Origin of the sequence: Myxococcus faecalis (genome assembly GCF_050039385.1) — a bacterium.
GTDB lineage: Bacteria > Myxococcota > Myxococcia > Myxococcales > Myxococcaceae > Myxococcus > Myxococcus fulvus.
Map to the genome: position 1 here is coordinate 1784242 of NZ_CP144336.1, position 227681 is coordinate 2011922.

192 protein-coding genes, 11 tRNA genes and 2 other RNA genes (2 of these 205 only partly in view) are annotated in these 227681 nt (G+C 70.0%); 96 read left to right on the top strand and 109 right to left on the bottom strand.

Features of this window, described 5'->3' with window-relative positions:
• On the bottom strand, positions 1-971 hold the 5' portion of the coding sequence (locus VZQ01_RS06735; protein WP_426747250.1) for a hypothetical protein. Its footprint begins 367 nt before the window's first position; only the first 971 of its 1338 coding nucleotides appear in the window; the start codon lies at positions 969-971; its stop codon lies off the left edge, out of view.
• Between the two features lie 257 nt (positions 972-1228).
• Between VZQ01_RS06735 and VZQ01_RS06740 the strand changes: the two genes are divergently transcribed.
• From VZQ01_RS06740 to VZQ01_RS06805, 14 genes are all read left to right on the top strand, one after another.
• Positions 1229-2419: a phage portal protein gene (locus VZQ01_RS06740; protein ID WP_426747251.1), complete on the top strand. Its 1191-nt coding sequence runs from the start codon at positions 1229-1231 to the stop codon at positions 2417-2419.
• Positions 2420-2439: 20 nt separating this feature from the next.
• The gene (locus tag VZQ01_RS06745; RefSeq protein ID WP_426747253.1) at positions 2440-3384 is read left to right on the top strand and encodes an HK97 family phage prohead protease; all 945 of its coding nucleotides are present in this window, start codon (positions 2440-2442) and stop codon (positions 3382-3384) included.
• A gap of 67 nt (positions 3385-3451) precedes the next feature.
• Entirely contained in the window at positions 3452-4657 is a 1206-nt protein-coding gene (locus VZQ01_RS06750; RefSeq protein ID WP_426747254.1) for a phage major capsid protein, read from the top strand.
• A 27-nt stretch (positions 4658-4684) separates the two neighbouring features.
• On the top strand, positions 4685-5119 hold the full coding sequence (locus tag VZQ01_RS06755; protein WP_426747256.1) for a hypothetical protein: 435 nt from the start codon (positions 4685-4687) through the stop codon (positions 5117-5119).
• A gap of 9 nt (positions 5120-5128) precedes the next feature.
• Positions 5129-5773, top strand: coding sequence for a hypothetical protein (locus VZQ01_RS06760; RefSeq protein ID WP_426747258.1), 645 nt, complete (start codon positions 5129-5131; stop codon positions 5771-5773).
• Positions 5770-6093: a hypothetical protein gene (locus VZQ01_RS06765; RefSeq protein ID WP_426747259.1), complete on the top strand. Its 324-nt coding sequence runs from the start codon at positions 5770-5772 to the stop codon at positions 6091-6093. Before VZQ01_RS06760 ends, VZQ01_RS06765 begins: the two co-directional genes overlap by 4 nt.
• The gene (locus tag VZQ01_RS06770) at positions 6090-6494 is read left to right on the top strand and encodes a hypothetical protein (RefSeq protein ID WP_426747261.1); all 405 of its coding nucleotides are present in this window, start codon (positions 6090-6092) and stop codon (positions 6492-6494) included. Before VZQ01_RS06765 ends, VZQ01_RS06770 begins: the two co-directional genes overlap by 4 nt.
• Before the next feature lie 22 nt (positions 6495-6516).
• Positions 6517-6960 carry a hypothetical protein gene (locus VZQ01_RS06775; protein WP_426747262.1) on the top strand — a complete coding sequence of 148 codons (444 nt, stop codon included), beginning with the start codon at positions 6517-6519 and terminating at the stop codon, positions 6958-6960.
• A 14-nt stretch (positions 6961-6974) separates the two neighbouring features.
• Positions 6975-7403, top strand: a complete 429-nt coding sequence (locus tag VZQ01_RS06780) for a phage tail tube protein (protein ID WP_426747264.1) — start codon at positions 6975-6977, stop codon at positions 7401-7403.
• 41 nt (positions 7404-7444) lie between these two features.
• Complete coding sequence (locus VZQ01_RS06785; RefSeq protein ID WP_426747266.1) at positions 7445-7810, top strand: hypothetical protein; 366 nt, start codon at positions 7445-7447, stop codon at positions 7808-7810.
• A gap of 41 nt (positions 7811-7851) precedes the next feature.
• The gene (locus VZQ01_RS06790; protein ID WP_426747268.1) at positions 7852-8037 is read left to right on the top strand and encodes a hypothetical protein; all 186 of its coding nucleotides are present in this window, start codon (positions 7852-7854) and stop codon (positions 8035-8037) included.
• 8 nt (positions 8038-8045) lie between these two features.
• Positions 8046-10535 carry a phage tail tape measure protein gene (locus VZQ01_RS06795; RefSeq protein WP_426747270.1) on the top strand — a complete coding sequence of 830 codons (2490 nt, stop codon included), beginning with the start codon at positions 8046-8048 and terminating at the stop codon, positions 10533-10535.
• Between the two features lie 3 nt (positions 10536-10538).
• Positions 10539-11375, top strand: coding sequence for a hypothetical protein (locus VZQ01_RS06800; protein ID WP_426747272.1), 837 nt, complete (start codon positions 10539-10541; stop codon positions 11373-11375).
• 3 nt (positions 11376-11378) lie between these two features.
• Complete coding sequence (locus VZQ01_RS06805) at positions 11379-13766, top strand: hypothetical protein (RefSeq protein WP_426747274.1); 2388 nt, start codon at positions 11379-11381, stop codon at positions 13764-13766.
• Between the two features lie 163 nt (positions 13767-13929).
• On the opposite strand, the gene VZQ01_RS06810 is transcribed toward VZQ01_RS06805, so the two are convergent.
• Positions 13930-14400 (bottom strand): hypothetical protein, encoded by a 471-nt coding sequence (locus VZQ01_RS06810; protein WP_426747276.1) that lies wholly within the window; start codon positions 14398-14400, stop codon positions 13930-13932.
• 1990 nt (positions 14401-16390) lie between these two features.
• Here VZQ01_RS06810 and VZQ01_RS06815 point away from each other — a divergent pair.
• Positions 16391-16696, top strand: a complete 306-nt coding sequence (locus VZQ01_RS06815; RefSeq protein ID WP_426747277.1) for a hypothetical protein — start codon at positions 16391-16393, stop codon at positions 16694-16696.
• A gap of 1234 nt (positions 16697-17930) precedes the next feature.
• On the opposite strand, the gene ssrA is transcribed toward VZQ01_RS06815, so the two are convergent.
• Positions 17931-18296: a transfer-messenger RNA gene (gene ssrA / locus VZQ01_RS06820) on the bottom strand.
• 229 nt (positions 18297-18525) lie between these two features.
• Between ssrA and VZQ01_RS06825 the strand changes: the two genes are divergently transcribed.
• From VZQ01_RS06825 to VZQ01_RS06835, 3 genes are all read left to right on the top strand, one after another.
• A complete protein-coding gene (locus VZQ01_RS06825) occupies positions 18526-19890 on the top strand; it encodes a M16 family metallopeptidase (protein ID WP_426747278.1) in 1365 nt (454 codons plus the stop codon).
• Positions 19890-21503, top strand: coding sequence for a M16 family metallopeptidase (locus VZQ01_RS06830; protein ID WP_426747279.1), 1614 nt, complete (start codon positions 19890-19892; stop codon positions 21501-21503). The genes VZQ01_RS06825 and VZQ01_RS06830 overlap by 1 nt, the downstream gene beginning before the upstream one ends.
• 76 nt (positions 21504-21579) lie before the next feature.
• Positions 21580-23664, top strand: a complete 2085-nt coding sequence (locus VZQ01_RS06835) for an OmpA family protein (RefSeq protein ID WP_426747280.1) — start codon at positions 21580-21582, stop codon at positions 23662-23664.
• A gap of 511 nt (positions 23665-24175) precedes the next feature.
• On the opposite strand, the gene VZQ01_RS06840 is transcribed toward VZQ01_RS06835, so the two are convergent.
• A complete protein-coding gene (locus tag VZQ01_RS06840) occupies positions 24176-24721 on the bottom strand; it encodes a TlpA family protein disulfide reductase (RefSeq protein WP_223748975.1) in 546 nt (181 codons plus the stop codon).
• A gap of 29 nt (positions 24722-24750) precedes the next feature.
• Positions 24751-25827 carry a BRcat domain-containing protein gene (locus tag VZQ01_RS06845; protein ID WP_141332872.1) on the bottom strand — a complete coding sequence of 359 codons (1077 nt, stop codon included), beginning with the start codon at positions 25825-25827 and terminating at the stop codon, positions 24751-24753.
• Between the two features lie 101 nt (positions 25828-25928).
• Here VZQ01_RS06845 and VZQ01_RS06850 point away from each other — a divergent pair, with 101 nt between their 5' ends.
• The 5 genes from VZQ01_RS06850 to VZQ01_RS06870 all read left to right on the top strand — a co-directional run bounded on the left by VZQ01_RS06850 (position 25929) and on the right by VZQ01_RS06870 (position 30100).
• Entirely contained in the window at positions 25929-26210 is a 282-nt protein-coding gene (locus tag VZQ01_RS06850; RefSeq protein WP_046712255.1) for a hypothetical protein, read from the top strand.
• 86 nt (positions 26211-26296) lie between these two features.
• Positions 26297-27535: a S1C family serine protease gene (locus VZQ01_RS06855; protein ID WP_408891165.1), complete on the top strand. Its 1239-nt coding sequence runs from the start codon at positions 26297-26299 to the stop codon at positions 27533-27535.
• Positions 27536-27682: 147 nt separating this feature from the next.
• Positions 27683-27955: a vegetative protein gene (locus VZQ01_RS06860; protein WP_248544933.1), complete on the top strand. Its 273-nt coding sequence runs from the start codon at positions 27683-27685 to the stop codon at positions 27953-27955.
• Positions 27956-28564: 609 nt separating this feature from the next.
• A complete protein-coding gene (locus VZQ01_RS06865; RefSeq protein ID WP_426747281.1) occupies positions 28565-29068 on the top strand; it encodes a hypothetical protein in 504 nt (167 codons plus the stop codon).
• A 72-nt stretch (positions 29069-29140) separates the two neighbouring features.
• Positions 29141-30100, top strand: coding sequence for a phosphoribosylaminoimidazolesuccinocarboxamide synthase (locus VZQ01_RS06870; protein ID WP_426747283.1), 960 nt, complete (start codon positions 29141-29143; stop codon positions 30098-30100).
• 27 nt (positions 30101-30127) lie between these two features.
• On the opposite strand, the gene purB is transcribed toward VZQ01_RS06870, so the two are convergent.
• The 15 genes from purB to rimP form a co-directional block, all read right to left on the bottom strand.
• Complete coding sequence (gene purB / locus VZQ01_RS06875) at positions 30128-31441, bottom strand: adenylosuccinate lyase (RefSeq protein WP_223748802.1); 1314 nt, start codon at positions 31439-31441, stop codon at positions 30128-30130.
• Complete coding sequence (locus VZQ01_RS06880) at positions 31438-32382, bottom strand: ABC transporter substrate-binding protein (protein ID WP_223748801.1); 945 nt, start codon at positions 32380-32382, stop codon at positions 31438-31440. Before VZQ01_RS06880 ends, purB begins: the two co-directional genes overlap by 4 nt.
• Positions 32379-34982: a protein kinase domain-containing protein gene (locus VZQ01_RS06885; RefSeq protein WP_426747284.1), complete on the bottom strand. Its 2604-nt coding sequence runs from the start codon at positions 34980-34982 to the stop codon at positions 32379-32381. Before VZQ01_RS06885 ends, VZQ01_RS06880 begins: the two co-directional genes overlap by 4 nt.
• A gap of 119 nt (positions 34983-35101) precedes the next feature.
• Entirely contained in the window at positions 35102-35557 is a 456-nt protein-coding gene (gene dut / locus VZQ01_RS06890) for a dUTP diphosphatase (RefSeq protein ID WP_141329878.1), read from the bottom strand.
• Positions 35558-35678: 121 nt separating this feature from the next.
• The gene (locus VZQ01_RS06895) at positions 35679-36689 is read right to left on the bottom strand and encodes a M23 family metallopeptidase (protein ID WP_426747285.1); all 1011 of its coding nucleotides are present in this window, start codon (positions 36687-36689) and stop codon (positions 35679-35681) included.
• Between the two features lie 9 nt (positions 36690-36698).
• Complete coding sequence (locus VZQ01_RS06900) at positions 36699-37487, bottom strand: hypothetical protein (protein ID WP_248545017.1); 789 nt, start codon at positions 37485-37487, stop codon at positions 36699-36701.
• Between the two features lie 163 nt (positions 37488-37650).
• Positions 37651-39819: a polyribonucleotide nucleotidyltransferase gene (pnp, locus tag VZQ01_RS06905; RefSeq protein ID WP_248544938.1), complete on the bottom strand. Its 2169-nt coding sequence runs from the start codon at positions 39817-39819 to the stop codon at positions 37651-37653.
• A gap of 374 nt (positions 39820-40193) precedes the next feature.
• On the bottom strand, positions 40194-40463 hold the full coding sequence (gene rpsO, locus VZQ01_RS06910; RefSeq protein ID WP_044279503.1) for a 30S ribosomal protein S15: 270 nt from the start codon (positions 40461-40463) through the stop codon (positions 40194-40196).
• A 211-nt stretch (positions 40464-40674) separates the two neighbouring features.
• Positions 40675-41547 carry a tRNA pseudouridine(55) synthase TruB gene (truB, locus tag VZQ01_RS06915; RefSeq protein WP_223748797.1) on the bottom strand — a complete coding sequence of 291 codons (873 nt, stop codon included), beginning with the start codon at positions 41545-41547 and terminating at the stop codon, positions 40675-40677.
• A gap of 32 nt (positions 41548-41579) precedes the next feature.
• The gene (gene rbfA, locus VZQ01_RS06920; protein ID WP_046712244.1) at positions 41580-41939 is read right to left on the bottom strand and encodes a 30S ribosome-binding factor RbfA; all 360 of its coding nucleotides are present in this window, start codon (positions 41937-41939) and stop codon (positions 41580-41582) included.
• Positions 41936-42553, bottom strand: coding sequence for a DUF503 domain-containing protein (locus VZQ01_RS06925; protein WP_141329850.1), 618 nt, complete (start codon positions 42551-42553; stop codon positions 41936-41938). The genes rbfA and VZQ01_RS06925 overlap by 4 nt, the downstream gene beginning before the upstream one ends.
• A 111-nt stretch (positions 42554-42664) precedes the next feature.
• Positions 42665-45862, bottom strand: a complete 3198-nt coding sequence (gene infB / locus VZQ01_RS06930) for a translation initiation factor IF-2 (protein WP_426748936.1) — start codon at positions 45860-45862, stop codon at positions 42665-42667.
• 137 nt (positions 45863-45999) lie between these two features.
• Positions 46000-46218, bottom strand: coding sequence for a YlxR family protein (locus VZQ01_RS06935; RefSeq protein ID WP_141330374.1), 219 nt, complete (start codon positions 46216-46218; stop codon positions 46000-46002).
• Positions 46219-46298: 80 nt separating this feature from the next.
• Complete coding sequence (gene nusA, locus VZQ01_RS06940) at positions 46299-47999, bottom strand: transcription termination factor NusA (protein ID WP_141330376.1); 1701 nt, start codon at positions 47997-47999, stop codon at positions 46299-46301.
• A 60-nt stretch (positions 48000-48059) separates the two neighbouring features.
• Positions 48060-48545 (bottom strand): ribosome maturation factor RimP, encoded by a 486-nt coding sequence (gene rimP, locus VZQ01_RS06945; RefSeq protein WP_046712241.1) that lies wholly within the window; start codon positions 48543-48545, stop codon positions 48060-48062.
• Positions 48546-48754: 209 nt separating this feature from the next.
• Here rimP and VZQ01_RS06950 point away from each other — a divergent pair, with 209 nt between their 5' ends.
• The 6 genes from VZQ01_RS06950 (at position 48755) to VZQ01_RS06975 (ending at position 55091) form a co-directional block, all read left to right on the top strand.
• Positions 48755-49558: a carbon-nitrogen hydrolase family protein gene (locus VZQ01_RS06950; protein WP_248544943.1), complete on the top strand. Its 804-nt coding sequence runs from the start codon at positions 48755-48757 to the stop codon at positions 49556-49558.
• Between the two features lie 36 nt (positions 49559-49594).
• The gene (locus tag VZQ01_RS06955) at positions 49595-50044 is read left to right on the top strand and encodes a FecR domain-containing protein (RefSeq protein WP_194869416.1); all 450 of its coding nucleotides are present in this window, start codon (positions 49595-49597) and stop codon (positions 50042-50044) included.
• On the top strand, positions 50041-50934 hold the full coding sequence (locus VZQ01_RS06960; protein ID WP_426747286.1) for a peptidoglycan-binding protein LysM: 894 nt from the start codon (positions 50041-50043) through the stop codon (positions 50932-50934). Before VZQ01_RS06955 ends, VZQ01_RS06960 begins: the two co-directional genes overlap by 4 nt.
• Before the next feature lie 19 nt (positions 50935-50953).
• Positions 50954-52663 (top strand): HD domain-containing phosphohydrolase, encoded by a 1710-nt coding sequence (locus tag VZQ01_RS06965; RefSeq protein ID WP_426747287.1) that lies wholly within the window; start codon positions 50954-50956, stop codon positions 52661-52663.
• Between the two features lie 72 nt (positions 52664-52735).
• A complete protein-coding gene (locus tag VZQ01_RS06970; protein WP_141330386.1) occupies positions 52736-53074 on the top strand; it encodes a DUF971 domain-containing protein in 339 nt (112 codons plus the stop codon).
• Positions 53075-53102: 28 nt separating this feature from the next.
• A complete protein-coding gene (locus VZQ01_RS06975; protein ID WP_426747289.1) occupies positions 53103-55091 on the top strand; it encodes a protein kinase domain-containing protein in 1989 nt (662 codons plus the stop codon).
• 270 nt (positions 55092-55361) lie between these two features.
• Here VZQ01_RS06975 and VZQ01_RS06980 read toward each other — a convergent pair whose 3' ends face one another.
• The 5 genes from VZQ01_RS06980 to VZQ01_RS07000 form a co-directional block, all read right to left on the bottom strand.
• Positions 55362-55889 (bottom strand): ClpXP protease specificity-enhancing factor SspB, encoded by a 528-nt coding sequence (locus VZQ01_RS06980; RefSeq protein WP_223748792.1) that lies wholly within the window; start codon positions 55887-55889, stop codon positions 55362-55364.
• A gap of 35 nt (positions 55890-55924) precedes the next feature.
• Positions 55925-56413, bottom strand: a complete 489-nt coding sequence (gene smpB / locus VZQ01_RS06985) for an SsrA-binding protein SmpB (protein ID WP_141330392.1) — start codon at positions 56411-56413, stop codon at positions 55925-55927.
• A 16-nt stretch (positions 56414-56429) separates the two neighbouring features.
• Entirely contained in the window at positions 56430-57284 is an 855-nt protein-coding gene (gene panC / locus VZQ01_RS06990) for a pantoate--beta-alanine ligase (RefSeq protein ID WP_223784924.1), read from the bottom strand.
• Positions 57285-57287: 3 nt separating this feature from the next.
• A complete protein-coding gene (panB, locus tag VZQ01_RS06995; RefSeq protein ID WP_223748790.1) occupies positions 57288-58208 on the bottom strand; it encodes a 3-methyl-2-oxobutanoate hydroxymethyltransferase in 921 nt (306 codons plus the stop codon).
• 166 nt (positions 58209-58374) lie between these two features.
• A complete protein-coding gene (locus tag VZQ01_RS07000; protein ID WP_046712230.1) occupies positions 58375-59019 on the bottom strand; it encodes a deoxynucleoside kinase in 645 nt (214 codons plus the stop codon).
• A gap of 239 nt (positions 59020-59258) precedes the next feature.
• Between VZQ01_RS07000 and VZQ01_RS07005 the strand changes: the two genes are divergently transcribed.
• On the top strand, positions 59259-59537 hold the full coding sequence (locus VZQ01_RS07005) for a hypothetical protein (RefSeq protein WP_074957972.1): 279 nt from the start codon (positions 59259-59261) through the stop codon (positions 59535-59537).
• A 22-nt stretch (positions 59538-59559) separates the two neighbouring features.
• Here the strand turns inward: VZQ01_RS07005 and rsmA are convergent, their stop codons facing one another.
• The 5 genes from rsmA to VZQ01_RS07030 all read right to left on the bottom strand — a co-directional run bounded on the left by rsmA (position 59560) and on the right by VZQ01_RS07030 (position 70547).
• Positions 59560-60438 carry a 16S rRNA (adenine(1518)-N(6)/adenine(1519)-N(6))-dimethyltransferase RsmA gene (rsmA, locus tag VZQ01_RS07010; protein ID WP_223748789.1) on the bottom strand — a complete coding sequence of 293 codons (879 nt, stop codon included), beginning with the start codon at positions 60436-60438 and terminating at the stop codon, positions 59560-59562.
• A gap of 15 nt (positions 60439-60453) precedes the next feature.
• Positions 60454-61449, bottom strand: coding sequence for a tRNA (adenosine(37)-N6)-threonylcarbamoyltransferase complex transferase subunit TsaD (gene tsaD, locus VZQ01_RS07015; RefSeq protein ID WP_141330397.1), 996 nt, complete (start codon positions 61447-61449; stop codon positions 60454-60456).
• A gap of 55 nt (positions 61450-61504) precedes the next feature.
• Positions 61505-64174: a response regulator gene (locus VZQ01_RS07020; protein WP_426747291.1), complete on the bottom strand. Its 2670-nt coding sequence runs from the start codon at positions 64172-64174 to the stop codon at positions 61505-61507.
• Positions 64175-64330: 156 nt separating this feature from the next.
• Positions 64331-70009, bottom strand: coding sequence for a DnaJ domain-containing protein (locus tag VZQ01_RS07025; protein ID WP_426747292.1), 5679 nt, complete (start codon positions 70007-70009; stop codon positions 64331-64333).
• 34 nt (positions 70010-70043) lie between these two features.
• Positions 70044-70547 carry a tRNA (cytidine(34)-2'-O)-methyltransferase gene (locus VZQ01_RS07030; protein ID WP_223750635.1) on the bottom strand — a complete coding sequence of 168 codons (504 nt, stop codon included), beginning with the start codon at positions 70545-70547 and terminating at the stop codon, positions 70044-70046.
• A 17-nt stretch (positions 70548-70564) separates the two neighbouring features.
• Between VZQ01_RS07030 and VZQ01_RS07035 the strand changes: the two genes are divergently transcribed.
• Together VZQ01_RS07035 and VZQ01_RS07040 are read left to right on the top strand one after the other, a co-directional pair.
• Positions 70565-70942, top strand: coding sequence for a DUF192 domain-containing protein (locus VZQ01_RS07035; RefSeq protein WP_141327563.1), 378 nt, complete (start codon positions 70565-70567; stop codon positions 70940-70942).
• 89 nt (positions 70943-71031) lie between these two features.
• Positions 71032-71796 carry a Stp1/IreP family PP2C-type Ser/Thr phosphatase gene (locus tag VZQ01_RS07040; RefSeq protein ID WP_074957967.1) on the top strand — a complete coding sequence of 255 codons (765 nt, stop codon included), beginning with the start codon at positions 71032-71034 and terminating at the stop codon, positions 71794-71796.
• Positions 71797-71859: 63 nt separating this feature from the next.
• Here the strand turns inward: VZQ01_RS07040 and VZQ01_RS07045 are convergent, their stop codons facing one another.
• From VZQ01_RS07045 to VZQ01_RS07060, 4 genes are all read right to left on the bottom strand, one after another.
• Positions 71860-73869 (bottom strand): amylo-alpha-1,6-glucosidase, encoded by a 2010-nt coding sequence (locus VZQ01_RS07045; protein ID WP_426747294.1) that lies wholly within the window; start codon positions 73867-73869, stop codon positions 71860-71862.
• Between the two features lie 5 nt (positions 73870-73874).
• Positions 73875-75779 (bottom strand): malto-oligosyltrehalose trehalohydrolase, encoded by a 1905-nt coding sequence (gene treZ / locus VZQ01_RS07050; protein ID WP_426747296.1) that lies wholly within the window; start codon positions 75777-75779, stop codon positions 73875-73877.
• A 363-nt stretch (positions 75780-76142) separates the two neighbouring features.
• On the bottom strand, positions 76143-77174 hold the full coding sequence (locus tag VZQ01_RS07055) for a nucleotidyltransferase family protein (protein WP_426747299.1): 1032 nt from the start codon (positions 77172-77174) through the stop codon (positions 76143-76145).
• Between the two features lie 28 nt (positions 77175-77202).
• Positions 77203-78243 (bottom strand): aminoglycoside phosphotransferase family protein, encoded by a 1041-nt coding sequence (locus VZQ01_RS07060; protein WP_426747301.1) that lies wholly within the window; start codon positions 78241-78243, stop codon positions 77203-77205.
• Positions 78244-78600: 357 nt separating this feature from the next.
• On the opposite strand from VZQ01_RS07060, the gene VZQ01_RS07065 reads away from it, so the two are divergent.
• Complete coding sequence (locus VZQ01_RS07065) at positions 78601-79968, top strand: pyridoxal-phosphate dependent enzyme (protein ID WP_223750630.1); 1368 nt, start codon at positions 78601-78603, stop codon at positions 79966-79968.
• A 90-nt stretch (positions 79969-80058) separates the two neighbouring features.
• Here the strand turns inward: VZQ01_RS07065 and VZQ01_RS07070 are convergent, their stop codons facing one another.
• Positions 80059-81405, bottom strand: coding sequence for a hypothetical protein (locus tag VZQ01_RS07070; protein WP_426747303.1), 1347 nt, complete (start codon positions 81403-81405; stop codon positions 80059-80061).
• 144 nt (positions 81406-81549) lie between these two features.
• Here VZQ01_RS07070 and VZQ01_RS07075 point away from each other — a divergent pair, with 144 nt between their 5' ends.
• From VZQ01_RS07075 to VZQ01_RS07085, 3 genes are read left to right on the top strand one after another with little or no spacing between them, the layout of a single operon-like run.
• The gene (locus VZQ01_RS07075) at positions 81550-83046 is read left to right on the top strand and encodes an AlkA N-terminal domain-containing protein (RefSeq protein WP_426748937.1); all 1497 of its coding nucleotides are present in this window, start codon (positions 81550-81552) and stop codon (positions 83044-83046) included.
• The gene (gene ogt, locus VZQ01_RS07080) at positions 83039-83578 is read left to right on the top strand and encodes a methylated-DNA--[protein]-cysteine S-methyltransferase (RefSeq protein ID WP_223784935.1); all 540 of its coding nucleotides are present in this window, start codon (positions 83039-83041) and stop codon (positions 83576-83578) included. Before VZQ01_RS07075 ends, ogt begins: the two co-directional genes overlap by 8 nt.
• Positions 83579-83622: 44 nt before the next feature.
• Positions 83623-84438, top strand: a complete 816-nt coding sequence (locus VZQ01_RS07085; protein WP_426747305.1) for an isocitrate lyase/PEP mutase family protein — start codon at positions 83623-83625, stop codon at positions 84436-84438.
• A gap of 54 nt (positions 84439-84492) precedes the next feature.
• Here VZQ01_RS07085 and VZQ01_RS07090 read toward each other — a convergent pair whose 3' ends face one another.
• Positions 84493-84942: a MaoC family dehydratase gene (locus VZQ01_RS07090; RefSeq protein ID WP_223750646.1), complete on the bottom strand. Its 450-nt coding sequence runs from the start codon at positions 84940-84942 to the stop codon at positions 84493-84495.
• A gap of 145 nt (positions 84943-85087) precedes the next feature.
• On the opposite strand from VZQ01_RS07090, the gene VZQ01_RS07095 reads away from it, so the two are divergent.
• Positions 85088-85354: a hypothetical protein gene (locus VZQ01_RS07095; RefSeq protein WP_408891177.1), complete on the top strand. Its 267-nt coding sequence runs from the start codon at positions 85088-85090 to the stop codon at positions 85352-85354.
• A gap of 461 nt (positions 85355-85815) precedes the next feature.
• Positions 85816-87255, top strand: coding sequence for a tail fiber domain-containing protein (locus tag VZQ01_RS07100; RefSeq protein WP_223750625.1), 1440 nt, complete (start codon positions 85816-85818; stop codon positions 87253-87255).
• A gap of 52 nt (positions 87256-87307) precedes the next feature.
• Here the strand turns inward: VZQ01_RS07100 and VZQ01_RS07105 are convergent, their stop codons facing one another.
• The 4 genes from VZQ01_RS07105 to VZQ01_RS07120 all read right to left on the bottom strand — a co-directional run bounded on the left by VZQ01_RS07105 (position 87308) and on the right by VZQ01_RS07120 (position 92168).
• A complete protein-coding gene (locus tag VZQ01_RS07105) occupies positions 87308-89176 on the bottom strand; it encodes a metallophosphoesterase (RefSeq protein WP_223750624.1) in 1869 nt (622 codons plus the stop codon).
• Positions 89177-89365: 189 nt separating this feature from the next.
• Positions 89366-90511: a cystathionine gamma-synthase gene (locus tag VZQ01_RS07110; protein WP_267697180.1), complete on the bottom strand. Its 1146-nt coding sequence runs from the start codon at positions 90509-90511 to the stop codon at positions 89366-89368.
• 49 nt (positions 90512-90560) lie between these two features.
• Positions 90561-91322 (bottom strand): crotonase/enoyl-CoA hydratase family protein, encoded by a 762-nt coding sequence (locus VZQ01_RS07115; RefSeq protein ID WP_426747308.1) that lies wholly within the window; start codon positions 91320-91322, stop codon positions 90561-90563.
• Positions 91323-91472: 150 nt separating this feature from the next.
• On the bottom strand, positions 91473-92168 hold the full coding sequence (locus VZQ01_RS07120; protein ID WP_426747310.1) for a UdgX family uracil-DNA binding protein: 696 nt from the start codon (positions 92166-92168) through the stop codon (positions 91473-91475).
• Between VZQ01_RS07120 and VZQ01_RS07125 the strand changes: the two genes are divergently transcribed.
• Positions 92167-93168, top strand: coding sequence for a class I SAM-dependent methyltransferase (locus VZQ01_RS07125; protein WP_370640424.1), 1002 nt, complete (start codon positions 92167-92169; stop codon positions 93166-93168). The two genes, VZQ01_RS07120 and VZQ01_RS07125, sit on opposite strands and share 2 nt — an antisense overlap.
• 33 nt (positions 93169-93201) lie before the next feature.
• On the opposite strand, the gene VZQ01_RS07130 is transcribed toward VZQ01_RS07125, so the two are convergent.
• Positions 93202-94380, bottom strand: coding sequence for a DUF7107 domain-containing protein (locus VZQ01_RS07130; RefSeq protein WP_223750619.1), 1179 nt, complete (start codon positions 94378-94380; stop codon positions 93202-93204).
• A 235-nt stretch (positions 94381-94615) separates the two neighbouring features.
• Here VZQ01_RS07130 and VZQ01_RS07135 point away from each other — a divergent pair, with 235 nt between their 5' ends.
• Complete coding sequence (locus VZQ01_RS07135) at positions 94616-95281, top strand: RNA polymerase sigma factor (protein WP_426747312.1); 666 nt, start codon at positions 94616-94618, stop codon at positions 95279-95281.
• Positions 95268-97253, top strand: a complete 1986-nt coding sequence (locus VZQ01_RS07140) for a FecR domain-containing protein (RefSeq protein ID WP_426747314.1) — start codon at positions 95268-95270, stop codon at positions 97251-97253. The genes VZQ01_RS07135 and VZQ01_RS07140 overlap by 14 nt, the downstream gene beginning before the upstream one ends.
• A gap of 96 nt (positions 97254-97349) precedes the next feature.
• On the opposite strand, the gene VZQ01_RS07145 is transcribed toward VZQ01_RS07140, so the two are convergent.
• Positions 97350-98540: a tRNA-uridine aminocarboxypropyltransferase gene (locus VZQ01_RS07145; protein ID WP_223750616.1), complete on the bottom strand. Its 1191-nt coding sequence runs from the start codon at positions 98538-98540 to the stop codon at positions 97350-97352.
• 134 nt (positions 98541-98674) lie between these two features.
• Between VZQ01_RS07145 and VZQ01_RS07150 the strand changes: the two genes are divergently transcribed.
• Both VZQ01_RS07150 and VZQ01_RS07155 read left to right on the top strand, forming a co-directional pair.
• Entirely contained in the window at positions 98675-99439 is a 765-nt protein-coding gene (locus VZQ01_RS07150; protein WP_426747315.1) for a 16S rRNA (uracil(1498)-N(3))-methyltransferase, read from the top strand.
• A gap of 33 nt (positions 99440-99472) precedes the next feature.
• Entirely contained in the window at positions 99473-101083 is a 1611-nt protein-coding gene (locus tag VZQ01_RS07155) for an aminopeptidase P family protein (RefSeq protein WP_426747317.1), read from the top strand.
• A gap of 143 nt (positions 101084-101226) precedes the next feature.
• Here the strand turns inward: VZQ01_RS07155 and VZQ01_RS07160 are convergent, their stop codons facing one another.
• From VZQ01_RS07160 to VZQ01_RS07235, 16 genes are all read right to left on the bottom strand, one after another.
• The gene (locus VZQ01_RS07160) at positions 101227-102513 is read right to left on the bottom strand and encodes a winged helix DNA-binding domain-containing protein (RefSeq protein ID WP_426747319.1); all 1287 of its coding nucleotides are present in this window, start codon (positions 102511-102513) and stop codon (positions 101227-101229) included.
• A 110-nt stretch (positions 102514-102623) separates the two neighbouring features.
• Positions 102624-104051: a DUF2914 domain-containing protein gene (locus VZQ01_RS07165; protein WP_426747320.1), complete on the bottom strand. Its 1428-nt coding sequence runs from the start codon at positions 104049-104051 to the stop codon at positions 102624-102626.
• 79 nt (positions 104052-104130) lie between these two features.
• Complete coding sequence (gene grxD, locus VZQ01_RS07170) at positions 104131-104451, bottom strand: Grx4 family monothiol glutaredoxin (protein ID WP_223750611.1); 321 nt, start codon at positions 104449-104451, stop codon at positions 104131-104133.
• A gap of 11 nt (positions 104452-104462) precedes the next feature.
• Positions 104463-104720 carry a BolA family protein gene (locus tag VZQ01_RS07175; RefSeq protein ID WP_141326072.1) on the bottom strand — a complete coding sequence of 86 codons (258 nt, stop codon included), beginning with the start codon at positions 104718-104720 and terminating at the stop codon, positions 104463-104465.
• Positions 104720-105265, bottom strand: coding sequence for a YqgE/AlgH family protein (locus VZQ01_RS07180; protein ID WP_223750610.1), 546 nt, complete (start codon positions 105263-105265; stop codon positions 104720-104722). Before VZQ01_RS07180 ends, VZQ01_RS07175 begins: the two co-directional genes overlap by 1 nt.
• 77 nt (positions 105266-105342) lie before the next feature.
• Positions 105343-105804, bottom strand: a complete 462-nt coding sequence (locus tag VZQ01_RS07185) for a response regulator (RefSeq protein WP_046712197.1) — start codon at positions 105802-105804, stop codon at positions 105343-105345.
• A 93-nt stretch (positions 105805-105897) separates the two neighbouring features.
• A complete protein-coding gene (locus VZQ01_RS07190; RefSeq protein ID WP_426747322.1) occupies positions 105898-106710 on the bottom strand; it encodes an ABC transporter permease subunit in 813 nt (270 codons plus the stop codon).
• Positions 106711-107056: 346 nt separating this feature from the next.
• The gene (locus VZQ01_RS07195) at positions 107057-107941 is read right to left on the bottom strand and encodes an ABC transporter permease subunit (RefSeq protein WP_426747324.1); all 885 of its coding nucleotides are present in this window, start codon (positions 107939-107941) and stop codon (positions 107057-107059) included.
• Positions 107942-108086: 145 nt separating this feature from the next.
• The gene (locus VZQ01_RS07200; RefSeq protein ID WP_426748938.1) at positions 108087-109673 is read right to left on the bottom strand and encodes a peptide ABC transporter substrate-binding protein; all 1587 of its coding nucleotides are present in this window, start codon (positions 109671-109673) and stop codon (positions 108087-108089) included.
• Between the two features lie 281 nt (positions 109674-109954).
• On the bottom strand, positions 109955-112411 hold the full coding sequence (gene lon / locus VZQ01_RS07205) for an endopeptidase La (protein ID WP_426747326.1): 2457 nt from the start codon (positions 112409-112411) through the stop codon (positions 109955-109957).
• Between the two features lie 198 nt (positions 112412-112609).
• Positions 112610-114679, bottom strand: coding sequence for a prolyl oligopeptidase family serine peptidase (locus VZQ01_RS07210; RefSeq protein ID WP_223750606.1), 2070 nt, complete (start codon positions 114677-114679; stop codon positions 112610-112612).
• Positions 114680-114970: 291 nt separating this feature from the next.
• On the bottom strand, positions 114971-116254 hold the full coding sequence (gene clpX / locus VZQ01_RS07215; RefSeq protein WP_046712193.1) for an ATP-dependent Clp protease ATP-binding subunit ClpX: 1284 nt from the start codon (positions 116252-116254) through the stop codon (positions 114971-114973).
• Positions 116255-116467: 213 nt separating this feature from the next.
• Entirely contained in the window at positions 116468-117088 is a 621-nt protein-coding gene (gene clpP / locus VZQ01_RS07220; protein ID WP_046712192.1) for an ATP-dependent Clp endopeptidase proteolytic subunit ClpP, read from the bottom strand.
• 53 nt (positions 117089-117141) lie between these two features.
• Complete coding sequence (gene tig / locus VZQ01_RS07225) at positions 117142-118419, bottom strand: trigger factor (RefSeq protein WP_223784948.1); 1278 nt, start codon at positions 118417-118419, stop codon at positions 117142-117144.
• Between the two features lie 101 nt (positions 118420-118520).
• Positions 118521-118602, bottom strand: a tRNA-Leu gene (locus tag VZQ01_RS07230).
• Between the two features lie 116 nt (positions 118603-118718).
• Positions 118719-118791, bottom strand: a tRNA-Lys gene (locus VZQ01_RS07235).
• A 381-nt stretch (positions 118792-119172) separates the two neighbouring features.
• Between VZQ01_RS07235 and bet the strand changes: the two genes are divergently transcribed.
• Complete coding sequence (bet, locus tag VZQ01_RS07240) at positions 119173-120267, top strand: phage recombination protein Bet (RefSeq protein ID WP_426747329.1); 1095 nt, start codon at positions 119173-119175, stop codon at positions 120265-120267.
• Positions 120268-120378: 111 nt separating this feature from the next.
• On the opposite strand, the gene VZQ01_RS07245 is transcribed toward bet, so the two are convergent.
• The 13 genes from VZQ01_RS07245 to VZQ01_RS07305 form a co-directional block, all read right to left on the bottom strand.
• Positions 120379-120452, bottom strand: a tRNA-Arg gene (locus VZQ01_RS07245).
• Between the two features lie 25 nt (positions 120453-120477).
• Positions 120478-120551, bottom strand: a tRNA-His gene (locus VZQ01_RS07250).
• An 86-nt stretch (positions 120552-120637) separates the two neighbouring features.
• Positions 120638-120714 (bottom strand) — tRNA-Arg (locus tag VZQ01_RS07255).
• 39 nt (positions 120715-120753) lie between these two features.
• Positions 120754-120827 (bottom strand) — tRNA-Pro (locus tag VZQ01_RS07260).
• 70 nt (positions 120828-120897) lie between these two features.
• Positions 120898-121503: an XTP/dITP diphosphatase gene (locus VZQ01_RS07265; RefSeq protein WP_267697193.1), complete on the bottom strand. Its 606-nt coding sequence runs from the start codon at positions 121501-121503 to the stop codon at positions 120898-120900.
• Positions 121500-122213, bottom strand: a complete 714-nt coding sequence (gene rph, locus VZQ01_RS07270) for a ribonuclease PH (protein ID WP_426747331.1) — start codon at positions 122211-122213, stop codon at positions 121500-121502. Before rph ends, VZQ01_RS07265 begins: the two co-directional genes overlap by 4 nt.
• Before the next feature lie 87 nt (positions 122214-122300).
• Positions 122301-123110: an N-acetylmuramoyl-L-alanine amidase family protein gene (locus tag VZQ01_RS07275; protein WP_426747333.1), complete on the bottom strand. Its 810-nt coding sequence runs from the start codon at positions 123108-123110 to the stop codon at positions 122301-122303.
• Positions 123111-123171: 61 nt separating this feature from the next.
• Complete coding sequence (gene selD, locus VZQ01_RS07280; protein WP_255316201.1) at positions 123172-124212, bottom strand: selenide, water dikinase SelD; 1041 nt, start codon at positions 124210-124212, stop codon at positions 123172-123174.
• A 78-nt stretch (positions 124213-124290) separates the two neighbouring features.
• Positions 124291-125226 (bottom strand): DUF4388 domain-containing protein, encoded by a 936-nt coding sequence (locus VZQ01_RS07285; protein WP_141326091.1) that lies wholly within the window; start codon positions 125224-125226, stop codon positions 124291-124293.
• 5 nt (positions 125227-125231) lie between these two features.
• A complete protein-coding gene (locus VZQ01_RS07290) occupies positions 125232-125954 on the bottom strand; it encodes a tetratricopeptide repeat protein (RefSeq protein WP_046712186.1) in 723 nt (240 codons plus the stop codon).
• 42 nt (positions 125955-125996) lie between these two features.
• A complete protein-coding gene (locus VZQ01_RS07295) occupies positions 125997-126701 on the bottom strand; it encodes a hypothetical protein (RefSeq protein ID WP_223784949.1) in 705 nt (234 codons plus the stop codon).
• 17 nt (positions 126702-126718) lie between these two features.
• Positions 126719-127495: an outer membrane protein assembly factor BamD gene (locus VZQ01_RS07300; RefSeq protein WP_426747335.1), complete on the bottom strand. Its 777-nt coding sequence runs from the start codon at positions 127493-127495 to the stop codon at positions 126719-126721.
• A 10-nt stretch (positions 127496-127505) separates the two neighbouring features.
• Positions 127506-128009 (bottom strand): regulatory protein RecX, encoded by a 504-nt coding sequence (locus tag VZQ01_RS07305; protein ID WP_223750600.1) that lies wholly within the window; start codon positions 128007-128009, stop codon positions 127506-127508.
• Positions 128010-128043: 34 nt separating this feature from the next.
• On the opposite strand from VZQ01_RS07305, the gene VZQ01_RS07310 reads away from it, so the two are divergent.
• Positions 128044-128781, top strand: a complete 738-nt coding sequence (locus tag VZQ01_RS07310; RefSeq protein ID WP_223750599.1) for a hypothetical protein — start codon at positions 128044-128046, stop codon at positions 128779-128781.
• 559 nt (positions 128782-129340) lie between these two features.
• On the opposite strand, the gene VZQ01_RS07315 is transcribed toward VZQ01_RS07310, so the two are convergent.
• The 4 genes from VZQ01_RS07315 to VZQ01_RS07330 form a co-directional block, all read right to left on the bottom strand.
• Positions 129341-130723, bottom strand: coding sequence for a type IV pilus twitching motility protein PilT (locus VZQ01_RS07315; protein WP_426747338.1), 1383 nt, complete (start codon positions 130721-130723; stop codon positions 129341-129343).
• A gap of 134 nt (positions 130724-130857) precedes the next feature.
• On the bottom strand, positions 130858-131259 hold the full coding sequence (gene rpsI, locus VZQ01_RS07320) for a 30S ribosomal protein S9 (protein ID WP_046712181.1): 402 nt from the start codon (positions 131257-131259) through the stop codon (positions 130858-130860).
• A 14-nt stretch (positions 131260-131273) separates the two neighbouring features.
• Entirely contained in the window at positions 131274-131720 is a 447-nt protein-coding gene (gene rplM / locus VZQ01_RS07325; RefSeq protein WP_141326090.1) for a 50S ribosomal protein L13, read from the bottom strand.
• 181 nt (positions 131721-131901) lie between these two features.
• Positions 131902-133977: an ATP-dependent helicase gene (locus tag VZQ01_RS07330; protein ID WP_267697197.1), complete on the bottom strand. Its 2076-nt coding sequence runs from the start codon at positions 133975-133977 to the stop codon at positions 131902-131904.
• Positions 133978-134011: 34 nt separating this feature from the next.
• Here VZQ01_RS07330 and VZQ01_RS07335 point away from each other — a divergent pair, with 34 nt between their 5' ends.
• Positions 134012-134575 carry a hypothetical protein gene (locus tag VZQ01_RS07335; RefSeq protein ID WP_370640422.1) on the top strand — a complete coding sequence of 188 codons (564 nt, stop codon included), beginning with the start codon at positions 134012-134014 and terminating at the stop codon, positions 134573-134575.
• A 29-nt stretch (positions 134576-134604) separates the two neighbouring features.
• The gene (locus VZQ01_RS07340) at positions 134605-135102 is read left to right on the top strand and encodes a caib/baif family protein (RefSeq protein WP_194869545.1); all 498 of its coding nucleotides are present in this window, start codon (positions 134605-134607) and stop codon (positions 135100-135102) included.
• A 31-nt stretch (positions 135103-135133) separates the two neighbouring features.
• Here VZQ01_RS07340 and VZQ01_RS07345 read toward each other — a convergent pair whose 3' ends face one another.
• Positions 135134-136321, bottom strand: a complete 1188-nt coding sequence (locus VZQ01_RS07345) for a class I SAM-dependent rRNA methyltransferase (protein WP_223750596.1) — start codon at positions 136319-136321, stop codon at positions 135134-135136.
• 5 nt (positions 136322-136326) lie between these two features.
• Positions 136327-137544: a metallopeptidase family protein gene (locus tag VZQ01_RS07350; RefSeq protein WP_255653639.1), complete on the bottom strand. Its 1218-nt coding sequence runs from the start codon at positions 137542-137544 to the stop codon at positions 136327-136329.
• Positions 137545-137979: 435 nt separating this feature from the next.
• Between VZQ01_RS07350 and VZQ01_RS07355 the strand changes: the two genes are divergently transcribed.
• Positions 137980-138567, top strand: a complete 588-nt coding sequence (locus tag VZQ01_RS07355; protein WP_223750594.1) for a Maf family protein — start codon at positions 137980-137982, stop codon at positions 138565-138567.
• Between the two features lie 2 nt (positions 138568-138569).
• On the opposite strand, the gene VZQ01_RS07360 is transcribed toward VZQ01_RS07355, so the two are convergent.
• Positions 138570-139532, bottom strand: a complete 963-nt coding sequence (locus tag VZQ01_RS07360) for a hypothetical protein (protein WP_426747341.1) — start codon at positions 139530-139532, stop codon at positions 138570-138572.
• Between the two features lie 12 nt (positions 139533-139544).
• Positions 139545-140621 (bottom strand): zinc ribbon domain-containing protein, encoded by a 1077-nt coding sequence (locus VZQ01_RS07365; protein ID WP_426747342.1) that lies wholly within the window; start codon positions 140619-140621, stop codon positions 139545-139547.
• A 406-nt stretch (positions 140622-141027) separates the two neighbouring features.
• Here VZQ01_RS07365 and VZQ01_RS07370 point away from each other — a divergent pair, with 406 nt between their 5' ends.
• Positions 141028-141270 (top strand): hypothetical protein, encoded by a 243-nt coding sequence (locus VZQ01_RS07370; RefSeq protein ID WP_141333144.1) that lies wholly within the window; start codon positions 141028-141030, stop codon positions 141268-141270.
• Positions 141271-141350: 80 nt separating this feature from the next.
• Here the strand turns inward: VZQ01_RS07370 and VZQ01_RS07375 are convergent, their stop codons facing one another.
• Positions 141351-141605 carry a hypothetical protein gene (locus tag VZQ01_RS07375; RefSeq protein WP_223750591.1) on the bottom strand — a complete coding sequence of 85 codons (255 nt, stop codon included), beginning with the start codon at positions 141603-141605 and terminating at the stop codon, positions 141351-141353.
• A 220-nt stretch (positions 141606-141825) separates the two neighbouring features.
• Entirely contained in the window at positions 141826-143337 is a 1512-nt protein-coding gene (locus tag VZQ01_RS07380; protein WP_426747343.1) for a TolB-like translocation protein, read from the bottom strand.
• A 120-nt stretch (positions 143338-143457) separates the two neighbouring features.
• Between VZQ01_RS07380 and VZQ01_RS07385 the strand changes: the two genes are divergently transcribed.
• Positions 143458-144255, top strand: a complete 798-nt coding sequence (locus tag VZQ01_RS07385) for a TatD family hydrolase (protein ID WP_223750589.1) — start codon at positions 143458-143460, stop codon at positions 144253-144255.
• Between the two features lie 28 nt (positions 144256-144283).
• Entirely contained in the window at positions 144284-145177 is an 894-nt protein-coding gene (locus tag VZQ01_RS07390) for a tRNA threonylcarbamoyladenosine dehydratase (protein ID WP_426747344.1), read from the top strand.
• A 4-nt stretch (positions 145178-145181) separates the two neighbouring features.
• Here the strand turns inward: VZQ01_RS07390 and VZQ01_RS07395 are convergent, their stop codons facing one another.
• On the bottom strand, positions 145182-146168 hold the full coding sequence (locus tag VZQ01_RS07395; RefSeq protein WP_223750587.1) for a PD-(D/E)XK nuclease family protein: 987 nt from the start codon (positions 146166-146168) through the stop codon (positions 145182-145184).
• Positions 146169-146310: 142 nt separating this feature from the next.
• On the opposite strand from VZQ01_RS07395, the gene VZQ01_RS07400 reads away from it, so the two are divergent.
• The 3 genes from VZQ01_RS07400 to VZQ01_RS07410 all read left to right on the top strand — a co-directional run bounded on the left by VZQ01_RS07400 (position 146311) and on the right by VZQ01_RS07410 (position 149227).
• Positions 146311-147102: an SDR family oxidoreductase gene (locus tag VZQ01_RS07400; RefSeq protein WP_223784955.1), complete on the top strand. Its 792-nt coding sequence runs from the start codon at positions 146311-146313 to the stop codon at positions 147100-147102.
• Between the two features lie 542 nt (positions 147103-147644).
• Positions 147645-148853, top strand: coding sequence for an A/G-specific adenine glycosylase (gene mutY, locus VZQ01_RS07405; RefSeq protein ID WP_426747345.1), 1209 nt, complete (start codon positions 147645-147647; stop codon positions 148851-148853).
• Positions 148854-149008: 155 nt separating this feature from the next.
• Entirely contained in the window at positions 149009-149227 is a 219-nt protein-coding gene (locus VZQ01_RS07410; protein WP_141331348.1) for a DUF2934 domain-containing protein, read from the top strand.
• Between the two features lie 39 nt (positions 149228-149266).
• On the opposite strand, the gene VZQ01_RS07415 is transcribed toward VZQ01_RS07410, so the two are convergent.
• The 3 genes from VZQ01_RS07415 to VZQ01_RS07425 all read right to left on the bottom strand — a co-directional run bounded on the left by VZQ01_RS07415 (position 149267) and on the right by VZQ01_RS07425 (position 154859).
• Positions 149267-150358: a uroporphyrinogen decarboxylase/cobalamine-independent methonine synthase family protein gene (locus VZQ01_RS07415; RefSeq protein ID WP_223750583.1), complete on the bottom strand. Its 1092-nt coding sequence runs from the start codon at positions 150356-150358 to the stop codon at positions 149267-149269.
• Between the two features lie 92 nt (positions 150359-150450).
• Positions 150451-153966: a methionine synthase gene (metH, locus tag VZQ01_RS07420; protein WP_223750582.1), complete on the bottom strand. Its 3516-nt coding sequence runs from the start codon at positions 153964-153966 to the stop codon at positions 150451-150453.
• The gene (locus VZQ01_RS07425; protein WP_223784958.1) at positions 153963-154859 is read right to left on the bottom strand and encodes an ArsR/SmtB family transcription factor; all 897 of its coding nucleotides are present in this window, start codon (positions 154857-154859) and stop codon (positions 153963-153965) included. Before VZQ01_RS07425 ends, metH begins: the two co-directional genes overlap by 4 nt.
• Before the next feature lie 93 nt (positions 154860-154952).
• Between VZQ01_RS07425 and VZQ01_RS07430 the strand changes: the two genes are divergently transcribed.
• Positions 154953-155831 (top strand): patatin-like phospholipase family protein, encoded by an 879-nt coding sequence (locus VZQ01_RS07430; protein WP_082165584.1) that lies wholly within the window; start codon positions 154953-154955, stop codon positions 155829-155831.
• Between the two features lie 78 nt (positions 155832-155909).
• Here the strand turns inward: VZQ01_RS07430 and VZQ01_RS07435 are convergent, their stop codons facing one another.
• Positions 155910-157286, bottom strand: a complete 1377-nt coding sequence (locus tag VZQ01_RS07435; protein ID WP_426747347.1) for an FHA and sigma-54 interaction domain-containing protein — start codon at positions 157284-157286, stop codon at positions 155910-155912.
• 209 nt (positions 157287-157495) lie between these two features.
• Between VZQ01_RS07435 and VZQ01_RS07440 the strand changes: the two genes are divergently transcribed.
• Positions 157496-158749, top strand: coding sequence for an ADYC domain-containing protein (locus VZQ01_RS07440; protein ID WP_426747349.1), 1254 nt, complete (start codon positions 157496-157498; stop codon positions 158747-158749).
• Positions 158750-158915: 166 nt separating this feature from the next.
• On the opposite strand, the gene VZQ01_RS07445 is transcribed toward VZQ01_RS07440, so the two are convergent.
• Positions 158916-162128, bottom strand: coding sequence for a protein kinase domain-containing protein (locus tag VZQ01_RS07445; protein ID WP_426747350.1), 3213 nt, complete (start codon positions 162126-162128; stop codon positions 158916-158918).
• Positions 162129-162374: 246 nt separating this feature from the next.
• Between VZQ01_RS07445 and VZQ01_RS07450 the strand changes: the two genes are divergently transcribed.
• Entirely contained in the window at positions 162375-162974 is a 600-nt protein-coding gene (locus tag VZQ01_RS07450; RefSeq protein ID WP_426747351.1) for a hypothetical protein, read from the top strand.
• 63 nt (positions 162975-163037) lie between these two features.
• Here VZQ01_RS07450 and VZQ01_RS07455 read toward each other — a convergent pair whose 3' ends face one another.
• The 3 genes from VZQ01_RS07455 to VZQ01_RS07465 all read right to left on the bottom strand — a co-directional run bounded on the left by VZQ01_RS07455 (position 163038) and on the right by VZQ01_RS07465 (position 164760).
• Positions 163038-163481 carry a CoA-binding protein gene (locus tag VZQ01_RS07455; protein WP_141331334.1) on the bottom strand — a complete coding sequence of 148 codons (444 nt, stop codon included), beginning with the start codon at positions 163479-163481 and terminating at the stop codon, positions 163038-163040.
• Positions 163478-164377, bottom strand: coding sequence for a hypothetical protein (locus tag VZQ01_RS07460; protein WP_426747352.1), 900 nt, complete (start codon positions 164375-164377; stop codon positions 163478-163480). The genes VZQ01_RS07455 and VZQ01_RS07460 overlap by 4 nt, the downstream gene beginning before the upstream one ends.
• A 65-nt stretch (positions 164378-164442) precedes the next feature.
• A complete protein-coding gene (locus VZQ01_RS07465; protein ID WP_248544992.1) occupies positions 164443-164760 on the bottom strand; it encodes a DUF2795 domain-containing protein in 318 nt (105 codons plus the stop codon).
• Between the two features lie 194 nt (positions 164761-164954).
• Between VZQ01_RS07465 and VZQ01_RS07470 the strand changes: the two genes are divergently transcribed.
• The 4 genes from VZQ01_RS07470 to VZQ01_RS07485 are packed head-to-tail and all read left to right on the top strand — an operon-like array spanning position 164955 to position 168331.
• Entirely contained in the window at positions 164955-166532 is a 1578-nt protein-coding gene (locus VZQ01_RS07470) for a YiiX/YebB-like N1pC/P60 family cysteine hydrolase (protein WP_223784963.1), read from the top strand.
• Positions 166533-166539: 7 nt separating this feature from the next.
• Positions 166540-166815, top strand: coding sequence for a hypothetical protein (locus tag VZQ01_RS07475; RefSeq protein ID WP_046712155.1), 276 nt, complete (start codon positions 166540-166542; stop codon positions 166813-166815).
• Between the two features lie 60 nt (positions 166816-166875).
• The gene (locus VZQ01_RS07480) at positions 166876-167724 is read left to right on the top strand and encodes a SirB1 family protein (protein WP_223750574.1); all 849 of its coding nucleotides are present in this window, start codon (positions 166876-166878) and stop codon (positions 167722-167724) included.
• Positions 167725-167770: 46 nt separating this feature from the next.
• Positions 167771-168331, top strand: coding sequence for an NUDIX hydrolase (locus tag VZQ01_RS07485; protein WP_223784964.1), 561 nt, complete (start codon positions 167771-167773; stop codon positions 168329-168331).
• 3 nt (positions 168332-168334) lie between these two features.
• Here VZQ01_RS07485 and VZQ01_RS07490 read toward each other — a convergent pair whose 3' ends face one another.
• The 4 genes from VZQ01_RS07490 to trxB all read right to left on the bottom strand — a co-directional run bounded on the left by VZQ01_RS07490 (position 168335) and on the right by trxB (position 171839).
• Positions 168335-168592: a hypothetical protein gene (locus VZQ01_RS07490; RefSeq protein ID WP_223750572.1), complete on the bottom strand. Its 258-nt coding sequence runs from the start codon at positions 168590-168592 to the stop codon at positions 168335-168337.
• Between the two features lie 487 nt (positions 168593-169079).
• Positions 169080-169568 (bottom strand): cyclic pyranopterin monophosphate synthase MoaC, encoded by a 489-nt coding sequence (moaC, locus tag VZQ01_RS07495; protein WP_223784965.1) that lies wholly within the window; start codon positions 169566-169568, stop codon positions 169080-169082.
• Positions 169565-170749, bottom strand: coding sequence for a trans-sulfuration enzyme family protein (locus VZQ01_RS07500; protein WP_426747353.1), 1185 nt, complete (start codon positions 170747-170749; stop codon positions 169565-169567). Before VZQ01_RS07500 ends, moaC begins: the two co-directional genes overlap by 4 nt.
• A gap of 124 nt (positions 170750-170873) precedes the next feature.
• A complete protein-coding gene (trxB, locus tag VZQ01_RS07505; RefSeq protein WP_141328451.1) occupies positions 170874-171839 on the bottom strand; it encodes a thioredoxin-disulfide reductase in 966 nt (321 codons plus the stop codon).
• A 79-nt stretch (positions 171840-171918) separates the two neighbouring features.
• Here trxB and VZQ01_RS07510 point away from each other — a divergent pair, with 79 nt between their 5' ends.
• From VZQ01_RS07510 to VZQ01_RS07525, 4 genes are all read left to right on the top strand, one after another.
• The gene (locus tag VZQ01_RS07510) at positions 171919-172377 is read left to right on the top strand and encodes a cyclic nucleotide-binding domain-containing protein (RefSeq protein ID WP_223750569.1); all 459 of its coding nucleotides are present in this window, start codon (positions 171919-171921) and stop codon (positions 172375-172377) included.
• A 183-nt stretch (positions 172378-172560) separates the two neighbouring features.
• Positions 172561-173328: a RadC family protein gene (gene radC / locus VZQ01_RS07515; RefSeq protein ID WP_223750568.1), complete on the top strand. Its 768-nt coding sequence runs from the start codon at positions 172561-172563 to the stop codon at positions 173326-173328.
• Positions 173328-173573, top strand: coding sequence for a hypothetical protein (locus tag VZQ01_RS07520; protein ID WP_046712148.1), 246 nt, complete (start codon positions 173328-173330; stop codon positions 173571-173573). The genes radC and VZQ01_RS07520 overlap by 1 nt, the downstream gene beginning before the upstream one ends.
• Before the next feature lie 40 nt (positions 173574-173613).
• Complete coding sequence (locus VZQ01_RS07525; protein ID WP_408891201.1) at positions 173614-175704, top strand: RecQ family ATP-dependent DNA helicase; 2091 nt, start codon at positions 173614-173616, stop codon at positions 175702-175704.
• A gap of 16 nt (positions 175705-175720) precedes the next feature.
• On the opposite strand, the gene VZQ01_RS07530 is transcribed toward VZQ01_RS07525, so the two are convergent.
• Both VZQ01_RS07530 and VZQ01_RS07535 read right to left on the bottom strand, forming a co-directional pair.
• On the bottom strand, positions 175721-176041 hold the full coding sequence (locus VZQ01_RS07530; protein ID WP_223750643.1) for a hypothetical protein: 321 nt from the start codon (positions 176039-176041) through the stop codon (positions 175721-175723).
• 52 nt (positions 176042-176093) lie between these two features.
• Positions 176094-179864 carry a tetratricopeptide repeat protein gene (locus VZQ01_RS07535; RefSeq protein WP_426747354.1) on the bottom strand — a complete coding sequence of 1257 codons (3771 nt, stop codon included), beginning with the start codon at positions 179862-179864 and terminating at the stop codon, positions 176094-176096.
• Between the two features lie 185 nt (positions 179865-180049).
• Between VZQ01_RS07535 and VZQ01_RS07540 the strand changes: the two genes are divergently transcribed.
• On the top strand, positions 180050-180373 hold the full coding sequence (locus VZQ01_RS07540; protein WP_248544997.1) for a hypothetical protein: 324 nt from the start codon (positions 180050-180052) through the stop codon (positions 180371-180373).
• 416 nt (positions 180374-180789) lie between these two features.
• Here the strand turns inward: VZQ01_RS07540 and VZQ01_RS07545 are convergent, their stop codons facing one another.
• Both VZQ01_RS07545 and VZQ01_RS07550 read right to left on the bottom strand, forming a co-directional pair.
• Complete coding sequence (locus VZQ01_RS07545; protein WP_223750564.1) at positions 180790-181713, bottom strand: SDR family oxidoreductase; 924 nt, start codon at positions 181711-181713, stop codon at positions 180790-180792.
• 40 nt (positions 181714-181753) lie between these two features.
• Complete coding sequence (locus VZQ01_RS07550; protein ID WP_141328441.1) at positions 181754-182608, bottom strand: lysophospholipid acyltransferase family protein; 855 nt, start codon at positions 182606-182608, stop codon at positions 181754-181756.
• Positions 182609-182959: 351 nt separating this feature from the next.
• On the opposite strand from VZQ01_RS07550, the gene VZQ01_RS07555 reads away from it, so the two are divergent.
• On the top strand, positions 182960-183664 hold the full coding sequence (locus VZQ01_RS07555) for an esterase/lipase family protein (RefSeq protein WP_223750563.1): 705 nt from the start codon (positions 182960-182962) through the stop codon (positions 183662-183664).
• Between the two features lie 3 nt (positions 183665-183667).
• On the opposite strand, the gene VZQ01_RS07560 is transcribed toward VZQ01_RS07555, so the two are convergent.
• The 3 genes from VZQ01_RS07560 to VZQ01_RS07570 form a co-directional block, all read right to left on the bottom strand.
• Positions 183668-184609, bottom strand: coding sequence for a polysaccharide deacetylase family protein (locus VZQ01_RS07560; RefSeq protein ID WP_408891203.1), 942 nt, complete (start codon positions 184607-184609; stop codon positions 183668-183670).
• Positions 184610-184629: 20 nt separating this feature from the next.
• A complete protein-coding gene (locus VZQ01_RS07565; RefSeq protein WP_141328445.1) occupies positions 184630-185340 on the bottom strand; it encodes a glycosyltransferase family 2 protein in 711 nt (236 codons plus the stop codon).
• Positions 185341-185430: 90 nt separating this feature from the next.
• Complete coding sequence (locus VZQ01_RS07570) at positions 185431-186744, bottom strand: protoporphyrinogen/coproporphyrinogen oxidase (protein WP_426747355.1); 1314 nt, start codon at positions 186742-186744, stop codon at positions 185431-185433.
• A 202-nt stretch (positions 186745-186946) separates the two neighbouring features.
• Between VZQ01_RS07570 and VZQ01_RS07575 the strand changes: the two genes are divergently transcribed.
• From VZQ01_RS07575 to ffs, 9 genes are all read left to right on the top strand, one after another.
• Positions 186947-191551: a tetratricopeptide repeat protein gene (locus tag VZQ01_RS07575; RefSeq protein WP_408891205.1), complete on the top strand. Its 4605-nt coding sequence runs from the start codon at positions 186947-186949 to the stop codon at positions 191549-191551.
• A 136-nt stretch (positions 191552-191687) separates the two neighbouring features.
• On the top strand, positions 191688-192968 hold the full coding sequence (gene serS / locus VZQ01_RS07580) for a serine--tRNA ligase (protein ID WP_426748939.1): 1281 nt from the start codon (positions 191688-191690) through the stop codon (positions 192966-192968).
• A gap of 114 nt (positions 192969-193082) precedes the next feature.
• Positions 193083-193169 (top strand) — tRNA-Ser (locus VZQ01_RS07585).
• A 42-nt stretch (positions 193170-193211) separates the two neighbouring features.
• Positions 193212-193301 (top strand) — tRNA-Ser (locus VZQ01_RS07590).
• Positions 193302-193331: 30 nt separating this feature from the next.
• Positions 193332-193405 (top strand) — tRNA-Arg (locus VZQ01_RS07595).
• A gap of 23 nt (positions 193406-193428) precedes the next feature.
• Positions 193429-193896, top strand: coding sequence for a tRNA adenosine(34) deaminase TadA (tadA, locus tag VZQ01_RS07600; protein ID WP_046712138.1), 468 nt, complete (start codon positions 193429-193431; stop codon positions 193894-193896).
• Between the two features lie 6 nt (positions 193897-193902).
• Positions 193903-193989, top strand: a tRNA-Ser gene (locus VZQ01_RS07605).
• Between the two features lie 13 nt (positions 193990-194002).
• Positions 194003-194089 (top strand) — tRNA-Ser (locus tag VZQ01_RS07610).
• Positions 194090-194119: 30 nt separating this feature from the next.
• Positions 194120-194212, top strand: an RNA gene (ffs, locus tag VZQ01_RS07615) — signal recognition particle sRNA small type.
• Between the two features lie 97 nt (positions 194213-194309).
• On the opposite strand, the gene VZQ01_RS07620 is transcribed toward ffs, so the two are convergent.
• Positions 194310-195659 carry a glycosyltransferase family 39 protein gene (locus tag VZQ01_RS07620; protein ID WP_426747356.1) on the bottom strand — a complete coding sequence of 450 codons (1350 nt, stop codon included), beginning with the start codon at positions 195657-195659 and terminating at the stop codon, positions 194310-194312.
• Between the two features lie 211 nt (positions 195660-195870).
• Between VZQ01_RS07620 and VZQ01_RS07625 the strand changes: the two genes are divergently transcribed.
• From VZQ01_RS07625 to recR, 5 genes are all read left to right on the top strand, one after another.
• On the top strand, positions 195871-197409 hold the full coding sequence (locus VZQ01_RS07625; RefSeq protein ID WP_223750557.1) for a phytoene desaturase family protein: 1539 nt from the start codon (positions 195871-195873) through the stop codon (positions 197407-197409).
• Between the two features lie 55 nt (positions 197410-197464).
• Positions 197465-198670 carry a DNA polymerase III subunit gamma/tau gene (gene dnaX / locus VZQ01_RS07630; RefSeq protein ID WP_426747357.1) on the top strand — a complete coding sequence of 402 codons (1206 nt, stop codon included), beginning with the start codon at positions 197465-197467 and terminating at the stop codon, positions 198668-198670.
• 964 nt (positions 198671-199634) lie between these two features.
• Positions 199635-200627, top strand: coding sequence for a DNA polymerase III subunit gamma/tau (locus VZQ01_RS07635; protein WP_426747358.1), 993 nt, complete (start codon positions 199635-199637; stop codon positions 200625-200627).
• Between the two features lie 60 nt (positions 200628-200687).
• Entirely contained in the window at positions 200688-201005 is a 318-nt protein-coding gene (locus tag VZQ01_RS07640) for a YbaB/EbfC family nucleoid-associated protein (RefSeq protein ID WP_046712137.1), read from the top strand.
• A gap of 6 nt (positions 201006-201011) precedes the next feature.
• Positions 201012-201605, top strand: coding sequence for a recombination mediator RecR (gene recR, locus VZQ01_RS07645; RefSeq protein WP_046712136.1), 594 nt, complete (start codon positions 201012-201014; stop codon positions 201603-201605).
• A 43-nt stretch (positions 201606-201648) separates the two neighbouring features.
• On the opposite strand, the gene VZQ01_RS07650 is transcribed toward recR, so the two are convergent.
• From VZQ01_RS07650 to VZQ01_RS07660, 3 genes are read right to left on the bottom strand one after another with little or no spacing between them, the layout of a single operon-like run.
• Positions 201649-203535: a protein kinase domain-containing protein gene (locus VZQ01_RS07650; RefSeq protein WP_426747359.1), complete on the bottom strand. Its 1887-nt coding sequence runs from the start codon at positions 203533-203535 to the stop codon at positions 201649-201651.
• Between the two features lie 2 nt (positions 203536-203537).
• Complete coding sequence (locus VZQ01_RS07655) at positions 203538-205514, bottom strand: FecR family protein (RefSeq protein WP_426747361.1); 1977 nt, start codon at positions 205512-205514, stop codon at positions 203538-203540.
• Positions 205511-207016: an MSCRAMM family protein gene (locus VZQ01_RS07660; protein ID WP_223750641.1), complete on the bottom strand. Its 1506-nt coding sequence runs from the start codon at positions 207014-207016 to the stop codon at positions 205511-205513. The genes VZQ01_RS07655 and VZQ01_RS07660 overlap by 4 nt, the downstream gene beginning before the upstream one ends.
• A 351-nt stretch (positions 207017-207367) precedes the next feature.
• Between VZQ01_RS07660 and mglB the strand changes: the two genes are divergently transcribed.
• From mglB to VZQ01_RS07735, 15 genes are all read left to right on the top strand, one after another.
• The gene (gene mglB / locus VZQ01_RS07665) at positions 207368-207847 is read left to right on the top strand and encodes a gliding-motility regulator GTPase-activating protein MglB (RefSeq protein ID WP_002637270.1); all 480 of its coding nucleotides are present in this window, start codon (positions 207368-207370) and stop codon (positions 207845-207847) included.
• A gap of 11 nt (positions 207848-207858) precedes the next feature.
• Complete coding sequence (gene mglA / locus VZQ01_RS07670; protein WP_046712132.1) at positions 207859-208446, top strand: gliding-motility regulator Ras-like GTPase MglA; 588 nt, start codon at positions 207859-207861, stop codon at positions 208444-208446.
• 115 nt (positions 208447-208561) lie between these two features.
• Positions 208562-209290 (top strand): dihydrolipoamide acetyltransferase, encoded by a 729-nt coding sequence (locus VZQ01_RS07675; RefSeq protein WP_324289058.1) that lies wholly within the window; start codon positions 208562-208564, stop codon positions 209288-209290.
• A 16-nt stretch (positions 209291-209306) separates the two neighbouring features.
• The gene (locus tag VZQ01_RS07680; protein ID WP_426747362.1) at positions 209307-211715 is read left to right on the top strand and encodes a tetratricopeptide repeat protein; all 2409 of its coding nucleotides are present in this window, start codon (positions 209307-209309) and stop codon (positions 211713-211715) included.
• Complete coding sequence (locus tag VZQ01_RS07685; RefSeq protein WP_426747363.1) at positions 211715-215101, top strand: tetratricopeptide repeat protein; 3387 nt, start codon at positions 211715-211717, stop codon at positions 215099-215101. The genes VZQ01_RS07680 and VZQ01_RS07685 overlap by 1 nt, the downstream gene beginning before the upstream one ends.
• Complete coding sequence (locus VZQ01_RS07690) at positions 215098-216573, top strand: tetratricopeptide repeat protein (RefSeq protein WP_426747364.1); 1476 nt, start codon at positions 215098-215100, stop codon at positions 216571-216573. The genes VZQ01_RS07685 and VZQ01_RS07690 overlap by 4 nt, the downstream gene beginning before the upstream one ends.
• Positions 216574-216580: 7 nt before the next feature.
• Entirely contained in the window at positions 216581-216880 is a 300-nt protein-coding gene (locus VZQ01_RS07695) for a hypothetical protein (RefSeq protein ID WP_074957907.1), read from the top strand.
• A 3-nt stretch (positions 216881-216883) separates the two neighbouring features.
• The gene (locus tag VZQ01_RS07700) at positions 216884-218224 is read left to right on the top strand and encodes an AgmX/PglI C-terminal domain-containing protein (protein WP_223750549.1); all 1341 of its coding nucleotides are present in this window, start codon (positions 216884-216886) and stop codon (positions 218222-218224) included.
• Positions 218225-218258: 34 nt separating this feature from the next.
• Positions 218259-218705 (top strand): cyclic nucleotide-binding domain-containing protein, encoded by a 447-nt coding sequence (locus VZQ01_RS07705; protein WP_426747365.1) that lies wholly within the window; start codon positions 218259-218261, stop codon positions 218703-218705.
• Positions 218706-218792: 87 nt separating this feature from the next.
• Entirely contained in the window at positions 218793-219353 is a 561-nt protein-coding gene (locus VZQ01_RS07710; RefSeq protein WP_141332047.1) for a hypothetical protein, read from the top strand.
• Between the two features lie 115 nt (positions 219354-219468).
• Positions 219469-220734 carry a hypothetical protein gene (locus tag VZQ01_RS07715; protein WP_426747366.1) on the top strand — a complete coding sequence of 422 codons (1266 nt, stop codon included), beginning with the start codon at positions 219469-219471 and terminating at the stop codon, positions 220732-220734.
• 46 nt (positions 220735-220780) lie between these two features.
• The gene (locus VZQ01_RS07720; protein WP_426747367.1) at positions 220781-221383 is read left to right on the top strand and encodes a polysaccharide biosynthesis/export family protein; all 603 of its coding nucleotides are present in this window, start codon (positions 220781-220783) and stop codon (positions 221381-221383) included.
• 118 nt (positions 221384-221501) lie between these two features.
• Complete coding sequence (locus tag VZQ01_RS07725; protein ID WP_426747368.1) at positions 221502-222347, top strand: hypothetical protein; 846 nt, start codon at positions 221502-221504, stop codon at positions 222345-222347.
• Positions 222344-223288: an ATP-grasp domain-containing protein gene (locus VZQ01_RS07730; RefSeq protein WP_426747369.1), complete on the top strand. Its 945-nt coding sequence runs from the start codon at positions 222344-222346 to the stop codon at positions 223286-223288. The genes VZQ01_RS07725 and VZQ01_RS07730 overlap by 4 nt, the downstream gene beginning before the upstream one ends.
• A gap of 57 nt (positions 223289-223345) precedes the next feature.
• Positions 223346-223735: a hypothetical protein gene (locus VZQ01_RS07735; protein ID WP_223784981.1), complete on the top strand. Its 390-nt coding sequence runs from the start codon at positions 223346-223348 to the stop codon at positions 223733-223735.
• A gap of 3 nt (positions 223736-223738) precedes the next feature.
• Here VZQ01_RS07735 and VZQ01_RS07740 read toward each other — a convergent pair whose 3' ends face one another.
• The 4 genes in view from VZQ01_RS07740 to VZQ01_RS07755 are tightly spaced (at most 15 nt apart) and all read right to left on the bottom strand, a layout consistent with a single transcriptional unit that may run on beyond the window.
• Positions 223739-224557, bottom strand: a complete 819-nt coding sequence (locus VZQ01_RS07740; RefSeq protein ID WP_426732534.1) for an inositol monophosphatase family protein — start codon at positions 224555-224557, stop codon at positions 223739-223741.
• Between the two features lie 15 nt (positions 224558-224572).
• Complete coding sequence (locus VZQ01_RS07745) at positions 224573-225130, bottom strand: TlpA disulfide reductase family protein (RefSeq protein ID WP_141332040.1); 558 nt, start codon at positions 225128-225130, stop codon at positions 224573-224575.
• Between the two features lies 1 nt (position 225131).
• Positions 225132-226604, bottom strand: a complete 1473-nt coding sequence (mpl, locus tag VZQ01_RS07750) for a UDP-N-acetylmuramate:L-alanyl-gamma-D-glutamyl-meso-diaminopimelate ligase (RefSeq protein ID WP_426747370.1) — start codon at positions 226602-226604, stop codon at positions 225132-225134.
• On the bottom strand, positions 226597-227681 hold the 3' portion of the coding sequence (locus tag VZQ01_RS07755; protein WP_426747371.1) for a serine hydrolase domain-containing protein. 106 nt of this gene lie beyond the right edge of the window; the window shows 1085 of its 1191 coding nt (coding positions 107-1191); the start codon falls outside the window, past its right edge — the gene reads right to left on this strand; its stop codon occupies positions 226597-226599. Before VZQ01_RS07755 ends, mpl begins: the two co-directional genes overlap by 8 nt.

A 227681-nucleotide genomic window follows, 5' to 3' on the forward strand; every position in this document is an offset into this window, starting at 1 on the left:
AAAACATAATTCTTTACAGCAATAGAAACCACTCCCAGCATCGATAAAACGGCAAAACCCTGCCAGAGCCATTTCGCCCGCTGGGCCTGATTGGCAGTCTTCTGATAGCCGCTCGCGAATCCCGCACTCCCAATAATTCCTACGAGCTTCTTAGCCTCTTCATGCTTCTCTTCAATTGCCTTTAGTACTGCTGCAGCCGCCGGATACATCTTACTTGCGGCCTCATCGATCTGGATTTGAGCAGTTCGAATCGCTTCCTCACGCGTCGCATCGACCTGTGTCATTAGTGTCTTGACATCATTGGTCATTCTTGCAACATCGTCGCGCAGTGCTTGCTCGGTTTCGGCGACATATAGTTTGCGCTCCGAGCGGAACGACTCGGCCTCCAGGCGACACTTGTCAACAATCTCACCAGCACTAGCCTGCAAGCTAGTGACAGCTGCATTCAGCGCTTGGCTTGCCAAGGCTCCTTGGGAGGAAACAAACTCTGGCAGAGAGCTGACGCTGACCTGCAGCGTCGCTAGCGTCGTTGAGATCCTCGCTCGCTCCGCTTCCAGTTCCCCAAATCGAGAGCTAAGAGCCAACAAGTCGCTCGCCATTTTGTCCGACAGTTCCTCGACCAATGGGCGCCTAGGCAGTAACTTCGCCATGTGATTTATTAGCGACATCAGATTGGCGTCCGCCTTCATCAAATGATCAAGGGTTCCTGTTTGAGAGAAATACCTCAAATGGGGGATAATGTTCTTGGTGAGAGTTAGATCGATCGAGCTCAGCAGCTGGTGGTGTAGAAAAACTGGATCTGCTTTTTTGAGAGAGAGAAACAAATAGTCTCGAGTTGCGGCAAGCCGAGCCACCATAGAGGCAGTTGGAGGCGTATTCGATTTGGACCGCACTTCTCCAATGGCCGAGTCAAACTCCTCGAGTGTTGAATGGATTGGAATATTCTTGAGGTCGTTGTCGGTCATCGCCATAGGGAGTTTGAAGGTTGTGGCGCAGTCTACTTCATGAGTTCCGATAAAGGGGCTATCGGTTTGGGCGCTGAGCGCCCCTTCTCTTTGACATGGTCTCTCTCGCTCATCGTGCATTGAAGGCCCTGGGGTTACTTCCCACCCACAGGGGCCCCCTCGTCTACGCGCTGCCTGTCGTCAGCTTCTCCCCGCGGCGGGGGAGCCGCGCCGTCCTCACCTCCTACCGCGAGAGTGGCTGGCTCCGCGCCGTCGTCGACACGGTGGCGGACGCCGTCGCGACGCCACGGTGGAAGGCGTACAAGCCCGTGGCGAGCAGCGTCGCGAAGCGATGGGACGCAGGGTGGAAGTCCACCCTCAAGGCTGAGCGGCGCAAGGCGCTGGAGGGTGGCATCGCTACTGGCGAGTTGGTAGAGCTGCCAGAGCATGAGCTGCTCCGCATGCTGGACTCGCCGCACCCGGAGTTCCCCGGCAGGGAGTTGCGCAAGCTGGCGCAACTGCACCTCGACCTGGTGGGCGAGGCGTTCCTCTGGCTTCGCAGGGGCGAGGACGGACGGCCCGTGGGCTGGGAACCGGTGCCTCCCCACTGTGTCCTCCAGACGCCCCAGCCCGGCGCGCCTATCTACGCTGTCTCGTATGGCCTCTTCCACGGGCACGTCGCGGCGAGCGACATGCTCTGGCTCAAGCACCTCGACCCCGAGAACCCCCTCGGGCGAGGCGCCGGCCGAGGCATGGCGCTGGGAGACCAACTCGACACCATGGAGGCGATTGACCGAGCGGCCAAGGCGACCTTCGAGCGCGGAGGTATCCCCGCGGCAGTCGTGGGCATCGACTCAAAGCGGGACGGCTTCGACGGAGAGGAGGCCGCCGACGACTTGGAGAAGCGCTTCCGCGAGCAGTTCAAGGGGCCGGACAACGCGGGCAAGGTGTGGTTTGCCCCGGCCGGTGTGAGCCTTGCGCAGATTCAGGTGAACTACCGCGAGTTGCAGGCGGAGGAGCTGGCCGAGGGGATGCGCGCCTACGTGCGCCAGACGTTCAACGTCCCGCCCGAGCTGGTGGGCGACACCGCCTCCAGCAACCGCAGCACCTCCGAGGCCGCGAAGTACCACCTGGCCGAGTACGCGGTGGCTCCGCGACTGGAGTTTCTGCTGTCCTGGTTTCAGCATCGTTTGGTCCCCCTGGTCGATGCGGATGTCATCCTCGACTACGAGGACCCTCGCCCGCAGGAGTGGGAGCGCATCTTCCGTGCGATGACCACCCCCATCACCCCGGCCTTCAGCTTGAACGAAGCGCGGGAACTCGCGGGGCGCCGGCCGCTGCCGGAGCTGGAAGGCGTGCTCGGGCCGACGCTGCCCGGCCAGCCCAGCACGGGCGGCAACAACCTGGAGAGCGCCGCCGCCAACGCCACGCCCGAGCCCCCTCGTGACAGGCGCGGTGAGGAGGGGCGCGTGTAGCGCCGCCCCTTCTGGAGGGCATGACCAAGCCCATCACTCCCAGGCCCAAGGCCAAGGCCCTCCAGAAGCTCCTCGAGGCGAAGCCCACCGATGGCGCCGCTGCCGACGGCGCCCCGGTGTTCCGCATCACCTCCACGTCGTTGGACCGGCACAGGGACCGCGTCCTCGCCGTCAAGGCGAAGGGCGAGGAGTTCAAGGTGCCGCTGCTGTGGAACCACGACTCCTGGAACCCGGCCATCGGCTACGCGCGCTGCTACCGCAAGGGCACGGACTGGCTGATGACGCCGGTGTTCGACGAGGTCTGCGACATCTCCAAGGCGGTGGCTGCGAAGGTGCAGGCGGGCACGCTGGACCAGTGCAGCATCCGCTTCATCCCCGCGGACAGCGAGCCGGTGCCGAACGCCGAGGGCGGGGATGACTACCCCCTCGTCGAGGTGCTCGAGGTGAGCATCGTGAACATCGGCGCGAATCAGGACGCCGTGCGGCTGCGCTCCGCGGAGCCGGTGCCCGAGGACGAGGACGAGGAGGCGAAGTACCGCGCAGCGGGCCTCGCCTTCCGCGCGAAGGTCGAGCAGCAGCTCGAGGAACTCAAGGCCCAGGTCGTGAAGCTGCACAAGCTGCTGCCCGAAGAGGAGCCGGAGGACGAGGAGTCCACCGAAGAGGGCGAGGAGTCCCCCGAGGAAGAGGAGCGCGACGCCCCGGAGGAGGAGCAGGAGACGGCCTCCGCCGACGAGGAGCCCGCGCCCGAGGACGACGACGAGGAGCAGCGCGACGGCGAGGACACCGAGGACGAGGAGACGGCCTCCGTCGAGGACGAGGACGACGAGGAGCCCCTCGCCGAGGAAGAGGCGAAGGCCCTGCGCGCGCGGCTCATGAAGCGGCTCGGCTTCACGCCGGCCCAGGCGAAGGCCCTCACGTCCGCCGAGCTGCGCGCCTACGCCGCCCACCTGCCCGCCGCGAAGTAGCCGCCCCTTCTACTGGCCACACGCACCCGCGCCTGCCGGCGCACCACCCGTACCCCGGAGCTGTCCCATGACGTTGAAGACCAAGCCGAAGTCCCAGCCCACCGCGCCGGCCGCGCCGCCCCCGCTGCCCGCCAGTATCCAGAAGGCCGTCGACGCGGCGGCCACGCGCGCCGTCGAGCGCGGCCTCGCCAGCCGTCCCAACGCGGCCTCCCCGTCGCCCGTCACCTCCGGCGCCAAGGACTTGCAGATGGACGCGCCCAAGGGCCAGGAGGCCCTCGCCCGCCTGGGCGTGCGCATCAAGGCCCAGTACGTGGAGCAGGCCGAGCGCTTCGGCATCATGCACAAGCCCGGCATGGCGGCCCTCAAGTCGTACGTCGAGAAGTGCAAGGCCGTGGGTGCCTTCGCCAGCATCTTCGAGCAGGGCGGCGCCATCTGGACGCGCGAGACGCACAGCGATGAGGTGGTGGAGCTGCTGCGCGCGGATGCGATTCTGCTGCGCGCGGGCGCGCGCACCGTCTCGGGCTACGGCGGGAAGTTCGTCGTCGGCCGCATCAACGACGGTCCCCGCGTCCACTGGGTAGGGGAAGGGCAGGCGCCCGAGAAGTCGGAGGTGAAGACGGGCACGACGGAGCTGGGCGCGCACAAGGCCATGGCCCTGTGCCCCATCTCCAACGACCTCATGCGCCTGGGCAACAGCGCCGCCTCGGCCGACGTGGGCCGCGAGGTGTCGCAGGCTATGGCCCTCGAAATCGACGTCGTCGGTTTGTATGGCAAGGGCGCCAAGAAGCCGACGGGCGTCTACGAGGTGGTGCCCACCGGGCACAAGAGCGCCATCACCGGGACGACTATCGACCAGGTGCGCTCGGACCTGAAGCTCAAGCTCATCAAGCCGATTCTCACCGCGAAGCTGAAGCTGGCGGGAAACAGCCCGTTCTACTTCATGTCGTCGGCGCACCTGCTGTTCCTCTCCGAGCTGCGCGACGCCGCGGGCTACGTGTTCCCCGGGCTCCAGGACCTCGAGACCCCGACGCTCAACGGCTTCCCCGTGCAGGCGACGGAGTCGCTGTACGGCAAGGGGCACATCGGTTTCGGACTAGCGAACCAGCTCTGGTACGGCGAGGCCAGCGCCATGGAGACCACCGTCGGCGAGGCGTCGGGCGACTTCGAGGCGGACCAGATGACGCTCCGTGCAGTGTGGAACGGCGACTGGGCGCTGCGCCACCGCGAGGCGTTCGCGTTCCTGACGGGCGTCACCTACGGCGACGCGCCGTAATCACAACCAAGAACGGAGAAGACAGACATGCACCCGTATCGCAACAACATCGGCGCGCTCATCCACGCGGCCAACCTCTCACACCCGCCCGCCGCTCAGGGCGCCGGCACTCGCAACGGGGCCGTCTTCACGGTGGGCACCTTCCGGAGCCTAGTGCTGTCCGCCGTCGTCGGCGCCGTCACTGGGGCGCCCACGGCTCAGACGGTGACGTACAAGCTCCAGACGAGCGCCGACGGCACCACCTGGGCGGACGCGAAGGACAACGACGGCGCCACCGTCGCCCTCACCCTCACGGGCGCGAACACCTGTGGGGAACTCGACGTCAATCTCCAGGAGGTGGCGCCGGACGGACACGACAGGCTGCGCGTCGTCGAGACGGTGGCCTTCACCGCGGGGACGACGCCGACAGTGCTGGCCTCGGCCACGCTCATCTTCGGCGGCGCGCAGACTCTGCCCGTCTGAGGTGACGCCATGGCCTCGCCCGTCGACTTGCTGGTGCCCGAGCAGCTCCCCGCGTCCGCACGCCGTATGGAGGCGGCGCGGCTGGGGCTCATCATCACCGCGGCGAGCGAGGCCGTGGCCACCTACTGCGGCTACCCGCTGCACCGCCGTCTCGGAGTCGTGGAGACGGTGGCGTGCAACGGGGGCACGTACCTCTGGCTGCGCGGCGCCGCCGTGCGCCAGGTGACGCGCGTGGAGGTGCGCGGCGTGGAGCGAGCCGCGGGCACCTACGCGCTGGAGTCCCCGGGGCAGGGGCGGCTGGTGGCCCGGGGCGTGCCGTGGCCCTTCACCGGCACGTGGAGCCAGGGCGTGTCGTCGACGCCGCTGGAGTGCAGCGACACGGGCGAGGTCCTCGTGGAGTACGACGCCGGCTGGGTGACGCCGGGGCAGCACGTGCTGGACGGGGCCCTGGTGGTAGACCTGCCGGCCAGCATTCAGCTCGCCGCCGTCGAGGTGGTGGTGGCCACCGTGTCCCGCGACGGCAAGCCCGGGGACACGGCCTCGGAGTCCATCGGCGACACCAGCATGTCCTACTTCGCCGGCGAGGACGGCGGGCGGACGGCGCTCCCGTCCACCGCGCGCCAGTTGCTGGCCGCGTACCGGAGGCGGCGATGACGCTCCTCGGCCACACCTTCCGCCACACCTTCCACCTGGCCCGGCACCTCTCCTCCAACGCTGGAGGGGAGAGCGAGTACGAGGAGCCAGTGGAGCACCCGTGCCGCTACCAGGGGGCGACGAAGCGCCTCGTCACCTCGGACGGCAGCGAGCGAGTCACCGAGGCCGTCCTCTTCACCTTCGTGGAGGTGCGCGCCGAGGACTACGTTTACCCGCCTGGCGCGGACGTGGACGACTACGGCGCCGGCCGTCAGCCGCTGCGCGTCACTCCGCGCTTCAACCTCGCGGGCGACCTCGACCACTACGAGGTGTACCTGTGACGCCCCGGCACGTGGAGCGGGAGCTGGTTCTCTTCCTCGAGGGCGCGGGCCTGGGGCTGTCCACCACCAGCTCCCCGCCGACGCTGTACTGGGGCCAGGTGCCGACGTCGACGCCGGACAGGTGCGTGGTGGCGCGGGAGACGGGCGGGGAGCAGAGCCTCTACCTGGGCACGGGCCGCGGGCTGCTAGAGGCCGACGTGCAGGTGGTGGTGCGCGGCGTGCCCAACCGCACGGCGGACACGCGCGAGCTGGCGGTGGCGTGCTGGCGCGCCCTCCACTTGGCGCGGGTGCCCGGCTACGTCCGCGTCCTCTGCGAGGGCGTGGGCCCCCTGCAACAGCCGCCCGACGGCAGTGGCCGCCCGCGCTTCTCCTTCAACGTCAGCGCCGGCTACGTCGCGTAGGCGCCGCCCCTTCTGTTGGGGCATGCCGGTCAAGGTGAAGGTCAACGTCACAGCGCTCAACCGCCTCCGGCAACGTCCCGAGGCGCTGCTGCGCGCCCTCGAGGAGCCCCTGCGCGACATCGCGAAGAAGGCGCTCGACGTCAGCCAGACCCTGGTGCCGCGCCGCTCCACGGACGAGCGGGCGCAGTACGCGGACGGCGACGCGCCGCCCCAGCCCCCCCTGGCAGACACCGGCTTCGTCTCTGGGCCGGAGTTCAACCTCTCCCGAATGAGCGTCACCATGACGGCTGGGTATGAGCACCCCGCCGCGGGCGCCATCCACGAGGGCTTCCACTGGGGCGCGGAAATCATCAACCCGCCGCCGCACTTCATGCGGAAGGGCTTCCGCAAGTCGCGCGGCCGCGCGCGCAAGGGCGTCTCTCGCGTCCTCACCGCCTACCTCGCCAAGCACTTCCCCTCTCGCTGAAAAGGAGTAGCACCATGGCTGACCCCACCCCTGCATTCGTCGACTCGCTGCACCTCGTCTCCGCCATCGCCACCGCGCCCGCCGAGGCGAACAAGCTGGACGGCATTTCGGACGCGCCCGTGTCCATGACGTCGGACACTGTCGACGGCAATTACCTTGGCGGGGGCGGCTGGAAGCGCACCATCCCCACGCTGAAGGGCTTCGAGATTTCGCTCTCGGGCCATCACATGCCGGATCTGGAGTCCCACCAACTGCTGGAGACTCTCTTCCTGACCGGGGCCACGGGCTATTTCCTCATCGTGAAGGATGCGGACGGCACGGCCGGCAACGTCGGCACGCGCTACCCCGTGCGTGTGTCCTCCTTCGAGAAGGGCCGCGCCGCGGGCGACGTCCTCACGATGACGGCGACGCTCGTCGGCCAGGGCGCTCCCGTCGACTTCTGAATCGCAGTCAGTCTCAAACCCAGACACACCACGGAGAAGCCATGTCGCTCAAGCAGCGCCTGCTGAAGTCGAGGAACAAGGTCATCAAGTCGCTGGAGATTGACGGCGTGCCCGTCAACCTCTGCCGTCCCAACAACCCGGAGCGCCTCGCGGTGTTCGACGCGGCGCGGGCGGCCGGCGAAGTCGACGAGTCCCGACAGCCCACGTCGGAGCAGGCCGGCCTGCGGCTGCTGGCGCGCGTCGTCGCCACCGTCATGAGAGACCCGGAGACGGGGGAGCGCGTCTTCGACCCGGGCAGCGCGGAGGACATCGACGCCATCTGCGCGGCGCCCTGGTTCGACGACGTCCCAGACGACGCGATGAAGGCGATGCACCCGAGCATGGAGGAAGTCCAGGGAAACTCCTGAGCAACCCGAGGGAGGCCCTCGTCCTCCGGGTTGCTCGCATCATGGGCCAGCCGCCGTCCGAGGTGCGGCGCTGGTCCGAAGAGGACTTGCTCGGCGTCGTCGCCGACACGCTGCTGGAGGCCGAGCAGGCCGAGCGCAGCCGCGCCGAGCACCAGGGTGTCGCTGGCCCGAAGACACAGACGCAACTGTTCCGCGTGCGGCCGAAGAAGCCCAGCGCGAAGAAGTGAGGTGACGCGTGGCTCTCAAGACGGGTGACGTCTATGTAGCGGTGACGGCCAGCATCGGCCCGGCCATCGTCAACCTGGGCAAGCTGGTGAAGGCCGTCCAGGACACCGCCAAGCAGGTGAAGGAGGCGACGAAGGACTTGGGGGAGATTGGCGCCGTCGTCGCGGCTGGCATTGGCGCCGCCGTCGCCGCGGCGGCGAAGTCCAACCCCGCCCTCCAGGCGCAAGTCACCCGTCTGACGGACCTGCTCTACACGCTGGCCGCCGACCTCGGGGACCTCTTCATGCCCGTCGTGAAGAAGCTCACCGACTTCGTCTCGCGCCTCGTCGCCACCTTCCAGCGCTTGAGTCCCGAGGTGAAGGAGGCCGGGGCGCGCGTCGCGTCCTGGACGGCCGGCGCGGGCCTCGCCATCGGCGCCGTCGGCAAGCTGGCCGGCGTCGTCGAGGTGCTGGCTGGGAGCGTGGGCAAGCTGGTGGGCGCGCTCGGCAAGCTGTCGTCGTCGACGTCCCTCGCGAAGCTCGGCGCCCAGGTGGCGGCGATGGCGCTGCCGGTGGTGGCCGTCGCTGCCGCCGTGGCCGGCCTCGCCCTCCTGGGCGGAGCGCTGTACGGCGCATGGACGGACACCAGCTCCGGGCTCAAGGACGCGGTGAAGGACATCCTCGGGTCCATCACCCAGATGGCCAGCAAGCTCTGGGACATGCTCAAGGGCCTCTTCGACGGGTTGGTGAGCCTCGTCGAGGGCATGGCCATCAAGTCCCTGAACTTCATCGCGTGGCTGATTCGAGAGGCCGCGAAGAAGCTGGCGCCCGTCGCGAAAGCGGCGAGGATGCACGACACGCACAGGGCGCTCCTCGGCGTGCAGTTCATCACCGGCGAGGCGCTCCTCGAGATGGTGAAGGAGGCGGGCGGGAAGGTCGCAGCGGAAATCGACGCCAAGAGGAAGGTGCTCGAGCGCAGCGTAGGAGAGGGGCTCGCCAAGGCCGGCGAACTCGCGGCCGACGCGAAGGAGGCCGTCACCTACGGCTTCGGGAAGTCACTGGAAGGGCTCGAGAAGGCGCTCCGGGACAGCGGCATCTCGGACCTGATGACCTACCTGAACACGCTCATCAAGGCGCCAAAGCTCTCCGACGCCGAGCCGACGGTGCGGTACGCCGATGGCATCGACAAGATGGAGGAGTACATCGAGAAGGTCATCGCCGCCCTCAACGCGCGCGTCGCCGAAGAGGCCCGCCTCGAGTACGAGCGCTCCGTGGCCGCCGAGGAGTGGCGCCTCGGCCTGCAGCTCGAGGCCGAGCGCCTCGCCGCCGCCGCCGCGAAGGCGATGCGGGACGCTCGGGAGACGCTCGTGTCTGGGCTGACGTCTGCCTTCGGCCGCATCAAGGAGCTGGTCGATTACTTCAAGATGGGCACCCAGGCATCGGGCAGCGCCTGGGGCGGGCTCGCGGCCGCCATCGCGAAGCTGCTCACCGAGTCCAAGGGCTTCGCCGACCTGGTGACGATGGTCCTGAACATCGTCCAGCGGGTGGCGGACGGGCTGGGCAAGCTGCTCACGCCCCTGGAGCCCGTCATCGGCGCGCTGGGCTACATCGCCGACGTGTTGATGACCGCGCTGGAGCCGCTGCTCAACTACGTCGGCCAGGCGCTGTCGTACCTCGCGCCCCCGCTCGTCATCGTCGGCAAGTTGCTGGAGGGCCTCGCGCCCCTGCTGAACGTGCTCATGATGCCGCTGAGCCTGCTCCAGGACGCGGCCAAGGGACTCTTCTTGGTGTTGAAGTTCGTCTCCATCGTCCTCCTGATGGTGGTGAAGCTCATCAGCGACGTGTGGAACGCCGTCATCAAGGCCGTCCAGTGGGTGCTGCGCCAGTTGGGGAAAGTGCTGGAGTGGTTCGGCACGAAGGCGCTCACCAACCTCGCCGACAAGCTCGAGGGGATGAAGGTCAACACGGACGCCATGGGCGAATCCATGCGCAACCTCCAGAACACCACGTGGGACTCGGCCAACGCCCAGGCGCGGCAGACGGCCGAGGTCCTCAAGGGGACGGCCGCGTTGGAGAAGATGAACGAAGCCCTCACCAACGTGCCGTCCGCGTGGCGCATCGCCTTGCGGCGCTACCAGCTCCAGGACACGGCGGACGGGCCGGGCACGCCGCCGCTGCCCGGCGTCGGAGCGAGCGGAGTGGACAGCGAATCGCCCGGCGCCGGCATGCCCCAGTGGTATCTCGACTACATGGAACTGCCCGAGGCGCTGCGGGAGCGCATCGAGCGCCGCTCCCCGGAGCCGTACATCGGCAGAGACAGGCCCAGTGGCGATGAGTACGGCATTCGCTCGCGAACCATCGGCCAACAGAAGGGCGCCACCTACAACCTCACCGTCCAAACGGTCGACGAAGCCGCGGGCATCGACAAGGCCGTGCGCTTCGTGCGCCGCGTGGAGTACCTGGAGAAGATGGCGGACTCGGGCCGCCGAATCTCCAAGTCCAGCCGGTGGGCAGAGGTCTGAGCCATGGCCTTCATGAAGCTGTCTGGGATTCCCCTCCGCCTCGATGCAGGGAGCCCTGTCCAGTACCGGCAGGAGCCGCTCGGCGACTTCCGTCGCAGCGCGGCCGGGCAGCTCCGCTCGAGCGTGCGCGGCCGGAAGTGGACCCTCACCGGCAGCACCTTGCCCGTGCCTCTGGAGGAGTCCACTGCGCTGCGCCACCTCATCAACGGGCTGGGCCACTCCTGGAGCTTCGACAGCGGCACCAGCAGCTCGACGGGCATCGCCCCATCCCTCGCGACGGGAGGCGCGGCCTCCGTGCTCGGACTCGGCAAGTACGGCAACGGGCACCTGTACTGCCCACCTGGAGGCACCATTCGCTGGCCCATCCTCCAGTCCGGCGACACGGTATTTGCCTCGACGATTGCCGCGTGGCTCCGCGCGCCGGCCGTCGCGGGCGGGGCCTGGGCGCACCACATCATCGACGTCGCCACGGAGGAGACCTGGCTCAACGGTGAGCAGTGGTACGTCTGGCCCGACGTCGAAGGCGACACGCGCGTCCGAATCGCCCTGACGCCGAGCTACCTGGAGGTGGGCTTCCACGCTGACGGCGTGGGCGTCCTCCAGGTGGATGACCTAGTGGTGCTGCCGTACCGCGCGCCCAGCTCCTGGCGCGTACCGTGGCGCGACGCCGGTGGGCCTTTCGGCCCGCTGCCGCGCCACCACCTGACGGGCGCCGGCATCCACGAGGGGCCGCTGACGGTGTTCGGCCAGGCCAACGACGGGACGGCGGCCGAGCTGTGGACGGAGGACGGGCAGTACCTCGTCCATGAGTCCTTCGAGTTCGAGTTACGGGAGACGTGACACGTGAGACCGATTACGCCGTATGAGTCCAACGCCATGCTGTCGGGCGCCGGCATCCAAGCATTCGTCCGCGTCCGGCTGCGCAACCGCGACAACCAAGACGTCGACCTCACCAACCTCCTTGGCTTCGACTGGGTGCTGGATGCGACGTGGACGCAGGCGCTCGACGCGCCGGTGGGGACAGCCACGGTGACGCTGAGACGCCACGGCAACGGCATCAGCCTCTCGCCCATGGCGGTGGACTCCCCTGTCAACAAGGCGGTGTCGGCTCTCTACGACCCGCTCTTGCGCGAGGGGCGCACCATCCGCATTGACGTGATGACGGTGCCGCTGTCCACCGGGCCCTACGCCACCTGGCGCGAGTCCTTCTACGGCCGGGTGGATGACGTGGAGCTGCCGGAGGACGGGGAGACCATCGTCCTGACGTGCCGCGACTGGGCCGGGCACCTCCAGGACGTCCAGCTCAAGCAGGAGAACACCTTCGGTGGCGGCGTGGGCGGCACCGCCGTGCAAACGGTCATGCACAACATCCTCGGCAGCGAGGGCCTGTGGGACTTCGGGCCGTACTGCCCGGTGGACCCGCTGTGGCAGCTCGGCCCCTTCAAGCAGGCGACCATGCCGATGATGGACGCGCTCCAGGACCTGGCGGGACAACTCGGTTGGGACCTGCGCATGCGGTATCGCGACGATACGCACGGCTTCGCCTTCACCCTCTCGGAGCCGGAGCGCGCGGCGACGACGCCGGTCTGGGCCTTCGGCGACGAGACCTACTACGACATGTCCGTGAGGCGCCGGCTGGGCGACATCCGCAACAGCGTGCGCGTCGTCTACCCAGACAGCAACGACAGGGACGCCGGGGGCACCGGGAAGCGCAAGACGGTGGTGGTGAGCAACTCTGCCTCCGTCGTCACCTACGGCGAGCGCTGGGCTGAAATCGTCGAGGCCAGCACCTCCAACATCAACACCGCGGCCGAAGCCGAGCGCCTCGCGTGGGCCTTCATCCAGGACCTGTCCGAGGCTGCGCTCGAAATCACCGTCACCACGCCGTTGTGGTGGCACCTCGAGCTGAGCGACTACGTGGAGATTCGCCCGGACGGCATCAACCTGGACCGGGCCGAGCACCTGGCCGTCGAGTCCATCGAGCACACCGTGTCCGCGGACAAGGGGGCGTCCACGAAGCTGACACTGCGCGGGCGGCCGTCCACCTCGCGCGTCCAGTGGCTCAAGCGCGAGGCCGTCCCCGGCATCGGCAAGTCCGCCGCCTTCCTCGGCCCCAACGCGCCCGAGCAGCTCGTGGTGAGCAACACGGTCAACGGCGCAAGCGTGGCCTTCAAGGCGTCCGCCACCGGCCCCGCCTGGGACGCCTTCGAGCTGCACGTCTCGGACACGCCCGGTTTCACGCCCACCGACGCGACGTACCGCGCCGCCTCGAGCACGACGCGCTTCGACGTGACGGACCTCCGGCCTGGGGTGACGTACTACGCGAAGTTGCGCGGGCGCGACGCGAAGGGCAACGTCGGGCCGGCCTCGAGCGAGGTGGCGCTCGCGCCGAGGTTCATCACCCCGGTTGACCTCCAGCCCTACGTCAACCTCTCCGCCCTACCCCCCAACGGAGACTTCGAGGCCCACAGCGACACGGCAGGGCCACCAGACACCTGGCTGATGGACGTCGGCACCTGGGGTACGGACGCCTCCGTGGTGAGCGATGCTCTCACGGGTGCAAGGGCCGTCCGCCTCTCGACGGGAGGCACAGGCATCCGCTCGCAGCTCATGGCAGTGCGGGAGGGCAACAGGTACGGAGTCGACCTGTACGCCAAGGCATCGACCACGTCGACGGTGTTCACGGTGTCGATTCGGTGGCTGGATGCCGCGCAAGCGTACTTCGGCGAGACAACCGTCATCCAGACGGCCCCACCTGTGGGCACCTACGCCCGACTGAGTGGCTCTGCGGCAGCTCCGCTCGGGACCCGGTATGCGCGCGTGGTCATCACGCTCCAGAATCCCGGCTCGTCCAGACATCTGACGGTGGACTCCGTCATCTTCTCACCGCTCTCGCTCGTGGCGGAGCGGCCGACGCTCGTCACTGGGCCGATGTTCGCAGTGGGCGGTGGCTGGACGAACTTCGGTTCGCCAGAGCAGGTTGCAACCTACAAGAAAGGGTTGGATGACGAGGTGATGCTGGAGGGCGCCATCCGAGGAGGGACCATCGGGGGAGTCGCATTCTATGTGCCGGCAGGCTATCGCCCGTTGGCCAACATCCGGTGCGTCACGGCAGCAGCCAACGGGTTCGCTCGCGTCCGAGTCGAGCCCACGGGTGCTGTGGTGGTGGAGTCCGCACCGGACTCGACGCGGGTCCACCTCGACGGGGTCAGGTTCGTCTCTCGTGGCTAGATCTCCAAGAGAGTCCCCACATGCAGTGAACTTTGTGAACACGTGTGCCTCTAGGTGTGGCCAAGCACTTTCGCCACAGCAGGGCAATCTAGCATTGCTTGAAATCTGAGACGGGTGTTGCGGTTACGCTATGGAATGCACTCAATAGTATCCAGTCCTCAGATTACATTTCGTCGGCCTCCGACGTATTGATGGACTTCATGAGGATGGCGTACAGCCTGACACTGGCATAAGTGACGACCACGGAGATTCGGAGTTTCTCCCCTTCGGCCGCAAGACTGACAATGCTCTCTCTGGTCGACCATGCTGTCTTGAGGTGCGCATGACCAAGCGTCAGAGCGGTCGATAATCCATCAGGTATATCTTTGAATGTCTCATCTCGCCAGACCGGGCCATCGGTGTGCGGAGTCCCATATTTCTGAGTAAGCGCCCTGCGGAATCGCTCGTAGTCATCCATGTACTGGATCGCGGACATGCGGAGTTCCCGCGACTGAACGCTGACGCCGGCGAGTCTGCCATCCACAAACATGAAGTATGTATTGGTGGACACGCCAGCCGTCTTGCCCTCGAGTACAAGATGACCCTGGGCAGGGCGGGCCTCCGGATAGAGCTTGCGTACCTCGGCGAGGTTCATTCCCCATCGTGATTTCTGGAATCCTTCTGGGCTCCTATAGCTTCGCGGCGGAGCGAAGAACGCTGGGTTCGGAGTGCCATCTGGCTGCCTCATGGGAGTTCCATCGGCAGCCGTCTCTTCTCTCGGGCTGGGGTCCGGCTCGGGCGCCTCTGGTGTCGATGCGAGCACCGTGGGTGCCGGCGCGGAAGCCTCGGGTGTCGGCGCGAGCGCCTTGGGTTCCGCCGCGGAAGCCGCAGGTGTCGGCGCAGAAGCATCGCGTGCCGGTGCGAGCGCCTCGGGTGTCGGCGCGGACGCCAGGGCGGCAAGAACAATTAGAAAGTGCATGCAATCCCCCAGGAGGAACTGCCAGCCGTAGCACTCTCGGAGTGCGGGGACAATCGCCTAGGGCGAGGTGTCGACCTTGCCCCGTCCATCACGTGGGACCTATCTGCGAAGTGTCCCTGTCAGGGAATCTCGTACTATCCCTCCTGGATGCCGGGCCCCCTCCCGGCCAGCCGAGCAGGAGAAGCGAGCAAGTGAGAGAGGCCGAGAATATCTGGAGCGGCGGAACGTCCAGTGCCACGCGCGGAGGAGAGCCGCGCATCACTTCTCGTGGGAGGGCCCAGCGACTCGGCATCATCATCCGCAGGTACAGGCAGGTGCTGATGGGGCGCATGTACCAGGTGCGTCACCCGTACTCGGGCAACCTGTCGCTCGAACTGGAACTGACTGGGCGACAGATGCACAGTGCCCCGGACCTCGGGGTGGAGATGATCATCTCCGCGCACCCTGGTGCCGAGGATAGGGCACCGCGCCTCTCTTTGCGGCTGACAGAGTCGCCCGCTGGGGCTTCCGACGAGGATGTTGCACGCGTGTGCGAGGGCACCTTGTCGATGACGAAAGCGATGTTGCAGGTGGCAACCACGAGGTCTCGACTCGCTGAGACCATGGCGCACCTGCGGGCAGAGCCGGAGCGCCGGGGGCCAGTCCTGCGCTCTCGACGATTCTTCCGCCGCGCGCGACGCTCGATGCGACGTGCCTGGCGCAGTGCAGGCACTCCGACAACAGTCGCCCTCGCGCTTGTCGGAGCAGTCCTGTTCGGCGCTTCATTGGTTCCACCTGTGCAGCCGCCACCACCCAGCCCTCCATCTCAGTGGTCAGGAGGAACTCCGGCCGGATGGATGGTCGGCGTCGAGGTGGGCCAGCATCTGGCGTTCGCCCTCGACCTTCCCGCCAAGCCATTCCCGGACCAGAAGACCAAGAACTGCGACCCTGACCAGGCCGAGGTTAAAATCAACGGCGGTTGCTGGGTTGCTACTGACCGTGAAGCTCCTTGTGGGGAGAAGATGTACGAGTGGAAGGGGAAGTGCTACCGCCCCATCGGGAAGGACAAGGAGCCAGTTCGCGCGTTCTCGCGATAGGTGCTTGCACGCTCACCCGTAGCGTGCTACCCGTTGTCCTGTTTTTCAGCACTATTCGGCCCGCTGTAGCAGTGACCTTAACCGGCGCGCCGCACCACTAGAGATTTGGCAGTCGCGGCTGGACTGCCACCAGAAAAGGCCCGTGCACCCAGGTAGCGCTGGGACACGCGCCCTCCGGTGCTCCGTCGGCGTTTGTTAAGGTCCGTCGACGGAGCGCCACTTCGTTTCTGGGGGTCTCGTGGCTTCTCCCAACGCCGTCAGCTGTCGCAGGTCTCCGACGGGCGCGCGTGCATCACACGGACCTGAGCTCGTGAATCCGAATGCGCGGATGGCAAGTCCGCGCCCTCGGTCCGTCTCTGCGTCCTGGTTGATAGCGGGCTCATCAACGGGTCGGCACCGCGCGACGAGCTTTTGCATCAATGAGGTTCACGCCGCGAGCCAGTCCTGAGTTGGCTCGCACATTGCTCCATCGCAGTTCAGCTCCCGCTGGCGATGTCGCTAGCGGGAGACTCGGGCGAGCCTGTGACGCCAAGTTCCGTCGCAGACAACACACCTTTGTCTTGTTTTACATCCCGAGCGGGGGAAGTCCCATGTTGAGCATGGAGTTTCTGGATGCCGTACGGAAGGTTGTGCGCGAGGAACTGGATGCGCACGCGATGAAGCTCGGGGGAGACCACGACCTCCTCACGCGAGTCGAGGCGGCTGCACTGATTCGCGGGGGGCCCAGCACGATCAACCTGTGGCTGAGCAAAGGACTGCTCACGCGGTACGGCACGAAGCGCAAGACGCTCGTGAGTCGACGCGAGTTGCTTGAGGCGGCGAAGCGGGTTGAAGACGAGAACCTCACGGCCAAGGAAATCGAAGCGCGCGCGCTGAGCATCATGAGGGCGAGCTGATGGGCACCGTCTATCTCCGTGCCGACTCGAAGTTCTGGTGGATTGGCTGGGTCGGGGCCGACGGGCAGGAGCGCTACAAGTCCTCGAAGTCGACGAAACAGGGTGACGCTCGGAAGATGCTCGACGTCATCGAGCGGCAGGTGCGCGCTGAGAAGGAGAGCGGGCTGGTGGGCAAGGACCTGGGTCCGCTCACCGTGCGCCGCTTCACGGCCAGTTGGCTGACGGCGCGTCGGGCCCGCGGTGTCGCGTCCATCGACGACGATGAGACGCGCCTCTCCCACGCGCTCCCGCTTATCGGGGACATGGTGTTGGCCGATGTCCGCCCCCGGCACCTCCACGGACTCGTCCGCGCCCTAGAGATGAAGGCGCCGCGGCTCGCGCCGAGGACCATCCTGCACGTGTACGGTGTGCTCCGGGTCATGTTCGGCGACGCAGTGAGGGAGGAGCTCATCACCGCGTCACCGTGCGTCCTCACAGCCCGCCGCGGGGAGCTACCTAAGAAGAAGGACAAGAACCTCGTGTGGCGCCACACCGCCATCTTCACTCGCGAGGAAGCGGTGATGCTGATGACGGACAGCCGAATCCCCGTCCACCGTCGAGTCCTGTACGCGCTCCTCTTCCTCGGAGGGATGCGCATCAACGAGGTGACGCCGCGGCGATGGAGCCACTACGAGCCGCACCTCCAGCCGTTGGGCAAGCTGCTCATCGCGAGCAGCTACAGCATCAAGAAGCGCCTGGAGAAGGCGGCCACCAAGACGGGGGTGGTGCGCTCACTGCCAGTTCATCCTGCGCTCGCGCGCGTCCTACGCGAGTGGAAGGAAGAGGGGTGGGCGTGGACCTTCAACCGCCAGCCGACGGCAGAGGACTTCATCGTCCCGGCGATGAACGGGACGGACGTCCTCAACTCCACCTCGGCCTACAAGCGGCTGCTCGAGGACCTGGAGCAGCTCGGCCTACGGCCGCGCCGGCAGCACGACGCGCGGCGAACCTTCATCACCTGCGCGCTCGAGGACGGCGCGCGGAAAGAGCTGTTGCGCTGGGTCACTCACGGCCCGGAAGGAGACATCGTGGACGCCTACACGTCGCCCTCATGGCAAGTGCTGTGCCAGCAGGTTGCCCTGCTGAGCTACCCCTTCCCCGAGCCCTCGCCTGCGACGGGCGAAGGCTCTGGGGGAGGCAATTTCCTACGGCAAAACTACGGTACTGCTAACTGCGCTGAACCACTCATGAATCTGAGTGGAGGCGGCGGGAATCGAACCCGCGTCCGAAAGCCTTCCGCTCTTCGACCCTACGTGCGTAGTCCGCGATTTGCTACGTCCCCAAGACTCCCACGGACGGGATTCCTGGAGCCGGTCCTGGATAGGTCTCGCCACCTCGGGTCCAGGCACCCTCGGCAGCCAGCCCGCATTATGACGGTCGATCCCAACCCCACGGGCCGAGAGCTGGGGGACCGCGCACTAAGAGCTGTTTTTAGGCAGCCAGCGCGAGCTCAACGTTGTCGTTGGCTTTTGTGTCTTTGCCGGGTTGGATTTACGAGCTACCTGACAAGCTCGGCACGCGTCTCGAACTTCCTTGCCCCCGTCGAAACCAGGTCGCCCCCGGTAGTTGACTGCTTGCTCCACTGGCGGTCACCACGTCGACCGCATCTTCTCCACATTAACCGCTGAAGCGCCCTCGTCAATCCTCCTGAGCGTCCACCAGCCCACGTTCCCGCACGCGGACGGACACTCACCCTCGAAGTCGCTTCCCCTCCCGCCTCACCCGCGTAGGGTCGCCCCCTCGCTCGGCCAGCGCCCTACCCGCCCCGCCCGAGCCCTCGAGGACACCGCATGAGACGACTCCTACCCTTCCTCCTCCTCCTGCTCCTGGGCACCGCGCTCCCCGCGCTCGCGCAGCCCCAGGCCGCCTCCCAGGCGTTCCCCTACACCCTCAAGACGGAGAAGCTCTCCAACGGCCTCACCGTCGTGCGCGTGCCCTACCCGTCCCAGGGAATCGTCTCGTACGTCACCGTCGTCCGCGTCGGCTCGCGCAACGAGGTGGAGGCCGGCAAGACGGGCTTCGCCCACTTCTTCGAGCACATGATGTTCAAGGGGACGAAGCGTCACCCCGAAGGCGAGCGCGAGCGCATCCTCGGCACCTTCGGCTTCGACGACAACGCCTTCACCACCGACGACATCACCCTCTACTACTCGTACGGCCCCAGCGCCGGCCTGCCCTTCCTCATCGACATCGAGGCGGACCGCTTCCGAAACCTCGAGTACTCCGAGCCGTCCTTCCGCACCGAGGCCCTCGCCGTGCTCGGCGAGTACCACAAGAACGCCGCCGCCCCGTACCTCAAGATGGAGGAGGCCCTCAACGCCGCCGCCTTCACCAAGCACACGTACCGCCACACCACGCTCGGCTTCTACGACGACATCAAGGCCATGCCGGAGGCCTACCAGTACAGCCGCGACTTCTTCGAGCGCTGGTACACTCCCGACAACACGATGCTCTTCATCGTCGGTGACTTCGACGATGACCAGGTCATGAAGCTCGTGCGCGAGCACTACGGCCCGTGGGACCGCAAGACGGCCTCCATCCAGGTCCCCAAGGAGCCGCCGCAGACGCAGCCGCGCACCGCCCACGTCGACTGGCCCCAGCCCACCCAGCCGCGCCTGGTCCTCGCGTGGCACACGCCCGCGGCCTCCGCCAACACCTCCGACTCCGCGCTCCAGACGGTGCTCGTCGCCTACCTCGTCGGCCCCACCAGCCCCGCCTACAAGCAGCTCGTCCTCGACAAGCAGCTCGTCGAGGCCATCGGCAGCGACTACGTCGAGCACCGCGACCCGCACCTGTTCTCGCTCACCGCCACGCTCAAGAACGAGAAGGACTACGACCGCGTGCGCCTCGCCCTGCTCCAGGAGGTCAGCCGGCTCGCCGCGGGCAAGGTCGACGCCGCGCGCGTCAAGGCCATCCAGGACAACGCCCGCTACGGCGCGCTCATGGCGCTCCAGACGCCACGCGACGTGGGCATCCAGCTGGGCTGGTACGCCGGCATCCTCGGCACGCCCGATGGCCTCCAGCGCCAGCTCGCCAACCTGGCCAAGGTGACGCCCGCGCAGCTCTCCGAGTTCGCCAAGCGCCACCTCAAGGCCACCAACCTCACCCTGCTCAGCCTCACCCCCAAGGTCTCCGACGCCGGAGGGACGAAGTGATGAAGACTCCTCGCCTGTTGTCCCTCGTCGCCCTCGCGTCCCTCGTCGGCTGCGCGTCCACGCCCAAGCCCTCACCCGTGCCGGAGGCGCCTCAGCCCACCACCGAGGCCCCCGCGCCCGAGGCCCCCGCCCAGGCGGCGAGCACGCCTCCCACCGAGGTCCCCGCGGTTCCGCTCCAGCAGCCCAAGCCCCTGGAGCTGGTCGTCCTCGCGCGCCCTGGCACGCCCATCGTCACGTTCCGGCTGGTGTTCCACTCGGGCTCCATCGACGACCCGAAGGGCAAGGAGGGCCTCACCGCGCTCACCGCCACGCTGATGGCCGAGGGCGGCACGCAGAAGCTCACCTCCGCGCAGCTGCTCGAGACGCTCTTCCCCATGGCCGCCGAGCTGGACGTCGCCACGGACAAGGAGTTCACCACCTTCTCCGGCCGCGTCCACAAGGACTTCCTGCCGCGCTACCTGGAGCTCTTCACCGACGTGCTGCTCGCGCCGCGCCTGGACCCGGCGGAGCTGGAGCGCCTGCGCGCCAACGCCATCAGCGACGTGGAGAACGGCCTGCGCAGCGCCAATGACGAGGGGCTCGGCAAGGTCGCCCTCGACGCGCTCCTCTACGAGGGCCACCCCTACGCCCACTACACCGGCGGCACCGTCCAGGGCCTCAAGGCGATCACCCTCGACGACGTGAAGGCCCACGCCCAGCGCGTCTTCACCCAGGACCGGCTCGTCGTCGGCCTGGCCGGCGCGGTGGACGATGCGCTCAAGGACTCGCTCCTGTCGCGTCTTGGGGGCCTGCCCGCCTCGGGTGCGCCGCGCGTGACGCTGCCCACCGTGCCCTCCACCGCCGGGCGCGCGGTCATCATCCAGAAGCAGACGCTCTCCACCGCGGTCAGCATGGGCTACGTCAATCCCGTGCGCCGCGGTGACCCGGACTTCTTCCCGCTCGCCTTCGCGCTGTCGCACCTGGGGGAGCACCGTCAGTCCATCGGCCTGCTCTTCACCGAGCTGCGTGAGAAGCGCGGCCTCAACTACGGCGACTACGCCTACGCCGAGCACTTCATCGAGGACCCGGGCACGACCTACAACCGCACCAACATCGCGCGCACGCAGCAGGACCTCACCGTGTGGATCCGCCCGGTGGAGCCCGCCAACGGCATGTTCGCCACGCGCGGCGCCGTCTTCTACCTGGAGCAGCTGGTCAACGCGCCGATTTCCCAGGAGCGCTTCGACCTGATGCGCGGCTTCCTCCAGGGCTACTCGCGCCTGTGGGAGCAGACGGACCCGCGCAGGCTCGGCTACGCCATCGACTCGCTCTTCTACGGGACGCCGAACTACCTGGAGCAGTACCGCCAGGCCCTCACGAAGATGACGCCCCAGTCCGTGCAGGAGGTGCTGCGCCGCAGGCTTCACCCCAGCGCGCTGTCCTTCGCGTTCGTCACCCAGGACGCGAAGGGGCTCGCCGACGCGCTGCGCGCAAGCCCGCCGTCCCCCATCACCTACGCGTCCGACAAGTCGCCCGAGCTTCTGGAAGTGGACAAGTCCATCGTCCCCTTCAAGCTCCCCGTCCGAGCGGACGCCGTCACCATCGTTCCCGCGCAGTCATTCATGGAGAAGTAGCGCGAGGCTGTATTTCGGCCCGAGGGGTGGGTCATTTGTTTCCGCCCCTCGGGAGCCGATGGTATGAGCTGCCATCATGCGAGGCACCAGCTCCGGCCCTTTCTCCTGGTGGCGGCCCCTGCGCAGCTCCGTCGCCCGACTCGCCCTGCTCGGCCTCGTTCTGGCCTCGGTAGCGGCCCACGCTCAAACAGACCCCTTCACGCGCGGCTTCGACGCCGTGCCCAACAAGCCGACCACCGCGCAGAACAGCGGCATCGCGCTCGAGGGCACCTACGGCGGTGAGCCCGTGGGCAGCTTCCGCGGCGCGCTGCTGTTCGACTTCAACTGGCGAATCCTCGCCCTGAAGCTCGGCGACGAGAAGCTCGGCGACCTGCTGCCGTACCGGCTCGATGCGCACCTGCTGTTCGCCTATCAGCTCCACGAGCGGTTGGAGATTGGCGTCGACCTGCCCGTCACCCTCCTGCAGGGCGACAACTTCAAGCTGCTGCGGGACGCGCTCGACGCGCCGAACTTCCCGGGCGCGGCGGGCGTCAGCCGCACCACGCTCGGGGACATCCGCGTGGTGCCTCGCGTGCACCTGTTGGACCGCGAGAAGTTCCCGGTGGGCCTGTCGCTCATCGCGGAGGTCCGCGCGCCCTCCGGCTCCGCGGACAGCTTCACGGGTGAGCGCGGCTTCCTGTTCGCGCCGCGCCTGGCGGTGGAGCAGCGCTTCGAGGTGCTGCCCATCCCCATCCGCGTCGTCGGCAACGCGGGCGTGCGGATCCGCAAGGAGGCCCAGTACCTCAACCTGCTCGTGGATGACGAGCTGACGCTCGGCGGTGGTGTCATCGCGGAGCTGCCGAACATGGGCCGCTTCACGGACGTGCAGGCCACGGCCGAGATGCACATCGCCACGCCGCTGGTGCGCCCGTTCAACTTCGACCAGTCCGACACGCTCAAGACGCCGTGGGAGGTGCTCGTGGGCGCCCGCACGAAGGTCTGGGGCAACTGGGGGCTGGAGCTGAACGTGGGGCGCGGCATCAACCTCACCACGGGCTACGGGCGCGAGGCGCTGCGCGTGATGTTCGGGCTGCGCTACGACCAGAGCTTCGTGGACTCGGATGGAGACAACGTGCCCGACAACCGGGACCGCTGCCCCAACGAGCCCGAGGACAAGGACGGGTTCATGGACAGCGATGGCTGCCCGGACCCGGACAACGACGACGACGGCATCGTGGACGGCGAGGACAGCTGCCCCAACGTGAAGGGGACGAAGGAGCTCAAGGGCTGCCCCGAGGTGGACACCGACGGCGACGGAATCACCGACCAGTTCGACAAGTGTCCGGACAAGCCCGGCCCGAAGGACTACGACGGCTGCCCGGACACGGACGGCGACGAGGTGCCCGACAACGAGGACGACTGCCCCGACATGTTCGGCCCGCCGGAGAACAACGGCTGCCCGTTCGACTCGCCGCCGTACGTGTTCGTCGAGTCGGACCGCATCCGCATCAAGGGCAACGTGCTGTTCGAGACGGGCTCGGCCGTCATCCAGAAGCGCTCGTATCCGCTGCTGGACGAGGTGGCCACGGTGCTGCGGAAGAATCCCACGCTCGGGCCGGTGCTCATCGAAGGGCACACGGACAACCGCGGCTCGCGGCAGCTCAACATGGGCCTGTCGGACAAGCGTGCTCGCTCGGTGCTCGAGTACCTGGTGGGCAAGGGCATCGACCGCAAGCGCTTGAGCTCGGAGGGCTTCGGGTTCGACCGGCCCATCTCGACGAACGACACCGCGCTGGGTCGCGCGAAGAACCGCCGCGTCGACTTCCGCCTCATCCGCTCCGAGGTGGAGACCGAGGGTCGGGAGACCGTCGTCCCCGCGGGACAGCAGCCTCCGGCGGGCAAGGAGGCTCCGGCGACGAAGCCTCCCGAGGGTGGCGCGAAGAGCGCGCCCGCGACTCCGCCGGCGACGAAGCCTCCTGACAGTGCGGCGAAGAGTGCGCCTGCTCCGGCGACGAAGCCTCCTGAGAGTTCTTCGAAGCCTGCGCCCGCGACGGCTCCTGCGGCGAAGACGGCGCCGGCTGCGGCTCCGCCTGCGACGAAGCCTCCCGAGGATGCTTCGAAGACGGCTCCGGCGACCAAGGCACCGGAGAGCACCCCGAAGCCGGCGACTCCAGGGAAGTAACCCGCCTCACTCGCGGCGCCGCGAGACCTCAGCGTCTCGCGGTGCGCCGCGTGTTCAGGGGCGTTGCTCGATGCATCCGAGCCGGCGCATTCATCTCGTGCGCCGCAGCGCAGTCCTGCCTGCGCGTCCGCTCGCTGCTTCCGCGTGGGCGCGTTCGTCCCGAGCGCAGCAATCTTGCTTGCGCATCCGCTCGTTGCACCCACGTGGGCTCGTCATCCCGAGCGCAGCAATCTTGCTTGCGCATCCGCTCGTTGCACCCACGTGGGCTCGTCATCCCGAGCGCAGCAATCTTGCTTGCGCATCCGCTCGTTGCACCCACGTGGGCTCGTCATCCCGAGCGCCGCAGTCCTGCCTACACATCCGCTCGTGGCCCCCTCATCGGCGCGTTCGTCCCGAGCATTGCGATCCTGCTCGCGCATCCGCGTGTTGCGCGCGTGAGGCATCACGCTGAGCGCCGCGCCCCAGCCAGCGCCCGTCGAGGCATCCACGAGGGACGCCAGGCCCTCCCCCGCTACTGCTGCTTGAGCGCCCGCTCGATGCGCCGGCGCAGGGCGTCCTCGGACAGGGCGCCGCGCTGCGCGTCGGTCACCTTGCCCTCACGGTCCAGGAAGTAGAGCGTCGGCAGCGCGTTCACCTCGAACGCCCGCGCCATGTCGTCGTCCGCGTAGACGACGTAGGGCTTCAGGTCCGGCAGGTGACGGCGGATGAAGTTGTCCACCAGCTTCGGCGCCATGTCGCCGTCGTCACGACTCGCCGCCAGGAAGACCAGCCCCTGCGACTCGTACTCCTTCGCCAGCTTCACCAACGCCGGCATCTCCTCGCGACACGGCGGACACCACGTCGCCCAGAAGTCCAGCATCACCACCTGGCCCCGCAGCTCCTCCAGCTTCAACACGCCGCCCTCGTGGCGCTTCATCTCGAACGAGGGCGCCGCCGCGCCATCCGGCACGAGCTGCGAGCGACGCGCCTCCAGCACGCCCAGGTACACCACCCCCGCCAGCCCCAGTCCGGCGAGCAGGGCCATGAACACCTTCGTCCCCACGCCCGTCGGCTTCATGGGCGGCGGCGCGCCGATTCCTTGCTGCGTCACGAAAATCCACTCCTGGTCAGGCGGTCATGCACCTGCCTCAACATCCAGCGCACTCCGCTCCGAGCCACCGGCCTGCGTGACACCCACCGCGCCACGTCCGGGCCGAAGCGATAGTAGCCACGGATGAACCCGCGCCCGAGCACACTCTTCCTGAGCACGTCGTCCCGGTACGCCCGGAACGCCACCAGCTCCGGCGCCCCCTCACCGAACGCCACCGTCGCCACGAAACACGAGGACGCCGGACTCACCCACATGAGCCGCTGGTTGGTGAGGTTCACCACCACCTTCAGCTCCCGCGCCTCCGTGTACAAGAAGCCGAGCAAATCCCTGCGCGCCGCGGGGAACTCCTGTCCGCTCGCCTCCTCGAACTCGATGCGCGACGAGTTGGTGGAGCCCACCTCGTCCACCGTGAAGAAGTAGCGCTTCGAGCTGCGACGGACCTCCACCTCCAAGCCGCGCAGTTCCCCGAAGTACGCGAGGAACGGCGTGCCGCACACCGGGCACACGAAGCGGTTGTACGCGTGGTTCGTCAGGAAGGCGTAGTCCCCCACCCGCTTGCACCCGGTGTTGGGACACACCAGCTTCACGCTCGCCTGCGGCGCGGGCCGGGGGTCGTACCGCGAGCCTCCCGACGTCTTGTCGAACACCGGCGGAGGCCGTGGCGGTGACGTCACCAGGTGCCGCGTCGGATGCGCGGCGCGCTCCAGTTCCTGCGCGCGTCGCCACGCGGTCTCCGCCGCCTCCAGTCGCCCGCCCGCCGTGTGACACAGGGCCTCGCCGTGCGCGAGCAGCGCCGCCACCAGCTTCTCCAGCGCGGGCGCCATCGAGGGCTCACGCCCCGCGGCGAGCGCCTCCGCCAACACCTTCTCCATCTCCGGCAACAACGCCTGGGCGGCCTTGCGCGAAGGGTCCTCGGCCCGTCGGTACACGGGGGGCTCGGGGATGCGGGTGAACAACGCCGACGCGGACGCCCGGATACGCTCCACCACCGCGTCTCCACGTCCCACGTCCATCTGCGCCGCCCGCGTCCGGGCGGCCTGGAAGAGTTCTTCGGGCTGCAAGCCCGCGGACATTAAGTGTCGTCCGCCCCCCTGTCAGCGCGGATGACACACCCCCGGTCGGAAACTGGCCACGCGCCGCCGCCTCATGTAAGACGACGTGGGAGGCTGTGAGCATGGGAGCTTTGAAGTTCATCGTCTGGACGGCTTGCGCGGTGGGGCTCGGCATCTTCCTGTCGTCGGGGCAGGTGGACGGCAGGACGCCGCTGCAGCACATGGAGCGGACCTGGAAGCGCGCCGTGAAGCCCGACACCGTTGATCGGATGAAGGAGGGGCTGGAGGACGCGTACGAGGACGCCAAGGGCGCTGTCTCGCGGTCGACGGATGCGGCCCCGCGCGAGCGGATCACCGCGGAGGACCGCGCGGCGGTCAACCGAATCATCGCCCAGAAGAAGTAGCCTGGCGGACAGGCCCGCTTCCGCGACACGACTCCCCTCCCTAGGTTGCACCCGGTGGATGGGCGGCGTCGGGGCGGAGGTGGGGCATGAACGGGGCTCCTTTCAACAGATTCGTCATTCTTGGCGCGCTCGTGTGCGCGCTGGCCACACCGGCGGAGGCCGCCGGTCGGGGTCGGCTGTGGCTCGAGGCGCAGAATCGTTCGCTGAACAACCAGCGGGCCACCCTGAGCGAGGTGGCCCGACGGGCCATGCCCTCGGTGGTCTCCATCACCACGCGGCAGCTCAGTGACGAGACGCCCGCGGGCGAGGAGCCCCAGAAGGGCATCGGCTCGGGCTTCATCATCCACGCGGACGGCTACATCCTCACCAGCGCGCACGTGGTGGAGGGCGCCTCCGAGGTCATGGTCTCCGTCATGCACCCGCGCGGCTACGCGGAGGAGTACCTGGCCCGGGTGGTGGGCGAGGACAACCGCACCGACTGCGCGCTCTTGAAGATCGAGGCGCCGCGCCGGCTGCCGGTGCTCAAGCTCGCCTCCGCGTCGCACGTGCGCTCGGCGGACTGGATTGTCGTCATCGGCAATCCGTTCGGCCTGTCCCACTCGGTGACGGTGGGCGTGGTCAGCTACATGGGCCGCACGGACGTGACGCCCAACGGGCGCGACGGCGACTTCGACTACATGCAGATGGACGCCTCCATCAACCCGGGCAACTCGGGTGGCCCCGTGCTGGACCTGCACGGCGACGTGGTGGCGGTGGCCAACGCGGTGAACGTCGCGGGCCAGGGCATCGGCTTCGCCATCCCCATCGACATCGCGAAGACGGTGATTCCGCAGCTCAAGGCCCACGGGCGCGTGCGCCGGGGCTGGCTGGGCATCAGCGTGCAGGACTTCTCGCCGGAGGTGGCCGAGGAGTTCAACCTCCGCCAGGGCCCGGGCGTGGTGGTGACGGAGGTGGTGGAGGGCGGCCCGGGCGAGCGCGCCGGCCTGCACAGCGGGGATGTCATCGTCGGGCTCGACACCCGGCGCGTGAAGCGCGCGCACACGCTGCGCTGGCAGGTGGCGGCCCGGGGCGTGGGCCATGACGTGCGGCTGCGCGTCAACCGGCTGGGCAAGCCCCTGTACCTCAAGGTGAAGCTGGAGGAGATGCCGACCGAGCAGCCCGCCACCGCGCTGGCCGCCCACCGTCAGGGACGCCGGCCCGCCGGGGCCCAGTCCGTGCTGGACGACCTGCTGTCGCCCGTGCCCCGGAAGAAGGTGCAGCCGCCAGCGGCGCCGGAAGTCGAGCCGGACGGCTGGGGTTCCGAAGACGGCGCTCCGGCGCCCTGAGGCCGCCCCGAGCCCACACGGGTCTTCCCGCGTGTCCTTGCGTTCGGGTGGCATGGGCGCTAGACAGTGCGCCTTTTTCGTACCCGGCGGCGGGTCCACCCCGTGTGGCGCCGCGGTTCTCGCATCGTTTCGCAGGAGAGTTCCACAATGGCCGAGGCCACCCCGACGACCCAGAAGAAGCTCACCCACTGGCCGCGCACCGCGAAGGGCGGCGGCAAGAAGGCGTGCACCATCGAGGGCTGCAAGCGCCCCTACCGCGCCAAGAACTACTGCTTCTTCCACTTCAAGCAGTGGCGCCAGGGCGAGCTGCCCCACTCGCGCTACCGCACCTGCTCCAAGCCGGAGTGCCGCATCAAGACGTTCAAGGCCGGCCTGTGCGAGAAGCACCACGGCGAGGCGTTCAAGAAGGACGCGGCGTAAGTCGTCCGCATCCGGCGCCGGGGGCGCGTGTCTCCCTCTCATGCAGGGAGCAGTCCCCCGCGCCACCGCGGCCTCGTCGTGCTGGAAGGACGTGAGCTCCGCTCCGCCTCGCACCGGGCCCGCCGCACCGAATCCCACACAGCATCCCGAAGAGGCTTCCGCCGGACACCTCGGACCTCAGGGCTCGCGTCCGCGCGCGCCGAAAGCCCGGTGTCGTGAGGTCCACGTGCGCCGCGTCACCGGGGTGCGCCCGGTGGTGTCCGTCCTCGCACACCCGCTGCTCAAGGTGCGCGCAGCGACGACGCCTGACGACGGGCGTCGAGCGCCCACATCGCGTCATGGAGAACGGTGGAGTGGCTCCGCGGTGCGGGCGGGGCGGCAGTGACCCGTCCTCCGGAAACGAGGCGGGAAGATTCCCTGGCGGGCACGTTGGGAGCACGACACCGGAGAGATGCTCCCTTGGACGCATGCCGCCGAGTTTCGCTGGTTGATCCTGAAGCAGATCGGTATATTCCCGCCCGTATGCGTCGCTGGCTCCCTGGGTTGCTCCTCTCGCTCGTCTCGGTCCTCACCGCTTGTGGCGGTGCGGGGACACCCGCACGCGCGACGATGAGCGTCCGTCAGGCCCTGACGCATCCGCCCGAGTTCATGGAGTTCGAGTCCCCCGCCACGCGCCTGGAGATGTTCCGCGAGGTGGCGAGGCAGTCGGACCTGGAGGCCGGGCAGGCGGCGCAGGCGCTGGTGCTCTTCCCCATCAGCCAGGACGGCGAGCTGCTCGCGGCTCCGGGCTTCGACGCGCGCATGGACCTGTTCCAGGCGCCGGACGCGGGCAAGGGGCTGCAGCTGGTGCTGGAGGCCCGGGCGGGCGAGCGTTGGCCGGAAGACCGCCGCGAGAGCCTGCAGGGGCTGTCCGAGCGGGAGGCGGCGGAGCTGGTGGCTCGCACGCTGCTCGCGCACTGGGGCATCCAGCCCGAGAGTGCGGTGCAGGTGGACCGCGCGTCCGGAGCGCCCTACGCGGTCGCCTACGTGGACGGCATCCTGCGCATCAACCCGGCCTTCCTCTACCTGGCGGCGGCCTACGGTCCTGCTTCCATGCCGGCCGCGCTCCAGTAGAGTCCCGCGCCCGAAGCAGCCCCCTCTCCCTGCTGGACTTCACCTTCCCGAGGGGCGGGCCGCGAGGCGCCTTTGAATACCTCCGCACTTCACGCTCAGCTTCCCCTCACGCTCCGGCAGGTGGACCTGCCGGCGCTCGGCCAGCTCTACCGCGGCAAGGTCCGTGACACGTACCGGCAGGGCGACAGCCTGGTCCTGGTGACGACGGACCGGCTCTCCGCCTTCGACCACGTGCTCACCACCATCCCCTTCAAGGGCGAGGTGCTCAACCGGCTCGCGGCCTTCTGGTTCGAGCGAACGAAGCACATCTGCCCCAACCACGTGCTGGACGTGCCGGACGCCAACGTCACCGTGGCGCGCGCCTGCACGCCCTTCACGGTGGAGGTGGTGATTCGCGGCTACCTCACCGGCAGCCTGTGGCGCGACTACGAGAAGGGCACGCACACCGCCTACGGCCTGCCCTTCCCCAAGGGCCTGCGCAAGGACGAGGCCTTCCCCACGCCCATCATCACCCCGTCCACCAAGGCCGAGTACGGCCAGCACGACGAGCCCATCTCCGAGCAGGAGATTCTCGCGCGCGGGCTCGCCAGCCCTCGTGACTGGGCGCGAATCACCGAGGCGGCGCGGGGCCTGTTCCAGGAGGGCCAGAAGTGGGCGCGCACGCGCGGCCTCATCCTCGTGGATACCAAGTACGAGTTCGGCAAGGTGGGCGACGACATCTTCGTCATCGACGAGATGCACACCCCGGACTCCAGCCGCTACTGGGTGGCGGACGAGTACGAGGCCCGCTTCGCCAGGGGCGAGGACCAGCGCATGCTGGACAAGGAGAACATCCGCCAGTGGCTCATCCGCGAGCGCGGCTTCTCCGGCCAGGGCACGCCCCCGGCCATCCCCGATGACGTCCGCGTGGAGCTGGCCACCAAGTACGTGGCCGCCTTCGAGCAGATCACCGGCACGTCGCTGACGCTCGAGCCGGGCAACGTACACGAGCGCATCGAGCGGAACCTGCGCCAGAAGGGCTACCTCAAGTAGCCCCTCCAGCGCGCGGCCGGGAGCGACCTACTCGCTCCGGCCGAAGACGCGGCGGAAGATGTCGTCCATGTGCCGCGTGTGGTAGCCCGGGGAGAAGCAGTCGTTGATCTCCTCGGGCGTCATCATCTTGAGCAGGTCCGCGTCCGCGAGCAGCGCCTGCCGGAAGTCCACGCCCTGCTCGTAGAGCTTCATCGCGTTGCGCTGGACGATGACGTAGGCGGCCTGTCGGTCCATGCCCTTGCGCGCCAGCTCCAGGAGCAGCCGCTGCGAGTTCACCACGCCGCCGAGCAGCTCCAGGTTCTTCTTCATCTGCTCGGGGTAGACGCGCAGGTCCTCCATCAGCCGCGCGAAGCGCACGAGCATGAAGTCCGCGAGGATGGTGGCGTCCGGGCCGATGACGCGCTCCACGGACGAGTGCGAGATGTCTCGCTCGTGCCACAGCGCCACGTCCTCCATGGCGCTCACCGCGTAGCCGCGGAGCAGGCGCGCCAGTCCCGTGAGGTTCTCCGAGAGGATGGGGTTTCGCTTGTGGGGCATCGCGCTGGAGCCCTTCTGCCCGGCGGTGAAGGGCTCCTCCGCCTCGCGCACCTCGGTGCGCTGCAGGTGGCGGATCTCCACCGCGAACTTCTCGATGCTCGCGCCGAGCAGCGCCAGCGCCGTGAAGAACTCCGCGTGCCGGTCACGCTGCACCACCTGGCTGGAGGCGGGGGCGTGCTTCAGGCCCAGCTTCGCGCAGACGCGCTCCTCCACGGCCGGAGGCAGGTGCGCGAAGGTGCCCACCGCGCCGGAGATCTTCCCCACGGCGATGCTCTCACGCGCGTGGAGCAGGCGCGTGCGCGCGCGGCCCAGCTCGTCGTACCAGATGGCCAGCTTGTGGCCGAACGTCACCGGCTCCGCGTGGATGCCGTGGCTGCGGCCCATCTGCAGCGTGTGCTTGTGCTCGAAGGCGCGCTTCTCCACCGCCGCCCTCACCCGCTCCAGGTCCTGGAGGATGAGGTCCACCGCGTCGCGCAGCGTCAGCGCCAGCGCCGTGTCCAGCACGTCCGAGGACGTCATGCCCAGGTGCAGCCAGCGCGCACTGGGCCCCACCCGCTCCTCCATGAAGGTGAGGAAGGCGATGACGTCGTGCTTGGTCGTGCGCTCGATGTCCTCGATGCGCGCGGCGTCCTCGGGGGTGAAGTCCCCGGCGCGCGCGACGCAGTCCTCCAGCGCCTCGCGAGGGGCCAGCCCCGCCTCCACCATCCCCTCCAGCGCGGCGAGCTCCACGTCCCGCCAGCGGCGGTAGCGGGCCACGTCGGACCAGAGGTTGGACATCTCCTGTCGGCTGTATCGCGGAATCACTCGTAGACCTTCACGGCAAAGTCCTTCCGCGCCGCGAACCGGAGCAGCTCCAGTACGGACTCGGAGGACGGACCCAACTTCCTGGCGGTGCTGAGGTTGACGGACAGGTCCAACCCCTCGGGCTGCGCCACCGCCAGCGCTCCCGGGTCGACCTTCTCGTGGATGATGCGGTTGGCCAGCCGGCCCGCCTGCAGGCCGATGGTCAGCGGGCTGGGGGACAGGGCCAGCGTGGCGCCCTCCTTCACCTGGCTGGGGGTGAGCGCGACGAGCGGCAGCCGCTTCGCGTGCGTGAAGGCGATGAGCTCCTGCACCACGGCCGCGTTGCCCACCGTCTTGTCGGCCACCATCAGCATCGCGTCGACCCGGCCCGCGGCGCCCTCGAGCGCCTTGGCCACCTTGCCCGGCGAGTCCACCTCCAGCGCGAGGATGGACAGGCCCCGCGCGGCGGCCGCGGCCTGCGCCAGCGCCACCGTGCTCGCGGAGAAGCGCGGGTCGTGCACCATGCCCACGCGCTTGGCCTTGGGCGCCACCGCGAGCAGCCCCTCCAGCTCCGGCCCCAGGTCACTGGTGAGCGAGATGCCGGTGACGTTGGGGCCCTCCAGGCCGTACTTCTCGTAGTACGGCACCATGGCGAAGAGGACGGGCACGTCCTCGCCCAGCGAGCGGCGGGCGGCGTTGGCGGCCAGCGGGCCCAGCGCCAGGATGAGCGCCGGCTTCTGCGCCGCCAGCTTCTTGAAGATGCGCGCGGCCGCGCCCGGACTCTCGTCGAGCGTCATCTCCTGGACCTCGGCGCGCGCCTCCGCGGAGAAGCCCGCGAGCAGCGAGGTGTAGGGCGCTAGGTTGGCGGACTTCACCGCCACCACCTGCGGACGGCCGCCCTTCTGGGCCCAGGCCAGCGCGGGCGCCAGACAGAGCAGGAGCGCGAGGGCCAGGCGGCTCATGGCTGCGTGCTCGTGCAGCAGCGGAAGCCCACCGTGGCGGAGGCCTTCTCGGGAGGGCCGAAGGCGCGCGCGCTGCAGCGCGACTCCTCGTAGTGCTGGTTGAAGGCGCCGCCCCGCTGGACGACCCCCTTCTGCCCGATTCGGGCCGAGGTCCACTCGGCCGCGTTGCCGGAGAGGTCCACCACCCCATAGCCCGACACGCAGCCGGGGTGTGCCCCAGAGGGAGCGAGCGCCGTCTCCGACTCGACCCGATTGACCTTGGCGTTGCACGTGCCCTGAACGTAATCGTTGCCGTGCGGGAAGCGCGCGTGGCCCGGTCCCTTGCATGCCTTCTCCCACTCGTCCTCGCTGCACAGGCGCTTGCCCCCGGCCTCGCACAGCGACTTGGCCTTCTCCCAGGTGACGCTCACCGTGGGGAGCGCGCCCGACTGGTTCGGGTGCTCGAACTCGTCGATGCAGAAGGAGGGCAGCTGGACGCTCTCCTGGTCGGGCTCGTCCACCTTCGCCAGGTTGTCCAGCTTGGACTTGCCTCGCCGGAAGGCGCCACCACTCACCAGCCGCATCTCCGGCGGACACTTGTCCGCGAGCGCGACGACGGGTGGCGCGTCCACGTCAGTGCCCGGGTTCCCCGTCGCGAGCGCCGACGGGACCGGCGCCTGGGCCTTCGCGGCCTGACGCGCCTCCCAGTAGCGCAGGAACAGGAAGCCACCGCCACCGCCCAGCGCGAGCCCGCCGACAATCAGCACCGCCATCCACACGAACATGGAGCGACGCCGCGCGGACGAGGACTTCTGGGGCCGGGTGGCGCGCTGGGTGGGCGCGATACGCGGCCCCGTGCGAGCGCCCGACATCGACGGGGAGCCATCGAGGGAGCGCGGCGCGGTGCGGGCGCCGGACATCGCGGGCGTGGTCTCCAACGTGCGGGCCGTCCGGATGCTCGGCACCGGCACCGCCGGCGCCGCGTCCAGCGTGCGCGCCAGCGGTCTGCCCGCGGGCGCGGAGCGGGGCCCCGAGTCGGAAGGCCCGGGCTCATTCCCCTCCCCCGACGACTGCGCCTTCTGCGACGAGCGGGGCTGGGCCGAGGCGACCTGCCCCGAGCCCCGTGGCGCCGGACGCGCGGAGGGCTCCGAGCGCCCCGGCTGCGAGGGCTCCGCGGCCGGGGAGCGCGCGAAGATGATGGACTCCGGCGAGCCTCGTGCACCCGCCGGAGCGGAGGGCTCCGCGGCGGACGAGCGCGCGAAGATGACCGGCTCCGACGCGCCTTGCGCCCCCGCGACGGGGGCCGGCTCCGCGGCCGGGGAGCGCGCGAAGATGATGGACTCCGGCGAGCCCCGGGCGCCCGCGGGAGGCTCGGCGCGCGCGGACTCCGTGGCGGCCTTCGCCGCGGACGCGGTGATGAACGGCAGCGCCTGCTCGGTGAGGTGTTGATGGGACGCGGTGGGGTTGGCGCCGATGATGGCGGCGAGCGTCGCGGCGTCGAGCGGCTGGGTGGCGTCCGGCGGAGGCGGCTCCTCCTCGTGCGACGTGGCCCGGGGCGGGATGCTCACGCTGCCCGTGGCCGCCGGCATCATGCCCGTGGGCACCGGCGGCGGAGGCCGGGCCGACATGCGGATGGCCGCGGCCTGCGCCGAGCCCGAGGGCGGAGGCACGCCACGCACGCGCGCGACGACGGCGGCCGGGGAGCGCGAGAGGATGCTGGCGAACTCGGCGTGCAGCTCGCCGGCCGACTTCGGCCGCGCCAGCGGATTGATGTTGAGCGCGCGGCGGTAGAGCGCCTCGAAGGAGGTGGGCAGGTCCGGGTGCAGCGACGTCAGCCCCGGCACCACGCCCTCGGTGGGGACCAGGCCGGTGAGCATCTCGCCCATGATGACGCCCAGCGAGTACACGTCCATGCGCGTGTCCAGCTCACCGCCCGCGACGTACTCCGGAGCGATGTAGACCTCCGCGCGGTGGCTCTTCTGCGCCTGGACGAAGGGCAGCTGCGGCACGGCGAGCCCCAGGCCGTAGTCCGTCACCTTCAGCAGGTCCGGCAGGACGATGACGTTCTCGGGCTTGAGGTCGGAGTGCGGGCCGAAGCGGTGGGCCGCGTCGAGCGCCGCCGCCATCTGCGCGAGCAGCGGCTCCACGTCCTTGAGCGAGAAGAGCTGCCCGCGCGAGGCGCGCTGCTCCATCATCCGCCGCAGCGTCATGCCCTCCAGGAGCTGCATGGTGAAGAAGGGCCGCTCGCCGTCGAGCCCCTCCTCGTAGACGCGCAGCAGGTTCGGGTGGTTGAGCTTCTTGCCCACCCGCATGGAGAACGAGAACTGGGTGCGCTCCTCGGGCTGTTGGACCAGGCGCGGGTGCACCGTCTTCAGGGCGACCTCGACGTCGATCTCCTGGTCCTGCGCGCGGAAGACGAAGCCCATGGGGCCGGAGCCCACCACCTCCTGGATGGCGTAGCGGCCGGCGAGGACGTCCCCCGGCTTGTAGGGGGCGCCTTCCAATCCACGCTTGCGAGCGACGCCGGCCGCCTGGCGAGCGGTCGCGTCGTACTTCATCCCGCAGGTGGGACAGGTGTCGGTCGTCTCGGGGACGTGGCTGCCGCAGCGGTAGCAGAGCAAAGCAGTCGGACTCCAGGGGCCGGTCGAGGGGGACCGCAGGCGGGGACGCGGTCCAGGCCTCTTATTCTGCACGCTCCCCTGTCATCAAGGAACGATGCCGGGGCCTTCCGACGAACGGCCTAGCGGCCGGTGGAGCCGAAACCATTCCCCCCCCGCGCCGTCGCGTCGAGGACCTCGACTTCCGACAGGCCGACGGAGGTCACCGGCGCCACCACCAGCTGGGCCACCCGGTCGCCCCGACGCAGGGTGAAGGGCTCGCTGGAGAGGTTGACCAGCAGGACCTGCACCTCCCCCCGGTAGTCCGCGTCCACCGTCCCGGGCGCGTTGAGCAGCGTCACCCCGTGGCGCAGCGCCAGCCCGGAGCGGGGCCGCACCTGCCCCTCGTAGCCCGGGGGCAACCCCAGCGCGAGCCCCGTGGGCACCGCCATCCGCTCCAGGGGCCGGAGCACCCGCTCCCCGTCGATGTCGGCGCGCAGGTCCAGCCCGGCGGCGAGCTCCGTCTCGTAGCGGGGAAGCGGCAAGGGCTCCGGATGCGCCCGCACACGGCGCACCTGCACAATCAAGGGCGAGGCCATGGCGTGGATGTACCACACGCCTGCCCCGTCTCCAGTTCCCGCGCCGACGTCACGGGTTGTCTCCGGAAGGGACGACAGGCTCGGGCAGGCTTCCAGGTCCGGAAGCCCGGCCCGGACGCGCTCAGGGCGCGGTGTCCTGGGACATGGCGCGCATCGTGGCGCGGAACTTGAGCGGGTCCATGGGCCGGGAGGCCAGCTCGAGCTGATAGTGCAGATGAGGTCCGGTGGAGCGCCCGGTGTTGCCGGAGCGGGCGATGAGCTGCCCCCGCGTCACCTTCTCGCCCACCCGCACCAGCAGCTCCGAGTTGTGGCAGTACGCGGTCGTCACCCCGCGCCCGTGGTCCAGGACGAGCACGCGGCCGTTCACCGCGTCCTCGCTCGCGCGCCGCACCACGGCTTCGGCCACCGCGGAGACCTCCGTGCCGACGGGCACGCCCAGGTCCACGCCCGTGTGCAGCTTCCGGGTGCCCAGCACCGGGTGGTGGCGCTCGCCGAAGGGGCTCGTCACGCGGGCGCTCTCGTACACGGGCCAGCCCAGGCCGAACGTCGTGGACAAGGCGAGCGCCTGCGCCGCGCCCACGGACGCCCCCTCGAAGCCCGGCGGCAGCTGACGGTTCAGCGCCTCCAGCGTCGGAGCGCGCCCCTCCGCCGCCACCCGCTCCACGGCGTAGCGTGCGGGGACCCGGCCGACGAAGAGGGCAGCCAGCCGCGCCTCCTCCTGGGGGAAGTCCCCCGCCAGCGCCGCGTGCAGCCTGCGCGCGGCGCGAGGGCCCTCCACCGGGTCCAGCAGCGTCGCCATCGGGATGCCCAGCTCCTGGGCCAGCGCCAAGGAGGGCTCGCGCGCCCGCGCATCCAGGCCCTTGAGCGCCAGGTGCGTGCCCCACGCCAGGGCCTCGGCGTCCGTCAGCGGACGCACGATGGAGACTTCGGGCGCGAGCACGGGCGCCGCCAGCGAGGTGCCCGTCACGCCGTCGTAGTACGCGAGCAGCGGGCGCGCGGTGCTCTTCGTGGAGAAGGCCCACGCGGAGGCCTTGCGCACCAGCGCGCCCGCGGGCGTGTGGTGGTACGCCGTCCACACGCACAGCACCGCCATCAAGAAGTCCAGCAGTCCTCGGGCCTGGCGCGGAAACATGACTGGCCCCTAGCGAAGGAAGGACAGCAGTGGAGAGGCGTCCAGCACCGCGGCCACCGCCAGCGGCGCCACCACCGCGCACCCGAGCAGGCCGCGGGTGAAGGCCTTGCGTCCGGACACGCCCGCGCAGGCCTCGTCCGCGTGCTGGAGGTTTCGCAGCACCGCGCGCCAGCCCAGCGTGGCCAGCACGCCCACGAGCACCACGAGCGCCAGTCCGCGCGCGCCCCCGTCCGCCACGCGGTCTCCCATCAGCTCGCGCCAGGAGAGGTACACCGTGCCCTGGAGGAGCCGCGCCACCGTGCACGCGCCCGCCACCACCACCGCCGCCGTGGACAGGGGCCGGAGCCACCGCATGGGCGTGGGCTGACGCAGACACCGCCGCCACAACGCGCGCCACGAGGGCTGGGCCTGCTTCCCCTCCAGCGCCACGCGCCACGCCTCCGCGGGCCTGGCGGCCGCCGCCTCGCGGTAGCCCAGCGCGGGCAGCGCCAGCACCAGGTCCGCGGCCAGCTCCCACAGGAGGGCCAGGGCCCGCGCGATCTCCGTGCGCAGCTCCAGCGACACCCACTCCACCATGGGCGCCGTCAAATCGTAGCGGCCCACCACCCCGTCGAAGGCCGCGTCCGCGCGGTCCACCAGCGACAAGAGCCGGTCATCCAGCGTGTCGGCCGCCGCGTGCACGCCCACCGCGACGAGCGCGAGCAGCCCCAGCGGCATGAACGCCCACCGGAAGGCCCCCAACAGGCGCGAGACGTCGGTGACGAATCCAGTGGAGCTGGGCGGTGGAGCAGGCGGCAACAGGGCCTCCGGGAAGCGGGGCTCGCACCTCCAACGCACGCGCCCCCCGTCCAGGTCTAAGCCAGTCTCCCTGGAATCGAAAACACCCCCTCCCGCGCGAGTGGCGGAAGGGGGTGCGAGGCTGCCCGGAGGCCCTACGAGCGGGCCCGGGTGCCCAGGGGCATCACGCCTTGGCGTTGGGCTGCGTGGCCTCGGGAGACGGCTGGGCGGCGACCGCGTCGGCCGCGCCCTGCTGGGCCGCCGCGCGCTCCGCCATCGCCTCCTTGCGCGACAGGCGGATCTTACCCGTCTTGTCGATGCTGACGACCTTCACCAGCACCTCGTCGCCCTCCTTCAGCACGTCGGAGACGCTCTTGACGCGCTTGTCGGACAGCTCGGAGATGTGGATGAGGCCGTCGGTGCCCGGGAACAGCTCCACGAAGGCGCCGAACTCGGCGATCTTCCGCACCGTGCCCGTGTAGATCTTCCCGATCTCCGCCTCGCGGGTCAGCGCCTGGATCATCGCGATGGCGGCCTTCACGGCCTCGCCGTTCGCGCTGGCGATGTCCACCCGGCCGGAGTCCTCGATGTTAATCGCCGCGCCGGTGCGCGCGATGATGTCCTTGATGACCTTGCCGCCCGGCCCGATGACGTTCTTGATGAACTCGGGACGAATCTGGATGGTCGTGATGCGAGGAGCGTACTGGCTGATCTCCTTGCGCGGCTGCGCCAGCGTCTTGAGCATCTCATCCAGGATGTGGAGGCGGCCCTGACGCGCCTGCTCCAGCGCGCGGCTCATGATCTCCGTGGTGAGACCGGTGATCTTGATGTCCATCTGGATGGAGGTGATGCCCTTGGTGGTGCCGCACACCTTGAAGTCCATGTCGCCCAGGTGGTCCTCGTCACCGAGGATGTCGGACAGGATGGCGATCTTCTCGCCCTCCTTCACCAGGCCCATGGCGATGCCGGCCACCGGCGACTTGATGGGGACGCCCGCGTCCATCAGCGCCAGCGTGCCACCGCACACGGAGGCCATGGAGGAGGAGCCGTTGGACTCGAGGATGTCGGAGACGAGGCGCACCGTGTACGGGAACGACTCGCTCTTGGGCACCATGTTGCGCAGCGCGCGCTCCGCCAGCGCGCCGTGGCCGATTTCACGACGGCCCGGGCCGCGCAGCGGCTTGGTCTCGTTCACGCTGAACGGGGGGAAGTTGTAGTGCAGCATGAAGCGCTTGAAGGACATGCCTCCGAGCATCTCCAGGCGCTGCTCGTCCTCGCTGGTGCCCAGCGTCGCGACCACGAGCGCCTGCGTCTCGCCACGGGTGAACACCGCGCTGCCGTGGGTGCGCGGGAGCACGCCCACCTCGCACGTGATGGAGCGGACCACGTCGTGGCCACGGTCGCCGATGCGGCCACCGTTGACCGTCATCTCGCGCATGTGCTCGTACTTGAGGTCTTCCACCACCTGCTTGGCGTGCTTCTCCACCAGCGGCGTGTAGGCCTCCGCGAGCTGCTCCTTGAGCTTGGCGAGCGTCTCCTTCTTCGTCTTGGAGAGCGCCTCGTAGCGCGCGCCCTTCTCCTTGATGGCGTAGCCGGCCTTGATGCCGTCCATCGACAGCTCGCGCACCTTGCCGCGCAGGGCCTCGTCCACGGAGGCCGGCTTGTCGAACGAGCGCACCTGCTTGTTCAGCGCGCGGCGCAGCTCGTCCTGCAGGTCCAACGCGGGCTGGGCGGACTGGAAGCCGAACTCCAGCGCGGCGACCATGTCGGGCTCGGACACCTCCTCCGCGCCACCCTCCACCATGACGATGGCCTTGCGGCTGACCGCCATGACCAGGTCCAGGTCGCTCTGCTCACGCTGCTTCGCGGTGGGGTTGGCCACCAGCTGACCGCCCACGCGGCCCACGCGGATGCCCGCGAGGGGGCCGTCGAACGGGATGTCCGACACCCACAGCGCCGCGGAGGCGCCGGTGATGCCGTGCACGTCGCCCTCGTTCTCCGGGTCCGCGGAGATGACGCTGGCGATGATCTGCGTCTCGTACGCGTAGCCTTCCGGGAACAGCGGACGCATGGAGCGGTCCACCAGGCGGCTGGCCAGCGTCTCCTTCTCCGTCAGCCGGCCCTCGCGCTTGAAGTAGCTGCCGGGGATGCGACCCGCCGAGTACAGCTTCTCCTGGTACTCCACCGTCAGCGGCAGGAAGTCGATGTCCTTCTTCTCCCGCGCGCTCACCGCCGTCACGAGCAGCATGGTGTCGCCATAGCGGACCACCACGGAGCCATCGGCCTGCTTGGCCAGACGGCCCGTCTCGATGCTCAGCTCGCTCTCGCCAATCTTGACGCTCTTCTTCAACATGTCCTTGCCTCGGTATTGCTTCGGGCGAGGACCCCACCGCACGCACCCGGTCCAGGACAAATGGACCCGGCACCCCGGGAGGGCCCTCGGGGTGTATGAGCGGTCGCCAAGGCCCGAAAAGGCACATGACAGGCAACCGCCAGCCTGTACTGCGGAAGGGCGCTTGCGGAGCGCCGGAGGGATGTCCCGGAACTTTTGATCCCTGATCGCACCGGCCGACCTCACACCCCAGGTCAGCCGGTCCGAACGGAAACCAAAACCTCCGACGGCACCACTCCCTCGCCCGCCACCACCCACCGCGACTCGAACTGCTTCGTCCTTCTCAAACGCGCGGGGCGCTGGTTGAACCAGCGCCCCGTTTGCTGCCGAGATGCCTACTTGCGGATGCCGAGGCCCTCGATGAGCTTCTTGTACCGGGTGACGTCCTTCGACTTCAGGTAGTCCAGAAGCCGACGACGCTGACCGACCAGCTTCAGCAGACCGCGGCGGGAGTGGTGGTCCTTCTTGTGCGTCTTGAAGTGCTCGGTGAGCATGTTGATGCGCTCGGACAGCAGCGCCACCTGCACCTCGGGGGACCCGGTGTCAGACTCGTGGGTCCTGAACTTCGTCACCAGCTCCGACTTGCGCTCCTGATGCAGCGACATGTGATTCTCGTCCTTCTGTCCCGCTCCGGCGTGGATACCACTTGAGTCACCCAGGTCCGCGGAGGGGTACAGACCGGGTCTCATGCTCATGCTTCTAACGAGCGGGGGGCTTATAAGCTTCGCCCTACCCAGGGTCAACCTTGGACGCCTGCCCGTGCGCCCCCCAGGCCTGGGAGCGTGAGAAGACGCACAACCCGGGGCAAAGGGGCGCCTAGACGAGCACCCGCAGGTAGCGCAGCCGCCCGCCCACGCCCTCGGCCACGGCGAGCAGCGCGCCGTCCGGTCCCATCACCCGCACGCGGCCGGGCTTGAGCGAGGCGGGGACCTCCACCGGAACACCGTGGGAGACGCGGCGCGCCTCGTCCGCGTTCACCCGCACCTCGGGCATGTCCACCAGCGCGTCGGAGAGCGACACCAGCCGCGGGGCCAGCAGGCCCTCCTTCGCCAGGGACGCCACGTCCGTCAGGGGCAGCGCCCGCGCCAGCGTGAAAGGCCCGCTGGAGGTGCGACGCAGCGCTTCGAGGTGCGCCCCGCAGCCCAGCGCGCGGCCCAGGTCGAACGCCAGGGTGCGCACGAAGAAGCCCTTGGAGCAGCGCACGGACAGGTGGAGCCGGTCCGCGGAGAAGTCGCGCAGCACCAGCTCGTACACCGTCACCTGGCGGGCGGCGCGCTCCACCTCTTCACCCGCGCGGGCCAGCTCGTACAGGCGCTTGCCGGCCACCTTCACCGCCGAATACATGGGCGGCACCTGCTCGAAGGGCCCCCGGAAGCGCGCGAGCGCGGCCTCCAGCAGCGCGGGCGTCAGCGCGGGCACCGGCGCCCGGGCCGTCACCTGCCCTTCAGCGTCCTGGGTGTCCGTCTCCGCGCCCAGGCGCACCGTGGCGTCGTAGGCCTTGTCGCCCTCGGTGATGAAGCCCGCCACCTTGGTGGCCTCCCCCAGACACAGGGGCAGCACCCCGGTGGCCATGGGGTCCAGGGTCCCCGTGTGGCCCACCTTCTTCAGCTTGAGCAGCGAGCGCACCTGTCGCACCACGTCGAAGGACGTGGGGCCAGTGGGCTTGTCGATGACGAGGACGCCGTCCATGTCCGCTCAATATTGTGGGGCTGGCGCCAGAACTACCAGCCTTCCTTGCTCCGGACCTCGCGCAGCAGACGGTCGATCTTGTCGCCCTCGCCGACAGACTCGTCGAAGGAGAAGAAGACCTCGGGCGACACCCGCAGGTTGACGGCCTCGGTGACGGCGCGGCGCACGAAGCCCTTGGCCGCCTCCAGCCCCTTCTGCGTCTCGGAGCGCTCCTCGGCCGTGCCCATCATCGAATAGAAGACACGGGCCACGCGCAGGTCGGGGGAGACCTTCACGCCGGTAATCGTGATGAAGCCGATGCGGGGGTCCCGCAGCTCGCCACGGGCCAGCAAGGCCCCCAGCGCCGCCTGGATCTCCTGCCCCACTCGCTCGGGTCGGGAATGCGTCGTCATTTCTTCTCCCAGTCTCGCGGGTTGCGCAGGGCGCGGGCGCGAGCCCGTGCCTCGTCCAGCGTCATCCGTCCACCGCCCGACGGAGACGGGCGGCCCGTACCGGGGCCACCGTCGTTGTCGCCGTCATGACGGCGCTCCCAATCTCCCAACCCCTCGGCTTCCGCCAACGAAGCCCGCTCACCCCTGAGGAAGCGGGCAATCGCCGCCTCCGACTCGGCCGCCGCCTCCTCCGGAGACAGCGCCTCGTCCTCCTCGTCCAACACCTGCCGCGCGGACTTCGCCCCGAGCGAGGAAGCCTGCGAAGGGCCTCCCGCGAAGAGCTGGTCTCCGAAGGCGAGTATCTCCGTCTCCCGCGACATCAGCGGGGCGACGTACATCTCCTCGATGAAGTGGATGACCTTCTCGAGCTGCTCGTCCACGTGGCGGCGCTCGTTGCCCACCACCGAGAGAGCGAGCGTGGCCTTCTGCCAGAGGTCCTGGTCCTCCACCTCCGCCATGGCCACGTTGAAGCGGGCCTTCACCCGGTCCATCACCCGGCGGAGCACCTGCCGCTTCGACTTCAGCGAGCCGCTCTCCGGAATCTGGAGGGTCAGACGTGCGACACCCACGAACATGCCAATCCCCCGGCCTCGGAAGACCCCGCGAAGTCGCGAGGTCTCCCGGGCGAAACCATTCCGGGAAGGTGGGGCCTTCCCGGAGGCGAAGAGGACTCGGTCGAGCGACGACTAGGTGAGGCTCTGCCGGGTCTCCTCGATCTCGTAGGCCTCGATGATGTCGCCGGCCTTGAGGTCGTTGAAGCTCTCGATGCCGATACCGCACTCGAAGCCCTGCGCGACCTCCTTGACGTCGTCCTTGAAGCGACGCAGCGACGCCATCTTGCCGGAGAACAGCTGCTTGTTCTCGCGCATGAGGCGCACGAAGGCGCCGCGCTTCATCACACCATCCAGCACCGCCGCGCCGGCGATGGTGCCCAGGCGGGGGACGTTGAAGGTGTTGCGGACCTCCGCGCGGCCCAGCTTCTTCTCCGTGCGGATGGGCTCCAGCAGGCCCTCCATCTGCGTGCGCACCCCGTCGATGAGCTCGTAGATGATGGAGTAGCTCTGCAGGGTGACTTCCTGCGCCTTGGCCGCGGCCTCCGCGCCGGACTCCGGGTGCACGTTGAAGCCGAGCACCACGCCCTTGGAGGCGGCCGCGCGCATCACGTCGCCCTCGGTGATGGCGCCCACGCCCGTGTGGACGATCTCCACCTTGACCTTGTGCGTGGACAGCTTCTGGACGGCCTGCTTGACGGCCTCCGCCGAGCCCTGCACGTCCGCCTTGATGACGACGCGCAGCTCCTTGGGTCCACCGCCCGCCTTCGTCTTGGCGAACAGCTGCTCCAGGGACTCGCGGCTGACCTTGGACAGCTCGGTCTGCCGCTCCTTCATGTTGCGGTGCTCGGCGATCTGCTTGGCCGCCTTCTCGTCCGCCACCACGTTGATGGCGTCGCCCGCGCTGGGGACACCGGACAGGCCGATGACCTCCGCGCAGTAGCCCGGCTTGACTTCCTTCACCTGCTCGCCGCGGCTGTTGTTCATCGCGCGGACACGGCCGTAGTGCGAGCCGGTGACGACGGCGTCACCCAGCTTGAGCGTGCCCTCCTGCACCAGCACCGTGGCCACCGGGCCACGGCCGCGGTCCAGCTTGGCCTCGATGATGGCGCCGACCGACGGACGGTTCGGGTTGGACGTGAGCTCGAGGACCTCGGCCTGCAGCGCCAGGTTCTCCAGCAGCAGGTCCAGGTTCTGCTTCGTCTTGGCCGACACGGGCACCATGATGGTGTCGCCGCCCCACTCTTCCGGGGTGAGCTCGTGGTTGGCCAGGTCCTTCTTCACGCGGTCCGGGTTGGCGCCCGGCACGTCCATCTTGTTGATGGCGACGACGATGGGCACCTCGGCCGCCTTCGCGTGCTTGATGGCCTCCACCGTCTGCGGCATCACGCCGTCGTCGGCGGCCACCACCAGCACCACGATGTCCGTCACGTTGGCGCCGCGGGCGCGCATGGACGTGAAGGCCTCGTGACCCGGGGTATCCAGGAAGGTGACGTCACCGCGCGCGGTGGTGATGCTGTACGCGCCGATGTGCTGGGTGATGCCGCCCGCCTCGCCCGACGCCACGTTGGCGCTGCGGATGGCGTCCAGGAGGCTCGTCTTGCCGTGGTCGACGTGGCCCATGATGGTGACGACCGGCGGACGCGGACGCTCGTCCTCGGGACGGGCCTCCACCTCGGGCAGGTAGTCCTCCACCTCGAAGCCCACGCGCTCGACCTTCCACCCGTAGTCGGTGGCGAGGATTTCGGCGGTGTCGGCGTCCACCATCTGGTTCGCCGTGGCCATCTTCCCCTGGCCCATCAGCTTCTTGATGATCTCCGCGGTGCGCACACCCATGCGCTGGCCCAGGTCGGACACCGAGATGCCCTCCTGCAGCTTGATGACCTTCTTCTCCTCGGCCATCTGGGTGATCTGCGTCTTGGCGCCCTTCTTCGTGGGCTTGCGCTTCTTGCCACGGATGGGGATGGTGACGCGGCCCCAGACCATGTCCGTCAGTTCCTGCTTGGACACGCTGGTCGTATCGCCACTGGTGCGCTTGCGCTGGCCCCGCTCCTTGTTCTTGGAGACGTCCACCAGCTCGCGGCCACGGCCCAGGTGGTCCGGGACCACCTTGTACTCACGCCGCTCGGGGATGCCCGCGCGGCCCGGCGCCATGGGGTACTGCTTGGCCTGACCCGCGGTGGGCGTCACGCGCCGCACCTGGATGAGCGGGCGCGAGATGACGACGGCCTGCGTGGCCGTGGGCCGCGCCTGGCCACCCGTGGGGGTCACCTGCGCGTGGGGAACACCGCCCACCATGATGGTGGGACCCTGCGGCGCGGCGGTGCCGCCGGCCGAGGCCTGCGCCGTCGGAGACGTGCTGGGACGCACCGGACCCTGGCCGGGACGCGCGCCCTGGCCCTGATACGACGGATAGCTCGGACGACCCCCCGGGCCACCGGGACGCCCCCCCGGACCGCCGGGACCACCCGGACGCCCACCACCGGGACCGCCCGGGCCGCCGGGACGTCCACCCGGACCGCCCGGCCCCCCGGGACGTCCACCCGGACCACCGGGCCCACCCGGGCGATTGCCCGGAGGACCGCTCCGCTGCCCGTAGCCCGGCGCGGGGCCTCGGGACACGACGGTCGCGGACGAAGACGGGGAGGAAGGCGTCCGGACAGTCGGCGGAACCGGCGAGCGCGGAGGGGGTTGGGGCAAGTGGGTACTCTCCTGAGAAGGGGGACGAGGCTGCGCGGCGGCAGCGGGAGGGGCGACAGGCGCACGAGGCGCCTCGACCGGGGCCTTGGGAGCCTCGGCTGTGACAGGGGATGCGACGGGCGCGGGCGGCTCGGCCACCGTGGAGGCGGGCGGAGTCACGGGCGCGGCGGCGACGGGAGCCGCCTCCGCCACGGGGGCGGGGGCCGACTCGACGGCGGGCGCGGGCGGCTCGACGTGGCGAGGGGGCTCCTCGACGGTCGGCGGGGCCGCTTCGATGGTGTGGCTTGGGGCCTGGGGCGGAGCCTCGGGCGGCAGGGACTCGGGCACACCTTCGTACCCGGCGTCAGCCGACTGGGACTCCATGCCCGCGTCACCCGACGCGCCGGCGGGGGGGCCCACCTTGCGGCGCACCACGAACCCCTTCGCCGTCACGGGGGGCGCGGCCTGCTTCGGCTTGCGCTTGTCCAGGATCTTCTGGACGGCGGCGGTCGCCTGGTCGTCATCGAGGGAGGACGAATGGCTCTTGACGTCGTACCCGAGCGCGGACAGCTCGTTTACGACCTCCTTGTTGTCGAGCTCAATGCCGTGGCCCTTGAGCTCCTTGGCGATTTCGTGGACGCGCTTCTTCGACATATTGCCCTTGTTGGCCTGCCACACCCGGCGACTCCGGGGCGCAGCACCCTAGCTCAAACCCGAAAATGTGTGCGAGTGGTCCTTAACACCCACTCCCCCCCAACACCCCTCCGCCCTCATGGCGCAGGCTGCTCTGCCTACCCGAGCTGCGACGGGTCTAACAACCCCGCCTTCCCGCGAAAGGCCCTTGCAAATGCCTTCCGCTTCAGCGCTGCCGTCATGCAACCGACACCGCACAGGTAGGCGCCCCGTCCGGGCAGCCGCCGCTCCCTGTCCACCACGATGGCGCCCCCGGGGCCTACCACGAACCGGGTGAGCTCTGCTTGCGGTCGCTTGGACCCGCATCCGACGCACATCCGGACCGGGCCTGACTCCGCGCTTGCTGCTGGCTCCGAGCGGCCAGTCGGGCGCCCCACGTCCCCTCTCCTCTTCTAGCTTACGGCGACTTGGTGGCTTCCGCGCCACCGTCCAGGGTCGCCGCCGAAATACCGCGCTCGGCGTTCAGCTCCGCGCGCAGCTTGGCCTCCTCCACAAGGTAGTTCTCCGCCGCGCTCTTGAGCTGGCGGGCCTTCTTGATGCCCACACCCGGGACGTCGCCCAGCTTCGCGAGGTCCTTCTCGTTGGCGATGTCCTCCACCGTGCGGTAGCCGGACGACTGCAGCTGCTCGATGGTCTTCTCGCCAACGCCGCGCACGCGCGCCATCCGCTCGGACTGGTTCAGCTCGTCGGGGTGGCGGCGCGCCTCGGCGATGCGGGCCTGCTCCCTTTCATAATCCATGCGGGACAGCTCCGCCTGGTCTTCGACCATCCGCTTCCGGGCGGCCTCCTGCATGGAGGGGATGCGGGCGGGGTCCACGCCGGGGATCTGCGCCAGCACCTCGGCGTTGGCCTCGGCCACGTCGCGGGCCTGGCGGAAGCCGTGCGCGTAGAGCGTCTCCACCAGCATCTCGTTGACGCCCGGCAGCGCGCCCAGCGAGCGGTTGGCGAACTCGCGCATCTCCCGCACGCGGCTCTCGCTGTTGATGTCCAGCTTCCAGCCCGTCAGCTGGGCCGCCAGGCGCACGTTCTGGCCGCGCCGGCCGATGGCCAGGCTGAGCTGGTCGTCCGGGACGATGAGCTCCATGGCGTGATTGGCCTCGTCGATGATGACGCGGCTGACCTCCGCGGGGGCCAGGGCCGAGCACACGAAGCGCGCCGGGTCCTCGTCGTACGGGACGATGTCGATCTTCTCCCCGCGCAGCTCCTGCACCACCGCCTGCACGCGGCTGCCCTTCATGCCCACGCACGCGCCCACCGGGTCCACGTCCGAGTCCCGGCTGGAGACGGCGATCTTCGCGCGGCCACCCGGCTCGCGCGCGGCGGCCTCGATGACGACGATGCCCTCGGCGATCTCGGGCACCTCCATCTCGAACAGCTTGGTGAGCAGGTTCACCGACGCGCGGGACAGGACGATCTGCGGGCCCTTGGACTCGCGCAGCACGTCCAGCACGTAGGCCTGGACGCGGTCGCCCGGGCGGTACGTCTCACGCGGGACCTGCTCGCGCACCGGCAGGACGGCCTCGGCGCGGCCCAGGTCCACGATGATGTTGCCGCGCTCGAACCGGCGGGCGATGCCGGTGACGATCTCGTTCTTGCGGTCCTTGTACTCGTTGAAGACGTTCTCGCGCTCGGCGTCGCGGGTGCGCTGCAGGATGACCTGCTTGGCCGTCTGCGCCGCGATGCGGCCGAAGCCGCGGCGGAAGGTCTTCAGGCGCAGGATGTCGCCGTACTGGTCGTCCTGGGCCTTGGCCTCGTTGGCGTCCTCGTCCCGGTAGAAGATCTGGAAGACGAGCTCGTCGCCGGGCTCCACCTCCATGCCCTTCTTGTGGGACTCACCGAGGGTGATCTGGTTCACCGCCTGCACGGGGTCGGTGATCTCCTCCACCACGGTGATGGCCTGGAACAGCTCCACCACGCCCTTCTCGGGGTCGTACTTGGCCTCGAGGTTGCGGTCCTGGCCAAAGTGCTTCTTGGCCGCGGTCTTCATCGCATCCTCGAGGGTGGCAATCAGCACAGCCCGGTCGATGCCCTTGTCCTTGGCGACCTGGTCCAGGACGAGGTTGAGGTTGACGCTCGGGTTGGCTTGCTGCGTGGGCATGGTCTTCTCCTGAATGGGCCACGGGCCCCCCGCGCGGCAGGGTGCCCTGTATGTCGACGTCTAGAACTCGAACTCCAGGTTCGCCTTCGCGATGTCCTTGAAGAGGATGTGGAAGGTTCCGGCGCCTTCCACCTCCACCGAGATGCCGTCGCCCGCCACCCCGGCCAGCTTGCCGGCGAAGTTCTTGCGCGGCGGCTCGCCCAACGGTCCGAAGGTCTTCACCTTCACCCGCTGACCGACCACCCGCTCGAAGTGCGCCGGCTTCTTCAGCGGCCGGTCCACACCAGGGCTGGAGACCTCCAGGCTGTACTCGTGGGGAATGAAGTCCTCCACGTCCAGCATGGGGTCCACCGCGCGGGAAACCTGACTGCACTCGTCCAGTCCCACCCGTCCCCCTGGCTTGTCGATGAAGAGCCGCAGCACCCACCCTTCGCGTTCCCGGACGAACTCCAGGTCCACGAGCTCCAGGCCCTCGCCCGCAACGATGGGGTCGAGCACCGCGCTCGCCCGCTCCTCCACCGTCTGCTTGAGGTTCTTCTCCGACATAACCGGGAAACCAGACTCCAAAAACGCGAAAAGCGGGCACGGCGGCCCACTTTTCGAGGTGCACATCGAAAAATGTCGGGCGCGTCCGTAACACACCCCCCAGAGGGGTGTAAAGGAAGGACGCTCCCTCTAGGGCCCCTTGAAACCTGCCCAACAGGGCCAGGAATTCCCAGGGGTTCCGCGCCCGGCACGGGCGTTATAACGGGCCCATGCACCTCATCGCCGCCGCCCAGATGGTGTCCACCGCCGACAAGGCCCACAACCTGGAAGTCGCCACCCGGCTGGTCCGACGGGCCAGTGAGCTGGGCGCCCGGCTGGTGGGACTGCCAGAGAACTTCGCCTGGATGGGCCCCGAGGCCGAGCGCCCCGGCGCCGCCGAGACGCTCGAGGGCCCCACCCTGTCCCGCATGGCCCAGCTGGCCCGGGAGCTGCGCGTGACACTCCTGTCCGGCAGCGTCCTGGAGGCGGGGGCCCCCGGCGGTCGGCTCTACAACACCAGCGTCCTGTTCGGCCCGGAGGGTGAGCGGCTGGGCGTCTACCGCAAGATGCACCTGTTCGACGTGGAGGTGGGTGACGGTGCGACCTACCAGGAGTCCGCGGCGGTGGCGCCGGGGACGGAGGTGGTCGCGGCGGATACCCCGGTGGGCCGGCTGGGGATGTCCATCTGCTACGACCTGCGCTTCCCGGAGCTGTACCGGCGGCTGTCGAAGGACGGGGCCACGCTGCTGGCCGTCCCGGCGGCGTTCACGATGATGACCGGGAAGGACCACTGGGAGGTGCTGCTGCGGGCCCGGGCCATCGAGAACCAGGCGTACGTGCTGGCGCCCGCGCAGGGAGGCCGACACTCGGCGCAGCGGCTCACGTATGGCCACGCCATGGTGGTGGACCCGTGGGGGCTGGTGACGGCGCGCGCCTCGGAGGGCGAGGGACTGGCCGTGGCGCCGGTCGACCCGGCGCTCCTGGCGCGAATCCGACGCGACCTGCCCTGCCTGCGACACCGCCGATTGGATTAGCCTGGGATTCTCGTGAATGGTCGACCCTGGCTCCCCATGCTGCTCGTGCTCGCGCTCCCGGCATCACCGCTCGGCTGCACCGCCGAGGATGCGCCCGCCATGCCCGCGGCGACGCTCGCGCCGGCGCCCGTGCCGCGCGCGCACCTGCGGGGACTGAAGGGCAACGTCCAGCTCAAGCGCGCCACGGCCGACGAGTGGAGCACCGCCAGCGACGGCGTGCCCCTGTTCGAGAACGACAAGGTCCGCACCGAGGCGGGCGCGGGCGCGGACCTGGTCTTCACGGCCAACGGCAGCACGGTGCACCTGGGCGGTGACTCGCTCATCGGCATCGCCGAGACGCGGCCCAGACCGGGGCGCTCGCGCACGGACCTCACGGTGCTGCGCGGCCGCATCGACACGGAGCTGCCGAAGCCCGCCGAGCACTCGATATCCGTCACCACGCCCGGGGCCACCATCCAGGCGGGAAGGGAGATTGTCTTCCAATGAGGACGACCCTGTTCCTGTTCGCGTGGCTGTGCGCCGCGCCTCCCGACACCACCGTGGTGGGGCCCCAGGAGTCGCTGCGCGACGTGGCCGAGCGCGCCCTGGGAGACGCGAGCGCCACCGCGGAGCTGCGCGCGCTCAACGCGCTGTCCTCGGATGCGGTCTCCCCCGGCACGCGGCTGAAGCTGCCCGGTCAGGAGCGGGCGCTGGCGCTCAAGGCGCTGGAGACGGCGCGCACGCTGGTGGCCCGGGCCCGGAGCGCGGGTGGACCGGCGGAGGCGGAGACCCGTCTGAAGGAGGCGGAGGTGCACTTCCGCACCGCGCGTTACGCGCAGGCCTCCGAGGCGGCCAACGCCGCGGGCACGCTGGTGGCGCAGCGGCATGCGCCCCAGCCCTCTACCTTCAGTGTCCAGGTGGAGCCCGACGCGGGCACCACCACCGTCAGCGTCACCCGGGGCCCACCGGTGCGCGTGGAGGCCGAGGGCGTCACCCTCCCCGTCGCCCCCGGCGAGACGGTGCTCGTGGAGAAGGGGCGTCCGCCTTCCCTCCCTCCGCCGAGCGTGCCCCAGCCCGAGAAGCCCGCGGAGGGCGCGCGGCTCGAATACCCGGCGGACACGAAGGGCGTGGGCCTGGGGCCCGTGAAGCTCTCCTGGGCGGCGCAGCCGGGCGTCGAGCGTTATGAGGTCGAGGTGTCGCGGGAGGCGCCGGGCGCCAACGTGCTCACCCTGTCCTCCACCGTGGCCGAGCTGAAGCTGCCGCGGCTGCCGGCGGGACGGTATCGGTGGACGGTGAGAGCCGTGAGCGCCTCGGGCCGGTCGGAGCCCTCCGGGGCGCGGCGGTTCGAACTGGTCGAGAACATCTCCGTCAGGGTCCGTTCGGGGCCGTGGGAGTAGTTGCTGGAGGAGTCGCGCCGTGCGCCTGTTCAAAGCCATGCTCCTCTTGATGCTGGTGGTCAGCATCGTCCCGACCCTCATGGTGGGCTGGCTCTCCGTCTCCCATACGCGCGAGCTGCTGGTGCGCGACGCCCAGGAGCTGGCGCAGGAGCGCGTGAAGCAGTTGCGGCTCAAGGCCGAGAACTTCCTGGGCGAGCCCACCGACGCGGTGCTGGGCCTGGCCCGCGTGCCGAACTTCTTCTCGCTGCCCACCGAGGCGCAGCAGATGCACCTGGGAGCGGTGCTCTCACAGCGCCGCGAGGTGCTGGCCATCACCGTCTTCGGTCCGGACGGCAAGCGGCTGCCCGGGCTGCAGGCCTTCTCTCGGCATGACGTGTCCCCCACCGCGCTCGCCTCGCACGAGGAGCGGGGCCGGGGGCTGCTCGAGAGCGGCATGGAGACTTTGCGCTACTCGGACGTCGTCGTGGCCCCGAATGGAGCCGGGCCCTTCGTGACGGTGGCATTCTCCGTGGGGGAGCCCGTCAAGGGCTTCATCTCCGCGGACCTGTCGCTGTCGGGGCTGCGGCAGATGCTCGAGCAGGAGCGCGTGGGCAGCACCGGCTTCGCGTACCTGACGGACCGCCGCGGGCGCCTCATCGTGGGCGGAGGCGGCGTGGGCGCGCTGGGCGGAGACGTCTCGCAGCGAAGCCCCGTGGCCCACCTGCTGCAACAGCTGGCCACCACGCCCGACGCGGAGCTGTTCCACGTGGGCAACTTCGGCGAGGGGCGCGACGCGGTGGTGGCCGCGTACACGGTGCTCCCGGAGACAGGCTGGGCCATCATCTCCGAGCAACCCGTGGAGCACGCCTATCACCAGGTGGAGACGATGGAGCGGCGCATCCTCTTGGGGCTGGGCGCGGCCATCCTGGTGGCGCTGGTGCTGGCGGCGCTCTTCTCCCGCACCCTCACCCGGCCGCTCAAGGTCTTCACCGAGGGCGCGTTGGAGCTGGCGCGCGGCAAGTTCGGCGTCGAGGTGAAGATCACCCAGAAGAACGAGGTCGGGGAGCTGGCCCAGACGTTCAACTACATGAGCAAGCAGTTGCTCGCGTACGACCTGGAGAACCGCGGCCTCTACGAGAGCCTGGAGAAGGGCTACCTGGAGACCATCGTCGCGCTGGCCAACTCCATCGACTCGAAGGACGCGTACACGCGCGGTCACAGCCAGCGGGTGGGCGACGTGGCGGTGGAGATTGGCCGGGAGCTCAACCTCACCGAGCGCGAGCTGCGCCAGCTCCAGTACGGCGGCATCCTCCACGACATCGGCAAGATTGGCATCGTCGAGTCCATCCTCTGCAAGCAGACGAAGCTGACGGACCAGGAGATGGCCATCATGCGCGAGCACCCGGCCATCGGCGACGCCATCATCGGCCCGGTGAGCTTCCTGGGCGCGGTGCGCGCGTGCGTGCGCCACCACCACGAGCGCTGGGACGGCACCGGCTACCCGGACCGGCTCAAGGGCGAGGACATCCCCCTGCTCGCCCGCATCGTCGGGTGCGCGGACACCTTCGACGCCTGCACGTCGACGCGCCCCTACCAGAAGGCCATGCCGCTGGAGAAGGCGATGGAGATCCTGGACACCCTCACGGGCGCGCAGTTGGACCCGCAGGTGGTGGCCGCGCTGCGACGGGTGCTGGCCAAGAAGGGCGTGCGGCTGGAGGGCCACCGGCAGCCCGTCAAGCTGGCCTCGTGAGTCCCGCGCCTCCCCGAGGCCGAAGGATGGTAGGGAGGGCGCACCGCTGTTGAGCTTCTGAAAGGTGCAACGTTGAGCTTCTGGGACCGCATCAAGCCCTCGACTCCCGCCGCCACCGCGACGGACACCCGCCTGTCTCCGGACGGCTCCCGCCTGGAGCTGACGTGGGATGACGGTGCCCGGAGCGCCGCCACCGCGCAGCTGCTGCGCCAGCAGTGCCCGTGCGCGGCCTGCGTGGACGAGTGGACGAACCAACGCACGCTGGACCAGACGAAGGTGCCCGCGGACCTGCGCGTGAAGCAGCTGCAGCCGGTGGGCAACTACGCGCTGGCGTTCAACTTCAGCGACGGGCACACCACCGGCATCTACCCCTGGAAGCTCCTGCGAGAAGTCACGCAGCCCATCTCCTGAAGGGCCCACGAGCCCGGAGCGACTCCTCGTGAACGAACGCTATCGGCTCGTCAGTCCCCTGGCCACCGGCGGCATGGCGGAGCTCTTCCTCGGCGTGGCGAAGGGCGCCGAGGGCTTCGAGCGCACCGTCGCCATCAAGCGCATCCTCCCCCACCTGGCCCAGGAGCCCGACATCGCGCGGATGTTCCTGGCCGAGGCCCGACTCGCCACGCTGTTGCAACACCAGAACATCGCCACCGTGTTCGACGTGGCCCAGAGCGCCTCGGGGCTCTTCCTGGTGATGGAGCTGGTGGACGGGTGGGACCTGGGCGTGCTGCTGCGCCAGACCTCGAAGCTGGGGCGCCGCTTCCCGCCGCACCTGGCCGCGCACATCGCGCTCCACGTGCTCGCGGGGCTGCACCACGCCTACCGCAAGCTCCACGAGGGGCGGCCGTTGCTCATGGCCCACAGGGACGTGTCGCCGTCCAACATCCTCGTGTCCCGCGAGGGCGAGGTGAAGGTGACGGACTTCGGCATCGCCCGGCTGAGCGGCGCGTCCCACACCGCGCCCGGCCACTTCAAGGGCAAGGAGGCCTACAGCGCTCCCGAGGTCCTCCAGGGCCAGCCCGCCACCATGTTGAGTGACCAGTTCTCCCTGGGGCTCGTGCTCCATGAGCTGCTCACGGGCGCACATCCGTTCTCGTCCACCACGGAGTCGGGAGGCTCCGTCGCGCTGGCCATCGTGTCGCGCGACGTGCCGCCACTGCCTCCCGAGGTTCCCGCGTCCCTCGCGGACATCGTGCGGCGCATGCTCGCCCGCGCGCCCGAGGCCCGCTTCCCCACGCCCGAGGCCCTCGGGGAGGTGCTCGCGAGGTGGCTGGCGCAGACGGGGGAACCCGCGAGCGCGCAGGGACTCACCGCGTTCCTCGAGGCCCTGCCACCTCCTCCCACGCTGAGGGAGAAGGCTGGAGGAGCGGGGTCGAAGAGTGGTGCATCACCGTCGCGTCCGAGCGCGAGCCTGCGCCCCGCCACGAACGACCCTTCCGCGCACTCGGCGCCGACGCGCATGGGGCCCCTCGCGGAGGCGCTCGCTCGGGGTGCATCGGCGGGAACCGGGGCACCGCCTGGAAATGAGGATTCGCGGGCGCTGGATGCGATGGACTCGGAGGAGGACGAGGCGGCGGGGCCCGCGGGCATCGAGATGAGTTCGAGCGGGCGGCTCCTGCATCGCTGCGTGCGGTGTGGCTCGCTCCTGTCCGCGGCGCGCGCGCCCTGCTCCGTCTGTGCCGAGCGGCTCGCGCCGCCGACTCCGGGGGCCTTCGACACCTCCGTGGAGTCTCCCTTCGCACCTCAGGGGGCCTTACTCGCCGCGGACGATGAAGCCCCGGCCGTGGATGGCCGCGCGCCACTGACACCCGGCGCCTCGGACACCTCACGTCAGGTGGCTCCCGGAGACACGCCTTCGGGCTCGCTCCGGGGTGCCAGTGCGCTGGCCGCGCCTGCCAGGAATGCTCGCGGTGCCGGACCTGCTTCGAGCGGCGCGGACACCACCACCTCGTCACTCGCGGACAGCATCGACGCCGCGCCTCGTCGCCCTTCGGCGCCCAGCGTGACGCAGGCGCGAGGTGATTCACTGGAGCTCGAGGAGCGGGCTCCTCGTCCCGAGAGCACCTGGGATGAGGTCCCCGCCTCCGCGGCGCCTCGGCGCTGGGGACGTCGCCTGGTCCTGCTCATGGGCGTGGCCTTTGCCGTGGGCGGCAGCGTGTGGCTGTGGCCGCACCGCACCACCGTCACGAATCGCCTCATGGCGAGCGTCAACCGCCCCATGCCTCCTCCCGTGCTCATGCTCACGAGCGAGCCCTCGGGCGCGACGGTGTTGATTGGCGACAAGCCGGTGGGCACGACGCCGCTGGCGCTCGACAACCTCTACCCCGAGGGCCCCGTCGCCGTGCAGGTGCGGCTCAAGGGCTATCGTCCGTGGAAGGGCACCTTCCCCGGAGGCGAGCCTGCGCGGCTCGAGGCGACGCTCCAGAAGTGAGCCACATGGGTGGCCGCCCGCCGCAAGGCACGGTCCTCGGACGCAGGAGCGGGCGGCTCGAAGTGACGCTCAGCGGTAAGCCGCACACCGCACGGGTGGCCGCTCGCGGCACGGCACTCGAAGGTGAGTTCTCGCGGCTTGAGGCAACGCCGCAGCGGTGAGCCGCACGTGTGGCCCCGCTGCTGTCGAGTCGCGCGCGGAGGAGTCCGTACTTCGAGGGAAGCAGCCGGGTCCGAAGCGGGCCACCTGGAACGTGGCCCCCTCCGGTCGTCACTTCACCAGACGCAGGTGCCCCCGACGCGGCGGCGGAGAGTCATCCTTCGGCCCCTCGGGAGTCACCTCCGGAGGCGGCGGCGCGGCGACCGGGGCTTCCTCGGCCACCGGCTCCGCGGGCACCTCACGCAGGAAGGTGCGCGGACGCTCCGAGGCCACCGGCACCGGCTGCGGCTGAGGACGCGCCGCCACCGGCTGCTGGAGCAGTTCCGGGGGCATGTCCTCCATGTACATCCACGACTCCTTCGTCACGTGGCTGGCGATGGCGAACAGCGCCGACCACGGCACCGCCACCTTGAACCGCGAACCCGAGAAGCTCAGCGTGCAGCGCACGCCCCACTCGCCCACCGTGAGGTCCGGCGGGTCGAAGCGATACGAGAGGTTGAGGCGCAGGTGCGCCTCTCCTCGCAATGAAGCGGGAACGAGCACACCGGGCCTGCGCGCGTCCAGGTGGATCATCACCATCCCCTGGTCCAGCGAGGCGAGCAGCCGCTCCTTCTTGTCCAAATCCTTCTTGTCGTCCATCGGTGTACGGCGAAGAGAAATTCGGGCGCGCCACGTCAGCGTCGGCGCACGGCCCGGTCCATCTCTCGCTTCGTCTCCCGCTCCTTGATGTCCTGGCGCCGGTCCTCGTGTGTCTTGCCCCGACACAACCCGAGCTCCACCTTCGCGCGCCCCTTCTTGAAATACAGCATCAGCGGGATGATGGAATACCCACGCTCCCGCACCTTCGTGGTCCACCGGTCGATTTCCGCCCGGTGCATCAGCAGCTTCCGGCCGCGTGTGGGCAGATGGTCGAACACGCTGGCGGACTTGTAGGAACCGATGTGGGCATTGAGCAGGAACAGCTCGCTCCCCTTGGGCAGGGCATACGCGTCCGAGAGATTGGCCACCCCGTCACGCAGCGACTTCACCTCGCTTCCCGTCAGCTCCAGGCCGGCTTCCACCTTCTCGTCCACGGTGTAGTCGAAGCGCGCACGCCGATTCTCGGCGATGAGCCTGACCTGTTCGCCGCCCGCCGGCCCCTTCGACTTTCCACCCGATGCCATACGTGTCGTGGGTCTCCTAACCGCCCAATGCCATGTTGTCGATGAGGCGTGTGTTGCCGCTGAAGGCCGCCACGAGCAGGCGAGCAGCCCGCCCCGGCGTTACCACGTCCAGCGGAGTCAGGCGCTCGGCATCCACCAGCGCGACGTAATCCTCGCGCAGGCCCGCCGCGGCCAATTCGTGCCGCACAGCACCCGTCAGGGCCACGGCATCCCGCGTGCCTCCGTGAAGAAGGGTGAGCGCCGCCCGCAGTCCTCGCGACAGGGACAGCGCCCGCTGCCGCTCCTCGGTGGACAAGTAGGCATTGCGGCTGCTCATCGCCAGCCCGTCGGGCTCGCGGACCGTCGGCATTCCGACGATGTCCACGCCCAGGTGCAAATCCCGGTTGAAGGCCTTGATGACCTGCAGCTGCTGGTAGTCCTTCTCCCCGAAGAGCGCGACGGCCGGCCGGAAGAGCGCGAGCAGCTGCGTGACGATGGTGGCCACGCCCCGGAAGTGTCCCGGGCGCCGCTCGCCACACAGCCCCTGGCTCACCTCCGTCACCTCGACGTACGTCTGATAGCCCGGGGGGTACATGACCTCGGGCGTGGGCGCGAAGACGACGTCCGCTCCGGCCTCGCCACACTTCGTCAGGTCTCCCTCGAAGTCGCGCGGGTAGCGCGAGAGGTCCTCCTTGGGCCCGAACTGGGTGGGGTTGACGAAGATGGACACGGCCACCACGTCGGCACGACGGCGCCCCTCGCGGATGAGCGAGAGGTGCCCTTCGTGCAGGTAGCCCATGGTGGGCACCAGCGCGAGCCGGCGCCCCTCACGGGCAAGACCCGCCGCCCACGCCTTCACTTCCTCCACGGTTCGCAGGACGGCGGGCGCCATGCGCTAGACCGGGATTCCGTAGACGGGGCCGATCTTCTCCTCACCCTCGGCCGCCACCGGCACCTCGGCGCGCGGGCCGGGCACGGGGACCGCGGGCGCCACGGCGCGCAGCGTCTTGGTCGCCTTGAACGAGTGGTCGTCGTCCGGGAACGCGCCCTGGCGGACCTCGTCGAAGTAGACCTGGGCGGCGCCGGTGATGGAGCCGTGCAGGTCCGCGTAGCGCTTGACGAACTTGGGCTTGAAGTCCGGGTTCATCCCCAAGAGGTCGTAGCAGACCAGCACCTGCCCGTCGCAGTGACGACCCGCGCCGATGCCGATGACGGGGATGCTCAGCTTCTGCGTAATCGTGCGCGCCAGCTCCAGCGGCACGCCCTCCAGCACCAGCGCGTAGGCCCCCGCGGCCTCCAGCGCGAGCGCGTCCTCCACGAGCTGCCGCGCCTGGTCCTCGTCGCGCCCCTGGACGACATAGCCGCCCATCTTGTGCACCGACTGGGGCGTCAGGCCCAGGTGGCCCATGACGGGGATGCTCGCGCGGACGATGGCGCGCACCGTGTCCGCGAACTCCGCGCCGCCCTCCAGCTTCACGCTGCCCGCGCCACCCTCGGAGATGAGCCTGCCCGCGTTGCGGACCGCCTCCTGGACGGACACCTGGTAGCTCATGAAGGGCAGGTCGGCCACGACGTGGGCGCGCTTCGTTCCGCGAGCCACCGCCGCCGAGTGGTAGACCATCTGGTCCATCGTCACGGGCAGCGTGGAGTCATGGCCCTGGATGACCATGCCCAACGAGTCACCGATGAGCAGCACGTCCGCGCCCGACTGGTCGAGGATGTGGGCGAACGTGGCGTCGTACGCGGTGACCATGCAGATCTTCTGGCCGATCTGCTTCAGGCGCTTCAGCGAATGGATGGTGACCTTGTCCTTCACGGTTCACCTCCTGTTGGGTGAGGGTGGATACGGCAAAGTGCCGACCCCGGGCCCCTCGCCGTCCCGTCAGGGATCGCCGGAAGCTTCGAAGCCGACCCCCGCACTCTAACGCCCTCGCCCCGGCCGTGGGGCCTCAACAAGCGGGCGACCCGTCGGGAGGCCGATTTCAGGGACGCCGCGACGCCTTGGGCAGGTAGTGCTGCGTCCCCGGCTTCGCCTTGCGGATGGCCGCCAACAGGTCTTCCCGGTCCGCCTCGTTATTCACGAAATCAATGTCCGAGGTGTCCACCACGAGGAGCGGCGTCTCCGTGTAGTGGAAGAAGAAGTTGTTGTACGCGTGGACCAGCCCCTCCAGGTAGCCGGAGTCGAACTTGCGCTCGAACTCGCGGCCGCGCTTCTTGATGCGTTGCAGCAGCACGTCGAGGCGGGCCTGGAGGTAGACGACGACGTCGGGCTTGGTGACGCGGGGCCCGAGCGCCTCGAAGACGCGCTCGTAGAGGGCGAGCTCGTGGGCGTCCAGGTTGAGGTGGGCGAAGATGCGGTCCTTGGCGAACAGGTAGTCGCTGACCGTGACCGAGCGGAACAGGTCCTGCTGGAAGAGCTCCTGCTGCTGCCGGAAGCGCGACAAGAGGAAGAAGATCTGCGTCTGGAAGCCGAACTTCTGCCGGTCCGTGTAGAAGCTGGACAGGAAGGGGTTCTCCTCCACGACCTCGAGCACGCGTCGCGCGCTCAGCCGCTCGGAGAGGATGTTGGAGAGGCTCGTCTTGCCGACGCCAATGGGCCCCTCGACCACGATGTACCGGTAGTCCATCCGCCGAGGCCTCCCGACCCGGAAAACGCGCGATGAGGCCCCGGTGATTCTCCACCTGGGAAAACAGGTCGCGGGGCCACGCGTGGGGGCGCGGATAACACAACCTGGGCACCGGGGTCCGGCGATTTTTCCATGCCCGGGGTGGCGGCGGGAATCCCAGGGCTCGCTTGACGCTGTGGGTGGGCTCCCCCTAGGTTGCCGTGCGATTCCATGGCGTGTGCGCGGGGTGCCCTTCGGTCATGAGTGGGAGGCAGCGGGCGAAGACAGTGGTGCGGCTCGAGGAGGCTCGCCCGAGCGCCACGCCCAAGGCCGAGACTCCACCTCCCATGGAGGCGGATCCGCTCTATGGCGTCGTGCTGCTGAAGACGGCGCTGGAGCTCAAGCGCCGCAAGGATGGCTCCGTGGAGGACATCCTCCGCGACGTGCTGACGCGCATGCGCATCCCCGAGGATGAGTTCCGGGCGTTCCTGGAGCAGCAGGGCGGCCTGGGTCAGCTCCTCGGGCTGCGGGGCCGGTAGGGCCCGCGCCGGGCCCCCTGCCCTACTCGTCCGCGCCGTCGTCCGAGAGGTCCACCGACGGCGGCGAGCGACCGGGAGCCACCGGTCCGAGCGCGCGCTCCAGGGCGGCGAACTCCTCCGGCGAGAGCGTCTCCGCGCGGCGCTGCGGGTCGATTCCCGCCGTCTGGAGCGCGGCGAGGAGCGCGTCGGGCGTGGCCAGCGTCTTGTCCGACTTGAGCGAGTTGAGCAGCGTCTTGCGGCGCTGGGCGAAGGCGGCCTTCACCACGCGGGTGAAGCGGGCCTCGTCGATGATGGGCGCGCGCGGTGACGCGCGGCGCGTGAGCGACAGCACCGCGGAGTCCACCTTCGGTGGCGGATGGAAGCGCCACGCCTCCAGCGTGAGCACGTTCTCCGCGTCGAAGTGCAGGCCGAGCAGCACCGTGAGCAGGCCGTAGTCGCGAGTGCCAGGCTCCGCGGCCAGGCGCTCCACCACCTCCTTCTGGAGCGTGAAGACGGCGCGCGACACATGGGCGCGCTGCTCCAGCACCTGGAAGAGGATGGAGCTGGTGAGGTGGTACGGAAGATTGCCCGCGACGGCCACGTCGGGCGCGCCGGCCACCTCGGCGAAGTTCACGGTGGCGGCGTTGCCCGCCACCACGCGCACACCGGGAATCGCCTCCTTCTCCAGCACCGTGACCATGTCCCGGTCGCGCTCCACGGCCGTCACCTTCGCGCCCGTGGCGGCGAGGAAGCGCGTGAGGTGGCCCAGGCCCGGGCCCAGCTCGACAACGGGCTCGCCCTCGCGCAGGTGCAGCGCGTCGGCGATGGTGCTGAGCGCGTCCTCGTCTCCGAGGAAGTTCTGGCCCCAGCTGTACTTGGCGCGCAGGCCGTGGCGCTTGAGGATGTCTCGCGGCGATTCCACCCGGGTGTCCCTCTTCTACATGCGCCAGGCGGGGTCGGCCGCCAGGCGGAAATCACCGCGCAAGCCGCGGCGCCACGCCTCATACCCCGCGACGGCGATCATCGCGCCATTGTCCGTGCACAAACGCACCGGCGGCAGGAACATGCGCAGCCCCCGCTCCTCGGCGCGCTGCTGACACAGGGCCCTGAGGCGCGAGTTGGCGGCCACGCCCCCGCACAGCACCAGCTGCTTGTGGCCCAGCCGGCGCGCGGCGGCCACCAGCTTCTTGGACAGCACGTCCGCCACCGCCTCCTGGAAGGACGCGCACAGGTCCGCGAGCGCCTGCCCCTCCGGAACGCCGTGCTTCTTCGTGTGCTGCAGCACCGCCGTCTTCAGGCCGGAGAAGGAGACATCGAAGTTGTCGCCGGGCAGCGCGCGCGGGAAGCGGATGGCCTCCGGGTTCCCCTTCTGCGCGAGCTGGTCGATGGGCAGCCCGCCCGGGTACGGCAACCCGAGGATGCGCGCCGTCTTGTCGTAGGCCTCGCCCGCGGCGTCGTCGCGCGTGCTGCCCACCAGCCGGTAGTGCCCGAACTCCTTCACCTCGTAGAGGCTGGTGTGCCCACCGGAGACGACGAGCCCGAGGAACGGCGGCTCCGGCGCGTCCTCCAGGAGCCGGATGGCGAGCAGGTGGCCCTCGAGGTGGTTGGCGCCGACGAAGGGCTTGCCGGTGGCGAGGCTCAGCCCCTTGGCCACCTGCAGCCCCACCAGCAGCGCGCCGATGAGCCCCGGGCCGGACGTGACGGCGATGAGGTCCACGTCGTCGAGCGTCTTCTGGGCGCGCGTGAGCGCCTCGTGCACCACCGGCATCACCTGGACGATGTGGTTGCGCGAGGCGAGCTCCGGCACCACCCCGCCCCAGCGACGGTGGATGTCCACCTGGGTGGAGACGACGTCCGACAGCACGCGCCGGCCGTCCTCCACGAGGGCGGCGGCGGTCTCATCACAGGAGGTTTCCAGGCCGAGGACGAGCAAGGCGACTCACTTCACTTCCAGCAGGGCGGGAGCGACCAGGACGTCCGCCGCCCGCTCAGTTGCCGAGCGACTTGAGCATGGCGCGGACCTCGTTGGCGGAGGCCCCCGACGGTTCCAGCTTCAAATACTGGTTGTAGGCCCGTCCCGCCTCGGAATTCTTGCCGATGGACTGGTACGCCATGCCGAGCGACAGCCAGGCCCGCGCGTTCTTCTCATCGTCCCGGACCACGTCCACCAGCAGCTTGGTGGCCTCGCGGAAGGCGGACTCGGACTCGAAGCCGTTCACCAGGGCGATGCCCAGCCCGGCCTTGGCCTCGGTGGAGTCCGGCTTGAGGCCCATCGCCTTGCGGTAGTTCGCGGCCGCCGTCTTGTGCCGTCCGCCCACCGTGGCGCTCTTGGCCTGCTTGATGAGGCTCGCGTACTCGACCTCCGGGTCCACCGCCGGGGCGACGGGGGTGCCCGAGTCCGCGCCGGAGGCAGGCGCCTCCACCACGGCGGTACCGGCGTCCACGGCGGCGGGCGGCGTCTGGACGACGGCGCTCCCCGCGTCGGGCGTCCCCTGCGCGCCCGCGTCGACCGGGGCCTGGACCACGGCGGTGGTGCCCGAGTCGGGCTCGGCCACCGGCGCGATGACCGCGGCGGGCTTCTGGGGCTCGGGCGTCTGGACCGTCTCCACCTTCGGGGGCGTCTCGGCGGGAGGCTTGTCCCCGCCGCCGAACGCCACCACCGCGACCACGGCGCCGATGAGCAGCAGCGCGCCGCCCACATAGAGGCCCGTGCGACGCGGGCGCACCGCCGCCACGTCCTCCGCATGGGACACGGGCGGTGCCGGCGTCGGCGTCGCGGGCTTCGGCGTCTGCGCGAGCACCGGAGGCGCCACGGGCGTGGGGGCCACGATGGGCTGTGGCGTCGCGGGGGTGATGAGCGTGGGCGGCGGCGCGGCTGGCGTCAGCGGCTCCTCCGGGATGGAGGGGGCCGCCGGGCGCTCGGGCGCGCCATGCCCCGGATAGGGCGGCAGGGCGAGCTGCTGCGGCGGCGCGGCGGGGACCTCTTCCACCTCGGGGAGGGTGTCGACGTCGACGGCCGGGACGTCTCGGCCGCTCACCAGCGTCACCTCGGACGACGGAGGCGCGGGCGCGGGCGGCGGCACGGGCGGGAACGGGTTGGGCCCCACCGCCGCGCCTCCGAAGATGGGCGCTCGCGCGGGCGCGGGCGGCTCGGAGACGGGCGCGGGCTGCGGCGCGGAGCCCCCCTGCCCTCCGAAGCCTCGCGGGCCCGAGGCCCACACGGAGGACGGGCCCCACGTGGTGGGCGCGCTGATGCCCTCGGTGTCCACGCGGTTCCAGTCGAGCAGCAGGCTGCGGCGCGCGTGCTCCGTCGCGCGATGCGCCGGCGGCGGCTCCACGAGGAAGGACGACCCCTCCGCGACGGCCGGAGGCAGCGTGGGCGCTTCGCCATCCGCGTCCGCCGTCTCGTCCACCATGCCCAGGGGGCGCTTGGGGCGCGCGGGGAACACGACGACGTTGGCGGGCACCGCGTGCGCGGGGGCGGCGGGCGTGGGCTCGGGCTCCTCGGGCGGAGCCGTGACGGGCTCCTCCTCGACGCCCGCGGGCGGCGCGAGCACGCTGGGCGGCATCACCCGCGCGGCCGGCTCCGGCGGAGGGGCGACGGGCTCGGGGGCGACGGGCTCCGGCGGCGCGGGCTCGATGGGCGTGGGCGGCGGGGCCGCGTTGAGCCACTGCTCGATGCCGGGCTTGCTGCTCTGCACCGGCTCCAGCGGCGCGTTGCCCAGCTCCCGGATGAGGCCCTCGAAGTACAGCTTGCTGATGATGCCCAGCGCGGCCAGGTCCTCGAAGTCCGAGTCCTCCACCACGCGGCTCAGCGCGCGCTTGCCGTCGAACAAGCGCAACAGGCCGTTCACCTCGTCGGGAATCTCCGAGAGCCGGTCGGCGAGCTGGTGGTAGTCGATCTCGAACACCGTCTCCAACGGAGGCAGCTGCTCGAGCATGCGGCCCCACTCATCGAGGCGACGCATGCCCTCCATCAGCAGGCCCTGCGTGGAGATCTCGATGCGCTCGGGGCGGTCCAGCGAGGTGAACTGGACGTCGAACTGTCCCTCGAAGGTGTTGAGCAGCCGGTAGAAGGCGTTCTCGCCCTTGAGCCGACCCAGCTCCGCGTCGATGACGCGGCCTTCCTTGAAGTAGACGGTGCCGGTGCGCTCGCCCTGGATGGAGATGACGCCCGTCTTGCGGCCGATCTCGAACGTCTGGACCAGGTCCACCACGCCCATGTCCGCGAGGCTGCCGCCGAAGCCACCCTTCGTCGTCTCCCGCTTCTCGATCCTCTCCTTCTCCGCCTTCTGGAGGATCATCTTCACGCGGGTGACGATCTCTTTGATGTAGATCGGCTTGGTCAGGTAGTCGTCGCCGCCCAGCTCCAGGCCGCGCACCTTGAACTCGACCGACTTCTGACTCGTCAGGAAGACGAACGGGATGAACTTGAAGCGCTCGTCGGACTTGAGCGCCTTGCACAGCTCGAAGCCGTCCATCTCCGGCATCTTGGTGTCCGCGAGCACCAGGTCCGGTGGGCTGATCTGCACCTTCTCGATGGCGTCCTTGCCGTGGATGGCCGTCGTCACGGAGAAGCCCGCCTTCTTCAGGCTGACCTCCATCACGCGGAGACTCTTCGCGTCCCCATCCACCAGGAGCAGGTGCTGCTTGGCCACGTTACTTGCCTTTCATCTACGGAGGACGATTCGCGGAAGAGCCCGGCGCGGGGAGCATCCTGCCCGCTTTCCAGGCATGTCAATGGGTTGGAACGACGGAGGGACTGGCTGCCCCCCGGCCGCCCGGGCGCGGGGTGAAGCGCTACGAGCGCGGCCTCAGCGGAAGAACCCGCCCTTCTTGGGTGGGTTCTTCTTGCGCATGTCGATCAGCCGCAGCTCCTGGTTGGCCTCCAGGTGCTTGGAGTTGGCGCGCACCGCCTCGCGGAAGTGGCGCTCGGCCCGGTCCATGTCGCCCTCGACCCGGGCGATGACGCCCAGCTGGTAGTGCGCGCGGTCGCAGTTCGGGTCGGCCTTGACCGCGTCCAGCATCATCTGCTTGGCCTTGGGCATGTCCGCCTTCCGGGCGGGGTCCATGTAGATGGCCCAGGCGCGCGCGGCCAGGTAGGTGGCCTTGGGGTCCAGGGCGTGGGCGCGCTCGTAGTGCTCCGACGCGGTGGTGAAGTCGCGCTTGCGGAAGTAGACCTCGCCCATCTTGTAGAGGTCATCGGGGCTGCTCTCCGGACGTCCCGGTGCGGGGCGCGCGGACCCGGTGGACCCGCCCGGCGCTGGCGGCGCCTTGGGCAGCGACTGCTGGGCCTGGAGCGTCTGGATGTAGGCCTTGCGGCGGGCGTCGTCGTAGAGGACCTCGTAGGCCTCGCGGATGGCCTCGAAGACGGACGTTATCTTCTGCGCCAGGTGCGGCAGCGTCGGCGGCAGCCTGTCGGGGTGGAAGACCTTGGCCAGGCTCAGGAAGGCGGCCTTCACCTGATCCCTGGGGGCATCCTGGGGGACGCCGAGGACGTAGAAGTGATCCTTGCGGGCCTGCACGTCGGCGTAGCGCTGCTCGATGAGCTGGGCCTGACGGGCCTCATCCGGCTTGGGGGGCTCGGTGGGGGCGGCGGGCACGGCGGGGCCGGACTCGGTGACAGGGGCGGCGCCCACGGGGGCGGCGGGGGTCCCGCGTCCTCCGAGCACGCCCATGTTCTCCATCGCACGGCGCAGCAAGCGCTGGCGCCGGAGCTTCGCGGCCTCGTCGGGATTGGAGGGGTCTGCCGCCACGTCGTCCTCGTCGAAGTCCCAGTCGTCCAAGTCTCCAGACGGCTCGGACCACGCAGTCTCGCCAGTTGGGCCGGTGTTGTCACCGGGGAAGGTCTCGAAGTCCGCTTCAATGGTTGCTTCGACGATGGCTTCGACCGGGGGCTCCTCCGCGCCGACGTTCGCCTGATTGACATCCGAGCGGACGAGCGTTTCCAGGTGGGCATCCACCTGCTGGAGGGCGGCTTCGAAGGAGGCCGTGAGGGTTTCGGCGGCTTCGTCCTTGTCGAAGGAGACGATGCGCCACAGGTCGTCCTCGCTGGCTCGCTTGTTCTTGGCGGGCGTGGGCCCCAGGCGCAGAGGGGGCGGCGCGGCGACTGGGGCCGGACGGGAGGCCCACAGGCTGTCGTCGGCGGCGTCCTCGGGGGAGCCCTCGATGAGGGTGTCCATGTCCGCCGTGAGAACGGGGGGGTCGACCGGCGTGAGGACGGGGGGGCCTGAGGCGGCGCGGGGCGGCGGGGTGGGGAGCGGCTCGGCGGCGGGGACGGCCTCCGCCCAGAGCTCGGGCTCGGGTTCGGCCTCGAGCAGGGGGAGGTCCTCGGGCTCCGGCTCCGGGGTGAGGGAGGTCTGCGTCGCGCGCCAGGACTCGTCCTGGACGGGGACCTGGTCCTTGGTGCGGGTGGGCGGGACGACGGAGCGCGCCGGCTCCTCCGCGAGCCAGGGCTCGAGGGGCTGGGACTTCGAGCGGCGAAGGGCCTCCTCCATGTCGTGGAGGAGCTCGGCCTGGGCGCGGTCCCTGGCGGAGCGGAGGGCCTCGCGGCTCTCGCCATGGAGGGGGAGGCCGGATTGAGAGGAGGCCGCGAGCGGCGGGACGTTGGAGGCGCGGGATGAGGAGGGAGGTGGGACTTCCTCGACGTCGTCGGCAGGGATGATGTCGCCGACGTCGAGCATCAGTTCGCCGATGTCCTCCTGGGTGGAGGCCGTGGGGGCAGGGAGTTGGAGGGCCTGGGTCTCCGCGAGACGGGCCTGCTCGGCCTGGTGCTGATCTTCCGCGAGGCGGGCCTGTTCGGCCTGGTGCTGTTCTTCCGCGAGGCGGGCCTGTTCGGCCTGACGTGCCTCTTTCGCGCGGCGGACCGCGTCGGCCCTGCGACGCTCGACCTCGAGTCGGAGCTCTTCGGCGCGACGGGCTTCTTCGGCGAGGCGGGCTTCCTCCGCGAGGCGCTCGTCCTCTTCACGAAGCCGAGCTTCTTCAGCAAGGCGAGCCTCTTCGGCTACGCGGGCCTCCTCTGTGAGACGCTCCTCTTCGGCCACGCGGGCTTCCTCTGCCTGCCGGGCCGCTTCCGCAGCGCGAGCCTCTTCTGCCACTCGCGCTTCCTCAACGAGACGAGCCTCTTCAGCCCGACGTCCTTCCTCTTCACGAAGGCGAGACTCTTCGGCCCGACGCTCTTCCTCCGCACGAAGCCGCGCCTCTTCAGCGAGACGGGCCTCTTCAGCCAACCGGGCCTCTTCGGCCAGGCGAGCCTCTTCAGCCAGTCGCGTTTCTTCCGCGAGGCGGGCCTCTTCGACAAGGCGGGCCTCTTCGGCCCGACGCTCCTCCTCCGCACGAAGCCGCGCCTCTTCAGCGAGACGGGCCTCTTCAGCAAGCCGAGCTTCTTCAGCGAGACGGGCCTCTTCAGCCCGGCGCTCCTCCTCCGCACGAAGCCGCGCCTCTTCAGCAAGGCGGGCCTCTTCAGCAAGGCGGGCCTCTTCAGCGAGACGAGCCTCTTCAGCGAGACGAGCCTCTTCAGCCAGCCGCGCCTCTTCAGCGAGGCGGGCCTCTTCGGCCAGTCGCGCCTCTTCGGCTCGACGCTCTTCCTCCGCACGGATGCGGGCCTCTTCAGCGAGACGAGCCTCTTCAGCAAGACGAGCCTCTTCAGCGAGGCGGGCCTCTTCGGCCAGTCGCGCCTCTTCGGCTCGACGCTCTTCCTCCGCACGGATGCGGGCCTCTTCAGCGAGGCGGGCCTCTTCAGCGAGACGAGCCTCTTCAGCCAGTCGCGCCTCTTCAGCAAGGCGGGCCTCTTCAGCCCGACGCGCTTCCTCAGCACGGAGCCGGGCCTCTTCAGCGAGGCGGGCCTCTTCAGCGAGGCGGGCCTCTTCAGCCAACCGCGCCTCTTCAGCGAGACGAGCCTCTTCAGCCAGTCGCGCCTCTTCAGCCAACCGCGCCTCTTCAGCGAGACGAGCCTCTTCAGCCAGTCGCGCCTCTTCGGCCCGACGCTCTTCCTCCGCACGAAGCCGGGCCTCTTCGGCGAGACGAGCCTCTTCAGCGAGGCGGGCCTCTTCAGCCAGCCGCGCCTCTTCAGCCAGTCGCGCCTCTTCAGCAAGGCGGGCCTCTTCAGCCCGACGCGCTTCCTCAGCACGGAGCCGGGCCTCTTCAGCGAGGCGGGCCTCTTCAGCCAACCGCGCCTCTTCAGCGAGGCGGGCCTCTTCGGCCAGTCGCGCCTCTTCGGCTCGACGCTCATCCTCCGCACGGATGCGGGCCTCTTCAGCGAGACGAGCCTCTTCAGCCAACCGCGCCTCTTCAGCGAGGCGGGCCTCTTCGGCCAGTCGCGCCTCTTCGGCTCGACGCTCTTCCTCCGCACGGATGCGGGCCTCTTCAGCGAGGCGGGCCTCTTCAGCGAGACGAGCCTCTTCAGCCAGTCGCGCCTCTTCAGCAAGGCGGGCCTCTTCAGCCCGACGCGCTTCCTCAGCACGGAGCCGGGCCTCTTCAGCGAGGCGGGCCTCTTCAGCGAGGCGGGCCTCTTCAGCCAACCGCGCCTCTTCAGCGAGACGAGCCTCTTCAGCCAGTCGCGCCTCTTCGGCCAGTCGCGCCTCTTCGGCCCGACGCTCTTCCTCCGCACGAAGCCGGGCCTCTTCGGCGAGACGAGCCTCTTCAGCGAGGCGGGCCTCTTCAGCCAGCCGCGCCTCTTCAGCGAGGCGGGCCTCCTCTGCGAGACGAGCCTCTTCAGCCAGTCGCGCCTCTTCGGCCCGACGCTCCTCCTCCGCACGAAGCCGGGCCTCTTCAGCGAGACGAGCCTCTTCAGCCAGTCGCGCCTCTTCAGCCAGTCGCGCCTCTTCAGCCAGTCGCGCCTCTTCGGCCCGACGCTCTTCCTCCGCACGAAGCCGGGCCTCTTCAGCGAGGCGGGCCTCCTCTGCGAGGCGGGCCTCCTCTGCGAGACGAGCCTCTTCAGCCAGTCGCGCCTCTTCAGCGAGGCGGGCCTCTTCGGCCAGTCGCGCCTCTTCGGCTCGACGCTCCTCCTCCGCACGGATGCGGGCCTCTTCAGCGAGGCGGGCCTCTTCAGCCAGTCGCGCCTCTTCAGCAAGGCGGGCCTCTTCAGCCCGACGCGCTTCCTCAGCACGGAGCCGGGCCTCTTCAGCGAGGCGGGCCTCTTCAGCGAGACGAGCCTCTTCAGCCAGTCGCGCCTCTTCGGCCCGACGCTCTTCCTCCGCACGAAGCCGGGCCTCTTCGGCGAGACGAGCCTCTTCAGCGAGGCGGGCCTCTTCAGCCAGCCGCGCCTCTTCAGCGAGGCGGGCCTCTTCAGCCAGCCGCGCCTCTTCAGCGAGGCGGGCCTCTTCAGCCAACCGCGCCTCTTCAGCGAGGCGGGCCTCTTCGGCCAACCGCGCCTCTTCAGCGAGGCGGGCCTCTTCGGCCAGCCGCGCCTCTTCAGCGAGGCGGGCCTCCTCAGCGAGACGAGCCTCTTCAGCGAGGCGGGCCTCCTCTGCGAGACGAGCCTCTTCAGCCAGTCGCGCCTCTTCGGCCCGACGCTCCTCCTCCGCACGAAGCCGGGCCTCTTCAGCGAGACGAGCCTCTTCAGCGAGACGAGCCTCTTCCGCCAGTCGCGCCTCTTCAGCGAGACGGGCCTCTTCAGCCCGACGCTCCTCCTCCGCACGAAGACGAGCCTCTTCAGCGAGACGGGCCTCTTCAGCCCGACGCTCCTCCTCCGCACGAAGTCGGGCCTCCTCCGCCAGTCGAGCCTCTTCCACTCGACGGGCCTCAGCGAGCCGAGCCTCTTCAACCCGACGCTCTTCCTCCGCACGGAGCCGCGCCTCTTCGGCCCGCCGCGCCTCTTCCGCGAGCCGCGCCTCCTCCTCCGCCCGTCGCCTCGCCTCCTCCCGCGCCTCCCACTCCTCCACCGACAGCGCCTCGACCGCCCCCTCCCGCTCCAGCACGAGCAGCAACGCCTCGTGCGCGGGCGTCAACCCCTCCGGCCGCCGGAACTCCCCGAGCGTCGCCAGCAACTCCCGCTCCCCCGCATCCGTCACCCACGGCGCGCACGCGGACACCTCCGCGCACCGATACACCCGCGGCCCCGCCACCTCCGCCCCACCCCGCTCCAGCGCCGCCCGCACCACCCTCACACCGGAGATGGGCTCGAACTCCGCCTCCACACTCCCCGCCTCGAAGGCCGCGCGCTCCGCCAGCTCACTCAGCCGGCGCACCTGCGCGAGCACCTGCTGCTCCGCCACCACCTCCGCGGCCAGCCCCCGCGCCTCCAGCAGATCCTCGTCCGGCGTCCCCGCCCCACCCCGCGCCCACAACCCGTCCAACGCCTCCGCGTCCAACAGGCCACCCTGCAACAACGCCTGCGCCGGACTCTGATAGCCAAACCCCAGCCGCGCCCCCACGAGGTCTCCCTCGCGCAAGCTCAGCCTCGACTCACGCCCTCCGGCGGACAGCGTCAACCAGCCCGTGGCTCGGGACTTGTGGGCGGAATACAGCGCTTCGGCGGCCTGCGACGGGGTCATCCTGCGCCCCAGTGTAGTCCCTCCACACCGCCCCTCAACTTGCCGAGGGTGCCCGCCTGCCCACCCCGCTGAAACAGACCTGTCGCAGGGCCTCGTACGTCCCCACCCCCACCGCCGTGGAGAGGTTCATGCTCCGAACCCCCTCCAACATCGGAATCGTCACCGCCGTCCCCGTCCCCCCCTCCATCACCTCCGGCAACAACCCCGTCACCTCCGAACCGAACACCAGGTGGTCCCCCGCCTCGAACCCCGCCTCGAACAACGACGTCTGGGCCCGCGCCGAGAACAACCACCGCCGCGCCTCCGGATACGCCTCCACGTAGGCCGAATACGTCGGGTACAGGCGGAGAAATACCTTGTCCCAGTAGTCCAGCCCCGCCCGCTTGAGCTGGCGGTCATCGATGGAGAACCCCAGGGGCTCCACGAGGATGAGCCGGCAGCCCGTCACCGCGCAGAGGCGGGCCACGTTGCCCGTGTTGGGGGGAATCTGGGGAGAGACCAGGACCAGATGCAGAGGACGCGCCAGGGGCTCGAGCATGGGGTAGAACGCGCTACATGCGCTGGAAGGTGACCAACGAGACGCGGCAGAGGCCGCTGGCGGACCGGGCGGAGAAGGCCACGTCCTTCGCCCACCGCTTCAAGGGGTTGATGGGCCGCACCGAGCTCGCCGTGGGCGAGGGCCTCCACATCCAGCCCTGTAACTCCATCCACACGTTCTTCATGCGCATTCCCATCGACGTGGCCTTCCTGGACGCCCAGGGGCGCATCGTCAAGCAGATGATGGCCCTGCCCCCCTGGCGGGCCACCTCCGTGTACCTGCAGGCACGCTCCGTCCTGGAGCTGCCCGCGGGCGTGCTCGCCGCCAGCGGCACCCAGGAAGGGGACCGCTTGAGCTTCGAGCCTGCCTCCTCTGCTCCGATGTCCCCTGGCTGACCCACGATGCGCACGAGTTTTGACCGATTTCCGAGCGCTTTGTTAACGTGCCCCGCCAGTTTCTCGTCCCCTTAGAAGAGTTCCCGCGCATGCGCATCGAGGTAGCCGGCAGCACCCACGTCGGGATGAAGCGGAATCACAACGAGGACAACTTCCTCATGCTGCCCGAGGAGCACCTCTTCATCGTCGCGGATGGGATGGGTGGCCACTCCTCTGGAGAGATTGCCAGCCGCATCGCCGTGGACGAGTTGGGTGAGTTCTACAAGATGACGTCCAAGGACCAGGACAGCACCTGGCCCTTCAAGATGGACAAGCAGCGCAACTATGACGAGAACCGGCTGGCCACCGGCATCAAGCTCGCCAACGCGCGCATCTACGAGAAGGCCAGCAGCGAGTCGAAGTACAAGGGCATGGGGACGACCATCGTCAGCGTGCACTTCGCCAGCGACGTGGCCTACGTCGGGCACGTGGGCGACAGCCGCGTGTACTTCTTCCGCTCCGGCGCCCTCAAGCAGATCACCGAGGACCACTCGCTGCTCAACGACTACCTCAAGGCGAAGAAGCTCTCGCCCGAGGAGGTCGAGAACTTCCCGCACAAGAACGTCATCGTGCGCGCGCTGGGCATGAAGGAGAACGTCCAGGTGGACGTCTCCCGCGTGGAGCCCCAGCCGGGCGATGTCTTCCTGCTGTGCTCGGACGGCCTGAGCGGCATGGTCACCGACGCGCAGATGCAGGAGATCCTCGGGCGCACGCCGGAGCTGGACAAGGCGTGCTCCCAGCTCATCGACATGGCCAACGCCGCGGGCGGCAACGACAACGTCACCTGCGTGCTCGCCCGCTACCACCCGGCCTGAGTCCCCGCGCGGCCCCGCCTGAGTCCCTGGCTCGGGCGGTCCGCGGCCCCCGCCTGAGCCTGCTCAGGCGGTCCGCAGGAAGACGCGCAGCGCCTCCGCCACGCCCCACGCCTGGGCGATGCAGCCCCTGGGACGGAAGGGGGGCGTGGCGTCGAAGATCTCGCTCACCTGCCCCACGCCCGCCTGTCGCAGGTGGGCCTCCAGGCCGTCCATGACGTCGCGCAGGTGGGCGCGGTCCGGCTGCACCCTCAGCGCCGCGTCCACGTAGTGGCCGATGAGCCAGCTCCACACCGTGCCCTGGTGGTACGCCGCGTCGCGCGCGCGCAAGTCGCCGTCATAGGTGGCCTTGTAGTCGGAGTGGTCCGACGCCAATGAGCGCAGCCCCACGGGGGTGAGCAGCTCCACCTCCACCTTGCGCAGCACCTGGGGCCACTTGTCGCGCGCGAGCACCGGGTACTTGAGCGAGAGGGCGAAGATTTGATTCGGCCGCACCGCCGCGTCGTTGCCGCCGCCCTCCGCGTCCACCACGTCGAACAGGCACTGGGTGCGGGGGTTCCAGAAGCGCTGGTTGAAGGACGCCTGCGCGCGCTCGGCGGCCTGGTTGTAGGGCGCGGGGTCCACGCCCAGCAGCACGGCCCACTCCGCCATCAGCTTCATGGCGTTGAACCACAGCGCGTTGAGCTCCACCGCCTTGCCGCGCCGGGGCGTCACCACCCAGCCGTCCACCTTCGCGTCCATCCACGTGAGCTGGTAGCCCTGCTCGCCCTGCGTCAAGAGCCCGTCGTCCGGGTCGATGCGGATGTTGTGGCGGGTGCCCTTCAGGTGCTTCTGGACGATGTCCTCCAGCGTGGGGAAGAACTCGCGCAACAGCTCCTCGTCCTTGGACGCCGTGACGTAGCGGTCCACCGCGTGGAAGAACCAGAGCGTCGCGTCGGCCGTGTGGTAGAGGCCCTCGGCCTCGCCCTCCGGGAAGAGGTTGGGCAGCAGGCCGTCGCGGACGTGGTGGCGGAACGTGCGCAAAATCGCCGCCGCCTCGCGCAGGCGGCCCGTGGACACCGTCAGTCCCTCGAGCGAAATCATCGTGTCGCGGCCCCAGTCCGTGAACCACGGGTAGCCGGCGATGACGCTGCGCGCATCCTCGCCGATGGCCCGCGCCCACGCGTCGTCGCGCGGACGCATGGGGTCCACGATGAACTGGTCCGCCGCGAGCACCAGCCTCGCCGCCGTGTCCTTGCGGGCCTGCGCCGGCGCCCGCTCCAACAGGCGCCACTCGCGCTCGCGCTCCATGTCGAAGCTGATGGCCGGGTCGCGGTCCAACACCGCCCAGTCCTGCACCGTGGCGCCCAGCGCCAGCCGGCCTCCGGGCTTCACCGTGCACTCGAAGTAGCCGGGGCTCGCCTGCGTCTCCACGTGCGGCATCCCGCGCGCGCGCTCGGTGCGGTACAGCAGGGGCGGGGAGATCTCCGGCAGCGCCACGAAGGGCACCGAGGCGTCCGAGTACAGCCGCAGGCACAGGGGCTCGGCCTCCTTGCCCGCGCACATCTCGATGCGCTCCCCCTGGAGCACCACCTTGGGCTGACAGTAGCCGTGGGGGAAGTCGTGCTCGTGGACGCGGAACGTGGGGAAGGGCCTCAGGCGCAGCTTCACGGCCGGCCCGGACAGGTGCGCCCACTCGATGAAGAGCGTGTTCTCGCCGTGCACCATCACCAGCCTGCGACGAAGCCGCGTGGGGCCCAGCACGTAGTCCCACTCGGGGATGAGGCCGTCGAGCCGGAAGCCGCGCAAGAGCGACGTGTCGCCCGCCAGCGTCCCGTCCGCGCGCACCTCGCCCTCCAGCCGGTACACCTGCCCCTCCACCCGGGCCGTCTCGATGAGCCGCGACAGCATGACGGTGCGGCCCTTCTCCGGCAGGCTGGGGATGAACAGGCCGTGGTAGCGGCGCGCGTTGACGCCGGCCAGGGTGCTGGACGCGTAGCCCCCCAGGCCATTCGTCATCAGCCACTCCCGTCCGAGCACCTCCGTGGCCGGGGCGCCCCCGGGCCATCCGAACTTCACCTCTGGCAGTCCGCGCATGCGGCTCATCCTGCCATCCGAGGCCCGGGGCCGGTCCTGCTCTCCCGAGTACTCGTCATCCACAGGGCGGTCATCCCCGGCACGCGCCACGACGTCTCGACCCTCAGTGAATCCAGTGAGCAAGAGCCTGTCCCTCCGAATCGAACCTCTTCACTGGACAGTCCGATACGCCACCCTTCATCCCGTGGTGGGGCCAACAACGGCTCGGGGCAGGGAGACAGCTCCAGCTCGCTCCCCAGGTTGACGAGCAACAGCCGGTCCCCCTCCTGCTCGCCTCCCAGGTAGCGCAGCAGGAAGGCGCTCTCGGAGAGGACGGCCCCCATCAGCTGGCCGCCATCCTGTCGGGCGAGCACCGAATCCTCGCGGCGCAGGCGCAGGAGCTCCCGGTGCAGCGTGAGCGGCCCCGTGCGGCGCTCCCGCTCCGTCCAGTCGAGCTGGGAGCGGCGGAAGGCGCGCTCATCCACGTGCTCTTCGAACCCCTCGTGCTCGAGGGCGTGGCGCGCGCTCTCGAACTGGCCGATGAACGCGTCGCGGCCCTGGCGCACCACCGCCTGCAGCTCCGGCTTGTGGTCCACGAAGTAGTGGAACGGGGAGCTGGCGAACCACTCCTGGCCCATGAAGAACATGGGCGTCTGGGGCGACAAGAGCCACAGCATCGTGAGCACCCGCGCCCGGCGCTCGCCGCCGACGTGGTGCAGCCGGTGGCCTCCGAGCATGTTGGCCAGCTGGTCGTGGTTCTGGAGGTAGAAGACACACGCGCTCGCGGGCACGCGCCAGAGGGGACAGCCGCGGGCCTTCTTCTGCCAGCGGTAGTACTGGCCCTGATAGAGCGAGTTGCGCAGCACGCACGACAGGAGCTCCTGCGCGTTGCCGCGGTAGTCCTGCAGATACGCCTCCGCGCGCCCGGTGGCCGCGACGCGCGCCGAGTGGTGGAAGTCATCCACCCAGAGCCCATCCGCGCCCCATCCGCCGCGCGCGGGCGCGCGGACGCACAGCTCGTCCTGCGGCTCGTTCTCCGCGATGATGAGCACCCCGCGTCCGCCCGCCGCCTCGCGCGCCGCCTGGGTGATGACCTGGACGATGTGCCGGGGCCCGTCGTCGTAGAGGCTCTGCGTCGCGTCCAGGCGCAGGCCATCGAAGTGGTACTCGGCCATCCACGCGCAGGCGTTCTCGACGAAGAACTCGCGGCTGGGGCCCGCGTCCTCGCCGTCATCGAAGTTCGTCGGCTCGCCCCACTCGTTCTCGTACTTCTTCGTGAAGTAGCCGGGGGCGTACTGGGCCAGGTAGTTCCCGTCCGGTCCCAGGTGGTTGTAGACGACGTCCAGCACCACGCCGAGGCCCAGCCCGTGCGCGGCCTCCACGAAGGCCCGCAGCGACTCGGGGCGGCCGTAGGCGGGATGGGGCGCGAAGAGCTGCGCGCCGTCGTAGCCCCAGTTGAAGCGGCCGGGACAGGTGTGCAGCGGCATCAACTCCAGACAGGTGACGCCCAGCTCCGCGAGCAGGGGCAGCTTCTCGATGGCCGCCTCGTACGTGCCCTCGGGCGTGAAGGTGCCCAGGTGCAGCTCGTACAGCACCTGGCCTTGGATGGAGGCGAGCCCCTTCCAGTCTCCGTCGCGCCACGCGTGCGACCATGGGTCCACCACCTCGCTGTGTCCGTGCGGCCCGTCGGGCTGGAAGCGGGAGGCGGGGTCGGGGAACTCCTCGCGGTCATCGAGCCGGTACTTGTACCGCGCGCCCACCGGCGCGGGATGGACGCCCTCGAAGTAGCCTCGTGCGTCCCGGACGAGGGGCAGCGGACGCGACGCGCCCTGGACGGAGACCTCGACCATCCGGCGACGTGGCGCCCAGACGCGAAAATGCGTGCGGTCCTTCCCCTCGGGCCTGGCCCCCAACGTCCCTCGCCACGTCATGCCCTCGACCTCCCGCCATGCGCCGAACACGCGCTCGCGCGAACACACCGCCAGCAGTGACGGTAAGACGTGGCACCCGCAGCGGCGACGGACGGAGGACGCGCTGCGCCTGCTCGCCGACCCCACCCGGACGAAGGTGCCCGCCACGCCAGGGAGTGCCTCGCCGTCGCTTCACGACGTCCCGCGCGGGCCATGCCCTCACGAGGACGCATGGGGCCGGGCGGTCGAACGGGTGGACGCAGCCCTCGCGCGCCAGCGCACGAGCCACCCGCCCCCAAGGGATGGGCGGTCGGCCAGGCGGGAACACCGCGCACGCCTGGGACCGCCGCTTCCCGGGGCGCGGTGCGGTGGCTTCCTCGGGATTCAGCGCCCGGTGAGCGGCGCGGGAATCCGGTGCTGCTTCCAGGCGAGGACCTCCTCGAGCGTCTCGCCCGGGGCAATCTCCGTCCGCTCGAACACGGCGGCGCGGCTGAGCCGGGCCCCCGCGCCCACCTTCACCTCGGCGCCGAGCGACACACTCGCGCCCACGAGGACGCCCGCCGCGAGCGACACGCCTCGCTCGAAGAACGCGGGTCCCTCCACTCGCGCGCCGCGCACGTCCGCCTCCGGATGCGCCCACGACGCGCCCGGTCCACGCACCGTCCCCGCCAGCGGCGAGGCCGCGCCCAGCCACTCCAGCCGCACCTGCCCCGCGAGCACGTCACGCACCGTGGCCAGGTAGCGCGACGGCGTGCCCAGGTCGGACCAGTACCCATCCACGCGGACGCCGCGCACCACCTGCCCCGCCGACATCGCGCGCACGTAGACCTCGCGGTTGATGTCCTCGGGCCCCTCGGCCGTCATGAAGTCGAAGATGCGCGCAGACATCACGTGCACGCCGGTGAAGTGCCACGGCGTCAGGCCCTCGCCCCCGGGACCATGGCCCGCGATGCGCTGGACCTGCCCCGCGCCGTCCAGCTCCACCGCCGCGTACTTCTCCCCCTCCGGCATGGGCTGCAGCACCATGGTCGCCAGCGCACCGGACGCCTGGTGCATGGCGACCACCGGCCGCAGGTCCACCGGGTAGAGGATGTCGCCGTTGAAGACGAGGAAGTCCCCGTCGGAGAGGAAGTCCCTCAGGCCCCGGATGCCTCCGCCCGTGCCCTGGATGACGGGCTCGCGCACGACGTGCAGCGGAAGCCCCGCGCGAGCGCACTCCTCGCGCGCCACCGCCTCCATCGTGTCGGGCAGGTGGTGCGTGTTGATGCCCACCGCCGTCACGCCCGCGGACTTCAGCACCGCCAGGTGGTAGCGCAAGAGCGGCTGCCCCAACAGCGGCAGCGCCGGCTTGGGCCAGGCTTCCGTCAGCGGACGCAGCCGCGTGCCCAGCCCCGCGCAGAGGACCATCGCCTTCATCGTCGCCTCCCCTCCCCCGGTGCCCGACTCAGGCGGCCAGCTCCGGAACGTACTTCGCCACCAGCGCCTGCAACCGCGCGAGCTCCGGACGGTGCCGGAACGCCTCGCGCACGTAGCGCAGCGACGCCGGGATGGACACCAGGAAGCCCGGGTTGCCCTTGAAGCGATTGATGTACTCGAAGCGCCCCGCGTCCTTCAGCTTGCGCTGCACGGTGAGCAAATCGAAGAACGCCTTGAACGCCACCGGGTCGATGCGCTCGCCCGTCTCCTGCTGGAACGTGGCGATGTAGCGGTCCAGCATCGCGTCCACGAACGCGCGGTCCAGCTCCACGTAGCTGTCGCGCAGGAGCGCCACCAGGTCGTACTGGCGCGGGCCCTGGAGCGCGTCCTGGAAGTCGATGACCACCAGCTCGCCCTCCTTCACCATGATGTTGCGGCTCTGGTAGTCGCGGTGCGTGAAGCCTCGGGGCGCGGCGGCCAGTTGCTTCGCGATGTCGCGGAAGATGGCGTCCAGCTCGGCGCGCTCCTCGGCCGTGGGCATCTTGCCGCTCCACGCCTCCAGGCCCCACTCGCGGAAGTGGTGCAGCTCCCAGTCGTACAGGTCCTCGTCGAACGCGCGCGTGAAGGCCAGGCAGTCCGGGTCCTGGTGCTTCTCCGCCTGGGCGCGCAGCTTCGCCAGCAGGTCCACCGCGCGGGTGTAGAGCGCCTCGCGGTGCTTGCCGCCCTCCAGCGCGGACTCGAAGGTGATGTCGCTCAGGTCCTCGAGCACCATCATCCCCGCCGGCTCGTCGTAGCGCAGGATTCGCGGCACGCGCACGCCCAGCTTCTCCAGGTAGCGGTGCACGTTGACGAAGGGCAATTCCTTGGGCGGCTCACCCTTGGTGGCCTCCTCGCTCTTCTTCGTCGCGTCCAGCGGCATCTCCATCACCACCCAGCTCTCCGGGGGTGCGCCGACGCGGTAGTACGAGCGGTTGCTCGCGTCTCCCTTCAGCTTCTTGATGGGAGCCTGGGGAACGGGACGGCCAATGGCCTGTCCCACCTGGTCGCGCAGGGCGGCCTCGAGTTCCATATCGACGGGGTTCTCCAAATGGGGGTCTTCGAGAGGAAGATGGCCCGCGAGTATGGGAGGGGCGACTTTCCGCGTCAAAGGCCGGACGCGGCGGATGCCCCCTGGCCGCCCGGCCTGTCACGTACGCGACGGCGCCCACCCGCGTCCGTCGCGGCGCGTCGGAAGGCCGGCCGCCCCCAGACGGAGCAGGCCCGGACAGCGGCCTACCCCCCGGGACGGTGGGAGGAGCACAGCGGGGAAGGCCCCCGGGGAGCACACTGTTGCTCCCCGACGGGGGAGATGGTCTCCCGCTGTCGACCGGGCCGCGCGGGCGGCATATAAGACGCGCCGCGAACCCCCCTTTTTCTGGAAGCCGCGATGGACATCCACGACAACATCCTCACCGCGATTGGCAACACGCCGCTCGTCAAGCTCAACAAGCTCGTCGGTCCCAACGACGCGACGGTGCTCGTGAAGTGCGAGTTCATGAACCCCGGCGCGTCCATCAAGGACCGCATGGCGCTGTACATCATCGAGAAGGCCGAGCGGGAGGGGAAGCTCAAGCCCGGCGGCACCATCGTGGAGAACACGTCCGGCAACACCGGCATGGGCGTGGCGCTGGCGGCGGCGGTGAAGGGGTACAAGTGCATCTTCACCATGCCGGACAAGATGTCCCTGGAGAAGATCAACCGCCTGAAGGCGCTGGGCGCGCAGGTGGTGGTGACGCCGACGAACGTGCCGGCCGAGGACCCGCGCAGCTATTACGAGACGGCCAAGCGCCTGCACCGCGAGACGCCGGGCGCGTTCATGCTGAACCAGTACCACAACCCCGACAACATCGAGGCGCACTACTCCCTCACCGGCCCGGAGATCTTCGAGCAGACGGGCGGCAAGGTGGACTACTTCGTCTCCGGCCTGGGCACGGGCGGGACGATGAGCGGCGCCGGCAAGTTCCTCAAGGAGAAGATCCCCGGCCTGAAGAACGTGGGCGTGGACCCCGAGGGCTCCGTCTACGAGGGCTACTTCAAGACGGGCAAGCTGACCGAGCCGCACGTCTACAAGGTGGAGGGCATCGGCGAGGACATGCTGTGCGGTGCCATGGACTTCAAGGTCGTGGACGACGTGCGCCAGGTGGATGACCGCCAGTGCTTCGTCGCCGCCCGCCGCCTGGCGCGCGAGGAGGGCATCTTCGCGGGTGGCTCCTCCGGCGCCGCGGTGCACGTGGCCGTGCAGCTGGCGAAGGAAGTGGGCAAGGGGAAGACCATCGTCGTGGTGCTGCCCGACTCCGGCAGCAGCTACATCAGCAAGTTCCACTCGGACGAGTGGATGCGCGACAACGGCTTCGCCGAGGACAAGGGCACGGGCACCGTGCGCGACATCCTGGGCAGCAAGCAGCGCGACGTGAAGACGGCGCGCAAGGGCGACCGGGTGGACCAGGTCGTGGAGACGATGCGCGGCCATGGCATCAGCCAGATGCCGGTCGTGACCGAGGACGGCCGCGCGGTGGGCATGGTGCACGAGTACGATTTGCTCAACGCGCTGGTCGCCGGGAAGGTGAAGTTCGCCGACACCATCGACGCCATCGTCGCGCCGCTGCAGGGGGCGCTGTCGCTGGACACGAGCATCGCGCGGCTGCGTGAGGTGTTCGCGCAGGACAACGTGGCCGTCGTGAAGGAGGGCGAGAAGGTGGTCGCCATCGTCACGAAGATCGACCTCATCGACTTCCTGCACCGCACCGCGGCCTGACGCCGCGCCCTCGGGCGCCGACGTCGTTCACACAGAGGGCCTCTCACCGTTCGCCGGTGGGAGGCCCTTCGTGCTTCCAGGCAGGCCTCGTCAGCCGTTGCCGAGGCCGTTGTCGGGAGGCGGCTCGGGCTTGCGCTTCTTGAACTGTCGCTCGGGCGCCTCCCCATCGTCGTCCTCGCCATCGGGCGGATTCCACCGCAGGGCCAGGGGCGCGTAGCGACACGTCAGGTGTCTGCCCGCGAGCTGGTCCAGCGCCGTCAGCGGACGGCGGCAGTCCGAGCAGCGCTCCTCCTTCCGCTTCCGCTCGCGATGGGCGTAGACGGACTTCTGGCGGAGCACCTCGACGATGACGCCGTTGTGGTCGCTGTAGGCGTAGGCCTTGCCCTCGAGCTCGGTGAACTTGTCCGTCAGCCCGTGGAAGACAAATGCCGGGTTCGCCTTGGAGTCGTCCTCGTCGAACCCGAACACCTTGCCGTCGCGGACCACCGCCGTCATGTGCGGCGTGCACGCGATGTCGAAGTGCGTCTTGAAGGTGCTGTTCGTGCCGGAGATGCTGAACACGTTGTGCCCGCCGAAGCCGACGAGCTCCTGCTTGTCGTCGAGCACGCTCGACACCCAGTCCTCACCGCCGAGCTGATTCTTCAGGGTGCTCTTGACGAAGTCGCTCGTGGGTTGATTCGTGTCGCCCATCACCAGGTCGAGCTTCTCCTTCGTGGTGACGTTCTTGGCGTTGTTCGCCAGATACTTGATGACCCGCGTGCTGTCCTTGCAGATGGCGTTGGGCGTGTGCACGAACGCCATCAGCCAGCCCATGACCCGCAGGATGACGCAGCGGGCCTGCTCGTCCTTGTTGTCGTTGGACGTGAGCGTGTACGGGAACATCTCGATGTCGCTGTCGCGGAGGTTCAGGTCCTCGCGCAAGAGGACGGTGAAGCGGTGGCGTGAGTCCCCCGTGGGGTTCATCCCCGTGACGACCCGATAGCCCCCCACGGAGTTCACCCCCAGGTCCTTGAGCAGGTCCGTCGTGAAGGCCTCGCCCAACACGATGATGCCCGGCAGGCGCACGCTGGGGAGCTCGCCCCTGGAGCGCGTCCGGTTCATCACGCTCTTCGTGATGGTGTCGATGACGCCCTTCATGAAGCTCAACAGCAGCGCCTTGCCCTCGCCGGGCTCCTTGCGCTCCTTGTCGTAGCGGGACGAGAGGGCCTTCGACTCGACCTGGGTCGCGAACTGGATGGTCGACGAGGGGGAGGTCATCTTCTTCGCGACCAGGTCGTAGACGGGCGTCTGGAAGGTCAGCGTCTGGTTGTTGTCCAGGGGGTAGATCTCCCCCACGTTGGACTGCGCCCCGTGCTTGAACGAGTTGCCCATGAGCGCCGTCCCCAGGGAGTCCTCCTTCTTTCCGGTGGATTCCAAGGACTGGTAGACGATGATCATGTCGTGCTCCCCCCAAGGCCCGTGGCAGGCCAGACCGCGTGAGCCTAGCCGGGCGGTGTCCGCGCGGAAAGGCTGGGGCCGGTAGGCTCATTCATGTCCGAAAACCGCGAGCGTGCGGGCCACGCGGGTGACACTGTCCGGGGCATGGACCTGCTCGACACAGACGCCTGCTACCGCGCGCTCCAGTCGCGGGATGCCCGCTTCGACGGCCGACTCTTCGTCGGGGTGACATCCACGGGCATCTACTGCCGCCCAGTCTGCCCGGCCCGCACGCCGAGGAAGGAGAACTGCCGGTTCCACGCGTCGGCCGCCGCCGCGCAGGAGGAGGGCTTCCGGCCGTGCCTGCGCTGCCGCCCGGAGACGGCGCCGGACCTGGCCTCGTGGCGGGGCACGTCCAACACCGTGTCGCGCGCGCTCGCGCTCATCGCGGAGGGCGCGCTGGACGGCGGCGAGGCGGGCGTGGACGCGCTGGCGGAGCGGCTGGGCGTGGGAGACCGGCAGCTGCGCCGCCTGTTCAAGCAGCACCTGGGCGCGACGCCGGTGGCCGTGGCGCAGACGCGGCGCGTGCTCTTCGCCAAGCAGCTCATCCAGGAGACGCGCATGCCGCTGTCCCAGGTGGCGCTGGCCTCGGGCTTCGGCAGCATCCGCCGCTTCAACGAGACCTTCCAGGCGCTCTACCAGCGGGCGCCAGGCGCGCTGCGCCGCAAGAGCATGACCGAGCAGCCCGCGGACGCGGGCGTGACGCTGCGGCTGCGCTACCGGCCCCCGTATGACTGGGCCGCGATGCTCGCCTATCTCTCCGCGCGCGCCATCGAGGGCGTGGAGCGAGTGCACGGCGCAAGCTACCAGCGCACCGTGTCCCAGGACGGCGCCGTGGGGACGGTGGAGGTATCCCACGAGCCGGGGCGCAACAACCTGGTGGTGTGCATCCGCTTCGCGCGCGTGCAATCGCTGCCGGCCATCGTCGCGCGCGTGCGGCGCGTGTTCGACGTGGGCGCGGACATCGAGGCGATTGGCGAGCACCTGTCGAAGGACCCGTTCCTCGCGGGCCTCGTGGCGCAGCGGCCCGGCCTCCGGGCTCCGGGCGCCTGGGACGGGTTCGAGCTGGCGGTGCGCGCCATCCTCGGACAACAGGTCTCGGTGGAGGCGGCGCGCGGGCTCGCGGGGCGACTGGTGACGCTGTGCTGTGAGGGGCCCGTGGAGGGATTGCCCTCGGGGCTGACGCGGGTGTTCCCGTCACCGGAGCGCGTGGCCCACGCGGACCTGGGCGCGCTGGGCATGCCGTCCGCGCGCAAGGCGGCCCTCAAGGCCATGGCCGAGGCGGCGCTGGCGGACCCGCTGTTGTTCCAGCCGTTCGGCACCGTCGAGGAGGGCATCGCCCGGCTGCGCTCCATCCGCGGCGTGGGCGAGTGGACCGCGCAGTACATCGCCCTGCGCGCGCTGCGCGAGACGGACGCGTTCCCCGCGAGCGACGTGGCGCTCCTGAGGAGCGCGGCCACGGACGAAGGCGCGCGACCCACGCCCGAGGCGCTGCTGCGACGCGCGGAGCCCTGGCGGCCCTGGCGGGCCTACGCCGCGCAACACCTGTGGGCCGCGGATCCGGGTCCGCGCCCTCGCCTTCCGGAGGTGCGCCATGGCTGAGACGACGGCACGATTCCTCATCGACAGGACGGACACGCCCATCGGCGAGCTGGTCATCATCGCGGACCGCGAGGGCCACCTGCGCGCCGTGGACTGGACGGAGCACGAGGCGCGCATGCTCCAGTTGCTGCGCCTGCACTACGGCGAGAAGGGGTATACGCTGGAGGAGGCGCGCGACCCGGGCGGGCTCACCGGCACGATGCGCGCGTATTTCTCCGGCAGGCTCGACGTCATCGACACGCTGCCCGTGAGGACCGCGGGCACCGACTTCCAGCGCGAGGTGTGGGCCGCGCTGCGCTCGATTCCGTGTGGGAGCACCGTCTCCTACTCGGAGCTCGCGCGCAGAATCGGTCGGCCCGCGGCGGTGCGGGCGGTGGGACTGGCCAATGGAGCGAACCCCGTGGGCATCGTCGTGCCGTGTCATCGCGTGGTGGGCGCCAATGGCTCGCTCACGGGTTATGGAGGTGGCATCCAGCGCAAGCGCTGGTTACTCAGCCACGAGTCCAGGGCCCTGCCCCTCTTGAAGTCCTGACGTCGACGCGGGCCCACTCCCCCACACCCCTCGAGGACCACCCCATGCCTGTCGCGCCTTCCGATTCGATTCGAGCCTTCCGCCAGCTGCACGAGGCGGGGCTGTTGTTGCTGGTCAACGCATGGGACGCGGGCAGCGCGCGCGTCATGGAGAGCCTGGGTGCCAAGGCGCTCGCCACCACGAGCGCGGGGGTGGCGTGGGCCCAGGGGTACCCGGACGGAGACGCGCTGCCGGTGAGCCGGTTGCTCGACACCGTGGCCTCCATCGCGCGCGTGGTGAAGGTGCCGCTGACGGTGGACATGGAGGGCGGTTACTCGGACGACCCGAAGGCGGTGGGTGAGGTGGCGCTCGGCGTGCTCGACGCGGGGGGCGTGGGCATCAACCTGGAGGACGGCTCCGGGAGCGCGGACCTCTTGTGCGCGAAGATTGAGGCGGTGAAGCGCGCGGTGGCCGGGCGCGGGCTGGACCTGTTCATCAACGCGCGCACGGATGTGTTCCTGAAGGGCATCGGTCCGGCGGACAAGCGCGTGGAGGAGACGCTGTCGCGGGCGCGGCGCTACAAGGCGGCGGGCGCGGACGGGCTCTTCGTGCCGGGCTTGAAGACGCCCGCGGAAATCAAGGTCGTGACATCCGAGGCGGGGTTGCCGGTGAACCTCATGGCGATGGCGGGGCTGCCCGCCGCGTCGGAGCTCGCCACGCTCGGCGTGCGCCGCGTCAGCGCCGGCGCCGGCATGGCCCAGTCCATCCTCGGCCGCGTGGCCGCGCTCTCCACGGAGTTCCTGCGAGACGGCGCCGCCGCCCCCGCTCCGGAGGCGGGCATCTCCTATCCGGTGCTCAACAAGCTGATGGCGGAGCGCTGAGCACCGACGCGGGGTGCCCACCCGAGCCCCCGCATGTCAGCACCGGAGCGCGCCCTACTTCGCCTCGGGCCGCCGGGCGAACAGCGCGTTGGCGACCTCCGTCATCACCACCTCGCCGTGCTGGTTGCGCACCTCGAAGCGGAACTTGATGGCGCCCCGGTCCGCCTTGCTGCGCGACGGCGTGGTGGAGAGCACCTCGAAGCGCGCGGTGAGCGCGTCACCGGGACGCACGGGCTTGAGCCAGCGCAGCTCGTCCAGGCCCGGTGAACCCAGGCTCGCGGTCTTGCTCAACAGGTGCTCCACCGCCAGCTTGTGGCAGATGGACGCGGTGTGCCACCCGCTGGCGATGAGTCCTCCGAAGATGCCCTCGCGCCCACCCTCGTCGCTCAGGTGGAAGGGCTGCGGGTCGAACTGCTTCGCGAAGGCGATGATCTCCTCGCGGGAGACCACGTAGGGGCCGGCCTCACTCGCCTCGCCGGGTTGGAAGTCGTCGAAGTAGCGCATGACCTCTTCCATAGGCCGCTCGACGTGCCGCGGCAACGCCTTGCGTCCCCTCCTCGCCCATCACATCGATTGCTCGATTTTCTCATTAAGTGCGCTTCATGACAGACTGGCGGGGCCTCATCCCGACATCACCAAGGAGACACGGATGTTCGCGAAGCTCGAGCGCCAGCGGTCCCTGTTCATGTTGCTGTGCACCCTGCTCGTGGTGGGGCTCGCCGCCCTGTCCACGGGGGAGACCTCCGCCGCGCTCGTCCAGGACATGGGCGAGACGACCTGTGAGGAGACGGTGAGCCTGCCGCCCTCGGACATGACGCTCGCCACCAGCGAGCACTCCAACGCGGCCTGTCGCCCCACGTGCGTGGGCCCGTGCTGGTTCTGTCTGCTGGGTGTCTGTGAAAACCGCTGCATGTAGCCCTGGATTGATTCGTCCGATGTTTCGGCGCGACGCGCTCTGCAGGCTCACGCGCGAGCGCCCGTGGGCAACCGCGGTGGGGCTCATATGAGGAGCCTCTCGCCCCTCCAGTACAACAGGAGGAGCACCGCTGAGGAGTGAGGGGGCGCGGGCCATTCGAAGCCCGCGCCCCTTCAAGGACGGGGAAGGAAGGCCCCTCCCGCCACCTCGAACGCCGGCTCCTGGCCGAGCCCGCCCGACACCGCCGTCATCAACCGGTGTCCGAAATGCGGCGCCCTCGCCAGGCCCCCCAGCGCCCGACAATGCCGCGCCTGTCCCCACACCGGGCGCGAGACGCGTCACTGCCCTGGGGCGTATCGTTCACCGGCACCCGGGTAGGACACGGAGAGAACCCATCTCTCCGAGATTACCTGGCGCGTAGGGCGCTAGACTTCGGGCCCTATCTCGCCAGGAGGAATCGAATGGGTGTCAGGACATGGCTGGCCGCGCTGGGCGTCACCTTCGCGGGGCTGGGCTGTGGCTCGGATGGAGCGCGCGGCGCCGAGGGACTCCAGGGGCCGCAGGGCCCTCAAGGTCCCCAGGGGCCGAGTGGCACCGGCTGGGAGGTGGGCGAGGGGCTGGCGTTGGAAGGCAACGTCCTGCGGGTGCGCTACGACGGCGCCAACGCGCCGGTGCCGACCAGCGACCCGAGACTCACGGATGCGCGAGCGCCCCTGGCGGGCAGCGCGCACTACGTGCAGAACACCACCGCCGCGCAGACGGGCTCCTTCGCGCTCACGGGCTCGGGCACCACCCACGGGCAGCTGTCGACGCGCTCGGACCTGCTCGTCGACGCGGCCTCCACCGTCGAGTCGCCGGGTCCGCTGCTCAGGGTGCTGAACACCACGTCGGCGGGCGCGAGCTGGAAGCAGTTCCCGGTCTTCACCGTGGACTCGGCGGGAGGCCTGGTGGCGAGCGGCGAGGTGGACAAGGGGCTATTGCCGGTGTCGGGCGCGGGCACCCGGCTGATGTGGGCGCCGGGCCTCGCGGCGTTCCGCGCGGGCTACACGGAGACGCAGTGGGACGACGGCAGCGTCGGCAACTTCTCCTGGGCGGGTGGCTATCGCTCGCTGGCCAAGGGGGCCGCGTCGTTCGCCATGGGGAAGGACAACGTGGCGCGCGGTGACAGCTCCATCGCGCTGGGCGCAGGGAACACCACCAGCGAGGTGGGCGGCATCGCGATGGGGAGCGGCAACAACGTCACCGGACTCTCCGCCATCGGGCTCGGCACCGGGAACACGGTCTCGGGCCGCGGCGCGCTGGCGATTGGCGCAAGCGTCCAGGCCACCGGCAACTACAGCTTCGCGCTCGGACAGGATGTGTCGACGAACGGGAAGACGGGCGCGTTCATCTGGGGAGACCGCTCCGGCGTGAGCACGGCCAGCATCGTCAACGACAACCAGTTCATGGTCCGCGCCGCGGGCGGTGTCATGTTCTACACGAGCGCCAACCTGGGCTCGCGCTGCGAGCTGCGCACGAACTCCGCGGGGTGGGAGTGCTCGTCGGACCGGAACCTGAAGGAGGACTTCCGCCAGGTCGACGGCGAGGCGCTGCTGACGAAGGTCGCCAGGCTGCCCATCTCCACCTGGCGCTTCAAGGGCGAGGCAAGCGAGGTGCGTCACCTGGGTCCGGTGGCGCAGGACTTCCACGCGGCCTTCGGCCTGGGCGCGGGGGACAAGACCATCGGACAGCTGGACATGGACGGCGTCAACCTGGCCGCCATCCAGGCGCTGGAGGTCCGCACGCGCGAGCTGCGAGAGAAGACCGCGGAGGTCGATGCGCTCAAGAGCGAGCTCGCCGAGCTCAAGCGCGGCCTGTCCCGACTGGAAGCCGCCATCCAGGCGAAGGACTCGCGGCACTGATGAGGTGAAGGCTCGCCACGGCGCACGCTCCGCCGTGGCGAGGGCTCAGGCGCTACGGGACCTCCTCCGCACTGAGCACGGGCGGCTCGGGCGCATCCGCCACGTCCTCCAGCCGGTCCGCGGGAGGCAGCGGAGGCCGGGCCCGCAGGCTCTCCGGCATGCGGGCCGGGTCGTCGACGGGACCGGGCACTGTCTCCATCGCTTCGAGCTTCGTCGTCGTCATCCACGTCGTCGGCAGCGTCTTCGTGAGCGTGAGGGTGTCGCGCACGGTGCCCGTGGAGGTGATGAGCCGCGCCGTCAATGTGCCGCCATCCACGATGACATCCATGAAGCCGTACACCTGGTTGTCGCGCAGCGCCGTCCACGAGGGCTGGCTGCTCGGGAAGGAGCGCAGCGTCGCGCCGCCGCTGCCGACCACGACGTAGGGGATGCCGCGCGTGCCCGACGGCGCCACCGCGTCGCCCTTCATCGGCTTGCTGCGCTCGTAGTTGTGGTCATGCCCCGTGAGCACCAGGTCCACGCCGTGCTTCTCGAACATCGGCGCGTAGGCGCGGCGCACGGTGAGCTGGGAGCCATGCTCGCCGCTGGACCAGGCCGGGTGGTGGAAGAAGACGACCTTCCACGGAAGCTTGCTCGCCGCCAGGTCCTGCTCGGCCCACGCCTGCTGCGCGGATGCCGAGCACCGGTCCGAGGACGCCATGCCGATGGCGCAGTTGGAGTCGAGCGCCACGAAGTGCACGTTGCCCCAATCGAACGAGTAGTAGCGCTCGCTCTTGGCGGGGTTGTTCGCCGGCAGGTAGAAGTTGTCGAGGTAGGGCTGGCCCTGGCTCGTCACGTACTCGTGATTGCCCAGCACGGGGAACACCGGCACCTCGCGCAGCAGCGCGGCCATGGGCTTGAACATCCGGTCCTGGAACTCCTGGTCCGTGCCGGAGGAGTAGGCGTTGTCCCCCAGCGCGACGAGGAACTCCCCGCGCCACTCGGGCTTGTTCATCACCGCCATCACCTTCGACTGCGCGGAGCCGCCCGTGCCGAAGTCCCCCATCGTCGTGAAGCGCACGCGCGGCGTCCCCGGAGCCGACGCCGTGCGGAACGTCCGCAGCCCCGTGACGGAGCCGCACGCCTCCACGCTGTACCCATAGGACTGTCCCGGCCGCAGTCCCTCCAGCTTCACCGCGTGACGCCAGCCCGCGACGATGGCCGTCGCCGTGCGCGCCAGCAGCGAGCCGTCACCGAAGCGCACGAAGGGCGTACACGACACGCCCGAGCGGAACGCGATGATGGCGCTCGTGGGCCCCACGCTCTGGAGGTACGGCAGGCGCGGCAGCACGGGCCCCGAGTCCGCCGTGGGCGCGGGCGGCACCGTGCGCTCACCACACGCTCGCGCCTCGGTGATGGAGGCCCAGTCGTTCACCGTGTTCCCGTTCACGGTGACGCGCACGTAGCGCGCCTGACGCGCGCTGAACGCATACGTCTGCGCCTGCGTGTTCAGCGCACTGTCTCCCGCGAGGGCCTGGGTGAAGCTCACGCCGTCCACGGACGTGGAGAGGACGAAGTGGTTCTGTCGTTCGTTGCCGCGGTGCCACGCCACGGTGACGCCCGCCACGGACTGCGACGAGCCCAGGTCCATCGTGAGGAACGCGCCCACGCCCGGCCCGCTCCAGCGCGTCGACACGTCATCGTCCTGCGAGTTCGCGGCGACGCTGCCAGCACCGTCATCGCCACTCGCCGTCGCCAGCTGCGTGGTGAGGATGCGGCAGTCGGGCGCCGTCAGCGGAGTCCCGGCGACGTCGGAGGCCTCGGGAGCGGGCGTCTCGACGGGCGCGGACTTGTCGGGAGAAGAGAGGGGCTCGTCACAGCCGGAGACGGCCGAACACAGCACGCCCAGCAGGCAAGCGGAGAGAATCGGTCGGTTGCTCATGGTCGGCCCCCAATCGACCCGCACCGCTGAACATTCCGATACCCGACAGTCGCGCATCCTCCCAGGCGGCTGGGCAGCCGAGCGCGAGCCACGGCCGTCAGGGCGCGCACGGACGAAGGGCCTCCATGCGCCCCACGAAGAGGGAGCAAGGAGGCCCTGGGTCAGCGGCCTGCTGGTCGGGGATGCGGGCTACTTCGCCGCGTCGAGCGCCTGGGCCAGGTCATCGATGAGGTCCCGCGCGTCCTCGATGCCCACGGACAGGCGGATGAAGCCGTCGGCGATGCCGAGCTTCTCGCGCGTCTCCTTGGGCACGGAGGCGTGGGTCATGATGGCCGGGTGCTCGATGAGGGACTCGACGCCGCCGAGCGACTCCGCGCAGGCGAAGACCTTCACCGTCTTGAGGAAGGTGCGCGCCGCCTCCAGGCCGCCGTGGATGTCGAACGTCAGCATGCCGCCGAAGCCCGTCATCTGCTGCTTGGCGAGCGCGTGCTGCGGGTGCGTCTCCAGGCCCGGGTAGGTGACCTTCTTCACCTTCGGGTGCGTGGCCAGGTACTGGGCCACCTTCATCGCGTTGTGCGCGTGGCGGTCCATGCGGACGTGGAGCGTCTTCACGCCACGCAGCACGAGGAAGCTGTCGAACGCGCCGGACACGCCGCCCACCGCGTTCTGGAGGAAGTACATCCGCTCGGCGACGTCATCGCGGCTGGTGCAGACGAAGCCGCCCACCACGTCGCTGTGGCCGTTGAGGTACTTGGTGGTGGAGTGCGCCACCACGTCGAAGCCGAGGTCCAGCGGACGCTGGAAGTACGGCGTCATGAACGTGTTGTCGGCGACGGCGAGGATGCTGTGCTTCTTGGCGACCTGGGCGATGGCGGCCAGGTCGATGAGCTTGAGCATCGGGTTGGTGGGCGTCTCCACCCACACCATCTTCGTCTTCGGGGTAATCGCCTTCTCGAAGGCGCCCGGCTGGGACAGGTCGACGAAGGAGAAGTTCAAGCCGCAGCGCTTGTAGACCTTGTCGAACAGGCGGAAGGTGCCGCCGTACACGTCGTCGGAGACGATGACGTGGTCACCGTGATCCAACATGTGCATCAGCATGTCGGTGCCCGCGAGGCCGGAGGCGAAGGCGGCGCCGTACTTCGCGCCCTCGAGCGCGGCCAGGCAGTCCTGGAGCGCCTTGCGGGTGGGGTTCTGCGTACGGCTGTACTCGTAGCCCTTGTGTTCCCCCGGCCCGTCCTGGACGTAGGTGGAGGTCAGGTAGACGGGGGTCATGATGGCGCCCGTCGTGGGGTCCGGCTCCTGGCCGGCATGAATGGCGAGGGTGTCGAAGCGCATGGCGGGGGGACTAACACAGGCCCCCGGGCCGTGCATCAGCACCTCCGCATTACTCGAACTTCCCGTGCCGCCCGGCCCCCTTCGCGAAGCGGGTGGCCCCCGGGACGGACTCGGACTCCAGCACCTTGACGCCCCGGATGAACTCCTGACGCAGTGCTTCTTCCTGGGAGAGGCCCCCCTGGGCGTAGGCCGAGGCGCGGTCCGCGTTCATGCAGGCCTGGGGGAAGGCGGCCACCTCCCGGGCGAGCGCCTCCGCGGCCTCCCGGGCCTGACCCTTGGGGACGACGCGGTTGACCAGCCCCATGCCCAGCGCCTCCTGGGCGGACACGGGGCGGCCGGTGAGGATGAGGTCCAGGGCCCGGGACAACCCGATGAGCCGGGGCAGGCGCACGGTGCCGCCGTCGATGAGCGGCACGCCCCAGCGCCGGCAGAAGACGCCGAGCACCGCGTCCTCCTCGACGACGCGCAGGTCACACCACAGCGCGAGTTCCAGGCCCCCGGCGACGGCGTGGCCGCTGATGGCCGCGATGACGGGCTTGCCCAGCACCATGCGCGAGGGGCCCATGGGACCGTCGCCGTCCATCTGGAGACGCGGCATGCGGCCTTCGGAGACGGCCTTGAGGTCCGCGCCCGCGCAGAAGGTGCCTCCGTCGCCGTGGAGGACGCCGACTCGCGACTCCGTGTCCGCGTCGAACGCGCGGAAGGCGTCCGCGAGGAGCTGCGCTGTGGCACCGTCCACGGCGTTGCGCACCTCGGGACGGTGGAGGACGACGGTGGTGACGGGGCCGTTCTTCTCGGTGCGCACGCTCATGGCGCGGAGTCTTCTCCGCGCGCTGCCGCACCGCAATCACCTCGGCGCGCGGACGCCCCCTGCGCTCTGCGAGGACGCATTGAGGCGAGGGTGATGGCGCAACCACATGCTCACGGCCACAAGGCTTCTGCCTTCGCGGCCCCACCGCCATCACCTCGGCGCGTGCGCGTCCTCCCCTCCCCTGTCCGAGGACGCCTCGCGGATGAGCCGCGCCACCGCGCGCAAATCCTCGACGAACGCCTCGCGCTGCCGCTCCCGGGCCTCCGAGTCCGGCGCTCGCAGGATGGACGAGGGGTGCACCGTGGGCACGACGATGGGCGCCCACGCGGAGGGAATCGGCTGCCCTCGCTGCTGCGTCACGCGGAAGTCCTTGCCGAGCAGCGCCTGCGCCGCGGTGGCCCCCAGGCACACGAGGATGTCGGGGCGGAACACCTGTATCTCCGCCTCGAGCCACGGCAGGCACGCGCGCACCTCGGTGGTGTTGGGCTTCGCGTGGATGCGGCGCTTGCCGTCCCCCGTCCACTTGAAGTGCTTCACCGTGTTGGTGACATACGCCTGCGAGCGGTCGATGCCGGCCTCCTCCAGCGCCTCGTCCAGCAGCCTGCCGGACGGCCCCACGAAGGGCCTGCCCTCACGGTCCTCCTGGTCTCCAGGCTGCTCGCCCACCAGCATCACCCTGGGGCCTGGACCGGGCCTCCCCACCGGCTCGCCGAACACGGTCTGCGTCCCCGTCTTCCACAAGGGACACGCCTGACAGCCCGAAGCGGCTTCTCGGAGCTTGTCGTACGTCGGAGACTCAGGGATGAGTGGGGCCGCGGTGGTCTGGACGGAGGGACGCTTGGGCATGGCTGACCCACAAGGTATTCACGGCAACGGCGGCGACGACGCGGCACCCCAGGCGGAGGCCGGCATGTTCGCCAACCGGCTGCGCAAGGGCTCGAAGCACTTCCGCAGGTGGGCTCGCGCCCAGGGGCTGACGGCCTTCCGCGTCTATGACCGGGACATTCCCGAGTACCCCTACGCGGTCGACATCTACGGCGACTGCGTGCACGTCACCGAGTACCCACGCCGCAAGGCCCTCAAGTCCGGCACCGCGGAGACGCAGCGCGAGGAGGTCCTCGCCGCGGTGACCCAGGTGCTCGAGACGCCCGCCGAGCGCGTCTTCGTCAAGACGCACACGCCCCAGCCCTGGGGCCGCGCGCAGTATGGCCGCGTGGGCGAGGGCAGCGGTCGGCTCGTCGTCGAGGAGCGCGGCCTGAAGTTCTGGGTCAACCTGGGCGACTACCTGGACACCGGCCTCTTCATGGACCACCGCGACACACGCCAGCGCGTGCGCGAGGAGGTCCGGGGCAAGCGCTTCCTCAACCTCTTCGCGTACACGGGCGCGTTCACCGTCTACGCCGCCGCCGGCGGCGCCGCGAGCACCGTGACGGTGGACCTGTCCAACACGTACCTCGACTGGGCCGAGGACAACCTGGACCTCAATGGCCTCGCGGACGCGCGCCACGAGCTGGTCCGCGGCGACGCCAAGGCCTGGGTGGAAGCCCAGGCCCGAGGCCCCGAGCGCTTCGACCTCATCGTCTGCGACCCGCCCTCCTTCTCCACGTCGAAGAAGATGACGGGCTCTTTCAACGTGCAGCGCGACCACGTGCGCATGCTGGACGCGCTCCGGACGCTGCTGTCCCCCGGAGGCGTCCTCTACTTCTCCAACAACTTCCTCGGCTTCCAACTGGACGCCAAGGCGACGCGCGGCTGGAAGTCCGTGGAGGAGCTCACGCCCGGCTCCATCCCCGAGGACTTCCAGCGCAAGGACATCCACCGCTGCTGGCGGATGGTGGCGCCCTGACGAAGCGAGGGCGCCACCCGGGACGTCACCTGGCTACAGCCAGCACGCGTTCTCGACGCAGCGCTCGCCCGCGGGGCACTCGCAGTTGGCCACACAGGCCTGGCCACTGCCGCGGTTGACGGGCTTGCACACGCCGTCGGTGCACGCGTGGTTCTCCGGGCACTCGCAGTTGGCGCGGCAGACGTTGCTGGAGCCCGCGTCGGGAGGCGGAGGCGTGGGCGCGCGGCAGGAGCCGTTGGTGCAGACCTGACCGGAGGGGCAGTCGCAGTTGGCGGCGCAGTACGTGCCCGGCCCCGCGTCGGGAGGCGGAGGCGGCGGCTGCGGAGGACGGCAGTAGCCGCTGGTGCAGACCTGACCGGAGGGGCAGTCGCAGTTGGCCATGCACGTCTGGCCCGGCTCCGGCTGCGGCGAGCGGCACTGGCCGTTGGTGCAGACCTGGCCGGAGGGGCAGTCGCAGTTGGCGCGGCACTCACCGCCGTGGGGAATCGGCAGGCAGTAGCCGATCTGGCACGAGTAGTCCTCGGGGCACTGCGTGGTGGACTCGCACTGCGCCCGGCACTGGCCGTCCACGCAGTCCTTGCCATCCCTGCAGTCGTACGCCGAGCGGCACGCGTTCGGGTCCGGCGGACGCGGGCGGCACACGCCCGAGACGCACGCCTCGTCGCCAGAGCAGTTGGAGTCCGTCGAGCAGCCGCGCACGCACTGGTTGTTGATGCAGTAGTTGCCCGCGCCGCAGTCCGCGTTCACCCAGCACGTGGGGCCGGGGCCCGCGTCCGTCACGGGACCACCGTCGATACCACCGTCGGGGCGGGAACCGCCGTCGGGGCGCGACCCGCCATCCGGACGAGGACCACCATCGGGAGTGCCCGCGTCGGGGCGCGGCGTGGAGGAGGGCGTGCAGAAGCCGCCCTCACAGCGACCACTGGGGCACTCGCCGTTGCGGACGCAGGGCTGAGCACAGAAGTTGTCGAGGCAGATCTGCGTGCCGGGACACTCGAGCGAGGAGGAACACCGCTGGGTGCCGGAGCCGACGTCTCGACAGTACCCGCCGACGCACTGCTGACCCGAATCACAGTCGGCGTTGGTGGAGCAGTAGCAGACGTCCTCGTCGTCCATCCAACTGTCGTCGGGCTCGTGGATGATGCAGCCTTGGAGGAAGGCGAACAGCACGAGCAGCGGCGCCAGCAGGCGTCGCAGGGGGTTGTGCCTCATGAGCGGGGACTCCGAGCTACGGGGAACCGGTCCGGCCACCGGGTGGGTTGTCCGGTTTCACCCGCGTTGGACTCCGGGGCGCTGACGGCTGATCAAAAATCTTTTTTGATCGTCCCACGCCGCCGCGGCGACCCAGGGGCACGGAGGTAGTGTGCTGACCTGGACCTTTCACATGGACGGTGGGGCGCTCCTGCAAGGGGGAACCTCGCGGCGGGTCCCGGAGGGAGAGCGTCCAGTGATTCTCCGTGATGCCCAGGCACTGGCGACCGCCGCCTCGCCCGAAGAGCGCCCTGGGCCAGGTCCGGCCATACCTCCCACGTCGGATGAGCCGCAGCTGCGGCTGCTCGTGAGCCGGCTGCAGGACGGGGACCTCACCGCCTTCGAGCGTCTCTATGAACTGACGAAGGTGGACGCGGCGCGCACCTTGCGGCACCTGGTGGGCAATCGCGTGGACGTGGAGGACCTGCTCCAGGAGACGTACCTGCGGCTGCTCACGGCGGTGAAGGGCTATCGGGGCGAGTCGCGCTTCCGGACGTTCTTCTATCGGGTGTGCTCGAACGTGGCGCTGTCGCATCTGCGGTGGAGGCGCAGGAGGCCGGAGGACTCGGTCGCGGAGCCTCCGGAGTGCGAGTCTTCGGGCGAGGACCCGGAGGCCGCGGCGCAGCGCAGGCAGGCGGCCCGGCTGGTGGAGCTGGCGCTGGAGCGGCTCAAGCCCAAGAAGCGAATCGTCTTCGTGTACTACGAGCTGTGCGGAATGAGCCCGGACGAAATCGCCGAGGCCGTGGGAAGCTCTCCCAACACCGTCCGCAGCCGGCTGCACCACGCGAGATTGGAGTTCAACGAGGCCATGCAGCGACTGCTCGCCACCCGCCGCCCTGGAGGCCCGTATGGCTCACCCTGAGGCAGGCGCGCTGTGGTCGCTGGCGGCCGACGAGCTGAGCGCCGAGGACTCCGCGCGCATCCGGGCGCATCTGTCCGAGTGCCCCGCGTGCGCCGCTCAGTGGGAGCAGGTCCGCACGAGTCGCGCCATGCTGCACGAGGCCCGACAGGTGGAGCCCGTGGTGCGCTGGGACGCGGTCGGCACGGCCCTCAGAGCCAAGGTCGCCGCGAGCACGGAGGCGAAGCGCACGCGGTGGCCGTGGGCGCGGACCGACGCGACCGCGAGCTCGGGGGCACAACGCTCGCGGTGGCCGTGGGCGCGAACCGACGCGACCGCGAGCTCGGGGGCACAACGCTCGCGGTGGCCGTGGGCACGAACCGACGCGACCGCGAGCTCGGGGGCACAACGCTCGCGGTGGCCGTGGGCACGAACCGACGCGGCCGCGAGCACCGGGGCACAGCACGCGCGATGGCCGTGGGCCCTGGCACTCGCGGGGGCCTGTGCGGTGGCGCTCGCGCTCTTCCTCATCAGCATCTCGACGACACGCGGGACGCCCACGAGCGAGGTACTCGCGGGCAAGGCGACGACGTCGGACGAGGCGCTCGCGGGACGGACGACCGTGCCCGCGGGCACGGAACTCGTAGAGCAGACGAGGTCGACAGACGAGGCGCTCGCGGAACAGCCCGGGTCCACGGGCAGCACGACGTCCTCGGAGAGCGCGGTGGAGTCGCTCGCGATGGACGGCACCTTCGCGCGGACCGACAGCGTGCCGGGAGCGGTGCTCAAGGAACAGGGCGGGCAGGAGCGCGAGCTGCGCGCCGGGATGCGATTGCGCTCGGGTGTCGCGGTGAAGACGCCCGCGAAGGCCTCCGCGATGTTGCGGCTCCCGGATGCAAGTCAGGTCCGCGTGTCCGCGGGCTCCGAGGTGGAGCTGTCGAAGGCCGAGCCGAGCGACGTGCACCTCACGGTGCATCAGGGCCGCTTGTCGGTGAAGGCCTCGCACGCCGAGCGGCGCGGCTTCCGCGTGGACGTCGCGGGCCTGCGCGTGTCCGTGGTCGGCACGGTCTTCACCGTGGAGCGCACGGCGCTGGGCGCATCGGTGGCGGTGTCCGAGGGCCGCGTGCGCGTGGAGCTGGAGGGACAGCCCGCGCGCATGGTGGGCGCTGGCGAGCGCGTCGAGCTGCGCTCCCACGACCAGGCCCTGAAGCAGGAGAAGTTGTCCCAACCGGACCGCGAAGCGCTGGAGGTGTTCGAGCGTCCGACCGAGTCCTCGACCCAGGATGTCGGCACCACGGTGCCCACCGCCGCGAACCCTCCCGCGCGAGCGCAGGACGTGTTGCCCGCGGTGGCCCACGCGCCGCAGGCTCCGAGCACGGTGAAGTCCGCCGTCGCGACGGCGCCGGTGATGAAGGCGCAATCGAAGAAGCTCGTGGTCGCATCCCTCTCGCCTCAACGCGAGAGCCCCCCTGCGCCCGAGCTGCCCGACACCGTGGCCGTGCCGCCCGACACCGAGGACGCGCCCCAGGCAGAGCCTCCCGCCACCGTCGCCACGACCCAGCCGCCGTCCTCTCCCCTCGATCCGTCGCAGGACTTCGCGCCCTACCCGGCCCCCTCGGTGACGGAGCGCATGACGCCGCCACGCGCGCCCGCCACTGCACCCTCGCAGCCCACGAAGGTGGCGGAGGCCACGCCACCGAAGAAGGATGACCACAATCCCCAGGCGCTCCTGTCAAAGGACGCGGACGAGCGGTTCCTCGGGTATGCGCGGCTCCAGCTCAGTCAGCGCAGCTGTGAGAACTACCTCGCCGGCCTGGAGGAGATCGCCGACAAGAGCCCGCGCAAGAAACACCGCGAACAGGCGCGATACCTGCGCGCGCGCTGCTTCGAACAGCGACTCCAGGGACAGGACGCGAAGCTCGAGTACCGTCAGTACCTGAAGGAGTTCCCGCGAGGCCGCTACGTGCGCGAGGCGGGCGCGGCCATCCTGCCGTAGCCCCGCGCACCCGGGGCGCTCCATCGCCAACAAAACCAGACACCCGAGGCGCTGTCGTCGCGCCCCCGTCTGATTGAAATCAACCGCCGTCCCGCGTCAGCCCTCGGTGCCGGTGCGCTGCTTCACGCGCTTCATCGGCTCGCTCGCCTGGCCTCGCTCCACCAGCACGCGCAGCACGGACTCCAGCGCGCGGATGCGCGTGCCCGCGCGTCCCGGAGCCCAGCGCGGCACGTCCGGCCCCGAGAGCAGCTCCATCGCGTGCTCCACCCCGCCCGCCTTGCCCTCCAGCGCGCGCGCCGTGGCCAGCCGCACGTTCCTCGCGGGCCTGCGCGCCACCCCACCCTCCCACAAGAGGTCGAGCGCGAACGTCGTCCACACCGCCAGCTCATCGTCCGGACGCAGGAACTGCTCGAACCGCGCCAGCGCCGCGGCCCGAGTCTCGCCCGCGCGCAGCACCTCTTCCGACAGCTCCACGTGCAGCGTCGTGCTGCGAGCCAGCGGCCGCTCCGGCGCGATGATGGCCTCGAAGCGCTCTCCCGAAGCGGGGCGACACGCCACCACGTGCACCAGCTCGGCCGGGATGTCCGCGCCCGTCGGGTGCGCGTTGGCCTCGCCGTAGAACACCACCAGGTTCTCGAAGGCCTGCGCCAGCGAGCGCAGCTCGAACGGCGGACGCCACGGGCCGTAGTGGATGCGGCGGCGATTGGGCGAGGTCCGCGTCGCCTGACGTCCCAGCTGCGTGTCGACCATGTACTCGAACGCGCGCAGCATCGTGTCGAACTTCTCCGGCTGCCCCTCGAGCAGCCCGAGAATCTCCACCACCGCCTCGATGGTGGACACACAGTGGTCCGCCGGCTCCGCGCGGATGCGGTAGTTGCTCGGACGCCGAGGCACGAAGCCGATGCGCGGCAGCCCCGCGAGCACGGGGTTGCGCGACACGACCTTCTTCGCCTGCGGCCACGTCCCGTCCACGACGATGAGCGTCTTCGGCGGCCGCGCGCGCGCATCCTCCACGGAGATGGCGTCCTCGCCCGGGAAGAGCACCGCGACGGAGTCCGGGTCCTTCGCCAGCTCCTCCAAGCGGGAGTGGCCCGTGAAGTCGACGCCCTGATGAATCTCGGAGTTGGCCAGCGCCAGGTGCGCCATGCGCGCGGTGCCGATGGCCACGCGGCGCTCACGGGGGTGCTGGAGGAAGACGACGCGGGTGCGCGTGTCCAGCCGGGGCGGCAGTTGCGAGCAGTAGCAAGCGCTCTCGGGGCGGTGGCAGCGAAGACAAAGGGAACGCACAGCCCGGCTTTACGGCACGGCCCGGAACCGGGCAAGCACTGCCGGTGCAGGGGCCCGCCGCCAGCCAGGGCGCCAGGCGCTCCCGGGGGAAGAACCCACCCACGCCCCCGCCAGCCGGGGTACACAGGCCCCCCGTGAACCTGCTGCTGCTCTTCGACGAGGACTTCCTGCCGGACGGCACCGCCCGGCTCACCGGCCGCCGCGCCCAGCACGCCCGGGAGGTGCTGCGCGCCGAGCCCGGTGAGTCCCTGCGCGTGGGGCGCCTGGGCGGCCTGACGGGCTCGGGCGAGGTGCTGGAGAACAGCCCCGGCGTCCTCCACCTGCGCGTGTCCCTCACCGAGCCCCCTCCGCCCCGTGCGGGCATCGACCTGCTGCTCGCCATCCCCCGCCCCAAGGCCCTCAAGAAGGTCCTCCCGGCCGTGGCCTCGCTGGGCGTGGACCGCATCGTCCTGGTCAACGCCGCCCGCGTGGAGAAGAGCTACTTCGACTCCAAGGTGCTCGACGGCGCGTTCGTGAGGGACCTGCTCCTTCAAGGCCTGGAGCAGGCACGCGACACCCGCCTGCCCGAGGTCCTGGTCCGCGAGCGCTTCCGCCCCTTCGTCGAGGACGAGCTCGACAGCGTCTTCCCCACCGGCGCCGTCCGCCTGCTCCCCCACCCTCCGGCGACGCAGCCCCTGCGTCAGGTGGCCGCGGCTCCCGGCCAACGCTCCGTGCTCGCCATCGGCCCCGACGGAGGTTGGGTGTCGTTCGAGGCCCAATTGTTGGAATCCCACGGCTTCCGCCCCTTCTCGCTCGGGCCGCGCATCCTCCGGGTGGAGACGGCGGTTCCCGTGCTCGTCGGGCAAGTAGCCCTTCTCGGGGAAGACACTGCTGCGCGTCACGATGCAGGTGGCACTTGAAGGGGGTGGGCCGCTGGCCGAGAGTTATCGGCCATGGCCACGTCCATCCCTTCGTCCTCGGTCGCTTCCGACAGCACGCAGCCCGCGGTCGGTGAGCAGCAGTCCCTCGTCACGTCGGAGCCGCAGGCTCCAGCGGCGAAGCCCGCGAGCCACGACTCGCTGCCGCCCCAGGCGCTGCTCGACTTCATGCTCGAGAAGTGGAAGCCCGCGTCGGGGAAGCTGCCGCCGAAGATCAAGTACGCGGAGTCCTTCAAGGCCCGTCGCAAGGCGCTGTCGCAGGCGTTCCCTGGCGAGACGCTTGTCATCCCCACCGGCCACGAGAAGGTGCGCGCGAACGACACGTACTACCGCTTCCGCCCGGGCACGGACTTCTACTACCTCACCGGCAACATGGAGGCGGACTGCGTGCTGGTGCTGGAGCCGAAGGAGGGCGGCGGCCACACGGACATCCTCTTCGTGGAGCCCAACCCGGGCCGCTCGGACGCGACGTTCTTCACGGACCGGGTGAAGGGCGAGCTGTGGGTGGGCCCGCGCCTGGGCGTGCCGGAGAGCCGCGCGCGACATGACGTCGACGAGGCGCGCGGGCTCGACACGCTGAACACGTACCTCAAGGGCCTGAAGGGCTCGGCGAAGTCCACGCGCGTGTTGCGCGGACACTCGGCCAAGGTGGACGCGGAGGTGGCGGAGGGCGGCGAGCGCGACAAGGCGCTGGCCACGTTCCTGTCGGAGATGCGGCTCATCAAGGACGCGCAGGAGCTGCGCGAGCTGCAGATCTCCATCGACGCCACGCAGCGCGGCTTCGAGGACGTCATCCGCAGCCTGAAGGTGGCGAAGACGGAGCGCTACGTGGAGGGCATCTTCAACCTGCGCGCGCGGGTGGAGGGCAACGACACGGGCTACAACAGCATCGTCGCCAGCGGCTCTCACGCGTGCGTGCTGCACTGGAACCGCAATGACGGTCCGCTCGTCCCCGGGGACCTGCTCCTGCTGGACGCGGGCGTCGAGGGCCACACGCTCTACACGGCGGACATCACGCGCACGCTGCCGATCAACGGCCGCTTCTCGCCGGAGCAGAAGGCCATCTACGAGCTGGTGTACGCGTCGCAGGAGGCCGCGTTCGCGGCGGTGAAGCCGGGCAACGACTTCATGGAGCCCAACCGCGCCGCCATGCGCGTCTTGGCCGAGGGCCTGGAGAAGCTGGGCATCCTCGAGGACGCCGAGGAGGCGCTCAAGGACGAGCACCAGTTCTACAAGCGCTACTCGTTGCACAACGTCAGCCACATGTTGGGGCTGGACGTGCATGACTGCGCGCAGGCGCGGCAGGAGGCCTACAAGTACGGGAAGCTGCAGGCGGGCATGGTGCTCACGGTGGAGCCGGGCCTGTACTTCCAGAAGGACGACCTCACGGTGCCCGCGCGCTACCGCGGCATCGGCGTGCGCATCGAGGACGACATCGTCGTCACCGCGCGCGGCTGCAAGGTGCTGTCCGGCAACATCCCGCGCACGGTGAAGGACATCGAGGCGTGGATGAGCGGCGTGTGGAGCGCCGACAAGGCGTCCGCCGCCCCCAAGGGCAAGAAGGCCGCCGCGAAGAAGGCGAAGGCCCCCGCCGCGAAGAAGGCCAAGGCCGGCAAGCGCAAGTAGTCCCGTGTCACGTCCCGGCCCCACCACGAAGCAGGTGCGGGCCGGGAGCTCGGCGCCGTGACCTCGCGGTCGAGCCGCACCGGGCACGAAGTCCTCCGAGGTCCGTATCCACGCGTGCCCGCGTTCCGCTGCGCGGCGTGCTCTCAGGCCACCGGGGCGAAGCGCACCTCGTGCTCCGAGGCCTCCGCCGCCGCGAAGGAGAGCAGGCGCAGCCCCTCCTCCGTGAGCGCCTCGCGGTCCTCGCGAGACAGTCGGGCGAAGGGCGAGACGTGCAGCGTGACGCGCGTCTTCTCCCACTTCAGCTTCCACATGCCGCGCACGAAGCCGTCCACGAGCACCGTCGGACGGATGATGCCGTTGACGGTGAAGACGCGCTTGCGATGCGGCTCGGAGATGACGCGCGCGCGGTCCGAGTGGGACAACAGCAGGTTGTCGAACTCGGGCACGAAGCGCACGGGCACCGGCGAGTCACCGTCGGGCCGGGGCGCGTCGGGGAGGTCGAACAACTCGACGCCCTGCTCGTCACGGAACACGCGAAGCTCGGAGCGCATCCGCTCGAAGACCTCGCCCAGTCGCACGAAGCCGGACCAGTGCTGCATGTCCTTCACGCTGGCGGGACCGAAGGCGCCCAGGTAGCGCCGCACCAATGACTCCAGTGCGAGCGCGGGCTCCAGGGGCGCACCGAGCCACGACGCCGACGGAGTGAACGTCACCTCTCCGCCCACGCCCCAGGTGCCGAACGGAGGCACCGTGACGAGCGACTCGGCGACCCGCACCACGAACGCCAGCGACTGCGCATCCCGCTCCGGCCAGCGAGCCTGGAGACGCCGCCCCAGTTCCACCGAGCTCAGGGGCTCACGCGAGAGGAGCCGACGTCCCTCGGCGAGCAGCGCATCCATGTCCAGCCCCGCGAGCTCTCGCGGATACGCGCTGTGATTGAACATCCGGTCCAACACGGGCTGGAGCGCGGGGCGCAGCGACTGGTAGTCCCGCGCGGTGACCAGGTGCTGCGTGGAGCGCAGCAGCGTCGCCCGAACCACTTCCCGTTGCTCGTAGCGTCGGGTGAGGTCCTCGAGCTGGAAGTCCTCCATCCGCGTCCACAGGCCCAGATACGGCGCGTTGCCAGCCTGGGCCTGGAGCCCCACCAGGTGCTCGAGAACATGGGGCACGGACTCACGGGTCCGTCGCAGCAGGAACTGGCGCGCGAGCAGCGCCCGGTTCAGCTCACGCTTCGTCAATACGGGCGTCGGTGCCGCCTTCGCACCGCTCCGCGTCGCGGAGGAGGAACGCTTGCGAGGTGTCGTCACGGCGGCCTCCTGGGCACCCCGAAGCACCGAGCCCCGCCGGGGACGCGCCCCGTCTCCCTTCGAGCGTTGCGCGTCCACGGGCACGAAGGGAAACGGCAGGAACATCAGGGGAATGGGAATCATGGGGCGTGGGTCCTCGCGAGTCCGGGACAGCTCGACGGCTTCGTGAGACGCACCATGACGACCGGGCGTGACAGCTATATGTCAGGTATGTAGGCCCCCGGACACACGCCTCAAGGCGTCGGAGCGGGAGCCACCTGAGGAGGCACCTCGTCGGCCGGAGCCGGAGCCGCCCCGGGCACCGTCCCACCCGAGGGCGCGGCCGGCGTCTTCCGCGTCTTCTCCCACTCCTCGGTGGACAGCGGGAGGACCTCCTTCAGCGTGGAGTACTTCACCTCCAGCTCACGCGGGTCCGTACGCGTGTCCGCCCCCGCGGAGAAGGACAGGCGATTGATTTCGTGCCCGTCCTCCGTCTCCAGCACCACCCGCCAGTTGCCGGGCTTCAGGTTGGAGGTCGTCGCATAGTAGCGATAGCCGCCGTCCGTCCCGTTGCTGCTCACGTTGGCGACGAAGCCGCTGCCGTTCGTCGTCCACCCCTTCTCCGGGTGGTCGTAGTACCAGCGCACGCGCACCTTGTAGGGCGCGAAGTTCTTCGGCGCGAAGATGCGGAAGAAGTAATACGGCTTGTCGCCGGGGCGGATGACGAAGTCCGGACCGAACCACGTCCACGGCTTGTACCAGACCGAGTCATCCACCGAGGTCAGCTGGTACACGCCCGGGCTGACGCGCTTCACGTCGTGGAAGATGCCCGAGTACTGCACCGCCAGCGGGATGGGCGGGATGATGCCCACCAGGTAGCAGGCCAGCAGCGCCGCCTGCACCCCGAAGCCCGGCACCGCCACGTTGCGCACCAGGTACTGCATGTCCGGACGCCAGCGCGCCATCAGCCGCATCAGCCCGTACATGCTCGCGCAGCCCAGCGTCACCGCCAGCAGGAACACCCAGAAGCCGATGCGCCCGATGAGCACGGGCAGCAGGCACGCGAAGTACATCGTCACGCACAGGCTCAGCAGCGAGACGCGCACCACCGGGCCCATCTTGCGGAACAGCGGCAGCTCGTTGGCCACCAGCAGCGCGAACATGCCGACGACGAAGAGGTAGGGCGTGAAGCCCGACGTGCTCTTGAACAAGAGCAGCATGAAGACGCTGAGCAGGCTGCCGAAGAAGAAGTGGATGGCGTCCTCGCGCCAGCGCCACACCTTCTCCAACAGCTTCGGCGGCTCCGTGCCCTCCGGGTAGCGCTGCTCGAGCAGGAGCAGCGTCGCCAGGATGACCAGGTACCCGAAGCTCTGCACCAGCGTCAGCTTGTCGTCGATGCGGCTGAGCGAGACGATGTCGTAGAGGAAGCCGCCGAAGAAGAACGCGGCCATCTCCCACTTCTCGTGCCGCGTGCGGAACGCCTGCACCTTCTCCATCAGCGTGGGCGTCTTCGCCGTGGCCACCAGGTCATCGGGGTCCACCGCGACGGGCACGACGACACCCGGGGCGGCCTCCGTCACGACGACGTTGGCGGGGACGACGGCCTCCGGCGTCGGGGCACCCGACGGCTCGGAGGTCTCTTCGTTCTTCTGGGAGGTGTTGGGCGGAGTAGCGGTGACCACGGTGTTTCCTCGCGGTAGCGACCGCCCATTCTAGCCGCTTCGAGGGGAGCGGGTCTCCCCTCCCCCCGAGGCCCCCGGCTCAGGCCGGGGACTTGCCCGCGACCAGGTCCGCCAGCTCGCCGCTCTCGGCCAGGCCCGACAGGATGTCGACGCCGCCGACGAACTGCCCCTTGATGAAGATCTGCGGAATGGTGGGCCAGTTCGTGTAGTCCTTGATGCCCTGGCGCACCTCGGGGTCCGCCAGCACGTCCACCGTGAAGACCTCACCGTGGGGCTGCAGCAGCTGCAGCGCCCGCGCGGAGAAGCCGCACTGGGGGAACAGGGCGTTGCCCTTCATGAAGAGGACGATGGGGTGCGACTGGGTAATCTGGTCGAACCGGGCCTTGAGGTCGGGGTTCATGGGGTGTCTCCTTAGCGGTTCCCGAGCTTCTTCCACTGCTCGGGTGAATAGGTCTTGAGCGCGAGCGCGTGCAGCTCGCCCGACTTGAGCCACTGCTGGAGCGGCGCATACACGAGCTGGTGCTGCTGCACCATCATCTTGCCAGCGAAGTCCGGGCTGACGACGCGGGCCTCGAAGTGGTCCCCCGTCCCGGTGGTGTCATGCACCTCCACCTCGGAGCCCGGCAGGGCCTCCAGGATGCGGCTGCGGACGAATTCTGCGTCGAGCATCAGTTCATTCCCCTTCCCATCACCAGCATGGCCGGGTCCACGCCCATGCCACGCAACGTGGTCTCCCACAACTTGCCGGGCTCCAGGCCCAGCACCGCCTCGCTCGAGGCCTCCGTGAAGAGCCACGAGCCGGCGGCGATCTCACTCTCCAACTGCTTGGGTCCCCAGCCCGCATACCCCAGGCAGAAGCGCAGCCGGGGCGCGCTTCGCTCCAGGAGCGGCCCCAGCGCGTCCAGCGTCACGCTGAGGAACAGGCCCGGCAGGACGGAGTGCTTCTCCAGCACCCCGCCATCGTCGTGCAGCACGAAGCCACGCTGGGGCTCCACCGGCCCCCCCAGGTACACGGGGTGGGTGGAGCGGTCCTCGTGGATGTCGAGCTTCTGACCGCGGGCCAGCTCGCCCAGCGTCAAGGGCGCGCCCCGGTTGACGACGAGCCCCATGGAGCCGGACTCACCGTGTTCGATCATCAAGACGACCGAGCGGTAGAAGTTCGGGTCCCCGAGCTGAGGCATGGCCAGCAGGAAGCCGGGAGCGAGGTTCTTCACGAGACGAGCATCAACCGTTCGAGCGAGCGGTGCAACCGGCAACCGCCCTGGGAAGACGGGTGCCGGGCGCCCCTCGCTCAGTGCCAGCTGGTGTGCTTCGACTGGAGCGCCTCGGACAGGCGCTCGGGGTTGAGCGGCTTGCCGATGAACAGGTCCGCGCCCAGGCCCTTGCACTTGCGCGCCATGGCGGAGTCGCTCATCGCGCTCACGCCGATGAGCACGGCCTGGGGGAAGCGCTCACGGAGCCGTGACATCAGCGTGGCGCCGCTGCGGCCAGGGAGGAACACGTCGACGATGGCCGCGTCCATGCGCTTGTTGCGCACGGCGAACTCCGCCTCCTCGGCGCTGCCCACGGGCAGGGGCTCGTAGCCCCAGCCGGCCAGCATCTCCACGAGGATTTCGCGGTGGGACGGGTCGTCCTCCACGACGAGCACCGCGCTGCGCACGGGCTCCACCTTCAGCTCGTCACTGCGCTCGGTGCGCTCCTTCGCGTCGGGGCCGAGCACGGGGATCAACTCTTCAGTGGTGGGCAGGGACATGAGGGCACCGGTTGGGCAAAAGGTTTCCGTGTGATGGGAACCCACATGTCCTCGGTGGGAATTCCAAGCGGACACGCCCACGGCGCCTGCTCTTCAGGAGGCCTTGCGAGGGCCCGCCGAGAGCGCCTGGGAGGCGAGCGACGCGCCGAGCACCAGCATCACCAACAGCGCCCAGGCGGGGAGCACCACGCGCGCGCCGCCCTCGTAGATGAGGGCGGCGTAGCTGGTGCCCAGGTAGCGGCCCAGGGACATCGGCTCCATGCGAGCGATGCCGAAGAAGCTGACGGTGGATTCGGTGAGGATGGCGGTGGGCAGGCGGCTCAGGAACACGGCGAGCGCGAAGGGCCGGAGCGCGGGCCACAGGTGGACACGCAGGACATGAGCGCCGCCACCACCGAGCGCGCGCGCCGCGGCGACGTACTCCTGTCCCTCCAGCGTGGCCAGCCGGTTGCGGAACATCCGCGCGGGCCCGGCCCACCCCACCAGCGCGAGCGACATGACCATCAATCCGAAGGGCCCCAGTCCACCGCCGAGCCCCGCGTCCGCGAGCGACTGGCCGGCGAGCTGGAGCACCATCACCACGAGCACATCGGGCAGCGCGAAGACCGCGTCCACGCCGCGCAGGAGGACCTGTTCCCACACGCCGCCGAGAAGCCGCGCCACCGCGGCGACGACGAGGCCGATGAGCGTGGAGAGCCCTCCGGCGCACAGGCCCACGGCCAGGGAGACCCAGAGGCCGCCGAAGGCCAGCTCGCACACGGTGCGGTCCGGACGCGTCGGGTCCACGCCCAGAGGACACGTGTTCGCGAGCACGTCCGGGAACAGCCGTCCGGCGACGAGGCTGAGGACGCCGAGCCCGACGAGGAGCACGAGTCCGACGCGGGCGCGCGCGGGGATGCGGTTCATGCGCGGGCCCTCCGAGGGAGCATGTCGCCATGAGCCCGAAGCCTGTCCGACGCGTCGCGAGGGCCTGGACCGAGTGCAGTGCGCTGAGCCCCGGACCGGAGGCTCATGCGCGACCCGAGCGAAGACGCCCCGCCACCGACGCACGACGTACACCCGACACGCTCCACATCACGAGGTGAGGCGAGGCCGAAGGGCGAGCCACGAGACGCATCCCGCCCCGCAGGCTCATGGCGCGAACCCGCGGAAGACACCTGAGACCCGGCGCGAAGCACTCCCGACAGCGTCGAGGGCTCGTGGCCACATAGGTCTGGCGGGTGGGCAGCGGGATGAATCCTCGACAGGAGGCTCATGCGCGGGCCTCACGCGAGCGCGGGTCCACGACGTAGCGGGCCACCTCCACCACGAGGCTCACGACGACGAGCAGCGAGGCGAAGGTGGTGGTCGCCACGACGACGACGGCGACCTGCTTGTTGAGCACGGCGAGCACGTAGAGCTGTCCGAAGTAAGGCAGGCCCAACACGCGCTCCGCCGCGAACGAGCCGGCGAGCAGCGCCGTGGCCACGGGCCCCACGGCATCGAGCAGCGAGGGCAGCACATTGGGGAGCACATGACGGCGCAGCACCGTGCCCGGCGACAGGCCCTTGCCCAGCGCGGTGCGCACGTAGTCGCGCGACAGCTCCGTCTCCAGCGAGTCCCCCACCAGCGTGCCCAGGAAGATGCCTGGCCAGATGGACGTGACGAGCGCCGCACACAGCTCCGGCAGCATGTGCCCGCGCTCGACCACCGCGGGCGCGAGCAACAGCGCGGGGATGAACACCGGCGTACCGAAGGCCAGCGCCGGCACGACGTCACCCAGGGCGGACCACCGCCCTCTTCGCCAACGGGTGCGTACGAGCGCGAAGCCCAGCGCCCACGTCAGCGCCAGGGGAAGCGCGAGCATCCCCACGCCGACGCTGCCCGACAGCTTGCGAGCCAGCTCATCGCCGGTGATGCCCTGCGCGCTCGTGCCCAGTCGCTCACCGCGCCACAGCTTCTCCCAGGGACGCAGGAAGCCGAGCGGCTCACCGAGGCCGAGGTCCCGGCGATACGACGCCATCAGCTCCGGAGACGCCTGCCGCTTCGCATCGCTCTCCGTGGTGAGCGGCAACATGGCCATGAGGAAGTACGAGGCCACCGCGACCACGGGCACCAGCACGAGCTGCCGCGCGAGCTTCTGGACCACGGCCATCATCGCGCCACCTCGCCGAGCACCGACGAGGACTCCCGCGCAAGAGGCACCAGCATCCCATCAAGCGAAGGAGCCGGCCCCTCACCTCGACGCACCGGCCCGGAGGCGAACCTCCGCGGCAACAGGGCGAGCTTCTGGACCACGGCCATCATCGCGCCACCTCGGTCTGCTCCGGCGTGGGCGCGGACCTGCGCAGCGTGCGCAGGGCCAGGAAGTTGAACGGGTCCACATCCAGGCCCCGCAGCGTGTCACGCGCCCGAAAGTAGCGGTCCGGGTGGTACAGCGGCGCAATCACCGCCTGCTCCCCCACCAGCACCTCCTGCGCCTGCACATACATCGTCCGCGCGCGCGCCTCGTCCGCCTCGCCGTCCCCGGCCTCCAGCAGCCGCTCGAAGCGCGCCATGGGCTCGCCACCGCCCTGCGTCTCCCAGCCCGTCTGGTGATTGCCCGAGCGCTCGAAGAGCGTGAAGAACGTGTTCGGGTGCGCGTAGTCCCCGCCCAACCGCCGCAGGTACAAGTCATACGCGCGAGGCCCCTTGGCCGTGCGCCGCGAAATCTCCGCCGTGAAGTCGGACCTCGCCTCCAGCTCCACCTTCACGCCCACCCGCGCGAGCTGCGCCGCCACGCGCTCGGCGATGGCCACCTCCGGCACGAAGTTGTCCCCCGAGCGGTACACCAGCCTCAACGGCCGCTCCAACCCGGCCACCGACGCCAGCTCCGCCTTCGCGCGCTCGGGCTCGTAGTGCGGCAGCCGCAACGCCTCCTCGGCCGACGCAGCCCCCGGCAGCTCCGGAGGCAGCAACACATGCGAGGGCCGCGCGGCCGGCAGCAACCCGACCATCAACGCCTCCCGATCCAACGCCCGGGACAGCGCACGCCGGACCTCCGGCCTGTCCAGCGGCGCGCGCTCCGTGTTGAACGCCAGGTAGTACGTCGACAATAGCGGCTCGCGCTGGAGGTCCTCGGGCCGCTTCACGCGCAGCGCCGCCGCGCTGTCCACGAAGACGAAGTCCACCCGGCCCCGCTCGTACAGCGCCGGTCCAATCTCCGACTTCATCAACGTGATGACGGGCACGGGCACCTCGCCCGGAGCCATGGGCGGAGGGAACGCCGAGCGCGGGTTGTAGATCAACCGCACCCGCTCCCCTGCCCTGTCCCAGCTCTCCACCCGATAAGGCCCCAAGGCCAACGGGCGCCCATCACGAGGCCGGTCGAAGTAATCACGGACCTCCTCATCCGAGCGCCCGTCCAGGTCCGCGGAGGGCGCCGGGTAGAAGATGTAGACGTTCGCGATGCGCGCCAGGAAGTAGCTGCGCGGATGCGCCAGCGTCACCCGGAGCGTCCGAGCGTCCACCGCCTCCACGCCCACGCGCTCCAGCGCCGCGCGGATGTCCGCCTCGGGCGCCATGCGGTCCTGCAGCGCCAGCACCTCCGACGCGCCCTCCAGGTCCGCCATCTCCCCGCGCTCCCGCCCCCGCAGCGCGCGCCGCCACCCCACGACGAAGTCCCGCGCCACGAGCGGCGAGCCATCCGACCACCGCACGTCCCCGCGCAGATGGAAAACATAGACCTCGCGCCCCTGCTCGTCGCGAGAGCGCTCCCACCGCTCCGCCAGCCCCGGTCGCACCGAGTGGTCCGCGCCCAGCAACGTCAGCCCCTTCTGCGTCGCGAGCATCACCGGGTAGTTCGCCCAGCTCTCGGGGTCCGAATGGCTCCAATCCAGCGTGGTGGGCATCGCGGGCACCACCACCTTGACGCCCGACTCCGGCTGGAAGCCACACGGCCCGCAGGCCCCGGTCACCCAGGCCAGCAACAGACACCACCAGGCGAGTCGAGCGCGAGGAGCCACCGGGCCACGTTGTACCCCGAAGCCAGGGACGCCCGGCAACAGAAGCCAGACGCCCCGTCTGCCCGCTGGAAAAGAGAGAAGCCAGGAGCCCGGCGACCTCGCGGGTCGACGGACGTCCTGGCTTCGAGCACGTCAAGGAGGGCCGAAGCCCTCCCCTGTCAGTCCCGCTACGCCGGAGCCGGGGCCGGAGCCGACGGCGCCTCGGCCGCCGTGGGGCTCTTGAGCCCATCCGTGCTCGGCTTGCCGCGGCCGAACTCCTCGGGCTTCTCCAGCACCAGCGCCTCGCGCAGCACGTCGTCCACGAACTCCACCGGGACGATGCGCAGCTGCTTGCGAATCTTCAGCGGGATGTCCTTCAGGTCCTTCTTGTTCGCCTTCGGGATGAGGACCGTCTTGATGCCCGCGCGGTGCGCGGCCAGCGTCTTCTCCTTCAGGCCGCCGATGGGCAGCACCCGCCCACGCAGCGTGATTTCACCCGTCATCGCCACATCCCGACGGATGAGGACGCGCGTGAGCGCGCTCACCAGCGCCGTGCAGATGGTGACGCCCGCGGAGGGGCCATCCTTGGGAATCGCGCCCTCGGGCAGGTGCACGTGGATGTCGTAGTTCTCGAACACCTTGCGGTCGATGCCGAAGCGGTCCGCCCGGCTGCGCACGTACGACATGGCCGCCTGCGCGGACTCCTGCATCACCTCGCCCAGCTTGCCGGTGATGATGAGCTTGCCCTTGCCCGGCATCACGGTGGCCTCGGTGGTGAGGATCTCTCCTCCCAGCTCCGTCCACGCCAGACCCGTGACGATGCCCACCTGGTCCTCGCGCTCCGCCACGCCGTAGCGGTAGCGCGGCGTGCCCAGGAACTTCATCGCCGTCTTGCGGTCCACCTCGATGTCCCGCTTGCCGTTCTTCAGCACGTCGCGGGCAATCTTGCGGAACACGCCGCCAATCTCACGCTCGAGCGAACGAACGCCGGACTCGCGCGTGTAGCGGTGGATGATGGTCCGCAGCGCCTCGTGGCTGAAGTCCACCTTCACGTCCGTCAGCCCGTTGGCCTCCTGCTCCTTCGGGATGAGGTAGCGCCGGGCGATGGAGAGCTTCTCCGGCTCGGTGTACCCCGCGATGCGAATCACCTCCATGCGGTCCTGCAGCGGACCGGGGATGTTGTGCATCGTGTTCGCGGTGCAGATGAACATCACCTTGGACAAATCGTAGTCGAGGTCCAGGTAGTGGTCGTTGAAGTTGTGGTTCTGCTCGGGGTCCAGCACCTCCAGCAGCGCCGCGCTCGGGTCGCCTCGGAAGTCCGTGGACATCTTGTCGATTTCGTCGAGTAGGAAGACCGGGTTGTTGCTGCCCGCCTTCTTCAGCGACTGGATGAGCTTGCCCGGCATCGCGCCGATGTACGTGCGACGGTGGCCGCGAATCTCCGCCTCGTCACGCACGCCGCCCAGGGACAGGCGCACGAACTTGCGGCCCGTGGCCCGCGCAATCGAACGCGCCAGCGACGTCTTGCCCACGCCCGGAGGTCCCACGAAGCACAGCACGGGGCCCTTGAGCTTCTTCACCAGCTGCTGCACGGCCAGGTACTCGAGGATGCGCTCCTTCGGCTTCTTCAAGCCGTAGTGGTCCTCGTTGAGCACCGTCTCCGCTTCCGTCACGTCCAGCCGGTCCTGGGTCTCGTCGTACCAGGGAAGGCTGATGATCCAGTCGATGTAGTTGCGGACGACCGTGGCCTCGGCGCTCATCGGGCTCATCATCCGGAGCTTCTTGAGCTCCTTCTTGACCTTGAGCGTGGCCTCCTTGCTCATCCGCTTGTTCTTCAGCTTCTCTTCAATCTCCTGGATCTCGTTCTTGAACTCGTCGCGCTCACCCAGCTCCTTCTGAATGGCCTGCATCTGCTCATTCAGGTAGTACTCCTTCTGGGTCTTCTCCATCTGCTTCTTGACGCGGGTGCGGATCTTCTTCTCCACCTGGAGAATCTCGATCTCCCCCTGCATCAGCTCGTAGAGCTTCTCCAGCCGCTTCGCGGGAGACTCGGTCTCGAGCAGCGCCTGCTTGTCGTTCAGCTTCAGCGACAGGTGCGCGACGATGGTGTCGGCGAGCCGCGCCGGGTCATCGATGCTGGCCACCTGCATCAGCATCTCGGGTGGAATCCGCTTGTTGAGCTTGACGAAGGCCTCGAACACGGAGTGCACGGAGCGCACGAGCGCCTCCAGCTCCACGCTCTTCTCCGTCTGCTCCTCCACCTCCTCCACCTCCACCATGAAGAAGGCGTCGTTCGGGTGGAACTTCTTCACCTTCGCGCGCTTCACCCCTTCCACCAGCACCTTCACGGTGCCGTCCGGCAAGGGCAGCAGCTGGATGACGTGCCCCATGGTGCCGAAGTGGAAGATGTCGTCGGGAGAGGGGTCGTTCGTCTTGGCCTTCTTCTGGGCGGCCAGCAGGATGACGGCCTTGTCGTCCGGCCCCTTGTGAGCCATCGCGTCCTTCAACGCGGCGATGGACTTCTCCCGGCCGACGAACAGCGGAACCACCATGTGCGGGAACACGATGATGTCCCGAAGGGGCAAGAGCGGGACGGTGAGTCCCCGCTTCTGGGCTTCCTTCTTGTCGTCACGTCCGAAGAACATGTATCCGCCACCTGCTGGCCTACCGGGAGGGTAGGCCCCTGAAGAGTTGCCCGGTTGCTCGTCCGGCGAGCGCACACCCGGGGTGAAGCACGTCTATAACACGTCGGTTTCAGGCGCCGTTCCCCGCCTCAAGATTGGGGAACCACCTGCTGCCATCAAGGGAACACCCGAAGCTTCCTCGGACGTCCCCTCCCAGTGTCAGCGACCCTGCGCTGCCTCCCCACCCTGTAGCCCACCAACCTCCAACGCCTCGAAAAGGAACGCATACAGGTCCGCGCTGGATTCAATGCTCTTGGCCACCTGGTCCGCGCCACTGTGTCCTGCGTTCATTTCGATGCGCAGCAGCGCCTTGGCCTGGTTGCCCGCCGCCTGCTGCACCGCGGCCACGAACTTGCGAGCGTGCATCGGGTCCACCCGGTCATCGTGGTCCGCGGACATCATGAGCAGCGCCGGGTAGGCCACGCCCGGCTTGACGTGGTGGTAGGGCGAGTAGGCGTGCAGCACCTGGAAGTCCTCGGGCTTCTCCGCCGTCCCGTACTCGGGAATCCACGTCCGGCCGCTCCCGAAGAGGTGGTAGCGCACCATGTCCAGGAGGGGCACCTGGCACACCACCGCCCCGTACAGCTCCGGGCGCTGAGTCATGGCCGCCCCCACCAGGAGCCCGCCGTTGCTGCCGCCCTGGATGGCCAGCTTCTTGGGCTGGGTGTACTTCTCCCGGACCAGGTACTCGGCGGCGGCGTGGAAGTCGTCGAAGACGTTCTGCTTCTTCGCCATGCGGCCCGCCTCGTGCCACTCGGCGCCGTACTCGCCCCCACCCCGCAGGTTGGCCACCGCGTAGACGCCGCCGGCGTCCAGCCAGGGCAGGATGCTGCCGCGGAAGGTGGCCTCCATGTTCACGTTGAAGCCGCCGTACCCGTAGAGCAGCGTGGGCGCGGTGCCGTCGCGCTTCAGGCCCTTCTTGTGCACCAGGAACATGGGCACGCGGGTGCCGTCCTTGGAGGGGTAGAAGACCTGGTCCACCGTGTAGGCCGCCGGGTCCATGGGCACTTCCACCTGCGCCCACAGCGAGGACTCCCCCGTCTTCACGGACGTCTTGTAGACGCGCCGGGGCGTGGTGAAGGACGTGAAGACGAAGTAGGCCTCGTCCTGGTCCTCCAGGCCCGTCAGGTTGGAGGCCGCGCCCACGCCGGGCAGCGCCACCTCGCGCACGGGCTTGCCCTGCAGGGTGGCCACGCGCACGAGCGTCGTCGCGTCCTTCATGTACTCCAGCGCCAGGTGCTCGCCGACGATGTTCACCGTCTGGAGCGCGGCCACCGGGTCCTGCGGAACGATTTCCTTCCACTGCGCGCGCGCGGGCTTCGCCGGGTCCACCTCGAAGACGCGCTGGCGCGGGGCGCCCTCGTCCGTGGTGACGTAGAAGCGGCCCTTCCACGCCTGCACGTTGTACTTGGCGCCCTTGCCCTTCACGAGCAGGCGGAAGTCCTTCTCCCCCGGCCGCTTCCAGTAGATGTCGTTTTCGATCCAGCCCCGCAGGATGGAGACGAACAGGAACTGGCCGTCCCGGCTCAGGTCGCCCTGCAGGAAGGTGGACGGGTCTCCGGTGCGCGGGTGGATCTCCGCGTCCTTGGAGGGCGCGTCGCCCAGCTTGTGGAAGCGCAAGCTGGTGTAGCCCGGGCGCGCGTCCACGGGGATGGAGGGGTCGGTGGGCAGCCACTCGTAATAGAAGCCCTTGCCGTCCGGCGTCCACTTGGGCTGCGCGTACTTGGCGCCCTCGATGACGTCCACCTTGGACCACTCACCCGAGTCCACGTCCACCACGTGCAGCACGGCCTCGTCGGCCGCGTTGGGCTTCTGCGCGAAGACCAGCTTCTTGCCGTCCCACGACGGCGACCACGTGCCCAGGGACACCGAGCCGTCCTGGCTCCAGCCGTTCGGGTCCAGGAGCACCTTCTCCTGCCCCTTCTCGCCGTCGCGCCAGTAGAGGACCGCCTTCTCCTTGTCCTTGTGCGTGCGCACGTAGAAGTAGCGGCCCGCGCGGCGCGCCGGCATGGAGATGGAGTCCACGTAGAACAGCTCGCGGAAGCGCTTCGCCAGCGCGTCACGCACGGGCGACTTCGCCAGCGCCTCGCGCGTCAGCACGTCCTGCGCCTTCATCCACGCCTGGACCTCGGGCGCCTTCTCATCCTCCAGCCAGCGGTAGGCGTCCGGCACCTGCACCCCGTGCAGCGTGTCCACCACCGCGTCCACCCGAGTCGCCGGGTAAGCCATGCGCGCGTGTTCCTCCTGGGCCGGCGCCTCCACGGGCACCTCCCGTTTCGCCGGCGTCGAGCCAGCACAGGCAACGAGCATCAACAAGGCAGGCACGGGGAGCTGTCTCATGGAGCCAGCACATACAGAAACGCCCCCGCCCGTCCCACAAAAACCGTGGGCGACAGGCCGGCGCCACCCCGCCCGCCCTGAACGCGAGGAGCGCGTCGGAGCCGTTGCAGGGCCCTTGACGCGCTCCGTCACATCCCAGGGGCCGCCCACACCCGAGGGCGGCCCGTCAGAGTCCGCGACTTACGCGGATTCCTTCTTCGGCTCGGCGGGCTCCTTCTCCGCCGCGGCGTGGAGCACGACGGGCTCGCTCTTCTTGAGGATGACCTCCTCGGAGATGAGCACCTCGCGGACCGTCTTGCGGGACGGGATTTCGTACATCACGTCCAGCATGGCCGACTCGAGGATGGAGCGCAGGCCGCGGGCGCCCGCCTTGCGGCGGATGGCCTCGCTGGCGATGGCCTTGAGCGCGCCGTCGGTGAACTTCAGCGCCACGCCGTCCAACTCGAAGAGCTTCTTGTACTGCTTGGTGAGCGCGTTCTTCGGCTGGTTGAGGATGTTGATGAGCGCGGGCTCATCCAGCTCCTCCAGCGCGGTGATGATGGGCAGGCGGCCGATGAACTCCGGAATCATGCCGAACTTGAGCAGGTCCTCCGGCTCCACGTGCTTGAGCAGCTCCGACAGGTTGCGCTGCTTCTTCGACTGGATGTCCGCGCCGAAGCCCAGGCTGCGCCCGCCCAGGCGCCGCTCGATGACCTGGTCCAGGCCGCCGAACGCGCCGCCGCAGATGAACAGGATGTTGGTGGTGTCCACCTGCAGGAACTCCTGCTGCGGGTGCTTGCGGCCCCCCTTGGGCGGAACGTTGGCCACCGTACCTTCGATGATCTTCAACAGCGCCTGCTGGACGCCCTCGCCGCTGACGTCGCGGGTGATGGAGGGGTTCTCCGACTTGCGGGCGATCTTGTCGATTTCGTCGATGTAGACGATGCCGCGCTGGGCCCGCTCGATGTCGTGGTCGGCGGCCTGCAGCAGGTTGACGATGATGTTCTCCACGTCCTCGCCCACGTAGCCGGCCTCGGTGAGGCACGTGGCGTCGGCGATGGTGAAGGGGACGTTGAGGATGCGCGCCAGCGTCTGGGCCAGCAGCGTCTTGCCGCTGCCCGTCGGGCCGAGCAGGAGGATGTTGCTCTTCTGGAGCTCCACGTCCTCGAGCGCGACCTTGGACTCGATGCGCTTGTAGTGGTTGTGCACGGCCACCGACAGCGTCTTCTTCGCGCGCTCCTGGCCGATGACGTACTCGTCGAGCACGGCCTTGATTTCGGAGGGCCGCGGGATGCGCAGCTTGGTGTCCTTGGTCTCCTCGCGGTCGATCTCCTCCGCGATGATGTCGTTGCACAGCCCGATGCACTCGTCGCAGATGTAGACCGTCGGCCCCGCGATGAGCTTCTTCACCTCCTTCTGCGACTTGCCGCAGAAGGAGCAGCAGAGGGTCTGGTTGTCTCGCTTCTCCACGTTCTTGCCCGCCATGAAATCCCTCGCTGCGCCTGTAAAGCCGCCCGCCCCGAGCGCCACCCGCCTCGGCTCCAGGCCAATCTAGTCAGCCCCCATCAGGGACGTCCACGCGCCTTCCCTGTACTTAACAGGGGGAGTGGGTCGGCGCAGAAAGCAGAAAGCCGGAGGCGCGGGGGCGAATTCCCGCGGCTCCGGCCACCGGCCGAGGCGTCGAGCCCCGGCAAACGTCTACTTCTTCTCGTCCTTGCCCAGGCCCACCACCTTGCGGGGGTTCTGGATTTCATCCACGATTCCGTAGGCCTTCGCCTCCGTGGCGCCCATGAAGTAGTCGCGGTCGGTGTCCTTCTCCACGCGCTCGATGGACTGCCCGGTGTGCTTGACGATGAGCTCGTTGAGCTTCGCCTTCATCCGCAGGATTTCGCGGGCCTGGATCTCGATGTCCGTCGCCTGGCCCCGCACCCCACCCAGCGGCTGGTGGATCATGATGCGGCTGGACGGCAGGGCGTAGCGCTTGCCCTTCGTCCCGGCGAGCAGCAGCACGGCCCCCATCGACGCCGCCTGCCCCACGCAGATGGTGGAGACCGGCGGCTTGACGTACTGCATCGTGTCGTAGATGGCCATGCCCGCCGTGACGGAGCCGCCCGGCGAGTTGATGTAGATGTTGATGTCCTTGTCCGGGTCCTCGGACTCGAGGAACAGCAGCTGGGCGACGATGACGTTGGCCACGTCATCGTCGATCTCCGTGCCCAGCATGATGATGCGGTCCTTCAGGAGCCGGCTGTAGATGTCGTACGAGCGCTCACCGCGGTGCGTCTGCTCGATGACGTAGGGAACGGGCATGAAGGGCATGGCGACCTCGGGAGAAGACTCGAAGGGACGGCTCGACGAAGACGAACCTCAGGTCAGGAATACTTCGCCCGGCCCTTCAGGAATTCAATCGTCTTTTCCTCGCGCAGTCGCAGAGACAACCCGAGCCGCTCGTCCGCGCCCTTGAAGTAGCGCTTCACGGCCTCCACGGGCTGGCCCGCCTCCACCGCGAGCTGCTCGATGCGCGCGTCCACGTCCGCGTCGCTCGCCTGGATGCCCTCCTTGAGGGCGATGGACTCCAGCAGCAGCGTCCCCTTCACCTCCTGGGTCGCCTTCTCGCGCATCTCCTCGCGCAGGCGGTTGAAGTCCAGGTTCAGACGGCTGGGGTCCACGCCCGAGCGCTGCAGCTGCTGCAGGGCGCCGCGGAGCATGGAGTCCATGGCGCGCTCCACCATGGCGCGGGGGACCTCGAAGGGATTGCGCTCCACGAGGCCCTTCATCACCGCCTCGCGGTCGTCGTTGTCCGCTTGCGAACGGCGCGCGCGCTCCATGTCGGCGCGCAGCTTGCCGCGCAGCTCCTCGAGCGTCTGCGCGATGCCCGTCTCCTTCGCCAGGTCGTCGTTGAGCTCGGGGGAGATCTCCTTCTTGATCTCCTTGAGGGTGACGTGGAAGCGGCCCGTCTTCCCCCGCACCTCCTCCACCCGGTAGTCGGCGGGGAAGGCGTAGTCGATGTCCTTGGACTCGCCCACCTTCACGCCCTCGAGCGCGGCGATCTTCGACTCGACCAGCTCACCGGGCTGCACCTGGACGGTGATGCCCTCGGCCTTGCTGCCGGCGAACGGCTGGCCGTCCACCGTGGCGTCGTAGTCCACCGTCGCGTAGTCACCGGAGGCCGCCGAGTCGCGGTCCGTCACGGGCTCCAGCCGGCTCAGCGACTGGCGCATGCGGCCGAGCTGCTCGTCGATCTGCTCGTCGGTGACGGCGGTGTCCGCCTTGGTCAGCGGCAGCTCCGCGTACTCCTTCGCCTCGACCTTGGGCTTGACCTCCACCCGGGCCTCGAAGCTGAAGGGCGCGTTGGCCTTGAGACCCTGGTTGGTCACCTGCGGGCTCGCCACCACCTCCACGTTGTGCTCGCGCACCGCGTCCAGGTAGGCCGTCTGCACCACGCGCTGGATGACCTCGTCCTCGACCTGGTCCTTGAAGCGCTGCTCGAGGATGCGGCGGGGGACCTTGCCCTGTCGGAAGCCCGGCAACCGCACCTGCTGGCCAAGCCTGGAGTAAGCGCGGTTCAGCTCTTCCGCCACGCGGGCGGACTCGACCTCGATGGAGAGCTTCTTCTCGATGGGAGAGAGCTCTTCGACCTGGACCTTCATACGGGCCTCGCTCGCCGCCTTCTCGGACAGTCGTCCCGAGCGGCGCCGGTTAAGTGGGACGTGCGCCTTTAGGGGATAGGCACGAACGGGTCAACGCGAAATGGGCGAGGAGGGACTCGAACCCTCACACCTTGCGGTACCAGATCCTAAGTCTGGTGCGTCTACCAGTTTCGCCACCCGCCCGGATGCGCCGCGTGCCTTGTGCCGTACATACCGCGAAACGTCCGCCGCGCGTCACCCGACGGATGCGTGCTGCGGAAAAACAAACGGGGTCTCTCCATCGCTGGAGAGACCCCGTATGAGAGCGGAGGGAATCGAACCCACAACCTATGGATTAAGAGTCCATTGCTCTGCCAATTGAGCTACGCTCCCGGCACTGCGCTTGGCCCGTCGGCTGCGTGACGTCCAAGTGGCGGCGGTAATTACAGAAGGCCGCCCGCGCTGTCAAAAGTATTTTCGTCTCCCCTGCATTCCCCACGCACGGCATCTCCCACGAGGACGCGCAGTCCGGGATGGGACGCCACGCCGCCCGCTGGACGGGCTGGCGCCGGGGACGGCCGGATTCCGAATGAAACAGAGCCACGGGCCCACTGTTGAACGTGGCCACGGCGACCCGTGTGTCCGGAGTGCTCGGAGACACGGGGCTCGCACGCGCCCCCATTCCGGGACTCTGAGCACGTGAACCGCCGAGGCACAGGCGGGCGGACGGAGGTCGTCCGCCCTTTTCGCGCAGGACGTATGCAGGAGACGACAGTGACGGAAGCCAACATCCCCCCCAAGGTGGAAGACACCGGCTCGGCGCTCGGCGGCTGGAGCCGGGAGCGCATGGAGTTGATTCGGCGCACCATCTGCCCCCGGGGCATCAGCGAGGACGAGTTCGCCCTCTTCATCGAGCAGTGCAAGCGCAGCGGGTTGGATCCGCTGCTCAAGGAAGCCTTCTGCGTCGCGCGGAGGCAGAACATCGGCAACCGGGAGCGCCCCAACTGGGTGACGAAGTACGAGTTCCAGCCCTCCGAGGCCGGGATGCTCGCCCGCGCGGAGCGCTTCCCGGACTTCAAGGGCATCCAGGCGAGCGCCGTGTTCGCCGAGGACGACATCGTGGTGGACCAGGGTCGAGGCGAGGTGGTGCACCGCTTCAACCCGGCCAAGCGCAAGGGCGCGCTGGTGGGCGCCTGGTCGCGGGTGGTGCGCGACGGGAAGCTGCCCGTGGTGGTGTGGCTGGACTTCAGCGGCTACGTCCAGCAGACGCCGCTGTGGGCCAAGATTCCCACGACGATGATCGAGAAGTGCGCCCGGGTGGCGGCCCTGCGCAAGGCGTACCCGGAGGCCTTCGGCGGACTGTACGTCCGGGAGGAGATGCCGGCGGAGGACTTCGATTCGGCCTCGGCCCACCCCGAGCCCGTCCCCGCGGGCGGCGCCTACGAGGTGCTGGGCGCCAGGACGGGACCGGTGAAGGCGTCCTTCCCCACCCCGCAGGCCACCGCGCCCACGAAGGAGGAGAAGGCGGTCCCCGCGAAGCTGGACGTGGATCTCCCGCTGGCCCCGCTCCCCGCGAAGGAAGTGGAGGCGGCGAAGGAGGACGTGGAGCCCACCGTGGCGCCCACGCGTCCGAAGGCGAGCGCCGTGCTGGTGGCGTTCGGTCCGTACAAGGGCAAGACGGCCTCGGAGCTCTCGGACGAGGAGCTCAGCGAGACCATCGAGCTGGCGAACGAGAAGCTGATGGAGCAACCCCGCGCGCGCTGGGCCAAGGCGATGCGGGAGAACCTGCTCGCGCTGGAGGCGGAGACGGAGCTGCGCTGCCGCGTCCCGTCCACGGCGGACAAGAGCAACGGCGCGTCCCACGCCTGATGCGCTGAAGTGAGGACTGCCTCCGTCGGACGTCTTCCGGCGGGGGCCCTCTTCGCGGCGCCGCTCGGGATTCCCATGAAGGAGTCGGGGCCTGCCTAAAGAGGAGAGGAGCGCGCTCGGAGGGACTTGAACCCCCAACCCCCGGGTTCGAAGCCCGGTGCTCTATCCAGTTGAGCTACGAGCGCAACCTACGAACAGGGGAAGAAGGTGGGCGGCCAACCGGGGTCGAACCGGCAACCTCTGGAGTCACAGTCCAGCGCTCTAACCAGTTGAGCTATGGCCGCCGTTACCGCTACGGCGTTTGAAGCGGGGGCTTCCCTACCGTGGAAAGCCGGGCCAGTTCAAGGCCCAAATGTGACGACAGCCAGGTTGGCGCCCCAAGCAGGACTCGAACCTGCGACCCCCGACTTAGAAGGTCGGTGCTCTATCCAGCTGAGCTATTGGAGCTGGGCCGGGCTACCTGCATCCACTCCCTACTTGAAAAAATCGGGGCGAGAGGATTCGAACCTCCGACCCCCTGCGCCCAAGGCAGGTGCGCTACCAGGCTGCGCTACGCCCCGAAAAGTAGAGTCCGGCATTGTTGAACCATCGCGGACGGACGCGCAAGGCCCACGTGCCTGACCTCGCCATTCACGCACGCGCGGCGAGCGAGAGCAGCTTCGGCTTCATCTTCCGGAAGGCCGCGCCCCGGTGGGAGATGCCGGACTTCTCCTCGGCGGTGAGCTCCGCGAGCGACCGGCCACTGTCCAGAAGGATGAAGACCGGGTCGTACCCGAAGCCGTGCTCACCTTTCGGCGCGTGGCCGATCCGCCCCTCGCACCGCCCCTCCTCCACGTGCGTGCGCCCATCCGGCCACGCCAGCGCCAGCGCGCAGCGGAACGACGCCGTGCGCTTCTCGTCGGGCACGCCGCGCAGCTCCGAGAGGAGCTTCTCGTAGCGGGCCTTGTCGTCGCCGGGCGCGTAGCGGGCGGACAGCACCCCGGGCTGGCCGTCGAGCGCGTCGACGCACAACCCCGAGTCATCCGCGAGCGCCGGCAGGCCCGTGACCCGCGCGTACTCCACCGCCTTCTTCACCGCGTTGGCCTCGAAGGTGTCGCCGTCCTCCTCCGGCTCCGGCACCGGCGGCAGGTCCGCGAGCGACACCACCTCCACCGAGTCCCCCACCAGCTGGCGCAGCTCGCGCAGCTTCCCCTTGTTGGTGGTGGCGAAGAGCAGCTTCGGCGAGGGCGTGCTCATTCGAGCGCCTTGGCCTGCGCGGCCACGAGCTGATGGATGGCGGCAAGTCCCCCGTCGAGCATCGCGTCCAGCGTCTTGCGGTCGAACAGCTGGTGCTCGGCGGTGCCCTGCACCTCCACCATGCGCCCGTCTCCCGTGGCCACGATGTTGAGGTCCACGTCCGCCTTGGAGTCCTCCTCGTAGTCCAGGTCCACGCGCACCTCGCCGTTCACCACGCCCACGGACACCGCGGCCATGGGGGTCAGCTTGGGCTGCTTGGTAAGGATGCCCTGCTTCTGCAGCGAGCGCAGCGCGAGCACCACCGCCACGTACGCGCCCGTAATCGACGCCGTGCGCGTGCCGCCGTCCGCCTGGAGGACGTCACAGTCCAGCGTGAGGGTGCGCGGGCCCAGCGTGGACAGGTCCACCGCCGCGCGCAGGGAGCGGCCGATGAGGCGCTGGATCTCCATGGTGCGGCCGGTCTGCTTGCCCTTGGCGGCCTCGCGCTGGTTTCGCGTGTGCGTGGCGCGCGGGAGCATGCCGTACTCGGCCGTCACCCAGCCGGTCCCCTTCCCCATCAGGTGCGGGGGCACGCGCTCCTCGGTGGAGCAGGTGATGAGCACCTTGGTGTTGCCGAACTCCACCTGCACGGAGCCTTCCGCGTAGCGGGACACTCCGGGGGTGAGGATGACGGGGCGAAGGTCCAGTGCACCACGTTGGAAGGAACGCACGGCGAGCTCCTGGGTAGGGAATGAGCGCGTCCCTTCTCTACCAGAGCCGCGTGGCCCGCGTGTCGTCCGAGTCGGCCCGGTGTCCACTCAGGGCGTCTGCGAGCCCGCCACCTGGGCCGGCCGGGCCGCGTCCCTGCGCCGCGTGTCCTTCAGGAAGGCGAGCACGCCCTCGCTGATGGCCTCGGCCAGCCTCTCCTGGTAGTCCGCCCGCCCCAGCTTCAGGCCCTCCTCGGGATGGGAGATGTAGCCCACCTCCACGAGCACCGCCGGGCACTCCACGCCGGAGAGCACGAAGAAGGGCGCCTGCTGCACGCCCCGGTCCGCCGCCCGCGTGCGCGCCACGAGCCGGGGGTGGATGGCGTAGGCCAGCCGGGACGAGTCCGAGTGCGCCTCCGTGCGCACCAGGTCATCGAGGATGAGCGCCAGCGTCGAGTCGCCGCGCGCCGCCCGCGACATGGGCGCCTCCGAGTTCTCCCGGTCCGCCACCGCGAGCGCCGCTTCACCGGAGGCGCTGGCCGACAGGAAGTACGTCTCCACGCCCTCGGTGCGTGCCCTCATGCGGGGCGTGGGCATGGAGTTGGCGTGGATGGAGATGAAGAGGTCGGCGCCGTGGTCGTTCGTCATCTCCACGCGCTCGGTGAGGCTCACCAGCGCGTCGCGCTCGCGCGTCAGGTACACCTCGCCGCCGGCCGCCTCCAGCCTGGAGCGCAGGCGGTGGGCAATCTGCAGCGCCACCTCCTTCTCGCGCAGCGCGCCGGGCCCCTTGGCGCCTTCCTTCACGCCGCCGTGGCCCGGGTCGATGACGATGCGCGCGGGGCGCTCGCCGGCTCCCGCCGTGACGGGAACCCAGCAGATGCATGCGAGGAGGAGCAGCAGGGAGCGGGAGGACGACGTCATGCCGGAGGGGGATGCTAGCGGAGCCCCACCCCGGGCGCGAAATCCCCGCCCGGCGCCCGGTTCAGCCGATGACGTCGATGCCCGGACGGCCCGCGCGGACCTCGCCCAGCAGCGCCGCGTCCACCCCGGCCCTGTCCAGGGCCCTGAGCGCCTTGACCGCGTCCTTCGCCGGCACGCAGGCCAACAATCCGCCATTGGTCTGCGCGTCCGCGAGCACCCACTGGATGGCCTCGGGGAGCCCCTTGGGGAAGCGGACCTTCTTCTGCACGTGCTCCAGGTTCGACTTCGTCCCGCCCGGCACCACGCCCGCCTCGGCCAGCGAGGGCACCTCGGCGATGAGCGGCACGCGCTCCAAATCCAGCGCCGCGCGCGTCTTCGCGGCCGTCATCATCTCCAGCAGGTGGCCCAACAGGCCGTAGCCCGTCACGTCCGTCAGGGCGTTCACCTTGAACCGGCCCGAGGCGAAGACCTCGCCCGCGGCGCGGTTGAGCGTGGTCATCACGCCGATGACGTTCTTCTGCAGCTGCTTGGAGGCCACGCCCCGCTTGATGGCGGTGGTGGCGATGCCCGTGCCCAAGGGCTTGGTGAGCAGCAGCAGATCCCCCGGCTTCGCGCCCGCGTTGGTGAGCACCTTCTTGGGGTGCACCACGCCGGTGACGGCCAGGCCGTACTTGGGCTCGGGGTCGCGGATGCTGTGGCCGCCGAGGATGGGGATGCCCGCCTCCTCCACCTTGGACTGGCCTCCCTCGAGGATGCGCGCCAGCACGGACTTGGGCAGCTCATCCGGGAAGCCCACGAGGTTGAGCGCGAACAGCGGCTTCGCCCCCATGGCCCAGATGTCCGACATCGCGTTCGCCGCGGCGATGGCGCCGAACTGGAACGGGTCGTCCACCACGGGCGGGAAGAAGTCCACCGTCTCCACCACGGCGAGGCCGGGCGAGAGGCGGTAGACGGCCGCGTCGTCATTCGTGTTGAAGCCCACCAGCGCTTGCGGGGGGCGGGAGGACTTGAGCCCTCCCAGCAGTTGGGCCAGGTCCCCGGCCCGCAGCTTCGCCGCGCAACCCGCGCAGTGACTCAGCTCGGTGAGGCGCAGGCGCTTCACCGACTTCGCGTCCGCCACGGCGACATCCCTTCAGATGGAGCCCGCCCTCCCACGAGGAGAGCGGGCTTCGTGTGCGACCTAGATGATGCGGACGTACTCGCGCTTGAGCAGGTGCACCAGGCCCTCGGCGGTGACGACATCATCCGCGTCCGCCCGGTCCAGCACCCCCGCCAGCGTGCCCTGGTTGAGCACCAGCTGGAGCACGTCCAGCAGCTCCGGCGTCAGCTCCTTGAGCGGCGGCACCAGCGGCACCGACAGCTGGAGCATGGCCTCCGGGGGCGGCAGGCTCGGCTGCAGCCGCTTGAGCTCGTCGAGCTGACGGAGCGCGTCCATCAGCAGCGCCTCGGTGGACGAGTCCAGCTCCACCATGAACTCCTGGCTGTCCGCCGGCCGCAGCTCGAAGTCACCCGACTCCCAGGTGATGATGCGGTTGAAGCTCTTCTGCGGCCCCAGGTTGTGGTTCTCGTTGATGACCGCGTAGTACACGCGGCCCTGGCGCAGGTAGATCTTCCCCTCTTGCGTGCTGTTGACCACCAGCACGCCGTTCTTCTTGGAGGTGTGGAAGAGCTGGAGCAGGTCCGGCAGGGGGATTTCTTCAATCTTCCCCGTCATGGAGCTGCCCTTGGTGGTGGTCCGCGCGGCCTGGGCGGCGGCGGCCTCCTCCAGCTTCAGCTTGGCCGTGCTCTCGTCCACGTTGGCGCCGTCGGCGCCCTGGTGCACGAGCTTGAGGATGGAGGTGCCGATGAGGATGCGGTCCCCCTCCTTGAGCCCCGCCTGCTTCACCTTCTCGCCGTTGACGAAGGTGCCGTTGGTGGAGCCCAGGTCCTCGATGGTGATCTTCCCGTTGGAGAAGCTGATCTTCGCGTGCTTGCGCGAGACCATGTCCTCCACGAGCACCATGTCCAGCTCGCTGGAGCGGCCGATGACGATCTGCTTCTCCGCCTTCAGGGGGAACTCTCCGCCCTGGTACTTCCCGGAGATGAACTTCAGGGCATAGGTCTTCGAGATATCCATGGTCATCAACCCGCCTGCTCCACCTTGCCGGGGTCCTTCACCAGGTTGAGGTACATCTGCGCGCTCTTGTTGTCGGGGCTGCGCGCCAGCACGTCCTCCCACACCTGCACCGCCTCCGCCCTGCGCCCGGCGGAATACAGCGCCACCCCGTACTGGATACGGCCGGGGATGTAGGACGGGTTCTGCGCGATGACCTGTTCGTACTCGGCGATGGCCGCCGCGTTGTCCCCCGCGTCACGCAGGGCATTGCCCAGCTTCAGGCGGATGTCCACGAACTGTGGGCACAGGCCCAGCGCGCGCCGGTACTCCTCGATGGCGCGCTGCCATGCGCCACTGGAGGCGAACACGTCGCCAATCTCGCCGTACATGTTGGCGATCTTCTTCTCGACGTAGGGGTCCAGTTCCCCGGGGCCCGTCTTCTGCCGGGACAAGGCGGCCTGGTAGACCTCCTTCGCCTCGGCGTACTTGCCCATGTCGTTGTAGATGACCGCGAGATTGAGCGCCGCTTCGGTGTACGCCGGATTCAGGTTCAGCGCGGACTCGAACGCCCGCTGGGCCCGGGCGAACTGGCCCTGGTCGTGGTAGATGATGCCGAGCATGTTGAACACGTCCGCGAACGTCGGATTCTGCTCGACGATCTTCGCGAGGTACTGCTCGGCCTGGGCGTACTGCTTCTTCTCGAAGTAGCCGCGCCCGAGGGTCAGTAGCTGCTTGAGGGGCTCTTCCATGACTCCGGCCCGTCCTCGGGCCCTGCCTCCGACGCGGCTAGCCTACATGAGCCCGGGCGAAAACAAGAATTCATCACCGTGAAGCGTGAGCGACAGCGACCGTTGGCCCCGGGTGTCCACCGGCCTCGACGGGAGGGAGCCCTGCAACCGCCAGTGCTCCGTCACCACTGCTTGCTCCCGCTCCAACCGGATGTACCACGCCTCCGCCCGATACACGCGTCCTCGCAACATCTTCAGTTCGTCCCACTCGGCGCCCCCCACTCCGGGATTCCCCGGAACAGAGAGCCGAGCCAGGCCTTCCGCGTCCGCGGCCTCCAGCGCGCGGCGCCGCGCCTCGAGCGCCGTGACGACGGCCACCAGTCGGGGGGAGGTGTTCTTCTCCGGCACCCAGTCGCCCCCGCGTCGCACGAAGGGCACCTTCTCCACGCCGGCGGTGCCCACGCGGGTGGGGCCGAGGGTGCCGTTGAAGTCGAGCGTGGCGTGGGCCTCGGCGCGCTGGCCGCCGGGCTCCACCGTCACCGTGATGCGGGCGAAGTGGAGCTCCTGGGAGACCAGGGGCGCGTCCGCGAGGGGGATGGGCAGGGAAAACCCATAGGCCTCGGTGTGCTTCAGGGCGGTGATGATCTCCGCCTCGGGGCCCGCGGCGAAGCCCAGCAGCCGGGGGATGAGCACCGCGCAGGCGGCGAGCACCGCCAGTCCGGCGATGACCAGGCCCCCCAGCCGGCTCCACTCCTCGGTGGACCTCACGCGGCCTGCCGGGGACCTCACGTGCCCAGCATCTGCTGGGCCTTCTGGGCGGCGGGCGTCCCCGGCAGGCGGCGCAGCACCTGGCGCAGGGTCTCCTCGGCGCGCTTGGGGTCGTTGAGCTTCACGTAGGCCTCGTGCAGGTCGAAGAGGGCCTCCTCCTCGTACGGCGTGCCGGGGTACTTCGTGAGCAGCGACTCCAGGCGCTGGGCCACCGCCTTCCAGCGCTCGCGCTTCGTGTAGAAGCGGGCCACGTACAGCTCGTGCTCGGCCAGGCGCTTGCGCGCGTCGTCCGCGTGCCGCCTGGCCTCAGGGACGTACTGAGAATCCGGGTACTGGCGGAGGAACTCCTCCATGGTGGAGAGCGCGGCGCGAATCTCGCCCTGGTCCTTCTCCTTGGAGGGCGGCAGCGCGAAGAAGTCGGACGGGTAGTCCTCCACGTGGGTGAGCGCCGAGCGGAACGCGGCGTAGTCGACCTTGGCGTGCGTGGGGTGGAGCTTGATGAAGGCCTGGTACTGGTCCCGGGCCTCGGCGAAGGCCTCGCGGGCGAAGTCCAGGTCCGCCAGGCGCAGCTCCGCCTCGCGGGCGGCCTCCTGGTACGGGTACTTGACCCGGACGTACTCGAAGTACTTCTGGGACTTGAAGAAGTCCTTGTTCTCGAGCGCCTCGCTGCCGAGCCGGAGGTTCTCCTCCGCGTCGGCGGCGTAGTCGGGGTCTCCCCCCTGGGAGCCGGAGAGGGTGGAGCAACCCGAGGCGGACAAGAGGACGACGGTCAGGAAGGCGACGACGGAACGCATCGGCGGCACGCTATTCGTCCGGCCCCGAGGGGTCCAGTGAAGGTTCGCCGAGCAGTTGCTGGATGACGTCCTCGGAGAATCCCCGCCCGGACAACAGCCGCGCGGCGCGGGCCCAGGCCTTCTCGTCGAGCGGCCGGGCCGCCAGCCCCCGCTTCTCCAGGACGGCGCGCGCGGCGGCCGTGGCGTCGAAGTCCACCGCGTCCGTGGCGGACGCCAGCGCGCCCTGGGCCGCGTCCTCGGACAGGCCGTGGGCTTGCAGCTTCTGGAGGACGGAGGCGGGGCCCTTGCCCGAGCGCAGGAGGGAGGCGGCGCGCGCTTCTCCGAAGCGGGTGTCGTCCAGGTAGCCCCAGCCCTGGAGGCGGGCGAGCGCGGCGTCGCGGACGCAGGGGGCGAAGCCCTTCTTCTCCAGGGCCTGGAGCAGTTCCTGGCGCGTGCGAGCGCGGATGCCCAGCAGCTTGAGTCCCGCATCCGTGGCGCGCTGGACGGCCTCGGGGCCTTCATCCTCCGGGAGCATGGCGGGATACGTAGCATGTGGTAACAGGCGCGGCATGCATCCAGTCCTTGCCCGCTACCTCACCGCCGATGTCGCGAAGGAGACGCTCCGCAAGCAGCAGGCGGGGGGCGCCCTCGACCCGGAGGAGCAGTTCTTCGCCGAGGCCGCCAAGGCGCACCCGCGCCAGGCCGCCATCCTGATGGACGTGGGTGGCCGCGTCCTGTCCTCGGACGCCCAGGCGGCGCTGGTGCTGCTGGCGGCGCACGCGTCGGCGCGCGCGATTCAGGAAGACGCGGAGCTGACCGAGGCCACGAAGAAGGCGCGTGAGGCGCTGGCCGAGGAGGGCGCGAGCGAGGAGGAGACGGACGCGTTCATCGCCTCCATCCTCCTGGAGGAGGCGTTCGGCTACGAGCAGGACGTGGACAGCTTCGACCGCGAGTACGTGAAGGAGTCCCTGGGCGAGGTGCCCGCGCTGGCCGCGCTGACGAAGGAGGCGGTGGACGCGCTGTTCGTCGGCTTCGTGAAGGCCTCGAAGGACGACGCCGAGCGCAAGGTGCGCGAGGTCATGGCGAGGGCGCTGTTCGACATCGCCTGGGCGGAGGGCCCCGCGCCCATCAACCCCGAGCACATCGAGGCCCTGCTGGACGCGCAGGTCGCCGACAAGCCCGAGGAGGAGCAGGAGGAGAAGGTGCACGCCACCGCCCACCTGCTCCAGGCGCTGGCGAAGGAGGGCCTCATGGGCCCGCTGCGCCTGTCGCGCCTGAGGGCCATGCTGGGCGAGGAAGACGCGTAGTCCCCCCTGTGACGCGGCGGTGGGCCCTCGCGGCCCGCCGCTCGAAGTGGCTGATGCCAGGTCGTGCGAATCGGATGGACGGGAGGATGACTCCCCTTCCCCGTCACGAGCCTGAGCGATGTCCCTGGACGCAGCCCGCTGAGCGAGACGCGCCCCCTCTCGCAGGTCGCGTCACACAGGTGGGCGACGGCACGGAGCCGTCTCGCCTCACGGGGATCTCCCGACAGACGAGGCAGAGCACCGGGGCTGGGCCGTTCGCGGCGACCCGCTCTCATGGCCCCTCAACGCTTCGGGGAAGCACCGAGGCCGGGCGTTCGCGGCCTCGCCGCCACTCAGTGGCATCAAACGAAGCACCGAGGCCGGGCGTTCGCGGCCTCGCGCCACTCAGTGGCATCAAACGAAGCACCGAGGCCAAGCGTTCGCGGCCTCGCCGCCACTCAGTGGCATCAAACGAAGCACCGAGGCCAAGCGTTCGCGGCCTCGCGCCACTCAGTGGCATCAAACGGAGCACCGAGGCCAGACCGCGCGCGGCGGTCTCGACCCACGGTGCCCCTTCGACTCAGAAGCGTTCGATCTGGAAGTCGTCGTCCCCACCCGCCGCCGGAGCGGGCGCGGGGGCCGGCGCGGGAGGACGGGCCGCCGGCGGAGGCGCGGCCGGACGCATGGCCTGCGCGGGTGCGGGCGGACGCGCGACGTTCGGCGCCGCGGGCGTGGCGGGACGCGCGACCTGGACCGGCGCCGGCGTGGGCGGCGCGGCGGGAGGCGGTGCCGCGCCCACGGGCGCGCCCTTCTGCGCGAAGGCGGCCGAGCCCGGAATCGGACGGGCCTCGCCCGGCTTCGCGTCGAAGCTGTCCCACTTGGAGTCGGACGTGCCGCTGATGCCGGAGAAGCGCAGCGCGAAGTCGTCCGGGTTGGACGCCTGACGGTGGGCCTCGTCGTAGGTGACCAGCCCCTGGCGCACCAGGCTCATCAGCGACTGGTCGAAGGTCTGCATCCCGTAGGAGTCCGTGCCCTGCGCAATCGCGTCGTGGATCTCCTTCGTGCGGTCCTTGTCCTCGATGAGCTCGCGCACGCGCGCGGTGACGCGCAGCACCTCCACCGCGGCCACGCGGCCCTTGCCGTCCGCGCGCGGCACCAGTCGCTGGCTGACCACGCCCTTGAGCACCGAGGCCAGCTGGATGCGCACCTGCTTCTGCTGGTGCGGCGGGAAGGCGGAGACGATGCGGTTGACCGTCTCCGTCGCGTCCAGCGTGTGCAGCGTGGACATGACCAGGTGGCCCGTCTCCGCCGCGTGCAGCGCCGTCTCGATGGTCTCGTGGTCTCGCATCTCGCCCACGAGGATGACGTCCGGGTCCTGCCGCAGCGCGCTCTTGAGCGCCTGCGCGAAGCTCATCGTGTCCACGCCCACCTCGCGCTGGTTCACGATGGAGCGCTTGTCGCGAATGAGGAACTCGATGGGGTCCTCAATCGTCATGATGTGGCTGGTCTCGTTGGAGTTGATGTGGTCGATCATCGCCGCCAACGTGGTCGACTTGCCGGAGCCCGTCGTGCCCGTCACCAGGATGAGACCGCGCTCCTCGCCACAAATCTTCGCCAGCACCTGCGGCAACAGCAGGTCCTGCATCGTCATCACCTTGAACGGGATGACTCGCAGCACCGCGCCCACGGTGCCGCGCTGCTGGAAGACATTCACGCGGAAGCGGCCCAGGCCCGGGACTCCGTACGCCAGGTCCACCTCGTTGCTCGCCTTGAACTTCTCCTTCTGGAACTCGTTCATGATGCCGAACGCCATCCGCGCCACCTCCTCGGGCGGAAGACGACGGCCGTCCTTCAACGGCACCAACGAGCCATCCACCCGGAACATGGGCGGCAGACCGGCCTTGAGATGAATGTCGGAGGCACCGCCGCGCAGGGCGATCTGGAGGATCTCATTGAGTTCCATGGGCGTCGCGGATGGTAGCAGACGCTCCCGCGCCCGCGCGACACACCGTGGAGTGAGTCCCCGAAAACACCACGGCGGAGACCCTCGTGAGAGAGCCTCCGCCGCGGAGGACAGCGAGCGACCAACCTGAACGGTTAGCGCTTGGAGAACTGGAACCGGCGACGCGCGCCCGGCTGACCGTACTTCTTGCGCTCGACCGCGCGGGCATCACGCGTGAGGAAGCCGGCCTTCTTCAGCGCCGGACGGAACTCCGGGTTGAAGGCGCACAGGGCGCGGGCGATGCCGTGACGGATGGCGCCGGCCTGGCCGGAGAGACCGCCGCCGCGAACGTTCACGGTGACGTCGAGCTTCCCCTTCTGCTCGAGGATCTCGAGGGGCTGGTTGAGCACCATCTTCGAGGTCTCGCGACCGAAGTAGTCGTTGATCTCACGACCGTTGATGGTGACCTGACCCGTGCCGGGACGCAGCCAGACGCGAGCGGTGGCCTCCTTGCGGCGGCCGGTGGCGTAGAAACCGAGCTCTTGGTGGATGGGCATGGACGTTGTCTCCCTTACGCCTCAACCGAGTACGCAGCCGGCTTCTGGGCGGCGTGGGGGTGGGTATCACCCGCGTAGACCTTCAGCTTCGTCATCATCTGCCGACCCAGCGCGTTGCGGGGCAGCATGCGGCGGACCGCGTTGATGATGATGTCCTCGGGGTGGCGCTGGCGGAGCTTCTCCAGGTTGGTGATCTTCAGGGCGCCCGGGAAACCCGCGTGCGGGTGCCGGTAGTACATCTTGTCCTTCTCCTTCGTCCCCGTCACCTTCACCTTGTCGGCGTTGATGACGATGACGTGGTCGCCCGTGTCGATGGACGGCGTGTAGATGGCCTTGTGCTTGCCCTTGAGCAAGGTGGCAATCTGGCTCGCCGCGCGGCCCAGCACCTTGTCGGACACGTCGATGACGTGCCACTGGCGCTTGATGTCCCCAGCCTTCGCGCTGTAGGTCTTCTGCGACATTTCGTGCACTCCAGACTTCTCGCGGTCGCCAGGTGCATGCCGGGGACCGCATCTCGTGCGGAACCAACCACAGGTCCTCCACGAAACATCCGCAGAGGCCCGGAAAGGCCGACCCTCCTAGCGGTCATGGAGGATCAAGTCAAGGTTGGCGGGGGCCCCTGAGCCACGGAAGGCTCTTTTCCTACCCCGCCCTACCCCCAGGAGGCACGCCCCCACCCCCTGGAGTCCCTGGCTGGGGCTTCTTGAAGCGCTCCTTGAGGTTGGCGAAGAAGTTCTTCTCCTCCGTCGTCGGCGGGCCCTGACGCGGCGCATCAGGCGTGACGTGCTCGATGACGTCCTCGGGCAGGTCCTCCAGGAAGCGGGAGGGGGTCCGGGGGACCTCCTTGCCGCGCTTCACGCGGGTGACGGCGCGGGTGAGGTAGAGCAACTCCTTGGCGCGGGTGATGCCCACGTAGCAGAGCCGGCGCTCCTCCTCGAGGTTCTGGGCCTCGCCCTGCATGCCGCCGTGGGGCATCAGGTCCTCCTCCATCCCGATGAAGAAGACGAGCCGGTACTCCAGGCCCTTGGAGGAGTGGATGGTCATCAGGGTGACGCGGCGGTTGCTGCCCGGGACTTCCTCGTCGTCCTCCTGCTTGTTGTCCAGGCTCAGCCGGTTCAGGTAGGTGAGCAGGCTGGCCTTGGGGCCCTCGCGCTTCTCGAAGCGCTCCAGGGAGTCGATGACGCCGTCCACGCCCTTGAGCTTCTTGTCCGCGCTGGTGGCGCTGGTGGCGTGCGCGCGCGTGGCGTCCCGGAAGCCGATCTCCTCCAGGAGCTTGCGCGTGGCCACGGCCAGCTGCCCGTGCTCGTACGCCGCGCGGTAGCGCTCGATGAGGTCCACGAACTCGTGCACCTTGGCGCCCGCGCCCGGGGGCAGATCGTCGTACTCGGACGCCTTGCGCATCACCGTCCACAGCGTGACGCCCTCCGCGCGCGAGTGCGCGTGCAGCCGCTCCACCGTCACGTCGCCGATGCCGCGCGACGGGACGTTGATGATGCGCATGAGCGAGATCTCATCCAGCCGGTTCACGATGACCTTGAAGTACGCGATGACGTCCTTCACCTCGCGCCGGTCGAAGAACTCGCTGCCGCCCACCACCTCGTAGGCGATGTTCTTCTCGCGCAGCATCTCCTCGATGGGGTGCGACTGGCCGTTGGTCCGGTAGAGCACCGCGATGTCGTCCGCGGGCACGCCCAGCGAGATGTGCTTCTGGATTTCATGCGCGACGAAGCGGGCCTCCTCCTCGTCATTGGGGCACGCCACCACCTTCACCTTGGGGCCCCCCTTGCGGTCGGTCCACATCTGCTTGGCCTTGCGCTCGGGGTTCTTGGCGATGACGGCGTTGGCCGCGTCCAGCACCATCTGCACGGAGCGGTAGTTCTGCTCCAGGCGCACCTCCTTCCCGCCCGGGAAGAAGTGGTCGAAGTGGAGGATGTTGCGCACCTCCGCGCCGCGCCACGAGTAGATGCACTGGTCGTCGTCCCCCACCGCGCACACGTTCTTGGACTGCCCCGCCATCAGCTTGAGCAGCTCCAGCTGGGCCAGGTTCGTGTCCTGGAACTCGTCCACCAGCAGGTAGCGGAAGCGGTGCGTGTACTTGAGGTACAGGTCCGAGTGCTCACGCAAGAGGCGCGTGGGGAGGATGAGCAGGTCGTCGAAGTCCACCGAGCCCTGCGCCTTCAGCGCCAGCTGGTAGTCCGGGTAGACCATGTGGGTGATGAGGTCGTAGTCGTCGCCGATGCCCTCGGGCTTGGGCTCGGGCGCCTGGCCGGAGTTCTTCGCCTTGGAGATGAGCCCCAGCACCTTGCGCGCGTCGAAGGCGCGGTCGTCGATGCGGTGCTCGCGCATGGCGCGGCGGATGATGGCCAGCTGGTCGCCCATGTCCGCGATGGCGAACTTCCTGGGCCACCCCAGCCGGTGGATGTCCTCGCGGAGCATCTCCGCGCCGAAGGCGTGGAAGGTGCACACGAGCACGCCCTGGGCGCGGGGCCCGGCCATGTGGACCAGGCGCTCCTTCATCTCCGAGGCCGCCTTGTTGGTGAAGGTGACGGCGAGGATGTTGCGAGCCAGGATGTGGTCTGGCCGCTCGTTGAGCAGGTGGACGATGCGGTGGGTGATGACGCGGGTCTTCCCGCTCCCAGCACCCGCGAGGACCAGCAAGGGACCCTGGAGGGTGACCACGGCCTCGCGCTGAGGAGGATTGAGCTTCGAGAGGTCCATTGCGCGCGGGGCGGGGATACCTTTTGATTCGGCCGTGCGCGACAACTTTCTCCCAGGCCTCACCCTCCTCCTGCTCGCGCTCGCCCCGGGTGTCGGGTGCACGAAAGCGGAGGGCACCTCCGACGAGGTGACGGCCTCCATCCCCGCCGCCAGTGCGCCCTGCGTGTACTTCAAGACGCTGGCACCGTTCCTGCCGGAGGAGCTGGAGGGCTTCACCGTCGCGCGCACCCAGGGCTCCACCGGCAAGTACGGCGAGGTGTCCGTGTCGGAGGCCGAGCGGCTGTTCACCCGAGGTGAGGGCCGCGAGGTGAAGGTGCGCATCGTGGACACCACGATGGGGCAGAAGATTGGGCAGGCCATCCGGGACGCGGCCGAGCGGGCCAAGGACCGGCCGGCGAGCGACCCGGCGGCGCCCATCCACTGGAAGGACGCGGTGGGCTTCGTGAGGTACGACGCGGAGGAGGCGCTGGCGGAGGCGAACCTGTTGGTGGGAGATCGCTTCGTGGTGGCCGTCACCAGCCGGGGCTTTCCGGGCACGGTGGAGGTGCGGCGGGTGGCGCGAGGAATCGACCTGGCCGGGCTGGCCCGGCTTCAGTGAAGTCCGACAATGGGCAAGGAGTGTCCCGGGTGGTGAAGGAGAAAGGTACGCGGTCCGAAGCAGGAGACCTGCTCGCCGCGGAGAAGGCGGCGCGGGAGGTCGTGGCCTCGCTCGGCAAGAGGGAGTTCCTGGACCAACTCCAGAAGCTCACCAAGAGCTACGCGTCGGACCCGGGCAACCCGGGCTCCTACGCGTGCGAGGGCTGTCAGCGCTGCGCCAACTGCATGTTCTGCAAGGACTGCGACAGCTGCTTCCAGTGCACGCACTGCACCCGGTGCGAGCTGTGCAACAACTGCTCGCACTGCGTGGAGTGCAAGAGCTGTCATGCGTGCGCCTACTGCCTGCAGAGCGAGAACTGCACCACCAGCGCCTACCTGGTGATGTGCCGCAACCTGCAGGACTGCAACTACTGCTTCGGGTGCGTGGGCCTGGCGAAGAAGGACTTCCACATCCTCAACGTCCCCTTCCCCCGGACCGAGTACTTCAAGGTCGTGGGCAAGCTGCGCAAGGAGCTGGGGCTGCCGTAGTGCCCCTCGCGCGGGTCCGGCCCGGCCCGCGTCAGAGCGCCCGGACGTAGAGCGCCTTGAGGTACTCCGTCTCCGGCAGACCCGCGAGCACGGGGTGGTCCAGGCCCGCGCCCCGGCGCTCGAGAATCTGCACCGGGCGCTTCGCGTCCGCGGCGGCGCCCAGCAGCATCTCCTCGAAGCCCGCGCGGTCCAGCTTGCCCGAGCACGAGCAGGTGACGAGCACACCGTCCGGCTTCAGGCACCGCAGCGCGCGCAGGTTCAGCTCGTGGTACGCGCGCAGCGCGGTCTCCAGGCCCTCGCGGCGCTTGGCGAGCCCCGGCGGGTCCAGCACGATGAAGTCGAAGCGGCGGCTCTGCGAGTCGAAGCGCTTGAGCACGTCGAAGGCGTTCGCGTGCTCCACGGTGACGTTGGTCCGGTTGTTGGCGCGGGCGTTGTCGCCGATGCGCGCGGCGGCCTTCTCGTCCTGCTCCACCGCGATGACGGACGTGCAGCTGCGGGCCAGGGAGAGCGCGAAGCCGCCGTGGTAGCTGAACAGGTCCAGCGCCTCGCCGCGCGCCAGCTCTCCGGCGCGCAGGTGGTTGTCCACCTGGTCCAGGAACGCACCCGTCTTCATGTCGCCCATCAGGTCCACGTCGAAGCGGTTGTCGCCCTCGTGGTACGTGAAGCGCGACTCGCCCTGGCCGTGCAGCAAGCGCGTCTCGCGCGGCAGGCCCTCGAAGTCGCGGCCGGAGGCGTCGTCGCGGCACACCACGTGGGTGGCGCCGGTGAGCTCCACCAGCATCTTCGCCAGCGACTCCTTGCGCGCGTCCATGCCCTCGGAGAGCGTCTGGAGGGTGAGGCCCTTGCCGTAGCGGTCCACGAAGAGGCCCGGCAGCAGGTCCGCCTCGCCGTGCACCAGGCGCAGGCCGTCACGCTTGGACAGCGAGGACCTGCGCGCGAGCGCGGCCTCCAGGCGCTTGCGGAAGAAGGCGTCGTTCACCTGCAGCTCGCGCGGGGGCGTGCGCGTCAGCAGGCGCAGCGCCAGCGGGGAGCGCCGCGCGTAGAGGGCCTGGCCGATGGGGTTGCCCTGGGAGTCCACCACCATCACCACCGCGCCGGGGCCCGTCACGTCGGGCGGGGCGGCCAGCTCGGTGCGGTACAGCCAGGGGTTTCCCGCGCGCAGGGACTTCGCGCCCTTGGGAGTAGTACGTGCAACGGGAAGCGTCGGGGGGATGGCCATTCGCGTCACTCCAGGCCGCGCGCGGCCAGTTCCTCATCGTCCTCCCCGCGCAGATGCCCGATTTCGTGGAGCAATGTCACGCGAATCTGTTCGCGCAGCTCCGCCGGGGTGCGCACGGCTCGTGCCAGGTTGCGCCGGTACAGCACCACCGAGCGGCAGGGCGACTCCACTCCGTCGCAGGGCGCGCCCAGGGGCGGCCCCCGGAACAGGCCGAGAATCGTGGGCGACAGGGGCGGCTGGTTGGCGAGCAGGTCCACCTCGGCGGGCAGCTCCTCCGCGGTGACGGGGATGCCCTCCAGGTCACTGCGCATGTCCGCGGGCAGCTCGGAGACGGCGCGGGCCACGTCCACGCGGAAGGTGTCCTCGGTGGGCAGGGGCGGCGCCGGGAAGTCGTCGGGAGCCAGCGCTCGCGCCTTGTCGAAGTGCGTCTGCGCCTGCTTCCACTTCCCTTCCCGCTCCAGCAACAGGCCCAGGTGCTGGTGCGCGTGCGCGGCGCGCTCCGCGTCGTCGACGAGCCCCTGGAAGGCTCGCTTCGCCTCGGAGAAGCGGCACAGCTCGAAGAGGGCCAGGGCCCGCTCGTAGAGGGCCTCTCGGCTGCCCGGCTCTCGCGCCAGGACGATGGCGGCTCGGGCGAGGGCCTCCTCCGCCTGGCCCAGGTCGTTGAAGGCCATGGCCGACACCAGCGCCAGGTGCGGGATGAGCTCCGGGGGCGTGCCGGGCTGGGACAGGCCGCGCTCGGCGTAGAGCGTGCCCAGCTCGTCGCGCTCGCGCGTGGAGGTCATCTGCACCGCGTACAGGTGGGCCGCGCCGAGCAGCGCGTCCGCGTCCCCAGGGTCGATGGCAAGCGCCCGGGCGAAGGCGAGCTGCGCGTCCGACTCGCGCCCCAGGGCGGCCAGCGCGACGCCGCGCTCGGCGTGGGCCGAGGCCAGGTCCGGCTCCAGGGCCGCCGCCTGCGCCGCGCAGGACAGCGCCTCCTCGAAGCGTCCCGAGTCGTAGTAGCCGCGCGCCGCGTCCAGCGGAGAGCCGCCTCGGGCCTGGCAGACCGCGAGCGGCTGCACCGGGCGCGGCGTGTCGCGGGGCTCGTCCGAGGGCGCGGCACTGGCTGGGGAGGCCTTCACCGCCGACACCTCGGGCGTTCCGGCGTCTCCCGGTTCCGGGGCCGAGGCGTTCCGCTTGCAGGCGGTGAGGAAGAGGCAGAGGGCGAGCAGACCGCGCCGCGACATGGGCCGCCACGCTACGGCATCACCCCAGGGGCCGGGAAGCAGGGACGTGCATGCTCGCTCGGCGGGCGGCGGCGCTCCCTCCCGCAGGCACCAGGGTGACGCCCCATGAGCCGCTGCGTCTGGCCCTCACCTCAAGTGCCCGTCGCGGGATGTCGGCGGCGCTTCCTGCCTCGGGTTCATGCGGCGTCGCTGCACGCCTCGGGACACCAGGGTGATGCCCCATGCGCCGCTGCGTCTGGCCCTCACCTTGAGTGCCCGTCGCGGGATGTCGGCGGCGCTCCCCTCCTCGGGTTCATCACGTTGGCGACTCATCAGCCTCTGGATTCGGGCCTCCACCTCCCGCGCCCGCCACTCGCTGATGAATGGGCTCGGCGTGCCCTGTTCTCTCGGCGGACGGCGGCGCGGTCCATCTCGGTGCACTAGGGTGGCGCCCCCATGAGACCCTTGATTCTGGCCTCCACCTCCAGTGCCCGCCGCGCGCTGATGGATGGGCTCGGCCTGCCCTACCGCGCCGTGAGCCCGGGCGTCGACGAGACGGTGGCCGCCCACCTTTCGGCCCGCGACGCCGTCCGGGAGCTGGCGGCTCGCAAGGCTCGCGCCGTGCACGCACGACACCCCGACGCGTGGGTGCTCGGCGCGGACCAACTGGTCGAGGTGGCCGGACAGACACTCACCAAGCCCGTGGACCGCGACGCGGCGAGAGGCCAGCTCCAGAAGCTGCTGGGCCACACCCACGACATCCACACCGGCGTGTGCCTGGTGGACCCGGGCGGCTCCATCGACGAGGCCGTGGAGACCGCGCGCCTGACGTTCCACGACGTCACTCCGGATGAACTGGAGCGCTACCTCGACCTGAACGAGTGGGAAGGCTGCTGCGGCAGCTACCGCGTGGAGGGCGCGGGACAGGCGCTGCTGGCGCGGCTCGACGGAGACCGCGCCAACGTGCAGGGCCTGCCCATGGTGACGGTGGTGCGACTGCTGCGACAGGCCGGCTTCACCTTCTTCGAGCGCGGCCAGCCCTAGCCTCACCCCGCGGCGGACAGCTCCGCGAGAATCTCCTGGTACGCCGCGCGGGCCTTGTCCGCCTGGTCCGCCTTGAAGCTGGCCGCGGCCACCACGGGATGCCCACCGCCCCCATACCGGCCGGCAATGGCGGACAGGTCATGCTGGCGCAGCTCCGGCTTCCACGGGTTGGAGCCGAGCGACACCTTCGCGCGCGACGTCCCCCGCCCCACCCACAGCGTGTAGCGCGCGTCCGGATGGAGCGCGTACGCGATGAACTTGTTGAGGCTGTCCACGCCCTCGTCCACCAGGTCGAAGAAGACGACACCGCGCTCGTAGCGGGCCCGCGAGCGCACCAGCTCGATGTTCGACTGGTGGCGCGCGAGCAGCGGCGCCAGCGGCCCCGCGATGAGCTGCGAGGCGGCGATGTCCGCGAGCGACTCCGACTGCATGCGGCGGATGACCTCGGGGATGAGCGCCGGGTCCTTGTTCGCCTCCAGCACCGTCATGATGCGCAGCGCGGGCTCCTCCAGCGCCACCGCCATCTGCGGCGAGGGGAACTGCGCCCCGTCGATGAGCTCCGCCCAGTGGATGAGGTCCGAGAGCGCGGACGCGTCCCAGCCGAAGCGCTCGCGCGCCACGTCCGCCAGGTACTTCGTGCAACTCTTGCGGTGCGCGTCGTGGAATTTGCGTCCGCTCGAGTCCGCGCGGAAGTGCGCCTCGTCCCCGGGCTGCTGGAACGCGGAGGCATGGTGGTCGAACCACCACGTCAGCCGCGCGTCCTGGCTGTAGCGGAAGTCGACGATGACGTTCTCCTCGCCCGTGAAGACGGCCGGGTCGATGCCCTCCGCGCCCGGCTTGTGGTTCAGCCCCTGGTAGCGGAACGCCGCGTCCGCGCGGACGCGCTCCCGGTAGAAGCGGGTGAACACCGCGGCGCTCGCGGCGCCGTCGAAGCAGTTGTCGTGGAACAGGACCTGGACGTTCATGGCGGCGCCCGTTTACTGCAACGCGAGCCCCTCGCCCACCGCGGCGAAGGACTCCTGCCCGCCCGTGTCGCCCGGCTGTGCGTCACCCGACCCGGCGGCCACCACCGCGAGCCCCACCAGTCGACCATCCGGCAGCAGCCCGCAGCCCAGCGTGCCCCGCGCCCCCGCCGACGTGCTCAGCGTGAACAGCTTCGAGCGCGCCCCCAGCGCCGAGGGCGACGCCGTGCGCGCCTCCTCGCCCGTGCCCACCACGCTCAACAGCCCCTGGCAGCCCGCCTCCAGCTTCACGCCCGTGGAGCGCTCCACCCAGAGGAAGCCGTAGCGCCCGCGCGCCATGTCGCCAAAGCCCACGCCGCTGCCGTGCAGCGTCGCCGCAGGCAGCGGCAGGTGCGCGGAGAGCTGCTCACGCGTCAGCCGCTCCCACCCCACCGGCAGCTCCAGCCGATACCCCAGCTCACTGCCCACCAGCAGCTGCCGCACGCCCCCGCCTCCCAGGGATGCCCCCGTGCCCGGCAGCGCCAGGAGCACGGCCGAGGCCAGCGCCGTGGCGAGCCCCAGCCCCAGGCCCGCATGACGCCGCGCGGGCCCCGGCTCGCCCACCACCAGGAACAACGCCACCAGGCCCAGCGCGAAGTAGGCCACGTGCACGGGGGCCGTCGGCGCCCCGCGCGCGAGCCACGCCGTGGCGACCAGTTGCACCGCCAGCCCCGTCTGCGCGATGCCCTTCACCGGCCCCCGGTTGAGCACCAGCACCAGCGCCAGCACCAGGTCCAACGCCACCAACCCGTACGTCCACGCCGGGTCCTGCAGCGAGCCCAGCACCCCACCGGCCCGCAGGAACCACGCGGCCGCGCCCGCCCCCAGCACCGCCGCCACCGGGCCCGGATGCGCGGAGACGGCGCTCGTCACCAGGTCGCCACCGAAGACGGTGGCCTCGTCGTCCACCGCGTCCCCCAGCCGATCCAGCCGCGTGCGGCCGACCTTCTTGTAGGACTGCAGGTGGTCGAAGGGCTCACCACACGCGGGACAGGCCGAGGCGCCCCGGGGAATGGGGCTGTGACCGCAGCTCGGGCAGAGGGTCTGAGGCATGGCCCGCGTATACCGCACCGAACACTCCGCCCACGAGGGCGCGACGCCCATGTCAGCCCGCACCCCCAACTGCCAATTTTTGGACCAAATCGACGGGGCGCCAGCGACACCCGGGTCATTCAAGACCGAGCACACTCGCAGTGTTCGCGGCTTGTAGTGAACTCTCGACTCTTGAACGAAACGTCGAGATTGCGAGGCTGGATGAACGAATCAACTCGACAGAACGAGGAACCCTTCCGGGGTTGCGGTGCTCTGCGTGAGGTGGTGAACCAGGAACCCCGCTCCGTGACAGGGAAAACCCTTAGTACGCGTTACCCGTCAGGTGAGCGTCCGGCTGGCACCTCGTCTGCATATGTCAGACCCCAGGTGTACTCACCCGCGCAGCAACGCGAGGTGGGAGGAGCACATGGCCAAGACGACGACACGCAAGAGCGTCACGGTGCGCCGACAAGGGCGACGGGTGATGCCAGCACTGCGGCGGACGGCTCAGCGGGCCCGGGTGGCCGCCGAGAAGGCCCACCTCACCGTGGGGGAGGTCATCGCCGCCGCCTTCGACACGGCGGGCGGTGAGCTCGGTGAGGCGCTGGCGGTGATGACGTCACCGCAGATGACGCGGGCCCTGGGGCGCCGCATCGTCGTGGTGGGCTGAAACCCTCCGCTTTTTTCAGCGTAGGAACGACCGGTGGCCCGCACCGTGGCTCTGGAGCCTCGGCCACCCGGGCCCCGGGTTCACTCCCCGGCCAGGAGCACGCCGGTGGTGTAGTGCCGCTGGGTGGGCTCACCCGCCAGCGCGCGAGCGAAGTCCTCGGCATTGTTGGGGTGCACCAGGAAGGTGCCCGCGCGCGTCTGGAGGCGCACAGGCGCCATGTCCGGGTGCGGGTCCGCGGACACGGTTCCGCCGCCGCCCACGTCCACCGGCGGGCTCGGGAGCGTCGCGCACCCGGCGAACAGCAGGACTCCCAACATCACGTGAAGCATCTTCATCCGCGTCCTCCGGGACAGAGGCCACCAGGCCCGTCAGCCGGGCCCCTCTATTCCGGCGGCCCCCGGACAGGCAAGGCCCGATGCGTCGCGCGCGGAGGACGGCAGGCCGGGAGCGTGGACATGTCCAGCGCAACGCCCGGGCGGCCCCACCGGTCGTCGCGTTCACCCAGGCGAGGAGCGCTCAGCCACTCCCCGCCCGGGAGTCACGACCCCTGGAGGTTCAGCGAGGCTGCCAGCGGGGACGGTGGTCGTCGCTGTCGCCCGTCTGCAGCGTGAAGCCCGCCTTCGGGTGGATGATGGCCGCGCCCTCCTGCGCGCCCGTCACCGGGTCGATGCGCTGCACGTGCAGCTGCCCCGCCTTGATGAACGCGACGAAGCGGCCATCCGGCGAGAACGACGGCAGCGTGCCGTCATCCACGAGCCGCACCTCGCTGCCCGTGGCGGAGCCGTCCTGCGGGTTGATGGCGCGCAGGAAGATGACGTTGCCCGAGCGGTCCTGGCACGGCGACACCGCGCCGCCGCACAGCACCGCGCCGCCCGACGTGGGCCGGTAGTAGTACGCGCGCACATACGCGGCCCAGGTGCCATCCGGCGCCCAGATGGGGCTCGCGATGAAGGAGTCCACGGTGCCGTCGGTGGACGCCTCCGTGGACACGTCCGCGACCAGCTGGGGCGCGCCGCCGCCCGTCACGTCGATGTTGTAGAGCCGGACCAGCGGCGTGGGCGTGGTGTCCCCCTCGAAGGTCACCAGCTCGTTGTTCGGGTTGGCCAGGAACAGCAGCTGGTCGTTCACGCGGTTGTAGTGCGCCTGCTCCGCCGTCACCCCGGCGTTGGCCAGCGGCGTCGGCGCGGTGCCCCCACCGCTCGAGGTGAACAGGCCCTCGCCGTTCACGTTGAAGACGAACGTCGTCCCGTCACGCGACCAGTCCGGGAACGCGCCCGTCGTCGTCGCCTGCACCACGCCCCCGGCGCCGCCCGGCGTCACCGCCGAGATGCCGGAGCGCTGGCTGCCGTTCTGCCGCACCCACGCGATGGCGGTGCCCGGCTCCCACTCCATCGAGCGGAAGGCCTCCGTGTTGCCCGTGCCGCCATCGGCGACCACCACGCCCTGGCCCTCGACGAGGGGGACCTCGCGCACGGTGAGCTCACCGGCGCTCTTCTCCGTCGCGGTGTCCACCGCGCCCTGCGCGAACGAGAGGTGCGTACCGCCCGGGCCCCACCGCGGATAGCGGCTGTCCGTGCCCGCCGCGCTCAGCGACGTCATGCCCGGCGTGTCGTAGCGCATCACCAGCGCCGCGGAGACTCCGGCATCGTCCCGCCCCGTCACCGCGACATGCATCGCCTGGCACGTGAGCGGAGCGCCCTCGCAGCGAAGGCCCGGACCGCAGTCCCCGGACGCCGTGCAGGCATCCCCCTTCGCGCCGGTGCCCTGGCCACCACCGTCGGGCGTGCCCGCGTCGTCATCCGTGCCCGCGTCGGGCATCCCCGCGTCCGGCACTCCCGCGTCGGGGACACCCGCGTCGTCGTCCCCACCACCGGCGTCCGGCTCGGGGGTGGGCGTCTGGATGGGGCGCTGCTCGCACTCGTTGTCGCCGGTGCAGACCCACTCCTGGCCCTCGGCGGGCTGCCCCTTGTCACTGCGACAGTCGAACTGGTCCACACATTCGTCACCACACCCCGTCGACAGAACCCACAGCGCGCAGCACAGCGCGCCGACGATTCGCTTGTCCATTCAGCCCCTCCAAGTGAGTGAAGGGCGTATAGCCTCGCTCCAAAGGGACGGAATGGTTCGCGAGGGCGGGTTGCAGTGAGCATGTTCCTGAATGAACGGCGATTCACTCCGGCGTGATGAATGATCGACACCCACTGCCATCTCGATGCGACGCGATTCGATGAGGACAGGACGCTCGTGCTGGAGCGCGCCTGGGCCGCGGGGCTGCAAGGCATCCTCGTCCCCGGTGTCGGTCCCCACGACTGGGAGCCCCTGCTGGAGCTGTCGCGCGCGGAGCCGCGCCTCCAGGTGGGCCTGGGCATCCATCCCCAACTGCTGCCGGACATGACACCCGCGGAGGACGACGCGGCGCTGGAGCTGCTCGACGCGCTCTTGTCCAAGGGCGGCGCCATCGCCGTGGGCGAGTGTGGACTCGACGGTCCATCCCTGCCCGGCGCGCCGCTCGAGCGGCAGCTGTCCGTGCTGCGGCGGCACCTGGCGCTCGCGCGCAAGCACCAGCTGCCGGTGTTGATGCACTGCCACCGGCTCCACCCGGCCCTCATCGAGCTGTTCAAGCAGGAGGCGCTGCCCGAGGCGGGCGTGCTCATGCACAGCTACAGCGGCGGCGTGGAGCTGGCGCGCTTCTATCTCCAGAAGGGCTGCCACTTCTCCTTCGCCGGCCCGGTGACGTGGGCCGAGGCGCGCAAGCCCCTGGACGCGCTGCGCGCCATCCCGCTGGACCGGCTGATGGCGGAGACGGACGCGCCGGACCAGGCCCCCACCCCTCACCGGGGCGGCCGCTCCGAGCCGGCCTACCTGCCCCACATCCTGGAGGGGATGGCCCGCGTGCGGGGTGAGCCCCTGGACGAGGTCGCCCAGCGGACGACCGAGAATGCCCGGCGCCTGTTCCGGGAAGGTTTTCCCCCCGCTTCGCGGTAGGCGAGCGGTCGCGTTATAGAGGACCCCCATGAACCCGCAGCCCCCACCGCCCGCCCCTCCCCAGCCTGAGACTCCGCCCGCCACGACGGCCACGCCGAACGCGGCGACAGGCTCGCTCGCCCGGCCGTTCAAGCTGTCGCGCCGCTTCGACCGCACCGGGCGCCTGCTGGGGGACAACGCCATGGAGCGGCTCGCCAACGCGCGCGTGGTGGTGTTCGGCCTGGGCGGCGTGGGCAGCTACGCGGCCGAGGGCCTGGTGCGCAGCGGCATCGGCCACCTGACGCTGGTGGACCACGACGACGTCTGCGTCACCAACACCAACCGCCAGCTCCACGCGACGGTGAAGGGCGTGGGCAAGTCGAAGGCGGAGCTGATGGCGCAGCGCTGCCGCGAAATCAACCCGGAGGCCCGGGTGGAGGCGGTGCGCGAGTTCTACCGCGAAGAGGTCGCCGAGCAGATGCTGCCCGCCGGCCAGTACGACTTCGTGGTGGACGCCATCGACAACGTGAAGGCGAAGCTGCACCTGCTGCATCGGTGCGTGTCGCTGGGCATCCCCGTGGTCAGCTCCATGGGCGCCGCCGCGCGCCTGGACCCGACGGCCATCCGCGTGGAGGACCTGTCCGAGACGCACATGGACCCGTTCGCCAAGGACATCCGCAAGCTGCTCAAGCGCAAGTACGGCGTGGAGACCGAGCGGCACACGGGCATCACCGCCGTGTACTCCATCGAGGCGCGCCGCATGCCGGTGGCCCTCAACTACGACGACGCGACGGACGGGTTCCTGTGTGTCTGCCCGCAGGACAACGAGTTCCACACGTGTGACCACCGCACGCAGATCGACGGCAGCGTGTCCTTCGTCACCTCGTGCTTCGGGATGAACGCCGCCGGCGTCGTGGTGCGAAGGCTCGCCACCACGCGCTGACGGCTCAGGCCACCTGCTGGGGCTGCGACGCTCGCGCCTGCTGCTCGGCGAGCGCCTCGGCCTCTCGGCCACAGGGCCTGCGGAACACGCAGCGCGTGCAGGGCGTCAGCGTCTCCGACCGGGGGAACGCGTCCGCGTCCAGCGGCGTGTTCGTGACAGGGTCCTTCAGCAGCGCGCGCATCTTCGCCACGCTCGTCTCGAAGTGCCGGTGGAAGGACTCCATGGCGCCCAGGTCCACCTGGACGTCCTGCTCCTTGCCCTCGTTGAGGTACACGAGCGACGCGCGCACCTTCTCCACCGGGAAGCGGTAGCGCTGGGACACGTACAGCGCGTAGCCGAGCACCTGCTCGTCGTAGCCGTCGCGAGACTTGCCCGTCTTCCAGTCCACGACGACGGGCGCGCCGTCCTGGTCCACGAAGGCGAAGTCGGGGATGGCGAAGACCTTGAGGCCGCCGAGCGTGAAGTGGGCGAAGTCGAAGCCCGCGTCCACCTCCAGCCACTGCTCGGGCTTGAGGCTCTTGGCGAGCAGCGGCCAGCGCGAGTTGAAGAACCACGCGAGCGCCACGCGCACCGTCTCCCAGTTCTGCTTCCAGGCCTCGTCGGGGAGCGCCTCGGCGTACTCGTGCTCCACGAGGCCGGTGAACTGCTTGCGGTACTTCTGCGTCCAGTACGCCTTGCCGCGCGAGTGGCGGTAGTCGTCCTGCATCAGCTTGCGCGCGCGGGCCTCCACGACGGCGGGGTCCACCACGCGGCCGGCGCGCCAGTCCAGCAGCACGTCCTTGATGCTCTCGTGCACGACGCTGCCCGCCCAACTGAAGCGGTTGGCCAGCTTCTTGAGCACGTACAGCTCCCGCACGTCCTTCGGCGCGTCCGGCTCCCAACCGCCCCAGGAGCGGTAGTAGTAGAAGTAGTAGGAGCGCAGGCACTCGGAGAACTTCTCGTGGCGGCTCTTGGACCAGGAGAAGTCGTTGTGGAGGGGTGGGCGCCGCATCGAGGCGGCGCATCCTAGGCGTTCGCTCGCTCCGCCAGAAGGGGAACAGGCAGGGAAACGAGCCCTGGGGGTGGGTTGAATGACAGTCCGGGTGGGGAACCCTGGGAGTATGGTCCGCGCCACCATGAAGAGCCGACCCCTGATGGAGCGAGTCGTCCTGATCACAGGCGCTTCCAGCGGCATCGGCCGCGCGGCGGCCCGGGCCTACGCGGAGGCGGGCGCCCACGTGGTGCTCGCCGCCCGGCGGCTGGAGCGGCTGGAGGACGCGGCCCGTGAAGCGGAATCACTGGGGGTCCGGGCACTGGCGGTGCGGTGCGACGTGACTCGTGGCGAGGACGTGGAGCGGCTCATGGCCCAGGTCCGCGCGGACTTCGGTGGGCTGGACGTGCTGGTGAACAACGCGGGCCAGGGGTTGTACGGGCCGCTGGAGGCCATCAGCGAGGAGCAGCTGCGGCAGGTGTTCGAGCTGAACGTGTTCGCGCTGTGGAGGGTGACGCGGGCGGCGCTGCCGCTGCTGCGCGGGCGGCGCGGGGCGCACGTGGTGAACGTCAGCTCGGTGCTGGGGCATCGGGGGCTGCCGCTGCTCGGCGGGTATTGCGCGTCGAAGGCGGCGGTGAACGCGATGACGGAGTCCTTGCGCACGGAGCTGGCCTCGGAGGGCATCGGCGTGCGGCTGGTGTCACCGGGCCTCACCGAGAGCGAGTTCCGGGACCACCGGCTGAACGCCCAGGGCTGGGCGCAGGACGCGATTCCGCTGAAGGCCATGTCCTCCGAGGAGGTGGCGCGGGCCATGGTGAAGGCGAGCGTGCGCGGACGACGCGACACCATCCTCACCCTCCCCGGCCGCGCCATGGTACTGGCGAACCGGCTCGCGCCCGGCTTGTTCGACCGGGTCGCCCACCGCATGGCCAACCCGGTGAAGAAGGACGCATGAGCCCCCGCAGTCGCCCCGCGAAGCCCGCTGTCTCGTCGGACACGCCGCCTGTCTCTCGCGAACAAAACGCCAAGACATCCTCAGGCAAGAAGCCGGAGACTGGCGACGTGCCCCGACCTCGCCGCGGACGTCCGCCGAGCGGCAAGGCCGAGCCCCTGCCCTCGCGCGTTGAGCCGACGCTCGCGGATGCGAAGGCACGCAAGGTGTCCACCGGCTCGCTGTTCGATTCCTCCGGGTCACGCGCGGACCTGGGGATGGTTGCGGAGAGCGCCTCGCCGCGCGGTGATGTGGCAAACACCCCCTCGACGCCAGCGAAGGCGCGTCGAGGACGCCCGCCTCGCACCGTGGGAATGGACACGGAGGGCGCCTCGCCGCGCGACGACGCGGCAAGCACATCTGCGCCTCCTCCGCGGGCCCGTCGAGGACGCCCACCTCTCACCCTGGGGATGGTTGCGGAGAGCGCCTCGCCGCGCGAGGACGCGGCAAGCACATCTGCGCCTCCTCCGCAGGCCCGTCGAGGACGCCCACCTCTCACCCTGGGGATGGGTGCGGAGAGCGTCGCGCCGCGCGAGGACCTGGCAAGCACACCCTCGACGCCACCGGAGGCGCGACGCGGCCGTCCTCCTCGCACCGCGGACACATCGGCCCGCGTCCCGACAGCGACACCGGGTGCCGCGCAGCTGGCCAGCATCCGCGCGCCGCTGCTCGCATGGTACGACCGCAACAAGCGCGACCTGCCGTGGCGCCGCACGAAGGACCCGTACGCCATCTGGCTGAGCGAGGTCATGCTCCAGCAGACGCAGGTCTCCACCGTCATCCCCTACTGGGAGCGGTTCCTGAAGCGCTTCCCCACCGCGCTCGCGCTCGCCTCCGCGCCACTCGATGACGTGCTCGCCGGATGGAAGGGCCTGGGCTACTACACGCGCGCTCGCAACCTGCACCGCGCCGCGCAGGACATCGTCTCACGCTTCGGTGGCACCCTGCCCTCCACCGCGGAGCAGTTGCTCTCGCTGCCCGGCTTCGGCCGCTACACCGCGGGCGCCGTGGCCTCCATCGCGTTCGGTGAGGAAGCCCCGCTCGTCGATGGCAACGTCGCCCGCGTGCTGTCCCGGCTCTTCGAGGTCGAGGGCCTGCCCGGAGACCGCGAGCGCGAGGCCACGCTGTGGGAGCTCGCGGGCCTGCTCGTGAAGGGCGAGCGCCCCGGCGACTTCAACCAGTCCCTCATGGAGCACGGCGCCACCACCTGCCGCCCGGAGAACCCGCTCTGCCTGCTGTGCCCCGTGCGCGAGGGCTGTGTCGCCTTCAAGAAGGGCCGCGTCGCCGAGCTGCCTCCCGCCAAGGTGCGCGCCGCGCCGAAGAAGCTGACCCTGGCCCTGGCCGTGTGGGCCCACGCGGACACGCTGCTGTTCGCGCGCCGCGCGGACTCGGGCCTCTTCGGAGGGCTGTGGGAGCTCCCCGCCGCCGAGGTCGACGAGGACGCCACCGTGGAGGAGACCACACTGCGCCTCACCGCCGCGCTCGGCACGGGCGTGAAGCTGGAGTCCCTCCTGGGCACTGTGAAGCGGCAGCTCACCCACCGCGACCTCACGCTGCGCCTGTACCGCGTGTCCGGCCCCAAGCGCCCCACCCACTCCGCCGCCTTCCAGGAGCTGCGCTGGTGCACACCCGCCGAGGCCGCGACGCTCGGCATGAGCACCGCGATGCAGCGCGCCCTGGACACCGTGGTGGGCACGCAAGCGGAGGGCCGCTGACTGCTCCGGTCGCCGCCCGGCTCGCCCGCGGCTGTCCTCCCGACGACACGCCCCGGGACGTCGTGTTGCTTCGACAACCCCCGCCAGGTCGGGTCGCTTTCGCGCGTCACGCACGCGACTCAAGCTTCGCGCGCCCTTTCACCGGAGGCGTCCCGATGGCTCGAAACAACGCTCCCAAGTCGACCCCGCACACGAAGCCCCAGCACGCGGAACACGCGCATGAGCCGCAGGGCGCTCACGCGCGCTCCGACATCTCCCACGAGCAGATTGCCCGGCGCGCCTACGAAATCTACATGGCCCGCGGAGGCAGGCCCGGCAACCACGAGCAGGACTGGCAACAAGCCGAGCGAGAGCTGAAGCTCGGCCGTCAGTAGCGGTCCGCCACCTGGGCCCGTGTCCACACCGGGCCCACGTCAGTGGGGCGGCGGCGAGTGCAGCACGGGGCGCTCGGCCTCGAGCGCGCCTCGCAACCTGCGCTGCGCCACCTTCAGCTCCGAGAGGATGCGCTCCGCGTCCTGCACCGAGCGCATCGCCAGGCCGCACGCCGGCGTCAGCAGCACCGTGGACACGGCCCGGGGGAACGAGAAGCCTCGCGGCAGCGCGGCCTTCAGCGAGGCCTCCACCGAGTCCGCCAGCTCCGTCACCTCGTACGTCGACGCGAGGTCCGTGGGGATGATGCCCAGGCTCAGCGTCGCGCCCGAGTGCAGGTAGCGCTCCAGCGCGTCCTTCTCCTCCAGCATCGCGTCGAGCGACAGCCGCACGTCCAACGACAACAGGTCCGCCTGCGCGTCCAGCAGCGCGCTCCAGTCCGTGTTGCCGCAGCAGTGCAGGCCCACCAGCGCGCCCTCCCGCTGGAGCGCGACAATCAGGAGCCGCAGCTCCTGCACCGCCAGCAGGTGCCGCGGATTGACGCGCTGGAACGCATACAGGCCCGGCTCGTCGAGGAAGAACAGGGGCGTGGTGCCCGCGCGCCGCAGCGCCTTCACCATGGCCAGGGAGCGCGCCAGCACCAGCCGGTAGATGGCCTGGTCCAGCCCCGGCACCTCCAGCGCGGACAGCCCCGAGTCCGTCCTCGCCACCGAGCGCACCGTGAAGGGCCCGGCGAGCTGCGCCTTCGCGAAGGCCAGCTTGCGGTGCTCCACCTCCCACAGGAACGGCCGCCACGCACGGCACGCCTCAGGGGAGGGCTCGTACGCCTCCAGCGCCCCGGCCGCGAGCGCGGACTCCAGCTTCGCCTCGAACTGGGCGCGCCCCGCCTCCCAGGCCTGGAGGTCCACCGTGCACAGGCCCTCGTCGTCGAAGCGCAGCCCGGGAAGCCCCTCCAGCGCCGCGGGAATCATCAGCTCGGAGGGCTTGCCCACCGGCAGCTGCGGCAGGAAGGGGATGTCCATCGACAAGGCGACCTGGAGCCCCAGCTCCACCTGCGTGTGGGGCAGGCTCCCGATGCCCGTGGTGGCACAGGCGGGCAGCAACTGGACGGCTCGACGGATGTTCGGCGCGCTCATAGGCGCGGGAGTCTAACCGCTCCCCTTCCCCACGGCGCGCTTCGGTGGCCCCGGGCGGGTCCCCAGGGCCCCCGGAGGCCCGTGCGTCCGAATCAGGACACCGAGAAGTACGAGGCCTGGGGATGGTGGAAGACGATGGCGGAGACCGAGGCCTCGGGCTCCATCATGCAGCCGTCGGTGAGCTGCACCCCAATCTCCTCCGGCCGCAGCGCCTCGAAGAGCTTCGACTGGTCCTCCAGCCGGGGGCACGCGGGGTAGCCGAACGAGTAGCGCTTGCCCGCGTACTCCGCCCGGAAGCGCTCCAGCATCGTCATGTCCGGCTTGTCCGGGGTGCCCCACATGCTGCGCAGCTGCGTGTGCAAGAGCTCCGCGTAGCCCTCCGCCGTCTCCAGCGCGAGCGCCTGCACCGCGTGCATCTTCAGGAACTCGCCCCTGGCCTTGAGGCCCTCGGACAGCTCGCGGATGCCCGAGCCCGCCGTCACCACGAACATGGCCACGTTGTCGGTGGGCACGCCGCGCTCCAGCGGCCGCAGGTAGTCGGCCAGGCACAGGCCCCCGTCGCGGTCCTGCCGGGGGAAGTCGAAGCTCGCCGCCTCGCGGCCCGTCGTCCCGTCGAACAGCACCACGCGGTTGCCGTCGCTGCCCGCCTTGAAGAACTGGAACACCGCGCGCGCCTGCATGAGGCCGCCGCGCAGCATGCCCTTGAGCTCCTCCACCGCCTCCTTCAGCGCCAGCGCCTTGCGCCCCTCCTCCGTCTTCGCCAGCTCCGCCTCGGCCGGAGTCCCCAGCGCGCGCGACGACGTGCGCAGGCCCAGGTGCCGTCCGTACAGCATCACCGGGTTGATGAACTTCCAGATGTGGTCCAGCGGCGTGTTCGTCAGCACGTGCCGCTCGAAGTCCGGCGCGGGCGGCACCGTCTCCAGCACCCGAATCTCCGCGCTGCGCCCGCGCGCCACCACCGCCTCCACGCGGGGACGCTCCTTGACCTCCTGGGCCAGCTTCACGCGGCGCTCGGCCAGCTCCCCGCGAAGCCGCTCGTGCGACGTCGGGTCGACGATCTGCTTAGCCAGGTCCAGGCCGCTCATCGCGTCCTGCGCGTAGGCCACGGTGCCGCCGCCGTACGCCGGGGCGATGTTGCGGTCCACGAAGTTGCGGCTGAGCGCGGCGCCGCCCACCAGGATGGGCACCTCCACGCCCGCGCGCTTCAGGTCCTCCGCCGTGGCCACCATCTGGTGCGCGCTCTTCACGAGCAGGCCCGACAGCCCGAGGATGTCCGGCTGGTGCTCGCGCACCGCCTGCACCAGCTGCTCGGGCGGCACCTTGATGCCCAGGTTCACCACGTGGAAGCCGTTGTTGGCGAGGATGATCTCCACCAGGTTCTTGCCGATGTCGTGGACGTCGCCCTTCACCGTGGCCAGCACCACCTTGCCGCGCATGGCCGCCTTGGCGGAGCTCATGTGCGGCTCCAGGAAGCCCACCGCGGCCTTCATCGACTCGGCGCTCTGGAGCACCTCGGCGACGATGAGCTCATTGGCGCCGAAGAGCCGACCCACCTCGTCCATGCCCTTCATCAGCGGGCCGTTGATGATGTCCAGCGGCGCGTACTTCTTGAGCGCCTCCTCCAGGTCCGCGAAGAGGCCGTCGCGCGAGCCCTCGATGATGTAGCGCTGCAGCCGCTCCTCCAGCGGCAGCGTGCTCACCGCCACCTTGACGGCCTTGCGCTCACGGAAGTGCGCGGCGAACGGCGTGACGGGGTCCGGTCCCCGGTTGTAGAGCAGGTCCTCCGCCAGCGTGCGCTCCTCCTCGGGCAGCGACGCGTAGCGCTCCAGCTTCTCGGAGTTGACCAGCGCCATGTCCAGGCCCGCCTGGACGCAGTGGTACAGGAACACGGAGTTGAGCACCTCGCGGCCCGCGGTGGGCAGGCCGAAGGACACGTTGGAGATGCCCAGCACCGTGCGGCACTGCGGGAAGCGCTGCTTGATGAGGCGCACGCCCTCCACCGTCTCCACCCCGCTGCCCGTGTACTGCGCGTCGCCGGAGGCACACGGGAAGACGAGCGGGTCGAAGTAGAGGTCCTCGGCGCGCATGCCGTACTTCTTCGTGAGCAGCTCGAACGAGCGCTCCGCCACGGCGAGCTTCCGCTCGCGCGTCACGGCCATGCCCACCTCGTCGATGCAGCCCACCACCAGCGCCGCGCCGAAGCGCCGCGCCAGGGGCACCACCTTCTCGAAGCGCTCCTCCCCGTCCTCCAGGTTGACGGAGTTGATGATGGCCTTGCCCTGGCTGTACGTCAGCGCCATCTCCAGGACGCGCTCGTCCGTGGAGTCGATCATCAAGGGCACGCGCACCTTCTTGACGACCACCTCCAGGAACTGGCGCATGTCCTCCAACTCGTCCCGGTCCGGGTTGGCCAGGCAGATGTCGATGACCTGCGCGCCGCGCTTCACCTGCGCGCGCGCAATCTCTGACGCGTCCTCCACCTGCCCCGCGACGATGAGCTCCTTGAACTTCTTGCTGCCGATGACGTTGGTGCGCTCACCGACGATGACCGGGCGCACGTCGTCCGTCACCTCCAGGTAGTCCACGCCCGACAGCGTCGAGCGGGGCTTGGGCACCTTCGTGCGCGGCTTGAGGCCCTTCACCGCCTGGGACACCGCGCGGATGTGCGCCTCCGTGGTGCCGCAACAGCCGCCCACCACGTTGAGCCAGCCCTGCTCACAGAAGCGCGTGAGCGAGCGGGCAATCATGTCCGGCGTCTCCAGGTAGTGGCCGTTCTCGTCCGGCAGGCCCGCGTTGGGCACGCACGACACCGGGAACGGGCTCAGCTCCGACAGGGAGCGCAGGTGGTCCGTCATGAAGTCCGGACCCGTGGCGCAGTTGAGCCCCAGGTAGAGCAGCTCCCAGTGCTCCAGCGACGCCGCCAGGCTCTCCACGCTCTGGCCCGCGAGCATGGTGCCCATGGGCTCAATCGTGCCCGACACCGCCACCGGCAGCGCGTAGCCCAGCTTCTGGAACGCCCGGTCGATGCCCAGGAGCGCCGCCTTGATGTTGCGCGTGTCCTGGCACGTCTCCACCAGCAGGTAGTCGGAGCCGCCCAGCGCGAGCCCCTCCGCCTGCACGGCGAAGTTGTCCACCAGCTCCTCGAAGGTGATGCCGCCGGTGACGCTGATGGCCTTGGTGGTGGGGCCCACCGAGCCGGCCACCCAGCGGATGCGGCCGTCCTTCGCCTCGGCGGCCTCGGCGGCCTCGCGGGCGAGCCGGGCGGAGGCCTGGTTGATCTCGAGCGCCTTGTGGCCCAGGCCGAACTCGTTGAGCACCAGCGGCGTGCCACCGAAGCTGTCCGTCTCCGTCACGTCCGCGCCCGCGGCGAAGTAGCGCGCGTGGATGTCGCGGATGAGCTCCGGCCGGGTGAGGACCAGGTTCTCGTTGCAGCCCTCGAACTCGGCGCCGCCGAAGTCCGCGGCCTTGAGGTCATGCTGTTGCAACAGCGTCCCCATGGCGCCATCCAGCACCAGCACGCGCTCACGCATGGCGGAGCGCAGGGCCTCCACGCGGCGGCCATGCTCTCCAGGAGGGGGAGGAAGGACGGTGGGCGTCGGGCTCGTCATGATGGCTTCACTCCTGTCAGCAGAAAGACTCGAAAGGGGCTGGCACCGTCGCGGGCGTGCGACTCGCGGGTGAGCTGCGCGAACCCCTGCTCGCGCAAGCTGGCCTCGAGCTGTGACGGCTCGAAGCCCAGGTGGCGGTGGCCCAGCCGGTCCACCACCCAGCGTTCGTCATGCGGCATCAGCTCCAGCACCACCAGCCGGCCGCCCGGCTTGAGCAGGCGCGCGGCCTCGGCCAGCACCGCCGCCGGCTCCTCCACGTGGTGCAGGCTCTGTGAAATCACCACCAGGTCCAGCTGGCCCGAATTCAACGACAGCCGGTGCAGGTCTTCGCAGAGGAAGCTCACGTTGGTGAGGCCCTCGCCCGCCGCGCGCTCCCGCGCCTGCTCCAGCGCGACGGCGTTCTGGTCGATGGCCCACACGTGCCGGGCCCACCGGCCCAGCGCCACGCTCAACACGCCCGTCCCACAGCCGAAGTCCGCGACGTCCAGCGGCGGCAGGAGCGACGCCAGCGCGCCCGCCCACAGGAACCACGACTGGCCCGGCTCCAGGAGCCGCTCGTTGAGGGCCTGCCGGTCCGCGCGGGCGCGCAGCAGGTCCTTGAGCCGCGCCGAGTCCCCCGCCGCGTCCTCCGCCTCGCGCGCCAGCCGGATGAGCGGCCAGCGGGAGTCCTCACCGCCCAGCGCCAGCGAGTAGTAGCTGAAGCCCGCCTGCCGCTCCTCGCGGATGAGCCCCAGCCCTTTGAGCTTGCCCAGGTGATGGGACACCGAGGACTGCGCCACCCCCACCAGCGACACCAGCTCCGTCACGTTCAGCGGAGCCTCCGACACCAGTCGGAGGATGCGCAGCCGCGTCGGGTCGCCGAGCGCCCGGAAGGATTGGGACAGAGCTTCCATATCGCCGCATCAACATACGTCGATGCCGGACTGGAGGCCAGCGGACTTTCGACGCACCGCGTGCTTCCTGGCGGACAGTGGTAGATGTGGGACATGGCATCTCCCAACCTGCAGCAGTTGCTCGAGGGCAAGCGGTTCGGCCTGGTCCTCTCGGCGGGCTACTTCGGCTTCTACGGGCACGCTGGCTTCCTCAAGGGGCTGGCGAGCACGGGGCTCAAGCCCTCGGCCTACGCGGGTACGTCCGCGGGCGGCATGGTGGCGGCGTACGCGGCGGCGGGGATGCCGGTGCACGCGATTGAAGAGCTGGTGCTGCGCCAGACGCGCGCGAACTTCTGGGACCCGGACCCGATTGGCGCCGTGCTGAACGCGGACGCCGCGGGCCATGGGCTCACGGGCCTGCTCAAGGGCGAGCGCTTCCGGCGGCTGCTGGAGGACACGCTGGGCGCGCCGACGTTCGAGGACCTGCCGCATCCGCTGCTGCTGGTGGGCGCGAACCTCACGCTGGGCACGCACGACGTCTTCACCACGGGGGAGCTGGCGCCGCGCGTCCACGCCACCTGCGCCTATCCCGGCCTGTTCCGCGCGGTGCCGCTGGATGGGAACCTGTATTGGGACGGAGGCCTGGTGGACAAGGCGCCCGCGCTGTCGCTGCATGACAGCGCCGCCGGGAAGGACCTGGACGCCATCCTCGTGCACTTCCTGCCGAGCAAGACGCGCAAGGTGGTGGGTGGGCCCATGGCGTATGCGCAGGGACTGGCGGCGGGCTCCGCGGCGCTGAGGAGGGACCACTTCCGGCTCCAGCTGACCGTGCTGGAGGGACGCGGCATCCCCGTCTACGTCGTCGTGTCCAACCTGCCGCCCGTGACGCCCACGACGATGGAGCGCGGGTTCGATGCGCTGGACCAGGCGCGCCTGGCCGCCGCGGTGGCCTTGTCCCGTCCGCCCGTGCCCTTCGGGCAGGCGCAGTGGTGAGCTGAGGCTCCGCGCCCGGCCTCTCGACACGCGCGGCCTCGCCCATCGAGGTGCCGCGCCTCCGACGATGGGGGCACGTCACTTCTCGCCGGGCTCACCGTCCTCTTCGCGCTCGGACGACGGAAGGTCCCAGCGCTCCAGCAGTCGTCGCAACGTCGTGCGGTGCATCCCGAGTTCCCGAGCCGCCGCGCTCACGTTGCCCGAGTGCCCTCGCAGCGCGGCCTCGACCCGGGCGCGCTCCTCGCCCTCCAGCGTCTTCGCCTTCGCGGAGAGTTCGCGCGCCGCGGGGCCCGCCTCGCCGTCACCGAAGGCCGTCCCCGCGCCCGAGCCCAGGTGCACCGAGGAGACGCGTCGCGAGCCCTCCGCCAACGCCTTCTGGACGGCACCACGGACTTCGACGAGCAGCTCGCGCACGTTGCCCGGCCAGGGCCTGAGCAGACACGCCTCCAGCAAGGAGACGTGAGTTCCCATGTCGGGCTCGACACGGTGGACCTGCTCCTGGAGGAGCAACGTGAGTTCCTCCGGGCGCTCACGCAGCGGAGGGAGCACCACCTCCGGTCTGCCGATGCGGAAGTACAGGTCCTCGCGCAGGCGCCCCTTCGCGACGAGCGCTCGCAGCGGCTGATGGCTCGCGGAGCAGACCCGCACGTCGACCTTGGTGGGCCTCGCGGCGCCGAGCGCGAGCACCTCCCCGGTCTCGAGCACGCGCAGCAGCTTCGCCTGGACCGCGAGGTCCAGCTCCACCACCTCGTCGAGGAACAGCGTGCCGCCATCCGCGCTCTGCAGATACCCCTGCGCGTCCGCCTCCGCGCCCGAGTACGCGCCGCGCCTGGCGCCGAACAACAGTCGCTCGGCGAGCGCCTGGGGGATGGCCGCGCAGTTGACCGCGATGAAGGACCCCGTGCTCCTGGGGCCCGACGTGTGGAAGGCCCGCGCGACGCCCTCCTTGCCCGTGCCGCTCTCACCGTGGAGGTGCAGGGAGGTACCGAGCCGCGCTGTTCGCGACACCTCGTCCAACACGGCGCGGAAGGAAGGGCCTCGCAGGAAGCCGTCGATGCGCTCGACACCGAGTCGCTCCAGTGGACCGACATCCGCGCTGGGGACGAACAGCGAGGTGCCCATGCGGATGACCCGCCGCGCTTCCCGGGGCGCGCCGACGGGCAGCCGCTCACCGTCCACGAAGGTGCCGTTCTGACTGCCCAGGTCCGTCACCCAGAAGCGCTGACCGTCGAAGCGGATGCGCGCGTGCCTGCGGGACATCCTCGGGTCCTCGGTCTCACCCAACGAGGGCGTGCCCCGTCCGACCTCCAGGCTCTCGCCTCGCAGCGGTATCGCCACCGCCAGGGCGACTCCCGCGCCGTACACCCCCACCAACCCCGGCGTCCGCGCGCGCGCAAAGTCCCCCGCCTCCAGGGAGCCCTCGCTCGGTCCGAGCGTCGACACGTCCCGCGCCATGCCTTCGTCCCTCTCCCGGGGCGCACCGCGTTGGCACAGCCCCTCGTGCCAACCACGCTAGCGCAAGTGTGTCAGCGCTGCTGATGGCACCGAGCTACCGCTCACGAGCACCCGTGGCACGAAGCTGGCTATGAAGTCGTCGAGGACAGGCCGCTCCGGGTCTGTCCTCGCCACCATCCATGAGGGGGAAGTCATCCGTGAAGGCATTCGTGCGAGTCCGTCCTGGCGTGTCACCGAAGCGGCCACTGTGGGCCGTGGGGCTTCACTGCGCGCTCCTGCTCCTGCTGGCGAGCGGCGCCAGTGGCTGCTGCAAGTACATGGGGCTCTCGTGCCCGTCGAGGGGTCCGAGCAAGGACGACACCCTGCCCCACAAGGACTGCGCGCGGGAGAACTGCGAGACGCCCCCGTACGAGGGACGGCTCGTCTCCGATGACTGCCCCTCCGGCCAGTGCGACCCGGAGAGCCCCAACGGCCTGGGCATCTACAACCTCGAGGGCCACAGCCACTGCCTGGCCATCTCCACCAAGGACCGCTACTGCCCGGAGACGTTCCTGAACACGGCGGACGGCATCGCGCTGCGCCTGCGTGACGCGAATGTCGGCGCGCAGGTCATCATGGCCGACGTCGTCGATGCCCGACTGCTCGACGAAGCGATGAGCGCCTCCGAGCCGGTGAAGGTGCTCGAGATTCAAGGCGGGACGGGACAGCTCCGCTTCAAGGGAGTCCACGTGGGCCGCTCCACGGAGCCCTTCGCCATCGAGGGCGGTGAGCTCCCCAGGCTCATCCTCACGTTGAGCGTGAAGGACCCGTACGAGGAGCCCCGTCGCTACCAGGTGAGGTTCCGTCCCCTGACCCACGCCTCGATGCCGCGCGGCGCGGTGCCCAAGTACGTGATGGAGTACCAGGAGGGTGAGTGGAGGCCGAGCATGTCCTGGGTCAATCCCTGCTCGGGCGTGACGGACGTCCCGGCCCGACCCGACGCCTCGATGGCGGTGCTGCCCGACTTCGCCGTCGACAGTCTCACCGCGGGCGTCAGCCACCAACCGAGGTCCGTCACCCTCGCGTGTGACAAGGGCGCCATCGCGACCTGCCTCGACTGGGGCTACACGCCCTGGGACAAGCACGGGCGACCCGACGCGAACCGCGCGTACCTCTACGCCTCCTGTCTCCAGGCGAAGCGCGCCGCGTACTTCGTCCGGTTCAACAACCTCAAGAGCTACACCGCCAACAACACGCTCATCCGCCGGCGCGATGAGTTCGCGGTCGGCCTGGAGCAGAGCAGCAACCTGGAGACCCTGCCCCGCCTGGAGGCCCTGTGGAGCCCGCGTGGCGCGGAGTGCATCATCCCGGAGAACTTCCGTCGCCCCGAACTCGTCGACCCCAGGTGGGTCGGCCTGCTGCCCCGCTGCGAGCCCGTCCACTGGACGCAATGGGGCAAGCTTGCCACCGCGCCCGCGCGCTGACTCGGGCCCGTGTACGACACCATCGGGCACGTCACCTGCGCGTGCCCGATGCGCTGGCCCCGTGGGTCTCGAGACAACTCCGTGGACGTGGGACTACGGCGCGATGCCCGGCGTGATGAGGTCTACCTCGGACATGAGCACGTCCAGCTCGCACAACGACAACGGCTCAGCGCCCGGCGTGATGAGGTCCGCGCTCGGAGGTAAGCACGCCTAGCTCGTTCAACGATTGGGCATGCTCCTCGCGGAGGAAGGCATCGAGCGCCAGGGCCCGTTCCAACGACGCGCGGGCCTGCGCTCTCAGCGGTTCGCGCTCCGCCGAGGTCACGCCCTGTGAGCGCGCGAGCAGGAGGGCACCTCGAACCGCATGAGCAGCCGCGAGCCGGGGATTGAGCCCGAGGGCGAGGTCGGCCTGCGCCAGCCCCTCGGTGATGAGCGATGACGTACGCGACTCCGACGCCATCCACCAGCTCGCGCGCGCAAGCTCCAGGTGGGCCTCGTCGTAGGGATAGAGCTTCACGGCCCGCCGAGCCTCCTCGAGCGCCTCGCCCACCCATCGCCGCGCGGAGTGTCCGCGCACGCGCTCCCACGAGGCCCGAGTCAGCGACAACCGCGCGCCCAGGACACGGCAGTCCGCGCACGAGGTGTCTCCCGGATAGGGCACGGCGAGGGCTCGACGCGCGGACTCCAGTGAAGCGGTGGGGTCCACCCCCGAGCGCACCGCGTGTTCCGCCGCGAGCAGGTGCACCGACGCGCCCAGGAAGTGCGTCCTTCCCGCCGTGGGGTTGAGTTCGAGCGAGCGCGCGACATGCGCCAGCGCCGCCGCGAGCAAGGACCCCGGCTCGCCGCCCGTGCGCGACACATGGCGCGCCTGCGTCAGCTCCGCGAGCCCCAGCTGCGTGAGCACCGGCGCATACCGCGCATCCAGCGCGAGCGCCCGTGCCCCCGCGGAGCGCGCCTGCTCGACATCCGCCGAGGGGTCCCTTCCGAGGGAGAACTCATACTGCGCCAGCGAGTTGTGCACCTCCACGAGGTTGGCGTGCGCGAAGAGGTACTTCGGGTCCACGCGCGCGGCCTCTCGCAGGTGACGCGCGGCCTCGGCGAACGCGGCGCTCGGGTCCTGGCCATGCTCTCGCAACCACGTCCCCCGCCACCGGTGCACGAGGGCCAGGTCATTGAGCGCCCACGGGTAGCGGGGTTGCAGTCGCAATGCCTTCTCGAACCACGCGACGGCCTCGTCGTAGGCGGGACGCGGGTCCTTGCCCTCGCGCGCATCCTGGAGCCCTCGCATGAAGTGGCTGTAGCCCAGCGTGTCGTGGGCCTGGACGTTCGCGGGGTCCAACGCCACGGCGCGCGCGGCGGTGGTGGTCCAGTCGGACAGCACGGCCTTCGGGTCCGTGTCGCGCTCCTGGAAGTTCACCAACCGGTACCAGTTCATCAGCACCCAGGCCCGCTTCGTGTGCACCGAGGAGCGTCCGGGCGCGGCCTTCACGGCCCGCTCGCTCGCGACCAGCGCCTGCTCCAATGAGGCCCGACGCGAGCGTCCCTGTCGCTTGTCCAGCTCCGACTGCTGCAGCCAGACCTCGGCCAGCGCCTCGTATCCACGGGCGTCACTGCGTCCCAGGTCCGTGGCGGCCTCGTAGCGACGGGCGGCCTCTTGAAGCCCCGTGCGCGCCGCGTCGTAGGCCCCACGCTCCAGCTCACGCATCGCCCGAGCCAGCGTCACCTCGCCCGCGAGCAGCCGCGCCTCCAGGCTCCACGGTGACTCATCGACCGCACGCGCCACCGTGTCCGCCGCCGTCTCCAGCGAGCCCCGGTAGTACGCGATGAGCCCCTCCAGATACGTCCCCGACTCCACCTCCCGACTGCGCTCCAGCGACTGCAACGCAGGAGCCAGATAGCGCGCCTCCAGCGAGCGCTGACGCTCCGCCACCCACGCCGCGTCGCCACTGCGTCGAGCCACCTCGAGTTCCTGGTGGTACAGCCCACCGAGCACCCGCCCCAGCGCATGATGCAGCTCGGGGGACTCGAGCCCCTTGGCCCGCGCGGCCTCCAGCGACTCGCGCGCGGCCTCCAGTTCGTTCATCGCCAGGTGTCCCAACCCCAGCGCATGCAGCACGAGCACCTCACCCGAGGTCCCCAGCCCATGAGGCAGCGAGGCGATGCGGCGCATGTGCTCGCGGACCAGCGCCTCCTCCCGCCCCGTGTCGTGCAGCGGCGCCAGGTGCGCGGCGCGAAGAATCCACTCGAGGTCCTTCACCTGCTGCCCGAGCTGCTGCGCGAGCAAGGCACGTGCTCCCGAGCGTTGCTCGACGGCCCGCGCCTCCCACCACGAGTGCACGCCGAGCACGGACACCCCCCCGATGCACACGAGGGACACCGCGCTGACGGTGACGAGCGCGCGCTGCGTCCTCCACCGTCGCGCGAGCCTCGCCCACGGCCCCGGCCGTCGTCCGAGGATGGGCTCGCCATCGAGGAAGCGCCCCAGGTCCTCCGCCAGGGCGCGCGCCGAGCCATAGCGGGCCGCGGGCTCCTTGCTCAGGCACTTGAGGAGCACCGTCTCCAGGTCCACGGGCAGGTCCGGCACCAGCGCTCGCGGCGCACGGACGTCCTCGTGGAGGACCTGGTGCAGCACGCTCGCCGCGGACACGCCATGAAACGGCGCGACCCCACAGAGCACCTCGTAGAGCGTCGCGCCCAGGCCGTAGACATCCGAGCGTCGATCCAACGCCCGAACATCTCCCCGAGCCTGCTCCGGCGCCATGTACGCCGGAGTCCCCAGCACCGCGCCGGACTGCGTGAGCCCACGCTCCAGCCCCGTCTCCTGCGCCAGGCCGAAGTCCATCACCACCGGCAACCAGCGCCCCTCTTCACTCCGCTGCACCAGGATGTTGGAGGGCTTGAGGTCGCGGTGGATGACGCCCAGTCGATGCGCCTCGTGGATGGCCAGGGCCACGTCCCGAAGCACCTGGACCTTGTCCTCCAACGACATGTCCACGGCCGCCACATCCAAAGTGCGCCCGGAGACCCACTGCATCGCGATGAAGTCGCGGCCCGCGACCTGCCCCACCTCGTACACCTTGCAGACGTTGGGATGGTCGATGCGCGCCTGCGCCCGGGCCTCCTGGACCAAACGCATCGCGCGCGCGGGAGACGTCCCCTTCACGAACTTGAGCGCCACGTCGCGGCCCAGGCGCGTATCCCTCGCGCGGTAGACCACGCCCATTCCACCCTGCCCGAGCAGCGTCAGGTCCGTGAAGCGCTCCCAGGCCTCGGGCGGCCCCACGTCCTCCCAGGGCGCCCCCGGAGCGACGCTGTCTTCCTGGGTGGAGAGCCCCCTGGGCACGCCGGCCCCCTCCCGGCGGTCATCCGCGTCCGACATGCCCGCGACTCTAGCGCGCCCGCTTCTCCACGGTGAGCCCCTGGCACGGAGCCCACGTGCCACCCGTGCCAACCCAGCGTGTCACCGCACGGCGACTCGAGGCCCATCGCCGAGCGACCTCCTCGGAGAAGCCCGTGCAAGCACGCGGGCACGAGCGGTGCACAAGGCCCCCACGCGACACGCCGGGCAACCCACGTGTCACCGCACCGCGAGCGGTGCGTCCCACCGATATCCGAAAGGCACCCCGTGAAGACTCACGTCACCGTCGCTTTCCTCTCCCTCATGTTCGGCCTCGTCGGCTGCGGCCCCGAGGTGGAGGTGGACTCCACGCAGGCCCCCACCACGCAGGAGCCCGTCAGCGCGCCCGCGGCCGAGGAGCTCGACACCGCGACCCAGGCCATCAACCCCGGCTGCAGGGACCCACAGGTCTACTGGCCCTACGGCGTCATCAACTCCAACGGGACGGTCAACAACGGCTGGGCGGGCAACCTCATCCAGAGCTCGGAAGACCGCGTGTTCTTCTCCTACAGCGGCGCGGGGGTGGCCCCGTCCAACGTCGTGCGCATCACCCTCACGGCGGCCGCGAACATCACCTGGTGGAAGGGCATCGAGGTCTTCCGCCCGGACGGCTCGCGCCACCCCAGCGTGCTCGAGACGCACAACTCCGGCCGCGGTCCCTACACGATGGACATCGTCGTCAACAACACCGACTCGCCGAACCTGTGGGCCATCAAGTTCCTCAAGGGCAAGCTGTTCGGCATCCACACCGGCATGTACTGCCTGGAGGACCTGTCGGCCTGGCGCGGCCGCAACCTGTACTTCACGTGGACCTATGACGCGTCCTGAGCGCTGACGTCGGGCATGCTTCGTCGGGCCCGAGCACCAGAGGCCCGACGAAGCAGCGCAGGCTCAGCGTCCGCCGTAGCGGCGGTGGTCCACCATGAGGCAGCGGTCCTGCACCACCTGGATGCCCGCCTCCGCGAGCTTGCGCGCCGCCGCGTCGTTGCGGATGCCGGACTGGAACCACACCGCCTTCGGCTTCTTGGCGATGATGTCGTCCACGTGCGCGTCGATGTCCTGGGGCCTGCGGAACACGTCCACCAGGTCCACCTCGCCCGGCACGTCCGCGAGCTTGCGGAACACGGGCTTGCCGAGGATGTGCGTCACGTCCGGGTAGTAGACGGGCACGGGCACCACCTCCACGCCCGCACGTGCCAGGTAGTCCGGCACGTAGAAGGCCGGCTGCCCCGACTGCTGCTCCGTCTTGATGCCCAGCACCGCCACGCGCCTGGCGCCCTTCACCACGCGCTCCACTCCCGCTTCGTCCTCGACGAGGTTGTCTTCCCAGCTCATGGCGTCTCCTCCTGAAGGGCCTGCGCTCGCGACTGCATCGTCACCGTCCACGCCGCCGGGCCCACCCGGGCCTTCACCGTGAGCTCCCGGCTCACCGGCACGAAGCGCCCGTAGGCCACCACCTGCTCGCCCTCGCACGTCACGCCCGCCGTCAGCTCCGGGCGCCCCGCCGCCACCCACGCGTCCGTCAGCTCCTGCGGCGCGTCCTCCGGCACCGAGTCCAGGCACTTGAGGCTCAGCACCACCGCGTCGCCGTACTCCGTGTCCCGCGTCCCCTGCAGCGTGCGCTCCAGCACATACGCCACCTGCGTGTCGCCCAGGGGCAGCGTGTCCACCGCCCACGTGCGTTGACCCTCCGACAGATGACGCTGGAACAGGCCGCCGAACTTCGCCTCCCACTCGCGCCGCGTGCGCGCCTCCAGGGCCTCCGGCGCCAGGAAGCGCTCCAGCGCCTTCGCGTCCGCGCCCGCGGGCACCGACTGCCGCAAGGCCTCGCTCGCGGACTCCGGTGACACCAGCTTCACGAACGCGCCGTCCGCCGCCAGCTGCAGCCGGAGCGCGAAGCGCAGCAGCACGTCATCCACCCAGCCCTCCACCGCCACGCCCGCGCGCGTGCGCTGCGCCCGCGTCACGGACTGGGTCAGCAGCCAGCCGCCCTCGGAGGTGGCGAAGCGGGACTCGGTGGTCAGCTCCGCCTCCTCACGCAGCACCTGTCCGTCCTGCTCCACCGCGCGGCTGGCCTGCTGGGATTCGGTGAGCACGCGCCCCACGGGCGGCTGGAAACCCAGGCGCACCCGAGGCGTCACCGAGGGGACGGGCACCCTCAAGGGCGGCGGCTTCCGACAACCGGACGAGAGCAACAGCACGAGACAGCTCAGCAGGAGACCTGGACGCATGCGCCCGCGAACGCTGGCAGAAACGGCCAGCGCCCGCGAGCGCTTCTTCCCAGGGATGTCGCCCCTCAGGGGTGACGCGAGCCGCCGTCGGGCGCGTTCTCCACCAGGTCCCGGCCGATGTTGCGCCGGTCCCTGTTCGCGCCGTCGTCATCCTGCAGCCCGCCCCGGGCGAACCGCCGCGCGGCCTCCGCCAGGTCCCGCATCACGTCCTCGCGCGACGCGTACTCCGTGCGAGGCAGGCACTTGAGGACGTTGATGACGTTGACGGGGGCCTCGCTGTCCTCGGCGGCCTCGACCAGGTCATCCCTCGTCGTGGGGTAGTCCACCGAGTCCAGGTGGGGGGTGATGGAGAGCCCGGGGTCTTCCGCGGTTCCGAATGCCATCTGCCGCTGCCTTTCTGCCCGGCCAGCCCGGTCCGGACGTGAGTCACTTGAGTCCCAGGAACCTGGGGACGAAACCCACGCCGGACCACCCGGCCGTCCCCCTCCCCTCCCCTGGGCAGCCAGGGGGCCAGCCGCCCCGGCAGCTCCCGAGGTAGAGTCCCGCCGCCGACCTGTCTCCGCCGGAGCCCCACCCCATGCCCGCCGCCTCCCTGCTGCTCGCCTGGCTCACCGTCGCCAGTCCGCCTCCCCAGGCGCCCGCTGCCCCTCCCCAGAGCGTCTATGCGCTCGAGGACGACGCCTTCGTGGCCCAGGCCCAGGAGGACCTGCGCCAGCTGGAGCGCTACGCCCAGGGCCTCAGGCGGCTGTCGGAGGAGGTGAAGACGTCGCGCGCGCTGTATCTGCAGAAGCAGAGCGAGCCGTATACGCCGGACCAGAAGCAGCGCCTGCTCACCACGTGGGCCGCCTTCTTCGACTACTTCGTCTCCACCGAGGTCATCCGTCAGCGCTACTGGGACTTCGTGAAGGAGCCCTTGCTCACCCAGCCGAAGAAGCACGCCTGGGGCTTCCTGCTCACCCACGGCGCGCTCACCACGGAGCTGGCCCACGGCCTGACGTTCGCGGAGCTCACCGGAGGCCGCAAGCAGTTGGAGGTGCTCCTGGACGAGCCCGCCCCCGAGTACGGCCTGCCCGCGCGCGCCTTCGCCCGCTTCAAGGAGAAGGTCATCCACGTGGGCACCACCACCCAGCTGCTCACCGGGGACGGCTACAAGCAGCAGCTGCGGCCCCTGCTGGTGAAGGCCGGCGCGCTGGATGCGCCGCGCGTCCCGTGGGTGATGCAGGAGATGAAGCTCAACAGCGAGGTGGCCAAGGGGCTGCTCATCAAGCGCGGCCCCGTGCTCTTCGCCAAGGCCGCCACGGACCTCACCCAGGACAGCGCCCAGCGCGCCTTCTTCCCCGTGCAGCGCGCGGTGGCCGAGTGGATGGGCGACACGCGCGTGCACCGCTCCGGCCAGCCGCTCATCTCCCGCGCGCAGGTGCAGGCGTTGCTCGAGCGCATGGAGCCCGGTGACATCCTGGTGGCCCGTCAGAACTGGTACCTCTCCAACATCGGCCTGCCGGGCTTCTGGCCGCACGCGGAGCTGTACGTGGGCACCCAGCAGGAGCTGGCCGCCTACTTCGACGAGGACAAGGACGTGAAGGCCTGGCTCGCGACGCTCGAGGGCAAGCCCCAGAGCTTCACCGGCCACCTGGCCACGGCCTTCCCCACGAAGTGGGCCGCGTACAACCAGACCGACACGCATGGGGATGCCCTGCGCATCATCGAGTCCATCAGCGAGGGCGTCAGCTTCACCGGCCCCGAGCACGGCATGCGCGTGGACTACCTGGGAGTCATGCGCCCCCGGCTGACGCGCGTGGACAAGGCGCGCGCAATCCTCCGGGCCTTCGGCTACCAGGGCCGCCCCTACGACTTCGACTTCGACTTCTTCTCCGACCAGACGCTGGTGTGCACGGAGCTGGTGTGGAAGTCCTACGCGCCCTCGAAGGAGCTGCGGGGGCTCTCCATCCCCCTGGTCGACGTCGTCGGCCGGCGCACCCTGCCCGCCAACGAGCTGGTCCGCCTCTTCGACGCCGAGTTCGGCCGGGAGGACCGCCAGCTGGACTTCGTCGCCTTCCTGGACGGCCGGGAGGGCGAGGGGCTCGCGAAAGAGGCGGACGCGGCGGCTTTCCGTTACAGCTACCGCCGCGCCAAATGGGACATCGCCCAGGAGTAGACACGCAATGAAGGAAGACGTGGCCCAGGACATGCTGGAGCTGTCCGCCCAGCTCTTCGAGCGGATGATTTCCCAACAGCAGGCGAAGGTGTTGCGGCTGGCCCGCGAGGCCGTCCCCAACATCACCCCCGAGGAGCTCCGCAATCCCCACGACTTTCCCCAACTCAAGGAACACCCGACTTTCGAGTTCGAGGACGGAATCCTGGCGGGGTTGATTTCGGCCCAGATGGGGCTGCGCGCCGAAATCAAGGGGAGGCTGCCCTATGCGCCGCCCACCTTCTGACGCTCGGCCGCCTGCCTTTGCTGTCGGGCTCGTCGTGGGTTAGTGGTTGCCGCCGTGAGCATGACCACAGGATTCAGCCCGCCGCTGGCCCGGGAACGGTTGGTGTCGGCGCTGGCCGCGGAGCCTCCCCGCCTGGACCTGGCGGCGCTGGCGATTGCCACACTGGACAGGCCGGAGCTGGACGCGCCGGCGTGTCTGCACATGCTGGACGTGCTCGCCTGCCGGGTGCAGGTGGAGGCGGAGCGGCTCCACGACAAGGGCGAGGCGCTGGCCCCGCTGCGGGCGCTGCGTCACGTGCTGTCGGACATCGAGGGCTTCCGGGGCAACGAGGACAACTACCACTCGCCGGAGAACAGCTTCCTGGACCAGGTGCTGGAGCGGAAGCTGGGCCTGCCGATAACGCTGTCGGTGGTGTACCTGGAGGTGGCGCGGCGGGCGGGAATCCCGCTGTACGGGGTGCCCTTCCCCGGCCACTTCCTGGTGGCGCACGACGCGGGGGACCACAAGCTGGTGATGGACCCGTTCCACCAGGGGGACATCCTCACGGAGCACGGCTGTGAGGAGCTGCTCAAGCGCGTGGCCCCGCAGCTCAAGTTCGACCGCTCCATGCTGGCGCCCGCGCCGGTGGAGCTGATTGCGTACCGGATGCTGTCGAACCTGCGGCGGGTGTACCTGGGCCGCGAGGACCGCGAGCGCGGGCTGGCGGTGGTGGACCTGTTGTTGCTCCTGGCGCCGGACCATCCGGGGGAGCTGCGCACGCGCGCGGCGCTGCTGGCGAACCTGGGCGCGTACCGGGCGGCGCTGCGCGACGTGGAGCGCTGCCTGGAGCTGTCCCCCGAGGCGCCGGACCGTGAGCGGCTGGAGCTGACGGCGCAGGAGCTGCGCGAGCGCGCGGCCCTGCTCAACTGATTCCGAAGGGGCCCGACGCTGTCGCGGGCCCCGCAAGCGAGTGCCCATGTCCCGGACGGTGAAGCCCTGGCTGCGACTGCGCCAGGGAATGGAGCATGACTACCAGGTGCTGACGGTGCGCGAGGACCAGTGGGCGGACCCTCGCACGCACCTGGAGCACCCCCGGGTGCGGGTGGACTGCGCGGACTGGGTGAACGTCATCGCGGTGACGCCGGCCGACGAGCTGGTGCTGGTGCGGCAGTTCCGCTTCGGCACGGGCGCGGACACGCTGGAGGTGCCCGGCGGCATGGTGGACGAGGGCGAGGACCCCGCCGTCGCCGCCGCGCGCGAGCTGGAGGAGGAGACCGGGTACGTGGCGGGCCGTGTGATTCCGCTCGGCTGGGTACACCCGAATCCCGCGCTGCAGGACAACCGGTGCTTCAGCTTCCTGGCGCTGGATTGCGTGAAGGTGCATGCGGGGCAGCAGGACGAGGGCGAGGACATCGCGGTGGAGCTGCACCCGCGCGCGGATGCACCCAGGCTCATCCTGGAGGGACGCATCACCCACTCGTTGGTGGTGGGCGCGTTCTTCCTGGAGCGGCTCCGCGCGGAGGCGAAGACGCCGTAGGGCTCATCGACGCTCGCAGCCGCAGCCGCAGGCGTCGAAGAAGGGCGTCTCCCCGGGGGCGCAGACGAAGAGCATGTGGCGGCAGTCCGTCGGGTCCTTGGAGAGGGAGCGCCGGTCCGCGCTCGCGCCGCAGCGCGCGTGGGACTCCTCGGCCACCAGTGTCCGAGGCATCTCCGAGGAGCCCTCGCCCGCACTGCAGCCGACGCCGAACACGGCCGCGAGCAGGGCCAGGGCGGAGCGGGTCGTCCTGTCGTTCAGCACCCTTCCAACCTCCTCCCTGGCCGAGGACACCCTCGGGCGTACATGGCCCACTCAACATGGGAGTCCCCTCCGACAAGGGGGAGCCCCGAAGGGCACGGGTTCAGGGTGTGACGTGTGGGGGGACACAGTCGCGACGTCCCGCAGCGGACAGTGGCTTGCCCGCACGGGAGCGTGGGCGAATGACGCGGTCTGACCATGCATGCGCGAGCTCGCGGCGATACCGGTGAACGGCTCGGGTGCGGTCTCCGAAGTGGACCTGCCGCGAGAGGGGGGCGTCAGGGACATGCGCTCCCTTGGGCCCCTTGCGCCGCGAGGGCCGACGGGCTGACGCGTCTTCGCGGGCGCCGCGAAACGGGCCCCGATGCGGTGGGAACGCTTCGCATGCTCGCGCCCCCTCTTTTCGAGAGAGCCGACCGTCCGACCAGCGGAGGGCGAGCCGATCTTCTTCATCGGCTCGAGCCCGCCGCTGGGAAGCAGCGACGAGCGCCTACCGCCCGGAGCGCTTTCGGGCGGTACGCGAAGACGCGGTGGTCTTCTTCACCGGCTCGCGCTCCCATGTCCCCGAGCGGCCGCCGGACTTGTGCTCCAATTGCACCGCGTCCAGCACCATGCCGCGGTCCGAGCTCTTGCACATGTCATAGACGGTGAGCGCCGCCGCGCACGCGGCCGTGAGCGCCTCCATCTCCACGCCCGTGCGGTCCACGGTGCGCACCGTCACGCGGACGGTGAGCCCCTCGACCACGGGCTGGAGCGTCACCTCGACACCGGACAGCGCGATGGGATGGCACAGCGGGATGAAGTCCGGGGTGCGCTTGGCGGCCATGATGCCCGCGAGCCTCGCCGCCGCGAGCACGTCCCCCTTCTCCATCTCCCCCGCGAGGATGCGCTCGCGCGTCTCGGCCTGCATGCGCAGAAGCCCCGTCGCCACCGCCACCCGCTCCGTCTTCGGCTTCGCGCCGACGTCCACCATCTTCATCGCGCCACCCCACGGGCCACGGCCTGGAGCAGGTCGTCCACCACGTCGTCCGGGTCCTCCAGTCCCACGGAGACCCGGATGAGGCTCTCGCGGATGCCCGCCGCCTCGCGCTCCTCGGGCGTGAAGCGCCGCGCGCTCGCGCTGGCCGCGTGCATCACCAGCGTGCAGACATCCCCCAGCGAGGGCCCGGGCCGCCCCACCTTCAGCGCCTCCAGGAAGCGCATGGCCTCCGGTCGCCCCGCGCCCCGAATCTCGAACGACACCATGGGCCCGCCATCCTTCAACAGCTCGCGCGCCACCGCGTGGTCCGGGTGCGTGGGCAGCCCCGGGTAGATGACGCGCTCGAGCAGCGGCGACTCCGACAGTCGCCTCGCCACATGGGCCGCGTGCTCCGCATGCGCCTTCATCCGCACCGGCAACGTGCGCAGCCCGCGCAGCGTCAGCCACGCCTCGAACGGCCCGAGCACATCGCCCGCGAGGATGCGCGCGGCGCGCAGCACGTCGATGCGCTCACGCGAGCCGCTCACCGTGCCGCCCAGCGCGTCGCTGTGCCCGTTGAGCCACTTGCTGGTGGACTGCACCGCGTAGTCCGCGCCCAGCTCCAGCGCGCGCTGCCCCATGGGTGAAGGGAACGTCGCGTCCACCGCGAACGCCGCGCCCACGTCGTGGCTCGCCTTGGCGAGGACGCGCAGGTCCGCCACGCGCAGGAGCGGATTGGTGATGCTCTCCGCCAGCACCAGCCGGGGACGGAGCTCCCGGATGCGCGCCGGAGCGTCCGCGTCCGTCAGCTTCAGCGCGTGCAGCTCCACGCCCAGCGCCGCGCACAGCTTCTTGTAGAGCGCACGCGTGACGCCGTAGCCGTCGGCCGGCATCACCAACCTGTCCCCGGGACGCAAGCCCTGCGCCTCGAACAGCGAGCGCAGCGCGGCCATGCCGCTGGCGTAGGCCACACAGGCCTCGGCGCCCTCCAGCGCCGCCACCGCCTCCTCCAGCAGCGTGGTGTTGGGCGCGCTGATGCGGGCGTAGGCGTAGTCCTTGCCGTCCAGCGCGCCGTCCAGGTCGTCACTGCTGTCGAACCAGCTCACCGCCGCCACGCAGATGGGCGGCGAGACGGGCACCGCATTGCTCCCCGTCAGCCGCGTCCCGGCGTGCACCGCCAGCGTCTTCTGCTTCGTGCTCATGAGAGAGGGTCCTCGGGTCCGTTCCCGGGCGCATGTGTCCCGGCTCGACGCGAAAAAGGCCGGCCCGCTCGTGTTCGGAGCGGACCGGCCTGGAGCATGCGTCACGCGGCGCTGCGCGGGCTAGCTACTCGCCGTGCTCGATGAGCCAGCGCTCGGCGTCGATGGCCGCCATGCAGCCGGTGCCCGCCGCCGTGATGGCCTGCCGGTAGTAGCTGTCCTGCACGTCACCACAAGCGAAGACGCCGGGGATGTTCGTGCGGGTGCTGCCCGGCACCGTCTTGAGGTAGCCGCCCTGGTGCGTCTCCAGGATGCCCTGGAACAGCTCCGTGTTCGGCGTGTGGCCGATGGCGACGAACAGGCCCGTCGCCTTGAGCAGCTGGCTGTCGCCCGTCTTGAGGTTGCGCACCACGGCGCCGGACATCCCCTTCGCGTCGCCCTGGACCTCCTCCACCGCGGAGTTCCACAGGAAGGAGATCTTCGGGTTGTTGAGCGCGCGCTCCTGCATCACCTTGGACGCGCGCAGCGAGTCGCGCCGGTGGATGAGGGTGACGTGCTTGACGATCTTCGCCAGGTACGTGGCCTCCTCCATCGCCGTGTCGCCTCCGCCGACGACGAGGACCTCCTGGTTCTTGAAGAACGCGCCGTCACACGTGGCGCACGCGGACACGCCGCGGTTCTTGTACGTGTCCTCACCCTTGACGCCCAGCCACTTGGCCGTGGCGCCGGTGGAGATGATGACCGTCTCCGAGCGCACGCGCAGGCCGCTCTCGCTCTCCAGCAGGAACGGGCGCGAGCTGAAGTCCACCTTCACCACGTTCTCCATGTGGATGACGGTCCCGAAGCGCTCCGCCTGCTTCTGGAAGCGCTCCATCAGCTCCGGGCCGGTGATGGCCTCCGGGAAGCCCGGGTAGTTCTCCACGTCCGTGGTCACCATGAGCTGCCCGCCCGGCACGCGCTGGGGGTGCTCCAGCGTGGGCCCACCGGCGAACACCACGGGCTCCAGGTTGGCACGCGCGGCATAGATGGCCGCGGTGTAGCCCGCCGGCCCCGAGCCGATGATGGTCACCTTGTTGATCTTCTCCTCCGCCACGGGTGGCTCCTTCCCTCTTGTCTCGTTGAGGCCGCGAAGGTACCAGAGGCCCTCGGGCGCGTGATACGAAGCTGGCCTCATGGATGCCGAGCTCCTCAAGAAGGTTGCGCTGTTCGAGGGTTTGACCCAGGGCCAGCTCGCCAAGGTGGCTCAACTCGGCCAGACCAGGGACTACCCTGCGGGCGCCTTCCTCTTCCGCGAGGGGGAGTCCGGCCAGGAGATGTTCGTCATCTCCCGGGGCAAGGTCCGCATCTCCAAGTCCGTGCCCGGCATCGGCGAGGAGGCGCTCGCCATCCTGGAGCCCGGCCAGTACTTCGGTGAGATGGCGGTAATCGAGGACTCGCCCCGCTCCGCCGACGCCATCGCCCACATCAGCTGCGCGGTGTGGGTCATCGAGCGCTCCAAGCTGGACCAGCTCATGTTCACCGACAAGGACCTGGCGTACGTCCTGCTGTGGACGTTCGTCCGGACGCTGAGCGAGCGACTTCGCGAGACGAACGACAAGATCAAATCGTTCTTCGCCATCTCCCGCTTCTGAGACAAAGCCTGGACACGGGCGCTCGTCGGGCAGCAGGCCCATGGCGGGGCGGTGACAGTCCGCCGGACGGGCCGCTGTCGCGCGGGTCGGGATGGGTAGGCACCGCACGCTCCAGGTAGAGACAGCGGGCACACGCCTTGCTCAATCGCCGCGCCGGTGAAGGTGGGCGGGACGGGGTGGCGGATGGGCGAGGCGTGGGCGGCGGACGAGGTGGTCGAGGAGTCGAGGGGCGCGCGAAAGGGAGTGGACGCCGAGTCCTCCCGGGAGCGGCTCTTCCGGTTGGGAGCGCGGGCACTCACGGACCCGGAGCTTCTGTGCGTGGCATGGGGCGTGGCCTCGGGCTCGCGCGGCGCGATGGAGGCGGCCCTCGCGGTGTTGAAGCGCTGCGGGGGGCTCAAGGCGCTGTTGCAGGCGGAGCCTGTGGAGCTGGCCCACGTGCCGGGCCTGGGGCCACGGCGGACGGCGCAGGTGCTCGCGGCGCTGGAGCTGGGAAGGCGCGCGCAGCGGACGCCGGAGCGCAGGCCCCGGCTGCGCTCTCCCCGGGAGATCCACACGTACCTGACACCGGGCCTCACGGGGTTGAGGCGCGAGGTCTTCCACGTGCTGTGCTTCAACACGCGCAACGTGCTGGTGCACGACGCGCGGGTGGCGGAGGGCACCATGAACACGTGCCCGGTGGACCCGCGGGAGGTGTTCGCCGCGGCGCTCGTGTCGCGGGCGACGGCCATCGTCCTGGCGCACAACCACCCTTCGGGAGACCCGGAGCCCAGCGTCCAGGACGTGGCGCTGACGCGGCACCTGGTGGCCGGCGCGAGGTTGCTCAACGTGAAGGTGCTGGACCACCTGGTGGTGGGCGACGGCGGCTTCGTGTCGATGTTGGAGCGAGGCCTGCTCCCGGACGGGGAGTGGGAGGCGAAGCGGGAATGGAACGCGGCGGGAGGACGTGGGTGATGGCGGGATGTCTGGTGGGGCTGGTGCAGGTGGAGCTGCTCGAGGACACGCGGGCGCAGGTGGTGCGGCTGGAGGGCGGCCGGGCCTGCGTGGTGGAGCGGGCAGCGCTCCCGGCGGACGCGCGCGAGGGGGACGTGGTGGTGGACGGCCGCGTGGAGCCGGAGGCCACGGCGCTGAGGGTGTTGGAGGTGGCGCGGAGGAGGGCCCGCCTGGCCGTCCCCGTGCCGCCGGGGCTGGAGCTGTGAGGGGTGGCGGGGTGTGGTTTGCGTTGACGGCTGGACCAGGATGGTGGACATGCGAGCGATGTCGGTGGCCCTGCCCTACTTCGAAGAAGCCCAGCAGGGCCTGGTGCGCCACTTCGGCCTGACGCAGTTCCGTCCGGGACAGGCGGAGGTCATCTCCACCGTGTTGTCCGGGCGCAACACCGTGGTGGTCATGCCCACCGGCGCCGGCAAGAGCCTGTGCTACCAGCTGCCGGCCACGCTGCTGCCGGGGCTGACGCTGGTGGTGTCGCCGCTCATCGCGCTGATGAAGGACCAGGTGGAGCAGCTCACCGCGCGCGGCATCTCCGCCACGTTCATCAACTCGTCGCTGACGGACCTGGAGCGGGCGGAGCGGATGCGCCGGCTGCGCGGCGGCGAGTACAAGCTCCTGTACGTGGCGCCGGAGCGCTTTCGCAGCGCGAGCTTCGTGCAGATGGTCACCGACGTGGGCGTGGACCTGCTCGCCGTGGACGAGGCGCACTGCATCTCCCAGTGGGGCCACGACTTCCGGCCGGACTACGCGCTGCTGGGACAGGTGCGCAAGCGGCTGCGGCCTCCGCGCACCGTGGCGCTCACCGCCACGGCCACGCCGGAGGTGCGCGCGGACATCGTCCGGGTGCTGCTGATGAAGGAGCCCCGCGAGTTCGCCATGGGGTTCGACCGCCCCAACCTCTTCCTCGGTAAGCAGGAGGTGGGCGGGGACACGGACCGGCACGAGGCGTGCGCGCGCCTGGCGGCGCTGGGGGGCAGCGGCATCATCTACTGCTCCACCCGGAGGGCCGCGGAGGGCGTGTTCTCGGAGCTGCACGGGCGCAAGCTCAAGGCGGTGCTGTACCACGCGGGCATGGAGGACGACGCGCGCCGGCGGGCGCAGGACACCTTCATGTCCACCCCGGACGCGGTGGCGGTGGCCACCAACGCGTTCGGCATGGGCATCGACAAGCCGGACATCCGCTTCGTCGCGCACGCCAACATCCCGCGCGCGGTGGAGGCGTACTACCAGGAGATAGGTCGCGCGGGCCGCGACGGTGGGGATGCGCGGGCGGTGCTGCTGTTCAACCACTCGGACGTGTACACCCAGGAGCGGCTCATCCAGGGCAGCCACCCCTCGGAGGCGGTGCTCGCGGACGTGTGGGGCGTGCTCCAGTCGGTGGAGGAGTTCGAGCGGGGCGTGCACGTGCTGGCGGGCATGGTGAACGCCAGCGAGTTCGAGGTGTCGGCGGCGCTGCGCATCTTCGAGCGCGCCGGGAAGCTCGAGCGCGGAGGCCGGGGCGAGGGCGAGCACGGGGTGCTGCTGACGGAGAGGGCCCAGGCCGCGCACCCCCACTCCCCGGACGCGCAGCGGCTGCTCAAGTCGCTCGTGGAGACGTTCCCCATCGGCCGGCAGGCCACCACGGAGCTGACCATCCTCGCGCGCCGCGTCGGCCTGTCGGTGGACGAGACGCGCCACGCGCTGGGGCTGTTGGAGAAGGCGGGCGTGGTGCGGGTGCGCAGGCCCTTCTCGGGGCGCTCCATCCGCGCGCTCCTGCGGATGCCCTTCCGGGAGCTGGGCATGGACCTGTCCCACGTGCGCGAGCAGGAGCGGCAGAACCTCCAGTTGCTGCGGCGGATGACGGACTACGCCTACGCGGACCGGGACTCCCGTTGCCGGCGCGGTGCCATCCTCCACTACTTCGGCCAGCAGGACGTGGAGACCTCCTGCGGCAACTGCGACGTGTGCGCGCCCGCGAAGATGCCGGTGCTGCTGTCGGGCGGGCCGTCCGCCTCGCGCGCCCGCGCCGCGGCCGCCGCGCCGCTGGTGACGAACTACAGCGAGCTGGCCTCCACGGAGCTGCGCCGCTGGCGCAAGGAGCTGTCGAAGGATCTGGGCGTCGCGCCCTTCATCATCTTCAACGACGCGACGCTGCTGGGCCTGGCGGCGGCGCTCCCCATCGACCGGGAGGGCTTCCTCACGGTGAAGGGCACGGGGGAGAGCCGCTGGGAGCGCTTCGGGCCCAAGGTGGTGGAGATCTGCCTCATGGCCCGCGCCGCGGGACACGAGCCGCAGGTGGCGCCCATGGCGGCGGCGCGCGCGAAGAAGCCTCGCATCCGTCGCGCGCTGGGCACCGACTGACGGAGGGCCCCTGGGCTCAGGCGCCCCGGGCGCGCCGGGAGAGCAGGTGGCGCAGGGTGCCCATGACGGTGCCCACCACCAGCGCGAGCAGGAAGATGACCGCCACCGTGGTGAGGCCGAAGACCAGGCGGACCGCGTACTCGGGGATGCGCCCGTTGAAGTACGCCGTGCGCAAGGGCTCCATCGCCCCCATCAGCTCCAGGGCCCTGGCGGGCAGCGAGTCCAGCGACAGCGACAGCCGCTGGAGGAAGAGCGAGGGGAAATAGCGCAGCGCCACCTCCACCACGACGCCCACCAACAGGTAGAGCGCCGACAGCAGGAAGGCGTTGCCCCACATGATTCGCAGCAACGGGGACTCGGGCCCCGAGCCGGGGGGAGGATTCCTCACGCTAGCGGGCCGCTTTCTTCTTGAGGGACGGCAGAGCCTTCTTCACGCGGCCCGCATCCTCGCTTCCTCCGGCCAGTCGGAGGAAGGCCTCATAGGACTCCACCGCCCGGGGCAGCTCCGCCGACTCGCGCACCAGCACGTCCGCCAGCGCCAGGTGCGCCAGTCCGTCCGTGGGCTCCAGCTCCACGGCCTTCAAGAGCGACGCCTTGGCCACGGGCTCCTGGCGCTGCTTGAGCGCCACCATGCCCAGCGCCAGGTGCGAGCGGCCCTGGTACGGCGCCAGCCGCACGGCCTCCTCCGCCGCCGTCCGGGCCTCCTTCACCGCGCCGGCCCCGAGCAGCACCCGGGCCATGGTGGCCTGGGCGAAGGCCTTGTCCCAGACGGTGGGCGCGCGCGACGCCAGGTCCTCCAGCGTCCGCGCCGCGGGACGGCCTCCGCTGGGCAGCTGCGCGTAGAGCTCCCCCACCCGGCCGCAGGTGGCATCCGGCCCCTCGCGCCGCGCCGCCGCGAAGGCCGCGTCCGCGTTGTCCGGGTTGCCCTGGCGCAGGAACGCGTGGGCAATCTCGCAGAAGGTGTCCGGGTCCTTCGGGTTCAGCTTGTTGGCGCGCTCCAGCGCGGAGAAGCCGCCCTTCGCGTCGCCCGAGGCGAAGAAGATGGCGGCGCGCAGCCGGTGGGCCTCGGCGTCGTCCGGCGCCAGCTTCGCCGAGCGCCCCACGGCCCCTTCGGCCTCCTTGCGACGCCCCGAGTGGAAGAGCGCCAGCGCGAAGCCCTTGTGCGCCTCCGCGCTGCCCGGGTTGTCGAGCTGCCAGGTCTCGAACTGCTTGAGGGCCTCCGGCGTGCGCCCCAGGGCCAGCAGCGTGCGCCCCAGCGCGTCACGCGCCTCGCCGTGCGAGCCGTTGCGCTCCACCGCCTGCGTCAGCGGCTTGAGCGCCATGTCCGGCAGGCCGCGCGCCAGCATGAGCCGGCCCAGCGAGCACGACGCCTCGTAGTCCCGGGGGTCCTTCTGCGCCTCCTCGAACTGGGACTGCGCCTTGTCGAAGGCGCGCTCACGCCAGTACACCTGCCCCAGCGCCAGTCGCATGTCGTTGCGCGGGCGCTTGCTCGCGGCCAGCGCCTTCTCGAGCAGCTCGCGGGCCTGCGCCGCGTTGCCCTCCGCCGCGTCCGCCAGCGCGAGCAGCGACACGGCCTCCGGCGGGTAGCGCTCGTTCACCCGCGTGCGCGCGAGCTCCGTGCGGGCCCGCTTCCAGTCTCCGAGCCGCGCGTACGCGGTGCCCCGCACCAGCGCCACCCTGCGGCCGCCGTCCGCCTCCAGGCGGGTGAGCACGTCGCGCTCCCTGTCCCGGTCCAGCAGCGTGCGGCCCAGTCCCTCACGGGCCTCGTCGCTCTTGGGTTGCAGCTTCAGCGCCGCCTCGTACGCGGACTGCGCCGCGTCCAGCTTCCCGGCGGCCCGGCTCGCCGCGCCCTGCGCGAGCTGGAAGTCGAAGGCCAGCGGCCCCTGCGTGCCCTTGGCGAGCAGCGCGCGGGCCTCGTCGTGCTTGCCCACGGCGGACAGGAGCCGGCCGTGCACCAGTTGCTGACGAGCGCCGAGCGCGGCGGGCAGCTCGGGGCTTCCCGCCAGGGGCGCCACGTCCGAAAGCGACGCCTCCAGGTCCTGCTCCAGCGCGAGCCGCGCCTCGGCCTGACCGATGCGCGCCACGGGGTGCTTGGGGGACTTGGTGCGCGCCTTGCCGAACATCTCGATGGCGTGCGGGAAGTCCTCGGAGGCCAGGTAGTAGCCACCCAGCGCCACCAGGGCGCGCACGTTCGACGGCGAGGCCCTCAGCGCGCGGTCGAAGCGCTCCAGCGCCTTCTTCTCGTCCTTGGCGGCCAGCAGCAGGCTGGCGGCCAGCGCGTGGACCTCCGTGCTCTCCTCCGTCGCGGCGAGCAGCGCGCGGCGCGCGGGCTCGCGTCCCCGGTCATCCGCCACGAGGACGTTGGTGGCGAGCGCCAGCCCCGGCGCGGCCTCCTTCACGCCGGGCTTCTCCAGGGCCTCCAGCGCCTTGAGCCGGTCATCCGGGGACAGGCCGTGGTCCGCGAAGAGCAGCGCGTGCGTCCAGGCCTTGAGGGCCCACGCGCGGCTGCTGCTCTCGTCCATGTCCAGCGCCCGGTCCAGTTGCTGCAGCGCCCCGTCCAGCGACGCGCGCGTGTCCTGGGTGATGAGGTCCTCGCTCCTGGCCAGGGCCTCGTTCAGCGTCTGGCCACCCGTGGCCGCGCGGATGCGCACCACGCCGACGATGACGGCGATGACCACCATCAGCAGCGCGGCGGCGCCGGCCACCTTCACGCCGTTGCGCTTGAGGAAGGACGTCTTGGCCGCCTCGCGCGCCAGCTTCTGCCGCAGCTCCTTCTCGTAGGCGGCGGTGAGCGCCTCGGTGTCCTGCTTGGGAGCGCCCGCCTTCGCGCGGCCGGTGGCGTCCGAAGCGTCGGGCAGGTCCTCCAGCAGCGAGCGCTTGGAGCCCGAGCCTCGCGCCTGGGGCTGCGCGCGCGCGACGACGGGCGTGGCGGCGGTGGGCTCGGGCGGAGGCAAATCCCCCAGCAGCCCGCCCGACGCGGCGGGGACCACGGGCTTCGCGGTGGTGAACTCGCTGGAGCGCAGCAGTGCCTGCTCTTCGTCCGACTCGGTCGAGTCGGTGGACGCCGCGGGGACCACCGGCTTCGCGGTGGTGAACTCGCTGGAGCGCAGCAGCGCCTGCTCGCTGGTCTCGTCGGACACCGCGCCCGCTTCAGGGGACGCGCCGGGGCCGCCCTCAAAGGCGGCCGGGTCCAACGCCTGACCATCCTGGGAGGAGCCAGCGTCGGCGCCCTCCCCCGCCGGCGCATTCGCGTCCGGGGAGCGGGCCCCATCCTCCTCGTCGAAGAGGGACAGCTCCAGGCTTGGAAGCGGAGTGCCCGTCGCGGGCCGCAGCACCGGCACCTGCCGGTCGATCAACCCAAGCGAATCAGACAACGGCGCCGAGGCCTCCGCGTCCGACACTTCGCCCGGAGCACCCGCTGGAGCCTGAGCGCCCTCCTCCGTCGAGGGCGCAGCATCTCCGTCCGGAGCCCCCGCCTCCGCCGGGCTCGCGGCCCCACCCGCCGCGGCGGCGCTCGCCAGGTCCGCGGCGGCCCGCGCGCCCGCGCTCTTCGCGGCCCCAGGTCCCGAGGCACTCGCGGCCTTCGCGGCGTCCCCGAGCGCGGCGGCGCGAAGCCTCGCGGCCGCCATCGGAGACGCGGCGGCGTGAGCACTCTCGGCGCTCTCGGGCCTGGCCGCGTCGGGCTCGGCCTCACCCTCTTCGGGCGCGGCCTTCTCCAGCCCCATCAGGTCCGCGAAGACCGGCGCCGGGCCACCGGCCAGGGCCTGCTGCGCCTGCTCCAGCCACAGCTTCACGCGGCCGTCATTGGGCTGCAGCGCCACGGCCTTGCGCAGAATCGGCAGCGCCGAGCGGTACAGCCCGCGCTGGAGCAACACCTCGCCAATCAGGTTGTAGGCGTAGGGGTTGTCCTTCTCGATGGCGATGGCGCGGTCGAACTGCTCCATCGCCTCGGCGGGGCGGCCCAGTTGGATGAGCGCCTTGCCCCAGAGCACCCGGCCCACCGTCGAGGACGGATGGTGCGAGACACCTTGCTCACACACCTCGATGGCGCGCGGCGCGTCCCCCTTTTCCAGCAGGGCCTTGGCCAGTTCGACGAAAACGGAAGAAGTGGGGTCCTGCCGGAGGAGCTGCTCGTAGCGCTCCACCATCGACTTGGCCATGAGGGCTTGCGACTCCGGTGCTCGGGCGGGGGAGCCGGACCATAGCACCCCGCCCTCGTCCGGGGCGGGCGCCGGATGCTACCGTCCCCCTCGTGAATCGCCTGCCTGCCCTTTTCCTCGTCCTGGCCCTGTCCGGGTGCGCAACCGTATCCAAGAAATCCAACCTGGAAGAACTCAAGCCCACGGTGGAGCAGTTCCATCAGGTCATCCGCTGGAAGGACTTCCGCTCCGCGGCCCGCTTCATCGTCCCGGAGAAGCGCAAGGCGTTCACCAAGGCCCGCATCGCGCTCAACGACGAGCGGGACTTGACCATCACCGACTACGAAATCGAGGACGGGCAGCTGTCCGAGGACGGCACGCGGGCCTTCATCCAGAGCCGCATCCAGTGGATGCGCCTGCCCTCCGCGTCCGAGCACGTCTCGGTCGTCACGTCGGAGTTCGTCTACCAGCACGGCACGTGGCTGCTGGAGCGTCAGGACGAGGGGCCGTTCGCGGACGAGCTGCGCTGAAAAAGAAACCGCCCACCGACTCGGGGCCGGCCGAGGCGGTGGGCGTCGGGAACTCCCCAATGGAGTGCCCTACAAGAATCCGCCCATCGGCTCGGGGCCGGCCGAGTCGATGGGCGTCGGGAGCTCCCCCATGGAGCGCCCTGACATGTGAGCGGGGCGACGGTGTGTTGAACAGGCCCGCGTCGCCGCGCGGTGACGCCGGCCACTAGAGCAATGGCGATGCCACGCCCCGCGCACCGGGCAGCCCGCATCGCATCACCTGGAGATTCAAGGGCTTGCGAGGAGGGCGCGCCGACAGTCCTGGGGTGGGGCCGTCGGGGTCCTGACACTCGTGTCAGAGGGTCCAGCCTTCGGCGTCGTGCCAGGCACGACAACCGTGTCAGGGGACCCTCGGACTTTCCTCCGGGGAGTGGTGGCTACTCGCCGTTCACCGCGCGGATGGTCTCGCGCATGGAGTGGCGGGGCTTCCAGTCCACGTCCCGCACCCAGCGGCTGCCGTCCACGGCGCACAGGAACTGGATGTGGTCCAGCTCCGGGGGCGGGAAGTTGGCCAGCCGGTACTTGAAGAGCATGCCCAACAGGGGCCGGGCCACCGGGTGCGGCACGGGGATGGGCGAGTTGCCCAATTCGCGCATCACCGCGGACAGGGGCACCTCGCCCGGGCCCACCACGTTGTAGACGCCCTTGGGCTCCGGCCGGAGCGCGGCCACCATGGCGCGGGCGACGTCCTCCACGTGGATGAGCTGAACCATCGGGTCGAAGCCCGCCATCATCCACGGGTGGCGCAGGCGCAGGTAGTTGGAGGGCGCGTTCTTGATGGTGGGCCCGACGATGTGCACGGGCCGGAGAATCACCGTCTCGATGTGTGGGTGCTTCCAGAAGAAGCCATGCGCGAGCATGTCCACTTCAATCAAGTCGCGCACGCCGGAGAAGCGGCTGGCCGCCATGAGCGGCGCGTCCTCGGTGAGGAAGTTGGAGTTGTCCGGGCTGGGTCCGTAGACGTTGGCCGAGGACAGCACCACCACCTTCTTCACGCCGTACTTCGCGCAGTACTCGAGCAGCCGCGTGGTGCCCACGACGTTGAACGAGTGGTGCTCCTCCTCGCTCATGCGCGGGTCATGCATGATGCCCATGTGGATGACGGCGCGGACCTCGTTCTTGCGGAAGACGTCCTCGGCCTTCTTCTTGCGCAGGTCCAGCTCGTACATCTCCACGTCCTTCGGCCGGCCCACGAAGGGGCGCCGGTCGATGCCGATGATGCGCTCGTGCTTGTGGAGGAGCTTGGCGAGGGTGCGGCCGAGGTTGCCGCTGATGCCCGTGACGACGACGGCCGGTCTCATGGTTGCACTCTCTTGGTCCCGCGACTCCGGGCGTAATCGCTCACCAGAACACCCCGCGGCGCTCCTTGAGGCCCTGGTGGAGCATGGACTGGATGGCCGCCTTCACGGTGCGGACCTTCTTGTCCAGCTCGCTGTCCTCGTCGTCGGGGCGCCCCGAGAAGTGCATCGGGTCCCCGAAGTAGATGCGGTACTTCGTGGGCAGCGGGAAGGGCACGCCCGTGGGGGTGATGGGGAACGACGGGAAGCCCAGCAGCTTCGCCACCGGCTTGAGGTCCATGAGCGCGGGGGCCTGCTCCTCGGCGCCCACGACGGCCACGGGGACGATGGGCGTGCGCGTCTCCAGCGCCAGGCGCATGAAGCCCAGGCCGAACTCCTGGAGCTGGTAGCGCTGGGGCCACAGCTTGTTGATGCCGCGCAGCCCCTCCGGGAAGACGAGGATGGCCTCGTCGGACTCGAGCAGCCGCCGGCAGTTCTCCGGCGTGCCGACAATCTGCCCCATGCGCGCCATGAAGGTGGAGACGTACGGCAGCGAGGGCACCCACTTCTCCACCATGCTGCGCATGGCGCGGGGGGGACTTGCCTCCAGCATCAGCGACACGCCAATCATGGCGCCGTCCAGCGGCAGCTGCCCGGAGTGGTTGGACACCAGCAGCACGCGGCCGGCGGGGACCTTCTCGACGCCGAAGGTCTCCACGCGGAAGTAGTTGCGGTAGAGCCACAGGAAGGGCGCCACGGCGGACAGGCTGAAGTCCAGGTTGTACCCGAAGGGGTCCACCCCGTACTCGTTCTGCGGCCGGGCCAGGGCCTGCATCCGTTCCTTCTGCTCGTCGTTGGCCAGGCGGTCGGTCCAGTCGCGCAGGCCCTTCTTCACTCGGTCGCCGAGTCGCTCCAGCATGGTCCCGGCTCTTTACACCACCGGCCCTTCCACCGGGAGTGGAGAAACCCTCCCCCGCGCCGGGCCCGGGCCCGGGGACGTGGCGTTGGGCTCCGGACAGTCCGTGAAGGGCGGCCATCCCCGGGGATGCCGAGGGGCTGGCGCGACCGGGGTGCGCCTGGGTGTAGGCTCCCGCGGGAGGGGAATGCGCGACGGGCGGGGCCGTTTCGTCGCGTGGACGCCGATGGGGCCCTTCATGGACAGCCGGGAGTGCACTGCGTGACGGGAAGGGTGTGCGCCATCGACTCGCGTGAACGGATGCGCCGGGGGTCCCTTGCGAGCGGGGAGTGACATCGCCATGTCCCGCCCTGCATGCGCGCGATGCTCGTCCTGCTGGCCCTGGCGTGGTTCTGCGAGGGGTGCGCCATGACGGCGTCGTCCCTCGCGGTGTCGCCGCGGCGGGCGCCCGTGGAGCAGCGCGCGCCGGTGTTGCTGGTGCACGGCATCGGAGACGACGCCAGCGCCTTCGACGCCCTGCGCGGCCGGCTGGAGCAGGAGGGCTGGCCGCACGTCCACGCCATCTCCCTGGTCCCCAACAACGGCAGCGAGGGCATCCCCGCGTTGGCGCGGCAGGTGGCGCGGGAGGCCGAGGCGCTGCGTGCGCGCACCGGCGCCCGTCGTGTGGACGTGGTGGGCTTCAGCATGGGCGCGCTGGTCAGCCGCTACTGGGTGCAGCTGTTGGGCGGCAGGCTGGTGGTGCGGCGCTTCATCTCCATCTCCGGGCCTCACGCGGGCACGGGCCTGGCGTTCCTGGGACGCGGCAAGGGCGTGACCCAGATGCGCCCGGGCAGCCGGCTCTTGCGCGCGCTCCAGCAGGACCCGCGCCCCTGGGGCGCCACGGAGGTGCACAGCTTCTGGACGCCCTGGGATTTGACCATCCTCCCCGCCTCCAGCTCGCGGCTGCCCGGCGCCAGCGAGCGAAGGTTCCCCGTGCTGCTGCACCCGTGGATGCTCACGGACCGGCGCGTGCACGACGCGGTGGTGGACGTGCTCGGCTCGCCCGCGGTGGCGCGCTGAGGCTCAGACGCTCGCGGACAGGCGCCCGGCCGCGTCGCGCAGGGTGACGACGTCGCACTCCGAGCGCAGCCAGCCGAAGACTTCGCGCAGCCGCTCCAGCTTGCGCGCCGCGCCGACGCGCAAGTCCCGCTGCTGGCGCACCAGCTCGCCGGGGATGCCGTCCGTCGCGTCGAGCACGTCGACCCCGTGCAGCTCGAAGTTGAAGAAGGGGTCGCGTCGGCACGCGCGCCAGGCTCCGCGCAGCGAGCGCAGGGGCAGCGTGGTGGCGAAGGTGCCGATGAACGGGAAGCGCAGCGCGGGCGTCACCGCCATGGGCAGCTCCAGCACGGAGCCTGTGCCACGCCGGTAGGGATTCGCGGGGTCCGGCCGGTACGGCGCGCGCGGCGCGAGCAGCACCCGGGGCGTGTCGAGCACCGAGCGCGAGGGCCGGCCGACCAGGGCCAGCGCCCCCATCACCGCCGCCTTCGCCGCGTAGTACGGCGCGGCCGGGAAGGCGGAGGAGCCGTACTGGTAGCCCAGCGCCTGGGTGGCGGCGTAGAGGTCCGCGTTGAGCGTGTAGCCCGGCGCGCGGAAGCCCACCGGGCGCGTGCCCGTGGCCTGGAGGATGGCGTCATCGGCGCGGCGCAGGTCCGCGAGGATGGCGTCCGGTCCCCGGCGCGTGAGCGCGTAGTCGTGGGCGTGGCTGTGGCTCGCCACCTCGATGCCCGCCTCGTGGGCGGCGCGCATGCCGGCGGCGGCGACGGGGTCCGACTCCAGGTCCTCGCCGATGGCGAAGAAGGTGCCGGGCACGCCCAGCGCGTCCCACAGCTCGCGGAAGCGAGGCACCGCCACCTGGTGCACCAGCGAGCGGGCGCGCGCGTCCAGGAGCGACTCCGGCAGCCCGTGGATGCGGCAGTAGTGCGGCAGCGAGTCCAGGTCGACGGAGATGGACGCAATCCTCGTCACGGCGCGCCCCCTGCTTCGCGTCAGGTGCCGCGCACGCGGATGACGTAGAACAGCTTGCCCACGTTCTTGAGCACGTTGGGCACGCGCTTGAAGAGGTGGATGGACGGCTGGCGCTTCTCGTGGAGCTGGATGGGAATCTCCATCACCTTCAGCCCCTCGCGCCACGCGCGGATGACGAACTCGCTGGCGAACACGTCCATGTCCACCACGCACTTCTGGATGACGGGCAGGAGCGCCTCGCGGCGGAAGGCCTTGAGGCCGTGCGTGTCCGTGCCCTGGAAGCCCAGCGTCACCTTGAGCAGCTTGTTGTGCACCCGCGTGGCTGCGCGGCGGATGAGCGGGCGCTGGTCGCTGGCGCCCTTGGCCGCCTTGGAGCCCACCACCATGTCCGCCTCACCCCGCTCCAGCCGCGGCAGCGCCGCGTCGTAGAAGGTGACGTCGCACAGGTCGATCTCGTCGCAGATGACGTACGTGCCCCGGGCCATGAGGATGCCGGCCTTGAGGGCGACGCCGTAGTTGGGACGCTCGGAGTGGAACCAGCGCATCCGAGGGTGCTTCGCGCACAGCGCGTCGAGGATGCTCGTGGTGGCATCCTTCGAGCCGTTCTCCGCGAAGATGATTTCGTAGTCGAGCCCACGCGCATCCAGCCCCTGGCGCAACTCCTCCGCCGCCGAGGCGATGATGGACTCCTCGTTGTAGACCGGGATGACGACGGACAGGTGCGGTGCCATGGAATCACGTCCGGACGAGCGACAGTCCGGTCCGCCTAGCATGCCGCGCGGCACCCGTCGACAAGATGCGTCGGAAGTCGCAGACGTCCGTCAGCCGTTCAGCGTCCGGGCACAGGCCCGCCCGCCGAGGATGGCATCCTCCATGGACGAGTACTCCCACTGCCCGTAGCGCCCCGCCGTCTGGATGCCGGCGTGCTCCAGGAAACGGAGGATTTCCGCCTTCGCTGGACCGTAGGCCTCGTCGTAGAGGACATACGCGTGGGGAATCTCCCGCGCGTGGGCGAAGAGGACGTCGTCCGCGGAGTGGATCATCTGGGAGCGCAGCAGGTCCTGCACCGCGTACTTCTCGGCGGTGGCCGGGGCCAGCTCGCCGTGGTGGCTGTACTCCACGTAGAAGGTGGACGTGTCCCTGGGCGCCAGCGCGTCGTAGACGGCCGACGGCGAGCCGATGCGGTACGTGTGGAACTCCGGCTCCGGCAGGTAGATCCAATGCCAGGGCTGGCGGTTGGGCCCGCGCGCGGCCACGGCGACGTAGGTGACGGTGGTGGCGCGAAGGCGCTTCGCCGCGGCGACCACCTCGTCGGGCACGCCCGAGGCCCCTTGCGCGAGCAGCCGCACCAGCCCCGGCAGGGACACGGAGGAGACGAGGCCCGAGTACGACAGCGTCCGGCCGTCGTTCAGCACCACCTTGCGCGCCTTCCAGTCGATGGAGGTGGGCTCGGTGTTCAGGCTCAGCTCGCCGCCCTTCAGGTCGCGCAGCATGGCGCGCGCCAGGCTCTCGATGCCGCCCTCGCGCGGGTAGAGGAAGGACGCGTTGTAGCCCACCGCGTCGCTGCCGGCGCCCAGCGCCCCGTCCACCACCTCCTTGAGCGAGGGGCGCGGCACGAAGCGGCCCACCCAGGCGGCGGACATCTCACGCGGGTGCACCGTCCAGAGCTTCTGGTTGTAGGGCACCATGAAGTTCTTCGCGAAGCCCTCGCCCATGTAGCGGAGGATGAACTCCTCGAAGTCGCGGGGCTCGCGCTCGCGCAGGGCGCGGCCCTTCTCGCCGTAGATGGCGTCCACGTAGCCGATGAGGTTCTCGGAGACGACCTCGGGCGGCAGCCCGTGCGTGTTCACCTGGTACGGGAAGCGGGTGAAGACGCCGCGCGTGAAGATGCCCGCCTTGCGCTGGATGCGGACCATCTGCCCCGGCAGCCACCGCGTGTTGACGAGCTCCTGGATTTCAGGGTCGCGCAGGTGGAGCCAATGGCCGGTGGGGTCGAAATAACACCCGTCGATGACCTCGGTCTTGATGAGCCCGCCGACGCGCTCGGACTTCTCGATGAGGCGCCAGGGCTTCTGGAGGAAGTGGGCGGTGGACAGGCCCGCGAGCCCCGCTCCGAGGATGACGATGGGTTCCATGGCGGGTCGGTCCTACCACCTCCTCCCGGTGAGGGGGGAGCCGAACGCGCGGTGGGCGGAAACGCGGAGCCGACGGGGCCCTCGGATGCTCGCCTGGGGAGGCGGGGGCGGAACAACGCCCCCAGTGCGGGCTTGCGCGTTCTTTCCGGGCTGGAAACGCCTCTGCTACCCTGCGCCGCGCCGGTCCTGTCGAAGGAACCCCATGAAAGTCTCCTGCCCGTCTTGCCAGACGAATTACAACATCGATGACAAGCGGATCCCCCCGGGTGGCGCGAAGCTCAAATGCGCCCGGTGCCAGACCACCTTCCCCATCAAAGCCGAGGCCGTGAGCGCTCCGGCGCCCGCCGCCGCCATTCCCCTCCCGGGACAGGCCAGCGCGCCCGCCGCCATTCCCCTCCCCGGCGCCGCGCCATCCGGCGCCATGGGTGCGAGCGCCGAAGCCATTCCGCTCCCCGGCGCCGCGCCCCAGTCGGGCGGCTTCGGCTACGACGCCGGCGCCATTCCGCTGCCCGGCAGCGCCCCTCAGGCGGATGCCTTCGGCGGCGGCGCGATTCCGCTGCCCGGCGCCGCTCCCTCGGGTGCCATCGCCATGGGTGCGGGTCCCGAGGCCATTCCACTCCCCGGCGCCGCGCCCCAGGCAGCCCCCTACGGCTACGACGCGGGGGCCATTCCGCTCCCCGGCGCCGCGCCCCAGGCGGACGCCTTCGGCTACGACGCCGGCGCCATTCCGCTGCCCGGCAGCGCCCCTCAGGCCGACCCCTACGGCTACGACGCAGGCGCGATTCCGCTCCCCGGCGCCGCGCCCCAGGACGCCTTCGGTGACAACGCCGGCGCCATCCCGCTGCCCGGCGCCGCCTCGGCCGTTGACGCCATCCCCCTGCCCGGCGCCGCGCCCCAGGCGGATGCGTTCGGCACGGGCTTCGACGACGCGGAGCCTCCTGCGCGCCAGGACCGCGACGTGACGCGTGTCGTGGCCATTCCGATGCCCAACGCCGCGTTCCCGGAGCAGGCCGCCCCGCCCGCCCGGGCCAACGGCACGCGCGACTTCGACTTCTCCGATGACGCGCTGGCGCCGCCCGTGGACCTGGACCCGTCCTCGTCCTTCAGCCAGCCCGACACACTCGGCACCGCGCGCGACTTCGACTTCTCCGACGACTCGCTGCCCGTCCCCGCGCAGCCCCAGCCGGAGGCGGACCCGTTCGCCTTCGACGTCGAGTCGCCGAGCGGCGAGGCCACCGCCTTCGCCCTGCCCCCGACGCCCGCGCCCGGACACGCCAGCGCCCCCGTCGAGGCGAACCCGTTCGCGCTGCCGCCTCCGCCCGCGTACTCGCAGCCGCCCGTCAACGACGACCCGTTCGCGCTGCCTCCACCCCCCGCGTACGCACAGGCCCCCGTCAACGACGACCCGTTCGCGCTGCCCCCGCCTCCCGCGTACTCGCAGCCGCCCGTGAACGACGACCCGTTCGCGCTGCCTCCGCCTCCCGCGTACTCGCAGCCGCCCGTCGACGCGGATCCGTTCGCGATGCCCCCGCCTGCCGACGGTGGCCCTTCGTTCGACTTCGCCGAGCTGCCGATGCCCGCGGATCCGTTCGCGGCCGCGCCACCGGTGGCCTCGCCCGGGCTGGACTTCTCGGATTTGCCGTCCCCCGCCGCGCCCGCGATGGACTTCGCCGACCTGCCGGCCCCCGCCGCGCCGCCGCAGGACCTGTCGTTCGACTTCGCCGCGCCCTCCGCGCCCGCGCCGATGCCGGACTTCAGCCTCGACTTCGCCGAGCCCCCGCCCCAGGCCGCGCCCCCGCCGCCCGCGCCCTTCAACCCCGCGGTGGACTTCGGCGACGTGGACTTCGGCTCGCCCCCGCCCTCGGCGTCGCCCGGCATCCCGGACTCGCTCGAGTTCGACCCCACCGCGCGCCCCGCGGATGACCTGGAGGCGGACCTGTCGGATCCGCTGCCTCCGCCGCCCAACGCCGGCCCCGCCGACGGCCTGGAGATGTTGTCGTTCATCGACGACGCCGCCGGCCGCGACGCGGGCGCCCAGGCGGGCGCGAAGGTGCGCCGCTTCCACGTGCGCCGCCGCTCGGGCAAGGTGTTCGGCCCGTTCGACGAGGGCGTCGTCGTGAAGATGCTCGAGGATGGCCAGCTGCTCGGCAACGAGGACGTCTCGCTCGACTCCGAGTCCTGGTCCGCCATCGGCACCATCCCCACCTTCGCCGCCGCCATCCAGCGGCTGATGGAGGGCCCGGCCAAGGTGGTGGCGGCCGCGCCCGTCGCCGCCGCGTCGGACTCGCCCAGCGCCCCCGCCTCGGACGCCAACGGCCAGCAGGCGAACATGCGCCGGCTGGAGCAGCTCTACGAGGGCCGCATGGCGGCCGTCTCCGTGGTGGACCGCAGCGGCGCCAACGAGAAGCTCAAGAAGCGCGTCCCCATGTTCATCGCCGCCGGCATCGGCGTTGTGCTGCTGGGCATCGGCGCGGGCACCGAGTTCGGCACGCGCTACGGCGCCTTCGGCCGCCGGGCCCTGTTCCCCGCGCGCGTCTCCGACGGCTCGCCCCAGGCCCAGCTGGTGAGCCAGGCCCAGCAGGCCCTGCTCCAAGACACCTTCGCCAGCTACAAGCAGGCCCACACGCTCTCCGCCCAGGCGCTCCAGGAGAAGGAGTACCCGGCGGTGCGCTCGCTGTGGTGCCAGTCCGTCTACTACCTGCAGCGCAGGTACGCCGCCGCGGACGCGTCCGACATGTCCCGCTGCCGCGACGGCATGGCGGACATCGAGCTGCTCGGTGAGAAGGACGTCGACTTCATCAAGGTGACGGCCTCGCTCGCGCTCACCTCGCGGCAGGCGGACGCCGCGCTGGCGCCGCTCCTGGACGCGTACTCGCGGGAGGGCAACCAGGGCGACCTGGAGCTGGCCTTCCTCGTGGCCGAGGCCCAGACGATGAAGCGCGACTTCAACGGCGCCGTCGAGACGCTGAAGAAGGTACTCGCCGCCGACGGCAAGTCCGCCAAGGCCCACCACGCGCTGGGCAACCTGCACCAGGCCGCCGGCCGCGCCGACGAGGCCGCCGCAGCCTACGCCGCCGCGCTCGAGGCGGACCGCAAGCACGCCTCGTCCGCCGTGGAGCTCGCCGCCGTGCAGCTCCTGGTGCGCAAGGACGCGGAGAAGGGCGCCCAGTCCGTCGACGAGGCCCTGGCCGAGGACGTCCAGTCCGCGCTGGGCCCGGCGGAGCTCGCCCGCGCCCGGGGCCTCAAGGGCGTGGCGCTCTTCCATCAGCACAAGCCCAAGGAGGCCGAGGCCGAGCTGAAGTCCGCGATGGAGAAGGACCCGCAGTCCGACTTCCTCAAGGCCCAGCTGGCCCACGTGCTGCGCGCCCAGCGCAACTACGAGGGCGCCCTGCCCCTCTACACGGCGCTCGCGTCGGAGGAAGGCGACAACCTGGAGTACGCCGACGGCCACATCACCTCGCTGGTGATGACCGGCAAGATGCAGGCGGCGCTGGACGCCGTGCAGAAGGCCAGCCAGCGCTTCCCCAACGAGGCGCGCATCGCGTACCTCTACGGCCGCATCGAGGACGCGCTGGACAAGCTCTCCGAGGCGGAGGGCCACTACAAGCGCGCCATCGCCGCGGACGCCAACCTGGTGGAGGCGAACCTCTACCTGGGCCGCTTCTACCTGCGTCAGCGCCGCAACGCGGAGGCCCGCACCCAGCTGGAGCAGGCCGCCACCAAGGCCCCGGACCTGGCCGGCGTGCGCGCGGGTCTGGGCGAGCTGGCCCTGGCGGAGAACAACGCCCTGTTGGGCCAGCAGGAGTTCGAGCGCGCCGTGCAACTGGACCCCAACCTCGCCGACGCCCACCTGGGCCTGTCGCGCGTGGCGCTGCTCAACGGTGACCTGGAGAAGGCCCAGACGGAGGCCAACCGCGCCCTGGAGCTGGACCCGCACCTGTTGAAGGACGGCCGGCTGCAGCGCGGACTCGTGCTGTGGCGGCTGGGCAAGCTCGACGAGGCCGTGGCGGAGCTGGAGAAGGCCAAGGGCGAGGACCCGCGCTCCACCACCATCCCCATCACCCTGGGCGCGGTGCTGCTGGAGCGGGGCGATTTGCCCGGCGCGGAGAGCAACCTGGGCCTGGCGCTCAGCAACGAGCCCTCCAACCACGAGGCGCTCTACTACCTGGCCCTGGTGAAGGCGAAGCGGCTGGAGTTCACCCAGGCCATGGACGCCATGCGCAAGGCCGTGGAGCGCGCCCCCAAGCGCCCCGACTACCACTACGCCTACGGCGTCATCCTGCGCGACGCCAAGCAGCTCCCGGACGCCATCCGCGAGTGGAACACCGCCGTGGAGCTGGACCCGGCCAACGCCGACGCGCACGAGGCCCTGGGCCACGCCCACCTGGAGAACAGCGAGTTCGACGAGGCCATCGAGTCCTTCGAGGCCAGCCTCAAGTCGGACCCGCGCCGCACCCGCGTGCTCGGCTCCATCGGCGACGCCTACTTCAACGCCGCCCGCTGGAACGAAGCCATCAAGCGCTACCAGACGGCGCTCAAGGCGGACACCAAGCTCACGTACGTCTATTACAAGGTCGCCCGCGCCTTCACCGAGCAGACCCAGCACGCCAAGGCCATCGACTGGTACCGCAAGGCCGCCGACGCCGAGCCGGAGAACGCGATGACCTACTACTACCTGGGCTTCGCCTATAAGGAGAAGAACAAGCGCAAGGAAGCCGTCCAGGCCTTCAAGGACTACCTGGTGAAGAAGCCGGACGCGACCGACAAGAAGGACATCGAGGAAGAGATCTACGACCTGCAGAACTAGCCGGCAGCCGACAGCCGGCCGTCCTCACGGGGATGGCCGGCGTCAGGCACCTGTCGCCCGGGGCGTCCGCCCTTGAGCACCCCGGGCGCGAGGAACCTTGCTGACGCCCACCAAGGGTGACTACAAGGCGTCCCCCATGCTGGACCTCCGGTACGTTGCGCAGAACTTCGATGCGGTCGTCGCTCGCCTGAAGACGCGGGGCGGCAACCTGGACCTCGGCCCCTTCCAGCGCCTCTTCTCCGAGCGCCGCGAGCTGTACGTCTCCATGGAGTCCCTGGCCGCGCGCCGTAACGCCGCCAACGAGGAGATGAAGAAGAAGGCGAAGGAGGACCCCAAGGCGCTGGACGCGCTGCGCGGCGACCTTCGCGCCGTCTCCCAGGACATCAAGGAGAAGGAGAACCGCCTCAAGGAGGTGGAGGAGGAGATCAACCGCATCCTCCTCCTCATCCCCAACGTCCCGCACGAGTCGGTGCCCGTGGGCGAGAGCGCGGACCAGAACGTCCAGGTGAAGAGCTGGGGTGAGAAGCCCAACCTGCCCTTCACGCCCAAGCAGCACTTCGAGCTGGGCGAGAAGCTGGGCATGCTCGACTTCGAGCGCGCCGCGAAGGTGTCCGGCAGCCGCTTCACCTTCTACAAGGGCGCGCTGGCCAGGCTGGAGCGGGCGCTCGTCACGTTCATGATCGATGTGCACACCCAGAAGGGCTACACGGAGCTGCTCCCGCCCTACCTGGTGCTGCGCGAGACGATGATGGGGACGGGCCAGCTGCCCAAGTTCGAGGACGACGCCTTCAAGACGCTGGGCGACCCCGAGCGCTTCCTCATCCCCACGTCGGAAGTGCCCGTCACCAACTACCACGCGGACGAAATCCTCGAGGGCGAGTCGATGCCCATCCGCTACTGCGCCTTCAGCCCGTGCTTCCGCGCGGAGGCGGGCGCGGCCGGCAAGGACACCCGCGGCCTCATCCGCCAGCACCAGTTCCACAAGGTGGAGATGGTGAAGTTCGCCCAGCCGGACAAGAGCCTGGACGAGCTCGAGGCCATGACGGACGACGCGTGCGACATCCTGCGGCGGCTCGGCCTGCACCACCGGGTGATGCTGCTGTGCACCGGCGACATGGGCTTCTCGGCCCGCAAGACCTACGACATCGAGGTCTGGCTGCCGGGGCAGAACGCCTACCGGGAGATTTCGTCCTGCTCGGACTGCGGCGACTTCCAGGCGCGCCGCGCGAAGATCCGCTTCCGCCCCCAGAAGGGAGACAAGCCCCAGCTCGCTCACACCCTGAACGGCAGTGGCCTGGCCGTGGGCCGCACGTCCATCGCCATCCTGGAGAACTACCAGCGCGACGACGGCACCGTGGGCATCCCGGAGGTCCTCTGGCCGTACATGGGAGGGCTCAAGGAGCTCAAGCCGCTGTAGCGAAGCAGCGTGGCGAAAAGGTGTGATCATCCGCTTGCAACGGGCGAAGAATCAGGTAGAAGGGCGGCCCCACGGTCGACGTCGGTCCGAGGGACACCGCCGGCTGGGTTGTTTGGAGGCGTGGCCGAGCGGTTGAAGGCAGCGGTCTTGAAAACCGCAGAGGGTGCAAGCTCTCCGTAGGTTCGAATCCTACCGCCTCCGAAAATGTTCTTGAGTTTTGCGGTTCTTTGACAGAGAAGAGTTGGAGAGATGGCCGAGAGGCTGAAGGCACAGGTTTGCTAAACCTGCATACTCGAAAGGGTATCGAGGGTTCGAATCCCTCTCTCTCCGCCACTTGTCGTTGTAGCAGCGCGTGAAGATTTTGCTCCCTTAGCTCAGCTGGATAGAGCGTCGGACTACGAATCCGAAGGCCGGAGGTTCGAATCCTCCAGGGAGCGCTCCCTTCTCTCACGCCGTCTCCATGAGTGACGACGAAGCTTTCATGCAGCAGGCGCTCGCGCTCGCGCGGGAAGCCGCGACACTCGGAGAGGTCCCCGTCGGTGCGGTTGCCGTCCATGATGGAAACATCATCGGCACGGGCTTCAACCGCCGCGAAGTGGATCGCAACCCCCTCGCCCATGCGGAAGTCCTCGCACTGGATGCCGCTCGCAGGCATCTCGGGGTCTGGCGGTTGACGGGCGTCACCCTGTACGTGACGTTGGAGCCGTGTGCCATGTGTGCCGGAGCGCTGGTCCAGTCCAGGGTGACTCGCCTCGTGTTTGGCGCCATGGACCCGAAAGCCGGCGCGGTCGGCTCTCTCTACAATCTGGCCGAGGAACCCCGGCACAACCACCGGCTCCAGGTCACTCGTGGTATCCTCGCTGAGGACAGCACGACTCTTCTCAAAACGTTCTTCGGGCGCCTGCGCGCGAAGCGACGCGACAATTGAATACTTGGAGAGCTGGCCGAGTGGTCGAAGGCACCTGACTCGAAATCAGGCATACCGGTAACGGTATCGTAGGTTCGAATCCTACGCTCTCCGCTCCAGACTTTCTGGAGAGGTGGCCGAGCGGTTGAAGGCGCACGCCTGGAACGCGTGTATATCTGAAAGGGTATCGTGGGTTCGAATCCCACCCTCTCCGTTGTTGATACTGCAGTTGATGTCTACAGCCTTTGTGGTCGGGACAACGTGGGGGCGCGAACCCCGCCAGGTCCGGAAGGAAGCAACGGTAGCGTACCACCGCGTGTGTCCCGGCCGTTCTGAAGAGCCAGCCTCCGTTTCGGAAGCTGGCTCTTCGCCTTTGCGGGGTACGGAGTCCGCCCTGGGCCAGAGCGCCTGACCGGCGCCCTCCCCTGTCGACCTCAGTCGCGGACGAGCAGCGTCTCGCGGCCGATGCGCCTCTCGATTCGGAAGCCGCCTGCCTGGAGCTCGGGCAGGGCCCGGTCCTCGAAGGAGACGGCGCGGTTGAAGGTCCTGTCTCGCAGCCCTCGCTGGAAGGCCTCGTCTCGGGGCCAGTCACAGGTGAGCCAGGGGATGCGCTGGCCCAGGTAGAAGAAGCCGCCGGAGCCCCAGAGTCCCTCGTTGACGATGAGCAGCCCCGTGGCGCCGCCCATCCGTGTCGACGCGACGATGGCTCGGAACTGGTCCGCCCGCAGGTCCTGGGGAGGGAACCAGCGGGCGGAGACGAGCCCCGTCACCAGCGCCATCGCCGTCACGCCCCATCGAGCGGATGCGGGAACGCGCGTGGTGAGGAGGTCCGCGACGACGGGCGCCGCCGCGAGCACGCCCAGCACCAGCGCCGGGTAGAGGAAGCGCTCCTCCTTGTGCGCGGTGACGAGCAGCACGCCCAGGTAGACGGCGGCGCACGTCAGCGGCAGGGACACGCCTCGCCGCCCCGCTCGCAGGCCCAAGGGCACCGCGACCCAGGCCCAACCGGGAACGGCCGTCACCAGGGGGAGCAGGTAGAAGCCGGGAGCCGCCGAGCCGAAGCGGGCCGCGGCCTCGCCCGAGAGGACGTTGAAGCGGACGTAGGTGAAGAACGAGTGGAAGGGGCTGCCCCAGGTGAGGTGGTCCAGGAGTCCCAGGCCCGCCGCGACGACGAGCCCGCCCAGGCAGGTGAAAGCCAGCATCCGCCAGCGCCGGGCCACCAGCAGATAGAGCAGCGCGGTGAGGACACAGATGGCGGACGGGTAGCGCGTCACCACCGCGAGCCCCAGCGCGGCGCCACCGAGGAGCCCCGCCCGCGTCTCGCGCTCACGCCGGTCCAGGGCCTCCATGGCCACCACCAGGAAGGACGTGGAGAAGGACTCCGCCAGGGTGCGGCCCGCGAAGACGAGCACCGGCCCGTAGAGGCCCACCAGCAGGACGGCCAGCCAGCCTCCCGAGACGCCTGTACGCCGGGCGGCGAAGCGGTACGCGGCCCACAGGCTCCACGCATGCAGCGCGAGCTGGGGCACGGCCGTCATCGCGCGGTAGCCCTGGGGGTCGGTGATGCCCAGCATCCCCGCCAGTTTCAGGAAGCCGGCCAGGACTCCCGGAACAGCCCAGTTACGGATGCCATCGCGCCACTCCCACGCCAGCACGCCATAGCCATGCACGCGCCAGTACGCGGGCTCCAGCGCCTGGAACACCTCGTCGGGGTGGATGCGGCCCAGCTGGGCCACGGCGATGACAGCCGGCAGCAGCGCCACGACGACGAGGGCAGCCCTCACAAGGAGGGAGGGGCTCGCCGGAGGATGTGGCCGAGCGACATCCGACGGCGGGGGCTCGGGCGACATGGGCGGGGTGGGCGTCTCGGGCAGGGCGGCGGACACGGGCGCCCGGGACTCTCCCCGGCCCGGCGGCGAGGTGCAAGCCAGCGGACGTTTGTCCGCCAGGGCCTCGCTCGGGTAGGAACGCGGTTCCCTCGAGAAGGAGCAGGCCATGCCGGACGTCATCGTGGTGGGAGCGGGACACAACGGACTCGTGACAGCGGCGATGCTCGCGCGCAGGGGCCTGTCCGTCACCGTCCTGGAGGAGAAGGACGTCATCGGCGGAGCGTGCCGGACGGAGTACCCGTTCAAGAGCGCGCCCGGGCTGGGCGTGTCCACGGGCGCGTACCTGCTGGGACTGATGCCGCCGGAACTCCTGCGCGAGCTGGAGCTGGACCTGCCCCTCAAGCGGAGGGACCCGCACTACTTCCTGCCCACCACGGGCGAGCGCTATCTGCTGTTCGGCTCGGACGAGCGCGAGCTGAAGCGCCAGTTCCTCGAGTTCTTCTCGCAGGCGGACTGGGAGGCCAACCAGGCGATGAACGCGGAGCTGGCCGCGCTGCGTGACGACCTGGCGCCCGCGTGGCTCAAGCCGCCGCTGACCCACGAGGAGACCGCCGAGCGCTACATCCGGCCCGCGCTGCGCGAGCACTTCCTCAAGCTGTGTCGGGGCTCGGCGCGCCAGTACCTGGAGCGCTTCGGCTTCAAGTCCGACCTGGTGAAGGCGATGTACGCGGTGACGGACGCCTTCTCCGGACTGGACGGCGGCTATGACACGCCGGGCACGGGGATGAACCTGCTCGTCCACAACATGTGCCGGCTGCCAGGCAGCGGCGGCACGTGGATGATTGTCGGCGGCGGCATGGGCACCGTCACCCAGTCCATCGCCAACGTCGCGCGCAAGCACGGGGCGGTCATCCGCACGGGCGCCAAGGTGACGTCGGTGCGCGTGGACTCGGGCGTGGTGAAGGGTGTGGTGCTGGAGAACGGCGAGGAGCTCCAGGCCTCCGTGGTCGTGTCCAACGGAGACCCGTTCCGCACGCTGAAGCTGGTGGACACCGCGGCACTGCCGGCGGACTACCGCGCGAAGGTGGGCGCGATGGCGGTGCCGGGCACCACGCTCAAGGTGAACCTGTGCCTGAAGGAGCTGCCGAGGTTCACCTGTCTGCCCGAGGACAAGGGCCAGTTCGGCCCCACCATCCACCTGCTGCCGCAGGAGGACGACGTGCTCGGCGCGCTGGAGCGCTCGTACCGCGACACGCAGGCGGGCAGGCTGTCCGACTTCCCCTCCATCGAGTGGTACATCCACACCACCGTGGACCCGTCGCTGCGTGACGCCGAGGGCCGCCACAACTCCGCGCTCTTCGTGGAGTGGGTGCCCTACAAGCTCGAGGGCACGACGTGGGAGAAGGAGGAGTCGCGCTACGTGCAGCAGCTGCTGTCGGTGTGCGACCGCTTCGCGCCGGGGACCAGTGATCTGGTCCAGGAGTACTTCGCCCTCACGCCGCCGAAAATCGAGAGCCACTTCGGAATCACCGGCGGGCACATCCACCATGTGGACAACAAGCTGGGCTTCACCGACAGGCTGCCCTACGAGACGCCGGTGCAGGGGCTCTACTTCTGCAGCGCGGGCTGCCACCCGGCGGGCAGCGTCATCGGCGCGGCGGGGCACAACTCGGCCCAGGTCGTGCTGAAAGCGCTCGGACGCTGAGTCGCAGCGCCTGGAGATGGATCCTTCGCGCCGTCGTGTTTAGATGACTGCCCCCATGAGCTACCTCGTCCTCGCCCGCAAATGGCGTCCGCAGAAGTTCGATGACATGACCGGACAGGAGCACGTCGTCCGGACCATCGCGAACGCCATCAAGATGGACCGGGTGGCGCACGCGTACCTGTTCTGCGGCCCGCGCGGCGTGGGCAAGACGACGGCCGCACGCCTGCTCGCCAAGGCCCTCAACTGTGAGAAGGGCCCCACGGCGACTCCCTGCGGTGAGTGCCGGGCGTGCACGGAGATTGCCGCCGGCACCAGCGTGGACGTGGCGGAGATCGACGGTGCCTCCAACAACGGCGTGGAGAACGTCCGCGAGATTCGCGAGAACGCGAAGTACCTGCCGCAGCGCGACCGGCACAAGATCTACATCATCGACGAGGTCCACATGCTGTCGGGGGCGGCGTTCAACGCGCTGCTCAAGACGCTGGAGGAACCGCCCGGGCACGTGAAGTTCATCTTCGCGACGACCGAGGCGCACAAGCTCCCGGACACCATCCTGTCGCGCTGCCAGCGCCACAACTTCCGCCGCATCTCCGCGGCGCGGATGCTCCAGCGGCTGCAGGAGATCTGCAAGGCGGAGGGCGCGGGCATCTCGGACCGCTCGCTGTCGCTCGTGGTGCGCCAGTCCGAGGGCGGCATGCGCGACGCGCTCAGCCTGCTGGACCAGGTGCTCGCCTCGTGCGGAGCGAATCCCACGGACGAGGAGGTCGCCGAGGCGCTGGGCGCCATCGACCGGACGATGGTGCAGGACTTCGCCGACGCGCTGGTGCACAAGGATGCCAAGCGCGTGCTGGAGCGCGTGGAGGAGGTCTTCAACCGGGGCCTCGATTTGAAGCGCCTCGCGGAGGAGCTGGCGATGCAGCTTCGCCACCTCTTCGTCACCAAGACGCTGGGCGAGGCGCCCGCGGAGCTGGCGGAGTCCGAGCAGAAGGCGCTCGTGGGGCTGGCGAAGGACGCGGAGAGCGCGCAGCTCACGCGGCTGTTCGACGTGGTGCATGGCTCCGTCTGGGATGTGTCGCGCGCGGCGCAGCCGAGGCTCGCGCTGGAGATGGCGCTGTTGAAGGCCATCCAGCTGTCGCCCGGAGGGTCGATTCCGGAGCTGCTCGCGAAGGTGGACCGGCTCACGGCTGGACTGCCTCAGTCGGACAAGGCCAATGCTGGAGCGCCAGGAGGTCGCTCCAGCTCCACGAACTTTCGCGCCTGAGCCTCGCCAGGCTCCGCCCCCCGAAGCCGCGCCCGCCCCACGTCCGTGGGAGACGGGTCGAGCCGCGCCCGCGACGGGGCAACAATCCGTCTCGACGCTCGCGCCTGCCGGCACCTCCGGTGGAGCGCCGTCGAGCGATGGCGTTTCCACGGCCATGCCGTCAGCACAGCGGACTTCGAATGGAGGTGCTGACGCCCGCGCGCATGCAGGGGCAGTCAACGGCAGCGCGTCGTCGCCCCATCTGGGTGGCGCAGTCGACGGTGCGCAGGTCGGCCCCCATGGCTCCGCGGGTCCATCACGCCTGGGGCTCTCGGCCTCGCCTCAAGGTGGACCATCGGATGCGCCTCGCGCGTCTGTCGGACAAGGCCCGAACGGAGCGATGGGACGTGCGCCGTCGGGCCCGCCCTGGGATTCGCCTGGTCCATCCGCGGGACGGCCTTCCGGTGGAGCCACAGCACGTGCGCCATCGGGACCTCCCTGGGATGCCGCAGGGGCATCCTCCGTAGAGACCTCCGCCGGGGCACGAGCTCATGTGCCGTCGGGCCCGCCCTGGGATGCGCATGGTTCATCGGCAGGACTGCCATCCGGTGGAGCCACAGCGCGTGCGCCATCGGGCCCGCCCTGGGATGCGCCAGCCGCCGTCTCCGGACAGCAGCCGACGGGAGACCTCGCCCGCCCAGCGCAAGCGCCTCGCTTCGATGGGACCGCGCCGCTCGACACGCGGGGAGCCCCTCGCGATTCCGGAGCCTCGCGCTACGACGACTCCGACTACATCGCGGAGCCGCCGCCCGACATCGAGCTGCCACGCCACGGTGGCGGAGCATCGGACGAGCCGCCAGCAAACATCACGCTGCCTCGGAACAACGGCCCGACGCGTGAAGCCACGCCCTCCCCTGAGGCCTCGGCTCCGTGGACTCCGCCCGCGACAGTGGGCATCACGCCCCCTGTCCCCAGCGGACCGGTGATGGCCGGGCTGCCTCCGTCCGCCGCGCGGCCCCTGTCCTTCCTGCGCAACGGCGGCGGCCAGACTGTCTCGGACGCTCCGCCCCCATCGGCGTATCCCGTCGAGAATCCCCTGCCCTCGGGCCCCGTCCTGGACGGCCTGCCCCCGTCCGCCGCGCGGCCCCTGTCCTTCCTGCGCAACGGTCCGCCCGCGCCCACGGCAGCGCCGCCCCCGCAGCAGCCCATCAGTCCCCCCGGCCCGCATGCGGGCGCCACCCCGCTCTCCCGCACCACCGAGCCGGCGCCCACCGTCCGCGTCATCAACGTCCGCAAGCCCGAGCCGCCGCCCGGCCCGCCCGAGCCACCTCCCTACGGCGACAGCGACGAGGAGTCCCGCTTCTATCCAGAAGAGGCCTCTCCGGGCGGCTGCGCCTCCGGCGAGTGCATTCCCGAGCCCGAAGCCCCCACCGCCGCGCCCGAGCCCGAGCCGCCTCCCATGGCCGCCGCGCCCGCCCCCGTGGCACGCGGGCGCGACAACCCCAACCTGCCGCTCATCGAGCGTTGGCGCGCCGCCGTGGAGACCGTGAAGGCGGGCTCCCTGCGCCACGGCACCGCCCTCGCGAACGGCCGGCTCATGTCGATGAAGGCCGGGGAGATCATCCTCGGCTTCCTCCCCTCCGCGGGACTGCACCGCATGTCGGTGTCCGCCGCCGCGGGCAAGGCCACCATCGACAAGCTCCTGGCCGAGCACTTCGGCCGGCCCGTGAAGCTGTCCTTCCAGGACGTGTCCGCGGACGACTCCCGGGCCGCGCCCAGCCTCGCCGAGCGCGACGCGCAGAGCCGCGCCACCCACGAGAAGAACACCGAGAGCAAGGTGCGCAACCACGCCTCGGTCCGCTCCGTGCTCCTGGTCCTGGGTGGAGAAATCGAGCACATCCAGATCTACGAGCCCGAGCGCCCCTCCGCCGCCTCGGTCGCCGACGCTCCTGTCGAAGCCCCTGACGACAGCGCCTGACAATGGACGCGCGCGACGCTAGGGTGCGCGCCACACTCCACGCCCGTACCGAGGAAGCACATGCCCGGCGTCGACCTGAACTACTTCATCCGGCAGGCGAACAAGCTGACGGAGAAGATCGAAGAGCGCAAGCAGCAGCTGGCCGAGGAGACCGTCGAGGCCAAGGCCGGCGAGGGCCGCGTCACCGTCGTGGCCAACGGCATCCAGGAGATCCGCAGCATCAAGATCGACAAGGAAGCCATCGACCCGAACGACACGTCGATGCTCGAGGACCTCATCACCGCCGCGGTGAACGCCGCCCTGGCGAGCAGCCGTCAGCACATGCAGCGCGAGCTCGCGAAAATCTCCGGCGGCATCAAGATCCCCGGCGTTACCTGATACCGGATGACTCCCGATCCGCTGAACCGCCTCGTCGCCCAGCTCGCGAAGCTGCCAGGCATCGGGGAGAAGACCGCCCAGCGCCTCGCGTTCCACATCCTGCGCTCTCCGGGCGAATACGCCTCCGAGCTGTCGCAGGCCATCCGCGAGGTGAAGGAGAAGGTGCACCTGTGCGTGCGCTGCTTCTCCCTCACGGACACGGAGACCTGCGGCTTCTGCAGGGACCACCGCCGTGACGAGCGGGTGCTGTGCGTCGTGGAGACCTTCGCGGACCTGATGGCGCTCGAGCGCACCCGCGAGTTCAAGGGCCGCTACCACGTGCTGCACGGCGTGCTGTCCCCGCTCGAGGGCGTGGGCCCGGACCAGCTCCGCATCAAGGAGCTGTTGGAGCGGCTCACCGACAGCCAGGTGGAGGAGCTCATCCTCGCCACCAATCCGGACGTCGAGGGCGAGGCCACCGCGCTCTACCTGACGCGCCTGCTCAAGCCCATGGGCCTGCGCCTCACCCGCATCGCCCAGGGCCTGCCCATGGGCGGTGACCTCGAGTACGCCGACCAGGCCACGCTGGCGAAGGCGCTGTCCGCCCGCCGCGACCTCTAGCCGTACGAGCCGGCGCCGGAAGCTCCCGGCGCCGTGCCACTGCCTACCGCGTCAGTCGCCAGGAGAACGGCACCACCACGTTCACCTCCTCGTCGAGGTGCGCCGGGAAGCGCAGTCGCTCCGCCTGCGCCTGGAGACAGCGGCCCACACCCGTCTGCGCGAGCGCCCCGCTCACGCCCGCCCGCACCTTCCCCGTCGAGGCGATGGAGAACTCCACCTGCACCTGGCCCTCGCTCGCCGGCAGGTCCGCGCGGTTCTTCTCGAAGCACGTGGTGATGCGCGAGCGCCCCTTCGCCACGACGCGGGAGATGTCATCCACGGTGAGCGACACCTTCTTCTTCGCCGTGCTCTTCACGGACTTGCCCTCCGCCACCTCCTCCACGGGCGGCGGTGGTGACAACGCGCTCCCCACCGCGCCCGCCTCACCTCCAGTCCCCTGCGCCGCCACACCCTCGGGAGGCTGCGTCCCGACAGGTGGCGGCGACACGGGCGCCACGGCCTGCGGCGCGGGTTCGGCGACCCCTTCCGTCGAGGGAGCAGCGACCGGTGCCTCCACCGGCGGGGTTGCGACAGCGGCGATGGGAGGAGCCACGACGCCCGCCGACACGGGAGCGACGAGCCGCGCATAGCCCACGATGCCCACGCCCGCGAGCAACAACCCACCCGCGAGCCCGACGACGAGCGGACGCCATCCGCGAGCACGGGGCGCGGCGACAGGCGTCGGCGCCGACTCGGTGGCCGGAGTCTTCGTCGCGGCCGGCACCAGCCCCGAGGACGACGCTGGCGAGCGTGCACTCCAACCGCGCGCCGTGGCCACGTCGGTGGCGCCCGTCGCGGAGGAAGGCCCCCCCACCACGTCCGTCCCCATCTCCACCACGCCCGTCGCCTGCGTCACCACGCCCAGCGCGGCGGAGAGCGAGGACAGCGTGGGGATGCGGGTGCGCTCGGTGAAGCGGTCCTCACCGAAGTGGCTGCGCAGGAACGCGCCGAGCTGCGGCGTGCCCGCGGCGCTCAGGTGCTCTCCGAGGAACGCCTCCAGGTCCTCGGCGAAGGCCTCCGCCGTGGCGTAGCGGTCCTGCGGCAGCGGCGCCATCGCCTTGAGGACGATGGCCTCCAGCTCCGCGGGAAGGTCCGGCCGCAGCTCGCGCGGACGCTTGAACTCGCCGTGCAGGAGCGCGTTGAGGACCGCCAGGTCGTTCTCCCGCGAGAAGGGCCGCACGTGCGTGAGCGCCTCGTACAGGCTGACGCCGAGCGCGAAGATGTCCGCGCGCCGGTCCACCCCCTGCCCCTTGGCCTGCTCCGGCGCCATGTACATGTACTTGCCCTTCACGACGCCAGTGCGCGTGTTGGCGAGCCTCGACTCGGCCTTGGCGATGCCGAAGTCCAGCACCTTCACCTGCCCCTGGTACGTCAGGTACAGGTTCGACGGGGAGATGTCGCGGTGCACCACGTTGAGCGGCTGCCCCAGCTCGTTGCAGAACTCGTGGGCGTAGTGCAGCCCTCGCGCCGAGTCGATGAGCACGCGCAGCACGATGGGGAACGGCAGGTACGCGCGTCGCCGTCCCGCCAGCCGCAGCGTCGTGGAGAAGTCCTCGCCCGCGAGGTACTCCATGCAGATGTAGTAGCAGCCCTCGGTGAAGCCGAGCTCCTGTATCTGCACGATGTTGGGGTGCGACAGCTTCGCGGCCAGCCGCGCCTCGTCCCGGAACATCTCCACGAAGTCGGGGATGTTCGACAGGTGCGGCAGCATCCGCTTGATGACCACGTTGCGCTCGAAGCCGTCGGCGCCGAGCAGCTTGGCGAGGAAGATCTCCGCCATGCCGCCCTCGGCCAGCTTGCGCACGAGGACATAGGGGCCGTACGGGCGAAGCAGCGGCGGAGGAGCCTCCTCGGTGCCGGAGCCGGGCTGTGTCGTCTGGGGGGGGGACATCCTCAGGGCCCTCGCTCTTTCAAGGTGCGCACCGTGTGGACATCCGGAGCACCCGGTCGCGTCATTCTAAACACCAGCAGCGGGGGCGAGCCCACCGGCTCCACCCACGTATCGAACCGATGCTTGCCGTCCAGGCTGGCGGGACGTCCATTGATGGACACGCGCGCGTTCACCGGCGCCACCCCCGTGGCCCTCACCTTCGCCGCGGAGCGTTGCCCCTGGCGCGGCTGCGACACGAGCAGCATCGGCACCGAGTTGTCGTACACCAGCTCCAGCTTGTTCATCCGGCCCCCCTTCAGCTGCTCACCCGACTCGGACAACGGCGTGACGGACCACAGGTAGCTGCCCTCGCTCAGCGCGCCCGCGTCCAACGCCGCGCGCGCCTCCGTCACCGTGCGCTCCGCCACGGGCTTGTCCAACGCGCCCGCCCGGTACACCGCCACCCGGTAGCGCGCCGCCGACGTCTCCTCCGAATAGGTGAACGTCACGGCCGGCGGTTTGTCCTGGTAGAAGATGGTCGTCTTCTCCAGTCCCTCCGGCACCACGTTGCGCACCCGGTCCAAATCCCGACCGAGCCGCTCCGGCGCGAACACCGCGCTGCCCTTCGCCACCTCCTGACCGTCCTTGCCCTTCACCCGCCAGAAGAGCGTCCCGCGTGCGGGCGCCGGCACGTTGACGAAGGGCTGGAACACCGTGCCCGTCAGCAGGGGCCTGGTGAACTCCGCGTCCGTCGCCACCTCCACCGTCACCTCGCCCTCCTTCTCCCAGCCGAAGGCCACAGCGGGCATGTCCTGGTGGTACACCTCCGCGCCGTCTCCCGCGCCGAGCAGCAGGGGCGCGGGGCCGAGCGACTCGATGCGCGCCTCGCCAGTCTCCCCCGAGACGACAGCCCGCTCTCCCGCCCGCAGCGGCTGTCGCGTCTCGCCGCGCACCAGCGTCACCCGTCCCGTCTGCGCGTCCACCAGATAGCCCGACCCCGTGCGCCGCACCGCCAGCCGCGAGGCGCCGTCCCCCTCCAGGGTAAGCCCCGGCAGCACCACGCGGCTCTCGCGGCCCTGCGCGAGCTGGAGTCCCAGCCGTCCCTGACGCAGGTCCAGCCGCGCCTCGTCGCTCGTGCCGCCCTGCCCCGCGCCCTCCAGCACCATCTCCGCCGAGGGGCCCAGGGTGAGCTGCGAGGACGAGTTCTTCAGCGCCAGGTCCACCGAGCCACCCGCGCGCGTGCGCACGCCGTCACCGGGCGCGAGCACCTCGCCGTCCGCGCGCACGGACCTCCAGCGCTTCGCGTCCTTCCCACGCAGCTCCGCCCGGCCCGAGCCCACCCGCACCGTCACGTCGATGGGCTCCAGCTCCACCCGCCGCGAGCCCTTGAGCCTCAGCTCAGCCTGGCCCGCGGACACCTCCACCGAGTCGCCTTCGGAGGCGCGCAGCTGCTTGCCGTCCTTCGCGACGAACTCGATGGCGCCCAGCTTCACCTCGACGCGGCCGGCGTCCTTCGTCACCTGGACGGAGACCTCGCTGGGCTCGGAGCCCACGCGCGTGAGGCCGAAGGGCGTCAGCAGCGTGAGTGCCACCTTCTTCCCGGCCGGAGCCCCCGCGGGCTTCGCGGGCACGCGCGACAACACGATGCCGCGCTCCACCGTCAGCACCACGCCGCCTGCGTCCTGCCCCACGCCGACGCGCGCGTCCGCGCCCACCTCCACCGAGCGCCCGTCCGGGAAGCTCAGGGTCGCCGCGCCCGACGCCCCCGTCTCCACCGCGTCGCCCGAATACAGCGGGCCCGCCTGCGCGGGGACCTTCTTGCCGCCGCGCTCCACCTGCACGTCGCCGGACAGGCCCTCCAGTCGGGCCAGCTCCACGGCGGGGCCCGAGTCGGGGGCCGCGGCGGACTCGACGGGAGGAGGGGCTGGAGTGGCCGCCTCGTCGTCGCAACCCGACACGACGAGCAGGAGGGCCAGGAGCCAGGGACGCGTGTTGCTCACCGTTTCTGCCTCGGGAAGAGATCGACGTTGAAGATGGCCTGCTCGCCGTCCTTCAAGGTGACGAGCTTCGACTGCGTGAAGAACCCGCGCGCGGAGATGGTGATGCGGTAGGTGCCACCGCGGACCTTGAAGGTGAACGCCCCCTTCGCGTCCGTGCGCGCCTTCACCTTCGCCTGCGGAATCAGGAGCGTGGCGGCGATGGGCTTGCCACCGCGTGCGTTGCGCACCTGGCCGGTGAGCGTCGCGGGCTCGCCCTTGCGCTCGGAGGCGAGCGGCACCGAGAGCGCCGTCTCCTGCCCCGCCACGATGATGGCCGCCTCCTCCGCCGTGCGGTAACCCGAGGACGTCGCCACCACGGCCACGGGGCCCGGCGGCAACTCCTTCACGTGGACCTCACCGCGCAGGTCCGTGCGCGCCTCCACGCCGCCCACCATCAGCCGCACCCCGGGCAGCGGCACGCCATTGCCCGCGCTCACCACCGAAATCTTGAGGCCCCCCGTGGGCGGCGGCAGCTTGCGCGCGCGCACCGCCAGCGCCACGCGGCCACCATCCTCCAACGTGACGCGGCCCTCGGCCGGCGCGTAGCCCTCCGCGCTCACCCGCGCCACGACATCTCCCGGAGGCAGCTCCACGCCCTCCACGTTGCCCTGGGCATCCGCCTCGCGAGGCGCGCCCTCCACGCCATTGGCGACGAGCACCACCTTCGCGGCAGGAAGCGGCGCGCCCGACTCCGCGTCCAGCAACTGGAGCACCAGCGTGCCCATCGGCACCCGAGGCGGCGGCGGTGGCGCTGCCGGAGCGGAGGGCGCGTCGTTCCACGCCAGCTCCAGCGCCGCGCCCACCCGGCGCATCCGCTGCTCGGAGCGCGAGCCGTCCGCGAGCGTCACCGTGTCCTGCACGTGCTGGAAGTCCAGGAGCACCGTCCCGGACCAGCTCCCCCCGCCCGTCAGCGGGAACAACAGCGCGCCGCCCGCCGCGAAGCCCTTGGCCTCCGCCTTCGCGCCCGCCGCGTCCTTGACCGACAGCGACACCGGCACCTCGCCCCGCGCCTCCACCGCCAGCCGGGTGAAGAGCGGCACCCGCACGCTCGCGCTCACCAGGGCCGCGTGCCGCACGCCCCGCGCCAGCACCGGCTCATCCGAGGTGCCGAAGACGGGCAGCTGCGCGTACCCGTAGCCCGCCCCCAGCTCCGCGCGCACCGGCCCCAGGAAGGCCCGGGCCCGGGGCCCCACCGACGCCCTCAGGAGGCTGCCGCCGGTGATCCTCACCGAGTCCTCCTTCAGGTCGAACCCCTCCCGCTGCACCGACGCCCACCCGCCCAGCCACGCGCCCGCCCACGCCGTCCCCATCACCGCCAGATCATTCGGTGTGAAGCCGTCATAGGTGAGCCCGGGCCCTACATCGGCCTGTTGGCCGTTCCGGAGGGCAATGCCGTAGCGAAGGCGCAGCGAGGCTCGCTCGCGCACCTCCTCCGCCCGGACGGACGGAGCGGCGACCAGCACCAACAGCAAGGGCGCCAGACGCGCCAGGATGGGGGCAAGGGGGCGTGGGGGCGTCAAAGCCCGGCGGAGTATAGAGAAACCCGCGAACACCCCCAAACCAGCACCCTCAGTCCACCTGGAAAGGCCCTGGAGGGGCTTGACCGGGGCTCGCCGGGGGTCCGAAGCGGGCGGACAAGCCCGGGACATCCTCGTTCTCACCGCCAGGAACGGATGGCTTCTTGCTGAGGTGGAGGGGCTTTGCTAAGCATCCTCACGGTCGGTAGCGCCTCGTCTAACCTCCGGGATTCACTCCAGAAACAACGGGGTGGCACCGTGAGAGGGACGAGCGAACGCTGAGGAGCGCATACGCCCATGGGCACGCAACTGGTGATGTACGAAGAGGAGTTCACCAAGATCAACGCCGTTTGCGACCGGCTCACCAAGGACGCGAACGCGAAGGTGGTCTTCCTCGTCGACAAGAACGGGCAGCTCATCTCCTCGGCTGGCCAGACGCAGAACATCGACACCACGTCCCTGGCCTCGCTGACGGCCGGCAACGTGGCGGCGATGGGCGGGCTCGCCAAGTTGATCGGTGAGAACGAGTTCCCCAACCAGTTCCACGAAGGGGCCAAGGACTCGCTCTACATGACGATTGTCGGCAGCCGGGTGGTGCTGGTCGTCATCTTCGACAACCGCACGAGCCTGGGCCTCGTCCGCCTGCGCATCAAGAAGGCCAGCGACGAGCTCACGAAGATCTTCGAGAGTCTGGTGAAGAAGACGGACAGCCCGGGTGCCGGGTCGCCGTTCGCCGAGATCTCCGACGACGATATCGACAACCTCTTCAGCGAGTAACCCGGGAAGCCATGTCCTTCATCAACTACTCATCCCGCGAAATCAACTGCAAGATTGTCTATTACGGGCCGGGTCTCTGCGGGAAGACGACCAACCTCCAGTACATCTACAACAAGACGGCGGCCGAGACGAAGGGCAAGCTCATCTCGCTCTCCACCGAGACGGACCGCACGCTCTTCTTCGACTTCCTGCCGCTGTCGCTCGGCGAGATCCGCGGCTTCAAGACGCGCTTCCACCTCTACACGGTGCCCGGTCAGGTGTTCTACGACGCCAGCCGCAAGCTCATCCTGAAGGGTGTCGACGGCGTCGTCTTCGTGGCCGACAGTCAGATCGAGCGCATGGAGGCGAACATGGAGTCGCTCGAGAACCTGCGCATCAACCTGGCCGAGCAGGGCTACGACCTGAACAAGATTCCGTACGTCATCCAGTACAACAAGCGCGACCTGCCCAACGCCGTCACCGTGGATGAGATGCAGAAGGCGCTCAACCCGCGCAACATCCCCAAGTACGAGGCGATCGCGCCGACGGGCGTGGGCGTGTTCGACACGCTCAAGGCGGTGGCGAAGCTGGTGCTCACCGAGCTGAAGAAGGGCGGCTGACGAGGAAGCGGCCGGGCAACCGGCTCCCGTACCGCGGGTGACGAGACGCCCCGCGGTCAAGGGTGTTACAACCTGCTGCCGACGGGCCGGGCCGTCCGCCTCCTGAGGTCGCACAGTGCGTGTCGCAGCCACCCTCCGACTCCTCGCGCTCGTGAGCGCCACCCTCTGTGGGTCGGCGCTCGCGCAGGAGTCGCGCTCTCCCGCCCAGCCGCCAGTCGCCGCCGCCCAGGTCTCCGCGCCCGAGGGTGACAGCACCGCGGACGAGGCCTTCAACGCGCGCGTGAAGACGCTGGAGGAGCAGGTCGTCGACCTGAAGGAGAAGATCTACCGCTCCAAGGCGCGGCTCCTGCTGCTTCAGGAGACGGTGCTCGGCGGTGACGTCACCACGGGCGCGCGAGCGCACATCGTCCACAAGAACGAGATGGGCGGCTCCTTCATCCTGGAGTCGGTGACGTACGCGCTCGACGGCGCGCCCATCTTCACGCAGCTGGACCTGCAGGGCGAGCTGGCCAAGCGCGAGCAGTTCGAGGTCTTCAACGGGCGCATCGTCCCGGGCCAGCACCAGCTCGCGGTGCGACTGGTGTACCGGGGCAACGGCTTCGGCGTGTTCAGCTACGTGGAGGGCTACAAGTTCAAGGTGCAATCCAGCTACACCTTCAACGCGGAGCCGGGGAAGGTGTCCACGGTGCGCGTGGTGGGCTTCGAGCAGGGCGGCGTGACCACGGACCACAAGGACCGGCCCGCGGTGCGCTACGACATCGAGCTGTCGCGCGACGCGGCGCCCCGCATCGACGGCGAAGCGGGGACGACTCCCCCGGCCACCACCTCCACTGAAGCGCGGTAGGGGCACGCCGGTGAACGTGTCGCTTCGCGCACTCGCCCTGGTGCTCGGCCTCGCGGGTGGCGCTGTCGCCCGGGCCGACACGCCCCCTCCCCCGCCCACGGCGCAGCAGTTGGAGCAGCGCCTGACGACGGTGGAGAGCCAGCTCCAGCTCGCCGAGGAGAGCCTCCGTCAGGTGGAGACGAAGTACAGCCAGCAGCCGGAGCCCGACGAGGCGCAGGCGCGCGTGCGCCGCTACTCCGACGCGGAGATTCAGTACCTCCTGGGCGACTGGACCGCGGCCTCCGTCCACTTCTACGACCTGGTGAGCGACCCGGAGTTCCGCGGCCACCCCCGGTACGCGGACGCGCTCTACTTCCTGGCGGACGCGCTGTACCAGCAGAAGAACGACGTGGGCGCGCGGCTGTACCTGCGCGAGCTGCTGTCGCTGCCCACGCCCTCGCCGCGCCAACGCGACGCGCTCTCGCGCTACCTGGCCATCAGCGGCCGGCTGAACCTCTACGACGACGTGGACGCCTACGTGGAGCAGGCGCGCGGCCTGTTCGGCGGGCAGCTCCCCGCGGACATCCAGTACGTCTACGCGAAGCGGCTGTTCCGTCGCACGGACCTGGCCCCTTCCGAGCGCATCGCCCACGCGAGGGCCGCCTTCGCGCCCCTGGCCCAGGCCCACGGCGGGCCCTACCAGTTGCAGGCGCGCTACCACATGGCGGTGCTGTCGATGCAGGCGGGTGAGCTGCCCATCGCCATCCTCCAGTTGCAGCAGCTGCTCACGCCGGTGGAGGGCGCGGCCGAGACGACGGCGCCGAAGGCGAAGAACAAGCCCCAGGTCCGCGCCACCGCGGACACGGATACGGAGCGCATCCGTGAGCTGGCGCTGATGTCGCTGGGACGCCTCTTGTACGAGGCGGGTCGCTTCGACGAGGCGCTGGACTGGTACGGCCGGGTGCCGCAGGAGAGCGAGTCGTTCCCGGAGTCGCTCTACGAAATCGCGTGGACGCAGGTGCGCAAGGGCAACCACCAGGAGGCGAAGAACGCCGTCGACATCCTGCTGCTCGTGTCGCCCGACTCCAAGCTCGCGCCCGAGGCGAAGCTGCTGCGCGGCCACCTGCTCCAGAAGCTCAAGCGGTACGAGGAGGCCATCGCGTCGTACGACGAGCTCATCGGCACCTTCCGTCCGGAGCGCGACAAGGTGGACGTGCTCCTGCGCGCCAACCGCGACCCGGTGGCGTACTTCGAGCGGCTCCTGGCGCGCACCGACACCGTGCCGGACGTGCGCACGCTCCTGCCTCCGCTCGCGCTGAAGTACGCGTCGACGGAGCGCGAGGTGAGCAGCGCGATGAAGACGGTGGGCGACATCGACAGTGGGCGGAGGGGCACACTGGAGGCGCGGGAGCTGGCCGCGCGCATCCTCACGGCCCTGGACACGCGCAAGCTGCAGACCTTCCCGGAGCTGCAGGAGGGCTTCACGCTCTCGGACTCGGTGGAGACGGCGAGCATCCAGGTCGAGGCCTCGCTGGTGGAGCTGGAGGGGCTGTCCTTGGAGTCCTCGCTCACCGCCGACGAGCGCGCCCGGCTCGCGCCGCTGCGTCGTGAGCGCGAGGCGCTGGCCGTCCGCTTCGCCTCGATGCCCGCCACGCAGCAGGACCTGGAGGAGCGGCTGCGGCGGATGCAGGCGCGCGTGGACGCGGTGGACCGAGAGGCCTTCCGGCTGGGCGCGGAGGTGCAGGGGCTGCACGCCATCGCCGCGGCGGTGCGCAAGTGGGTGGATGACACGCGGCTGCTCCGGCAGACGCCTCCCGAGGAGGAGCAGGAGTTCCTCGTGCAGCTCCAGGCAGAGGTCCAGACGCTCACGGATTTGCAGGGGGAGCTGGACCGCACGCGCGGGCGGCTCGCCGATGAGCGCAACGGCGCGGCGGCGGCGCTGGCCGGAGAGCAGGCCATCCGCGGCCGGTTCGCGCAGGCGCTGCGCGCTGAGCACGCGGTGCTCGAGGAGGCCGAACGACGACAGGCGCCCTCGGGCCTCATGACTCGCGCACATGCGGTGCGCCAGCGCGGCGAGGCCTTGCGAGGACGTGTCGCCCAGGCCCAGGGTGCGCTGCGCGGACGCGTGGAGCAGAAGGCCACGCGCATCCGGGCGAAGGTGCTGGCCGAACAGCAGCTGCTCGAACGCTACGAGGCCGAGGTGGCCGCGGTGGCCGGCAACGCGAAGCAACTGGTGGGTCGCATCGCTTACGACAGCGTCCGGCGCGTGCGCCGACAGTTCTACGACCTGGTGCTCAAGGCGGATGTGGGCGTGGTGGACGTGGCCTTCACCGAGAAGCAGGACAAGACGACGTCCATCCAGAAGGTCTCCGCGCAGAAGGCCGAGGCCCTGCGCGCGCTCGACGCCGACTTCCGGGACGTGCTGTCGTCGGAGGAGAGCCGGTGATGCGGCGCGTTCTCGCGGTGCTGCTCTCGCTGGCCTCGCTGCCCGCCGCCGCCCAGGCGCCGGAGGCTCCCGCCCAGGCCACGAGCCCCTCCGACACGGAGGCCCCGAGCCCTTCGGGCACGCCCTCGCGCGACTACCTGAATGGGCTGGGTCGCTCGCCGGACGAGGAGCTGCTGCTCCAGGACGTCAGCCGCGCCCTGCGCACGTACGACGAGGAGTCGCGCGAGTTCAGCCGCGACGTCCAGGGGCTGATGGAGCACAAGTACGAGCAGAAGCGGGACTCGCTCGCGTCCTCGTACGAGAAGGTCATCCGCGACTTCGAGGCCCAGGAGCGCAAGGAGCGGATGGAGGCCATCGTCCGCTTCGAGGAGTTCCTGCGCCGCTACCCCAGCGAGCCGCGCTACACGCCCGACGTGATGTTCCGCCTCGCGGAGCTCTATTACGAGCGCTCGCAGGACGAGCATCAGCTGGCGATGAAGGAGTACCGCGACCGGCTGGAGCTCCACGACAAGAACCCCGACGGCACGGCGTTCCCCGTGGAGCCGAAGAAGGACTACGCGGACTCCATCGCGCTGTATCGCCGGCTGCTGAAGGAGTACCCGGACTACCGCTTCAACGACGGCGCGTCCTACCTGCTGGGCTACTGCCTGGAGGAACAGGAGCAGGTGGAGGAGAGCTTCCTCGCCTATCAACAGCTCATCGCGCGCTATCCGCGCAGCCGCTTCGCCACCGAGGCGTGGGTGCGCATCGGCGAGTACTGGTTCGAGAACTACAAGGACCCGCAGGCGCTGCCGCGCGCGGCCCAGGCCTTCGAGGCCGCCTCCCGCGACACGCTCCACCCGCTCTACGACAAGGCCCTCTACAAGCTGGGCTGGACGTACTACAGGATGGACCGCTTCGACGAGGGCGTGGAGTCCTTCCTCACGCTGGTGGACTTCTACCAGGCCCAGGCCGTGGCCCAGGGCAACACCGAGGTGGGCGGAGACCTGCGCGACGAGGCCCTGCAGTACGTGGCCATCTCGCTCGCGGACGAGTCGTGGGGCGGCCTGCCTCGCGCGAAGTCGCTGTTCGTCAAGCGCGCCGGGCGTCCGTACGAGGCGGACGTCTACCGTCGCCTCGGGCACGTGTACTTCGACCAGACGAACTACGCGTCCGCCATCGTGGCCTATCGCCAGGTGCTGGAGAAGGAGCCGCTGACGCCCGACGCGCCCGAGCTCCAGCAGCGCATCGTGCAGTCCTACGAGCGCGACCGGATGATGGCGGAGTCCTTCGCCGAGTCGGAGAAGCTGGCCACCCGTTATCAGCCCGGCACCGCGTGGCACGCGAAGAACATGGGCGACCCGGACGCGGTCTCCCGCGCCAACGCGCTCGTCGAGAAGAGCCTCTACACCACCGCCACCTTCCACCATCAGCAGGCGCTGGTGTTCAAGAAGGAGGGCCGCTTCGAGCAGGCCCAGGCGGGCTTCGCCACCGCGGCCCGCTCGTATGGCACGTACCTGGAGCGCTTCCCGCGCAGCAAGAGCGCGGGCGAGATGCGCTTCTATTACGCCGAGTGCCTCTACTTCTCGTTCCAGTTCGCCGAGGCCGCGAAGGCCTACGAGCGCGTGCGCGACACCGGTGAGAGCGTGAAGCACCGCGACGACGCGGCGCACAGCGCGGTGCTCGCGTGGCAGCAGCTCCTCGCCCAGGAGCAGCAGGCCGGCAAGGCGCCGAAGCTGGAGGTACTGCGCTCCAGTGAACGTCCGGAGGGCTCCGCGGTGAAGCCCGCGCCGCTGACGCCCACCGAGGCGAAGCTGGTGTCCGCGTCGGACCGGTACGCCGCGCTGCTGCCTCGCGACGCGAAGGCGCCCGGCATCGCGTACAAGGCCGCGGAGCTGTATTACGCGCACGACGACTTCCCCGAGGCGCGCAAGCGCTTCGAGCGCATCATCCAGACGTGGCCGAAGAACGAGGTGGCCCGATACGCCACCAACCTCACCGTCGAGTCCTTCCTCATCGACAAGGACTGGCGCAGCGTGGAGGAGGTCAGCGCCCGGCTGGCCGGCAACACGCAGGTCATCGAGCCTTCCAGCGAGCTGCATCAGCAGCTCGTGAAGTTCAAGCTCGCGGGCCGCTTCAAGCTGGCGGACCAGCTGCTGGCCGAGGGCAAGTACGAGGAGGCCGCGCGCAAGTACACGCAGCTCGTCGACGAGGCGCCCCGGCACGAGTTCGCCGACAAGGCGCTGAACAACGCGGCCGTCGCGCACGAGAACACACGGCGGTTCGACTCGGCGCTCAAGCTCTACGAGCGCATCTACCGCGAGTACCCGTCCTCTCCGCTCGCGGACGCGGCGCTGTTCCGCGTGGCCGTCAACGCGGAGAAGTCCTACGACTTCGACAAGGCCGTCGTCAGCTACCAGAAGCTGGTGAAGGACTACCCCAAGTCGAAGGACCGCGAGGCGGCGCTCTTCAACACCGCGCGCCTGCTGGAGGGCCAGCAGCGTTACTCCGAGGCCGCGGCCACCTTCATCCGCTACGCGGAGCTGTTCCCCTCCGCCGAGGACGCGCCGAAGAACCGGTACCGCGCCGCCGTCCTGCTGGAGAAGCAGGGGGATGCTCGCGGAGAGGTGCGCGCGCTCCAGGAGTTCGTGCGCAAGTACGCGAACAAGTCCGCGCAGGTGGAGCTGGTGGTGGACGCGCACCGGCGCATGGGTGACGCGCACCAGAAGCTCGGTAACGAGAAGCAGGCGCAGAAGGACTACACCCAGGCGGCGAACGAGTTCGACCGGCGCAAGCTCAAGCCGGACACGCACCCGCTCGCGGCGAACGCGGCGGCGTATGGACGCTTCCAGTTGGCGGAGGCGCAGCTGCGCCAGTTCGACAAGCTGAAGATTGGCGGCTGGGGCAAGACGCTGGTGCGCAGCTTCGCGGTGAAGCGCGCGGGTGTGAAGACGGTGAAGGACGCGTACGCGCGTGTGTATCCGTACAAGCAGCTCGAGTGGTCGCTCGCGGCGGCCTATCGGTCCGGCTACGCGCTGGAGCGCTTCGCGAACACCATCATCGAGACGCCCGTGCCGCCAGACGTGAAGCGGCTGGGTGAAGAGGCGGTGGTGACGTACCAGGACCTGCTCGCGCAGAACACGGCGGAGCTGGAGGACGCCGCGGTGGAGAGCTACGCGGTGGCGCTGGCGGAGGCTCGGAAGAATCGCGTGTCCAACGAGTGGACCCGGCGCACGCTGGAGGCCCTCAACCGCTTCCGTCCGAAGGAGTACCCGGTGCTCAAGGAGCCCAAGCAGGCCCTCGCGTCCGAGGCCACCTATCCGGAAGGGCTCATCGGCCACGTGAGCGGCCCGCCCCGGCCGTCTCCCGAGGACGAGCGCCGCATCACCGGGGGAGCCAAGCCGTGAGCACCACGCCACGCACGCTCGGGGCCTCGGCCCTCACCGCGCTGTTCCTCTCATCGGGGCTGTGGTTGTCCGCGTGCGCCTCCGCACCGGAGACACGTCCCACGCAGGACGCGTCCACGCCCGCGCCCGGGAAGGACACGGCGGCGAAGGCGCCCCCCGTCGTCGAGCCACCTCGCCGCAGCGCGGCCGAGGACTTCGACCAGGCGGTGGCCATCGCGCGGACGGGCGAGCTGACAGCAGCCGAAGCCGCACTGCGCGCCCTGGTGACGCAGGAGCCAAAGCTCGACTACGCGTGGACGAACCTGGGCATCGTCCAGGAGCGGCTGGGCAAGCACGAGGACGCGGAGCGCTCGTACCGCCAGGCCCTCACCCTCGCGCCCGAGCAACAGTCCGCGTGGGACTGCCTGACGCGCCTGTACGGCCGCACGGGCCGTTCGGCGGCGCTGGAGACGGAGCTGCGCGGGCTCCTGGAGACGAAGCAGGACTCGGTGACGCTGCGCACGGCGCTGGCCGTCACGCTGCTCCAGCAGAAGAAGCTGGGGCCCGCGGCCACCGAGGCGAAGCGCGCGCTCAAGGGCGACGAGCGACACACGCACGCCATGCAGGTCCTCGCGCAGGTCTACTACCGCGAGGGCAAGCAGGAGCTGGCGCGCATGGTGCTCGAGAACGCGCGCGACATCGCGCCCTCGGACGCCGCCACGCGCAACGCGCTCGGGCTGGTGTACCTGGCGCTGAACGTCAGGCCGCAGGCGCTGGAGGAGTTCAAGGAGGCCGCGAAGCTGCGGCCCGACTTCGCCGAGGCTCGCAACAACTTCGGCGCAATGCTCAACGAGGCCCAGGACTACGCCGCCGCCGTGACGGAGCTGGAGGCCGCCGTGAGGTCCGCGCCGGACTTCGCCGCCGCGCGCCTCAACCTGGGCAATGCCTACCGCGGCACCGGTGACTTCGAGCGCTCCAAGGCCGAGTACGAGCGCGTGCTCGAACTGCGCCCGCAGCAGCCCGACCCGCTGTTCAACCTCGCCATCCTGTACCTCGACGTGGAGCCACCAGGCGGCGACCCCGTCGGGCGCTACAAGACGGCGCTCACCTACTTCGAGCGCTACGAGGCCCAGGGCGGCAAGGACGACCGCATCCCCCAGTACACCAAGGACGCACGCAAGAGCATCGAGCGTGAAGAGCGGCGCCTCGAGCGCGAGCGCAAGGACCAGCTCCGCAAGGCCGCCGAGCTGGAGAAGGCCCAGAAGGAGGCCGCGAAGCAGGCCCCCGACGCCACCGTGTCGGCTCCGGCCTCGCCCCCGTCCGACCCACACGCCCCCACGGACACGTCCCGGTCCCCCGTGACACCCGGAACCACCGCCCCCGGCGCGGTGTCCCAGCCTGGAACCCAGGCCGCCCCTCCTCCGGCCGAGAGCCCCCCTGCCCCCACGCCCGCGAAGGCCGGCTCGGGTAAGCTGGCCGACGACAGGAACTAGGACCTCCATGCGTGCCCCTCTCACCCTCTTCGTGCTGCTCGCCGCCGCGCCCGTGCTCGCGCAGGACAAGTCCACGTCCTCCGCCACGAGCACCGCCCAGCAGACCTCGGCCACCACCGAGGCCGCCGCCGCGAAGAAGGCACCTCGCAAGGTCATCCGCCTGGACGCGCTCACCGTCGAGGGACGCATCCAGAAGCCCCAGGCCTTCTACATCCTCCCCCGCTCCAACCTGAGCTTCGACGAGCTCAACCGCACGGAGAGCTTCGTGCCCAAGGTCGAGAAGAGCGTCGAGCAGGAGCCCTTCTAGTCCATGGCAGCCCCTTCGCCAGCCAAGCTGCTCCGCGTCGGCCTCATCCAGAACGGCCAGATCGTCGAGGAGCACCACGTCCGTCGTGAGACCGTCACCATCGGCCACGACGCGCGCAACACCATCGTCCTGCCCGCCTCGGACGACAGGCCCGCGCGCTTCAGCGTCTTCGAGAACCAGGGCCAGCAGTTCCAGCTCGTCATCAACGAGTCCATGAAGGGCCGCGTCAACCTGGGCTCGTCCGACGTGGACTTCGATGCGCTGCGCTCCCAGGGGCTCGCCTCGCGCCGTGGAGACCTCTACGTCCTGCCGCTGCAGGAGACCGCCCGCGGCAAGGTGGAGCTGGGCGACGCCACCCTCTTCTTCCAGTTCGTCGCGCCCCCCGCCGAGGAGGAGCGTCCGCTGCTCCCCTCGGACGTGCGCGTCAGCCGCTGGAAGACGATGGACCGCGTCTTCTTCGGCATCCTCGCCATCTCGCTCCTGGTCCACTTCTCCGGCGCCGCCATCATCCTCTCCGCCGAGGCCCCCAAGGAGCAGGAGCTGGCGTTGGATCAGCTCGATGACCGCTTCGTGCGCGCCATCATCCCCCAGCGCCCCATCGAGCCGCCCAAGCCCACCGCGCCCGGCCCCGCCGAGGCCACCAAGGAAGAGCCCAGGACGGCCGAGGCCGCCACCGACAAGCCCGCCGAAGCGAAGCCCGCCGCCCGCGCCGCCGCCGAGCGCCACGCGGAGATGGTGAAGAAGGTCTCCGACAAGGGCCTCTTGAAGATGCTCGGCTCGAAGGGCTCCGGCTCCGGCGCCTTCCAGGACGTGCTGGGCGGCGCCAGCGGCGGCAACGACATCGTCGCGGCCCTCCAGGGCGCCGGCGGCGTGGGCGTGGCCAACGAGGCCTCCGTGGGCAAGGGCAACGGCCCTCGCGGCGGCGGCACCGGCACCGTGACGGGCATCGGCGAATTGGGCACCCAGGGCGGCGGCAAGGTCGACCTGGGCACCAAGAAGGAAGTCGACGTGAAGGGCCGCGTGCAGGACGCCGCCCCGGAGGTCGACAGCTCCGAGGTGGACCGCGACGCGCTCGCCCGCTACGTGCGCGCGCGCAAGGGCGCCATCCAGAGCTGCTACGAGAAGGAGCTCAAGCGAAACCCCAGCCTCAAGGGCAAGGTGGTGGTGCGCTTCTCCATCACCCCCTCGGGGCGCGTGGGCGACTTCGACATCGACGAGAACACGCTCGGCAGCGAGGCCGTGGCCAGCTGCATCCGCGCCGCCATCCGCGCCTGGGTGTTCCCCTTCAAGCCCGACTCGGACGCCACCGTTTCCTACCCCTTCGTCTTCTCGCCGACGGGGTAGGCTGGCGCGTCCGAGCCCGGGCTCCGAGGGGACCATGGAGAAGCTGGCCGTCATCGCCGCCTCACCGCTGTTCGAGATGCTCGCCCCGGAGGAGCTGTCCCGCCTCGCCGAGCTGGCGCGGACGCTCCACTACACCGCCGGCGAGGTCATCTTCGAGGAGGGGGACCTGGGCGACAGCCTCTTCCTCCTCATCCGGGGTCAGGTGGAGGTCGCCCGCAGGGGCCCGGACGGGTCGCTGCATCCGCTCGCGCGGCTGTCTCCCCCCGAGTTCTTCGGGGAGATGGGCCTCATCGACAAGGACCACCGCTCCGCCACCGTGCGCGCGCACACGGACGCCCACCTGCTCCAGCTCACCGCCCAGGACCTGCGCGTCTTCCGCCAGAGCCACCCCGACGGGTTCACCTTCGTCGTCGTCAACATCGCGCGAAGCCTGGCTGCCCGACTGCGGGACGCCAATGCCCGGCTCTCCGGTAACCACTGAATAACTGGGGGGTTGTTGGTTTGACACCCCCCTCCCCGCCTTCTACGCTTTGATCCAATGGCAAGGGCCGGGAGAGCCGTGAGGCGTATGCGCACTGTCGGAATGGTCGCCGTCGTCGTCGCCACAGGAGTGGCCGTCGCGCAGGGGCCGGTGCCGTCTCCCCGAGCCCCCGCCGCCACCGCCACGCTCGAGAAGGCCAGCGAGGTGCCGGACGCGCAGAAGCTGGAGCGCAGCACCCAGGCCCTCGGCGTCATGCGGGACGTGCTCCGCCAGGTCATCGGCAAGGTGGAGGAGGCGCGCCGCACCAAGGACGTGGTGAAGCTCAACTGCGCCAACGAGAAGCTGACCCAAATCAAGGGACTGCTGCGCATCTCCGAGCAGGCCGACGTGTCGCTCCAGGAGTCGCTCACCCGGCGCGAGGTCTCCACCAGCGAGCATGAATTCACCAAGGTGATGATCGCCCGGCAGAAGGTCGGTCAGCTGCGCTCGGAGGCCGAGGAGTGTATCGGCCAGCTCGCCTTCCGCACCGACGAGAACCTCTTCATCGAGGTCGAGGAGCCGGAGAACCTGCCGGGTGGAGACCCCACCCGCCCGCCGCCTCCGGACGTCGTGCTCGTCCGTCCGCCACCAGCCAGCCCCGTCAATTAGCCCCCGTGTGCCCTCTGGCTCATCGGACGAGTGCCCGTCCTTTGTCGAACAATTCTTCGGACCCTGAAAACGCGCGTGCTATGACGCCCCGAGTCGCGGGAAGCCAATCCAAGTCATGACGCTGCGAGGGACATTCTGGGGCACGGTCTGCGGGCTGGCGCTGACAGCGCACGCCGGCGTGGCCTCCGCCCAGGAAGCGCTCTCCGCGCCCGCCACGGGCGGCAATGGCATCAAGGTGGGCAACGGCCGGCTGCACCCGTACTTCGAGCTGGAGACGCGGGTGGACAGCGGCGTGGGCTACTTCGGCCGCACGCAAGGCGAGAACTATCCCGGCGGCGTGTCCCCCGACTTGTCCGGTGAGGTGGCGCTGCGCTTCCGGCCGGGATTCAAGCTGGACATCCCGTCGCAGAAGCTCGCGTTCAACCTGAACGCCAACCTGGACTACGTGCTCTTCACCGGCTTGATGACGCCGGGCTCGAAGGCGGCCTCGCACATGGAGGGCGCGGCGGACCTGTCGGCGCGCCTCAACCCGGAGGCTCCGCTGTCGTTGGAGCTGTCGGACCAGTTCGTGCGCTCGGACCGCACGCGCACGGCGGCCATCGCGGCCGGCATCCTGAGCCTCTACAACGAGGCGCGCGTGAAGATGCCGTGGAAGCCGGGCGGCGGCGCGGTGGAGGTGACGCCCAACGTCGCCTACGCGGTGGAGTTCTTCGAGCCTTTGGCCGCCCAGGCCCCGGTGGACTGCGGCGACGGCGTGTGCGACCCCGTGCGCGCGGACCAATTCGACTACGGCAACCTGCACCTGGGCCTGGAGAGCCGCTGGCGCTTCCTGCCGAAGACGGCCTTCGTGCTCGACACGGGCGTGGACGTGCGCCGCTACTTCAACGACGGCGGGCCGGACGCCCAGGTGCTGCGCGCGATGGTGGGCGTGGCGGGCCTGGTCTCCCCCAAGGTCGCGGTGACGGCGAAGGCGGGCTGGGCGCAGACCTTCGGTGACGTGAGCGGCGGGACGGTGATTGCCCAGCTGGAGGGCACGTACCTGTACAGCCAGACGCTGACCTTCAAGGGCGGCTACCTGCGCCTGCTGGAGCCGGTTGCGGCGTACGGCACGTTCCGGGACGACCGGGGCTACGCCGAGGCGCGGGCCCTGTGGGGCGGCAAGCTGACGCTGCGCGTGGCGGGCATGGTGGACTTCCTGAGCTTCGCCGGCACCCGTGGGGACACGGTGGTGACGGTGGACGCGGGGCCCGAGTACCAGTTCCGTCCGTGGCTCACCGGCGCCTTCGGCTACACGCTGAGCAAGCGCTCCTCCAACGTGGATGGCGGCGGCCTGAACTACACGCGGCACGAGGGGTATGCTCGCCTCGCCGTGACGTACTGAGCGCCCGAGCCACCGGGCACCCTCCCCTACCTGGGTCTCCTCCCGGATGAGAACGCTCCGCCTGTCCCTCGTCGTGCTGCTGTCCGGGTGCTTCGGCTCCGCGCAGCGACCTCCTCCGCCCACGCCCACGCCCGCCGCGCAAGCCGGTGAGGCCCGTACGGGAGGCGGCACGCTGGGGCCCGGCGACGTGGTGGAGGTGCGCGTGTTCCAGGAGCCCGAGCACTCGGGCACCTGGCGCCTGTCCCCCGAAGGCACCATCGACTATCCACTGTGCGGCAAGGTGCCGCTGCGCGGGAAGACGCCCAGCACCGCGGCGGACTCGCTGCGCGAATGTCTGTCGCGCTACGTGCGCAGGCCGCAGGTGTCGGTGCTGATCCGCGAGTACAACTCGCAGAAGGTGTTCGTCTTCGGCGAGGTGCAGAAGCCCGGCACCTTCCCCGTGGATGGTGAGATGTCCATCGTCCAGGCGATTACCCTCGCGGGTGGGTTCACCAAGCTGGCCGCGAAGAACAACACGCTGGTGACGCGCGTGGTGGATGGGCAGGAGCGCAAGATTCGCGTGCCCGTCGAGGACATCGGCGTGGGGCGGGAGAAGAACTTCATGCTCCAGCCCGGCGACATCGTCTTCGTGCCGGAGAGCTTTTTCTAGGCGGGCTCACCCCATCGCGGGCCCGTGCGGACGCGTCTCGGAGTTCCCGCGGACCTGCTCAGGTCGCTTCGTACCCAACTCGTCGCGACAGGCTCGCGCGGTGCAGACTGCGGGGTGCATGCGCCACCTGGTGCTCATCGGCTCCGAGTCGTTTCCCTTCGTGCGTGACGTGCTGCGCGCACAGGCCACTCGCGCGGACGTGCGCGTCGTCGAAGTCTCGATGGAGGAATGGGGCGGCGCTGTCACGCCCTGGGTGGAGGTGGTGGGCGGACGCTTCCGCGCGGGGCTCGTCGGGCCCTGGGGTGAGCTGGAGCTGGGCCCCGAGGACGTCCTCTGGTGCCTGTCCGAGGGCGCGCTGCCGCCAGCGCAGAGCGACTACCTGCGCTCCGAGCACGAGGCCCTGCGCGAGGGCTTCCACTCCTGCTGTCCCGCGCGCGTCATCAACCGACGCGGCCTGCTCTCGCCGCTGTGGACGACGGCGATGTGGCGGGTGATTGCCCAAAGGCTGCCGTTGCCCGAGGCCACGAGTGTCCTCGCGCCACCCCACTTCCACCTGGGCACGCCGCCCGAGGACGGACAGCGCTGGACGCGCTGGCCCGAGGAGGTGGGGACGCGGCAGGGCGAAGTGTGGTGGACGGTGCCCGAGCCCGGCCCGCTGAGACAGGCCCTGGTGATGGGCTCGCACGTCACGCTCTGGCCGCTGGAGTTCGAGGAGTCGCCACCGGTGCTCCCTCCCGCGCTGGAGGCGGACCTCACACGACTGGCCGCGGACTGCGGCGCCGAGGTCCTCGAGGTCCTCCTGGTGACGTCGGGTACACCAGAGGCTCCGCGCTGGACGGCCCTCCAGTTGGGCACGTCGCCCGAGAGCCTGGAGCGCCTGCTGGCGCAGGAGGACGCGGTGGCCCTGGCGCAGGTGGAGCGCTTCTTCGCCGAGCGGCTCACGAGCACGGAGGTCGCGCGATGATCCTCGTCATGGGGCCCGTGGATGAGCTGCTCACGGCGTTCTTCTTGAAGCACCTCACCGACACCGGGCGCGAGTACCTCTTCGTGGACGAGCGTCACCTGGGCGTCGACGTGCGCCTCGAGCTGGAGCTGCCGCAGGGACCTCCGGGACTGGGCCGTCTGCGCGGCGCGGTGTGCTTCCCCACGTGGCGTGTCGGGCTGGAGCGCATCTCCGGCATCTACTCGCGGCTAGGGACGGGCAACCTCGAGCAGGCGCCCACGCCCCAAGTCCGCGCCGAGCAGGCCCACGCCGCGGCGCTCCTGGACCTGTTCCCCGGGCCCGTGGCCAACCGCGCCACCGCGATGCTCTCCAATGGCAGCAAGCCGTGTCAGTACGCCGCCATCCTCGCCTCGGGCCTGCGCGTGCCGGACACCCTCGCCGGAGGCACCTGGGAGCGCTGGGAGCACTTCGCGCGAGGACTGGACGGAGACCCCGTCATCAAGTCCGTCAGCGACGAGCGCTCCCTGGTGAAGCAGGTGTCGTGGGAGGCCACGCGAGCCTCGGCCCGGCCCGGCAAGCCGCTGGCGCCGCACCAGTTCCAGCAGCGCATCCCCGGCAACAACGTCCGCGCCCACGTCATCGGCGCGCGCGACGTGCTGGCCTGCCGCGCGGTGACGCAGGCCCTGGACTACCGCCACCCCGACATGACGGGCCACGCGGTGAGCCTGGACGCCGTGGAGCTACCCCAGCCCGTCGCCCAGGCCTGCCGCCAGCTGTCCCGCGCGCTCGGCCTGGACCTGGCCGGCATCGACCTCATCGAGCCTCCGGGTGGCTCCTCTCGACCCGAGGACTGGGTCTGCCTGGAGGTGAATACCTGCCCGGGCTTCATGTGGTTCGAGCAGCACACCGGCCTGCCCATCTCCCGGCATCTTGCGGATTTCCTCGACGCCTCGTTAAACTGATAACGCTGTAATTTTCCTGGGCCATGGGAAACCCAGGAAGCAGCGAGGGGGCATCACATGTCGAAGCTGTCGACCGAGGCAGGGCTGATTTCGTCGAGCGATCTTCCGAAGCTGGCCGAGGCGGGCCACGTCGCGGCGCCCACGGTGGGCCACAGCGCGGAGGAGCTGCGCCAGGCGGTGCAGGCGTCGCTCGCGGAGCAGTGGTCGCTGATGGGCGTGGTGGATTCGGCGAAGAAGGCGTCGGATTTGGGCAAGAAGGCGGCGGACGCGCTCACCGACAAGGGCAAGGACATCGAGGACAAGGCCACGCAGCAGGAGAAGGCCGCCCGCGATGAGGCCCACCGCAAGATGAACAACGACAAGTCGAAGAAGCACGGCAAGGAAGTGGGGGCGCAGGGGGCCACCACGAGCGCCTTCGCGCGGGCGCTGTCCGAGCTGCGCGGCTGAGCCTCAGGGGCGGGGCGTCCAGCCCAGCTCGTCGATGAAGTGCCTGGCCTCGGAGAGCAGCTCCGGGGCCAGGGCGGGCGCGGAGGCGATGACGTCTCCGCGCATCACGCTGAAGGGAGCCCCCGTGACGTGGCGGATGACGCCTCCGGACTCCTCCACCAGCAGCGAGCCCGCGGCGATGTCCCAGGGCTTGAGCCCGAACTCGAAGAACCCGTCGAAGCGGCCCGCGGCCACGTAGGCCAGGTCCATGGCGGCGCTGCCCGTGCGGCGCATGCCCTGGGCGCGCAGCACGAAGCGGGTGAAGAGCCCCACGGGGCCCTCGGGATTCTCACGCACGTCGTAGGGAAAGCCCGTGCACAACAGCGCGCGGTCCAGCCGGTCCACGGCGCTCGCGCGCAGGGGACGACCGTTGAGCGTGGCGCCCTGCCCTCTCGCGGCGGAGAAGAGCTCGTCCAGCATCGGGTCGTACACGGCGCCCGCCACGACGCCGTCCTTCGACTCCACGGCGACGCTGACGCAGAAGTGCGGCACGCGGTGGGCGTAGTTGGTGGTGCCGTCGAGCGGGTCCACCAGCCACCGCAGTCCGTCCGAGCCCGCCGACGCGCCGCTCTCCTCCGCGAGGATGGCGTGCGTGGGGTGTCGCTCACGGATGAACGCGAGCAGCGCCTCCTCGGAGGCACGGTCCGCGTCCGTCACCAGGTCGATGCCACCCTTGAGCTCGATGACGCGCTCGCCGAGGAAGCGGTCGGCGAGGATTCGGCCGGCGAGGCGCGCACCCTCCTCCGCGGTGAGGCGCAGCTCGGCGGGGCTGTCGTCAGACATTCGGGCTCCCACGGCTCACGGCGCGGGCTCGGCGAGCAGCGCCTCGAGCTCCGACTGGTACTTGGTGAGGAACTCCTCGTTGAAGCCCTCGTGGACGTGACGGACGACGCCGCGCCGGTCGATGAAGTACGTCGTGGGCATGCCGCGCACCTTGAGGGTGCGCTCGGCCACCTGGGCGTTCTCGTCGAGGAGGATGGGCAGGCCCACCTTCACCTCCTTCAGGAACGCGGGGATGGCGCGCGAGTCCTCGTCGATGTTGAGCGCGTAGACCTTGAGGCCCTTGTTCGCGTACTCGCGCTGGAGGTTCTCGTAGAAGGGCAGCGCGTCCTTGCAGGGCTCGCACCACGTGGCCCACACGTCGAGCAGCACCACGCTGCCCTTGTCGCTGGCCAGGTCATACGGCTCGCCGCCCGGGTAGCGCTTCACCTGGAAGACGAGCGGCGCGTTGCGGTCCTCCGCGCCCTTCGCGTCGACGCCCGAGGGCGCCGGCTGCGTGAGGGGCGGCATCGACGGAGCACGGGCACAGCCGGCGAGCGACAGGGCACCGAGGACGACGGGCAGGCACAGGCGCATGTCAGGTCCCCTCCCCGAAGCGGGCCTTCAACGCCGCGAGCAGCTTCTCGATGAAGCCACCGAAGGCGCCGTTGCTCATGACCAGGAGGATGTCCCCGGGCTGCGACTCGCGGGCGACCAGGTCGACCATGGCCTGCACGTCGGTGGAGCCCTCGGCGGCGATGCCTTGCGCCTGCAGGTCCGCGACGAGCTTGCGCACGTCGAGCTCCTCGCCCACGGGCACCTTGTCGTGGCGCTCGGGCACCTTGAGGCTGGCGCGGGCGGCGCCGGTGAAGGCGTGGGCGTAGTCCTCCTGGTGGATGTTGCGGCGGCTGGTGTTGGAGCGGGGCTCGAAGATGGCCCACAGCCGGCGCGTGGGGTAGCGGTGGTGGATGGCGGCGATGGTCTCGCGCACGGCCGTCGGGTGGTGCGCGAAGTCGTCCACCACCAGGACTCCACCGGGCTCGCCGCGAGGCTCCTGCCGACGCTTCACGCCGCGGAACGTGGCCAGGCCGCTGGCGATTTCGTCGAAGGACAGGCCCAGCCCCCGCGCGGCGGCGATGACGCTGAGCGCGTTCTCCACGTTGTGCAGTCCGCCCATGGGCAGCGTCACGGTGCCGAGCACGGCGCCGCGCTCGACGACCTCGAACCGCGCGCCCTCGGGGCCGAAGGTGACGCTCTTGGGGACGTAGTCCGCGTCCGCGCCCTCCTTGGCGATGTACGTGACGACGCGGCCCTTGCAGCCCTCACGCGAGAGCTTCACCGCGTTGGGGTACGCGGCGCAGACGACGAGCTGGCCGTCCTCGGGGATGAGGCGCACGAACTTCTCGAACGTGGCCTCGTAGTGGGGCAAGTCCCTGAAGATGTCCGCGTGGTCGAACTCCACGCTGGTGAGGATGGCGGTGCGCGGGCGGTAGTGGAGGAACTTGGAGCCCTTGTCCCAGTAGGCGGTGTCGTACTCGTCGCCCTCGACGACGAAGTGCGCGCCCTTCCCCACCCGGTAGTTGCCCGCGTAGTTCTGGGTGACGCCGCCCACGAGGAAGGACGGGTCCTTGCCCGCCTCGACGAGCACGTGGGCCATGAGGGACGACGTCGTGGTCTTCCCGTGGGTGCCGGCGACGACGATGGAGTGCGAGCGCTCGAGGAAGAGCGAGCCCAGGGCGGCGGGGAAGCTCATCTGCTTGAGGCCGCGCTCGCGGACGGCGGTGGCCTCGGGATTCACGCGGCGGATGACGTTGCCGATGATGACGAGGTCGGGGTTCGCCGCGTCCAGGTTCTCCGGACGGTAGGGCGAGGCGGCGGGGATGCCCCACGCCTTGAGCATGTCGCTCATGGGTGGGTAGACATTCTCGTCGCTGCCGGTGACTTCGTAGCCGGCGGCCTTGAGCATGCCGGCGAAGGAGCCCATGCCGGTGCCCGCCACGCCCACCAGGTGGACGCGGCGCACACTGCCGGGCTCGAGGGTGTCGAGGACGTTACCGTTGTCGTCAGCCATGCGTTCCCTGCGAGATGGCGGTGAGGCCGAGCGCCTCCACGACGAAGTCATGGAAGACGGGTCGGAAGTCGCGGATGCGCAGCTCCTGGCGGCCATTCGCCACGCGGTTGGTGACCAGCGCCACCACCAGCGAGCGGCGCAGGTCCACCCAGAGGCTCGTTCCAGTGAAGCCCAGGTGCCCGACGGCCCCCGGAGGTGAGTCGCCCACGAAGCGGCCCGCGCTGGAGCCCACTTGAGACGGCGAGTCGAAGCCCATCGAGCGCGTGCTGCCCGCCACCAGCGGGTCCGTGGCGAGCACGCGGTGCCACAAGGGCCCGGGCGCAAGCACGGGGCTCGTCCCCGCGCAGCCCTCGAGCACCGCCTGGCCGAAGCGCGCCACGTCCACCGCGGTGCCGAACAGACCCGCGTGTCCGGCGACGCCGTCCATCACCCAGGCGTTGTCGTCGTCCACTTCGCCCAGGCGCGTGGGCGCGGAGGGCACGTCCTTCCACAGCGTCTCCTGTCCCGGCGCGGGCTCGCGGGGGCGCGTCGCGCCCGTGGGAGCGGGCGTGGAGTCCGCGGGGAAGTCGGTGAGGCGGTGGAAGCGGGCCTGGAGGCCGAGGGGCTCGGCGACGTGGCGGGAGAAGAGCGTGTCGAGCGGAGCGTTGGCCGCGCGCGAGAGGATTTCGCCGAGGAGGATGAAGCCCACGTCGCTGTAGGCCGTGCGCGTGCGAGGCGGCGCGGCGAGCGGCGTGGCGGCGGCGGCCTGGAGGACCTCTTCACGGACCTGAACGCGCGTGGCCGAGGGACAGGCGGCATCGAGCAGCGCGGGGTGCTGGGTGAGGGCCTGGGCGAAGAACGGGACGAAGGGGGGCAGGCCGGAGCGGTGGTAGAGCAGGTCCGAGACGGTGGCGCCCGCGTCGCCCACGGGGGAGCCTGGGAAGAAGCGGGACACGAGGGTGTCGGGGCCCACCTTGCCTTCGGTCCACAGGCGCAGGAACAGGGCGGTGGTGCTGACGACCTTGGTGAGCGAGGCGAGGTCGAAGCGGGTGTCGCCCGAGGCCTTGCCGGCGACGCCACCGAAGACCTGGACGCCGC

Excerpts from the sequence above, each read along its gene's own strand:
- VZQ01_RS06745 (WP_426747253.1), top strand. The coding sequence starts at position 2,440 with ATGACCAAGCCCATCACTCCCAGGCCCAAGGCCAAGGCCCTCCAGAAG.
- VZQ01_RS06750 (WP_426747254.1), top strand. The coding sequence starts at position 3,452 with ATGACGTTGAAGACCAAGCCGAAGTCCCAGCCCACCGCGCCGGCCGCG.
- VZQ01_RS06755 (WP_426747256.1), top strand. The coding sequence starts at position 4,685 with ATGCACCCGTATCGCAACAACATCGGCGCGCTCATCCACGCGGCCAAC.
- VZQ01_RS06760 (WP_426747258.1), top strand. The coding sequence starts at position 5,129 with ATGGCCTCGCCCGTCGACTTGCTGGTGCCCGAGCAGCTCCCCGCGTCC.
- VZQ01_RS06765 (WP_426747259.1), top strand. The coding sequence starts at position 5,770 with ATGACGCTCCTCGGCCACACCTTCCGCCACACCTTCCACCTGGCCCGG.
- VZQ01_RS06775 (WP_426747262.1), top strand. The coding sequence starts at position 6,517 with ATGCCGGTCAAGGTGAAGGTCAACGTCACAGCGCTCAACCGCCTCCGG.
- VZQ01_RS06780 (WP_426747264.1), top strand. The coding sequence starts at position 6,975 with ATGGCTGACCCCACCCCTGCATTCGTCGACTCGCTGCACCTCGTCTCC.
- VZQ01_RS06785 (WP_426747266.1), top strand. The coding sequence starts at position 7,445 with ATGTCGCTCAAGCAGCGCCTGCTGAAGTCGAGGAACAAGGTCATCAAG.
- VZQ01_RS06790 (WP_426747268.1), top strand. The coding sequence starts at position 7,852 with ATGGGCCAGCCGCCGTCCGAGGTGCGGCGCTGGTCCGAAGAGGACTTG.
- VZQ01_RS06800 (WP_426747272.1), top strand. The coding sequence starts at position 10,539 with ATGGCCTTCATGAAGCTGTCTGGGATTCCCCTCCGCCTCGATGCAGGG.
- VZQ01_RS06810 (WP_426747276.1), bottom strand. The coding sequence starts at position 14,400 with ATGAACCTCGCCGAGGTACGCAAGCTCTATCCGGAGGCCCGCCCTGCC.
- VZQ01_RS06815 (WP_426747277.1), top strand. The coding sequence starts at position 16,391 with ATGTTGAGCATGGAGTTTCTGGATGCCGTACGGAAGGTTGTGCGCGAG.
- VZQ01_RS06825 (WP_426747278.1), top strand. The coding sequence starts at position 18,526 with ATGAGACGACTCCTACCCTTCCTCCTCCTCCTGCTCCTGGGCACCGCG.
- VZQ01_RS06830 (WP_426747279.1), top strand. The coding sequence starts at position 19,890 with ATGAAGACTCCTCGCCTGTTGTCCCTCGTCGCCCTCGCGTCCCTCGTC.
- VZQ01_RS06835 (WP_426747280.1), top strand. The coding sequence starts at position 21,580 with ATGCGAGGCACCAGCTCCGGCCCTTTCTCCTGGTGGCGGCCCCTGCGC.
- VZQ01_RS06840 (WP_223748975.1), bottom strand. The coding sequence starts at position 24,721 with ATGAAGCCGACGGGCGTGGGGACGAAGGTGTTCATGGCCCTGCTCGCC.
- VZQ01_RS06845 (WP_141332872.1), bottom strand. The coding sequence starts at position 25,827 with ATGTCCGCGGGCTTGCAGCCCGAAGAACTCTTCCAGGCCGCCCGGACG.
- VZQ01_RS06850 (WP_046712255.1), top strand. The coding sequence starts at position 25,929 with ATGGGAGCTTTGAAGTTCATCGTCTGGACGGCTTGCGCGGTGGGGCTC.
- VZQ01_RS06855 (WP_408891165.1), top strand. The coding sequence starts at position 26,297 with ATGAACGGGGCTCCTTTCAACAGATTCGTCATTCTTGGCGCGCTCGTG.
- VZQ01_RS06860 (WP_248544933.1), top strand. The coding sequence starts at position 27,683 with ATGGCCGAGGCCACCCCGACGACCCAGAAGAAGCTCACCCACTGGCCG.
- VZQ01_RS06865 (WP_426747281.1), top strand. The coding sequence starts at position 28,565 with ATGAGCGTCCGTCAGGCCCTGACGCATCCGCCCGAGTTCATGGAGTTC.
- VZQ01_RS06880 (WP_223748801.1), bottom strand. The coding sequence starts at position 32,382 with ATGAGCCGCCTGGCCCTCGCGCTCCTGCTCTGTCTGGCGCCCGCGCTG.
- dut (WP_141329878.1), bottom strand. The coding sequence starts at position 35,557 with ATGGCCTCGCCCTTGATTGTGCAGGTGCGCCGTGTGCGGGCGCATCCG.
- VZQ01_RS06895 (WP_426747285.1), bottom strand. The coding sequence starts at position 36,689 with ATGTTTCCGCGCCAGGCCCGAGGACTGCTGGACTTCTTGATGGCGGTG.
- pnp (WP_248544938.1), bottom strand. The coding sequence starts at position 39,819 with ATGTTGAAGAAGAGCGTCAAGATTGGCGAGAGCGAGCTGAGCATCGAG.
- rpsO (WP_044279503.1), bottom strand. The coding sequence starts at position 40,463 with ATGTCGCTGCATCAGGAGCGCAAGTCGGAGCTGGTGACGAAGTTCAGG.
- truB (WP_223748797.1), bottom strand. The coding sequence starts at position 41,547 with ATGGACGGCGTCCTCGTCATCGACAAGCCCACTGGCCCCACGTCCTTC.
- rbfA (WP_046712244.1), bottom strand. The coding sequence starts at position 41,939 with ATGACGACGCATTCCCGACCCGAGCGAGTGGGGCAGGAGATCCAGGCG.
- VZQ01_RS06925 (WP_141329850.1), bottom strand. The coding sequence starts at position 42,553 with ATGTTCGTGGGTGTCGCACGTCTGACCCTCCAGATTCCGGAGAGCGGC.
- infB (WP_426748936.1), bottom strand. The coding sequence starts at position 45,862 with ATGTCGAAGAAGCGCGTCCACGAAATCGCCAAGGAGCTCAAGGGCCAC.
- VZQ01_RS06935 (WP_141330374.1), bottom strand. The coding sequence starts at position 46,218 with ATGTGCGTCGGATGCGGGTCCAAGCGACCGCAAGCAGAGCTCACCCGG.
- nusA (WP_141330376.1), bottom strand. The coding sequence starts at position 47,999 with ATGCCCACGCAGCAAGCCAACCCGAGCGTCAACCTCAACCTCGTCCTG.
- rimP (WP_046712241.1), bottom strand. The coding sequence starts at position 48,545 with ATGTCGGAGAAGAACCTCAAGCAGACGGTGGAGGAGCGGGCGAGCGCG.
- VZQ01_RS06950 (WP_248544943.1), top strand. The coding sequence starts at position 48,755 with ATGCACCTCATCGCCGCCGCCCAGATGGTGTCCACCGCCGACAAGGCC.
- VZQ01_RS06955 (WP_194869416.1), top strand. The coding sequence starts at position 49,595 with ATGCTGCTCGTGCTCGCGCTCCCGGCATCACCGCTCGGCTGCACCGCC.
- VZQ01_RS06960 (WP_426747286.1), top strand. The coding sequence starts at position 50,041 with ATGAGGACGACCCTGTTCCTGTTCGCGTGGCTGTGCGCCGCGCCTCCC.
- VZQ01_RS06980 (WP_223748792.1), bottom strand. The coding sequence starts at position 55,889 with ATGGACGACAAGAAGGATTTGGACAAGAAGGAGCGGCTGCTCGCCTCG.
- smpB (WP_141330392.1), bottom strand. The coding sequence starts at position 56,413 with ATGGCATCGGGTGGAAAGTCGAAGGGGCCGGCGGGCGGCGAACAGGTC.
- panC (WP_223784924.1), bottom strand. The coding sequence starts at position 57,284 with ATGGCGCCCGCCGTCCTGCGAACCGTGGAGGAAGTGAAGGCGTGGGCG.
- VZQ01_RS07000 (WP_046712230.1), bottom strand. The coding sequence starts at position 59,019 with ATGGACTACCGGTACATCGTGGTCGAGGGGCCCATTGGCGTCGGCAAG.
- VZQ01_RS07005 (WP_074957972.1), top strand. The coding sequence starts at position 59,259 with ATGAGTGGGAGGCAGCGGGCGAAGACAGTGGTGCGGCTCGAGGAGGCT.
- VZQ01_RS07025 (WP_426747292.1), bottom strand. The coding sequence starts at position 70,009 with ATGACCCCGTCGCAGGCCGCCGAAGCGCTGTATTCCGCCCACAAGTCC.
- VZQ01_RS07030 (WP_223750635.1), bottom strand. The coding sequence starts at position 70,547 with ATGCTCGAGCCCCTGGCGCGTCCTCTGCATCTGGTCCTGGTCTCTCCC.
- VZQ01_RS07035 (WP_141327563.1), top strand. The coding sequence starts at position 70,565 with ATGCGCTGGAAGGTGACCAACGAGACGCGGCAGAGGCCGCTGGCGGAC.
- VZQ01_RS07040 (WP_074957967.1), top strand. The coding sequence starts at position 71,032 with ATGCGCATCGAGGTAGCCGGCAGCACCCACGTCGGGATGAAGCGGAAT.
- VZQ01_RS07045 (WP_426747294.1), bottom strand. The coding sequence starts at position 73,869 with ATGCGCGGACTGCCAGAGGTGAAGTTCGGATGGCCCGGGGGCGCCCCG.
- treZ (WP_426747296.1), bottom strand. The coding sequence starts at position 75,779 with ATGACGTGGCGAGGGACGTTGGGGGCCAGGCCCGAGGGGAAGGACCGC.
- VZQ01_RS07055 (WP_426747299.1), bottom strand. The coding sequence starts at position 77,174 with ATGAAGGCGATGGTCCTCTGCGCGGGGCTGGGCACGCGGCTGCGTCCG.
- VZQ01_RS07060 (WP_426747301.1), bottom strand. The coding sequence starts at position 78,243 with ATGGAACTCGAGGCCGCCCTGCGCGACCAGGTGGGACAGGCCATTGGC.
- VZQ01_RS07065 (WP_223750630.1), top strand. The coding sequence starts at position 78,601 with ATGGACATCCACGACAACATCCTCACCGCGATTGGCAACACGCCGCTC.
- VZQ01_RS07070 (WP_426747303.1), bottom strand. The coding sequence starts at position 81,405 with ATGATCATCGTCTACCAGTCCTTGGAATCCACCGGAAAGAAGGAGGAC.
- VZQ01_RS07075 (WP_426748937.1), top strand. The coding sequence starts at position 81,550 with ATGGACCTGCTCGACACAGACGCCTGCTACCGCGCGCTCCAGTCGCGG.
- ogt (WP_223784935.1), top strand. The coding sequence starts at position 83,039 with ATGGCTGAGACGACGGCACGATTCCTCATCGACAGGACGGACACGCCC.
- VZQ01_RS07085 (WP_426747305.1), top strand. The coding sequence starts at position 83,623 with ATGCCTGTCGCGCCTTCCGATTCGATTCGAGCCTTCCGCCAGCTGCAC.
- VZQ01_RS07090 (WP_223750646.1), bottom strand. The coding sequence starts at position 84,942 with ATGCGCTACTTCGACGACTTCCAACCCGGCGAGGCGAGTGAGGCCGGC.
- VZQ01_RS07095 (WP_408891177.1), top strand. The coding sequence starts at position 85,088 with ATGTTCGCGAAGCTCGAGCGCCAGCGGTCCCTGTTCATGTTGCTGTGC.
- VZQ01_RS07100 (WP_223750625.1), top strand. The coding sequence starts at position 85,816 with ATGGGTGTCAGGACATGGCTGGCCGCGCTGGGCGTCACCTTCGCGGGG.
- VZQ01_RS07105 (WP_223750624.1), bottom strand. The coding sequence starts at position 89,176 with ATGAGCAACCGACCGATTCTCTCCGCTTGCCTGCTGGGCGTGCTGTGT.
- VZQ01_RS07110 (WP_267697180.1), bottom strand. The coding sequence starts at position 90,511 with ATGCGCTTCGACACCCTCGCCATTCATGCCGGCCAGGAGCCGGACCCC.
- VZQ01_RS07115 (WP_426747308.1), bottom strand. The coding sequence starts at position 91,322 with ATGAGCGTGCGCACCGAGAAGAACGGCCCCGTCACCACCGTCGTCCTC.
- VZQ01_RS07125 (WP_370640424.1), top strand. The coding sequence starts at position 92,167 with ATGGCTGACCCACAAGGTATTCACGGCAACGGCGGCGACGACGCGGCA.
- VZQ01_RS07120 (WP_426747310.1), bottom strand. The coding sequence starts at position 92,168 with ATGCCCAAGCGTCCCTCCGTCCAGACCACCGCGGCCCCACTCATCCCT.
- VZQ01_RS07130 (WP_223750619.1), bottom strand. The coding sequence starts at position 94,380 with ATGAGGCACAACCCCCTGCGACGCCTGCTGGCGCCGCTGCTCGTGCTG.
- VZQ01_RS07140 (WP_426747314.1), top strand. The coding sequence starts at position 95,268 with ATGGCTCACCCTGAGGCAGGCGCGCTGTGGTCGCTGGCGGCCGACGAG.
- VZQ01_RS07155 (WP_426747317.1), top strand. The coding sequence starts at position 99,473 with ATGGCCACGTCCATCCCTTCGTCCTCGGTCGCTTCCGACAGCACGCAG.
- VZQ01_RS07160 (WP_426747319.1), bottom strand. The coding sequence starts at position 102,513 with ATGATTCCCATTCCCCTGATGTTCCTGCCGTTTCCCTTCGTGCCCGTG.
- grxD (WP_223750611.1), bottom strand. The coding sequence starts at position 104,451 with ATGAACCCCGACCTCAAGGCCCGGTTCGACCAGATTACCCAGTCGCAC.
- VZQ01_RS07175 (WP_141326072.1), bottom strand. The coding sequence starts at position 104,720 with ATGCTCGACGCAGAATTCGTCCGCAGCCGCATCCTGGAGGCCCTGCCG.
- VZQ01_RS07185 (WP_046712197.1), bottom strand. The coding sequence starts at position 105,804 with ATGTCCCTGCCCACCACTGAAGAGTTGATCCCCGTGCTCGGCCCCGAC.
- VZQ01_RS07190 (WP_426747322.1), bottom strand. The coding sequence starts at position 106,710 with ATGAACCGCATCCCCGCGCGCGCCCGCGTCGGACTCGTGCTCCTCGTC.
- VZQ01_RS07195 (WP_426747324.1), bottom strand. The coding sequence starts at position 107,941 with ATGATGGCCGTGGTCCAGAAGCTCGCGCGGCAGCTCGTGCTGGTGCCC.
- VZQ01_RS07200 (WP_426748938.1), bottom strand. The coding sequence starts at position 109,673 with ATGCCCACCACGCTGGATTGGAGCCATTCGGACCCCGAGAGCTGGGCG.
- lon (WP_426747326.1), bottom strand. The coding sequence starts at position 112,411 with ATGTTCTTCGGACGTGACGACAAGAAGGAAGCCCAGAAGCGGGGACTC.
- VZQ01_RS07210 (WP_223750606.1), bottom strand. The coding sequence starts at position 114,679 with ATGGCTTACCCGGCGACTCGGGTGGACGCGGTGGTGGACACGCTGCAC.
- clpX (WP_046712193.1), bottom strand. The coding sequence starts at position 116,254 with ATGGCGGGCAAGAACGTGGAGAAGCGAGACAACCAGACCCTCTGCTGC.
- clpP (WP_046712192.1), bottom strand. The coding sequence starts at position 117,088 with ATGCCCTTCATGCCCGTTCCCTACGTCATCGAGCAGACGCACCGCGGT.
- tig (WP_223784948.1), bottom strand. The coding sequence starts at position 118,419 with ATGAAGGTCCAGGTCGAAGAGCTCTCTCCCATCGAGAAGAAGCTCTCC.
- VZQ01_RS07265 (WP_267697193.1), bottom strand. The coding sequence starts at position 121,503 with ATGAGCACGCCCTCGCCGAAGCTGCTCTTCGCCACCACCAACAAGGGG.
- VZQ01_RS07275 (WP_426747333.1), bottom strand. The coding sequence starts at position 123,110 with ATGACGTCGTCCTCCCGCTCCCTGCTGCTCCTCCTCGCATGCATCTGC.
- VZQ01_RS07285 (WP_141326091.1), bottom strand. The coding sequence starts at position 125,226 with ATGGATATCTCGAAGACCTATGCCCTGAAGTTCATCTCCGGGAAGTAC.
- VZQ01_RS07290 (WP_046712186.1), bottom strand. The coding sequence starts at position 125,954 with ATGGAAGAGCCCCTCAAGCAGCTACTGACCCTCGGGCGCGGCTACTTC.
- VZQ01_RS07300 (WP_426747335.1), bottom strand. The coding sequence starts at position 127,495 with ATGCGTTCCGTCGTCGCCTTCCTGACCGTCGTCCTCTTGTCCGCCTCG.
- VZQ01_RS07305 (WP_223750600.1), bottom strand. The coding sequence starts at position 128,009 with ATGCTCCCGGAGGATGAAGGCCCCGAGGCCGTCCAGCGCGCCACGGAT.
- VZQ01_RS07310 (WP_223750599.1), top strand. The coding sequence starts at position 128,044 with ATGCATCCAGTCCTTGCCCGCTACCTCACCGCCGATGTCGCGAAGGAG.
- VZQ01_RS07315 (WP_426747338.1), bottom strand. The coding sequence starts at position 130,723 with ATGGAACTCAATGAGATCCTCCAGATCGCCCTGCGCGGCGGTGCCTCC.
- rpsI (WP_046712181.1), bottom strand. The coding sequence starts at position 131,259 with ATGCCCATCCACCAAGAGCTCGGTTTCTACGCCACCGGCCGCCGCAAG.
- rplM (WP_141326090.1), bottom strand. The coding sequence starts at position 131,720 with ATGTCGCAGAAGACCTACAGCGCGAAGGCTGGGGACATCAAGCGCCAG.
- VZQ01_RS07330 (WP_267697197.1), bottom strand. The coding sequence starts at position 133,977 with ATGGACCTCTCGAAGCTCAATCCTCCTCAGCGCGAGGCCGTGGTCACC.
- VZQ01_RS07345 (WP_223750596.1), bottom strand. The coding sequence starts at position 136,321 with ATGGCCATCCCCCCGACGCTTCCCGTTGCACGTACTACTCCCAAGGGC.
- VZQ01_RS07350 (WP_255653639.1), bottom strand. The coding sequence starts at position 137,544 with ATGTCGCGGCGCGGTCTGCTCGCCCTCTGCCTCTTCCTCACCGCCTGC.
- VZQ01_RS07355 (WP_223750594.1), top strand. The coding sequence starts at position 137,980 with ATGAGACCCTTGATTCTGGCCTCCACCTCCAGTGCCCGCCGCGCGCTG.
- VZQ01_RS07360 (WP_426747341.1), bottom strand. The coding sequence starts at position 139,532 with ATGAACGTCCAGGTCCTGTTCCACGACAACTGCTTCGACGGCGCCGCG.
- VZQ01_RS07365 (WP_426747342.1), bottom strand. The coding sequence starts at position 140,621 with ATGCCTCAGACCCTCTGCCCGAGCTGCGGTCACAGCCCCATTCCCCGG.
- VZQ01_RS07370 (WP_141333144.1), top strand. The coding sequence starts at position 141,028 with ATGGCCAAGACGACGACACGCAAGAGCGTCACGGTGCGCCGACAAGGG.
- VZQ01_RS07375 (WP_223750591.1), bottom strand. The coding sequence starts at position 141,605 with ATGAAGATGCTTCACGTGATGTTGGGAGTCCTGCTGTTCGCCGGGTGC.
- VZQ01_RS07380 (WP_426747343.1), bottom strand. The coding sequence starts at position 143,337 with ATGGACAAGCGAATCGTCGGCGCGCTGTGCTGCGCGCTGTGGGTTCTG.
- VZQ01_RS07385 (WP_223750589.1), top strand. The coding sequence starts at position 143,458 with ATGATCGACACCCACTGCCATCTCGATGCGACGCGATTCGATGAGGAC.
- VZQ01_RS07390 (WP_426747344.1), top strand. The coding sequence starts at position 144,284 with ATGAACCCGCAGCCCCCACCGCCCGCCCCTCCCCAGCCTGAGACTCCG.
- VZQ01_RS07395 (WP_223750587.1), bottom strand. The coding sequence starts at position 146,168 with ATGCGGCGCCCACCCCTCCACAACGACTTCTCCTGGTCCAAGAGCCGC.
- VZQ01_RS07400 (WP_223784955.1), top strand. The coding sequence starts at position 146,311 with ATGGAGCGAGTCGTCCTGATCACAGGCGCTTCCAGCGGCATCGGCCGC.
- mutY (WP_426747345.1), top strand. The coding sequence starts at position 147,645 with ATGGGTGCGGAGAGCGTCGCGCCGCGCGAGGACCTGGCAAGCACACCC.
- VZQ01_RS07410 (WP_141331348.1), top strand. The coding sequence starts at position 149,009 with ATGGCTCGAAACAACGCTCCCAAGTCGACCCCGCACACGAAGCCCCAG.
- VZQ01_RS07415 (WP_223750583.1), bottom strand. The coding sequence starts at position 150,358 with ATGAGCGCGCCGAACATCCGTCGAGCCGTCCAGTTGCTGCCCGCCTGT.
- metH (WP_223750582.1), bottom strand. The coding sequence starts at position 153,966 with ATGACGAGCCCGACGCCCACCGTCCTTCCTCCCCCTCCTGGAGAGCAT.
- VZQ01_RS07425 (WP_223784958.1), bottom strand. The coding sequence starts at position 154,859 with ATGGAAGCTCTGTCCCAATCCTTCCGGGCGCTCGGCGACCCGACGCGG.
- VZQ01_RS07430 (WP_082165584.1), top strand. The coding sequence starts at position 154,953 with ATGGCATCTCCCAACCTGCAGCAGTTGCTCGAGGGCAAGCGGTTCGGC.
- VZQ01_RS07435 (WP_426747347.1), bottom strand. The coding sequence starts at position 157,286 with ATGGCGCGGGACGTGTCGACGCTCGGACCGAGCGAGGGCTCCCTGGAG.
- VZQ01_RS07445 (WP_426747350.1), bottom strand. The coding sequence starts at position 162,128 with ATGTCGGACGCGGATGACCGCCGGGAGGGGGCCGGCGTGCCCAGGGGG.
- VZQ01_RS07455 (WP_141331334.1), bottom strand. The coding sequence starts at position 163,481 with ATGAGCTGGGAAGACAACCTCGTCGAGGACGAAGCGGGAGTGGAGCGC.
- VZQ01_RS07460 (WP_426747352.1), bottom strand. The coding sequence starts at position 164,377 with ATGCGTCCAGGTCTCCTGCTGAGCTGTCTCGTGCTGTTGCTCTCGTCC.
- VZQ01_RS07465 (WP_248544992.1), bottom strand. The coding sequence starts at position 164,760 with ATGGCATTCGGAACCGCGGAAGACCCCGGGCTCTCCATCACCCCCCAC.
- VZQ01_RS07470 (WP_223784963.1), top strand. The coding sequence starts at position 164,955 with ATGCCCGCCGCCTCCCTGCTGCTCGCCTGGCTCACCGTCGCCAGTCCG.
- VZQ01_RS07475 (WP_046712155.1), top strand. The coding sequence starts at position 166,540 with ATGAAGGAAGACGTGGCCCAGGACATGCTGGAGCTGTCCGCCCAGCTC.
- VZQ01_RS07480 (WP_223750574.1), top strand. The coding sequence starts at position 166,876 with ATGACCACAGGATTCAGCCCGCCGCTGGCCCGGGAACGGTTGGTGTCG.
- VZQ01_RS07485 (WP_223784964.1), top strand. The coding sequence starts at position 167,771 with ATGTCCCGGACGGTGAAGCCCTGGCTGCGACTGCGCCAGGGAATGGAG.
- moaC (WP_223784965.1), bottom strand. The coding sequence starts at position 169,568 with ATGAAGATGGTGGACGTCGGCGCGAAGCCGAAGACGGAGCGGGTGGCG.
- VZQ01_RS07500 (WP_426747353.1), bottom strand. The coding sequence starts at position 170,749 with ATGAGCACGAAGCAGAAGACGCTGGCGGTGCACGCCGGGACGCGGCTG.
- VZQ01_RS07510 (WP_223750569.1), top strand. The coding sequence starts at position 171,919 with ATGGATGCCGAGCTCCTCAAGAAGGTTGCGCTGTTCGAGGGTTTGACC.
- radC (WP_223750568.1), top strand. The coding sequence starts at position 172,561 with ATGGGCGAGGCGTGGGCGGCGGACGAGGTGGTCGAGGAGTCGAGGGGC.
- VZQ01_RS07520 (WP_046712148.1), top strand. The coding sequence starts at position 173,328 with ATGGCGGGATGTCTGGTGGGGCTGGTGCAGGTGGAGCTGCTCGAGGAC.
- VZQ01_RS07525 (WP_408891201.1), top strand. The coding sequence starts at position 173,614 with ATGGTGGACATGCGAGCGATGTCGGTGGCCCTGCCCTACTTCGAAGAA.
- VZQ01_RS07530 (WP_223750643.1), bottom strand. The coding sequence starts at position 176,041 with ATGTGGGGCAACGCCTTCCTGCTGTCGGCGCTCTACCTGTTGGTGGGC.
- VZQ01_RS07535 (WP_426747354.1), bottom strand. The coding sequence starts at position 179,864 with ATGGCCAAGTCGATGGTGGAGCGCTACGAGCAGCTCCTCCGGCAGGAC.
- VZQ01_RS07545 (WP_223750564.1), bottom strand. The coding sequence starts at position 181,713 with ATGAGACCGGCCGTCGTCGTCACGGGCATCAGCGGCAACCTCGGCCGC.
- VZQ01_RS07550 (WP_141328441.1), bottom strand. The coding sequence starts at position 182,608 with ATGCTGGAGCGACTCGGCGACCGAGTGAAGAAGGGCCTGCGCGACTGG.
- VZQ01_RS07555 (WP_223750563.1), top strand. The coding sequence starts at position 182,960 with ATGCGCGCGATGCTCGTCCTGCTGGCCCTGGCGTGGTTCTGCGAGGGG.
- VZQ01_RS07565 (WP_141328445.1), bottom strand. The coding sequence starts at position 185,340 with ATGGCACCGCACCTGTCCGTCGTCATCCCGGTCTACAACGAGGAGTCC.
- VZQ01_RS07570 (WP_426747355.1), bottom strand. The coding sequence starts at position 186,744 with ATGGAACCCATCGTCATCCTCGGAGCGGGGCTCGCGGGCCTGTCCACC.
- VZQ01_RS07575 (WP_408891205.1), top strand. The coding sequence starts at position 186,947 with ATGAAAGTCTCCTGCCCGTCTTGCCAGACGAATTACAACATCGATGAC.
- serS (WP_426748939.1), top strand. The coding sequence starts at position 191,688 with ATGCTGGACCTCCGGTACGTTGCGCAGAACTTCGATGCGGTCGTCGCT.
- tadA (WP_046712138.1), top strand. The coding sequence starts at position 193,429 with ATGAGTGACGACGAAGCTTTCATGCAGCAGGCGCTCGCGCTCGCGCGG.
- VZQ01_RS07625 (WP_223750557.1), top strand. The coding sequence starts at position 195,871 with ATGCCGGACGTCATCGTGGTGGGAGCGGGACACAACGGACTCGTGACA.
- dnaX (WP_426747357.1), top strand. The coding sequence starts at position 197,465 with ATGAGCTACCTCGTCCTCGCCCGCAAATGGCGTCCGCAGAAGTTCGAT.
- VZQ01_RS07635 (WP_426747358.1), top strand. The coding sequence starts at position 199,635 with ATGGCCGGGCTGCCTCCGTCCGCCGCGCGGCCCCTGTCCTTCCTGCGC.
- VZQ01_RS07640 (WP_046712137.1), top strand. The coding sequence starts at position 200,688 with ATGCCCGGCGTCGACCTGAACTACTTCATCCGGCAGGCGAACAAGCTG.
- recR (WP_046712136.1), top strand. The coding sequence starts at position 201,012 with ATGACTCCCGATCCGCTGAACCGCCTCGTCGCCCAGCTCGCGAAGCTG.
- VZQ01_RS07650 (WP_426747359.1), bottom strand. The coding sequence starts at position 203,535 with ATGTCCCCCCCCCAGACGACACAGCCCGGCTCCGGCACCGAGGAGGCT.
- mglB (WP_002637270.1), top strand. The coding sequence starts at position 207,368 with ATGGGCACGCAACTGGTGATGTACGAAGAGGAGTTCACCAAGATCAAC.
- mglA (WP_046712132.1), top strand. The coding sequence starts at position 207,859 with ATGTCCTTCATCAACTACTCATCCCGCGAAATCAACTGCAAGATTGTC.
- VZQ01_RS07685 (WP_426747363.1), top strand. The coding sequence starts at position 211,715 with ATGCGGCGCGTTCTCGCGGTGCTGCTCTCGCTGGCCTCGCTGCCCGCC.
- VZQ01_RS07695 (WP_074957907.1), top strand. The coding sequence starts at position 216,581 with ATGCGTGCCCCTCTCACCCTCTTCGTGCTGCTCGCCGCCGCGCCCGTG.
- VZQ01_RS07700 (WP_223750549.1), top strand. The coding sequence starts at position 216,884 with ATGGCAGCCCCTTCGCCAGCCAAGCTGCTCCGCGTCGGCCTCATCCAG.
- VZQ01_RS07705 (WP_426747365.1), top strand. The coding sequence starts at position 218,259 with ATGGAGAAGCTGGCCGTCATCGCCGCCTCACCGCTGTTCGAGATGCTC.
- VZQ01_RS07710 (WP_141332047.1), top strand. The coding sequence starts at position 218,793 with ATGCGCACTGTCGGAATGGTCGCCGTCGTCGTCGCCACAGGAGTGGCC.
- VZQ01_RS07715 (WP_426747366.1), top strand. The coding sequence starts at position 219,469 with ATGACGCTGCGAGGGACATTCTGGGGCACGGTCTGCGGGCTGGCGCTG.
- VZQ01_RS07720 (WP_426747367.1), top strand. The coding sequence starts at position 220,781 with ATGAGAACGCTCCGCCTGTCCCTCGTCGTGCTGCTGTCCGGGTGCTTC.
- VZQ01_RS07725 (WP_426747368.1), top strand. The coding sequence starts at position 221,502 with ATGCGCCACCTGGTGCTCATCGGCTCCGAGTCGTTTCCCTTCGTGCGT.
- VZQ01_RS07730 (WP_426747369.1), top strand. The coding sequence starts at position 222,344 with ATGATCCTCGTCATGGGGCCCGTGGATGAGCTGCTCACGGCGTTCTTC.
- VZQ01_RS07735 (WP_223784981.1), top strand. The coding sequence starts at position 223,346 with ATGTCGAAGCTGTCGACCGAGGCAGGGCTGATTTCGTCGAGCGATCTT.
- VZQ01_RS07740 (WP_426732534.1), bottom strand. The coding sequence starts at position 224,557 with ATGTCTGACGACAGCCCCGCCGAGCTGCGCCTCACCGCGGAGGAGGGT.
- VZQ01_RS07745 (WP_141332040.1), bottom strand. The coding sequence starts at position 225,130 with ATGCGCCTGTGCCTGCCCGTCGTCCTCGGTGCCCTGTCGCTCGCCGGC.
- mpl (WP_426747370.1), bottom strand. The coding sequence starts at position 226,604 with ATGGCTGACGACAACGGTAACGTCCTCGACACCCTCGAGCCCGGCAGT.